Annotated in this window: 219 protein-coding genes, 2 tRNA genes, 1 other RNA gene, 7 pseudogenes and 1 riboswitch (1 of these 230 only partly in view); of the genes and pseudogenes, 104 read left to right on the forward strand and 125 right to left on the reverse strand. The window is 62.1% G+C overall.

Annotated elements, in window-relative coordinates; all coding sequences use genetic code 11:
• Positions 1–974: hypothetical protein (locus tag R3E49_RS10220; protein ID WP_371294959.1), on the reverse strand; the 974-nt coding region annotated here is incomplete at its 3' end.
• 97 nt (positions 975–1,071) lie between these two features.
• Between R3E49_RS10220 and R3E49_RS10225 the strand changes: the two genes are divergently transcribed.
• Positions 1,072–1,578, forward strand: coding sequence for a hypothetical protein (locus tag R3E49_RS10225; RefSeq protein ID WP_290744550.1), 507 nt, complete (start codon positions 1,072–1,074; stop codon positions 1,576–1,578).
• Here R3E49_RS10225 and R3E49_RS10230 read toward each other — a convergent pair.
• The 3 genes from R3E49_RS10230 to dapA are packed head-to-tail and all read right to left on the reverse strand — an operon-like array spanning position 1,540 to position 4,271.
• Complete coding sequence (locus tag R3E49_RS10230; RefSeq protein WP_371294960.1) at positions 1,540–2,334, reverse strand: MBL fold metallo-hydrolase; 795 nt, start codon at positions 2,332–2,334, stop codon at positions 1,540–1,542. The two genes, R3E49_RS10225 and R3E49_RS10230, sit on opposite strands and share 39 nt — an antisense overlap.
• A 9-nt stretch (positions 2,335–2,343) precedes the next feature.
• Entirely contained in the window at positions 2,344–3,387 is a 1,044-nt protein-coding gene (bamC, locus tag R3E49_RS10235) for an outer membrane protein assembly factor BamC (RefSeq protein ID WP_371294961.1), read from the reverse strand.
• Positions 3,388–3,398: 11 nt separating this feature from the next.
• A complete protein-coding gene (gene dapA, locus R3E49_RS10240) occupies positions 3,399–4,271 on the reverse strand; it encodes a 4-hydroxy-tetrahydrodipicolinate synthase (RefSeq protein ID WP_371294962.1) in 873 nt (290 codons plus the stop codon).
• Positions 4,272–4,434: 163 nt separating this feature from the next.
• Between dapA and R3E49_RS10245 the strand changes: the two genes are divergently transcribed.
• The 5 genes from R3E49_RS10245 (at position 4,435) to R3E49_RS10265 (ending at position 8,521) form a co-directional block, all read left to right on the forward strand.
• The gene (locus R3E49_RS10245; protein ID WP_371294963.1) at positions 4,435–4,956 is read left to right on the forward strand and encodes a DUF3806 domain-containing protein; all 522 of its coding nucleotides are present in this window, start codon (positions 4,435–4,437) and stop codon (positions 4,954–4,956) included.
• Positions 4,957–5,035: 79 nt separating this feature from the next.
• Entirely contained in the window at positions 5,036–6,169 is a 1,134-nt protein-coding gene (locus R3E49_RS10250) for an ABC transporter permease (RefSeq protein WP_371294964.1), read from the forward strand.
• Positions 6,169–6,945 (forward strand): ABC transporter ATP-binding protein, encoded by a 777-nt coding sequence (locus R3E49_RS10255; RefSeq protein WP_290744560.1) that lies wholly within the window; start codon positions 6,169–6,171, stop codon positions 6,943–6,945. Before R3E49_RS10250 ends, R3E49_RS10255 begins: the two co-directional genes overlap by 1 nt.
• Positions 6,945–7,916: an MlaD family protein gene (locus R3E49_RS10260; protein WP_371294965.1), complete on the forward strand. Its 972-nt coding sequence runs from the start codon at positions 6,945–6,947 to the stop codon at positions 7,914–7,916. The genes R3E49_RS10255 and R3E49_RS10260 overlap by 1 nt, the downstream gene beginning before the upstream one ends.
• Positions 7,913–8,521: a membrane integrity-associated transporter subunit PqiC gene (locus tag R3E49_RS10265; RefSeq protein WP_371294966.1), complete on the forward strand. Its 609-nt coding sequence runs from the start codon at positions 7,913–7,915 to the stop codon at positions 8,519–8,521. Before R3E49_RS10260 ends, R3E49_RS10265 begins: the two co-directional genes overlap by 4 nt.
• On the opposite strand, the gene R3E49_RS10270 is transcribed toward R3E49_RS10265, so the two are convergent.
• Both R3E49_RS10270 and R3E49_RS10275 read right to left on the reverse strand, forming a co-directional pair.
• A complete protein-coding gene (locus tag R3E49_RS10270) occupies positions 8,512–8,925 on the reverse strand; it encodes an SDR family oxidoreductase (protein ID WP_371294967.1) in 414 nt (137 codons plus the stop codon). The genes R3E49_RS10265 and R3E49_RS10270 overlap by 10 nt on opposite strands.
• A gap of 17 nt (positions 8,926–8,942) precedes the next feature.
• Positions 8,943–9,266 (reverse strand): hypothetical protein, encoded by a 324-nt coding sequence (locus R3E49_RS10275; RefSeq protein WP_371294968.1) that lies wholly within the window; start codon positions 9,264–9,266, stop codon positions 8,943–8,945.
• 92 nt (positions 9,267–9,358) lie between these two features.
• Between R3E49_RS10275 and R3E49_RS10280 the strand changes: the two genes are divergently transcribed.
• On the forward strand, positions 9,359–9,775 hold the full coding sequence (locus R3E49_RS10280; protein ID WP_371294969.1) for a hypothetical protein: 417 nt from the start codon (positions 9,359–9,361) through the stop codon (positions 9,773–9,775).
• Positions 9,776–10,062: 287 nt separating this feature from the next.
• Here the strand turns inward: R3E49_RS10280 and R3E49_RS10285 are convergent, their stop codons facing one another.
• From R3E49_RS10285 to R3E49_RS10295, 3 genes are all read right to left on the reverse strand, one after another.
• The gene (locus R3E49_RS10285) at positions 10,063–10,827 is read right to left on the reverse strand and encodes an SDR family oxidoreductase (RefSeq protein ID WP_371294970.1); all 765 of its coding nucleotides are present in this window, start codon (positions 10,825–10,827) and stop codon (positions 10,063–10,065) included.
• 391 nt (positions 10,828–11,218) lie between these two features.
• The gene (locus R3E49_RS10290) at positions 11,219–11,656 is read right to left on the reverse strand and encodes a hypothetical protein (RefSeq protein ID WP_371294971.1); all 438 of its coding nucleotides are present in this window, start codon (positions 11,654–11,656) and stop codon (positions 11,219–11,221) included.
• Positions 11,653–12,507 carry an NAD(P)H-binding protein gene (locus R3E49_RS10295; protein WP_371294972.1) on the reverse strand — a complete coding sequence of 285 codons (855 nt, stop codon included), beginning with the start codon at positions 12,505–12,507 and terminating at the stop codon, positions 11,653–11,655. Before R3E49_RS10295 ends, R3E49_RS10290 begins: the two co-directional genes overlap by 4 nt.
• Before the next feature lie 140 nt (positions 12,508–12,647).
• Between R3E49_RS10295 and R3E49_RS10300 the strand changes: the two genes are divergently transcribed.
• From R3E49_RS10300 to R3E49_RS10310, 3 genes are all read left to right on the forward strand, one after another.
• Positions 12,648–13,634 carry an AraC family transcriptional regulator gene (locus R3E49_RS10300; RefSeq protein WP_371294973.1) on the forward strand — a complete coding sequence of 329 codons (987 nt, stop codon included), beginning with the start codon at positions 12,648–12,650 and terminating at the stop codon, positions 13,632–13,634.
• Positions 13,635–13,880: 246 nt separating this feature from the next.
• Entirely contained in the window at positions 13,881–14,330 is a 450-nt protein-coding gene (locus R3E49_RS10305) for a Zn-ribbon domain-containing OB-fold protein (RefSeq protein ID WP_371294974.1), read from the forward strand.
• Positions 14,330–15,517 carry a lipid-transfer protein gene (locus R3E49_RS10310; protein WP_371294975.1) on the forward strand — a complete coding sequence of 396 codons (1,188 nt, stop codon included), beginning with the start codon at positions 14,330–14,332 and terminating at the stop codon, positions 15,515–15,517. The genes R3E49_RS10305 and R3E49_RS10310 overlap by 1 nt, the downstream gene beginning before the upstream one ends.
• Positions 15,518–15,536: 19 nt before the next feature.
• Here R3E49_RS10310 and R3E49_RS10315 read toward each other — a convergent pair whose 3' ends face one another.
• The 5 genes from R3E49_RS10315 to R3E49_RS10335 are packed head-to-tail and all read right to left on the reverse strand — an operon-like array spanning position 15,537 to position 19,492.
• The gene (locus R3E49_RS10315; RefSeq protein ID WP_371294976.1) at positions 15,537–16,388 is read right to left on the reverse strand and encodes a CoA ester lyase; all 852 of its coding nucleotides are present in this window, start codon (positions 16,386–16,388) and stop codon (positions 15,537–15,539) included.
• 2 nt (positions 16,389–16,390) lie between these two features.
• The gene (locus R3E49_RS10320) at positions 16,391–16,810 is read right to left on the reverse strand and encodes a cytochrome c family protein (RefSeq protein WP_371294977.1); all 420 of its coding nucleotides are present in this window, start codon (positions 16,808–16,810) and stop codon (positions 16,391–16,393) included.
• The gene (locus tag R3E49_RS10325; RefSeq protein ID WP_371294978.1) at positions 16,807–18,333 is read right to left on the reverse strand and encodes an FAD-dependent oxidoreductase; all 1,527 of its coding nucleotides are present in this window, start codon (positions 18,331–18,333) and stop codon (positions 16,807–16,809) included. The genes R3E49_RS10320 and R3E49_RS10325 overlap by 4 nt, the downstream gene beginning before the upstream one ends.
• A complete protein-coding gene (locus R3E49_RS10330) occupies positions 18,330–19,028 on the reverse strand; it encodes an NUDIX domain-containing protein (RefSeq protein WP_371294979.1) in 699 nt (232 codons plus the stop codon). Before R3E49_RS10330 ends, R3E49_RS10325 begins: the two co-directional genes overlap by 4 nt.
• An 8-nt stretch (positions 19,029–19,036) precedes the next feature.
• Positions 19,037–19,492, reverse strand: coding sequence for a MaoC family dehydratase (locus tag R3E49_RS10335; RefSeq protein WP_371294980.1), 456 nt, complete (start codon positions 19,490–19,492; stop codon positions 19,037–19,039).
• Between the two features lie 178 nt (positions 19,493–19,670).
• Between R3E49_RS10335 and R3E49_RS10340 the strand changes: the two genes are divergently transcribed.
• From R3E49_RS10340 to R3E49_RS10350, 3 genes are all read left to right on the forward strand, one after another.
• Complete coding sequence (locus R3E49_RS10340; protein WP_371294981.1) at positions 19,671–20,489, forward strand: mechanosensitive ion channel family protein; 819 nt, start codon at positions 19,671–19,673, stop codon at positions 20,487–20,489.
• A gap of 135 nt (positions 20,490–20,624) precedes the next feature.
• Positions 20,625–21,893, forward strand: a complete 1,269-nt coding sequence (locus R3E49_RS10345; protein ID WP_371294982.1) for an efflux RND transporter periplasmic adaptor subunit — start codon at positions 20,625–20,627, stop codon at positions 21,891–21,893.
• Entirely contained in the window at positions 21,890–25,021 is a 3,132-nt protein-coding gene (locus R3E49_RS10350) for an efflux RND transporter permease subunit (protein ID WP_371294983.1), read from the forward strand. Before R3E49_RS10345 ends, R3E49_RS10350 begins: the two co-directional genes overlap by 4 nt.
• Positions 25,022–25,025: 4 nt before the next feature.
• Here R3E49_RS10350 and sppA read toward each other — a convergent pair whose 3' ends face one another.
• The 4 genes from sppA to arsC are packed head-to-tail and all read right to left on the reverse strand — an operon-like array spanning position 25,026 to position 28,205.
• Positions 25,026–26,870 carry a signal peptide peptidase SppA gene (gene sppA, locus R3E49_RS10355; protein WP_371294984.1) on the reverse strand — a complete coding sequence of 615 codons (1,845 nt, stop codon included), beginning with the start codon at positions 26,868–26,870 and terminating at the stop codon, positions 25,026–25,028.
• Positions 26,867–27,253: a DUF2069 domain-containing protein gene (locus tag R3E49_RS10360; protein WP_371294985.1), complete on the reverse strand. Its 387-nt coding sequence runs from the start codon at positions 27,251–27,253 to the stop codon at positions 26,867–26,869. Before R3E49_RS10360 ends, sppA begins: the two co-directional genes overlap by 4 nt.
• Positions 27,250–27,855 carry an NAD(P)H:quinone oxidoreductase gene (wrbA, locus tag R3E49_RS10365; protein ID WP_371294986.1) on the reverse strand — a complete coding sequence of 202 codons (606 nt, stop codon included), beginning with the start codon at positions 27,853–27,855 and terminating at the stop codon, positions 27,250–27,252. Before wrbA ends, R3E49_RS10360 begins: the two co-directional genes overlap by 4 nt.
• A complete protein-coding gene (arsC, locus tag R3E49_RS10370; protein ID WP_371294987.1) occupies positions 27,855–28,205 on the reverse strand; it encodes an arsenate reductase (glutaredoxin) in 351 nt (116 codons plus the stop codon). The genes wrbA and arsC overlap by 1 nt, the downstream gene beginning before the upstream one ends.
• Positions 28,206–28,342: 137 nt before the next feature.
• Between arsC and R3E49_RS10375 the strand changes: the two genes are divergently transcribed.
• Positions 28,343–28,789, forward strand: a complete 447-nt coding sequence (locus R3E49_RS10375; RefSeq protein ID WP_371294988.1) for a TlpA family protein disulfide reductase — start codon at positions 28,343–28,345, stop codon at positions 28,787–28,789.
• Positions 28,790–28,844: 55 nt separating this feature from the next.
• Here the strand turns inward: R3E49_RS10375 and sat are convergent, their stop codons facing one another.
• The 8 genes from sat to R3E49_RS10415 form a co-directional block, all read right to left on the reverse strand.
• Positions 28,845–30,026 (reverse strand): sulfate adenylyltransferase, encoded by a 1,182-nt coding sequence (sat, locus tag R3E49_RS10380; RefSeq protein WP_371294989.1) that lies wholly within the window; start codon positions 30,024–30,026, stop codon positions 28,845–28,847.
• A gap of 26 nt (positions 30,027–30,052) precedes the next feature.
• Complete coding sequence (gene cysC / locus R3E49_RS10385) at positions 30,053–30,670, reverse strand: adenylyl-sulfate kinase (RefSeq protein ID WP_371294990.1); 618 nt, start codon at positions 30,668–30,670, stop codon at positions 30,053–30,055.
• A gap of 56 nt (positions 30,671–30,726) precedes the next feature.
• Positions 30,727–31,905: a sulfotransferase gene (locus R3E49_RS10390; RefSeq protein ID WP_371294991.1), complete on the reverse strand. Its 1,179-nt coding sequence runs from the start codon at positions 31,903–31,905 to the stop codon at positions 30,727–30,729.
• On the reverse strand, positions 31,902–33,017 hold the full coding sequence (locus R3E49_RS10395) for a DUF1214 domain-containing protein (RefSeq protein WP_371294992.1): 1,116 nt from the start codon (positions 33,015–33,017) through the stop codon (positions 31,902–31,904). Before R3E49_RS10395 ends, R3E49_RS10390 begins: the two co-directional genes overlap by 4 nt.
• Positions 33,018–33,112: 95 nt before the next feature.
• Positions 33,113–33,289 carry a hypothetical protein gene (locus tag R3E49_RS10400; protein WP_371294993.1) on the reverse strand — a complete coding sequence of 59 codons (177 nt, stop codon included), beginning with the start codon at positions 33,287–33,289 and terminating at the stop codon, positions 33,113–33,115.
• 28 nt (positions 33,290–33,317) lie between these two features.
• Complete coding sequence (locus R3E49_RS10405; protein WP_371294994.1) at positions 33,318–34,250, reverse strand: NAD-dependent epimerase/dehydratase family protein; 933 nt, start codon at positions 34,248–34,250, stop codon at positions 33,318–33,320.
• 75 nt (positions 34,251–34,325) lie between these two features.
• The gene (gene can / locus R3E49_RS10410; protein WP_290744847.1) at positions 34,326–34,973 is read right to left on the reverse strand and encodes a carbonate dehydratase; all 648 of its coding nucleotides are present in this window, start codon (positions 34,971–34,973) and stop codon (positions 34,326–34,328) included.
• 19 nt (positions 34,974–34,992) lie between these two features.
• The gene (locus tag R3E49_RS10415) at positions 34,993–36,135 is read right to left on the reverse strand and encodes a GGDEF domain-containing protein (protein WP_371294995.1); all 1,143 of its coding nucleotides are present in this window, start codon (positions 36,133–36,135) and stop codon (positions 34,993–34,995) included.
• Between the two features lie 138 nt (positions 36,136–36,273).
• A riboswitch (TPP riboswitch) is annotated at positions 36,274–36,376 on the forward strand.
• Positions 36,377–36,426: 50 nt separating this feature from the next.
• Between R3E49_RS10415 and R3E49_RS10420 the strand changes: the two genes are divergently transcribed.
• Genes R3E49_RS10420 through R3E49_RS10435 form a run of 4 tightly spaced genes read left to right on the forward strand, consistent with a single transcriptional unit; the run spans position 36,427 to position 40,274 of the window.
• On the forward strand, positions 36,427–38,526 hold the full coding sequence (locus R3E49_RS10420) for a TonB-dependent receptor (protein ID WP_371294996.1): 2,100 nt from the start codon (positions 36,427–36,429) through the stop codon (positions 38,524–38,526).
• Positions 38,527–38,542: 16 nt separating this feature from the next.
• Positions 38,543–38,800, forward strand: coding sequence for a YkoF family thiamine/hydroxymethylpyrimidine-binding protein (locus R3E49_RS10425; RefSeq protein ID WP_371294997.1), 258 nt, complete (start codon positions 38,543–38,545; stop codon positions 38,798–38,800).
• Positions 38,797–39,429, forward strand: a complete 633-nt coding sequence (gene pnuC, locus R3E49_RS10430) for a nicotinamide riboside transporter PnuC (protein ID WP_371294998.1) — start codon at positions 38,797–38,799, stop codon at positions 39,427–39,429. Before R3E49_RS10425 ends, pnuC begins: the two co-directional genes overlap by 4 nt.
• Positions 39,414–40,274: a choline/ethanolamine kinase family protein gene (locus R3E49_RS10435; protein ID WP_371294999.1), complete on the forward strand. Its 861-nt coding sequence runs from the start codon at positions 39,414–39,416 to the stop codon at positions 40,272–40,274. The genes pnuC and R3E49_RS10435 overlap by 16 nt, the downstream gene beginning before the upstream one ends.
• A 48-nt stretch (positions 40,275–40,322) precedes the next feature.
• Here R3E49_RS10435 and R3E49_RS10440 read toward each other — a convergent pair whose 3' ends face one another.
• Positions 40,323–40,808 carry a YajQ family cyclic di-GMP-binding protein gene (locus R3E49_RS10440; protein ID WP_371295000.1) on the reverse strand — a complete coding sequence of 162 codons (486 nt, stop codon included), beginning with the start codon at positions 40,806–40,808 and terminating at the stop codon, positions 40,323–40,325.
• An 84-nt stretch (positions 40,809–40,892) separates the two neighbouring features.
• Between R3E49_RS10440 and R3E49_RS10445 the strand changes: the two genes are divergently transcribed.
• Positions 40,893–41,804, forward strand: a complete 912-nt coding sequence (locus R3E49_RS10445) for a 2-dehydropantoate 2-reductase (RefSeq protein ID WP_371295001.1) — start codon at positions 40,893–40,895, stop codon at positions 41,802–41,804.
• Here the strand turns inward: R3E49_RS10445 and R3E49_RS10450 are convergent.
• The 4 genes from R3E49_RS10450 to ampD all read right to left on the reverse strand — a co-directional run bounded on the left by R3E49_RS10450 (position 41,801) and on the right by ampD (position 46,316).
• Entirely contained in the window at positions 41,801–43,222 is a 1,422-nt protein-coding gene (locus R3E49_RS10450) for a protein kinase (protein WP_371295002.1), read from the reverse strand. The genes R3E49_RS10445 and R3E49_RS10450 overlap by 4 nt on opposite strands.
• Positions 43,219–44,796: a sigma 54-interacting transcriptional regulator gene (locus tag R3E49_RS10455; protein ID WP_371295003.1), complete on the reverse strand. Its 1,578-nt coding sequence runs from the start codon at positions 44,794–44,796 to the stop codon at positions 43,219–43,221. The genes R3E49_RS10450 and R3E49_RS10455 overlap by 4 nt, the downstream gene beginning before the upstream one ends.
• A gap of 117 nt (positions 44,797–44,913) precedes the next feature.
• The gene (ampE, locus tag R3E49_RS10460) at positions 44,914–45,753 is read right to left on the reverse strand and encodes a regulatory signaling modulator protein AmpE (RefSeq protein ID WP_371295004.1); all 840 of its coding nucleotides are present in this window, start codon (positions 45,751–45,753) and stop codon (positions 44,914–44,916) included.
• Positions 45,750–46,316, reverse strand: a complete 567-nt coding sequence (ampD, locus tag R3E49_RS10465) for a 1,6-anhydro-N-acetylmuramyl-L-alanine amidase AmpD (RefSeq protein WP_371295005.1) — start codon at positions 46,314–46,316, stop codon at positions 45,750–45,752. The genes ampE and ampD overlap by 4 nt, the downstream gene beginning before the upstream one ends.
• A gap of 122 nt (positions 46,317–46,438) precedes the next feature.
• Here ampD and nadC point away from each other — a divergent pair, with 122 nt between their 5' ends.
• Entirely contained in the window at positions 46,439–47,275 is an 837-nt protein-coding gene (nadC, locus tag R3E49_RS10470; RefSeq protein ID WP_371295006.1) for a carboxylating nicotinate-nucleotide diphosphorylase, read from the forward strand.
• A gap of 14 nt (positions 47,276–47,289) precedes the next feature.
• On the opposite strand, the gene rraA is transcribed toward nadC, so the two are convergent.
• Complete coding sequence (gene rraA, locus R3E49_RS10475; protein ID WP_371295007.1) at positions 47,290–47,769, reverse strand: ribonuclease E activity regulator RraA; 480 nt, start codon at positions 47,767–47,769, stop codon at positions 47,290–47,292.
• Positions 47,770–47,778: 9 nt separating this feature from the next.
• Complete coding sequence (locus R3E49_RS10480; RefSeq protein ID WP_371295234.1) at positions 47,779–49,548, reverse strand: acyl-CoA dehydrogenase family protein; 1,770 nt, start codon at positions 49,546–49,548, stop codon at positions 47,779–47,781.
• A gap of 148 nt (positions 49,549–49,696) precedes the next feature.
• Here R3E49_RS10480 and R3E49_RS10485 point away from each other — a divergent pair, with 148 nt between their 5' ends.
• The gene (locus R3E49_RS10485) at positions 49,697–50,659 is read left to right on the forward strand and encodes a LysR family transcriptional regulator (protein WP_290744635.1); all 963 of its coding nucleotides are present in this window, start codon (positions 49,697–49,699) and stop codon (positions 50,657–50,659) included.
• A 155-nt stretch (positions 50,660–50,814) separates the two neighbouring features.
• A complete protein-coding gene (locus R3E49_RS10490; protein WP_371295008.1) occupies positions 50,815–52,992 on the forward strand; it encodes a malate synthase G in 2,178 nt (725 codons plus the stop codon).
• A gap of 46 nt (positions 52,993–53,038) precedes the next feature.
• Here R3E49_RS10490 and ald read toward each other — a convergent pair whose 3' ends face one another.
• Positions 53,039–54,157 carry an alanine dehydrogenase gene (ald, locus tag R3E49_RS10495; protein ID WP_371295235.1) on the reverse strand — a complete coding sequence of 373 codons (1,119 nt, stop codon included), beginning with the start codon at positions 54,155–54,157 and terminating at the stop codon, positions 53,039–53,041.
• A gap of 192 nt (positions 54,158–54,349) precedes the next feature.
• Here ald and R3E49_RS10500 point away from each other — a divergent pair, with 192 nt between their 5' ends.
• On the forward strand, positions 54,350–54,826 hold the full coding sequence (locus tag R3E49_RS10500) for an Lrp/AsnC ligand binding domain-containing protein (protein WP_371295009.1): 477 nt from the start codon (positions 54,350–54,352) through the stop codon (positions 54,824–54,826).
• A gap of 11 nt (positions 54,827–54,837) precedes the next feature.
• On the opposite strand, the gene R3E49_RS10505 is transcribed toward R3E49_RS10500, so the two are convergent.
• From R3E49_RS10505 to R3E49_RS10530, 6 genes are all read right to left on the reverse strand, one after another.
• Positions 54,838–55,710 (reverse strand): glycosyltransferase family 2 protein, encoded by an 873-nt coding sequence (locus R3E49_RS10505; RefSeq protein WP_371295010.1) that lies wholly within the window; start codon positions 55,708–55,710, stop codon positions 54,838–54,840.
• Complete coding sequence (locus R3E49_RS10510) at positions 55,711–57,594, reverse strand: hypothetical protein (protein WP_371295011.1); 1,884 nt, start codon at positions 57,592–57,594, stop codon at positions 55,711–55,713.
• A complete protein-coding gene (locus tag R3E49_RS10515) occupies positions 57,591–57,890 on the reverse strand; it encodes a hypothetical protein (protein WP_371295012.1) in 300 nt (99 codons plus the stop codon). The genes R3E49_RS10510 and R3E49_RS10515 overlap by 4 nt, the downstream gene beginning before the upstream one ends.
• Complete coding sequence (locus R3E49_RS10520; RefSeq protein WP_371295013.1) at positions 57,835–58,446, reverse strand: hypothetical protein; 612 nt, start codon at positions 58,444–58,446, stop codon at positions 57,835–57,837. The genes R3E49_RS10515 and R3E49_RS10520 overlap by 56 nt, the downstream gene beginning before the upstream one ends.
• 252 nt (positions 58,447–58,698) lie before the next feature.
• Positions 58,699–59,367 (reverse strand): hypothetical protein, encoded by a 669-nt coding sequence (locus tag R3E49_RS10525; RefSeq protein WP_371295014.1) that lies wholly within the window; start codon positions 59,365–59,367, stop codon positions 58,699–58,701.
• 285 nt (positions 59,368–59,652) lie between these two features.
• Positions 59,653–60,102 carry a pilin gene (locus tag R3E49_RS10530; RefSeq protein WP_371295236.1) on the reverse strand — a complete coding sequence of 150 codons (450 nt, stop codon included), beginning with the start codon at positions 60,100–60,102 and terminating at the stop codon, positions 59,653–59,655.
• Between the two features lie 411 nt (positions 60,103–60,513).
• Between R3E49_RS10530 and pilB the strand changes: the two genes are divergently transcribed.
• From pilB to coaE, 4 genes are read left to right on the forward strand one after another with little or no spacing between them, the layout of a single operon-like run.
• Positions 60,514–62,232: a type IV-A pilus assembly ATPase PilB gene (gene pilB / locus R3E49_RS10535; protein WP_371295015.1), complete on the forward strand. Its 1,719-nt coding sequence runs from the start codon at positions 60,514–60,516 to the stop codon at positions 62,230–62,232.
• 34 nt (positions 62,233–62,266) lie between these two features.
• On the forward strand, positions 62,267–63,484 hold the full coding sequence (locus tag R3E49_RS10540) for a type II secretion system F family protein (protein WP_371295016.1): 1,218 nt from the start codon (positions 62,267–62,269) through the stop codon (positions 63,482–63,484).
• 10 nt (positions 63,485–63,494) lie between these two features.
• Positions 63,495–64,361, forward strand: a complete 867-nt coding sequence (locus tag R3E49_RS10545; protein ID WP_371295017.1) for an A24 family peptidase — start codon at positions 63,495–63,497, stop codon at positions 64,359–64,361.
• A 28-nt stretch (positions 64,362–64,389) separates the two neighbouring features.
• On the forward strand, positions 64,390–65,004 hold the full coding sequence (gene coaE / locus R3E49_RS10550; protein WP_371295018.1) for a dephospho-CoA kinase: 615 nt from the start codon (positions 64,390–64,392) through the stop codon (positions 65,002–65,004).
• Positions 65,005–65,019: 15 nt separating this feature from the next.
• On the opposite strand, the gene mutT is transcribed toward coaE, so the two are convergent.
• The 22 genes from mutT to rsmI all read right to left on the reverse strand — a co-directional run bounded on the left by mutT (position 65,020) and on the right by rsmI (position 89,765).
• The gene (gene mutT / locus R3E49_RS10555) at positions 65,020–65,427 is read right to left on the reverse strand and encodes an 8-oxo-dGTP diphosphatase MutT (RefSeq protein ID WP_371295019.1); all 408 of its coding nucleotides are present in this window, start codon (positions 65,425–65,427) and stop codon (positions 65,020–65,022) included.
• Positions 65,428–66,654, reverse strand: coding sequence for a bifunctional glutamate N-acetyltransferase/amino-acid acetyltransferase ArgJ (gene argJ / locus R3E49_RS10560; RefSeq protein ID WP_371295020.1), 1,227 nt, complete (start codon positions 66,652–66,654; stop codon positions 65,428–65,430). It lies immediately after the preceding gene.
• Positions 66,655–66,683: 29 nt separating this feature from the next.
• On the reverse strand, positions 66,684–69,404 hold the full coding sequence (secA, locus tag R3E49_RS10565) for a preprotein translocase subunit SecA (RefSeq protein WP_371295021.1): 2,721 nt from the start codon (positions 69,402–69,404) through the stop codon (positions 66,684–66,686).
• An 83-nt stretch (positions 69,405–69,487) separates the two neighbouring features.
• Positions 69,488–70,420: a peptidoglycan DD-metalloendopeptidase family protein gene (locus R3E49_RS10570; RefSeq protein ID WP_371295022.1), complete on the reverse strand. Its 933-nt coding sequence runs from the start codon at positions 70,418–70,420 to the stop codon at positions 69,488–69,490.
• A gap of 119 nt (positions 70,421–70,539) precedes the next feature.
• Positions 70,540–71,451 (reverse strand): UDP-3-O-acyl-N-acetylglucosamine deacetylase, encoded by a 912-nt coding sequence (gene lpxC, locus R3E49_RS10575; RefSeq protein WP_290744661.1) that lies wholly within the window; start codon positions 71,449–71,451, stop codon positions 70,540–70,542.
• 64 nt (positions 71,452–71,515) lie between these two features.
• Positions 71,516–72,673, reverse strand: coding sequence for a cell division protein FtsZ (gene ftsZ, locus R3E49_RS10580; protein ID WP_371295023.1), 1,158 nt, complete (start codon positions 72,671–72,673; stop codon positions 71,516–71,518).
• A 62-nt stretch (positions 72,674–72,735) separates the two neighbouring features.
• A complete protein-coding gene (ftsA, locus tag R3E49_RS10585; protein WP_371295024.1) occupies positions 72,736–73,974 on the reverse strand; it encodes a cell division protein FtsA in 1,239 nt (412 codons plus the stop codon).
• Between the two features lie 22 nt (positions 73,975–73,996).
• The gene (locus tag R3E49_RS10590; protein ID WP_371295025.1) at positions 73,997–74,836 is read right to left on the reverse strand and encodes a cell division protein FtsQ/DivIB; all 840 of its coding nucleotides are present in this window, start codon (positions 74,834–74,836) and stop codon (positions 73,997–73,999) included.
• Positions 74,829–75,758 carry a D-alanine--D-alanine ligase gene (locus R3E49_RS10595; RefSeq protein ID WP_371295026.1) on the reverse strand — a complete coding sequence of 310 codons (930 nt, stop codon included), beginning with the start codon at positions 75,756–75,758 and terminating at the stop codon, positions 74,829–74,831. Before R3E49_RS10595 ends, R3E49_RS10590 begins: the two co-directional genes overlap by 8 nt.
• Complete coding sequence (gene murC / locus R3E49_RS10600) at positions 75,755–77,191, reverse strand: UDP-N-acetylmuramate--L-alanine ligase (protein WP_371295027.1); 1,437 nt, start codon at positions 77,189–77,191, stop codon at positions 75,755–75,757. Before murC ends, R3E49_RS10595 begins: the two co-directional genes overlap by 4 nt.
• Positions 77,184–78,284 (reverse strand): undecaprenyldiphospho-muramoylpentapeptide beta-N-acetylglucosaminyltransferase, encoded by a 1,101-nt coding sequence (gene murG / locus R3E49_RS10605; protein ID WP_371295028.1) that lies wholly within the window; start codon positions 78,282–78,284, stop codon positions 77,184–77,186. The genes murC and murG overlap by 8 nt, the downstream gene beginning before the upstream one ends.
• A complete protein-coding gene (gene ftsW, locus R3E49_RS10610; RefSeq protein ID WP_371295029.1) occupies positions 78,281–79,435 on the reverse strand; it encodes a putative lipid II flippase FtsW in 1,155 nt (384 codons plus the stop codon). The genes murG and ftsW overlap by 4 nt, the downstream gene beginning before the upstream one ends.
• Positions 79,432–80,793: a UDP-N-acetylmuramoyl-L-alanine--D-glutamate ligase gene (murD, locus tag R3E49_RS10615; RefSeq protein WP_371295030.1), complete on the reverse strand. Its 1,362-nt coding sequence runs from the start codon at positions 80,791–80,793 to the stop codon at positions 79,432–79,434. The genes ftsW and murD overlap by 4 nt, the downstream gene beginning before the upstream one ends.
• Positions 80,794–80,812: 19 nt before the next feature.
• Positions 80,813–81,895: a phospho-N-acetylmuramoyl-pentapeptide-transferase gene (gene mraY / locus R3E49_RS10620; protein ID WP_371295031.1), complete on the reverse strand. Its 1,083-nt coding sequence runs from the start codon at positions 81,893–81,895 to the stop codon at positions 80,813–80,815.
• Between the two features lies 1 nt (position 81,896).
• Positions 81,897–83,246 (reverse strand): UDP-N-acetylmuramoyl-tripeptide--D-alanyl-D-alanine ligase, encoded by a 1,350-nt coding sequence (murF, locus tag R3E49_RS10625; RefSeq protein ID WP_371295032.1) that lies wholly within the window; start codon positions 83,244–83,246, stop codon positions 81,897–81,899.
• A complete protein-coding gene (locus R3E49_RS10630; protein WP_371295033.1) occupies positions 83,243–84,727 on the reverse strand; it encodes a UDP-N-acetylmuramoyl-L-alanyl-D-glutamate--2,6-diaminopimelate ligase in 1,485 nt (494 codons plus the stop codon). The genes murF and R3E49_RS10630 overlap by 4 nt, the downstream gene beginning before the upstream one ends.
• Positions 84,724–86,451: a peptidoglycan D,D-transpeptidase FtsI family protein gene (locus tag R3E49_RS10635; RefSeq protein WP_371295034.1), complete on the reverse strand. Its 1,728-nt coding sequence runs from the start codon at positions 86,449–86,451 to the stop codon at positions 84,724–84,726. The genes R3E49_RS10630 and R3E49_RS10635 overlap by 4 nt, the downstream gene beginning before the upstream one ends.
• Complete coding sequence (ftsL, locus tag R3E49_RS10640) at positions 86,448–86,765, reverse strand: cell division protein FtsL (RefSeq protein ID WP_371295035.1); 318 nt, start codon at positions 86,763–86,765, stop codon at positions 86,448–86,450. Before ftsL ends, R3E49_RS10635 begins: the two co-directional genes overlap by 4 nt.
• A 1-nt stretch (position 86,766) precedes the next feature.
• A complete protein-coding gene (gene rsmH, locus R3E49_RS10645) occupies positions 86,767–87,684 on the reverse strand; it encodes a 16S rRNA (cytosine(1402)-N(4))-methyltransferase RsmH (protein ID WP_371295036.1) in 918 nt (305 codons plus the stop codon).
• A 9-nt stretch (positions 87,685–87,693) separates the two neighbouring features.
• Positions 87,694–88,149: a division/cell wall cluster transcriptional repressor MraZ gene (gene mraZ, locus R3E49_RS10650; RefSeq protein WP_371295037.1), complete on the reverse strand. Its 456-nt coding sequence runs from the start codon at positions 88,147–88,149 to the stop codon at positions 87,694–87,696.
• A gap of 370 nt (positions 88,150–88,519) precedes the next feature.
• Positions 88,520–88,866, reverse strand: an RNA gene (rnpB, locus tag R3E49_RS10655) — RNase P RNA component class A.
• A 59-nt stretch (positions 88,867–88,925) separates the two neighbouring features.
• The gene (gene rsmI / locus R3E49_RS10660; protein WP_371295038.1) at positions 88,926–89,765 is read right to left on the reverse strand and encodes a 16S rRNA (cytidine(1402)-2'-O)-methyltransferase; all 840 of its coding nucleotides are present in this window, start codon (positions 89,763–89,765) and stop codon (positions 88,926–88,928) included.
• Positions 89,766–89,849: 84 nt separating this feature from the next.
• Between rsmI and R3E49_RS10665 the strand changes: the two genes are divergently transcribed.
• From R3E49_RS10665 to R3E49_RS10680, 4 genes are read left to right on the forward strand one after another with little or no spacing between them, the layout of a single operon-like run.
• The gene (locus R3E49_RS10665) at positions 89,850–91,661 is read left to right on the forward strand and encodes a penicillin-binding protein activator (protein ID WP_371295039.1); all 1,812 of its coding nucleotides are present in this window, start codon (positions 89,850–89,852) and stop codon (positions 91,659–91,661) included.
• A 33-nt stretch (positions 91,662–91,694) separates the two neighbouring features.
• Complete coding sequence (locus R3E49_RS10670; RefSeq protein ID WP_371295040.1) at positions 91,695–92,054, forward strand: YraN family protein; 360 nt, start codon at positions 91,695–91,697, stop codon at positions 92,052–92,054.
• 23 nt (positions 92,055–92,077) lie between these two features.
• Positions 92,078–92,680 (forward strand): SIS domain-containing protein, encoded by a 603-nt coding sequence (locus R3E49_RS10675; RefSeq protein WP_371295041.1) that lies wholly within the window; start codon positions 92,078–92,080, stop codon positions 92,678–92,680.
• Positions 92,681–92,682: 2 nt separating this feature from the next.
• Complete coding sequence (locus tag R3E49_RS10680) at positions 92,683–93,255, forward strand: BON domain-containing protein (RefSeq protein WP_371295042.1); 573 nt, start codon at positions 92,683–92,685, stop codon at positions 93,253–93,255.
• 27 nt (positions 93,256–93,282) lie between these two features.
• Here R3E49_RS10680 and R3E49_RS10685 read toward each other — a convergent pair whose 3' ends face one another.
• The 7 genes from R3E49_RS10685 to zapE form a co-directional block, all read right to left on the reverse strand.
• Positions 93,283–93,687: a ClpXP protease specificity-enhancing factor gene (locus R3E49_RS10685; RefSeq protein WP_371295237.1), complete on the reverse strand. Its 405-nt coding sequence runs from the start codon at positions 93,685–93,687 to the stop codon at positions 93,283–93,285.
• A gap of 40 nt (positions 93,688–93,727) precedes the next feature.
• Entirely contained in the window at positions 93,728–94,360 is a 633-nt protein-coding gene (locus R3E49_RS10690) for a glutathione S-transferase N-terminal domain-containing protein (RefSeq protein ID WP_371295238.1), read from the reverse strand.
• A gap of 78 nt (positions 94,361–94,438) precedes the next feature.
• Positions 94,439–96,478 (reverse strand): ubiquinol-cytochrome c reductase, encoded by a 2,040-nt coding sequence (locus tag R3E49_RS10695; protein ID WP_371295043.1) that lies wholly within the window; start codon positions 96,476–96,478, stop codon positions 94,439–94,441.
• A complete protein-coding gene (gene petA, locus R3E49_RS10700; RefSeq protein WP_371295044.1) occupies positions 96,478–97,074 on the reverse strand; it encodes a ubiquinol-cytochrome c reductase iron-sulfur subunit in 597 nt (198 codons plus the stop codon). Before petA ends, R3E49_RS10695 begins: the two co-directional genes overlap by 1 nt.
• Positions 97,075–97,311: 237 nt before the next feature.
• Positions 97,312–97,704: a 30S ribosomal protein S9 gene (gene rpsI / locus R3E49_RS10705; RefSeq protein WP_371295045.1), complete on the reverse strand. Its 393-nt coding sequence runs from the start codon at positions 97,702–97,704 to the stop codon at positions 97,312–97,314.
• Positions 97,705–97,717: 13 nt separating this feature from the next.
• Positions 97,718–98,146: a 50S ribosomal protein L13 gene (gene rplM, locus R3E49_RS10710; RefSeq protein ID WP_339637621.1), complete on the reverse strand. Its 429-nt coding sequence runs from the start codon at positions 98,144–98,146 to the stop codon at positions 97,718–97,720.
• 113 nt (positions 98,147–98,259) lie between these two features.
• Positions 98,260–99,360, reverse strand: a complete 1,101-nt coding sequence (gene zapE / locus R3E49_RS10715) for a cell division protein ZapE (RefSeq protein ID WP_371295046.1) — start codon at positions 99,358–99,360, stop codon at positions 98,260–98,262.
• 153 nt (positions 99,361–99,513) lie between these two features.
• Between zapE and R3E49_RS10720 the strand changes: the two genes are divergently transcribed.
• Positions 99,514–99,972, forward strand: coding sequence for a YhcB family protein (locus tag R3E49_RS10720; RefSeq protein ID WP_371295047.1), 459 nt, complete (start codon positions 99,514–99,516; stop codon positions 99,970–99,972).
• 9 nt (positions 99,973–99,981) lie between these two features.
• Here R3E49_RS10720 and R3E49_RS10725 read toward each other — a convergent pair whose 3' ends face one another.
• Entirely contained in the window at positions 99,982–100,743 is a 762-nt protein-coding gene (locus R3E49_RS10725; RefSeq protein WP_371295048.1) for a Nif3-like dinuclear metal center hexameric protein, read from the reverse strand.
• 93 nt (positions 100,744–100,836) lie between these two features.
• Between R3E49_RS10725 and R3E49_RS10730 the strand changes: the two genes are divergently transcribed.
• Positions 100,837–101,949: a S1C family serine protease gene (locus R3E49_RS10730; RefSeq protein ID WP_371295049.1), complete on the forward strand. Its 1,113-nt coding sequence runs from the start codon at positions 100,837–100,839 to the stop codon at positions 101,947–101,949.
• Between the two features lie 10 nt (positions 101,950–101,959).
• Here R3E49_RS10730 and hisD read toward each other — a convergent pair whose 3' ends face one another.
• The 5 genes from hisD to R3E49_RS10755 form a co-directional block, all read right to left on the reverse strand.
• Positions 101,960–103,255 carry a histidinol dehydrogenase gene (gene hisD / locus R3E49_RS10735; RefSeq protein ID WP_371295050.1) on the reverse strand — a complete coding sequence of 432 codons (1,296 nt, stop codon included), beginning with the start codon at positions 103,253–103,255 and terminating at the stop codon, positions 101,960–101,962.
• Between the two features lies 1 nt (position 103,256).
• Positions 103,257–103,892, reverse strand: a complete 636-nt coding sequence (hisG, locus tag R3E49_RS10740; RefSeq protein WP_371295051.1) for an ATP phosphoribosyltransferase — start codon at positions 103,890–103,892, stop codon at positions 103,257–103,259.
• An 8-nt stretch (positions 103,893–103,900) separates the two neighbouring features.
• Positions 103,901–105,163, reverse strand: a complete 1,263-nt coding sequence (gene murA, locus R3E49_RS10745) for a UDP-N-acetylglucosamine 1-carboxyvinyltransferase (protein WP_371295052.1) — start codon at positions 105,161–105,163, stop codon at positions 103,901–103,903.
• Positions 105,164–105,185: 22 nt separating this feature from the next.
• Positions 105,186–105,428 carry a BolA family protein gene (locus tag R3E49_RS10750; RefSeq protein WP_371295053.1) on the reverse strand — a complete coding sequence of 81 codons (243 nt, stop codon included), beginning with the start codon at positions 105,426–105,428 and terminating at the stop codon, positions 105,186–105,188.
• Positions 105,429–105,525: 97 nt separating this feature from the next.
• Entirely contained in the window at positions 105,526–106,188 is a 663-nt protein-coding gene (locus R3E49_RS10755; protein ID WP_371295054.1) for a phospholipid-binding protein MlaC, read from the reverse strand.
• A gap of 156 nt (positions 106,189–106,344) precedes the next feature.
• On the opposite strand from R3E49_RS10755, the gene R3E49_RS10760 reads away from it, so the two are divergent.
• The 13 genes from R3E49_RS10760 (at position 106,345) to yjgA (ending at position 116,293) form a co-directional block, all read left to right on the forward strand.
• Positions 106,345–107,322 carry a calcium/sodium antiporter gene (locus tag R3E49_RS10760; protein WP_371295055.1) on the forward strand — a complete coding sequence of 326 codons (978 nt, stop codon included), beginning with the start codon at positions 106,345–106,347 and terminating at the stop codon, positions 107,320–107,322.
• A 14-nt stretch (positions 107,323–107,336) separates the two neighbouring features.
• Complete coding sequence (locus R3E49_RS10765) at positions 107,337–108,314, forward strand: KpsF/GutQ family sugar-phosphate isomerase (protein ID WP_371295056.1); 978 nt, start codon at positions 107,337–107,339, stop codon at positions 108,312–108,314.
• A gap of 1 nt (position 108,315) precedes the next feature.
• Positions 108,316–108,837, forward strand: a complete 522-nt coding sequence (locus R3E49_RS10770) for a KdsC family phosphatase (RefSeq protein WP_371295057.1) — start codon at positions 108,316–108,318, stop codon at positions 108,835–108,837.
• The gene (gene lptC / locus R3E49_RS10775) at positions 108,837–109,397 is read left to right on the forward strand and encodes an LPS export ABC transporter periplasmic protein LptC (RefSeq protein ID WP_371295058.1); all 561 of its coding nucleotides are present in this window, start codon (positions 108,837–108,839) and stop codon (positions 109,395–109,397) included. Before R3E49_RS10770 ends, lptC begins: the two co-directional genes overlap by 1 nt.
• Positions 109,378–109,956, forward strand: a complete 579-nt coding sequence (gene lptA / locus R3E49_RS10780; protein WP_290744732.1) for a lipopolysaccharide transport periplasmic protein LptA — start codon at positions 109,378–109,380, stop codon at positions 109,954–109,956. Before lptC ends, lptA begins: the two co-directional genes overlap by 20 nt.
• Positions 109,934–110,659: an LPS export ABC transporter ATP-binding protein gene (gene lptB, locus R3E49_RS10785; protein WP_290744734.1), complete on the forward strand. Its 726-nt coding sequence runs from the start codon at positions 109,934–109,936 to the stop codon at positions 110,657–110,659. The genes lptA and lptB overlap by 23 nt, the downstream gene beginning before the upstream one ends.
• Positions 110,660–110,800: 141 nt before the next feature.
• Positions 110,801–112,288 (forward strand): RNA polymerase factor sigma-54, encoded by a 1,488-nt coding sequence (locus R3E49_RS10790; RefSeq protein ID WP_371295059.1) that lies wholly within the window; start codon positions 110,801–110,803, stop codon positions 112,286–112,288.
• Positions 112,289–112,395: 107 nt separating this feature from the next.
• Positions 112,396–112,683, forward strand: coding sequence for a ribosome hibernation-promoting factor, HPF/YfiA family (gene hpf / locus R3E49_RS10795; protein WP_290744738.1), 288 nt, complete (start codon positions 112,396–112,398; stop codon positions 112,681–112,683).
• Between the two features lie 8 nt (positions 112,684–112,691).
• The gene (ptsN, locus tag R3E49_RS10800) at positions 112,692–113,150 is read left to right on the forward strand and encodes a PTS IIA-like nitrogen regulatory protein PtsN (RefSeq protein ID WP_371295060.1); all 459 of its coding nucleotides are present in this window, start codon (positions 112,692–112,694) and stop codon (positions 113,148–113,150) included.
• An 8-nt stretch (positions 113,151–113,158) separates the two neighbouring features.
• A complete protein-coding gene (gene rapZ / locus R3E49_RS10805; RefSeq protein ID WP_371295061.1) occupies positions 113,159–114,013 on the forward strand; it encodes an RNase adapter RapZ in 855 nt (284 codons plus the stop codon).
• Between the two features lie 2 nt (positions 114,014–114,015).
• Positions 114,016–114,285 (forward strand): HPr family phosphocarrier protein, encoded by a 270-nt coding sequence (locus R3E49_RS10810; RefSeq protein WP_371295062.1) that lies wholly within the window; start codon positions 114,016–114,018, stop codon positions 114,283–114,285.
• A 96-nt stretch (positions 114,286–114,381) separates the two neighbouring features.
• The gene (mgtE, locus tag R3E49_RS10815; protein WP_371295063.1) at positions 114,382–115,731 is read left to right on the forward strand and encodes a magnesium transporter; all 1,350 of its coding nucleotides are present in this window, start codon (positions 114,382–114,384) and stop codon (positions 115,729–115,731) included.
• Positions 115,724–116,293, forward strand: coding sequence for a ribosome biogenesis factor YjgA (gene yjgA, locus R3E49_RS10820; RefSeq protein WP_371295064.1), 570 nt, complete (start codon positions 115,724–115,726; stop codon positions 116,291–116,293). Before mgtE ends, yjgA begins: the two co-directional genes overlap by 8 nt.
• On the opposite strand, the gene R3E49_RS10825 is transcribed toward yjgA, so the two are convergent.
• The 6 genes from R3E49_RS10825 to R3E49_RS10850 are packed head-to-tail and all read right to left on the reverse strand — an operon-like array spanning position 116,215 to position 124,253.
• A complete protein-coding gene (locus R3E49_RS10825; protein WP_371295065.1) occupies positions 116,215–120,117 on the reverse strand; it encodes a YhdP family protein in 3,903 nt (1,300 codons plus the stop codon). The two genes, yjgA and R3E49_RS10825, sit on opposite strands and share 79 nt — an antisense overlap.
• Positions 120,110–121,270, reverse strand: coding sequence for a ribonuclease E/G (locus tag R3E49_RS10830; protein WP_371295066.1), 1,161 nt, complete (start codon positions 121,268–121,270; stop codon positions 120,110–120,112). Before R3E49_RS10830 ends, R3E49_RS10825 begins: the two co-directional genes overlap by 8 nt.
• A complete protein-coding gene (locus R3E49_RS10835; RefSeq protein ID WP_371295067.1) occupies positions 121,263–121,853 on the reverse strand; it encodes a nucleoside triphosphate pyrophosphatase in 591 nt (196 codons plus the stop codon). The genes R3E49_RS10830 and R3E49_RS10835 overlap by 8 nt, the downstream gene beginning before the upstream one ends.
• Positions 121,854–121,855: 2 nt before the next feature.
• The gene (gene mreD, locus R3E49_RS10840; RefSeq protein WP_371295068.1) at positions 121,856–122,344 is read right to left on the reverse strand and encodes a rod shape-determining protein MreD; all 489 of its coding nucleotides are present in this window, start codon (positions 122,342–122,344) and stop codon (positions 121,856–121,858) included.
• Positions 122,341–123,195, reverse strand: a complete 855-nt coding sequence (gene mreC, locus R3E49_RS10845) for a rod shape-determining protein MreC (RefSeq protein WP_371295239.1) — start codon at positions 123,193–123,195, stop codon at positions 122,341–122,343. The genes mreD and mreC overlap by 4 nt, the downstream gene beginning before the upstream one ends.
• A 20-nt stretch (positions 123,196–123,215) precedes the next feature.
• Positions 123,216–124,253 (reverse strand): rod shape-determining protein, encoded by a 1,038-nt coding sequence (locus R3E49_RS10850; protein ID WP_290744755.1) that lies wholly within the window; start codon positions 124,251–124,253, stop codon positions 123,216–123,218.
• 240 nt (positions 124,254–124,493) lie between these two features.
• Here R3E49_RS10850 and gatC point away from each other — a divergent pair, with 240 nt between their 5' ends.
• From gatC to R3E49_RS10870, 4 genes are read left to right on the forward strand one after another with little or no spacing between them, the layout of a single operon-like run.
• Positions 124,494–124,781, forward strand: coding sequence for an Asp-tRNA(Asn)/Glu-tRNA(Gln) amidotransferase subunit GatC (gene gatC, locus R3E49_RS10855; RefSeq protein WP_371295069.1), 288 nt, complete (start codon positions 124,494–124,496; stop codon positions 124,779–124,781).
• 28 nt (positions 124,782–124,809) lie between these two features.
• Positions 124,810–126,267, forward strand: coding sequence for an Asp-tRNA(Asn)/Glu-tRNA(Gln) amidotransferase subunit GatA (gatA, locus tag R3E49_RS10860; protein WP_371295070.1), 1,458 nt, complete (start codon positions 124,810–124,812; stop codon positions 126,265–126,267).
• A complete protein-coding gene (gene gatB / locus R3E49_RS10865) occupies positions 126,264–127,730 on the forward strand; it encodes an Asp-tRNA(Asn)/Glu-tRNA(Gln) amidotransferase subunit GatB (protein ID WP_371295071.1) in 1,467 nt (488 codons plus the stop codon). The genes gatA and gatB overlap by 4 nt, the downstream gene beginning before the upstream one ends.
• Complete coding sequence (locus tag R3E49_RS10870; protein ID WP_371295072.1) at positions 127,727–128,017, forward strand: PA4642 family protein; 291 nt, start codon at positions 127,727–127,729, stop codon at positions 128,015–128,017. The genes gatB and R3E49_RS10870 overlap by 4 nt, the downstream gene beginning before the upstream one ends.
• A gap of 39 nt (positions 128,018–128,056) precedes the next feature.
• On the opposite strand, the gene smrA is transcribed toward R3E49_RS10870, so the two are convergent.
• Positions 128,057–128,662: a DNA endonuclease SmrA gene (smrA, locus tag R3E49_RS10875; RefSeq protein ID WP_371295073.1), complete on the reverse strand. Its 606-nt coding sequence runs from the start codon at positions 128,660–128,662 to the stop codon at positions 128,057–128,059.
• Positions 128,663–128,744: 82 nt separating this feature from the next.
• Here smrA and cysZ point away from each other — a divergent pair, with 82 nt between their 5' ends.
• On the forward strand, positions 128,745–129,479 hold the full coding sequence (gene cysZ, locus R3E49_RS10880) for a sulfate transporter CysZ (RefSeq protein WP_371295074.1): 735 nt from the start codon (positions 128,745–128,747) through the stop codon (positions 129,477–129,479).
• Here cysZ and rhlB read toward each other — a convergent pair.
• The 6 genes from rhlB to hemA form a co-directional block, all read right to left on the reverse strand.
• Positions 129,465–130,847, reverse strand: a complete 1,383-nt coding sequence (rhlB, locus tag R3E49_RS10885; RefSeq protein WP_371295075.1) for an ATP-dependent RNA helicase RhlB — start codon at positions 130,845–130,847, stop codon at positions 129,465–129,467. The two genes, cysZ and rhlB, sit on opposite strands and share 15 nt — an antisense overlap.
• A gap of 48 nt (positions 130,848–130,895) precedes the next feature.
• Positions 130,896–131,510, reverse strand: a complete 615-nt coding sequence (locus tag R3E49_RS10890; protein WP_371295076.1) for a DoxX family protein — start codon at positions 131,508–131,510, stop codon at positions 130,896–130,898.
• Positions 131,511–131,577: 67 nt separating this feature from the next.
• Entirely contained in the window at positions 131,578–132,336 is a 759-nt protein-coding gene (locus tag R3E49_RS10895; protein ID WP_371295077.1) for a ThiF family adenylyltransferase, read from the reverse strand.
• Positions 132,326–133,159, reverse strand: coding sequence for a peptide chain release factor N(5)-glutamine methyltransferase (gene prmC / locus R3E49_RS10900; protein ID WP_371295078.1), 834 nt, complete (start codon positions 133,157–133,159; stop codon positions 132,326–132,328). The genes R3E49_RS10895 and prmC overlap by 11 nt, the downstream gene beginning before the upstream one ends.
• The gene (prfA, locus tag R3E49_RS10905; RefSeq protein WP_371295079.1) at positions 133,159–134,244 is read right to left on the reverse strand and encodes a peptide chain release factor 1; all 1,086 of its coding nucleotides are present in this window, start codon (positions 134,242–134,244) and stop codon (positions 133,159–133,161) included. The genes prmC and prfA overlap by 1 nt, the downstream gene beginning before the upstream one ends.
• Positions 134,241–135,614 carry a glutamyl-tRNA reductase gene (hemA, locus tag R3E49_RS10910; protein WP_371295080.1) on the reverse strand — a complete coding sequence of 458 codons (1,374 nt, stop codon included), beginning with the start codon at positions 135,612–135,614 and terminating at the stop codon, positions 134,241–134,243. The genes prfA and hemA overlap by 4 nt, the downstream gene beginning before the upstream one ends.
• Positions 135,615–135,842: 228 nt before the next feature.
• Between hemA and R3E49_RS10915 the strand changes: the two genes are divergently transcribed.
• The 11 genes from R3E49_RS10915 to R3E49_RS10965 all read left to right on the forward strand — a co-directional run bounded on the left by R3E49_RS10915 (position 135,843) and on the right by R3E49_RS10965 (position 144,701).
• Complete coding sequence (locus R3E49_RS10915) at positions 135,843–137,582, forward strand: tetratricopeptide repeat protein (protein ID WP_371295081.1); 1,740 nt, start codon at positions 135,843–135,845, stop codon at positions 137,580–137,582.
• Complete coding sequence (gene lolB, locus R3E49_RS10920; protein WP_371295082.1) at positions 137,579–138,190, forward strand: lipoprotein insertase outer membrane protein LolB; 612 nt, start codon at positions 137,579–137,581, stop codon at positions 138,188–138,190. The genes R3E49_RS10915 and lolB overlap by 4 nt, the downstream gene beginning before the upstream one ends.
• Positions 138,187–139,017 (forward strand): 4-(cytidine 5'-diphospho)-2-C-methyl-D-erythritol kinase, encoded by an 831-nt coding sequence (ispE, locus tag R3E49_RS10925; protein ID WP_371295083.1) that lies wholly within the window; start codon positions 138,187–138,189, stop codon positions 139,015–139,017. Before lolB ends, ispE begins: the two co-directional genes overlap by 4 nt.
• Positions 139,018–139,034: 17 nt before the next feature.
• Positions 139,035–139,109: transfer RNA gene (locus R3E49_RS10930), tRNA-Gln, on the forward strand.
• Between the two features lie 38 nt (positions 139,110–139,147).
• Complete coding sequence (locus R3E49_RS10935) at positions 139,148–140,080, forward strand: ribose-phosphate pyrophosphokinase (protein ID WP_371295240.1); 933 nt, start codon at positions 139,148–139,150, stop codon at positions 140,078–140,080.
• Positions 140,081–140,152: 72 nt separating this feature from the next.
• Positions 140,153–140,797, forward strand: coding sequence for a 50S ribosomal protein L25/general stress protein Ctc (locus R3E49_RS10940; RefSeq protein WP_290744782.1), 645 nt, complete (start codon positions 140,153–140,155; stop codon positions 140,795–140,797).
• A 44-nt stretch (positions 140,798–140,841) separates the two neighbouring features.
• Entirely contained in the window at positions 140,842–141,414 is a 573-nt protein-coding gene (pth, locus tag R3E49_RS10945) for an aminoacyl-tRNA hydrolase (RefSeq protein WP_371295084.1), read from the forward strand.
• A gap of 61 nt (positions 141,415–141,475) precedes the next feature.
• Complete coding sequence (gene ychF / locus R3E49_RS10950; RefSeq protein WP_371295085.1) at positions 141,476–142,570, forward strand: redox-regulated ATPase YchF; 1,095 nt, start codon at positions 141,476–141,478, stop codon at positions 142,568–142,570.
• An 11-nt stretch (positions 142,571–142,581) separates the two neighbouring features.
• A complete protein-coding gene (gene aguB, locus R3E49_RS10955; protein ID WP_371295086.1) occupies positions 142,582–143,457 on the forward strand; it encodes an N-carbamoylputrescine amidase in 876 nt (291 codons plus the stop codon).
• A complete protein-coding gene (gene aguA, locus R3E49_RS10960; RefSeq protein ID WP_371295087.1) occupies positions 143,454–144,560 on the forward strand; it encodes an agmatine deiminase in 1,107 nt (368 codons plus the stop codon). Before aguB ends, aguA begins: the two co-directional genes overlap by 4 nt.
• 64 nt (positions 144,561–144,624) lie before the next feature.
• A tRNA-Met gene (locus R3E49_RS10965) sits at positions 144,625–144,701 on the forward strand.
• 34 nt (positions 144,702–144,735) lie between these two features.
• Here R3E49_RS10965 and R3E49_RS10970 read toward each other — a convergent pair.
• Positions 144,736–145,869 carry a tyrosine-type recombinase/integrase gene (locus tag R3E49_RS10970; RefSeq protein ID WP_371295088.1) on the reverse strand — a complete coding sequence of 378 codons (1,134 nt, stop codon included), beginning with the start codon at positions 145,867–145,869 and terminating at the stop codon, positions 144,736–144,738.
• Between the two features lie 214 nt (positions 145,870–146,083).
• Positions 146,084–146,950, reverse strand: coding sequence for a phage integrase N-terminal domain-containing protein (locus R3E49_RS10975; protein ID WP_371295089.1), 867 nt, complete (start codon positions 146,948–146,950; stop codon positions 146,084–146,086).
• 893 nt (positions 146,951–147,843) lie between these two features.
• Here R3E49_RS10975 and R3E49_RS10980 point away from each other — a divergent pair.
• The 5 genes from R3E49_RS10980 to R3E49_RS11000 all read left to right on the forward strand — a co-directional run bounded on the left by R3E49_RS10980 (position 147,844) and on the right by R3E49_RS11000 (position 152,738).
• Positions 147,844–148,767 carry a transposase gene (locus R3E49_RS10980; RefSeq protein WP_371295090.1) on the forward strand — a complete coding sequence of 308 codons (924 nt, stop codon included), beginning with the start codon at positions 147,844–147,846 and terminating at the stop codon, positions 148,765–148,767.
• A gap of 244 nt (positions 148,768–149,011) precedes the next feature.
• Entirely contained in the window at positions 149,012–150,616 is a 1,605-nt protein-coding gene (locus tag R3E49_RS10985; protein WP_371295091.1) for an esterase/lipase family protein, read from the forward strand.
• A gap of 55 nt (positions 150,617–150,671) precedes the next feature.
• Complete coding sequence (locus R3E49_RS10990; RefSeq protein WP_199917100.1) at positions 150,672–150,878, forward strand: transposase; 207 nt, start codon at positions 150,672–150,674, stop codon at positions 150,876–150,878.
• Positions 150,879–150,926: 48 nt separating this feature from the next.
• A complete protein-coding gene (locus R3E49_RS10995) occupies positions 150,927–151,082 on the forward strand; it encodes a hypothetical protein (RefSeq protein WP_371295092.1) in 156 nt (51 codons plus the stop codon).
• A gap of 108 nt (positions 151,083–151,190) precedes the next feature.
• Positions 151,191–152,738 (forward strand): IS91 family transposase, encoded by a 1,548-nt coding sequence (locus R3E49_RS11000; RefSeq protein WP_371295093.1) that lies wholly within the window; start codon positions 151,191–151,193, stop codon positions 152,736–152,738.
• Between the two features lie 107 nt (positions 152,739–152,845).
• On the opposite strand, the gene R3E49_RS11005 is transcribed toward R3E49_RS11000, so the two are convergent.
• Positions 152,846–153,166, reverse strand: coding sequence for an NAD(P)/FAD-dependent oxidoreductase (locus R3E49_RS11005; RefSeq protein ID WP_371295094.1), 321 nt, complete (start codon positions 153,164–153,166; stop codon positions 152,846–152,848).
• Between the two features lie 70 nt (positions 153,167–153,236).
• Here R3E49_RS11005 and R3E49_RS11010 point away from each other — a divergent pair, with 70 nt between their 5' ends.
• Positions 153,237–154,466 (forward strand): sterol desaturase family protein, encoded by a 1,230-nt coding sequence (locus tag R3E49_RS11010; RefSeq protein WP_371295095.1) that lies wholly within the window; start codon positions 153,237–153,239, stop codon positions 154,464–154,466.
• A complete protein-coding gene (locus R3E49_RS11015) occupies positions 154,463–155,053 on the forward strand; it encodes a hypothetical protein (RefSeq protein ID WP_371295096.1) in 591 nt (196 codons plus the stop codon). The genes R3E49_RS11010 and R3E49_RS11015 overlap by 4 nt, the downstream gene beginning before the upstream one ends.
• Positions 155,054–155,057: 4 nt before the next feature.
• Here R3E49_RS11015 and cobA read toward each other — a convergent pair whose 3' ends face one another.
• Genes cobA through R3E49_RS11030 form a run of 3 tightly spaced genes read right to left on the reverse strand, consistent with a single transcriptional unit; the run spans position 155,058 to position 156,960 of the window.
• The gene (gene cobA / locus R3E49_RS11020) at positions 155,058–155,864 is read right to left on the reverse strand and encodes a uroporphyrinogen-III C-methyltransferase (RefSeq protein ID WP_015061188.1); all 807 of its coding nucleotides are present in this window, start codon (positions 155,862–155,864) and stop codon (positions 155,058–155,060) included.
• Entirely contained in the window at positions 155,861–156,766 is a 906-nt protein-coding gene (gene ybiB, locus R3E49_RS11025; protein ID WP_371295097.1) for a DNA-binding protein YbiB, read from the reverse strand. The genes cobA and ybiB overlap by 4 nt, the downstream gene beginning before the upstream one ends.
• Before the next feature lie 23 nt (positions 156,767–156,789).
• The gene (locus R3E49_RS11030) at positions 156,790–156,960 is read right to left on the reverse strand and encodes a hypothetical protein (RefSeq protein WP_371295098.1); all 171 of its coding nucleotides are present in this window, start codon (positions 156,958–156,960) and stop codon (positions 156,790–156,792) included.
• Here R3E49_RS11030 and R3E49_RS11035 point away from each other — a divergent pair.
• From R3E49_RS11035 to R3E49_RS11050, 4 genes and pseudogenes are all read left to right on the forward strand, one after another.
• Complete coding sequence (locus R3E49_RS11035) at positions 156,952–158,805, forward strand: esterase/lipase family protein (protein ID WP_371295099.1); 1,854 nt, start codon at positions 156,952–156,954, stop codon at positions 158,803–158,805. The two genes, R3E49_RS11030 and R3E49_RS11035, sit on opposite strands and share 9 nt — an antisense overlap.
• 55 nt (positions 158,806–158,860) lie before the next feature.
• The gene (locus R3E49_RS11040; protein ID WP_199917100.1) at positions 158,861–159,067 is read left to right on the forward strand and encodes a transposase; all 207 of its coding nucleotides are present in this window, start codon (positions 158,861–158,863) and stop codon (positions 159,065–159,067) included.
• Between the two features lie 48 nt (positions 159,068–159,115).
• Positions 159,116–159,271 (forward strand): hypothetical protein, encoded by a 156-nt coding sequence (locus R3E49_RS11045; protein ID WP_371295092.1) that lies wholly within the window; start codon positions 159,116–159,118, stop codon positions 159,269–159,271.
• A gap of 108 nt (positions 159,272–159,379) precedes the next feature.
• A pseudogene (locus R3E49_RS11050) lies at positions 159,380–160,923 on the forward strand (IS91-like element ISPps1 family transposase).
• A gap of 107 nt (positions 160,924–161,030) precedes the next feature.
• Here the strand turns inward: R3E49_RS11050 and R3E49_RS11055 are convergent.
• Positions 161,031–161,351 (reverse strand): NAD(P)/FAD-dependent oxidoreductase, encoded by a 321-nt coding sequence (locus tag R3E49_RS11055; protein ID WP_371295094.1) that lies wholly within the window; start codon positions 161,349–161,351, stop codon positions 161,031–161,033.
• A 72-nt stretch (positions 161,352–161,423) separates the two neighbouring features.
• Between R3E49_RS11055 and R3E49_RS11060 the strand changes: the two genes are divergently transcribed.
• Together R3E49_RS11060 and R3E49_RS11065 are read left to right on the forward strand one after the other, a co-directional pair.
• Complete coding sequence (locus R3E49_RS11060) at positions 161,424–161,876, forward strand: sterol desaturase family protein (protein WP_371295100.1); 453 nt, start codon at positions 161,424–161,426, stop codon at positions 161,874–161,876.
• On the forward strand, positions 161,789–162,385 hold the full coding sequence (locus tag R3E49_RS11065) for a sterol desaturase family protein (RefSeq protein WP_371295241.1): 597 nt from the start codon (positions 161,789–161,791) through the stop codon (positions 162,383–162,385). Before R3E49_RS11060 ends, R3E49_RS11065 begins: the two co-directional genes overlap by 88 nt.
• Before the next feature lie 56 nt (positions 162,386–162,441).
• On the opposite strand, the pseudogene R3E49_RS11070 reads toward R3E49_RS11065, so the two are convergent.
• Positions 162,442–162,678, reverse strand: a pseudogene (locus R3E49_RS11070) (phage integrase N-terminal domain-containing protein); the annotation flags it as partial.
• A 962-nt stretch (positions 162,679–163,640) separates the two neighbouring features.
• Here R3E49_RS11070 and R3E49_RS11075 point away from each other — a divergent pair.
• Both R3E49_RS11075 and ppk2 read left to right on the forward strand, forming a co-directional pair.
• Positions 163,641–165,174, forward strand: a pseudogene (locus tag R3E49_RS11075) (transposase).
• A gap of 363 nt (positions 165,175–165,537) precedes the next feature.
• A complete protein-coding gene (gene ppk2, locus R3E49_RS11080; protein ID WP_371295101.1) occupies positions 165,538–166,611 on the forward strand; it encodes a polyphosphate kinase 2 in 1,074 nt (357 codons plus the stop codon).
• Between the two features lie 51 nt (positions 166,612–166,662).
• Here the strand turns inward: ppk2 and R3E49_RS11085 are convergent, their stop codons facing one another.
• On the reverse strand, positions 166,663–166,839 hold the full coding sequence (locus R3E49_RS11085; RefSeq protein WP_371295102.1) for a hypothetical protein: 177 nt from the start codon (positions 166,837–166,839) through the stop codon (positions 166,663–166,665).
• A 183-nt stretch (positions 166,840–167,022) separates the two neighbouring features.
• Between R3E49_RS11085 and R3E49_RS11090 the strand changes: the two are divergent.
• The 7 genes and pseudogenes from R3E49_RS11090 to R3E49_RS11120 form a co-directional block, all read left to right on the forward strand.
• A pseudogene (locus R3E49_RS11090) lies at positions 167,023–168,482 on the forward strand (transposase); the annotation flags it as partial.
• A gap of 254 nt (positions 168,483–168,736) precedes the next feature.
• Positions 168,737–169,225 (forward strand): sulfotransferase, encoded by a 489-nt coding sequence (locus R3E49_RS11095; RefSeq protein ID WP_371295103.1) that lies wholly within the window; start codon positions 168,737–168,739, stop codon positions 169,223–169,225.
• Between the two features lie 29 nt (positions 169,226–169,254).
• Complete coding sequence (locus R3E49_RS11100; protein ID WP_371295104.1) at positions 169,255–169,647, forward strand: nuclear transport factor 2 family protein; 393 nt, start codon at positions 169,255–169,257, stop codon at positions 169,645–169,647.
• 99 nt (positions 169,648–169,746) lie between these two features.
• A complete protein-coding gene (locus R3E49_RS11105; RefSeq protein WP_371295105.1) occupies positions 169,747–170,883 on the forward strand; it encodes an efflux RND transporter periplasmic adaptor subunit in 1,137 nt (378 codons plus the stop codon).
• 27 nt (positions 170,884–170,910) lie between these two features.
• Positions 170,911–173,967, forward strand: coding sequence for an efflux RND transporter permease subunit (locus R3E49_RS11110; protein ID WP_371295106.1), 3,057 nt, complete (start codon positions 170,911–170,913; stop codon positions 173,965–173,967).
• Between the two features lie 90 nt (positions 173,968–174,057).
• A pseudogene (locus tag R3E49_RS11115) lies at positions 174,058–174,306 on the forward strand (alcohol dehydrogenase catalytic domain-containing protein); the annotation flags it as partial.
• Positions 174,307–174,332: 26 nt separating this feature from the next.
• Positions 174,333–175,868, forward strand: coding sequence for a transposase (locus R3E49_RS11120; protein WP_371295107.1), 1,536 nt, complete (start codon positions 174,333–174,335; stop codon positions 175,866–175,868).
• A gap of 221 nt (positions 175,869–176,089) precedes the next feature.
• On the opposite strand, the gene R3E49_RS11125 is transcribed toward R3E49_RS11120, so the two are convergent.
• From R3E49_RS11125 to R3E49_RS11135, 3 genes are all read right to left on the reverse strand, one after another.
• Positions 176,090–177,940: a mechanosensitive ion channel domain-containing protein gene (locus R3E49_RS11125; RefSeq protein WP_371295108.1), complete on the reverse strand. Its 1,851-nt coding sequence runs from the start codon at positions 177,938–177,940 to the stop codon at positions 176,090–176,092.
• Positions 177,930–179,135 carry an ISL3 family transposase gene (locus R3E49_RS11130; RefSeq protein WP_371295109.1) on the reverse strand — a complete coding sequence of 402 codons (1,206 nt, stop codon included), beginning with the start codon at positions 179,133–179,135 and terminating at the stop codon, positions 177,930–177,932. The genes R3E49_RS11125 and R3E49_RS11130 overlap by 11 nt, the downstream gene beginning before the upstream one ends.
• A gap of 78 nt (positions 179,136–179,213) precedes the next feature.
• Positions 179,214–180,692, reverse strand: a complete 1,479-nt coding sequence (locus R3E49_RS11135; protein ID WP_371295110.1) for a hypothetical protein — start codon at positions 180,690–180,692, stop codon at positions 179,214–179,216.
• A gap of 594 nt (positions 180,693–181,286) precedes the next feature.
• On the opposite strand from R3E49_RS11135, the pseudogene R3E49_RS11140 reads away from it, so the two are divergent.
• Both R3E49_RS11140 and R3E49_RS11145 read left to right on the forward strand, forming a co-directional pair.
• A pseudogene (locus R3E49_RS11140) lies at positions 181,287–183,086 on the forward strand (TonB-dependent receptor); the annotation flags it as partial.
• 17 nt (positions 183,087–183,103) lie between these two features.
• Positions 183,104–183,769, forward strand: a pseudogene (locus R3E49_RS11145) (transposase); the annotation flags it as partial.
• Positions 183,770–184,142: 373 nt separating this feature from the next.
• On the opposite strand, the gene R3E49_RS11150 reads toward R3E49_RS11145, so the two are convergent.
• Positions 184,143–184,793 carry a TetR/AcrR family transcriptional regulator gene (locus R3E49_RS11150; protein WP_371295111.1) on the reverse strand — a complete coding sequence of 217 codons (651 nt, stop codon included), beginning with the start codon at positions 184,791–184,793 and terminating at the stop codon, positions 184,143–184,145.
• A gap of 166 nt (positions 184,794–184,959) precedes the next feature.
• Here R3E49_RS11150 and R3E49_RS11155 point away from each other — a divergent pair, with 166 nt between their 5' ends.
• On the forward strand, positions 184,960–186,408 hold the full coding sequence (locus R3E49_RS11155; protein ID WP_371295112.1) for an NAD(P)/FAD-dependent oxidoreductase: 1,449 nt from the start codon (positions 184,960–184,962) through the stop codon (positions 186,406–186,408).
• A 183-nt stretch (positions 186,409–186,591) separates the two neighbouring features.
• Positions 186,592–186,741 carry a hypothetical protein gene (locus R3E49_RS11160; protein ID WP_371295113.1) on the forward strand — a complete coding sequence of 50 codons (150 nt, stop codon included), beginning with the start codon at positions 186,592–186,594 and terminating at the stop codon, positions 186,739–186,741.
• Between the two features lie 541 nt (positions 186,742–187,282).
• On the opposite strand, the gene R3E49_RS11165 is transcribed toward R3E49_RS11160, so the two are convergent.
• The 4 genes from R3E49_RS11165 to R3E49_RS11180 form a co-directional block, all read right to left on the reverse strand.
• Positions 187,283–188,692: a Fic family protein gene (locus tag R3E49_RS11165; protein ID WP_371295114.1), complete on the reverse strand. Its 1,410-nt coding sequence runs from the start codon at positions 188,690–188,692 to the stop codon at positions 187,283–187,285.
• 656 nt (positions 188,693–189,348) lie between these two features.
• Positions 189,349–189,720 carry a hypothetical protein gene (locus tag R3E49_RS11170; protein ID WP_371295115.1) on the reverse strand — a complete coding sequence of 124 codons (372 nt, stop codon included), beginning with the start codon at positions 189,718–189,720 and terminating at the stop codon, positions 189,349–189,351.
• A complete protein-coding gene (locus R3E49_RS11175; RefSeq protein ID WP_371295116.1) occupies positions 189,717–190,268 on the reverse strand; it encodes a hypothetical protein in 552 nt (183 codons plus the stop codon). The genes R3E49_RS11170 and R3E49_RS11175 overlap by 4 nt, the downstream gene beginning before the upstream one ends.
• 12 nt (positions 190,269–190,280) lie before the next feature.
• Complete coding sequence (locus tag R3E49_RS11180; protein ID WP_371295117.1) at positions 190,281–190,814, reverse strand: hypothetical protein; 534 nt, start codon at positions 190,812–190,814, stop codon at positions 190,281–190,283.
• 546 nt (positions 190,815–191,360) lie between these two features.
• Between R3E49_RS11180 and R3E49_RS11185 the strand changes: the two genes are divergently transcribed.
• The 6 genes from R3E49_RS11185 (at position 191,361) to R3E49_RS11210 (ending at position 195,292) form a co-directional block, all read left to right on the forward strand.
• Complete coding sequence (locus R3E49_RS11185; RefSeq protein ID WP_371295118.1) at positions 191,361–192,320, forward strand: DnaJ C-terminal domain-containing protein; 960 nt, start codon at positions 191,361–191,363, stop codon at positions 192,318–192,320.
• A complete protein-coding gene (locus R3E49_RS11190) occupies positions 192,317–192,649 on the forward strand; it encodes a chaperone modulator CbpM (RefSeq protein WP_371295119.1) in 333 nt (110 codons plus the stop codon). Before R3E49_RS11185 ends, R3E49_RS11190 begins: the two co-directional genes overlap by 4 nt.
• 70 nt (positions 192,650–192,719) lie before the next feature.
• Positions 192,720–192,926: a hypothetical protein gene (locus R3E49_RS11195; RefSeq protein ID WP_371295120.1), complete on the forward strand. Its 207-nt coding sequence runs from the start codon at positions 192,720–192,722 to the stop codon at positions 192,924–192,926.
• Between the two features lie 235 nt (positions 192,927–193,161).
• The gene (locus tag R3E49_RS11200; protein ID WP_371295121.1) at positions 193,162–194,421 is read left to right on the forward strand and encodes an OmpP1/FadL family transporter; all 1,260 of its coding nucleotides are present in this window, start codon (positions 193,162–193,164) and stop codon (positions 194,419–194,421) included.
• Complete coding sequence (locus R3E49_RS11205) at positions 194,421–194,882, forward strand: YeeE/YedE family protein (RefSeq protein WP_371295122.1); 462 nt, start codon at positions 194,421–194,423, stop codon at positions 194,880–194,882. Before R3E49_RS11200 ends, R3E49_RS11205 begins: the two co-directional genes overlap by 1 nt.
• A complete protein-coding gene (locus R3E49_RS11210; RefSeq protein ID WP_371295123.1) occupies positions 194,879–195,292 on the forward strand; it encodes a DUF6691 family protein in 414 nt (137 codons plus the stop codon). The genes R3E49_RS11205 and R3E49_RS11210 overlap by 4 nt, the downstream gene beginning before the upstream one ends.
• A 25-nt stretch (positions 195,293–195,317) precedes the next feature.
• On the opposite strand, the gene R3E49_RS11215 is transcribed toward R3E49_RS11210, so the two are convergent.
• Positions 195,318–196,112, reverse strand: coding sequence for a methyltransferase (locus R3E49_RS11215; RefSeq protein ID WP_371295124.1), 795 nt, complete (start codon positions 196,110–196,112; stop codon positions 195,318–195,320).
• 424 nt (positions 196,113–196,536) lie between these two features.
• Between R3E49_RS11215 and R3E49_RS11220 the strand changes: the two genes are divergently transcribed.
• On the forward strand, positions 196,537–197,829 hold the full coding sequence (locus R3E49_RS11220; RefSeq protein WP_371295125.1) for a DEAD/DEAH box helicase: 1,293 nt from the start codon (positions 196,537–196,539) through the stop codon (positions 197,827–197,829).
• Between the two features lie 22 nt (positions 197,830–197,851).
• Here the strand turns inward: R3E49_RS11220 and R3E49_RS11225 are convergent, their stop codons facing one another.
• The 11 genes from R3E49_RS11225 to R3E49_RS11275 form a co-directional block, all read right to left on the reverse strand.
• The gene (locus R3E49_RS11225; protein ID WP_371295126.1) at positions 197,852–199,132 is read right to left on the reverse strand and encodes an acetyl-CoA hydrolase/transferase family protein; all 1,281 of its coding nucleotides are present in this window, start codon (positions 199,130–199,132) and stop codon (positions 197,852–197,854) included.
• A 122-nt stretch (positions 199,133–199,254) separates the two neighbouring features.
• Positions 199,255–200,127, reverse strand: coding sequence for a FoF1 ATP synthase subunit gamma (locus tag R3E49_RS11230; protein WP_371295127.1), 873 nt, complete (start codon positions 200,125–200,127; stop codon positions 199,255–199,257).
• A complete protein-coding gene (locus tag R3E49_RS11235) occupies positions 200,111–201,682 on the reverse strand; it encodes a F0F1 ATP synthase subunit alpha (protein WP_371295128.1) in 1,572 nt (523 codons plus the stop codon). The genes R3E49_RS11230 and R3E49_RS11235 overlap by 17 nt, the downstream gene beginning before the upstream one ends.
• Positions 201,683–201,686: 4 nt before the next feature.
• Complete coding sequence (locus R3E49_RS11240; RefSeq protein ID WP_371295129.1) at positions 201,687–202,442, reverse strand: hypothetical protein; 756 nt, start codon at positions 202,440–202,442, stop codon at positions 201,687–201,689.
• A 39-nt stretch (positions 202,443–202,481) separates the two neighbouring features.
• Positions 202,482–202,766 (reverse strand): F0F1 ATP synthase subunit C, encoded by a 285-nt coding sequence (locus R3E49_RS11245; RefSeq protein ID WP_371295130.1) that lies wholly within the window; start codon positions 202,764–202,766, stop codon positions 202,482–202,484.
• Positions 202,763–203,500 (reverse strand): F0F1 ATP synthase subunit A, encoded by a 738-nt coding sequence (locus R3E49_RS11250; protein WP_371295131.1) that lies wholly within the window; start codon positions 203,498–203,500, stop codon positions 202,763–202,765. Before R3E49_RS11250 ends, R3E49_RS11245 begins: the two co-directional genes overlap by 4 nt.
• Positions 203,501–203,513: 13 nt before the next feature.
• The gene (locus R3E49_RS11255; protein WP_371295132.1) at positions 203,514–203,810 is read right to left on the reverse strand and encodes an ATP synthase subunit I; all 297 of its coding nucleotides are present in this window, start codon (positions 203,808–203,810) and stop codon (positions 203,514–203,516) included.
• On the reverse strand, positions 203,810–204,133 hold the full coding sequence (locus R3E49_RS11260) for an AtpZ/AtpI family protein (protein ID WP_371295242.1): 324 nt from the start codon (positions 204,131–204,133) through the stop codon (positions 203,810–203,812). The genes R3E49_RS11255 and R3E49_RS11260 overlap by 1 nt, the downstream gene beginning before the upstream one ends.
• Before the next feature lie 2 nt (positions 204,134–204,135).
• A complete protein-coding gene (locus R3E49_RS11265; protein ID WP_371295133.1) occupies positions 204,136–204,546 on the reverse strand; it encodes a F0F1 ATP synthase subunit epsilon in 411 nt (136 codons plus the stop codon).
• Positions 204,543–205,940, reverse strand: coding sequence for a F0F1 ATP synthase subunit beta (gene atpD / locus R3E49_RS11270; protein ID WP_371295134.1), 1,398 nt, complete (start codon positions 205,938–205,940; stop codon positions 204,543–204,545). The genes R3E49_RS11265 and atpD overlap by 4 nt, the downstream gene beginning before the upstream one ends.
• Positions 205,941–205,963: 23 nt before the next feature.
• Positions 205,964–207,523 (reverse strand): GNAT family N-acetyltransferase, encoded by a 1,560-nt coding sequence (locus R3E49_RS11275; RefSeq protein ID WP_371295135.1) that lies wholly within the window; start codon positions 207,521–207,523, stop codon positions 205,964–205,966.
• 235 nt (positions 207,524–207,758) lie between these two features.
• Here R3E49_RS11275 and R3E49_RS11280 point away from each other — a divergent pair, with 235 nt between their 5' ends.
• From R3E49_RS11280 to R3E49_RS11300, 5 genes are all read left to right on the forward strand, one after another.
• Positions 207,759–209,060: an MFS transporter gene (locus tag R3E49_RS11280; protein ID WP_371295136.1), complete on the forward strand. Its 1,302-nt coding sequence runs from the start codon at positions 207,759–207,761 to the stop codon at positions 209,058–209,060.
• Between the two features lie 89 nt (positions 209,061–209,149).
• Positions 209,150–210,055 (forward strand): TauD/TfdA dioxygenase family protein, encoded by a 906-nt coding sequence (locus R3E49_RS11285; protein WP_371295137.1) that lies wholly within the window; start codon positions 209,150–209,152, stop codon positions 210,053–210,055.
• A 163-nt stretch (positions 210,056–210,218) separates the two neighbouring features.
• Positions 210,219–211,235, forward strand: a complete 1,017-nt coding sequence (locus tag R3E49_RS11290; RefSeq protein WP_371295138.1) for an amidohydrolase family protein — start codon at positions 210,219–210,221, stop codon at positions 211,233–211,235.
• A 93-nt stretch (positions 211,236–211,328) separates the two neighbouring features.
• Complete coding sequence (locus tag R3E49_RS11295) at positions 211,329–212,312, forward strand: NAD(P)-binding protein (protein ID WP_371295139.1); 984 nt, start codon at positions 211,329–211,331, stop codon at positions 212,310–212,312.
• A 77-nt stretch (positions 212,313–212,389) separates the two neighbouring features.
• Complete coding sequence (locus R3E49_RS11300) at positions 212,390–212,947, forward strand: hypothetical protein (protein WP_371295140.1); 558 nt, start codon at positions 212,390–212,392, stop codon at positions 212,945–212,947.
• A gap of 26 nt (positions 212,948–212,973) precedes the next feature.
• Here R3E49_RS11300 and R3E49_RS11305 read toward each other — a convergent pair whose 3' ends face one another.
• On the reverse strand, positions 212,974–215,709 hold the full coding sequence (locus R3E49_RS11305) for a tetratricopeptide repeat protein (protein ID WP_371295141.1): 2,736 nt from the start codon (positions 215,707–215,709) through the stop codon (positions 212,974–212,976).
• A gap of 166 nt (positions 215,710–215,875) precedes the next feature.
• Here R3E49_RS11305 and R3E49_RS11310 point away from each other — a divergent pair, with 166 nt between their 5' ends.
• Complete coding sequence (locus R3E49_RS11310; protein ID WP_371295142.1) at positions 215,876–216,250, forward strand: hypothetical protein; 375 nt, start codon at positions 215,876–215,878, stop codon at positions 216,248–216,250.
• Positions 216,251–216,285: 35 nt separating this feature from the next.
• Here R3E49_RS11310 and R3E49_RS11315 read toward each other — a convergent pair whose 3' ends face one another.
• From R3E49_RS11315 to R3E49_RS11330, 4 genes are read right to left on the reverse strand one after another with little or no spacing between them, the layout of a single operon-like run.
• Positions 216,286–216,852 (reverse strand): ECF-type sigma factor, encoded by a 567-nt coding sequence (locus R3E49_RS11315; RefSeq protein ID WP_371295243.1) that lies wholly within the window; start codon positions 216,850–216,852, stop codon positions 216,286–216,288.
• Positions 216,853–216,900: 48 nt separating this feature from the next.
• On the reverse strand, positions 216,901–217,932 hold the full coding sequence (locus tag R3E49_RS11320) for a hypothetical protein (protein ID WP_371295143.1): 1,032 nt from the start codon (positions 217,930–217,932) through the stop codon (positions 216,901–216,903).
• Between the two features lie 14 nt (positions 217,933–217,946).
• Positions 217,947–218,432, reverse strand: coding sequence for a hypothetical protein (locus R3E49_RS11325; protein WP_371295144.1), 486 nt, complete (start codon positions 218,430–218,432; stop codon positions 217,947–217,949).
• On the reverse strand, positions 218,429–218,956 hold the full coding sequence (locus R3E49_RS11330) for a hypothetical protein (protein ID WP_371295145.1): 528 nt from the start codon (positions 218,954–218,956) through the stop codon (positions 218,429–218,431). The genes R3E49_RS11325 and R3E49_RS11330 overlap by 4 nt, the downstream gene beginning before the upstream one ends.
• Before the next feature lie 165 nt (positions 218,957–219,121).
• Between R3E49_RS11330 and R3E49_RS11335 the strand changes: the two genes are divergently transcribed.
• Both R3E49_RS11335 and R3E49_RS11340 read left to right on the forward strand, forming a co-directional pair.
• On the forward strand, positions 219,122–221,200 hold the full coding sequence (locus R3E49_RS11335; protein ID WP_371295146.1) for a hypothetical protein: 2,079 nt from the start codon (positions 219,122–219,124) through the stop codon (positions 221,198–221,200).
• A 141-nt stretch (positions 221,201–221,341) separates the two neighbouring features.
• Positions 221,342–223,594, forward strand: coding sequence for a TonB-dependent receptor (locus tag R3E49_RS11340; RefSeq protein WP_371295147.1), 2,253 nt, complete (start codon positions 221,342–221,344; stop codon positions 223,592–223,594).
• A 12-nt stretch (positions 223,595–223,606) separates the two neighbouring features.
• Here R3E49_RS11340 and R3E49_RS11345 read toward each other — a convergent pair whose 3' ends face one another.
• Both R3E49_RS11345 and R3E49_RS11350 read right to left on the reverse strand, forming a co-directional pair.
• Complete coding sequence (locus R3E49_RS11345) at positions 223,607–225,415, reverse strand: arylsulfatase (RefSeq protein ID WP_371295148.1); 1,809 nt, start codon at positions 225,413–225,415, stop codon at positions 223,607–223,609.
• The gene (locus R3E49_RS11350) at positions 225,416–225,802 is read right to left on the reverse strand and encodes a hypothetical protein (protein WP_371295149.1); all 387 of its coding nucleotides are present in this window, start codon (positions 225,800–225,802) and stop codon (positions 225,416–225,418) included.
• 131 nt (positions 225,803–225,933) lie between these two features.
• Here R3E49_RS11350 and R3E49_RS11355 point away from each other — a divergent pair, with 131 nt between their 5' ends.
• The gene (locus R3E49_RS11355; RefSeq protein WP_371295150.1) at positions 225,934–227,004 is read left to right on the forward strand and encodes an MBL fold metallo-hydrolase; all 1,071 of its coding nucleotides are present in this window, start codon (positions 225,934–225,936) and stop codon (positions 227,002–227,004) included.
• A 5-nt stretch (positions 227,005–227,009) separates the two neighbouring features.
• Here R3E49_RS11355 and R3E49_RS11360 read toward each other — a convergent pair whose 3' ends face one another.
• Positions 227,010–227,490, reverse strand: partial view of a DsbA family protein gene (locus R3E49_RS11360; protein ID WP_371295151.1) — the 3' portion only. Its footprint extends 905 nt past the window's final position; 481 of the gene's 1,386 nt are visible here — the last part of the coding sequence; its start codon lies off the right edge, out of view; the stop codon is at positions 227,010–227,012.

Below are 227,490 nucleotides of genomic sequence, written 5' to 3' on the forward strand. Positions count from 1 at the left end.
AGCGCAACCAGCCCCTCGTTGCACTGGCTGATGAAGGCCGGCGCATAAATGCGCTCCACTGCCGCACCGCCCTCTACCGCGCGCCCAGCGGTTTCGAAGTGCCCGATCAGAATCTGCTGTGGCTGGGCCTTTTCCGCCATGCGCGCCAGCTCGATCGTGACATCGCCCACGATGTAGCTGTGTACGGTGGGATTGACGCCCTCGGCCTGGTACAGCTCGTAATGGCTGCCGATATGGTAGGCGGCGCGGATGACCGGCACGGTGTTGCCGTGCGAGGCCCGTCGCGCCACCGCGTTGTCGGCCACGACCAGCAACAGGAAATAGAACAGGTCATGGTTTGCCTGCGCGCCCAGCGCGCGGTTCCAGACATAGTAGCCATCGCCGGTGGTGGTGCGCGAAAAATGCACCTCGATGCCTTTCGCCAGCAGCTTGTTGTAGGCGGAGTTCAGCGAGTAGGACAGGCTGTTCAACTGGCTGGCCTGCTCGAAGGGCGTAAACAGGGAGAACTCGGCAATGTCGAACAGCAACACCGCGCGATCGCTGACATAGCTCAGCCCATAGCGTTTGATCAGCTGTTCCACACCGCTGGTGACTGCCGGGTCATCGGCGAGTGGCGTATCCAGGCGGATAAAGCCGGGGGCAATGTCCAGCCTGTTGGCAATGGCAAAGAATTCATCCCGGGGTTTGCCGCGGCTGCCGGAAATGAGTTCGCGCACAAAAGCCTCGTTGTCCTGCACGCCCTCTACGCCGGGCCGCGCACAGAAGTTACCGAGGAAGTAGTGAGGGACGAAAATGACAAGTATGCCGCGTTCATCGGCGCTCCAGCACAGCACGATGTTCTGGCCCAGCCGCCACTGCTTGCGCAGGGCGCTCTCGAGCGCCTTCAGGTTGCCGCGCTGGGAGATGCTGATGGTCCTGTGGTCTGTCACGGCGCCGCCTGTCATGCCCGCGGGCTCGTCCGGTCTTTCGGTCATAGCCTACTCGTTTCTGTTCGCCCAAGCCGGTACCATTATAGGGTGCCACGCTGCCTGAATCCATGCGCCAGCCGGGCGCGCATCGGGGGCTTAAAACATGGGAACACAACGCATGCTCGGTCGATGGCTTATCGGCATTTCCCTGTGTTGGCTGGCAGCTTGCCAACAATACGATTTCAGCGTCAACGAGCGCGTCGTGTACAGCCCGCGCCCGCTGTTGACGGATTTCCGGATTGAAGACCCGGCATTGCGCAGCTGTATCGAACAGGCCATCAACGACAACAAGATCAGCAGCGTCGGCGAATTGCAGACCCTCGACTGCAGCGGTGCCGGGGTGCGCAGCCTCAATGGCCTGGGGCGCTTCTCCAGCCTGAGCTGGCTCAACCTGGGCGGCAACGCGCTGCAGGACATTCGCGAGCTGGTGGCGCTGCTGGAACTGCGCAGCGTACTGCTGGACGACAACCGGATAGAGGATGCAAGCCCGCTCTACCGATTGCCCGCGCTCGCCGTGGTCAATCTGGAGGGCAATAGCGGCCTGCGCTGCCCCGCCCCGGACAGCTGGGTTTCACTGGAGCGCCTGACCCTGCCCCGGCACTGCCGCTAGCGTCAGCCAGTCGAACCCGGCGTTCTGCGCGGCGAATACCACGCGCTGATCCCCTGCACCCAGCACGCTCTCGAGTGCTGCAGCCGCCCGCGTGGGACAGTTGTTCTGTTCACTGATATGCGCCACGACCAGGTGTTCGAGGGTTTCTGGTCCGAGCTGTTGCAACAGTTCAGCCGCCTGGTGGTTGTTCAAATGACCCCAGTCGCTGGCCACGCGCTGCTTCAGCGAGGGCGGATAACTCCCCGCCCACAGCATGTCCAGATCGTGATTGAATTCCAGCACCAGGGCATCGCAGCCCCGAAAGCGCTCCACCACGTGCGGGGTAATGCTGCCGAGATCGGTCAGCACCCCCAGCGAGCGACCGCCATGAGAGAGCCGATACTGGCAGGGTTCACGTGCATCGTGGGGAACGGCCACAGGTTCTACCGACAGCGCGCCGATCTGCAGACGTTCCTCGCTGTTGAAGCAGGTGACGCGCGGACACCCCTCGAGGCGACCACTGCGCTGCGTACCGTGCGTCAGGTAGACCGGTATATCCCACTGCCTTGCCAGGCGGCTGACACCGGCGCTGTGATCACTGTGTTCGTGCGTGACCAGAATGGCGGCGAGATCATCGGGGCACAGGCCCAGCAGGGCCAGACGGCGCTGGGTTTCCCGCAGGGAAAACCCACAGTCGATCAGCACCGTGGTCCCGCCGCCCGTCACGACCGTGGCGTTGCCCTTGCTGCCGCTGCCCAGTGATGCAAAACGCAGCATGCCGGCGCCCTAGTTGATGTTGCCCTTGAGCAGGGTGAGCAGCGCCTGCTGGTCACGTTTCTCCAGGGTTGCCTCGCCGGCTACCGGCGCCATGCCCACGGTGACCGCCTTGTCCCCCGCTTCGACGACCGACACCAGGAAACTGCGGCCGATCATGGGATTCTCATCTTCGTCGGAGAACATCCAGGAGAACCAGCCGCCGTCTTCTTCTGCCGCCTCGCCGAGGAAGCGCACATAGTAGACACCCTCACTGCGGTCGCGATCAGTGATCTCGAAGCGGGAGTCCTCCAGCGCTTTGCCGACGGACGCCCAGGCCCGGGTGAAGGGCAACCCAACCCGCAGGACGCTGGTGCCATTGGCGCCGTCCTCCATGGTCAACTTCCCTTCCGCACTCATCGCACGGTCCGCCAGCATGGACACCGGCGCGGAGTCGGCGCTGTTGGCGATAAACTGCGCCACAGCACGCAACATTTCCTGCTCCTGGGCAGTATCGTCAGAGCGCCCGGGCCAGCCGCTCACATCGCCTGCCTGGCGCATTTGCAGCACATGCAATTCACTGCTGCCGCGCTGCACCCCCTGCTCTATGCGGAAGCGGAAACGCGACGCCATGGTCTGTCCTTCCAGGTCCAGCCAGCCGGTTTCGATCAAGCCCGCCTGGGCGTCCACGCGTCCCACCGGAATGCCCGCCGACGTGAGAAAGCTGCGTACCTGGGGCCAGAGCTGGCCCGGGGCAACCGCAATCAGCGCCCAGCTTTCATCACCGAGAGACTGGATGCGCACCACATCTTCCCCGGCCCCGGCCACCAGCGGTGTCGGCCGCGGCACTTCGAACTCCCCGGCGAGCAGGGTATCGTCCTGCACGGGGGGAATGGGGTAGATCTCCTCGAGCCTGGCTTCTTCCTTGCCTTCCGGCAAACGAATGGGGTCCATCTCGCGCGCGTTCTTGTAGTCATCCGAGGTGTCGGGAAACAGGCCCTCGTCACCGAACAGATAACTGCAACCCGCGCTGGCCAGCAAGCTGCCAACCAGTGCTGTGCGCAATACCAGCTTCATAGATTCCGCCATTAAATTCCCGCCGCCTCCAACGCTGCAAGGACCTGCGCATGAAAGCGCTCATCCAGAGGCGTCAAGGGTAAACGAATACCTGCCTCAATCAAGCCGCGCTGCTGCATGGCCCACTTTACCGGTATCGGATTCGCCTCCAGGAACAGCGCACGGTTGAGCCCGGACAGGCGCTCGTTGATCTGCGCGGCCTCGGCCCGCTCGCCCGCGAGCGCCAACCGGCAGAGCTCGGCCAGCTGCCGCGGCGCAATGTTTGCGGTAACGGAGACATTGCCGTGCCCCCCGGCGAGCATCAGTTCCATGGCCGTGGGGTCATCCCCGGAGTAAATCGCAAAGTCGTCAGGGCAGCGCGCCTTGAAGTCCGGCACCCGTGACAGATCACCGGTCGCATCCTTGATACCGACGATGTTGTCGAGCTCGGACAGGCGCACCACGGTATCGTTGTCCATATCCACCGCCGTACGGCCTGGCACGTTGTAGAGAATCTGGGGAATGTCGACCGCCGCCGCAATGGCCTTGAAATGCTCGTACAGGCCACGCTGCGTCGGGCGATTGTAGTACGGCGTTACCAGCAGGCAGGCATCAGCGCCATTGCGGGCCGCAACGCTGGTCAGCTCGATCGCCTCGCGGGTCGAGTTGGCACCCGTGCCGGCAACCACCGGGATGCGACCGTTGACGTAGCGCACGCAGTGGCGGATGACCTCGAGGTGCTCCGGGACGCTCAGGGTGGCACTCTCGCCGGTGGTCCCGACCGCGCCGATGGCGCTGGTGCCTGCCGCAATGTGCATGTCCAGCAAGCGCTCCAGACTGCCCCAGTCGAGGCTGCCATCCGGGTGCATTGGCGTCACAAGCGCGACAATACTGCCGGTTATCATGGGAAATCTCCAGAAATGTGCCGGGCGCCGGCCACAGCCGCTGAACGCCGGAGTAAAGAAGAGCGCAATTATCCATGCAGGCAACACGAAGACAACCGCGATGCGCTAAAATACGCGCGGGCACGCACACAGACCTGCACCAAGATACGCACCGGAGTATACCATGAGACCTTCTGACCCCGCCCAGTGGTTTCTCGCCACCTTCTTCCTGTTTGCATCCCTGGCCACGCCGTCGCTCACCGCGGGCGCCCAGGATGAGGTCACGGTCAGCCCACCGTCCATGATCGCCCTCGCCCACATGGCGCAGCAGCGTGCCAGCGTGGACGATCTCGCCCGCCGGGAACTCGGCCAGGGTATCAGCGGCGACCCAGACCGCGACATCCGCATGCTGCAGCGCCTGCTGGACAGGGGCATTGTGACCCCGGAGGACGTCGGCACGCTGCAGGCCATGGGCCTGGTACTGGGCGACCTGCTGGCGAGCGAACTCGGGCTGGCGTGGGTGATCTACAACGACGCCAGCGGTCGCAGCCGGGCACTGTACGACAAACAGACCGACAATTACCTGTTCCCCATGACCATGATTTCCCGTCGCCAGCAGGTGGGTAATCAGAAACCGGTCGCGGACATCTACCGGGATGCAAAGGCCGTCATTGAGGAGAAGCGGCCCAGGCTACCCTTCCAGTAGAACGGTAGCGGGGACTGGCTGGTCATCCCCCGGGTTAGGGTTTAGCATAGTTGACGACTTTTTCAGGACGTCTCCGGGCATGAACCAGCCGGCCGCCGGCTTCGAGCTGGACACCGACAACGCATCAAAAACCGCTACACTCCGACTTTACGGCAGCTGGGTGGACGCTGCTTCGGTACCCGAGTTCCGGGACGTGAGGGCGCAGCTCACGGCGCTCACGGTGGACAATCTCCGCTTTGACTGCGATGAGCTGGGCGACTGGACTACGCTGCTCATGTCGTTTCTGCTGAGCTGTGCCAGCTACTGCGAGGAGCGCGGTGTCGAGGTCGATACCGAGGGGCTCCCCGAGAACGCCAGGCGCCTGTTATCAATCGCCACCTCGGTACCCGCCCACCAGCGTCAACAACCCGCCCCCCGGCCCTGGTGGCATGTGCGCAGCCCCTCTGAAGCGCTGCGGGAACTGTTGGATGACCTGCGCGTGTCGCTGGCTTTCTTTGGCGATATCTGCATCGCACTCGGCGCCCTGATCGCCGGCAAGGCCAACACCCGCTTCGCCGACTTTCGCACCTTCTGCTACCAGTCCGGTCCCGATGCGTTTGCCATCATCAGCCTGACCAGCGTTCTTGTCGGTATGATTCTCGGGTACCTGGGAGCCGTGCAATTGCAGCAATTCGGCGCCGGCATCTACGTCGCCGATCTCGTCACCATCGGGCTGCTGCGCGAAATGGGTCCGTTGATGACCGCGATTGTGATGGCGGGACGCACCGGTGCGGCCTACGCCGCCCAGCTGGGCACCATGCAGGCCAGCGAGGAAATCGATGCCGTGCGCACGCTGGGCGTGTCGCCGATCGAGTTTCTGGTGATACCGCGCATCCTGGCGCTGGTGGTGACCATGCCGCTGCTTACCATTTACGCCAACCTGCTGGGCATTGTCGGTGGCGGCATTGTCGCCGGGGGCATGGGCATTTCCCTGTTGCAGTATTCCAGCCAGGCGGGAGCCGCTGTGAGCATCGCCCATATCGGTATCGGGTTGCTGAAAAGCCTTGTGTTTGCGGTGCTGATCGCCATTGCAGGCTGTCGCTCGGGCATGCAGTCCGGGCGCAATTCTGCGGGCGTGGGCAGGGCCGCTACCGAGGCTGTGGTCACCGCCCTCGTTTACCTGATTGTGGCAGACGCCTCCATCAACATCCTCTTCCAGCATCTGGGTATCTGATGACTGACGACGAGCGCGAAGTCCATATCGAGGTTCGCGAGCTGACCATGGCGTTTGGCAGTAACGTCATTCAGCGTGACCTGAGCTTCCCGGTATACCGGGGCGACATCTTCGTCATCATGGGCGGCAGCGGCTGCGGTAAAAGCACGCTCCTCAAGCACATGCTGGGGCTGCTGGAGCCAGCGGCGGGTGAGATTCTGTACACAGGCACCAGTTTCACCCACGCCTCGTCGGAAGTACGCGACGCGATGCGCCGCAGTTGGGGCATTACCTACCAGTCCGGTGGGCTGTTCAGTGCCATGACCCTGGAACAGAATATCAGCCTGCCACTGCAACTGTACACTGACTACACAGCGGCGCAGATCAGGGACGTGGTACGCTACAAATTATCGCTGGTCGGCCTGGGTGGCTTTGAAAGTTACTACCCCTCGGAAATCAGCGGTGGCATGAATAAACGCGCAGCGCTCGCCCGGGCCATCGCTCTGGATCCGCAGATCCTCTTTTTCGACGAGCCCTCTGCCGGGCTGGACCCGATAAGCTCGCGGTTACTGGATGACCTGATCTTGCAGTTGACCGAATCGATCGGCGCTACCGTGGTGATGGTCACGCACGAATTACCGAGTATATTCGCCATTGCCAACAACAGCGTTTATCTCGATGCGAGCACCCGCACCATGATTGGCTATGGCGACCCAAAACAGCTGCGAGAACACAGCGAGGAGGCGGTCGTGCGGCAATTTCTGACCCGCAGCGCCGACGCAGGAGAAACCGGGTAATGTCTGAAGAAAGAGCACACAGCGTCGCCATTGGCGGCTTCATTGTCGGCGCCCTGCTGATTGCACTGGCGACGCTCCTGTTCGTACTGGGCTCGGGGCTGGGCAGCGATCGCAGCAAGGTGGTGATGGTGTTCGACAGCTCGGTGAAGGGCTTGAGCGTGGGGGCACCAGTGACCTTGCGCGGCGTTGAGATCGGCCAGGTCACGGGCATCAACCTGCTGCTGGACAGCAACACCGCCAAGTTGATCATGCAGGTGGAAGCCGAGCTGTCGGGCGAGAGCATACAGATGACCGAGCAGCCCTCCGTGGCACTGATCGACGACCTCATCGGGCGCGGCCTGCGCGCGCAACTTGGCCTGCAAAGCCTGCTCACGGGCCTGCTGTATATACAACTGGATTTCCACCCGGAAACGCCTGTCGACCTGCTCGCCATCGACACGGAGTACACACAAATACCCACAATTCCCACCGAGCTGGAACGCATCGTGAGCCAGATCGAGGGCCTTGATATCGCGCAAATGGCAGCCAACCTGCAGAGCATCGCCTCCAACGTCAACGCCTTCGTCGAGCAGGCGCCGTTCCAGCAACTGCCCGCGGACGTTGGGCTCACACTGGCCAGCCTGCGCTCCCTGACCACACAGCTCGAAGCCACCCTGACCACCGCTGGCCCCGGCATCGACCGCGTGCTGAACAACTCCAACACGCTGGTCAGCGAAGCTGCGGAAGCGCTGCCCAGGCTGACCACCCTGCTGGAAGACAACATGATCGTACTGCGCAACGCCACGGCGCGATTCGAAAGCACGATGGGTGAGATCGACGGCCTGGTATCCGCCGACTCCGCAACCGCCTTCCGCCTGAACGAAGCCCTGCGCGAACTGGCACTGGCCGGAAGGGCACTGCAAATGCTGGCAAAAACCCTGGAAGAGCAGCCTGAGTCGCTGCTTCGCGGCAAAAGCGAGAACAGCCAATGACCCCGATCAAACTTCTCACCGTCGCCTGCGCCCTGTTGCTGGTCGCCTGCGGCAGCTCCCCCCAACACCAGTACTACCTGCTGAGCAGTAACCAGCAGGCGCCGGCTATGGGGCAGAACCCGTCACTGGGGGTGGGGCCGATCACCATTCCCGAGTACCTGAATCGCTCCGGGATGGTGTACAGCGAAAACGGCAACCGACTGCATGTCGCCCCCTACGAACGCTGGGCCGAGCCCCTGGAGGATGGTATACAGCGTGTGCTGGGGCTGAACCTGTCGGCGGCCTTGGGCACGCAGAATATTCGCCCCCACCCCTGGCAGCGCAATGATATACCGGAGTTCGCGGTGCAGGTCTGGCTGCTGTCACTGGACGCCGGCAACAACAGCGCGGAACTGGTCGCCGAATGGCGCGTTACCCGCACCGGCGACGGAGCGAGCACGCCGGTGGCGCAGCGCATCAGCCGCCTGTCGGCACCCCTGCCGGGGCCCGGGTGGCAGGCCGCGGATACGGCGGCGGCCTACAGCGACCTGCTACAGCGGCTGAGCGACGAGATCGCCAGCGTCATCCGCAGGGACATGGAGGCCGGCGCGAGCGATCAGAACTGATCGCTGCGCAGCATGGCGTCGGAACCGCCATCGACAAAGAACACCGAACCGCATACGAAGTCCGCTTCGTCGCTGAGCATAAAGCGCATCACATTGGCGATTTGACCGGGTTGTGCGGTCTGGCCCCAGGGCACCATGGCACTGAAGTCGCGCATCACACCGCCCAACTGTTCATCGGCAAACACCTGCTGAGTCAGCGGTGTATCGGTGATGCCGGGCGCCACCGCGTTCAGCCGCACCCCGGCTTTTGCCCAGGCCACGACATTGCGGCGCATCCACACCGTCAGCGCATGCTTCGACGCCGAGTACACCGTCTGCCCCATTTCACCCTCGGCCACGTCCAGCGCCTTCGGTTCATCACCCGCGAGAAATGCCTGGGCCAGCGGGTGCGAGGTTTGGGTCATGGGGGCAGAGTTCGAGCTCACCAGCAACACCGTACCACGCTACGCTTGCCCACCAGATCCTGCAAGCCCGTGGCCATGACAACCGCTGCGAAATAGTTCACCGCAGCAATGATACGTGGCGGGGCGACGGGCGGCAGGCCGGCACAGGGGATAAACCCGTCGAGGCCATCGGCAGCGCGCTCCCGCACGGCGGCCAGGGCGCGATCACGGCCTTCCCGGTGGGAGAGGTCGGCAATGATGTCACCCTCCTTGATATCGATCGAAATCACTTCGTGGCCCGCCGCACAGAGCTGCTCACGCAGTGCGGCGCCGATACCCGTGGCTCCGCCGGTCAGCGGCATAGCGTTTCTTCATGCTGGTACTCCTGATTCTGCTGGATTGAGACGGCGCATATTGTCGCGCGTGCGGCGACGGCTGTGCGCGCCGGCCCGAAATGCGTGGCAGCAAGCACAACTTACTGAACCGGCGCTCCCGCTTAACGACAAGCCCGGCTAGTTTTCAACTCGAACTGTCCGAGCGTTATACCGTATCCCAACTGCGCTCCCGTATTGAGAAAATATTCTTTGTAACGAGTGAAAAGCCCGTCGAGGTGTTGATCTATTTCCTCCTGCGAATAACTAATAACGGCATTCACCGTCTGAATCTCCAGGCGTTTGGCACGACGCAGACTATCAGCATCATCGAACACGTTGAATACAACGTTGATGATGTAGCCCTGGCTCTTCGGAGCAGTGGTGTCAGGGAAGCAGTCGCTCTCTTTGCCGGGTATTGGCGCGCACAGCTCAATGCCAGCGTTCCAACTGATTATGACTTGAATACCGAAGGGTCATCCATCCAGTTGGCTTCGTGAAAAATCGCTCCAAGAAGATCGGCATAGTAGCGCTTCGACTCCTCGATATTCCGTACTGCCACGATAATTCGGTTAACGCCTTCTTACATTCATTCCATCTCTCCGATGCACCAAAAAACTTGTAGAACCTCCTGATGTACTTTAACAATCAGCCGCCTGTCGGCACCCCTGCCCGGGCCCGGGTGGCAGGCCGCCGATACCGCAGCGGCCTACAGCGACCTGCTACAGCGGCTAAGCGACGAGATCGCCAGCGTCATCCGCGGGGATATGCAGGCTGGCGCGAGCAGTCAGAACTGATCGCTGCGCAGCATGGCATCGGAACCGCCATCGACAAAGAACACGGAACCGCACACGAAGTCCGCCTCGTCACTGAGCATAAAGCGCATCACGTTGGCGATTTGAGCCGGCTGCGCGGTCTGGCCCCAGGGCACCATGGCGCTGAAGTCGCGCATCACGCCGCCCAACTGCTCATCGGCAAACACCTGCTGAGTCAGCGGTGTATCGGTGATACCAGGGGCAACCGCGTTCAGCCTTACCCCGGCTTTTGCCCAGGCCACCACATTGCGCCGCATCCACACGGTCAGCGCATGCTTTGAGGCCGAGTACACCGTCTGCCCCATTTCACCCGCCGCCACGTCCAGTGCCGTCGGCTCATCGCCCGCGAGAAAGGCCTGGGCCAGCGGGTGCGAGGTTTGGGTCATGGGGGCAGAGTTCGAGCTCACCAGCAACACCGTACCACGCCGCTTGCCCACCAGATCCTGCAAGCCTGTCGCCATCGCAACCGCCGCGAAATAGTTCACCGCGGCAATAATGCGTGGCGGCGCTACCGGCGGCAGGCCCGCACAGGGGATAAACCCGTCGAGACCGTCGGCAGCGCGCTCACGCACAGCGGCCAGGGCGCGGTCACGGCCTTCCTGCGTGGAAAGGTCGGCGATGATGTCGCCCTCCTTGATATCGATCGAAATCACTTCGTGGCCCGCCGCGCACAGCTGCTCACGCAGCGCAGCGCCGATACCGGTGGCACCGCCGGTCATGGCATAGCGTTTCTTCATGCTGGTACTCCCTGATTCTGGTTGATTGAGACAACGCATATTGTCGCGCGTGCGGCGACGGCTGTGCGCGCCGGCCTGAAATGCGTGGCAGCAAGCACAACTTACTGAACCGGTACTCCCCGTTGGTGAGTATCGCGATATTGCCGACTACCGGGGTTCACGCTGCTTCAGTGATGTTCTGCCACCGATAACAGCGCTCTACAGGATTCCCTGTCCCCAGACCGAACAGATAGCACACTGGAGACCCCGCATGAGTGACCCCACTCCATGAGGGACGCATGCACAAGCCTCCGAAGGACAGGAAGCACCTGGCTGCCCTACTACGCTAGCGCCAGCCCAGAAAACCTGGCCAAGACGACAGTCAAGACAGACTGGAACGACGCGCGCAATTCTACACTGCCTTGTCGGGATGCGACCTGCCCAGCCAAAGAGCAGCTGTCGCCAGCAACACCACAACGCCCGCCGCAAAAACGGCCACCGGCACGCCCAGCACCACGCTTTCCAGGTTACCCGAATGGATTGAGCCGCCGTAGCCATCTGCAAGGACATGCGCCACCAGCACGCCGCCCATCACACAGACATTCAAAAGACTGGCAATAGCTACCGCGCCGCGCCACCAGGTCAGCCACAATGCCAGCAGGCCTAGCGCACAATGGGTTGTGAGCTGCCAGACTTCATGCAGGCGTGCATGGGGCGGCCATGCCTCATTGAGCACATGCGACGGGTTGATCTCCAGATACGGAATCACCAGCGCATACACCAGCACCCCGAATGTGACACAGGCCCTGGCAAGCATTTTCCTTGCCATCATGGTGAATAACGCGCTCATGCTGCTTTCCCGTTTACGGATGTACCGGGTACAGACCAGACACCGGAGGCCGCCATACGTGCCACATACTCTGCAAGACTGCGCGCCGGGCGGCCCAGTACCCGCTCGACGGTATCGGTGGTGCTTTCATTGCGGCCATCGAGCACATGCACGAACAGCTCATTGATCAGCCAGGCAATGTCATCCGGCAGGCCCTCGGCCTTCGCAGCAGTGAGATAGGCGTCCACCGGCACCGGGGTAAAGCCGATGTCGCGACCGCTGGCCTGGGCAACGGCCTGCACGCTCTCGGCAAACGTCAGCAGCTCGGGGCCGGTGACTTCCAGCAGCTGGTGACGCAGTGCCGGCTCAGTCAGCGCCGCGACGGCCACATCGGCAATATCGTCCACATCAATAAACGGCTCCCGGGCTCGCGGCTGCGGCAGCACGAGCTCTCCCGCTTGAAGTCCCTCGAGCATGAAACTTTCGCTAAAGTTCTGCATGAACCAGCTGGCACGCACCACATTCCAGGCCAGACCGCTGTTGATCAGCACCTGCTCGGCGCGCTGGGCGCCCTCTTCACCGCGACCCGACAGCAGCACCATGTGCTCGACACCCTGCTGCCTGGCCAGCGCGATCAAAGCGCGGATGTCGTCTTCAGCCTGCGGCATGGCCAGATCCGGGTAATACGTCACATAGGCCGCGCTTACGCCGGCCAGTGCCGCCGGCCAGGTGGCCCGGTCTTGCCAGTCGAACGGGATCGATGCGTTACGCGAAAGTGTCCGCACTGCCCGCCCCCGCTCGCTCAACCGTGTTGCCACTCGCACACCGGTCTTGCCGGTAGCCCCAATCACTGCAATCACGTCGTTGTTCATGCCTCATCATCTCCGATCGTCAAGGTCTGTTGGATGTGGGTGATCAGCCACCCGATGAGGCCAGTCTAAAGGGCGAAAACTTGAATTTTAATGCCTGTATAGCCATATTTCTTTGCAGATTATCCAGAAAGGTAGCCCATATGGCCTCCGAACTGCCCAGAGACATCCCTGCCCGCGCCGATACCCTGGGCGAGACGCTCTACTCCCTGCGCCTGAACGGGGCGGTGTATGCCAACTCGGCATTGACCGCCCCCTGGGGCATCGAGATGCCGCCCATGGCCGGCATGATGATGTTCCACATTCTCACTGAGGGCAGCTGCTGGCTGCGCTTCAACGACAACCAGAGCCTCTACCTGAAACCCGGCGAGCTGGCGCTGATTCCCAAGGGCGAAGGCCACTGCATCGCCCACCGGGTAGACCAGCCCTGTGAGCCGTTCTTTGATATTCCGGTGACCAGACTCTCCGAGCGCCTTGAATACATCCGCTACGGCGGCGACGGAGAACAAGGCCCAGGTGAAAAAACCCGGCTGATCTGCGGGGTGCTTGGCTTTGATCATATCGCCGGACAAAAGCTGGTCAGCCAGTTGCCGCAGATCATTCATATCCAGTGCGACGGAGCCAACCTGCCCGGCCCGCTGCAGGCGATGATCGAGCTGATGGAACAGGAAGCCGCGTCCCTGGCGCCGGGCGGTGAAACGGTGATGGCGCACCTGGCAGATATCATCGTCATCCACGCCATCCGCCACTGGATTGAACACGCGCCGGATGCCGGCAAGGGCTGGCTCGGCGCCCTGGAAGACCCAAAGCTGGGCAAGGCACTGGCCGCCATCCACGCCCATCCGGAAACTCACTGGACTGTGGACCGTCTGGCCGAGCAGGCGGGCATGTCACGCTCGGGCTTCTCCGCTCGCTTCACTGAGGTGCTCGGCACTTCGGTAAAGCACTATTTGACGGACTGGCGCATGAACCTCGCGCGTATGAAGATCCTGCAATCCCCGGTGACGCTTACCGAGCTGGCCGAAGATCTGGGCTATCAATCGGAAGCGGCGTTTTCGCGGGCCTACAAGCGGGTGTTCGGGGTGCCCCCGCTGCGGCAGGCAGCGCAGCAGAAGCACGACGCTACATAGCACCACACATTTAGACGGGGGAAAAACACCCCGACCCACTACGCCACTCATCACGGCGCAGGTTCCAATACAACCACAAAGATCCTGTCTGCAGTGACGCTTTCGCCAAAGCCGGGCCGTGGCGCCCGGACGGGAAGGTCTGCATTGATATACCCGCCACTGGAGAAGCGCCCCACCCTGGCCGCCCGGTTGCCTGCGCAGGTGCCGGGTAGTACCCTGCAGGCCGCGTTTCGGCGGAGATTCCCCATGAATGAGAAACCCCAGGCACCGGCCATTGAAGGCTGGTTCACGATGGACGACAAGCCCCGGTTGATCGGCACCCAGTGCTGTGCCTGTGGCACGTATTTCTTTCCCAAACAGCAGCGCTACTGCAAAAACCCGGACTGCGACAGCACCGACTTCCGCGAGGTACAGCTGAGCCGGACCGGTCGGGTGTGGAGCTACACCAACGCCTGCTACAAGCCGCCAGCGCCTTTTGTGGCCGCTGAGCCCTTCGAGCCCTATACCATCGCCGCCGTGACGCTGGAGGAAGAGCAGATGACGGTGCTGGGGCAGGTTGTCACCGGCGTCAATGTCAGCGACCTCAAGGTAGGCATGGCAATGGAACTGGTGCTGGAGCCGCTGCATGAAACCGATGACGACATCAAGATGACCTGGAAATGGCGGCCACTGGCAGAACAGGGGGAGCAGCACTGATGAGCAACGATATCGCCATAATTGGTGCGGGCATGCACCCCTGGGGCAAGTGGGGACACAATTTCGTTGAATACGGCGTCGCCGCAGCGCGCGAGGCGTTGGCGGATGCCGGCATCCCCTGGCGGGATGTCGGGTTCGTGTCCGGCGGCGCCACGGTGCGCTGCGGTTACCCGGGCTATGTCGCAGGTGCCACCTTTGCCCAGGCATTGGGCTGGCAGGGCTGTGAGGTGAATACTTCCTATGCCGCCTGTGCCTCCGGCTCGCAGGCGCTGGCCGCTGCGCGCAACAAGATTCTCGCGGGAGCCTGTGATGTCGCTCTCGTCATCGGTGCCGACACCACCCCCAAGGGCTTCCTTGCCCCCGCGGGTGGCTATCGACCGGAAGACCCGGACTGGGTGCGCTTCTACCTGGGCATTACCAACCCGACCTATTTTGCCCTGTACGCGCGGCGCCGCATGGACCTCTACGGCGACACGCTGGAGGATTTCGCCGCCGTGAAGGTGAAGAACTCCCTGATCGGCAGCAAGAACCCGCGGGCGCGCTACCGCAAATGCTTCACCGCGGAAGACGTGGCGGCCTCCGCCATGGTCGCGGACCCGCTGCGGTTGATGGACATCTGCGCCACCAGCGATGGCGGCGCTGCCCTGATCATTTGCAGCGCTGACTATGCGCGCCGCATTGGCAAGGCCGATGCGCCACGCATTGCGGCCATTTCCACCGTCACGCCGAGCTTTGCCAGCGCGGTGGTAGAGATGCCGGATATCGCGACCGACTCCGCTGCGGCTGCCGGTATTGATGCCCACAGCTTCCGTGCAGCGCTGCCAGTAAAAGCCTACGAAGAAGCCGGTATCGGCCCCGAGGACGTCGATGTTGCGGAAGTCTACGACCTGTCGACCGCGCTGGAACTCGACTGGATTGAAGACCTGCAACTGGCGCCACGCGGTGAAGCCGCACAGCTGCTGCGTCGTGGCGACACCGCGGTGGGTGGCAGGATACCGGTGAACCCCTCAGGCGGCCTGGCCTGCTTCGGTGAAGCCGTGCCGGCACAGGCACTCGCCCAGGTCTGCGAACTCACTTGGCAGCTGCGCGGCGAATGTGGTGACCGGCAGGTCGCCGGTGCCAGGGTGGGCATCACCGCCAACCAGGGCCTGTTTGGACACGGTAGCTCGGTCATTATCAAGCGCTGAACGGCCAGCGCCGCTGCGGTTACAGCCGAGCAATATGCTCGGCAGTTGCCAGTACGCGGCGCGCTTCATCCACGTGCATCGATTCAATCAGCTTGCCGTCGAGCACCGCGACGGCAGCGCCCGCCTCCGTGGTTTCCTGCCACAGTGCGAGCAGCCGACGGGCGTGTTCCACCGCCGCCTCCGAGGGCCCGAACACGGCGTTGGCGATCTCGATCTGCCCCGGATGTATCAGCGTCTTGCCGTCGAAGCCCAGCGCCCGCCCCTGCTCACACACGGCCTGTAACCCGGCGCTGTTGCCGATATCGAGATAAACGCCGTCCAGCACCATGATGCCGGCCAGCCGTGCCGCCAGTACGCAGCGCTGCAGGGCATAGGACAGGCCCCGGCGCTGCTCGTCCGGTGGCAGGCGCAGCTCTGCACAGAGGTCCGTGGTGCCCATGAGCAGCGCATCCACGCGCTCGCAGTCCGCAATCTGCTCGACGCGCGCCACACCCGCTGGCGTTTCGATCATCGCCCAGATGACCATGTCGCTGCGGCCACAGGCATCGAGCTCGCGGGTAACGGCGCGCACCTGCTGCACAGACTCCACCTTGGGCAGGCACACCGTCGCCAAACCCGGCGCCGCCGCAACTGCCTGCAGATCGTCCAGGCCCCAGGGCGTGGACAAGGCATTGCAGCGCACCACGAGCTGTCGCGCACCGTAGCCGCCAGCGGCGATCTGCGCAACGACCTGTGCGCGCGCCTGTGCCTTGGCCTCCGGCGCTACCGCGTCCTCCAGGTCGAAAACAATGGCGTCGGCGGGCAGGCCCCGCGCCTTCTCCATCGCCCGCTGGTTGGAGCCGGGCATATACAGCGCGGTACGCGGCGTCATCTTCATTCCTGCAGTTGCTCTTCAATCGGTGGGCGCACGGAGGCGCGTTTCAGGTAGGCGACAAGATCCGCCCGCTGCTGCGGATCGGGAATCCCACGCGCCATCATCGTGGTGCCCGGGAACATGGCCAGCGGGTCTGCCAGCCAGAGGTAGAGCAGCTGCGGCGTCCACACGAACTGGGCATTGCGGAACGTCTCCGAGTAGTACGCAAAGCCCGGTTGCTTGCCCGCCACCTGACCGAAGATGCGGTACAGGCTGGGCCCGTTATTGTGGCCGACCTCGGGCTCCGGATAATGGCAGGTGCGGCACTGGCCAAACACCAGCCGGCCACGCTCGGGATCTCCTTCGGGCATCGTCGTGGTATCGGTCTGTGCGCCCGCGGGCGCCACGGCAAGCAACAACAGGAGCAGTAGTGGCTTCATGCGGAGACCTCATGGTTTGCCGCCGCCACACCGGCGCGGCGCCCAAAGAACGTGCAGTCACCCACAGACAGGCCACTGGCGATATACGGTGCAACCGGCAGGCCCGCCGTGGTGCGGCCCGCCGCATAGAGGCCGGGAACAGGCTCGCCAAAACCGCTGATCACACGGCCGTCGATATCCGTGTGCAGGCCGCCGAAGGTGTGGGCGGTGAAGAAGGCGCGCTTCACCGAGAGGTCCCAGGCTTTGAACGGGGGCTTGTCGAGTGGGCGCAGGTACTGCGCCTGCTTGTGGAACAGGGGGTCGCGCCCCAGGTCCGCGAAGCGATTGTAATAGGCGACCGTGTGCTGCAGGGCGCCCTGGGGAAAATCCGTGCGCGCCGCCAGATCACCGATGGTCGGTGCCTCGGCCACCAGCAGGAAATTGTCCTGCGGAAAATCGAAACTGCTGCTGGCATCGGTAATCAGCCACGCGCGCCCCTGTTCACGGTAGGCAATGGCATCCCCCAGCACACCGTAGTAGCTGTCCTCGGGCACGAAGCGTTGCGCACTGGCGTTCACCACGATACCTGCCAGGGTCGACTCCGGCGGGTAGATAGGGGTGATAGCAAAGCCCTCATGCATGTGCAGGGTCTCTCCGCCCACGCCGGCTCCCATGAGGATGCCCTGCCCCAGATCGCCCGCGTTGCCCCAGGGCGCGGAGCAGTCGAACAGGGCCGGCGCATGGCGCTGCACCATCTCGCGATTGTGGATGAAGCCGCCACAGGCCAGCACGACCCCGCGCTGCGCGCGAATATTGCGTGTCTCACCGTCCGCCAGCACCTGCATGCCAGCCACGCGACCGTCCGACTCCACGATCAGGCGCTGACCGGCAACACCCGCACGCATCGTGACACCCGCCGCGGCGGTCTGCGCCAGCAGCGCCTCCATCAGGGTGCGGCCGCCGGTCATGCCGGGCAGGCCCGGCACGTGACCGCGCGGCACCGGGCGCGCAATCTCCCGCGCCGGCCAGGCGAGTTCGTTGCCCGAGTAATACAACGACTCATCGCCCAGCGTCAGCTCCTTCACCGGCGTAAAACGTTCGTTATAAGGCACACCCATGGCCACCAGCCAGTCGAAATGGGCGACACTTTCCTCGCAGTAGAGCTGGATCTTGGCCAACTGGGGATGGCCGCCGCTGTTACCGGCGATAAAGCGGTACATCTCCTCCACGCTGTCTTCAAAGCCCGCCGCCTTCTGCAGGGCGGTGCCACCGCCGGCATACACCACGCCGCCCGACATGGCCGACGAGCCGCCGAACTGCGGCAGAGCTTCGATGAGCAATACGCGGGCACCTGCGCGCTGCGCCTCGATCGCTGCACTGCAGGCCGCCGAACCGGAGCCTGCGACCAGTACATCCGTCGTCTCGTCCCAGCGACTCACCTCCCGACGGCTCAGTGCGGCAGCGGGCCCGGCGAGCCCGACACCTGCAGCCCCCGCACCGAGGCCGGCAAGCAGTTGTCGACGGCGCCAGCGTGTTGTGCTCATTCCACCCCCTCGCGGATGTACTCCAGCTGATCATTGATCATATAGGTTCGATGCCGGGGACCACTGACCGCTTCCACCAGGTCAGCATAGCCCGCATCCTCTTCGTAGAGGAAACAGACACCACCCTCCTGCATGATCATGCGCGGCGCATACCGCCGCGGTGGACGCGCGCCCAGCGCCGCCCGGGCGGTGGCGCAGTCGCGGAAATCAGCGAGGTCGACGAGGCTGACGTAGGTTGGCGGCATCAGGCGGAACGGACTTTGCGTATCGCGAATCTCTGCAAAGGCGTCCTGCGGGCGCACCCAGCGGTGCGCGGAGATCTCACCCCCGTCAACGCGTATCTCCGCATCGGCGTCGAGCACCGCCAGGAAAAACCAGGTGCTGTAGCGCCGTCGGGCACCCTCCGGAGTCGTCCAGTGGGACAGGAAATGCAGCTGCTCCGGCGTAATCTGCACATCCGCTTCTTCGCGGGTCTCGCGAATCGCCGCCTGCAACGCGGCCTGATCGTGGTCATCTGCCACCGGGTAGTCGGACGGATCAATTCGTCCTCCCGGAAAAACCCACTCCCCGCCCATGTGTTTCAGCGCCCTGTTGCGTTGCAAGAGCAGCACTTCCAGCCCCTGCGGGCCATCGCGCACTGGCACGACGGTCGCCGAAGGCACGATCGGCACATCGCCTTCGCCCATGTCCAGCATGGCGCTGCTCAGGGGAAGAAACGGCTGATGGTGTCGATGACGCAGGCGGGGCGATCACTGCCCTCCACCTCGATCGTCACCCTGACCACCACCTGCACGCCGCCCTTCACGTCTTCAGCAGAGAGGATCTCGCCGCAACCGCGCACGCGACTGCCCACCGGCACCGGCGCCGGGAAGCGCACCTTGTCACAGCCGTAATTCACGCCCATCGACACGTTGTTCACCTGCAACAGCTGCGGCAGGAACAGGTTCGCCAGCGACAGCGTGAGATAACCGTGCGCAATCGTCTTGCCGAAGGGGCCGCTCGAGGCACGTTCGGGATCGACGTGAATCCACTGGTGATCACCCGTCGCCTCGGCAAACAGGTTGATACGCTCCTGCTCGATCAGCAGCCAGTCGGTACAGCCCAGTGCCGTGCCCTCACTGCCGAGCAGTGCTGCGGGGTTTTCAAATACTGTGGTCATGCGGGATTTCCTGTCAGCAACCTGTGTGCCCGGACTATACCACCCGCGCGGCGGCTCGGCAGCGAGCGTGGTTTAACGTTTTCCACCACAGCGCCCGCCACGTCCATCCCGACCCGCCGCCTGCAGGCGCGCGGAGTTTCCGGTATAGTCACTCACCTGATACACAGGAGACCCGATCATGCTGGAAAACCTCGACTTTGCTGAACTGCTGCACACCTACGTCATCCCCTGGGGTACGCGCATCGTGCTGGCGCTCGCCATTTTCTATATCGGGCGCATGGTGGTATCCGCCGTCGCCGGCTGGGTTGAGAAATTCATGCGCGCACGGCGCATGGACGAGGTGCTGGTCAAGTTCCTGACAGCCATCCTGCACTGGGTTCTGCTGCTGTTTGTCATCATTGCAGCGCTCAGCCAGCTCGGCATCGACACCACGTCCATGGTCGCTCTGCTCGGTGCTGCGGGCCTCGCCATCGGCCTTTCGCTGCAGAGCTCTCTGTCCAACCTGGCGGCCGGCGTGTTGCTGATCATCTTCCGCCCCTTCACCAAAGGCAATTTCGTGGAGGCAGGCGGCGCCATGGGCGTCGTCGAGGCCATCAGCATTTTCACAACCACGCTGACCACACCGGACAACAAGGAAGTCATCGTGCCCAACAGTGCGGTGCTGGGAAACAACATCGTCAACTATTCTGCACGGCCCACACGGCGCGTGGACCTGGTTTTCGGCGTGTCCTACGGGGACGATCTGCGCAAGGCAAAGCAACTGCTGGAAGAGATCATTGCTGCGGATACCCGCGTTCTCAGCGACCCGGCTCCGACCATCGTGGTCGGCGAACTCGCCGACTCCAGTGTCAACTTCCTTGTGCGCCCCTGGGTAAAATCGGAAGATTACTGGGCCGTCTACTGGGATACCACCGAATCAGTCAAGCTGAAGTTCGATGAAGCCGGCATCACCATTCCGTTCCCGCAGATGGACGTGCACACGCCGGAGCGGGACTGAGCCAACCACTGTATTAACAGTATTTCACAGCCTGCGGGCCTGCTGATGTGATATAAAGCCTGTTTCGCATCTCCCCTGGTCCGCCCGTGTATCGCGGGCGACCGGGGCAGCAAAACGGTACTGCATGTGGCCACTGTGAAACGCCAATTCGTTGTTGCCAGCGCACTGCTGCTGTCAGCAGCCCTCATCACCCTTCTCCTCTACGCGACACGGCCCGACACCGACATCAGCGAGCCCGTGTATGTGCCGATCACTGTCGATGTGGTCGTGGCGGAAAAGGAGACTATACGCATCCCCATGCAGGCGCAGGGCACCGTGTCGCCTCTGCAGCAGACCACACTGCTGGCCGAGGTTCAGGGCCGTATTGTGGAGGCCTCTGAAACCTTCAACGTCGGTGGCTTTGTCAACGCGGGGGATGTCTTGCTGCGTATTGACCCCCGCGACTACCAGGCGCGCCTCGCCCGGGCTGAGGCGGCACTGCGCTCGGCGGAGAGCGAGCTTTTGCAGGAGCGCGGCCGGGCCGATGTGGCGCGCCGGGAATGGGAAAAGCTGCCCGCAGGCAGTCAACGCTCGGACGAAGCGCGCGATCTGTACCTGCGCAAGCCGCAACTGGCGCAGGCTGAGGGGCAGCTGCTGGCAGCCCGCGCCGACCTGCAAACAGCGCAGGACGACCTCGACAGAACCGTGGTGCGCGCACCCTATACCGCGCTGATTCGTGCCAAGCACGCTGAGCTGGGGCAATTCGTCACACCCGGCACGCAGCTCGCAGAGGTGTTCTCAGTGGATGTGGCCGAGGTGCGGCTGCCCATCCCGCAAACGCGGCTCGCCTATCTCGACCTGCCCGGTGTGCGCAGCACGGAGGCTGGAGCGCGCATCGACCTGTACACCGACGTCAACGGTGACGTCACCCACTGGCCCGCCAGGCTGCACCGCAGCGAGGGTGTGTTTGACGAGCGCTCGCGCGCGCTGTACGCCGTGGCGCGCATCGACGACCCCTACGGACTGACGCATCCGGGGCAGCCGCCCCTGCGCATCGGCACCTTCGTCACCGCCAGCATCGAAGGGCGCCCGATGTCCGGGCTCGTCGCCCTGCCCCGGTATGTGATGCGGGCAGGCGATAACGTCGCGGTCGTCGACGACAACAATCTGGTGCGTAACCGAACCGTCACCACACTGAACACCGGGGGCGACTTCGTCTATGTCGCTGCGGGGCTGGACGATGGCGACCAGGTCATACTCACCACACTGGACAGCGCGCTCACCGGTGCCGAGGTCAGCGTGGTGTCGCGCATCAGCAGCCGCGAACTGCGACTGCAGAGCACGGCCAAGGGCACCACGGCAACGGGCGCTGACGTCGCCGCCGACGCCGCCCCGGCGCAACCCGGCGGAGCCCCTTCCGCATGAGTCCTCACCGGCAGGGCGGGGTGATTGCCTGGTTCGCCCACAACCCCGTGGCCGCGAACCTGCTGATGGCCATCATCCTGGTGGTGGGGCTGGGCTCCGCGTTCAATATCCAGCGCTCGATGTTTCCCTCCTTCGACATCGAGCTGATTTTCATCAACATGTCCTACCCCGGTGCCTCCCCGGAGGAGGTCGAGCAGGGCATCGTGCTGAAAATCGAGGAGGCCATCAACGACCTCGATGGCATCAAACGGGTGGAGTCCGATGCCCTGGACTCCCACGCACGGGTCATGGTGGAGCCCCAGGAAGGGATCGACATGAACGCCCTGCTGGGGGATATCAAAAACCGTATCGACGCCATACAGCATTTTCCCGCCAATGCCGAAAAGGCCATCATCAGCCAGCCGGAGCTACAGTTTCCGGCGCTGCAGCTGCAACTCTCCGGCGAGCTCGATGAACGCAGCATGAAGACACTGGCGGAGGATATTCGTCGGGACCTGCTGACCCTGCCCGAAGTCTCCGCGGCGGAGGTGGTGGGCGCGCGCGATTACGAGATTTCCATCGAGATCTCCGAATCGCTGCTGCGTGAGTACCACCTGACGCTGAGTGATGTCGCAGAGGTGATCGCCCGCTCTTCGCTGGACCTGCCGGCGGGCTCGCTGCGCACCCGCCAGGGAGACATCCTGCTGCGCACGCAGGGACAGGCCTACGTGCAGCAGGATTTTGAATCCATCGTGCTGCGCAGCTTTGCCGATGGTACCCGCCTGCTGCTCGGCGATATCGCCACCGTGCGCGACGGCTTTGTCGAGGATAGCGGTTTCGCGCGCTTCAATGGCCGCTATTCACTGGGGATACAGGTGTTCGCCATGGGGGAGCAGGACATCCTCGATACGGCGATCGCCACACGCAACTGGGTAGAGCAGAAACAAGGCGAGTTGCCCGCTGCCGTCAGGCTGGATATCTGGTCGGATATCACCTTCTATCTGCAAGGTCGCCTGGGCATGATGCTGAAGAACCTCGCGATGGGGGCTCTGCTGGTATTCATCGTGCTTGCCCTGTTCCTGGAGATCAAACTGGCGTTCTGGGTGATGCTCGGCATCCCCGTCTGCTTCCTCGGCGCCATGGCTCTGATCAACACACCCTATATCCACGCCAGCCTGAACATGATCAGCCTGTTCGGCTTTATCCTGGTGCTGGGTATCGTTGTGGATGACGCGATTATCATGGGCGAAAGCGCCTACACCGAGCAGGAGCGCCACGGCCACAGCATCCAGAGCGTGGTCGACGGCGTCAACAAAGTCGCCGTACCGGCCACCTTCGGCGTGCTGACCACGATTGTCGCGTTTGCGCCCACGCTGTTTATGGAAGGGGTGTTTGCCGCCTTCCCGGAAGCCTGCGGCTGGGTGGTGATCCTCTGCCTGCTGTTTTCCCTGGTGGAATCGAAATGGATTCTGCCCGCTCACCTGGCCCACAGCAGCCCTACGCGCAACCGCGTGCTGCTGGCAGTGGACCGACGGCAGCAGCAGGTTAACCAGGGCCTGAAACGCTTCGTTGAACAGCACTACAGCCCGCTGATGCAGCGCTGCATACGCAACCGCTATGTCACGCTCGCCGCGTTCATCGCCCTGCTGGTGCTGTGCAGCGGGCTGGTCCTCGGCGGCGTGGTCCGCACGGTCATCGCCCCCGATGTGCCCGGTGAATTCATTTCCGTACAGCTGGAAATGACCGAAGGTACGCCCGAGGAGCGCACGCTGGCGACCATCGAACACATTGTCGCGGCACTCGACCGTGTCGAACAGGCACATAAACAGGCGACCGGCGGCGAAGAGCACCTGGTGAATCACGTCTTCGCCTACGGCAGCAGCCGCACCACGGGCGGCGTGGATATCGAACTGACGAAGGAAAACGAGCGCAGCATTTCCACGCGCGAAGTGGAACGGCGCTGGCGCGAAGCCGTAGGCACACTGCACGGCACCAAAGTGTTGTCGATCAGCAGCGCCGACGGACCGGGCTTTGGACCGGCCATCGCCTTCGACCTCATGCACCGAGATTTCACCATGCTGCGTGCCGCGGCGGCGGAGCTGGAGACTGCGATTCACCGCTACGACGGCGTGTACGATATCCGCAACGGCGCCAGCGACACCGCCGATGAATTCCACATTGAGCTACTGCCCGAGGGCGAGGCGCTTGGCCTGAGCCGCTACGCGGTTGCCAACCAGGTGCGCAACGCGTTCTACGGTGCGGAGGCCCAGCGCATGCAGCGCGGGCTGGACGAGGTGAAGGTCATGGTGCGCTACCCTCGCGCCGACCGGGAGACCGTGGATACGCTGCAGGACATGTACATTCGCACACCGGACGGGCAGGAGCTGCCCTTCCAGACCGTGGCCACCGTGGCCGTCAAGCAGGGCCTGCGCAAGGTCACCCACATCAACTACCAGCGCGCCGCCGAGGTAACGGCTGAGGCCAACAAGGATCTGGTAGAGCCGTCGCGCATTGTCGCCGACCTCGAGAAATCCGTGCTGCCGGGCCTGCTGCAGAAGTATCCTGGGCTCAGCTATGCCGTGGCCGGCTTGGCCGATGAGGAAAGCAAGATGGTGACCAGCATGCTGATCGGCTTCGGCCTTGCGCTGTTCGGCATCTACGCGCTGCTGGCAATACCCACCCGCTCCTACCTGCAGCCCCTGATCATCATGGGCGTCATTCCCTTTGGCGTGATTGGCGCCGTCGTCGGCCACTGGCTGACGGGCTACCCGCTGAGCATGATGTCGCTGATGGGGGTGATCGCGTTAAGCGGTGTGGTGGTGAATGACAGCCTGATTCTCGTTGATCATATCAATAACGCGATCAAGAGCGGCGTTGAGCCACTGCGGGCTGTCGTAGAGTCCGGTACGCAGCGTTTCCGCGCTATTTTGCTCACCTCGCTGACCACGTTCTTCGGCCTCGCGCCGATGCTGCTGGAGCGGAGTGCGCAGGCCCAGGAAATCGTGCCGATGGCGGTCTCCCTCGCCTTCGGTATTGTATTTGCCACCGTTATCACCCTGCTGCTGGTCCCGGCGCTGTACATGATCCTGCTGGATCTGAAGCAGTGGCGCGAGCCGACTGCTCAGTCATCCGCCCTGCCCGCTCGCTGAACGGTCAGGGCGCGGCACAGCCTACGCAGCGCATGTAGAGGTGCGCCGGGTCGTTCAGTTCGGTGAGCGTGCGAGCTGCGGTGGCCACAGGCTGCAGCAGCTGCTGCATGCCGGCATCCAGCCCGGGAAGCAAACCACTCAACCCCACCCGCGACGCCAGCTGCCGGAGCAGCATGTCACGCGGCGACAGGGGCTGCTGTACATATTCCACGGGGTGACGCTGCGGGTCCAGTCCACCCAGCTCGGCCGCCGCGGCAATCGCTTCCCGCAGTGAACCCAGCTCGTCGATCAGGCCCAGCACCTGGGCGTCGGCGGCACTCCACACCCGACCACCCGCAGCAGCCTGCACCGCTTCCTCGGACAGGCCACGGCCACTGGCCACCAGCTGCAGGAACTCGCGGTAGGTGAAGTCCACACCGCTGGCGAGGGTTTCCGCGACCTGCGGATTGAGCGGTCGATCAAGCCGCAGCGACCCCGCCAGCTCTGTGGTACCCACACCGTCCGTAGTGACCCCGATGCGCTCCAGCAGCCGCTCAAACGTGGGAAAGGCGGCGAACACACCGATACTGCCGGTAATCGTCGTTGGTGTGGCCCAGATTTCATCGGCCTCGGCGGCGATGTAATAACCGCCCGAGGCGGCGATGGCGCCCATGGAAATCACCACCGGCGTGCCGGCCTCACGAATGCGGGCAATGGTCTGCCGAATCCGCTCGGCGGCCAACACGCTGCCGCCGCCCGTATTCACCCTGAGCACCAGCGCCTTGACCCCCGGCTGCTCGGCAGCCTGGCGCAACAGCCTGGACAGGGAGTCGCCCCCGATGGTGCCAGGCGGCTGCTCACCGGACATCATGTTACCTTCGGCGGTGACCACTGCCACGCGGTCTTCCGTGCGCTGGGTGAATGCCACGGGACGCTTGCTGTTGATATAGGACTCGAAGAACACCGCCTCGTAGAACCCCTCGTCGTCCTCCGCCCCGACCCGCTCAATCAGGTAGTCGTTGGCATCGGCGCGGGACAACAGCGTATCCACCAGCCCCTGCTCCTGGGCCACCCGGGCGGAATTGCCACCGGCGGCCGTCAGGTACTCGGCATAGCGGTTGATGTAACTGTCGAGGCTGCCAGGGGGCAGGTTGCGGCGGCTTTCAACCACGGTGACATATTCCCGCCAGAGGTCTTCAAGCCAGGCCAGGGTGATGGCTTTCTCTCCCTCGGACATGTCGTCACGCAGAAACGGCTCGGCCATCGACTTGTGCTCCCCGGCATAGAACACATGCATGGTGACCAGTGCCTTGTCCAGGGCCTGACGGAAATGGTTGCGGTAGCTCGCGAATCCCTCGAGGGGCACAGCGCCCATGGGGTGCAGGATCACCTCGTCCGCCTGGCTGGCAAGCAGATACTGGTCCTGCGTGAAGTAGTCGCCGACGGCAATGACCGGCTTGCCGGTCGCCTTGAAGTTATCGATAGCTGCGGCAATTTCCAGACTTTTGCTGATCCCGGCTGACACCAGGAAGTCGAGCTCCATGACCAGTGCGGTGATGGCCGGGTCCTGGGCGGCCTCCTGTATGGCGTCAAGCACATCGCGCAGGGCGATTTCGCGCTCCGCAGGGGAAGGCTCACCCGCCAGTGCCTGCAGCGGGCTGACCTCGGACTTCTCGTCAACCAGTGTGCCCCCGAGGTTCAGCAACAATGCGGCCTTTTCCGGCTGCGGCGGTGGTCCACCGCTGAAATACAGCACGTAGATAAAGACCAGAAAGGCGAGAAATAACAGGTTCGACAGCGCCAGGCGAAACCAGGTCAATCCGCGCCAGAATGCGGAAAAGAAACGGCGAATGGGCGATGGGCGACTCATGGCGATGACTCCGGGAATGTTTCGCGCGCTGTGTGCAGCTCGCGGGCGCGCCAGCGCACGTACAGCATGGCGCTACAGAACAGTACAACGACGGCGACCATGCCGACCCAGGGCAACGGCGCCCGTGGCGTTGCAAACAAGCGCTCCACCAGCGCGATAAAGTAGAGTAGGGACACAAAGCACAACCAGATGAAGCTGCGCAGACGGTCGTGCCACATTCCGTACAGAAACAGGCTCAGGGGCAGCAGGCTCCCCAACCAGATAATCCAGGGCGGCTGGGTGAGTGCCAGGGAAAGCGCCGTCTGGCCAAACAAAGTGCCCCAGCTCAACCACGTGGCGCGCCACAGCAAGAGACTTGGGCCCTGGCGTTGCACAGGGGTCATCGCGCAGCCTCCAGAGCCAGGGACAGGCGCGCAACACGTGCGCCCAGTGCGCGACACAGTGCGGCTTCCTGCGGGTCGAGGCGTTTCTGGTTGTCGGCACCGGCCCAGTGGGAGGCACCGTAGGGCGTTCCGCCGCTGGTTGCCGTCATCAGTCCCGGCTCACTGTATGGCAGGCCTGCGGCCACCATCCCGTGATGCAGCAGGGGCAGCAGCATGCTGAGCAGGGTAGACTCCTGACCGCCGTGCAGGCTGGAGGTCGAGGTGAAGACCGCGGCCGGCTTGTCGATCAATGCACCGCTCAACCACAGGCCCGAGCTTTGATCCAGGAAGTACTTCAGGGGCGCGGCCATGTTGCCGAAGCGCGTGGGGCTGCCCAGCACCAGCCCGGCGCAGTCGCCGAGTTCCTCAAGCTCACAATACAGCGGGCCGTCGGCGGGGATCACATCCTCGACGGCCTCGCAGCTGGCCGATATCGACGGCACCGTGCGCACCCGTGCGGTGATGCCGGCAACCGACTCCACCCCGCGCGCCACCTGGGTGGCCATGGCCGCAGTGGCGCCGTGGCGACTGTAATACAGCACCAGTACGTAGGGGTCGGCCATCAGTCGAGCAGCGCCAGCACGTTCTCCGGGGGCCGGCCGATCACAGCGCGCTCACCGCGCACCACCACCGGCCGCTCAATCAGTTTGGGATGCGCGGCCATGGCGGCGAGTATCTCGGCTTCGCTACTGTCCGAATGCAAACCGGCCGACTTGAATTCCGGCTCTCCACGCCGCAGCAGCCCGCTGGCCGGCACTGCCAGCTTCTTCAGCAGGCGCTTGAGCGCCGCGGCACTGGGCGGCTGATCCAGATAGGCAATCACATCGGGCTCTACGCCATGCTCCCGCAACAGGGCGAGTGCCGCGCGGGACTTGGAACAGCGTGGGTTGTGATAGATCTGAAACTCGCTCACGGAAAACTCCCCGGGGACAAAAGGCGTACATTATAGCAAAAGGGCTGGGCGCCGCGCCGCCATGCAATCGTGGCATACTGCGCGCGCCAAGCCATTTTTTCCACTGATCCTGCCAATCAACAAGGAGCAACCCGGACGTGAGAAGCGCCTGCCTGACCCTGCTACTGTTAACCCTGACCGCGTGCCAGCCATCCGCACCGGAAAGCAACGCGGACCTGCTGCAAAGCCTGCGGGGCCAGTGGGTGGTCATCAATTACTGGGCCGAATGGTGCAAGCCCTGCATCAAGGAAATACCGGAACTGAATGCACTGGACAGCGATTACGATAGCGTAACCGTGCTCGGCGTAAACTATGACGGTGCCACTGGCGACGCCTTACAAGCTCAGCTCGACGCGCTGCAGGTTCAGTTCGCTACGCTGGGGGAAGACCCGGCCGGCCTCCTCGGACTGGACCGACCCAACGTCCTCCCCACCACGCTGATCATCAACCCCGCGGGAGAATTGCTGGATATGCTGGTCGGGCCACAAACGCTGGAGTCGCTGCTGGCGGTGACGGTGCACCGCGCCAGCCAGGCCGAGAAGTAAACGGTGGGGTAGCGGCAGGCGTGGGCCGGCGCAGAACGCGCCGACCCTGCCGCCACTACAGGCTCTGGTAGTAATCCATGAGTATCCTGGCCACTTCCGGCCGGGAGAACTCAGGCGGCGGGGCGATGCCGTTGCCCAGCATTTCGCGCACCCGCGTACCCGAAAGCAGCACGAAGTCCTCCGGGCTGTGATCCGGCGCGTCGCGCATCATGACAACGCGGTCCAGCTTCTTGCTGTAAGCCGTGTGGTCGGCGCGGTAGATTTCCAGCTCCAGGGCACCTGACGGTACTTCCTCGTCAAAGATAGTCTGCGCGTCAAAGCCGCCATAGTAGTCGCCTACGCCGGCGTGGTCGCGCCCCACAATCAGGTGCGTGCAGCCGCAGTTCTGACGGAAGACTGCGTGCAGTACCGCCTCGCGCGGGCCGGCATACAGCATGTCAAAGCCGTAACCCGTGACCATCACGGTGTTCGGCGGGAAATAGACATCCACCATTTTCCGGATCGCCGCATCGCGCACGTCTGCGGGAATATCACCCGGCTTGAGCTTGCCCAACAGCATGTGGATGAGAATGCCATCCGCATGCAGGTCTTCCATCGCCATACGGCACAGTTCCTCATGCGCGCGGTGCATGGGGTTGCGGGTCTGGAAAGCGACGACCTTGTTCCAGCCGCGGGAGGCGATTTCGGCGCGAATCTCCACGGCGGTGCGGAAGGTGTCGGGGAACTCGCCGGGGAAGTAAGAGAAATTCAGCACCTCAATCGGGCCGGACAACAAGGTGCGGCCCAGCGACTTGAAGGTCGCAACGCCGGGATGCGCAGGGTCCAGTGTGCGGAACACTTTCTCCGCGATAAAGTCGATCTGCGCGTCGGACACCGACTCCACCGCGTCCACCTCCATCACGGCAAGCACCGGGTTGCCCTCGGTATTCGGGTCGCGCAGCGCGATACGTGTGCCGGGCTGGATGTCCGTTGCCTCGGTCAGGTTGACAATGGGCACGGGCCAGAACAGGCCGTCGACGGTCTGCAGCTTCTCCGCCACGCTGAGGCTGTCAGCCAGGTTCATGTAGCCGTTCAGGGGGTTGAAGTAACCAGCGCCCAGCATGACCGCATTGGCTGCGGCCGCTGAGTTGAGCAGCAGTGAGGGCAACTGCTCCGCCTCCTTCAACAGCGCCTCGCGACGGGCATCGTCAGCGATGTAGAGAGGTTGCAGCTCGTCTGAGCCGTGTGGCTTGATCATGTTCGTCTCCGTTCGGGGTAAGGTAATCAGGACGTGATGATGCCGCGCTCGCGCAGCAGGGCAATGATGGTATCCACCTCTTCGGCCAGCGTTTGCTGATCCGAGTGCAAATGCACCTCGGGCTTGAACGGCGCCTCGTAAGGGTCATCGATTCCCGTAAAGTTCTTGATTTCTCCCGCCCGCGCTTTCTTGTACAGGCCCTTGGGATCACGCGCTTCCGCGGCCTCCAGGGAACAATCCACAAAGATCTCGATAAAGTCCATGCCCGCTGCTTCGTGCAACTCTCGCACCTGGTTCCGATCGCTGGCATAGGGGCTGATAAAGCTGCTCAGTGTAACGATGCCGCAGTCCACAAACAGCTTGGAGATTTCCCCGATGCGACGGATATTTTCGGTGCGGTCGTCCGCACTGAAACCCAGGTTGCGGTTAATGCCCAGGCGCACGTTGTCACCATCCAGCCGATAGGCAAGCACGCCCATTTCATTCAGACGCCCCTCCAGTTCTACCGCCACGGTGCTCTTGCCGCTGCCGGACAGGCCGGTGAACCACAGGGTGGCCCCTTTATGACCCAACAACTTCTCGCGGTGTTCGCGGGTGATGTCACCCTCGTGCCAATGGACATTCGTCGCTTTTTGCTCTGCCATGTGTGCTCTCTCGTGCAGTGGTTCAGGTTAGCCGCCGGGCGCCCCGGCGACGATGTTCACTTATCCAGGATAAAGGCTTCCCGATAGCCCTTGAATTGCGCCTTCAGGCCCTCTTCGGTCAGGCCGAACTGGTCCAATGTGTAGGCATGTGCAGGGCGCAGTTCACGCCGGTTGGAGTCTTGCCAGCGCGCCATTTCCACACTGGCTTCGGGGGTAAGGTCCATACCGAGGAAGTCGTAGACGCGGCCGATCTCCACCATTGGCTGGCTGACCGTATCCTTGAACCAGAGGTCCAGGAACCGCTCGGGGCCCATCTCGCGGCGCACATCTATGGTGTGCTGCATGCCCTTGGCGAACTTGCGGGCCCACTGTCGCCCTACTGCCACCGGGTCGGCGGAGTCGGAATACACCTGCCACACATTGGCGATCATGCTGGCCAGCGACGGAATGGTCTCAACCGGGTCACGGTGGGATTGTACCACGCGGGCATCCGGGAAGATGCGAAACACCAGGTCCATGTAGTGCAGGTGGTGCGGCGCCTTCAGTGCCCAGCGCTCACCGCGCTGCCCGCTACGTTTCTTTTGCCACTGCAGGAACTGCAGTAGCAGCTTCAGGTACTCATAGCCAATGGTGTGGTCCTGCGCCTCGATCCAGGCATCGAAACTGGGGACATTCGCCAGCGCCTGGATATTGAAGCTGTAGAAGGACTGCTCCAACAGCATGATGTCCTCGTCCGGCTCCATGGCATCCAGCGGGTGCACGGACAGCAGGTCGGGGTTGCTGTCGACCATCATTTTCACTTCCGCCTTGGCGTCGCGAATACGACGGTCACCTGCCGCGGTGAAGTCCCAATCGAGATCCGGGCAGGGAAAACGTGTTTCATACCACAACGGGGCATACATGCGATTGTCAGCGGCGATGGTCCGGTGCAACATCGTGGTCCCGGTGCGGGGCAGGCCGACAATCACCAGCGGCTCCACGATCTGCTCATCCAGGATTTCCGGGTGGCGACGCAGCCACTCCTGCACGCGCAGCCTGGTCGACAGGATATCCAGCATGCGCTGGGCCATTGCCGGGCGGCCGATCGCGTTCAGGTCCGCCTCATGCACCAGCGACCACAGGAGCCTTTCCAATGGCTCGCGATAGCTGTCGTCACCAAAGTCTTCAAGCCCGTCTACAGCCCTGGCCGCAGCGACCAGTGCATCTGCATCCAGCGCCAGTTCCGTCATGCTCATTCCACCTCTCCTGCGATTAATGTCTCCAGCGCGACAACACGCGTGCGCACCGGAGGATGATCCGATGCCTCGACATAGCGCAACAACATGGCGCCACACTCATGACCCGCGGTCGTCAGCCAGTTGGGGTATGCGCTACCCGGATTCCTGCCCGCCACCACAATGCGCACACTGCCGTCCGCTTCATAGCGGGCACTGCTGCGATTGATATGGATACGATGGAAGCGGTAGTCCAGCGACTCCATCCAGAAATTTGAGAGCTGGAAGTTCCAGGTCCGACAGTCCCGGGGCGGCATAAATTCAATCAGCAGCGCCTCTTCCGGGGCCAACTGCCAGTAGCTGTTGTGGTAGTAGATTGCAGGGTCGCCGCCCGCCCGCAGGCACATCTGCTGGTCATTGGGGGGCAGTGCGTTGATATGGCCGGCAAAGCCCAGCATCCAGTTGCGGAACAGGCCGGCGGTGCCGTTCACGAAAGGCACCACGCGCTGTAACTGGCTGGCAAACGCCGCAGGATCCAGCACGGGGGCTGCCTGCTGGTCCAGGCACTCGATGCGCAGTTCAAGCTTGGGCTCACGCGCGCGGTCCCGAAAGGTCTGGCGCACCAGAATATTGTCCGAGGCTTCGGTCATGGACAACCAGTTACCGGGCTGCGGGGTCGCGCTGACCAGCAGCTCAAATTCCCCATTGGGGCCCAGTTCCAGATCCTCCAGGGTGATGTGGCCGGTGGGGGCCATATCGCCCTGGCCGGCGAAGGAGCCCGCCTTGGTTTCAATGCTCAGGTATTCCACCTGTCCTGCATTACCGGTAATGCGGTAGCTGTGACGTCCGTCTACCGCACAGTTCTGGTAGAAATTGTCCGGGTTGTCATTGCCGATTTTGGCGGTTTCATGCGACAGGGAGTAGAACTGCGGACAGGCGGGGTCGCTGAACTCGAGGTGTTTTTCCAGGCTCAACCGCAACAGACGTGTGAGGTACCGATACCCTTCCGCGATGCTGAGATCGTCAGCAGGCACACCCTCTGCCAGGATCTCTGCACCGGCGCTTTTCAGGCTCTCACAAAAATCTTCCCAAAGCTGGCCATTGCGTAACGCATCAAGCTCGGTCATCGACATGATCAGGGTCCCCGCGGTGAAGATATCAGTGTAATCAGCGACGCGCAGTGTGCAGTGTTTTCGATCCGCGCGCATCACCCTTAAGGGTGACCTGCCTACCAATACTGGCTGGCCAGAGACAGCAGCAGCATCAAGCCGACCAGAGGCAACAGCCAGCGTTGCAGCTGACGCACCCGCTCCTGCGGCAGGGGGCGGGCAAAGCGCTCACCCAGCACCACCATCAGCGCCACGGCGCTGAACACCAACACCAGCAGTAGCAGCAATTGCGTCACCTGCCAACTCCCCTTTCGTCCGCAACCCTCAGGCGCCGGGCTTCAGCAGCTGGGGTGACAGGGTGGCGACCATGTTGCGCACCCCCTCGCGCCAGTCCACCCGGGTGGGGCCAATCAGTTCATGCATGCGCGTGGTGTCAATCGCCAGGCTGCCGAAGGCGGCGGGGTTGTCGCGAAACTCCGGCTGCAGGCCGGTAAGCTCCGCAAGCCAAGCGCACCAGTCCTCGATACTGACCGCCTGCGATCCGCCAAAGTTAACCGTGGTCACGTCGGTGCTCGCGGCGCCCAGCAGCAGGGGCAGTTTCTCGATGTAGTCGTCGGTGTGCAGCAGGTTGTAGAGATTCGGTCGTTCCGGGTGCACATCGATGGGCATCCCCTGCTCCATCATCAACAGGTGATACCAGGGCCAGCCGCCGTTGTTGCCATAGGGCACGCTGAGACGCGCAATGGTGGCGGGAATGCCGAACTGGTGCGCAACAAAGCGACAGACGGTTTCTGCGGCAATCTTGCTGATGCTATAAGTGGGAAACATGGCGCGGTGGTTGTCGCCCAACGGCGCATCCTCGGCCCGCGGGGCGTGGCCGGCGTACTCGTAGACGGCCGTCGAGGACAGGTGCAGGAAAGCCCTGGCGGCACGGCAATGCAGCATGAGCCGCCCCAGCCCCTCCGCATTCGCCGCGAGGTCGTAATCGAAACTGTCTGTTTTCACCACGGCAAAATTCAGCACGTAGTCGAAGTCATCCGGCAGGTCACGCAAACCGTTGCGGTCGGCAAGATCCGCCGCCACGCAGCGTACCCCTTTGTCCTCGAGCGCTGCGCGCTGCGCCGGATCGCTGAAACGTGCCAGGGCGGTCAACTCCGCCTGGCCGGCCCAGGCGTCGATCACCGGCGCCGCCACCTGCCCGGTCGGGCCTGTGATAAGGATTTTACTGCCTGCGATCTTTGCTGCCTCGACGGTCATGGCTTCACTCCTTCAGGGATTGTCTGGCGTCAGTCTAGCCTGCTGCTGCCCGCCATGTCTCACCCGTTCGGGGGATCAGAGCTCATCGCGATCGGGCAGTACGCGGTACACCTCGGATATCTGCTCCGGACCACTGACCGTGCACTGCAGATCCTGGATAAGGCCGTCCTTCAGGCTGTAAACCCAGCCGTGCACTGACAGCCCCTGACCGCGCGCCCAGGCGTTCTGCACGATGGTGGTGTGACACACGTTTGACACCTGGCTGACCACATTGAGTTCGCAGAGCAGATTGACCCGCTCCTCGTCGCTTTCCAGCGCCGCGATACGCCGGCGATGGCGCTGCTGGACATCCTTGATGTTGCGCAGCCAGTTGTCGATCAGGCCGTTGTCACGGTTTTCGTAGGCGGCGCGCACACCGCCGCAGTTGTAATGCCCGACCACCAGCACATGTTTGACCCGCAGCACATCCACCGCGTACTGCAGCACGGTCAGGCAGTTGAAATCCGTGTGTACCACCATGTTGGCAACGTTACGGTGCACAAACACCTCTCCGGGCAGCAGGCCGACGATCTGATTGGCGGGGACGCGGCTGTCGGAACAGCCAATCCAGAGGTACTCCGGACTCTGCTGATTGGCCAGCTTCTCGAAAAAATCCGGATCAGTGGTTTTTACGGAGTGCGCCCAAGCACGGTTGTTTTCGAAAAGGTCGTCGATACTCCTCAAGGGCACACTGTCTCCGGAATCAGATCATCAGGGTAGAGAGGCGGCCGACCTTGAGTTGATTACCATTTCCCGCAACCGCGCTCTGCACTGCTTTCGAACCGGCGCTCTGCATTTGCCGGGCCAGCTGCGCCATGTCAACGGCAGGGTATTGTTCAGGTTCCCAGGTGACAAGGCCGAGGCTAAGCGTAACCTGAAGCACCGCACCACGGCCATCATCTATGAGGAAATTTTCTATGTCCCGGCGTATCCTTTCCGCCACATCAATGGCGGGAGACTCGCTGGTGCCGGAAAGCAGCACCGCCAGTCGAGAATCTGACAGGCGCGCGAGATAGTCGGTGGCGCGCAGCCCGGAGGAGACGCGCTCTGTCACCTTTTTCAGCACAAACCGGCCCGTGATCTCCCCGTAGTGACGATACAGCTCTTCAAACTCGTCCACCTCCAGCATCAGGACCGATAGCGCCTCATTGGCGCGCCGTGCCCGAGCGATTTCACGGGCGATATCCTTCTCGAAGCCGCGCAGGTTGCTGATCTGGGTCAGCGGGTCCAGCATGGTCAGGCGGGAAATCTGCTGTCGGCTGACCGCGTTCTTGAAGCTCTGGGATACCACCGATGCCAGGTGTGTGACGACCGCACCATCATCGGCTGTGGTCTTCATGGGCCGGTCGACAAACCCGCAGTGATAACTGCCCAATAGCCTGCCGGAGTCCAGCAGGGGAACCAGCAGGGCATGCTGTATTCCCTGGTCCGTTTTCAAGACCTCGAACATGCGCGAGTCGGTCGCATCCAGGAGGATGACGTCCGGCTCCATGTCGTAGAGCTCCTGCATTTCAAACACATCGTGATGCAGTTGCAGATACTGGCCGTAGCGGTGACCCGAGGTCATCAGGCTCGCCAGGACGTTTTCCGGGTCATAGAGCCAGAGCTCGGCGACCCGGAATCCGAAGTGCCGCGGCATGCTCACCAGCAAGACCTCAAGCAGCGCCTCAAGGTCGGGGGCATCAAGCATCATCCGCTGCATCTGCCGCGCCTGCTCAACAAGCCAGCGATTCAACTGGATGGTTTCGCTCAGGCGCTGCTCCTGCACCTCGGCGGGGCTGGCTGGTGCGGGCGCCGCTTCGATCTCTTCACCCGGGATCACATCGTACACAGACTCATCCGACATTCAGTATCTCGCCGCTAGCAGGACGCAGGGCCCCGGTTATGGACAGAATTATTGGCAACTCAGTTTAAGCGGCCTATACTCGCGTTGCAAACACGCGCTGACTTGCTATGTAACAAAGTGTTACGTCCAGATTGGCGCTTGCAAACCTGGGGGTGGCTACGGCCTGAGATACCGTTCTGCGGTAAACCCTTCGAACCTGACCCGGTTAGGACCGGCGTAGGGATAGGTGCACGTCTCCTGTTCATTCCGCATATCCAACCGGTTCTCTTGCAGTTATTCAAGGAGAACCCGATGAAAAGATCCTGTTATCTGTTGACCGCAAGCCTGCTTGCCGTGGCCCCGGCGTTGTCGCGTGAGCTGACGGAGGTGGTAGTCACTGCCGAGTGGCGCGATACACCGCTGCTGAACCAGTCGGCATCAACAACGGTACTCACCAGCGCAGCGCTGAGGGAACGCTCTGCGCAGCACCTTGAAGAGGTGCTGAACGTGATCCCGAACCTCAACTACGCCAGCGGTGCCTCCCGCGCGCGGTTCTTCCAGATCCGCGGCATCGGTGAACGCAGCCAGTTCCAGGAGCCGCTCAACGCGTCAGTGGGGCTGATGGTCGACGGCATCGATTTCAGCGGCCTGAGTGCCATTGGCACCCTGTTCGACGTAGCCCAGGTTGAGGTGCTGCGCGGCCCCCAGGGTACGCTGCACGGCGCCAACGCCCTCGCCGGGCTGGTGAACATCCGCAGCGCCGCTCCAGAGAGCAGCCCGGGACTGCGGCTGGAAGCCACCGTGGCGGACTACATCACCCAGGCACTGGGGGTTGTGGGCACCGGCCCGCTGGCCGGCGATGAGCTGTTGTACCGCGTGGCAGTACAGCAGTACCGCAGTGACGGTTACTACGACAACGACTTTCTGCGCCGGGACGACACCAATGAACGCGATGAAACCACTGTACGCGCCCGCCTGCGCTGGCTTGCCTCGGCCACCGATACCGTCGACCTGAGCGTGACGCTGGCCGACATCGACAACGGCTACGATGCCTTCTCGCTGGACAACACGCGCCGCACACTGTCCGACCAGCCGGGCCGTGATCGCCAGGAGACCAGCGCCGCCAGCCTCACCTGGGCCGCCTCACGCGCGGCACTGGACATCGAGACGGTGATCACACTCGCAACCAGCGACACGGAGTACAGTTTCGACGAAGACTGGAGTTTTGTCGGCATCGCTCCGGAACTGGAATACAGTTCCTTCGACCGCTATCTGCGCGACCGCGACAGTTTCAGCGGCGAGCTGCGATTGCTCTCCAACGAACAGTCGCGACTGTTCGAGGGGCGCAGTGACTGGACGGTGGGCTTTTACTACCTGGGTGACCGCGAGGATCTGGACCGCGAATACACCTACCTCGACGGGCCCTTCAACAGCCGCTACGACACGGACACAAGCGCCGTGTTCGGGCAGCTGGATACGCGGCTCACCGACCACCTGACGCTGTCCAGCGGCCTGCGCCTGGAGCGACGGCGCACCGACTATGCCGACAATAACGGCGTGGCCGAGCGGGTTGCCAAAAACCTTTGGGGCGCGCGGCTGGTGCTCGAGTACCAGCCTGCGGACGGCGCGCTGTGGTACGGTGGCATTTCCCGCGGCTACCGCGGCAATGGCGTGAACGCAGGCATTCTGGCCAGCGCGGGCGCCACCGACGACCCCGGCCAGCAGACGCTGCTCGCGAGCCTGAGCCGCTTTGATGAGGAAACACTGCTCAACTATGAAGTCGGTTACAAGGCCGAAGCACTGCAGGGACGGCTGCAGGGACGCCTCGCCCTGTTCTATATGGACCGGGATGACCAGCAGGTAAAAGGCTCCCTGGTGCTGCCGCGTGATGACGGCAGCACCGCATTCCTCGACTACACCAACAACGCCGCCCGAGGGCACAATTACGGGCTGGAGCTCGAAATCGACTGGCTGGCACACGAGGCACTGGAGCTGTACGTCAACCTGGGCCTGCTGGAAGCCAGTTTCGACCGCTATATCAATGCAGATGGCAGCGACCTCGCCGGGCGTGACCAGGCTCACGCGCCGGGCTATCAGGCTGCGCTGGGCGGCCGCCTCGCGATCACCCGGCAGCTCTATGCGCGTGTGGATATCGAGGCCCGCGACAGCTTTTACTTTTCCGACCGCCACGATTTACGCTCGGAGGCCTATGAACTGGTACACCTGCGCCTTGGCTGGGCGGAAGCGGATTGGGACATCGCGCTCTGGGCACGGAACCTCGCTGACAGGGACTACGCGACGCGCGGCTTCGGCAGCTTCGGCAACGACCCACGCAAGGGCTATGCTCTTGAGCCGTATTACCAGTTCGGCGAACCACGCAGCGTGGGCCTGACGGCCAGCTATCAATTCTAGAAACAGGATATCCCGTATGGACATCACCGCAGAACTCAGCCTGTATCCGCTGCAGGAGGACTATATTCCGGTCATCAAGCGCTTCATCGAGCAATTGGCAGCAATTCAGGGTCTGACCGTGGTGACCAACGCCATGAGCACGCAACTGAGCGGTGATGCGGGGGCTGTGTTCGCTGCCGTGCAAGCGACCCTGGAAACCAGTTATCACCACTTCGGCAAGCAGGTGCTGGTCTGCAAGTTCATTCCCGGGCTGCTGCCGATTCACCCGACATGAGCGCTGACAGCTTTCTCACGCAGCTGGTGGCGGGAGCCGCCACCCTCTCCGGCTGGGAGTTGGCCGCCGTGTTGCTGGGGGTGGCGTACCTGCTGCTGGCAGTGCGGGAGAGCCTGTGGTGCTGGTATGCAGCCTTCGCCAGCACCGCCATTTTCCTCTGGCTGTTCTGGCAGGTGGGGCTGCTGATGGAGTCCGCGCTACAGGTGTATTACCTGGGCATGGCGCTCTATGGCTGGCAGCAGTGGCGCGGCGGCGGCAGCGGGAACGCGGCGGCGCAGCAGCGCCTGCCGATCAGCGTCTGGCCGCCGCAGCGACACATCCTGGCCATTGCCAGCGTGCTGCTGGCCAGCGTCGCCAGCGGTGCGCTGCTCGACAGGTACACGGGCGCGGTGCTGCCCTACATCGACTCCTTCACCACCTGGGGCAGCATTCTGACGACCTGGATGGTGGCGAGAAAGCTGCTGGAAAACTGGCTTTACTGGCTGGTCATCGACAGCGTGTCCATTTACCTGTACCTGGAGCGCGGCCTGTTTCTCACCGCCGCGCTGTTTGCCGTGTACCTGGTCATCGTCGTGTTCGGTTACCGTCGCTGGCACCGGCACTATCGGCTGCAATGCGCCAGCGCCTGAAGCGTGCGCTGGACACGTGGCGCAGCTGGCAGGTAAGTGAACTGCAACTCGCGCCTCGCGTTCTGCGTCGCCTCGGCGGTGGCCTGAGTAATCAGAGTTTTCTGGTGAGCAGCGGTGACCGACTGTTCGCAGTGCGGCTGACAGGCGACGACCCGGGCACGGACCTGCCGGGCCCGCACGTGGAATGGCAGGCGCTGCAGTTGGCACATGAGGCCGGCCTCGCACCGGCGCCACGGTATCTCGACACACAGGCGGGCCTTCTGGTCTGTGACTACCTGCAACCCGACCCCGACGGCGCCGTCACGCCCGCCGTCCTGGGCACGCTGCTGCGGCGTATCCACCAGCTGCCGGACCTGCCTGCAAGCCTGGCCGTGGGGGAACGCTGCGAGCGGGCCGCGTGGGCCATCCGACAGGGGCGGGCCACAACCTGGCGCGCCCTGCAACCGCTGGCGGCGCGTGCGGCACCGTTCATTGCGCTACTGGAGACTGCCGGCCCGCACGCCACCTGCCACAATGACTTGTTGCGCGCCAACTGCGTGGTGAGCGGGGGGCGGCTGTGGGCGATTGATTGGGAGTATGCCGCGACCGGCCCGGTGTGGTTTGACCTGGCGGCAGTCTGCGCCGGCGATGAACTTGAGGCGTCCGCGCGCCGGGCGCTGCTGGAGAATTACCTGCAAGCGCCTGCCACCGCCCATGACTGGCAACACTTGACGCTGTTTGAGTGTGGCTACCGCTATCTGGAACTGCTCTGGCACCTTCGCACACACAGCGCACCAGCCGCGGCCAGCCTGCCGCAGAAACGGGAGCGCCTGGAGCACTGCATCACCTTACTGGAAAGCCGCTGACACGGCGTCCCGGGAAGGCAAAGCCCTGTCAAGGAATAGCTGCCGGCGTCAGTCGCGGAAGTTGGTGAACTGGAGGGGCACATCGACAACATCGCTCCCGCGCAGCAGGGCAATCGCCTGCTGCAGGTCATCGCGCTTCTTGCCTGTGACCCGCACCTGCTCACCCTGGATCTGTGCCTGCACCTTGAGCTTGGCCTCCTTGAGCTGCTTGACGATGGCCTTGCACTGCTGGCTGTCCAGACCATTGCGCAGCGTTACCGTCTGGCGCACCAGCTTGCCACTGGTAATCGGATCCCCGACCTCCATGGCCTGTGGGTCGATATCGCACTTGATCAATGCGCTGCGCAGCATGTCCTCCATCTGCGCCAGCTGGAATTCCACCTCCGCATGCAGCGCAACGCTATGCCCATCCCGCTCGAAACCCGCATCAATGCCCTTGAAGTCGAAGCGGTTAGTGACAATCCGGGCCGCCTGATCCACAGCGTTGGTCAGCTGGTGCAGGTCGACTTCCGATACAACGTCGAAAGATGGCATAGTGCGGTTCCCCGGTTCAGGTAATCAAACAGGAGCACCATGTTAATCAGCCGGCACCGCATTGCAATCCCCGCAGTACGCTGAATGCGCTCACGCCACTGGCATATTCTCGGTGCCGGTTCCATTGGCAGCCTGTTCGCCTGCCTCTTTGACAAGGCGGGCATCAGCTGTTCACTGTTGCTGCGCGACGGCGATCCGGCACTGACGCAGACGACGCGGCGCATCCAGTTGCGGGCAGGTGGCCTGACCAGTGAACACAGCTTCCCGGTTACCAGCGGTGCACACGCCGCACCGATTCACTATCTGCTGGTCTGTACCAAGGCCTACGACCTGGTAGACGGCCTCGCCGGCTTGCAGCCCTGGCTCGCCCCTAACGCTGTGGTCGTGCTGCTCGCCAATGGCCTGGGCTATCAGCAGACAGTGGCGGCACGGTGGCCGCAGCTGGCCGTGTTCAGCGGCAGCACCACAGAGGGGGCGTTCCGCGAGGCGGGCCAACGTGTCCTGCGGGCCGGGCGCGGCACCACCTGGATAGGCGGCCGGGGAACACGGGATGCCCCGGACTGGTTCAGCGACTGGCAGGCCATTGATGCTCGCTGCGGCTGGAGGGAAGACATCGATACGGTGCTGTGGCACAAGTTCGCCATCAACTGCGCCATCAACCCGCTCACCGCGCTGCACCGGTGTCGCAATGGCGCACTGGCGGAGCCCGGACTCGCCGATGAGGTGCGCGCACTGTGCCTGGAGATTGCAGCCATCGGGCAGGCTGCAGGCCAGGGAGAGGCCGTTGCTGGACTCTACCGGTCCGTGATGGAGGTTGTGGCGGCCACCGCCGACAACCGCTCATCCATGTTGCAGGATGTGCTCGCGGGGCGCCCCACGGAGATCGGGTTTCTGACGTCCTTCCTCGTTGCCACGGCCGACGCACTGGGGATTGATGCCACAGACAACAAGGCGCTGCTGGCCGCGTTGCGACCCGCAACCCACCCAGTCGGCTAGGGATCAGCCGCAAACAGCTCTGCCGCCGCCCTGCCCGTCAAGGCGCGCCAGCGATGTTCGGGGGCACCCGTTGGCACCAGCACCTGCCGATAGCGATGCGCGCCCCCGCGCTCACGCTCAAGGCCAAGCACACACAGCGCGGGGCTGCACTGCAGGGCGATGTGCAGCGTTTCCGGCGGCGGTGGCAGATTGTGGTCCAGTACGGTGGGGTAGAAAGGCGACGATTCACCGTGAAACTGCAGCCCCGGACGCTCCGCAAGTATTTGCTCGCGCACGAGCGCCAACACCCCCTCCAACCCGCCAGCCTGCGAGAGCACCGCAGACCCCGGCTCCAGCACCACCAGCGGACGTGGCACCATAACCCGTTGATCCCGTGGCCAGAGCGCAATCAGCAACCCTGTCAGCACGCATGCCAGCGTGGCGGCCGCCGCGAGCCAGTGCCGGCGGCGCCAGTGGCGCCCCACACCCAGCACCGACCACTGCCCCGAACGGCGCGGCATCCGGGAGCGCCCCTGACGGCTGAGACTGCGGGGGATCTGCAACGGCAGATCGTCGCTGTCCTCGGTCCGAAAAAAGCGCTCGGCCTCCTCCCGCAGTGGTGAACGCAGCTGTCGCGGCTGCGCTGTCGCCATCCTGTGCAGCTGCCGCCGCACCTCATGGGTATTTGGTGGGCGCTGCGCGGGATCGGCGGCCAGCAGGCTGCCGATCAGGGCCTCCAGACCCTGCGGCGGCGCAGACCCGTCCACCAGCGTGGCAGGCAGTGCGTGCGCAGCGCCACGCAACAGGGCCTCGCTGTCCAGACCGTGGCGTCCCTGGAAGGGATGACGACCTGCCACCAGCCGGTACAACAGGCACCCCAGAGCGAAGAGATCCGAACGCACATCCTGCGGCTTGCCCAGCAGCTGCTCGGGCGAGACACAGCTGAGACTGCCACGGGCAGTGGCGACCGAGCCCTGCTGTGCAGCGAGTCCGAAATCGGTCAGCTTGACGCGCCCCTCCGGGGTGACCAGGACGTTTCCGGGTTTGATATCACCGTGCACGATACCCCGCGAGCGACCGGCGGCAATTGCCGCCGCAACGTCACTGGCGACAACCAGACTGCTGGCCAGGGACAGCTCCCGCTCGGCGAGGAGCTCCTCAAGGTCACAACCGGGCACGTATTCCATGATCATGGCAAGGTGCGTATCGCCGACGATCACATCATGAATCGTGACCACGCGCGTGCTGTCCAGCGAGGCCACCGCCTGCGCCTCGCGCAGCACGCGGCGACTCTGCGCAGGCTCTGCCGGCAGGGCATGGATTTTGGCCACGATGCGTCGCCCGAGGCGTTCATCAATACCGAGAAAGACCGACCCCTGCCCTCCGCGCCGTATGAGTCGCAGGATACGATAGGGGCCGATGCGATCGCCGCTACTCAAGCGTCGCCGCTTCCCGCCGGCGCAGCACGGTGATGTGCCAGACGGCTGCGCAGGGCGATCGCCGAGACACGCAAGGCCGTGGCGGTGGCTGCTACATCGTGGTCGGCACGCGCCAGTGCCTCTTGCAGTTCTGCCTCCGGTACCTGCGCGGCCAGGCGCAGACCCAGCGCCGGCAATCGCCGGTACAGTGCCTGGCGGCTCATGCCCGCGCGGCGGGCCGCAGCGCTGACTTCATACCGCTCCTGCTTCAACAGCGCTCGCAGAGCATCGTCACCCAGTTCCACCGCCGCCGAAGCGGGCGCCTTGGCGGGCGAATCGGCGACGTTCGCGGCAACGGGTTGCGACAGCATTGCCGGCAGCAGACCACCCTCACCCTGCAGCACGATCTGCCGCGCACAGTTGCCCAGCTCACGCACATTGCCGGGCCAGTCGTAACGGTGGCAGAGAGTGAACAGATCCGCCCACTGCGCGACTTCCAGGGGGGCGCTCCCGGGTGTGGGTAACAGGGAGGGTGAGCCAGTTTCGGCACAGGCCTGTTGCAGAAAGTGACAGAGCAACTCGCCGATGTCCTCGGGGTGCTCGCGCAGCGGTGCGACGCAGATCTCGGCGCTGCCCAGACGGTGTCGCAGTGCGCTGCGAAACGTGCTGTCCGGGCCTTCCAACGGCGCATCGGTCGCCGAAATGACGCGCACATCCACCGTGCGAAGGGTCCCGCCCACCGGCTGTATCTCGCGTTCCTGCAGCGCGCGCAACAGCTGCGGCTGCACCTCGGCCGGGGTGTCGCCCACTTCGTCAAGAAACAGGCTGCCCTTTTCGGCCTGCTGAAAATAACCGACGCTGTTGCGCTCTGCGCCGGTAAAGGCGCCCCTCGCGCTGCCGAACAGCACTGCCGCCGCGACCCCCGGGGGAATCGCCGCCATATTGACAGGTACCAGCGGCCCCGCGGCACGCTCGCTGGCGCCATGTACCGCGCGTGCCACCAATTCCTTGCCGCTACCGGTCTCGCCTCGAATCAGTACATCCAGACCGCAGCGCGCAATGCGTGCAATATCGCGGCGCAGAGCCTGCATGTAATCGCTGCTGCCGAGCAGGCCAGAAAACGCAGCCGTCGACGCTGCGGCCGCCTCCCCGACACCAGGCGGGAACGCCGGGACCTCACGAAGCAGCAGCACGACACTGTGGGCCAGTTGCAGCACAATGCCCCTGCGCAAATCCGCCGCGGTGAAATCCCGCGCCGCCTGCACCCATTCACCGTTCAGCCGGCAGCGGCAGGCATCGGCCACCGGTGCCAGGGTTACCCCGGCGTCACGAAATCGCATATGCAGCGCCTGGCGACTGACATGCGGGTCGTCCAGAGGACGCCCCACGTCCCCGCCGGCGCGCACGAAAGCCGGCTGCTGTCTTCCGAGCACCAAAGGCTTGCGCCGCGAGCCTTTCAGCACCCAGCGTTCGCCAATGCGCTCCACATTGGGGTGAAAGACAATGGTGAGTACGCGTACCCGATGCGCAGGAGCGGAAGTCAGCTGCGCAAATACCGAGGGCAGCGTCGCATCCATGCGGTTGTGTTCCGGCATAGGCAAACCCGAGCTTCAATGCGTTCCGCTGACTTTAAGCGAAAGCCTAGCAGATGAACGCCCGCTTTGCCCCTGCACGGTTGCATCTGACGAAATGCGCGCGCCGGAGGGCGGTAGTCAGCCGATGATGGCCACCAGGGCAATCACCACCACCCAGATGACGGCACTTCGCGTCAGCAGGTCACCAAGCGCCTGCATGTCGTCAGCGGCAGTCTGCACATCGGCGTCCGCACCCGCACCGTGCACGGCCGCTGTGCCCACATCGCCGAGCAACTCAGCCGGGGCTCGAACAGTATTCAGCAGAGCGGCAAACAGCACATCGCGGCTGTGTATGAAGTCGCCAGCCAAGGCAAATGTCAGCGCTAACAGCCGTGCCGGAACCCAGTCGACGACAAACAACAGCCTGGCGGCGGCACACTCCGGTGCCTGCTGCGCTTCCAGCTGCAGCAGGCGGTAGGCGAAGGCCCAGGCCGGCCCCAGCGTCACAAACACCAGCACGACCGCAAACCAGCGCTGATAACCGTCATAAAGCAGACGCGCCTGCAGCCTGTGCCAGGCATCATCCGCTTCACCCTCGCTGGCCGCACGTGCCAGATCGTCGGCACCCAGGGCACCGCAGAGGAACAGCCACGCGGTTTCGGGGTTACCACGTTCACAGTGCGCACGATACTGCACCAGGCGCGCGTGGAAGTCGCCGCGACCAAAGCTGAACAACAGGACCAGCGCCGCAAGCAGTATCCAGGGCAACCCGAACAGCACAGGCGCCAACAGCATCAGCAGCGCGCCCAACAACAGTGTGGGCAGCAGCACCAGCAACAGCAGCTGCACCGCATCCAGCAGACCCAGTGCCGCGACGCGTTCGCGGTAGTCGTACCACCAGCGGTCGCGGTGCAGCCAGGGCTCGGCACCCCAGAGTTGCCGCAGTGCCAGTGCGAGAATCAGTGCGAGAAAGGTCATGCGGCGTCTCCTGCGGGTGCCAGGCTGGCACGGTAACGCGGCCAGTCGAACACCCTGCCCGGATCGGTCTTTCTTCCGGGGGCGATATCGGCGTGGCCCGCGATGTGATCGTGACACAAGCCCGGGTAAGACGCGATCAGGGTATCGGTCAGGGCCGCGAGGGTTGTGTACTGCGCATCCGTATAGGGAAGCTCGTCAGTCCCTTCCAGCTCGACCCCGATGCTGAAATCGTTGCAGTTCTCCCGACCCCGCCAGCAGGACTGTCCGGCGTGCCAGGCGCGCAACCCGGTTGCGACAAACTGCACCAGTTCACCGCAGCGGCGAATCAGGAAATGCGCCGACACTTCCAGGCCGCGTATTTCCGCGTAGAAGGGATGCGCTCTCCAGTCCAGGCAATTGGTAAACAGCTGCTCGATGGCGTCGCCACCGAAACATCCCGGCGGCAGCGAGATATTGTGGATCACCAGCAGTTCCACCGCCACACCCAGCGGCCGTGGGCCGCAGTTCGGCGAAGGCACTCTGCGCGCCTGATCAATCCAGCCCTGGTCGAGTGTATAGCGCATGCCAGCCCCACTGCGTGAAGCGACATCATAATCCAGCACCCGAGGGGGCTCAACGCATCGCCGGTGTGCTGCTACAATCGTCCTTTTTACCCACCCGGCCGATCGCCATGGAAACCCGCTCTATGCCCGCTCTCACCGACACGGATATTCAGGACAATGTGCGCGCCGCGCTGGCGGAAGACATCGGTAGCGGCGATATCACTGCGACACTGATTCCAGCCTCGGCCACGGCCACCGCGCGCGTGATCACCCGTGAAAATGGCATCCTCTGTGGCCGCGCCTGGGTAGACGCCGTGTTCGCGGCAGTAGACCCCTCGCTGCGGCCCGAATGGGCGGCGGCGGAGGGCGACCGTATCGCGGCCGACAGCACACTGTTCACCGTGCGCGGACCGGCGCGCGCACTGCTCACCGCCGAACGCAGCGCACTCAACTTCCTGCAGCTGCTCTCGGGTACCGCAACCCGCTGCCACCATTACGCCTCGCTGGTCGCTGGCACCGGCGTACGCCTGCTGGATACGCGCAAAACGATTCCGGGGCTGCGCAATGCACAGAAATATGCGGTGCGCTGCGGTGGCTGCCACAATCACCGCATGGGCCTGTACGACGCGTTTCTGATCAAGGAAAACCACATAAGCGCCTGCGGTGGGATCGCCGCTGCGGTGCGGGAAGCTCGATCGGTGGCTCCCGGCAAGCCGGTGGAAGTGGAGGTGGAAAGCCTCGACGAACTGCAGCAGGCCCTCAGCGCCGGGGCGGACCGGGTCATGCTGGACAATTTCAGCCTGCAGGACATGCGCGATGCGGTCGCGGTCGTGGCCAGGCGGCTGGAGCTGGAGGCGTCCGGCAATATCACCGAAGCCAACCTGCGCAGCGTGGCGGAGACCGGCGTGGACTTTATCTCCATTGGCGCCCTGACCAAGGATACCCGGGCGCTGGATCTGTCCATGCGCCTGCTGGACTGAGGGCTTCCCGCAGACTAAACCAGAGGTTCGGCGCTGACCACCACACCGTTGTTGTCGGCATAGATGTAATTCCCGGGTGCGATACGTGCGCCGCCGAACTGCAGGCAAATGTCGCGCTGACCCTCTCCGCGCTTTTCCGTCTTCAACGGCGTTGCGCCCAGGGCCTTTACACCCAGCGCCGTGGTCGCGATTTCGTCCACGTCACGCACCGCGCCGTTGATCACCAGACCAGACCAGCCATTGCGCGCCGCTTCCTCCGCCAGCATGTCGCCTAGCAGGGCCCGGCGCAGCGATCCGCCACCGTCCACCACCAGCACCCGGCCCGCGCCCGCTTCACCGACCGCCTGCTTGACCAGCGAATTGTCTTCGTGGCATTTGATCGTGACCGCCTGACCCGCAAAGCGCGGGTGTGCACCGAAATTGCGCCACTGCAGTTCTATGACCTGTGCATCGGGAGCGGCGTCGGTCAGGTCGGGCGTTGAAAACGTCTGCATGGCGGCCTCCTACAGCCAGTCGACGGGGTAATCCGCAAGCGCCTCGGGGCCCGCCATGATGGCCCCCGCATGCGCGCGACAGCGCGGGAGCACCTGCTCTGCGTAGAACCGGGTTGTGGCGATTTTGCGCTCATAGAAGGGATTTTCAGCGCCGCCATCCAGGCGCTCCTGTGCAATTAGGGCTGAGCGCGCCAGATGCCAACCACCGAACAGATAGCCGCACTGCATCATGTAATCGAAGGATGCACCCAGGGCCTGTTCCGGTGCCACCTGCAGCCCTTCCAGCAACCGGGCTGTCGTCTCCTCGACACCCGCCAGCGCCGCCGCCAGACGGTCCGCAATGACGGCCAGCGCCGGTTGCCCGGCGTCACGCAGCGCCGCCACCGTGGTCGCAATATCGGCCAGCGCATCGCGCATCGCCCCGCCCTGATCACGACCCAGTTTGCGGGATACCAGATCCGCCGCCTGAATGCCGTTGGTGCCCTCGTAGATGGAGGTGATCCGCACATCGCGCAGATACTGTGCGGCGCCGGTCTCCTCGATGTAGCCCATGCCGCCATGCACCTGCACACCCAGGGACGTCAGCTCCTGGCCCACTTCTGTCATCCAGCCCTTGATCACCGGGATCATCAGGTCGATGCGGAACTGGTGCTGCGCGCGGTCAGCCTCCGGGCCCCGGTGTGCCAGATCGAGGGTGACCGCCTCCGCGTACACCAGCGCGCGCATCGCCTCAATCAGCGCACGCATGGTCAGCAGCATGCGCCGGACATCGGGGTGCTCAATAATGGCCACGCCGCCCTGCACGCGCTCCCGCGCGTAGGCAACCGCCTTCTGGTAGGCACCCTCTGCAGCGCCCAGACCCTGTACACCCACTTTGAGACGGGCTTCGTTCATCATCGTGAACATGCAGGCCAGGCCGCGGTTTTCCTCACCGACCAGGTAGCCCAGGGCGCCTTCGTTATCGCCAAAGGCCATCACGCAGGTCGGACTGCCATGAATGCCCAGCTTATGCTCGGTGGACACCGGGTAGACATCGTTGCGCGCCCCCAGGCTGCCGTCTTCGTTCACCAGGAACTTGGGCACCAGGAACAGGGAGATGCCGCGGCTGCCCTCGGGGGCATCGGGCAACTTGGCCAACACCAGGTGAATGATGTTGTCGGTGGCATCGTGATCGCCCCAGGTGATGTAGATTTTCTGCCCGTGAATACGGTAGTGATCACCCTCCGGTACCGCACGTGTTTTCATGACGCCGAGGTCGGATCCCGCGCCGGACTCCGTAAGGTTCATGGTGCCGGCCCATTCCCCGGAATGCATCTTCGGCAGGTAGCGCTGTTTCAGCTCTTCACTGGCATGGGCATGAATCGCAAGCGCCGCGCCCGAGCTGAGCATGGGCGCCAGCCCGAAAGCCAGATTGGCGCTGTTCCACATCTCACAGGCCGCCGTGGCATAGAGCTCGGGCAGGCCCTGACCGCCGTAGACCGGGTCCGAGGAGATGCCCATCCAGCCCCCGGCGCCCAGCTGTTGCAGCGCCTCACCGTAACCCGGGCTCAATGTGACCGCGCCATCGCGGCAGGTCGCAGGATGTTCATCACCCACGCGCCGCAACGGCGCCAGCACATCGGCGGCGAGCCGGGCACCCTCGTCGAGCAGTGCCGTGCTCAGGTCCGGACCCACGCCGAGTTCCTCGAAGGCCGGCAGTGAACCCAGGGCTTGCCCCACGTCCAGCACCTCGTCAATCAGAAACGTCATGTCCTCAATCGGGGCGCGGTAGCTGCTCATGGTGATGGTGTCCTCGTCAGTCCGGGTGATGATCAATGCCACAACTGTCGCGCCTGAGCGCTTCGTATGACTTGGCAATTCTAGCGAAAGGACTATAATTTTCACAATCTATGAATCGCATCCCCGCCATTCCTTCGGTGAATGCTACATGTCGACCAAACTGAACCGTATCGACCTCAATCTGCTGGTCTACCTGGATGCCCTGCTGCGCGAACGCAACGTGACCCAGGCCGCCCACCAGTTGAACCTTTCACAACCGGCCATGAGCAACGGCTTGCGCCGCCTGCGGGACCTGTTCGACGACCCCCTGCTGGTTCGCACCTCCGATGGCATGACCCCCACCGAACGCGCGCTGGAACTGGAGCCACAGGTGCGCGAAGTGCTGATGAATATTGAACAGGCGGTACAGCCACGCTCCGCCTTTGCGCCCGAGCAGGCGCAGCGGGTGTTCCGCATCATGGCCAGTGACTACGCGGAATCCACCCTGCTGCCGGCGGTGCTGGGCAAATTGCGACTGCAGGCACCGGGCCTGACCCTGGACATCATGACCCCCTCCGATGTCAGCTTCCTGGATGTGGAGCGCGGCAAGGTCGACATGGTGATCAACCGGTTCGATTCGATGCCGCAGTCCTTTCACCAGATCCACCTCTGGAATGACAGCTTTTCCTGCCTGCTGAGCCCGGAAAACCCGGTGCTTGACGACTTCACCCTGGAAAACTACCTGCAGGCCAAGCACATCTGGGTGAGCAAGACCGGCATGGGTGTTGGCGTCGGCGTCGACCCCGACGACGTGCAGCGTCTGGGCTGGGTGGACAGCGCGCTCGCAAGGCTGGGGAAAAAGCGCCAGATTCGGGTGTTTACCCGCCACTACCAGGCGGCCATGACGCTGGCGGAGCAGAACGACCTGATTGTCACCCTGCCCACGCGGGCCGCCCTGCTCAAGCGCAACAATCCCCGGGTCGTGTTGCGGGAGCCGCCGCTGGATATCCCGCCGCTGGAGTTGAAAATGGCCTGGAGTCCGCTCCTGCAACACAATCCCGCCAACCGCTGGCTGCGCAAACTGATCGCCGATACAGCGCGGGAGATGGACAACCAGCCACCGTTACCCTGAGTGAGAGGGTCAGGCGTGCAGCCACACCAGATCATTCAGGAAGGGAATGACCGCGATAAAAACGATAAATTGGATAAATTAAGCCTGCTCACCGTAGACTAGCACTTTTTCCGGTGGGCGCATGGCGCGCCCCGCAGTCAGAGGAATGAAGCCCCATGAGCGAGCGCATCACTGAAGGTGGCCTGCACATCGACGCAGGCCTGCACAGCCTTCTGGAGCAGGACATTGCCCCCGGCACCGGGGTCAGCCCGGAGCAGTTCTGGCAAGGCCTCGACGCCATCGTACGCGACCTTGCACCGCGCAATCGAGACCTGCTGGCGACCCGCGCCAGCCTGCAGGAACAGATTGACAGCTGGCACCGGGCCAACCCCGGGCCCGACTACGACCGTGCAGAGTACAAGGCCTTTCTGGAAGCCATTGGCTATCTGCTGCCGGAGCCCGCGAACTTCGCCATCAGCACCGAGAACGTCGACCCGGAGGTCGCCACCCTGGCGGGGCCCCAACTGGTCGTGCCGGTCATGAATGCGCGCTACGCGCTGAACGCGGCCAACGCCCGCTGGGGGAGCCTCTACGACGCCCTCTACGGCACGGATGTGATTCCCGAAGAGGGCGGCGCTGAGCGCGCCGGTGGCTACAATCCTGTGCGCGGCGAACGCGTGATCGCGTGGGCCAAGCACTTCCTTAACACCCATTGTCCGCTGTCGACAGGCGATCACAGCCAGGCGACGGCGTACACCGTGGTGAACGGTGCACTGCAGGTGGTGCTGAGCGGCGGCCAGATCAGTTCGCTGGCGACGCCGGCACAGTTTCGCGGCTACCAGGGCGAAGGCAATGCGCCCACCAGCATCCTGCTGCGGCACAACGGCCTGCACATCGAAATTCTCATCGACCCACTGAGCCCCATCGGTGCCAGCGACCCCGCTGGCGTCAAGGACGTGGTGCTGGAGGCGGCGCTGACCACCATCCAGGACTGCGAGGACTCCATCGCCGCGGTGGATGCGGCGGACAAGATCCTGGTCTATCGCAACTGGCTGGGCCTGATGCGCGGCGACCTCGAAGACGTGTTCCGCAAGGGCGAGCAGACTTTGACCCGCCGCCTCAACCCGGACCGCGTGTTCACCGCGCCGGATGGCAGTGAACGCGTGCTACCGGGCCGCAGCCTGATGTTTGTGCGCAATGTGGGGCACCTGATGACCAGCGACGCCATTCTCGACGCCACGGGCAGGGAGATCCCGGAGGGCATCATGGACGGCATGTTCACCGCCATGATTGCCCTGCATGACCTGCGTGGCACAGGCACCCTGCGCAACTCGCGCCAGGGCAGCATCTACATCGTCAAACCGAAAATGCACGGCCCGGACGAGGTCGACTTCACCTGCACCCTGTTTGATCGCATTGAAGACGCCCTGGGCCTCGCGCGCCACACCATCAAACTCGGCATCATGGACGAGGAGCGCCGCACCACCGTCAACCTGAAAGCCTGTATCGAACGGGCCCGCCAGCGCCTGGTCTTCATCAACACCGGCTTCCTTGACCGCACCGGCGACGAGATCCACACCAGCATGGAAGCCGGGGCCATGACGCCCAAGGGCGCCATGAAACAGGAGCCCTGGATCAACGCCTACGAAGACTGGAACGTGGACACAGGCCTCGCCTGCGGCTTGCAGGGCAAGGCGCAGATCGGCAAGGGCATGTGGGCGATGCCCGACCTCATGGCGGACATGCTGCAGGCCAAGGTCGCGCACCCCAGTGCCGGTGCGAGCACCGCCTGGGTGCCCTCCCCTACAGCGGCGACCCTGCATGCCACGCACTACCACAGCATTGACGTGGCACAGCGCCAGGAAGCGCTCAAATCACGCCCGCGGGCGTCGCTGGATGACATCCTGCGCATTCCCCTGAAGGGCGCCGCTGGCCTGAGCGCCGGGGACATCCAGCGCGAGCTGGACAACAATGCCCAGGGCATTCTCGGCTATGTCGTGCGCTGGATCGATCAGGGCGTGGGCTGCTCCAAGGTGCCCGACATCCACAACGTCGGGCTGATGGAAGATCGCGCGACCCTGCGTATTTCAAGCCAGCATATTGCCAACTGGCTGCGCCACGGCGTGTGCAGTGAAGCCCAGGTACGGGAGACCATGGAGCGTATGGCAGCGGTGGTCGACCAGCAGAATGCCGGCGACCCGGCCTACCGCCCCATGGCGCCGAACTTCGCCGACAGTGTAGCCTTCCAGGCGGCACTGGAACTGGTGCTGGAGGGCTGTGCGCAGCCCAGCGGCTACACCGAGCCGGTGCTGCACGCGCGCCGCCGCGAGGCGAAGGCCAAATACGGCGGCTGACACACCCTGCGGCTGCGGGTCGGCCGCAAGCGGACAAGCCCGCGACTCAGCGGCCCAATGCCGTCATCGGGGCGATAAAGTCGTAGCCCAGCGCTTCCGCGACCGCCGCATGCGTCACCTGCCCGGCGTGCACGTTCAGGCCGTTGCGCAGATGCTCGTCCTTCTCCAGCGCGGCGCGCACGCCGTGACGCGCCAGCTGCACCGCGTAGGGCAATGTTGCATTGGTCAGCGCCATGGTGGAGGTTCTGGCCACACCGCCGGGCATGTTCGCCACGCAGTAGTGCACGACACCCTCGATCACGTAGGTAGGCTCCTGATGCGTGGTGGGCCGGCTGGTCTCAAAACAGCCACCCTGATCGATGGCCACGTCGACCATGACCGCGCCCTTCTTCATTCCCGCTACCAGCTCGCGGCTGATCAGCTTGGGCGCTGATGCGCCGGGAATCAGCACCGCACCCACGACCAGATCGGCCTGCAGGGCATAGCGCTCCAGTGCTTCCTTGGTCGAGTACACCGTCTTCAGGCGCCCACCAAACAGCATATCCAGTTCCTTGAGCCGGTTGAGATCGCGGTCCAGCAGTGTCACATCCGCCCCCATACCCATCGCCATCCGCGCCGCGTTGATGCCGACCACGCCGCCACCGATGATAAGCACCTGCGCAGGTTCCACGCCTGGCACGCCACCCAGCAGCATGCCGTTGCCACCCTGGGCCTTCTCCAGGTTGTGCGCACCGGCCTGGATGGCCATGCGGCCCGCCACTTCACTCATCGGCGCCAACAGAGGCAGCCCGCGACCCGCGGAAGTCACGGTTTCATAGGCGATACAGGTGGCGCCTGAGGCCAACAGGGCCTTCGCCTGCTCAGGATCCGGCGCCAGGTGCAGGTAGGTGAACAGCAGCTGGCCGGGGCGCAACATCCGGCACTCGACGGGCTGCGGCTCCTTGACCTTGATGATCATCTCCGCCTCGGCAAAGATCGCCTCGGCACCGGCGACGATCTCTGCCCCCGCCTCGCGATACTGGCCGTCGTCGAAACCGATGGGTTCACCACCGTCCTGTTCCACCAGTACGCGGTGACCATCGTGCACCAGTTCACGCACGCCCGCCGGCGTGAGGCCAATGCGGTACTCGTGGTTCTTGATTTCCTTCGGTACGCCAATCAGCATGTGTGCGCTCTCCAGCGACAGGTTCATGTGACCGGCATGCTAAGGTGGAAAAAAACACTTTTCTCATGTATTTTCGCCAAATCAGCAGTTATTTCCACTGTATTTTTATATATCTTTAGGCGTATCGACCAATATAGAACCGCCGATAGTCAGCCGATCAGCTGCATATAACCACAGTAGCGAGTGAGCACAATGAAAGCACGGCTTCAGAACCTCAACCGCACCGACCGGCGCCTGCTGCGGCTGCTGCAACAGGATGCACGCACCAGCTACGCAGAGCTCGCGCGCCAGGTTGGCCTGAGCACCACACCCTGCAAGGAGCGCATCAAACGGCTGGAGCGCGAGGGCATCATCCGTGGCTACCAGGCCATCCTGGACCCGGAACAGCTCGATGCGGGGCTGGTTGTGTTTGTGCAGATCCGCCTGAGCCGCACGTCACAGGATATTTTCGAGGAATTCAAACGCAGCGCCTTCGAACTACCCGAAGTTCAGGAGTGCTACCTCGTCTCCGGCAATTTCGACTACCTGATCAAGGCGCGCGTTGCTGACATGAATGCGTATCGCGCGTTCCTGGGCGAAACACTGCTTACCCTGCCCGGGGTGCAGGAATCGACCAGCTACGTGGTGATGGAGCAGGTGAAAGAAACTCTGGCGCTGCACATCCCCTGACAGCGGCCCGCTCAGTCGAGGTCGTGATCGATATCCTTGTACTGCAGGTTGGTGAGCTGCTCGGACAGGAGGCCAATGAAAAACACCACCAGACCCGCCAACAGCAACAGCGAGCTCATATTGCTGAAGCGCAATAAACCGCTGCCAAACGCGCCCAGCAGATAATTGGCCATGCCCAGGCCGGCCAGCAGCACCGACAGCGGAAAGTAGACTTTCAGCGGGGAATAGAGCGTACCAATCTTGAAGATGATGAGGAAAAAACGCACCCCGTCGCGCAGCGGACTGATATGGCTTTTGCCGACGCGCTGCTCTACCGCAATAGGTACAAAGCCGACGGAGTAACCGGCCCGAAAGAAGGCCATGGTCGAGGTCGTGGGGTAGCTGAAGCCGTTGGGCAGCAGATACAGGAAGCTGAGAAACTTGCGCCGGTTTACCGCACGAAACCCCGAGGTGAGGTCATCAATGCGCCGGTTTACCATCCAGCTCGCCAACCGGTTGTACAGCGTGTTGGCGCTCCAGCGCGCAAAGCTGGCCTGGGACGACAGGCCCGAGCGCGCGCCCACGACCATATCGTAGCCTTCCGCCATGGTGGCAAGCAGGCTGGCGATGTCCGCCGGGTCGTGCTGGCCATCGCCGTCCAGGAAAACCAGCACGTCTCCCCTCGCCGCCCGCGCGCCGGATTTTATCGCGGCGCCGTTGCCCTTGGGGTAGGGGTGGGACACGACCGTGGCGCCGGCACTGCGGGCGACCGCAGCCGTGTCATCCTCCGAGCCGTCGTTGACGACGATCAGTTCGGCATCGGGGTACAGGCTACGGAGGCGCGGTAGCAGCGGTGCCAGCCCCTGTTGCTCATTCCTGGCGGGTATCACAATGGAAATTCGCAACTAGTCTGCCTCCAGGTAGAGCGCGAGGGTTTCTTGATCTGAGACGGTTAACGCCCCCGCCGCCTGCAGCGTCAACAGCTGTCGCTGCAACGCTTCAGCCTCACTCACTTTACCCAATGCCGTACTGAAATGCAGCTGCATTAACAGGCCGCGTGGCGTACCCGGCGCCTGCGCAAGAAACTGCGCAGTGTATTCATAGGCATTGGCGTAACGTCCGAGGGCATTTTCCAGCACTGCGAGCAGGGCGTAGATATTCGCCGACGCCGTGGCACCGGCCTCCGGGCGCAGATACACGCTCGCAAAGGCATCCGCGATTGCAAGGCGGTCCAACTGCACACACTGCTCGTTCTGCAGCATCTGCACCAGCACATGCAGGGTGGCCACGGAACTCAGTGGGCGGGGCGCATCCAGAGCACTGGCGATGGTCCCCGCTGACGCCGGCAACGGCCGACCGGCCATGCAGCTGAGCGCGAGATTGCGCAGGTAATGATCGCCGTCCCGCTCCGGGGAGTGTGCATGGGCCTGGGCGGAATACGCCAGCGCCCGCTCGAGGCTGCCCGCTTGCGCATACATCACCGCCATATCGGCATTGGCGCGAAAAGACGCCGGGTGCGCACTGATCTGATTGAAGCGCAGCAGGTAGCTATTTGCCCAGATTTCCACCTGGGAGCTGGTATTGAAGCTCAACATCAGCAGTGCAAGGGCAAGATAGGCCATCACCGGTCGGGCGACCACACGCCAACGCCGTGCCAGTTCGGCCAGCAGCAGCGCCAGGAGGAGGAAGACAGCAATACCGGGAAAGTAATTGCGGTGCTCGAAATACAGCTCCAACGGCAGCACGGTGGACTCGACGCTGTGCCCGACCAGGAACATGAGCAGGCAGAACGCCACCCGCCGGCCCAGGGCGAAGCGAGAGATTGCGGCGGCAAGCAGCAGCGCCGCACACCAGGCCACTAGCGCATGGAGCGTGGTAATGGGGCTCATTATTGACCGCGATAGCACGACATCGTCATGGTACAGCCCCATGCGGGCGACGTCCGGCCAGACCAGTTGCCCCAGATAATCCCAGAGAATCCGGCTCTGGGTCAGCAGCCGTTCCACCAGCGTAAACTCGCGCAGCGCGTAGTGCGCCAGAAAGCGCTCGGGCGCCAGGGCAAACACAGCGATCACGAACACGCCGCCCAACACCAGGGCACCCAACACCTGGTAGAGCATCCTCTGGTCGACACGGTCACCTCGACGACAGCCGAACCAGAGCAACTCCAACAGCAGCAAAACCGGCAGCACAACGACACCATTTTCCTTGGCGAATACCGCCAGGGTGGCGCAGACAATCACCAGCGCAAAGCGCAGTATGCCCTTCTCGCCTGCGCTGTAGCGCTCGCGCCAGTAGGTATAGGCGATGAGCGCGAGCAACATCAATGTACAGGCCAGCATGGCCATACGCTGCACCGCATACAGCACCGTACTCACCCACAGCGGCGACACCAGCCACAGGCCTGCCGCAAGCAGCGCCACTGCCATAACACGCGCATAATCGGCTGCACCCAACAGGCGATGGATCAGCCAGGCCAACAGGAGCCCATTCAGCAGGTGCAGGCCGATATTGATGGCCTTGCTCCAGCGCACATCATCGCCAACAAAGGCCCGCTCGGCGACGAAGGTCGCCATGGTGACCGGCCTTCCCAGCGGCCCGGAACCATCCCCGAACACCTGCTCCACGCGTTGCCGAGAATCCACGTCGGTCTCCAGCAAGGTCACACTGGTGCGGTCATCCAGCAAGACCGGGCCGTGAATACCCGGCGCATAAAGCCACGCTGTTGCAGCAAGCAGCAGGCCAAACATCCCGAACAGGCAAAGCCTTGCAGCGTACCCGGACATCATTGGCCTGCCCCCGCAACGACCTGGCGCTGTAACGGCAGCTGGCGCCGACGGCTGTCGTAGTGCATCCACTCCCCTATCGAGCGCAAGACACCCTCGGCATCGCCAACTTCACTGTAGCGGGCGATGAGGTAGGGATAGTAGGCCAGCTGGCCGGGCAAGCGAGCCAGCGCCGCTTTCAGGGCAGCAAGCAACTCCTCGGGGGGCGCACCACGCGCCTGCAGGTAGGTGTAACGCAGGCTGTCAAGGTCCGTGGGGGTGAGCGAGTAGCGCCCCAACGCGGCAAACAGCCGCTCCACTTCCTCGTCCTGCGTGGCGCACCTTGCCATCGCCCATGCATTCCGCCAGCACCTGTAGCGCATTCCTGTCGGAGGCTTTCAGCACCCGACCCGGCAGCGCGGCGTGCAGGGCCGACAGCCAGTCGGTTTGCGCACCCAGCTCGGGAAAGAAGAGGCTATCCAGGTAATAGAGCATCACCAGCGCACCGAGATCTGCTGGGTCACGCTGATGCATCAGTTCCATGTAGTGTCGGCCGACCGCCAGACTGGCCCTGGCCTCTGCTTCGGTGAGTCCCAGTTCATTCCGCAGCCGATACTGGCGCAGCAGTGCATTACCGTAGAAGTAATTGGAGCGTACGGACTCGGGATGACGGGCCAGGTTCGTGCGCGACAGTGTGAGATCATCAGACCAGGTGTTGCCCCGCAAACCCAGCAGCAGCGCAAACACGGCGCACAGCGCCAGCAGCGCCGGCACACGGCGCGGCGCTGGCAGGCGATCGAGCAGACTGGCAAAGCCGACGCCCAGCAACAGGCAAATACCGATACTGGGCAAATAGTTGCGATGTTCGTAGACCATCTCCAGTGCGAAAGCTGGACTCCATGCTGTGGCCCACGAGGTACACAGAACCGCCAACAGAAGCAGGAGGCCAGCGTGCACGCCGCCAGACGGCGACGACAAGCACCGACACCCAGCCCGCCACAGCAAGCAGTGTGGACACAGGCTGCAGCCAGCCGGTCGACAGCGCCACGTCATCGTGCTGAAATCCCATGCTCAGAATATTGGGCCAGACAATCCAGCTGACGTACTGCCACAGCACGCGCGCCTGCGTCAGCAACCGCTCCTCGAGGTGAAATTGCGCTGGGCATAGCCCCCAGAAACGTCTCGGGCGCGAACCAGAAAATCAATGCAATCGCTACAAGCGGCAACAGCAACAGCACCCAGCCGGCAGCCGCCAGCGGCGACCGCAGCTGGCCCGGCCCAGCGACCGCGGTACACCGCCACTTCCACCGCCGGCAGCAACCACAGCAACAGCGCCCCGTTTTCCTTGCTGAGCACCGCGAACACCGTGACCAGCAGCAGCCACAGCGCCGCCGCAACCACCTCCTGCGGGCTGGCGCCGCGCTCGGCCCAGCGGGAGCGCCAGCGCACGAACAGCAACAGCCCCAGCACCGTGAACAGCGTGGACAGCTGCGCCATACGCTGCACCGCATACAACACCGTAGACACATGCAGGGGGTGCAGCAGCCAGAACCCCATGGCAAGCGCCGCCACCCAGCCGGGATCACAGCGCAGTTTGCCCTGGGCCACCAGCGCCGCAAGCAGCGCGCGGAACAGCAAGAACAGCAGGCCAGCAATAACGAGGTGAATCACGATGTTGCCCAGCTTGAGCGAGCGGGCGCTGAAGCCGCCCTCGAGGGCGTGCTGCAGGGCAAACGTCACCATGGTCAGGGGCGGCTCAGCGGGCCGGCACTGGAACTGAAGGCGGCGGTACGCCATTCGTCAAAGCGCTCGCCGGAAATCTGCACCAGCTGATTGCCGCTGAGGGCCGGGCGTCATCGAAGAGAAAGTCGTCGCCGGCGTTAGGGGCGTAGAGCAGCGCAGCGATGAACAACAACAGCGCGACCCACCCGCTGAGGCGTGCGGTAACGGAAAACCCTTCCAGGAAGCTGTCGCGCACTCTGTTTTCATTACGTTGTGGGCGGCAGTGTATACCGCTTTACGGCGTCAACAAAAAATGGGCATAAAAAAGCCCGGCAATGCCGGGCTTCAGGGATGCCGAGTTTAGCCGCGGCAGTTGGCCGGGAGGTACTTGGCTTCGATAGGGGTAGTAGTACCAGGCTTACATTTCCAATCAATTGAGCGATCAGAGCGAGTCGTCCCTGACAACACGAAAGAGTTTCCGGTGCCACCGCCGGGGATGATGCCAGCCTGGACCCTAGCACGCAGCAAAGGCCCAGAGGCGGCGCTGGTGTAAATGATTGATGCCACGATTTCTTTATTTGGATCACTGTTAATGCCTGCGATTGCAGCCGTATTCGGCAGTACACCATTAGCAGAGTAATACTCAGCAATCGTCGTCTTCGCTTCAGCCAGCGTCGCCAGCGGCTCGGACATCTTCGCCCGCACGGTGTAATCCTGATAGGCCGGCAGCGCAATAGCCGCCAGGATGCCCACGATCGCGATTACGATCATCAGTTCGATCAGGGTAAAACCCTTTTGTACATTCTGCATTTTCATGTTCCTTACTCCTGTCCCCTGCGGGGTGTTTGGTCCGCACGCTTGCTCAGTGAGCGCGTTGCGAGTCAGAATAAGCATGAAGCGTGCCAATCAAACACGAGGGCCCGAGCAGGAGAATATTTGTTTATAAAACATGGTGTTACGATTCAGGCGTATTCGGAATCACCACCCTGCCCGCCGTACACCTGACCAATTTGGGTCAGAAAGCGGCCGGATGTGACGTTTATTGTCAGCCTGGCGGTGACGCAGCCTGTCGCACGGCGGGCGAACCCGCGCCAAATTTGGGCAAAAATCCATATAAAATCATGCTTTTACGACCGCTTCAGGGTATTAGCATGAACTTTCTCTGGGTATACTTGGGCTGAGTATTGACAAAATAATGCGACCCCCAGGGATGCAGGCAGGATGAACGAAAGAGCAATCGGGCAGTTGAGTGGCCTCGCGGGGCGCCTTGTGGTGGAGGGCCTGCTGAGCGCCGAGGCTGCCAAGGAAGCGCAGCGCGAGGCGACCTACCAGCGGGTTCCCCTGGTCAAATACCTCGTTGACAAGCTTAGCCTCGACAGCCACCGCATCGCGGAGATCGCCTCCAACGAATTTGGGGTGCCGCTGTTCGACATCAGCGCCTTCAACCTGGCCACCCTGCCCAGCGGCCTGGTGGATACCAACCTCGTTACCAAGCACCATGCCCTGCCCCTGTTCCGCCGCGGCAATCGCCTGTTCATCGCCGTCTCGGACCCCACCAACCTGGCTGCATTGGACGAAATCAAGTTCCACACCGGTGTCAACACCGATGCCATCCTCGTCGAGGAGCGCAGCCTGAACGCGGTGATCACGGACTGGATGGAGTCCCAGGACAACCTCACTGAAGGGCTGGGTGACCTCGAATCCGAGGACTTTGAGAATATCGACATCTCCACCGGTGATGACAACAGCAAGGAGGACGCGGGCTCAGACGGTGTCGACGAGACACCCATCGTACGTTTCATCAACAAGGTGCTGGTGGACGCCATCAAGCAGGGCGCATCGGACATTCACTTCGAACCCTACGAGAAGAACTACCGGGTGCGTTTCCGCACCGACGGCATTCTGCGCGAGGTGGTCAAGCCGCCCAAGAACCTCTCGGCACGGATGGCCGCGCGTCTGAAAATCATGTCGCAGATGGATATCTCCGAGCGGCGGGTACCGCAGGACGGGCGCATCCAGATGAAGCTGTCCCGCAACCGGGCCATCGACTTCCGGGTCAACACCCTGCCCACCCTGTTCGGCGAGAAAGTGGTGCTGCGTATCCTGGATCCCAGCAGCGCGCAGATGGGTATCGACGCACTGGGCTACGAGGAAGACCAGAAGAAGATGTATCTGGATGCGCTGAGCAAACCCCAGGGCATGATTCTGGTCACCGGTCCCACCGGTTCGGGTAAAACGGTGTCGCTGTATACCGGTATCAACCTGCTGAACCAGCCGGAGCGGAATATTTCCACCGCGGAGGACCCGGTGGAAATCAATATGGAAGGTGTCAACCAGGTGCACGTGAACCCCAAGGTGGGGCTCAATTTCGCCGAGGCCCTGCGCTCCTTCCTGCGTCAGGACCCGGACGTGATCATGGTCGGTGAGATCCGCGACCTGGAAACCGCGGAAATCGCCATCAAGGCCGCGCAGACCGGTCACCTTGTGCTATCCACCCTGCACACCAACAGCGCCGCGGAGACCGTCACGCGACTGCTGAACATGGGCGTACCCTCGTTCAACCTCGCCACATCGGTCAACCTGATTATCGCCCAGCGACTGGCGCGGCGCCTCTGCAAGGAATGCAGCGAACCCGCCGAACTGCCCACCGAGGTGCTGCTGAAAGCAGGCTTCAGTGAGGAACAGCTGGCCAACGCCGATATCCGGCGCGCTGTGGGTTGCGACCTCTGCAAGGACGGCTACAAGGGCCGGGTCGGTATCTACGAGGTGGTGCGTATCACCCCGACCATCGCCCAGCTGATTCTGTCCCAGGGCAACGCCATGGAAATTCACAAGCAAGCGCGGGCGGAGGGCTTCCCGGATTTGCACCAGTCCGCGCTGCTGAAGGTACTCAAGGGTATGACCAGCCTGGAAGAAGTGAACCGGGTGACCACGGACTAGACACTGCGTAACCACGTGCTAAACGGACGAGACTATGGCTACCAACGCGGCAAAAAACGTATTTGTGTGGAACGGCGTCGACCGCAACGGGCGCGCGACACAGGGTGAGATCACCGCACAGAGCTCGGGCGTTGCCCGCGCGCAGCTGCGCACCCAGGGCATCAAGCCGAAAACAGTCAAGAAGAAGGCGAAGCCCCTGTTCGGTGGCGGCGGCAAGCCGATCAAGCCCGCGGATATCGCCATTTTCACACGCCAGCTGGCCACGATGATGAAAGCCGGGGTGCCGCTGGTACAGAGCTTCGACATCGTTGCAGAAGGTCTGGAAAAGCCGCGCATGCGCGAGCTGGTGGTCAGTATCAAGAACGACGTTGCCTCCGGTTCCGGCCTGGCGCCGTCGCTGGCAAAGTACCCGCGTCAGTTCGACGACCTGTTCTGCAGCCTGGTCGCCTCGGGCGAGGCCTCGGGTACGCTGGAGGTCATGCTGAGCCGGGTCGCCACCTACAAGGAAAAAACCGAGCAGCTGAAAGCCAAGATTAAAAAGGCCATGACCTACCCCACTGCGGTGGTGATTGTAGCCATCGTCGTGACCGCCATTCTGCTGATCAAGGTGGTGCCGCAGTTTGCCGATACCTTCCGCAGCTTCGGCTCCGACCTGCCGGCGTTCACCCTGATGGTGGTGGGGCTCTCGAATTTCATGCAGGAATGGTGGTTTATCATCCTCATTGGCATGATTGCCGCCGGCTATGGCATGAAGGAGGCCAAACACCGCTCGGTGGCGTTTGCCGAGGCACTGGATCGACTCGCCCTGCGCTTGCCTGTGGTGGGAGGCATTGTGCACGATGCGATTGTGGCCCGCTTCTCCCGCACCCTGGCGACGACCTTCGCCGCCGGCGTGCCGCTGGTCGATGCCCTGAACTCCACCGCCGGCGCTGCGGGCAACTCGGTGTACAGCAAGGCAATCATGCAGATTCGCGACGACGTTACCACCGGCACCACGCTGTACCAGGCGATTCGCGCCACCGGCCTGTTCCCGAACATGCTGCTGCAGATGGTCTCTATCGGTGAGGAATCCGGCGCGCTTGACGACATGCTGGACAAGGTCGCCCAGCACTACGAGGAAGCCGTGGACAACGCGGTAGACAGCCTCAGCTCACTGATGGAGCCCATTATCATGTCTGTGCTCGGCGTGCTGGTCGGCGGCCTGATGATCGCCATGTACCTGCCGATCTTCATGCTGGGTTCGGTAATCTAGGCCAGCGCGGGTGCTGGACGTATTCCTGGCGCAGCCCGGGTGGCTGGCAAGCTGCCTGTTGCTGCTGGGTCTGGTCGTCGGCAGTTTCCTCAATGTGGTGGTGTACCGGCTGCCGCTGATGATGCAGGCGCAGTGGCGCAGGGAGTGTTGCGAACTCCTGGCGCAACCCGTGGCGGAAGCAGCGCCGCTGAGCCTGGCCGCACCCAACTCCCACTGCCCCCACTGCAAGGCACCGGTGCGCCCCTGGCAGAACATCCCGGTGATCAGTTACCTGCTGCTCCGGGGCCGCTGTGCCGGATGCCGCGCGCGCATTTCCCCGCGCTACCCCGTGGTGGAAGCCGCCACCGGACTCGTCACACTCTGGCTGGGAGTGCATTACGGCCCCGGCTGGCAGCTGGCCGGCGCCGTGCTGCTGACCTGGGCACTCATCACCCTCACTCTGATAGACTTTGATACCCAGCTGCTGCCCGACGACATTACCCTGCCCCTGCTGTGGCTGGGACTGGCGTTCAACCTGAGTGGCACGTTCGTGCCCATTACCGACGCCGTGCTCGGCGCCATCGCGGGCTATGGCATCCTGTGGAGCGTGTACTGGCTGTTCAAGCTGGCGACCGGCAAGGAGGGTATGGGCTACGGGGATTTCAAGCTGCTGGCAGCGCTGGGGGCCTGGCTGGGCTGGCAGGCACTGCCGCTGGTGGTCCTGCTTTCCTCGCTGGTGGGCGCCATGGTCGGTATTCTCCTGATCGTCATCGCGCGCCGTGGCCGTGATATTCCCATGCCCTTCGGACCCTACCTGGCGGCCGCCGGGTGGCTGGCCCTGATCTGGGGTGAGCCCATCCTCCAGGCCTGGCTGGGCGCGAACGGCTTGCCCGCCTGACAGGGCCAGTTAGACGATAGGGGAGAGAATGAGCCTGATCATCGGCATTACCGGCGGCATCGGCAGCGGCAAGACCGCCGTCACGGACCGCTTCGTCCGTCACGGCATCACCGTGGTTGATGCGGATCTGGCGGCACGCATCGTCGTAGAGCCCGGCACACCGGCGCTGGCCGCGATTGCCCGGCGCTTCGGCCCCGAGGTGCTGCAGGGTGACGGCAGCCTGGACCGCGCTGCCCTGCGGCGTATCGTGTTTGCCGACCCGGCACAGCGCAAGTGGCTGGAGCAGCTGACCCACCCACTTATCGGTGAGGAGATCCAGCGCCAGTTGGCCGCCTCGCGCAGCCCTTACACCCTGCTCAGTTCCCCCCTGCTGCTGGAATCCGCTACCCAGCGCGAGCTCGCCGCGCTGGTGGTTGTTGTGGATGTCCCGGAGGAGATGCAACTGGCGCGCACGGTGCAGCGAGACAACAACGACGAGGATCAGGTAAAGCGCATCATGGCCGCGCAGCTGCCGCGACAGCAGCGCCTGGCACGGGCAGACATTGTGATTGACAACAGCGGTTCACTGAAGGCGTTGGATGCGGTGGTCGCCGAGTTGCACAAAGAGTTTCTGCAGCGCGCGGAAGAGGCGCGCCGACACTGACCCGGTCACGTCACGCTAATCCGCCTGTTCCCCCAGCCGCCGGCGAACGGCGCTGACGATAGGCACATTGGCGGCTGGAAACTCGTAGCGGCCCAGCTCCTCCGCCGTCACCCAGCGCAACGGCTGTCCCTCCAGCCCACGCGCATTGCCCTCCAGCTCCGTGACCAGGTGCACATCCAGCAGCACCGCCTTGTCGCCGTAGTTGAAGGGGACCAGCAGCAGCGGCTGTGAGGTCGCAAATCCGATGCCGAGTTCCTCGCGCAACTCCCGCGCCAGAGCCCGCTCCACAGACTCGCCGGGTTCGACCTTGCCACCGGGAAACTCCCACAGCCCACCCTGGTGCGCAGCACTGGCGCGGCGACTGATCAGTACCCTGCGCTGTTCATCCAGCACCACGCCAACCGCAACATGCACTGCGGCCATTCAGGTACGGTACTCCGCATTGATGCGCACGTAGTCATAGGAAAAGTCCGTGGTCCACACGGTCGCCGCGGCGGGCCCGCGCTGCAGCTCGATACGAATGGTGATGTCGTCCTGTGCCATCGCAGCGGCACCCTGCTGCTCGGTGTAACTGGACGCACGGCAACCCTGCTCGGCGATCAGCACATCGTTCAGGTACACGGCGATGCGCGTGACATCGAGGTCCACCAGCCCCGCGCGGCCGATCGCCGCCAGCAGACGCCCCCAGTTCGGATCGGAGGCGAACAGCGCCGTCTTCACCAGCGGTGAATGGGCGATGGTAAAGGCCACGTCGAGACACTCCTGCTCCCGCGCGCCACCATTGACCTGCACCGTGACAAACTTGCTGGCCCCCTCGCCGTCGCGCACCAGGCCTTGCGCGAGGTTAACGCAGGCTTCCTGCAGGGCGTTGCGCAACGCGTCGTAGAGAGGATCGTCCGCGGACTGCAACAGCGCATTGCCCGCTGCGCCGGTTGCCACCAGCATGCAGGCGTCGTTGGTCGAGGTATCCCCGTCCACCGTAATGCGGTTGAACGAAAGCTCAACCGCCTCAGCGAGCAGGGCCTGCAGGACTGTGGGACTGACCGCGACATCTGTCGCCAGATAGGCCAGCATCGTCGCCATGTTGGGCCGCAGCATGCCGGCGCCCTTGGCAATGCCGGTCAGCACATGGCTGTGCCCATTGCAGCTGAACTGCACAGAGCAGGCCTTGGGCCGGGTATCCGTCGTCATGATGCCGTGGGCGGCATCCAGCCAGCCGTCCACCTGTAACGCCGCCAGCGCCTGCGGCAGCACGTCGATAATTTTCTGCACCGGCAGCGGCTCCCCGATGACGCCGGTGGAGAACGGCAGCACGGACTCGGGGGCTACGCCGGCCAGTTCAGCAACGGCCGCGGCACAGCGACGCGCATCAGCGAGCCCGGCATCACCGGTACCGGCATTGGCATTGCCCGTGTTCACCAGCAGGTAGGCTGGCCGTTGCTGACTGGCCGCCAGATGCTCCTTCGCCACCACCACCGGCGCCGCGCAGAACGCATTGCGCGTAAACACCCCTGCAACGTGGCTACCGGCGGCCAACTCCATGAGCACGACATCGCGCCGTCCCGGCTTTTTTATACCCGCGGAGACTGTGGCCAGGCGCAGGCCCGGTACCGACAGCAACTCCCCCAGGCGCGCTTCACCCACTGCCATGCTGTTGCTCTCCCGCTACGCCGCCAGGCTCAGTCGATACGCCCGTGGCACTGTTTGTACTTTTTCCCGCTGCCACAGGGGCAGGGTTCGTTGCGCCCCACCTTGGGCTGTTCACGGGTGAAGGTCTGCGGCGTTTCCGCCGGTGCGGATTCCGCCGCCCCACTGGCCAGGGCTTCCTCCGCCATGGCCGAGGCCGCGGCGTGCTGGAAGGCCAGTTTTTCGCGCTCCGCTGCCTCGCGCCTGCGCGCCTCAATCAGCGCCGACTCGTCCTGGTGCTGGATCTGCACGTGGCTCAGGAACTTGATGACCTCATACTTGAGGTTCTGCAGCAGCTGTTCGAACAACGCGAAGGACTCACGCTTGTATTCCTGCTTGGGATTCTTCTGCGCGTAGGCGCGCAGATGGATGCCCTGCCGGAGATGATCCATGGTCGCCAGGTGATCTTTCCACAGCGTATCCAGCACCTGCAGCATGATCTGCTTTTCGATCTTGCGCATGGGCGGCCCGACGTCCGCACACTTGGCGTCATAGGCCTCCTGCACTGCGGCGACGATTTTTTCACGCAGTGCTTCCTCGTGCAGGCTGTCGTCCTCGTCCAGCCATTGCTGCAGCGGCAGCGTGACGGCAAATTCCGCCTCAAGCTGACGCTCAAGGCCAGGCACATCCCACTGTTCCTCGACGCTCATCGGCGGGATATAACTGGAGATCGCCTCGTTTACCACGTCCTCGCGAATGGCGGTAATGGTATCGGCAATATCCGCCTCGCCCAGCAACTCGTTCCGCTGCTGGTAGATGATCTGGCGCTGGTCGTTGGCCACGTCATCGTATTCGAGCAACTGCTTGCGAATGTCGAAGTTGCGCCCCTCGACCTTCCGCTGCGCTTTTTCAATGGCATTGGTCACCATGCGATGTTCGATCGCTTCGCCTTTCTCCATGCCCAGCGCCTGCATGAAGCTCTTCACTCGGTCAGAGGCAAAAATGCGCATGAGATTGTCTTCAAGTGACAGATAGAACCGCGACAGGCCGGGGTCACCCTGGCGTCCGGCACGACCGCGCAGCTGATTGTCGATGCGCCGCGACTCGTGTCGCTCAGTACCCAGAATGTGCAGCCCACCCGCAGCCAGCACCGCCTCGTGGCGCTGGCGCCAGGCCTCGGTCAGCTCGGCGCGCCGCGCATCGGACACGTCACCCAGCGACTCCAGCTCTGCCTCGAGGCTGCCGCCCAGCACAATGTCCGTGCCCCGGCCCGCCATGTTGGTCGCAATCGTCACCACCCCCGGGCGCCCGGCCTGGGCAATAATCTCCGCTTCCTGCTCATGGTATTTGGCGTTGAGAACCTTGTGCGGAATCTTCGCGGCGCGAAAGCGTTGCGACAGCTCTTCAGAGGTTTCCACCGACGCGGTACCCACCAGCACCGGAGCACCCTTCTCCACGCAATCCTTCACGTCGGTGACAATGGCGTCGAATTTCTCTTCGCGCGTCAGGTAGACCAGATCGTTCAGGTCTTTACGCTGTCGTGGCTTGTTGGTCGGAATCACCAGCACTTCCAGGCCGTAGATCTGGCGAAACTCGAAAGCTTCCGTGTCCGCGGTGCCGGTCATGCCCGCCAGTTTCTTGTACAGTCGGAAGTAGTTCTGGAAGGTGGTCGAAGCCAGGGTCTGGCTCTCGTTCTGGATACGCACGCCCTCCTTGGCTTCGATGGCCTGATGCAGACCCTCGGAGAGCCTGCGGCCGGTCATGGTGCGGCCGGTGTGCTCGTCAATCAACACCACCTGATCGCCCTGTACGATGTACTCCACGTCCCGATGGAACAGTGCGTGGGCACGCAGGCCGGAATACACATGGTGCAGCAGGTTCAGGTTGGTCGCGGCGTAGAGACTGTCGCCCTCCTGCAGCAGCCCCTCACCAGTGAGCAGCTCTTCGACGTACTCGTGGCCCATCTCGGTCAGCTCGATCTGACGCTGCTTCTCGTCGACCGTGAAGTGGCCCTCCTGTCCTTCCACATCGCGTTTGAGCAAGGGGACCAGTTTGTTGATGCGTTGGTACAGCGCCGAGCTGTCCTCAGAGGCACCGGAAATCACCAGCGGGGTGCGCGCCTCATCGATCAGGATGGAGTCGACTTCGTCGACAATGGCAAAGCTGAGCTCGCCCTGCAGTTTATCCTCGAGCCGGAACGCCATGTTGTCCCGCAGGTAGTCAAAGCCGAATTCATTGTTGGTGCCGTGAATGATATCGGCCTGGTACGCCTCGCGCTTCTGCTCCTGGGTCTGGCCGGAACGTACGACACCGACAGACACACCGAGGAAGCGGTAGAGGGGTGACATCCACTGCGCATCGCGCCCGGCCAGGTAATCGTTGACCGTAATCAGGTGCACGCTTTTGCCGGACAGGGCATTCAGGTAGGCCGGCAGGGTGGCCACCAGGGTTTTGCCCTCCCCGGTGCCCATCTCGGCGATCTTGCCCTCATGCAACGCCATACCGCCAATCAGCTGTACATCAAAATGCCGCATGCCCAGGGTGCGCTGACTCGCCTCGCGGGTGACCGCGAAGGCCTCGGGCAGAATGTCGTCCAACGTCGCGCCATCCGCCAGGCGCTGGCGGAACTCGCCGGTCTTGGCCGCCAGGGCGGCATCGTCCAGCGCCTGCATAGCCTCTTCCAGTGCGTTGATCTTGCGGACGATCTTGCCAAGGCGCTTCAGCTCCCGATCATTTCGGGTGCCGAAGATTTTCTTCATCGTAGTCGTAATCATTAAGGGGTCACTGCGTTAGACATCAGGGCTTCACCCGCCCGATGTGGTACCCGGCGGGAGACGAATTTTGCGCGATGGGTGATTCAGCGTCGGGTGCGACGCACGTAGCTGGAGGGATCGACAGGACGGCCGTGCTTGTACACTTCGAAATGCACGTGGGGACCGGTAGCGCGCCCGCTGGAGCCCATCAGGGCAATGGGCTGGCCCTTGCGCACGAGGTCGCCGGGCTCCACGAGATTGGACTGATTGTGGGCGTACCGCGTGACCAGACCGTCGCCGTGGGAGACTTCAACCATCATCCCGTAGCCGTTGCGGTCATTGCCAGAGAACGTCACCACGCCGCCCGCCACCGCGATGACGTTGGACCCGGCCTTGCCGGCGTAGTCAATACCGTAGTGTGCGGAACGCTTGCCCGAGAACGGATCCGCACGCACACCAAAACCGGACGACACCCAACCCTTTTCCACGGGACGGCCGGACACCCAGGCCTCCTCATCCAGCTTGCGGTGGGTGAGCAGTGACTCAAGGATTTCCAGCTGCTGTTCACGCTCCGTGAGGCGTTCAGCAAAGTGCTCTAACTCACCCGTGAGGTCGGGCGCCAGGTACTCGACGCTAAAATCAGCTGCCAGGGGACCACCGACCGCCGGGGGCTGGCTGAAATCGAACTCGCCGTCCTGCAGATCGGCCATGGCCGTGAGGTGTTCGCCGAGGGCGTCGAGGCGTGTCATTCGCGCCTGCAGCTCCGCCAGACTCAGCGTCATGGCCTGCAGCTTGCGCTCAGCCTCGAGACGCAGGTCCTCCAGCTCCGTTGACTGGGTGGCAAGCTCGTCCTGCAGGCTGTCCAGGGAATTGTCGCGCAGGTCACGCGCCTGAGACTCCTGACCGACGAAGTAGCCCAGTGCCACCATGCCCAGCGGCAGTCCGAGACAGCACAGGGACAGCAGGGCGCGTGACCAGCGGCCCAGCTCGAGAGAGCGGGACCCGCCGTGTTTGCGGCTTATCAGGATGACCTTCATTGGCAACCGGTTGCAATGAACTGACGCGCGAGTGTGCCATAGTCACGGGAATATTACCAATAGCAATTTGCGCCGCCGACGGCAACGGCGCGGGGCATGGCTGCCCGGCGCCCGAAGTATCAGGCGGCGGCGGGGCTCAGCGAGTAGGAAATCGGCGCGGTGGCCTCATCTTCGAAGGTCACCATTTCCCAGGCATCCGGCTGGGCTATCAGGGCCCGCAGGGAGGCATTATTGAGTGCGTGACCGGACTTGTGCGCCCGGTATTCGCCGATAACGCTGTAGCCGAGCAGGTAGATGTCGCCGATAGCATCGAGAATCTTGTGTTTGACGAACTCGTCGTCGTAGCGCAGGCCATCCTGGTTCAGGATGCGGTATTCGTCCACCACAATGGCGTTGTCCACGCTGCCGCCACGGGCCAGCCCCTGGGAGCGCAGGTATTCGATTTCGTGCATGAATCCGAAGGTGCGCGCGCGGCTCACTTCCTTGACGAAAGAAGTGCTGGAAAAGTCGATTTCCGCGTGCGGTGACCGCTCGCGGAATACGGGGTGATCAAACTCGATGGAAAACGAGACCTTGAAGCCATCAAAGGGGAGAAAGCTGGCTGTCTTGTCCCCGTCTTCCACCGTGACCGGACGCTTGATGCGGATGAATTTCTTCGCCGCGTTCTGTTCCTCGATACCCGCGGACTGGATCAGGAACACAAACGGACCCGCACTGCCGTCCATAATCGGCACTTCCGACGCGCTCACATCGACAAAGGCATTGTCGATGCCCAGCCCCGCCATCGCCGACAGCAGGTGCTCCACGGTCGACACCTTCTCGCCATTGGCGATCAACGTGGTCGAGAGCGTGGTCTCCCGCACATTCTCGGCGCGCGCGGGGATTTCGACCACGGGGTCGAGGTCCACGCGCCGGAATACAATACCTGCATCAATGGGGGCAGGCGACAGGGTGAGATACACTTTCTCACCCGTGTGCAAACCGACGCCCGTTGCCTTGATGGCATTGCGTAATGTGCGCTGTCGAATCATACCTTCACCATCTCCTCTGCCCCGGACCGTCCGCGGCAGCCGATGGTGTGTCGGCTATGCCTCGTCAGTCCGCCTGGCGCCGCAAAAATGCGGGGATGTCAAAATAATCGTCACTCGCCATCGCGGCGGCCTCACCACCGGCTGACATGGCGCGACGCATCTTGGTCGGCCGCTCCAGATCACGGTAATCGGGCTCTTCATCCGTTGCTGCAACCGCTGCACGCGGCGCTGTGCCCACTACCTGCAGCGGCGTCGCACGTGCCACCTCGCTGCCCAGACCTGTCGCCACCACCGTGACCTTGAGCTCGTCGGTCATGTTCGGGTCAATCACGGTGCCGACCACTACTGTCGCGTCATCCGACGCAAATTCTTCGATCGTGTCGCCAACTTCGGAAAACTCGCCGAGCGACAGATCCAGACCCGCGGTGATGTTCACCAGAATACCGCGCGCCCCCCGGAGGTCGATATCATCCAGCAGAGGGCTGTTGATCGCACGCTCTGCCGCCTCGCGGGCGCGGTTTTCACCGCGGGCAGAGCCGGTTCCCATCATCGCCATGCCCATCTCGGACATGACCGTACGCACATCGGCAAAATCCACGTTGATCATGCCGGGACGAATGATCAGGTCGGCAATACCCTGAACTGCGCCCAACAATACATCATTCGCTTCTTTGAAGGCATCCAATAAACTGGTACTTTTTCCGAGCACTTCCAGCAACTTTTCGTTCGGAATGGTGATCAAAGAGTCGACGTGTTGCTGCAGTTCCCGCACACCCTCCAGCGCGATCGCCAGCCGCTTCTTGCCTTCGAAAGGGAACGGCCGGGTGACCACGGCCACCGTAAGAATACCCATTTCACGCGCCACTTCCGCAACAATCGGCGCGCCGCCAGTACCCGTGCCACCACCCATACCCGCGGTGATGAACACCATGTCGGCGCCGCGCAGCGCATCGGCGATACGATCACGATCCTCGAGCGCCGCCGCGCGACCGATCTCCGGATTCGCTCCGGCTCCCAGGCCCTTGGTGATGGCACCACCGAGTTGCAGCACGGTTTTCGAACGGATGTCCGAAAGCGCCTGCGCATCGGTATTGGCACAGATGAAGTCCACGCCTTCAACTGAGTTCTCGATCATGTGCTTGACCGCGTTGCCGCCGCCACCGCCAACACCGATAACCTTGATGACCGCGTTCTGTGGTACGTTGTCGATAAGTTCAAACATAGCGTTTCTCCCCTTTCCTTTATGTGGCCACGCCGTGGCGTGACGGTTTACCGCAAAAAATTCTAGAAATTGCTCTGTATCCAGTTGCGCAGGCGCGCCACCAGGCCCTCACCGCTGGCAACGCTGCGCTGGGCGCTGCCGGCGCGCTCGCCGGCCTGCTTCTGGCCGTACTGCAACAGGCCCACGCCGGTTGAATAGATCGGGTTGCGCACGATGTCGTTCAGCCCCTTGACCGTTTGCGGGTAACCCACCCGCACCGGCATGTGGAAGATCTCTTCCGCCAACTCAACCACGCCTTCCATCTTCGACGTGCCGCCGGTGAGCACCACACCGGCGCGGATGGCCTCTTCATAGCCACTGCGGCGCAGTTCGCCCTGAATGAGGGTGAACAGTTCGTCGTAGCGCGGCTCCACCACCTCCGCCAGCGATTGCCGTGACAGATCGCGGGGGGGCCGGTCACCGACACTTGGCACCTTGATCGTTTCATCAGGACCAGCCAGCTGGGTCAGGGCGCAGGCGTATTTGATCTTGATCTCCTCGGCATGCTGGGTGGGCGTGCGCAGCGCCGTGGCAATGTCGTTGGTCACCTGGTCGCCCGCAATGGGAATCACCCCGGTGTGGCGGATAGACCCCTCGGTGAATATGGCGATATCCGTGGTGCCTCCGCCGATATCCACCAGGCAGACGCCCAGTTCCCGCTCGTCTTCCGTAAGCACCGAGTAGCTGGAGGCCAACTGCTCGAGAATCACCTCTTCCACTTCCAGGCCACAGCGACGAATGCACTTCTCGATATTCTGGGCAGCGTTGACTGCGCAGGTGACGAGGTGGACCTTGGCCTCAAGGCGCACGCCGGACATGCCCAGTGGCTCCTTGACCCCTTCCTGGTTATCGATCACGTATTCCTGGGGCAGGATATGCAGCACCTTCTGGTCAGCAGGAATAGCGACGGCCTGCGCCGCATCAAGTACCCGCTCGAGATCCGGCGGCTGAACCTCGCGGTCGCGAATGGCCACAATGCCATGGGAGTTGAGGCTGCGAATGTGGCTGCCTGCGATACCCACGTACACCGAGTGGATCTGGCAGCCGGCCATCAGCTCGGCTTCTTCGACGGCGCGCTGGATAGACTGCACTGTGGACTCGATGTTGACGATCACGCCTTTTTTCATGCCCTTGGACGGATGTGAGCCGATGCCGACCACTTCCAGCCCCCCCTCTGGGCCGATCTCGCCGACGAGGGCGACGACCTTCGAGGTGCCGATGTCCAGTCCCACGATCATCCTTTTGTCCTGAACGCTGCCCATGGCAGTGATACTCCCCACTGAATTATTTTTCGGCCACGCTGGCCAGTTGCGCGGCGTCAACCGCGGGTTCGCGGAAGGCTACCGCCATGCCGCTCTCGTAGCGCAGGTCTACGCGCTCGACCTCATCCCAGCGCGCAGCCAGCTCACGTCGGTACACCGTTGCAAAGCGCTCGAGGCGATCGCCGAAGTCCACATTCCCCAGTGCCAGCTGCGTGCCGCTGTCGAGTTCGGCGCTGAGGTGCCCGCGCTCATCCAGCGACAGGGCATGCAGGACCAGGCCCAGCGGCTGCAGCAGTTCGCCCAGCTGCTGATAGCTCACAATCAGCTCACGTGCAGAGCCGGTGGGCCCCTCAAGTCTCGGCAGCGATGCCTCGCCTGCCACGCTGGACGACTGAAACACCTCACCCTCGTGGTTGAGAAAGCCGCCCTGCCCCCAGCGCGCGATAGGCAGTTGCTCCTGCACATTGATCTCCAACGTGCTGGGCCAGCGCCGGCGCACACTCACCTGGTAGATCCAGGGCAGCGCCTGCAGCCGCGCGCGCACGTCCTCCAGGTTGGCACTCAGGAACCCACCCACCAGCGCGGGCTGTACCATGTCCTGCACGACTTCGGTCTGGGTGCGATGCAAATTGCCCGTCACGGCAATGCGCTGCACCGGAAGCTCCTGCAGGGCAATCCAGCCGCGCAGGCTCACCACGCACACCACACCGACGCCAAGCAGGATCAGCAGGCGGTTTACCCAGCCACCGAGCAGGCGCAGTCCCGGGCGCATGTCCGGTCGCGGCGCGCGCACGGCGCGACGACGGGTCGCTCCTGCGGAGCCGCGGCGCCGGTGTGCGGCGGTCCTGCGCGTGTCAACCATGCGCACGACCCTCCCAGCTCAATTCGACAATGCGTTGCACCAGAGCCTCGATGGACATCCCCACCGCGCGCGCCGCCATCGGCACAAGACTGTGCGATGTCATACCGGGGATGGTGTTCACTTCCAGCACGTAAAAGCGGCCATCGCGGTCGCGCATCAAATCCACGCGCCCCCAGACTGAGCAGCCGAGGCTGCGAAACGCGGCCAGTGCCAGCGCGCTGGCTTCCGCTTCATCTTCGGCGCTCAGGCCACTGGGGCAGTGGTAGCGGGTCTCGTCCGACAGGTACTTCGCTTCGTAGTCGTAGAACTCCCGATCAGTTTCCATACGGATCGACGGCAGCGTGCTGTCCCCCAGAACCGCGACCGTGTACTCGGGACCATCGATGAACTGCTCGGCCAGAACGGTTCCGCCGAAGGCCGATGCCGTGCGCCAGGCCTGTGCCAGCGCCTCTGCGGTCGCCGCCGGCGCCATGCCGACACTGGAACCCTCGCAGGCCGGCTTCACGAACACCTTGCCGAAACGGGCGATGACCGCGTCCCAGTCGCTGCCGGCTTCCAGCACCACAAAGCCGCCGGTGCTGACCCCCACACCCTGCCAGAGCTGCTTGCTGCGCTGCTTGTCCATGGCCAGCGCCGAACCCAGCACCCCGGAACCCGAGTAGGGAATCTGCAATGTTTCCAGGGCGCCCTGAATCACGCCGTCCTCACCGCCGGGGCCGTGCAGCGCGTTGAAGGCAAAGCTCACATCCTCGAGTTGCGCCACCCAGCCAGCCGTGGACGGATCAACAGCGCGCACCTCACACCCCAGGCTCTGCAACGCGGCGACGATGGTTGCGCCGGTCTGCAGCGATACGTCACGCTCTGCAGAACGACCGCCCAGCAGCACGGCCATCGGCCCTGAACTCGCCTGCTGCCAACTCATGCGCGCACCTCCGCCAGGCTGCCCAGCGCCTGGAGGTCCTGCGCCAGTCGCGCGATGTTGCCCGCGCCCTGGGTAATCACGACATCGCCATCGCGCAGAATTCCACACAAGACATTGGCGACTTCGTCAATGCTCTCCACAAACACCGGTTCCACCTGCCCGCGCTGCCGGATACTCCGCGTCAGGCTGCGGCTGTCGGCGCCGGGAATCGGCTCCTCACCTGCCGGATACACATCCAGCAGCAGCAGCGCATCACAGCGCGACAGCACCGCCACGAAATCCTCGTACAGGTCACGCGTGCGCGAGTACCGATGCGGCTGGTACACCATGACCACTCGGCGATCGGGCCAGGCCTGCCGGGCAGATTCCAGCGTCGCCCGTACTTCCGTCGGATGGTGCCCGTAGTCGTCAACCAGCAGTGCATTGCCGCCCGCCACACGCAGTTCACCCATCACGCTGAAACGACGCCCGACACCGGCAAACCCCGCGAGGCCGCGCTGAATCGCGGCGTCATCCACACCCTCATCGCAGGCAACAGCAATCGCCGCGGTGGCGTTCAGCACGTTGTGCTCGCCGGGCATATTCAGCTGTATCGACAGCGGCGGCAGATCCCCGGGACGCGAGACTGTGAACTCGGTGGTCAGCCCCTGCTTGTGCACGTTCATGATGCGGTAGTCCGCCGCCTCATCGAAGCCATAGGTAAGGAACTGGCGAGACAGGTCCGGCAGTAGCCCGGCAACCACCGGATCATCGATACAGAGCACGGCGAGGCCATAGAAAGGCAGGTTGTGCAGGAATTCGAGGAAGGTGCTGCGCAGGGTCGCAAAGTCACCCCCGTAGGTTTCCATGTGATCTGCTTCAATGTTCGTCACGACGGTCACCATCGGCTGCAGGTGCAGGAAGGACGCGTCGCTTTCATCCGCCTCGGCCACCAGGAAGCGACTGGCTCCCAGTTGCGCGTTGCTACCGGCGGAATTCACCAGGCCACCGATGACAAAGGTCGGATCCAGGCCCGCCTCGGCGAACACCGCGGCAATCAGGCTCGTAGTCGTGGTTTTGCCATGGGTGCCCGCCACCGCGATACCGTGACGATAGCGCATCAGCTCCGCGAGCATCTCAGCCCGAGGAACAACCGGCACACGCGCTGCACGAGCCGCCACCACTTCCGGGTTGTCGGCGCGTACGGCGCTGGAACTGACCACCACGTCGGCGTCGCGCACGTGTTCCGCGGCGTGGCCGATAAACACCTCGATGCCGAGCTGCTGCAGGCGTGCCGTCACGGAACTGGGACGCAGGTCGGAGCCCGACACCGCATAGCCCAGGTTCATCAGGACCTCGGCGATCCCGCTCATCCCGGTGCCCCCTATGCCAATCATGTGAATCCTGCGGATCCGGCGCATTTCCGGTACGGTATAGGCGCTGCGTTCAGTCATGGCGCATCAGCTCCTCGCAAAGATCGGCAACCCGCGCTGTCGCCTGCGGCTGCGCCGCGGCGGAGGCGGCCGCCGCCATCGCCGCCAGGCGCTTTGGGTTGCCGATGTATCCAGCCAGCGTCGCAGCGACCGCCCGGGGCGACAGGTCGGCCTGGCGCAACATCAGCGCGGCACCGCGATCCGACAGCGCGCGCGCATTGGCCGTCTGGTGATCGTCGATGGCGTGAGGCAGCGGTATCAACAATGCGGGGCGGCCCATAATGGCGAGTTCGGCCACCGTCAACGCACCTGCCCTGCAGATCACGACATCTGCCCAGGCGTAGGCCGCCGCCATATCCTCAATGAAGTCACTGACCTGCACGCCTTCATCCAGCAATGCGCCATAGTCGGCGCGCAGGCTCTCCACGTGCGCCTGCCCGGACTGATGCCAGATGCGCACCGCGTCATCACCCAGTCGTTTGCGCAGATGGCGCAGCACTTCAGGAAGCAGTGTATTCAGCGGCTGCGCTCCCAGACTCCCGCCCAGTACCAGCACCTGCAGCGGGCGCTGGCCGTGGTAATCCCACAACTGGTCATTGGCCGCCTCAAGCAGCGAGCGGCGCACCGGGTTACCCACCACGGTCACCGCACGCTGGGCCGGGAATGCGCCCGGAAAACCCGCGGCTACCCGGCTGGCCAACGGAGCCAGCAGACGGTTGGTGGTACCCGCCACCGCATTCTGCTCATGAATCAGCAGTGGTTTGCGCAGCAACCAGGCGGCCAGACCCGCGGGGCCCGCCACGTAGCCACCCATGCCCACCACGCAGGACGGCGCGAGACGCCACACCAGGTGTACCGCGCGCAGACAGGACCAGAGCAGCAACACCGCGCCGAGCGCCGTGTCTGCAAGGTTCTTGCCACGCACACCGCGCACCGGGAGCAGGTGCAGCGGGTATCCCGCCGCCGGTACGACCCGCGCTTCCAGCCCGCGGTCTGTACCTGTCCAGGCGATGCGGTAGCCGCGCGCCTGCAAGGTGTCGGCCACGGCCAGCGCCGGATAGACATGTCCGCCCGTGCCGCCCGCCATCATCAGAACCAGAGGCGCCTCACTCATCCGGCACCCCCTTTACGTGGCGCGCGGGGCGCCGCCTTGGGCAATTCGTTGCCGATGCGCAGTACCAGCGCGAGCATGCAGCAGCAGATAATCAGGCTGGTGCCGCCATAGCTGACGAAAGGCAGGGTCAGGCCCTTGGTGGGCAAGAGGCCGGCACTCATGCCCATGTTCACAAAGGCCTGCCCGGAAAACACCAGGGCCACGCCGTAGCAGACGTAGGCGCCGAACAGCTGGCCCGCAGCCTCGGCTTGCCGGGCGACCCACAGAATGCGGGCGATCAGCGCCGTGAAAAGGAGAATGAGGGCGAAGGCGCCGACAAATCCGGTCTCCTCGGCCCAGATGGAAAAGACAAAGTCCGTGTGCGCCTCGGGCAGGTAGAACAGCTTCTGCACACTGTTGCCGAGCCCCACGCCGAGCCACTCACCACGCCCGAACGCAATCAGGGACTGGATCAGCTGGAAGCCGCTGCCATAGGGGTCGGCCCAGGGGTCGGTGAACGAGGTGAGCCGCTGCATGCGATAGGGCGCGGCAAAGACCAGTGCACCCACGACGATGGGACTGGCGAGGACAATGGTCAGGAAGTGCGTGACCTTCATCCCGGCGAGGAACAGCATGCCGAACGACGTGGCCACCACAATCACCGTGGCACCGAAATCGGGCTCGGCGAGGAGCAGCAGGGCGACCAGTGCCAACACGCCCATGGGCTTGAAGAACCCGCTCCACTGCTCACGGACCTCCCGCGCCTGGCGCACCAGGTAGCCCGCGAGGTACACCACCACGGTGAGTTTGGCGAACTCGGAGGGCTGGAAGGTGAACGGCCCCAGAGGCAACCAGCGCTGGGCGCCCTTCACTTCCTTGCCGATCCCCGGCAGCAGCACCAGCACCAGAAAGCCAAGTCCGACCAACAGCCACATCCAACCCGTCCTCAGCCAGAAGCTGGAGGGAAAGCGGTACACCACTGCGGCGGCCGTGACGGCAATGACGATATAGACCAAATGACGCCGGGTCAGCTGCCACGCGTCCTGGTAGTGCCAGTCCGCGTACTCGACTGAGGCGGAGCCGATGGCGACCAGGCCCACCAGCAGCAGTGACAGTGCGAGCAGGAACAGCGCGGGATCGACGGCGAAGTGCAGGGGCTTAGCCAATCTCATGCGTCCACTCCTTCGCGCAATGCGGCGACCGCCTGCACAAAGGCGTCGCCACGCGCCGGATAGCCGCTGAACATGTCAAAGCTGGCACAGGCGGGTGAAAGCAGCACCACGTCGCCTGCCGCTGCGCAGGCCGCAGCACGGCGCACCGCGTCCGCCATGTCTGCGGCACGCTGTATCGGCAGCAGGTCACCCGCGGCATCCGCTATCTGCCCTGCGGCTTCGCCAATCAGGATCAGGGCCTTGCCACTGGCCTGCAGCGGCTGGCGCAGCGGGCGGAAATCCTGGCCCTTGCCAACACCACCGGCAATCAGAATCACATTGCGTCCGGCGCCAAAACCGATGAGAGCCGCGCGCGTGGCGCCCACGTTCGTGCCCTTGGAGTCGTTGACGAAGCGCACGCCGCTGTGCTCTGCAACCAGCTGACAGCGATGGGGCAGACCTGAAAACGAGCGTGCCGCGGACTGCATCGCCGCCATGGGTAACCCCGCCGCATGACCCAGGGCCAGCGCCGCCAGCACATTACCGACATTGTGCCGCCCCTGAATGCCGAGCTCTTCCACGGTCAGCAAGGCATCGAATCCGAGGCAGAGCCACTCCTGACCGTCAATCTGGCGCAGGCCGAAGCCGTGAAGCTCCGGCTCCTTCAGGCGCCAGCTGGTCACGGCGGTTTCGGCACCGACCAGCGGCAACGTCAGCGGATCATCGCGATTGACCACGGCGTGCGCGCAGCCGCGAAAAATCCGGTGCTTGGCCTGGTGGTACTGCTGCAAACTGCCATGCCGGTCCAGATGGTCTGCAGACACATTCAGGACGGTCGCGACAGCGAGACCGAGGCTGGCCGCGCGTTCAAGCTGAAAGCTGGAGAGTTCCAATACATACAGTTCGCGCTCAGGTGCCAGCAGATCGAGGGCCGGCACACCGAGATTGCCGCCCACGCCAACATTGAGGCCCGCTGCCGCGGCCATTTCACCGAGCAGCGCAGTCACCGTCGACTTGGCGTTGGAGCCGGTGATACCCACTACCGGCGCCTCTGCGGCGCGCATGAACAGGTCGATGTCCCCGCACACGGTGGCGCCTGCCGCCAGTGCCCGCACCACGATGGGGTGGTCCAGTGCAATGCCCGGGCTGACCACCCAGCTCCCGCCCTGCTCGATGACTGCGTCAGGTATGGCGCCGGCAAACACAGGCACATCCGGCATCTCGCGCTGCAGCATGGCCAGCTCGGGGGGCTGCTCACGGGTGTCGATCACCACGAAACGCCGGCCGCTGCGATGCAGGAAACGTGCGCAGGACAAGCCAGTCGCGCCGAGGCCGAAAACCACCTCGTCGCCGCTGCTTGCTATAAGACCCTGTGCCATTGACTCAGCTACTCCCCGCCTAACGCAGTTTCAACGTAGCCAGCCCGAACAGGACCAGCATGACGGTGATAATCCAGAAGCGCACGATGACCCGCGGCTCAGGCCAACCCTTCAACTCGAAGTGATGGTGTATCGGGGCCATGCGGAAGATCCGCCGCCCGGTCAGCTTGAAGGACGCCACCTGCAGGATCACCGAGACGGTTTCCAGCACGAAGATGCCTCCCATGATGAAGAACACGATTTCATGCCGGGTGATCACGGCCACCGTGCCCAGTGCCGCGCCGAGGGCCAACGCGCCCACATCGCCCATGAACACCTGCGCCGGATAGGTGTTGAACCAGAGAAAACCCAGGCCGGCTCCAGCGATTGCGCCGCAGAACACGGCGAGTTCGCCGCTGCCCGCCACATAGGGAATATGCAGGTAGTCGGCGAAATTCACGTTACCCGTGAGGTAGGCAATGATGCCGAGCGCAGAGCCAACCATGACGGTGGGCAGTATCGCCAGGCCATCCAGCCCGTCAGTCAGGTTCACCGCGTTGCTGGCACCGACAATCACGAAGTACGTCAGCAGGATAAACAGCGGCCCCATGCTCCAGGCAAAGTCCTTGAAAAACGGGATATAGAGCTCCGTGGTGACCGGGGTATCAAACGCAAGGTAGAGGTAGAGCGCCGCGGCGAGTCCTGCCAGTGACTGCCAGAAGTATTTCCAGCGTGCCGGCAGGCCGCGTGAATCCCGCTCTACCACCTTGCGGTAGTCGTCCACCCACCCGACCGCGCCGAACACTGCTGTCACGCCCAGAGCCACCCAGATGTAGGGATTGCGCAAGTCCGCCCACAGCAGACTGCTAATGGCGATGGCGACGAGGATCAGGGCGCCGCCCATGGTCGGTGTACCAGATTTGCTGAGGTGCGATTGTGGCCCGTCACTGCGGACGGACTGCCCGACCTGGTAGAGGTTCAGGCGGCGGATCATCGCCGGACCGACCAGCAGCGAAATCGCCAGCGCAGTTCCGGCCGCCAGGATGCTGCGCAGCGTGAGGTACTGGAACACCTGGAAACCGCCGGCGAAGTGGGTCAGATATTCTGCCAGGAATAACAGCATGTCAGTTCCCCGTCTCCCGCAAAGTCGCCAGCAGGCGCTCCATGGCAACGCCACGGGACCCCTTGATCAGTACTGTGTCGCCCGGCCCCAGATCTTCACGCAGCGCCAGGGACGCGGCCTCGCAGTCGGCAAACCATTCGCCGCCCAGTTGCTCCACGGCGCCCAGCAGCGCCGGCCCGACCGCGACCATGCGGTCGATACCCCGCTCCCGCGCATAGGCCCAGACCTCGCGGTGCAATTGCTCACTGCCTGCGCCCAACTCGAGCATCGCGCCCAGCACCAGCGTGCGTCTTCCCGGGCAGGCCGCCAACACGTCAATGGCGGCGCGCACCGAGCCGGGGTTCGCGTTGTAGCTGTCGTCGATCAGCACAGAGCCTCCACGACCGGCGACTCGCGCGCCGCGGCCCGGGACCGGAGCCACACCAGCGAGACCCGCGGTGATATCCGCCAGGCTGAGCTCACAGGCGAGACCGACGGCGATGGCTGCGAGTGCGTTGGATACGTTGTGTCGACCCGGCAGTTGCAGGCGCACCGGAGCTTCTCCGGCGGGCGTGCTGACGACGAACGTCACGCCCTGGGCGCCGCGCGACTGAATGCTGTGGGCGCTGATCGCTGCAGCCTGTTCGAGGCCGTAGTCCAGCACCGTGGCCCCCGCGGCACGCGTGCGCCAGCGCGTTGCCCAGGGCTGGTCGGCATTGACGATGGCGATACCCGCCCCTTCCAGACCCGCGTAAATTTCGCCCTTGGCCGACGCGACCCCCTCCAGACTGCCAAAGCCCTCCAGATGCGCCGGCATGGCATTCAGCAGAACAGCGATGTTCGGTCGCGCCAGCTCGCACAGCCAGGCCACATCGCCCTGCCGGCAGGCGCCCATCTCAATCACCGCAAACACATGCTCCGGCGCGAGTTGCAAAAGGGTCAGCGGCACGCCGATTTCGTTGTTCAGATTGCCTTGCGTCGCCAGCACCGGACCGCGGCGGGACAACACGGCGGCAATCAGGTTCTTCGCCGTGGTTTTTCCAGCGCTGCCGGTAATGGCAATCAGCGGGGCGGAGAAGAGTGACCGGTTGAACGCTCCCAGCTGCCCCAGCGCGCGCTGCGTATCAGCGACCTGAAGCAGAGCCAGCGGTGTGTCGACATCGCGGCTGACCACCGCCGCCACCGCACCGGCTTCCGCGACAGCCTGGAGAAAGTCGTGACCATCGAAGCGTTCACCCTGCAACGCCACAAACAGATCCCCCGGCGCCACCCTGCGACTGTCGGTGGTGACACCGGTAATGCTCAGGTCAGCGCCCCGTAAGCGCGCCTGCAATGGGACACTCAATTCGCTGAGGCGGAGGTTGCGCATCATGACACCGCCCTCTGCTGCAGGGCCCAGGCGGCACTGTCGACATCGCTGAAGGCAAGACGCTGATGCCCGATAATCTGGTAGGTTTCGTGCCCCTTGCCGGCGATCAGCACGCAATCGCCAGGCTGCGCCTCGGAAATTGCCAGGGCAATCGCCGCGCCGCGGTCGACCTCCAACTGCACCCGGCCCTGACAGCCCCGCTGGATATCATCCAGAATTGCCCGGGGGTCCTCGCTGCGTGGGTTATCCGACGTCAGCACCACCTGGTCCGCCGCCGTACTCGCCACCCGACCCATCACGGCACGTTTACCGGGATCGCGGTCTCCGCCGCAGCCGAACACCACAATCAGGCGGCCCTCAACCTGTGGCCGCAAGGCCTGCAGAGCCTTCTCCAGGGCATCGGGCGTGTGGGCGTAGTCGACGATCACCTGCAGGCCCAGGGTGTTGGGCACGCTCTGCATGCGTCCGGGCACAGCGTGCAGACCCGCTGCGGCAGCCAGCACCGCGGGAAGCTCACCGCCGAGCAGGACCGCACAGGTAATCGCCGCCAGCGCGTTGGAGAGGTTGAATACCCCCGGCAATGGCAGTTCCAGCTCGCCACTGCCCCAGGGTGTCTGCAGCTGCGCACGCACGCCACCCGGAAAAGGTTCTGTCTGCCGGGCGCAGACATCTGCCGGCCCACCACTGCTGGAAAAGGTCACCGCCTCTACACCCGCAGGCAGCGCGGCCAGCATCTGCGCGCTGAAAGGATCGTCAGCATTAACCACCGCAAAGCGCAGGCCTGCCTGGGAAAACAGACGCTGCTTGCTGCGCGCGTAGGCCTGCATGCTGCCATGGTAGTCAAGATGGTCTCGCGAGAGATTGGTAAATACCGCCACATCAAAGCGCGTGCCCTGCACCCTGCCCTGATCCAGTGCGTGGGACGACACCTCCATGCACACAGCATCGACACCCTCGGTACGCCAGGCTGCCAGCTGTTGCTGCAGCGACACCGCATCCGGCGTGGTGTTGACCGCTTCCGTGGCCGTGTCGTCGAGCACCGCTCCGAGCGTACCAATGACGCCACAGCGATAGCCTGCGGCGCGCAGCAATTGCGCCACCAGTCGGCTGGTGGTGGTCTTGCCATTGGTGCCGGTGACACCCACCATCATCATCCCGCCACTGGGATCACCATAAAAGCGCGCGGCAATCTCGCCCACCGACTGTGCCAATTCCGCCTGCTCCAGCAGGGGCACGTGGAGGACGTCTACATAACCGGCCACCGGCGGCTCCGCCAGCACGGCGACCGCGCCGCGGGCGACCGCCTGCTCAATGAACTGGCGGCCGTCGTGCGCCGCTCCGGGCAGGGCGAGAAACAGGTCGCCCGCCGCCACACGACGGCTGTCGAGCTGCACGCCGGTGACCTGCACATCCGCCCAGGCGCCGGCCCTTGGGCCCAGCAGGTCAGCCAGGGATACAGCGATTTGCGGCGCAGCCAGGCTCATCCCGACACCCCCGGGGCGTGCGCCGCAACGGCCAGCACGGCTTCAGTGTCATCCGGCGGCAGGTTGAGCAGGCGCAGGGTGCCCTGCGCGACCCGCGCAAACACCGGGGCCGCAGCGGCGCCACCGCCATAGGCCTCACCCTGCGGTTCGTTGATCACCACCACGGTGACGAAACGAGGGTCCGCGGTGGGCGCTATACCGGCAAAAAAGGCAATGTACTTGTTATCCTGATAGCCACCGGGACCAACCTTGTGCACCGTGCCGGTCTTGCCGCCCACCGCATACCCCGGCACCCGCGCGCGCCGCGCGGTGCCGTGTTCTTCGGTGACCCGTTGCAGCACCGCGAGCACCTCACGCGCGATATCCGCGTCCACGACGCGGGTTCCCTCGGGCTCGCGCTCGTCGGCAGCAAGCAGCGATACGGGCGGCATCACACCGTCATTGGCGAAGGCGGTGTAGGCGTGCGCCAGTTGCAGAGGCGTGGCCGTCAGCCCGTAGCCGAATGCCAGCGTGACTTTCTCGATGTCACTCCAGCGGCTGCGGTTGGGCAGCTGACCGGCGCTCTCTCCCGGGAACCCGGTGCCCAGCGCCGCGCCGAAACCGAAGCGACGAAACACATCCCGAATCGGCTCGTGACCGATATCCAGCGCGATTTTGGTCACGCCCACCTGGCTGGACTTTTCGATAATCCGAGAAACCGATATTTCACCGTAGTTGCGTGGATCAGGCAGCGTCTTGCGGCCCACGCGAATGCGTCCCGGTGAGGTATCAATCATGGTCTCGCTTGAAAAACGACCGCTTTCCAGTGCCGCGACCAGGGTGAAGGTTTTCATGGTCGAGCCGGGCTCGAACATATCAGTGATGGCCCGATTGCGGGTCTGGTCGGGACTGATGCCGCGGCGGCCATTGGGGTTGTAAACGGGGTGGTTCACCATGGCCAGCACCTCACCGGTGCGGCTATCCAGGGTCACAATGCTGCCGGAGCTGGCCCCGGTCACCGCCATGGCGCGCTGCAGCTCCTGGTGATGCAGGTACTGCAGGCGCAGGTCGATACTCAACCGCAGGTCCTTGCCGGAACGCGCCGGCTCCAGCACACCGATGTCGCGCACCACATCGCCGCGCAGATCCTTGATGTACTGCTTCTTGCCCGGGGTGCCCTTGAGCCAGTCGTCGTACGCCAGCTCCAGCCCGGCGATACCGCGCCCGTCCAGGTTGGTGAACCCCACTAGGTGACCCGCCACCTCACCGGCCGGATAGTAGCGCTGGTATTCACGCCGACCCGACACGCCGGGCAGCTTCAGCGCCAGCACTTCGCGTGCCTCGGCAGGCACCATATGCCGCCGCAGGTACATGAATGAACGGCCGGAAAAGCGCTCAAGGCGCGCCTGCAGGTCGGGCAGCGGCATATCCAGCGCGGTGGCCAGCGGTGAGAGATCCTCGACAGCAGCCAGCAAACGGGGGTCCGCAACCAGGGAGATGACCGGCGTACTGACCGCAAGCGGCTCGCCGCGACGGTCCGAAATGACACCGCGGTAGGCGGGAATTTCAGCATTGCGCATGGAACGGCTTTCGCCCTGGTCCTGTAGGAAGCTGCGCCCATGCTCGATATCCAGCACCTGCAGTGACAGCACCCTGCCCACCAGCAATGCGAGCATCGCCAGCAGTGCAATCGCGACCAGGTAGAAGCGCCAGGGCGCGACGGCGGGCGCGCGGGAGCGGGTCATGGCCGCACCACCTTGAGGCCTTCCAGCACGGGCGCCTGCATATTCAGTTCGCGGGTGGCAACGCGCTCGACGCGGTAATGAGAGGCCCAGGTGCTCTGCTCCAGCAACAGGCGGCCATAGTCTTCCTGCAGGTACCACTGGTCCGCCTCCAGCTGCTGCAGCACGGCATACAGTCGACGGCAGTCGTGGGAGCTGTGGATAACGCCAAAAGCCGAGCCCAGCACCAGCGCCAGCAGGGTGCCAAACAGCGCGAGGGATTGCAGGCTGACACTGTGCTCAGGGGCGGTAACTGCAGATGTCGCGCGGGCCGCCATATCAGCTGATCTTCTCGGCAACACGCATGATGGCACTCCGCGCGCGGGGATTTGCGGTGACCTCCCCGGGGCCTGCCCGCAGGGATTTGCCCACCAGGCGCATCTGCCGGTTAAGTGCGCTGTCGCGTACCGGGACACCTGCTGGCAAGGCATCACCGCGCGCCATATCGCGCATATAGCGCTTTACCAACCTGTCTTCCAATGAGTGGAAGCTGATCACCACCAGGCGGCCGCCCACTTTGAGCAGGCCCAGGGTCGCCGTCAGCAATGCAGCCAGATCATCCAGCTCGCGGTTGATGAAGATGCGAATACCCTGGAACGCGCGCGTCGCCGGATGCTTGTGCTTCTCCCAGCGCGGATTGGCCTCACTGACGATTTTGGCCAGACGACCGGTGGTGACGATGGGGGCCTCCGCACGGGCGGAGACAATAGCCCCCGCAATACGGCGCGCAAAACGCTCTTCACCGTATTCTTTCAGCACCGTGGCGATATCCTGCTCGGTGGCGCGCGCCAGCCACTGGGCCGCCGTCTCACCACTGCTGGTGTCCATACGCATGTCCAGCGGACCATCGTGCTGAAAACTGAAACCGCGCTCGCTGTCGTCCAGCTGCGGGCTGGAAACACCCAGATCAAGCAGAATGCCGTCCAGGCCGGTGATACCGCGGGAAGCCAGTTCGGTGGGCAGCTCAGCAAAAGAACCGTGGAAGAAACTGAAACGGGAATCTGTGGCGCTCAGTTGGGCGGCGACGGCAGCCGCGGCAGGGTCCTTGTCCACCCCCAGCAGATGTCCGTGCGAAGAGAGCCGCTGCAGGACTGCCCGACTGTGGCCACCGCGCCCAAAGGTGCCATCGACGTAGGTACCATCGCTTGTCGTCACCAGAGCTTCCACCGCCTCTCGTAACAAAACTGTCTGATGCATGCCGCTCACCTACAGGGTCAGAGACATTAATTCGTCGGGCAACTCCGCGTCGGCGCCGGACTCGAGCAGCGCCTGTTCGCGCTCCGCCAGCCACAGCTCCTCCGCCCACAGCTCCAGCTTGTTGCCCTGACCCACCAGCACCAGCTTCTTGTCCAGCTGGGCATAATCCCGCAGGGGCTGGGGCAACAGGCAACGACCATTGCTGTCCATCTCTACATCTGTGGCATAGCCCAGCACCAGGCGCTGGAACCGCTTCACCGCAGGCTTGAGGGCAGGCAATGACTGGATGTGCTTTTCGATACGCTCCCAATCGGGAAGCGGGTAGATCACGAGACACTTCACCTGGGTATCGATGGTGATCACGATCTGGCCATCGCAGAGGGCACGCAACGGCTCGCGCTGGCGCGCTGGCATGGCCAGTCGCCCCTTGGCGTCCATATTGATGTGCTGCACCCCACGAAACACGTCAGTTTCCCCCGCTTATCCGGCCCTTAAAAACCACAAAAAGCCAGATATATCCACTTCTTCCCACTTTTCGACACTATAGGGGCGCAGCAATTGGGGTGTCAAGCGAGCCTGACGCGAAAAACGTTTTAATTTCAGCTAATTAGCGCTGATTGGAGGGCAAAATGATAGCTTCTGGCAGCGTGTGTGAAAGCGAAAATTACCTTAAAACAGAGCGCTAACATCGTATATTAAGGATTCACTTTAAGTTAAAGGCTATTTTCTTCTTCAAGATGGATCGCGTTAGCAGAAATTAACATAAGGAGCGGAGCCAATCGCGCGGGAAATGTCCCCGCGGCAGGCCGGTGAGGCGCAGCCGCAGGGAGGGGAAAAAGCGAGTCGGTCGATAAGCCGGGTTCTGTCGAGGACGATCATTCATCTGCGACCGGCGTCGCCGCCGGCCTGTAGCGACCTACCCGAATCCACTGCGGGCCGCAGCATACGGATTCCTATTTGGTCTTGCTCCGAGTGGGGTTTACCATCGCCACGCCTGTTACCAGCCGCGCGGTGCGCTCTTACCGCACCTTTTCACCCTTACCCGACTTGCGCCGGGCGGTATCCTTTCTGTTGCACTTTCCGTAGGCTCACGCCCCCCAGGCGTTACCTGGCACCCTGCCCTGTGGAGCCCGGACTTTCCTCCCCCGGTACATAACCGGAAGCGATCGCCTGACCGACTCGGCGGCAAGACTACTCGCTGCCAGCGGCGCTGGCAAGGAGAGTCGCCGCTCGCCACCGGCTCACGGGGCCTGCCGCTGCTCCAGCAGAAAGTCGTACAGCTGCTTCTTGCGCAGACCGGTGAGTTCGGCCACCAGCGTCGCCGCGCGCTTGGCGGGCAACTCCTGCGCCAGCCGCTGCAATAACCTCTGGGTGTCCGGGGTCAGGGTGTCGTCGCGCCTGCGCTGACCCGCCACGGCCAGCACAATCTCACCCCGTTGCTGATTGCTGTCACCGGCGACGAAGCTGGTGAGCTCGGCCAAGGGTGCACGCTTCAGCGTTTCGAAGGTTTTGCTGAGTTCGCGCGCGAGCAGGGCCTCGCGCTCGGCACCAAAGGTCTCCAACATCGCCTGCAGCGTTTCCGCCACGCGATGCGGTGCTTCATAGAAGACCAGTGTTGCCGACTCTGACGCCAGATCCTGCAATCGACGCAGGCGGGCGCCGGACTTGGCGGGCAGAAAACCTTCAAACAGAAAGCGGTCGGTCGGCAAGCCTGAGGCACTGAGTGCGGCAATGGCGGCGCAGGGGCCGGGCAGCGGTATGACACGGTAACCCGCCGCCTGCACGTCGCGCACCAGGCGGTAACCGGGATCGGAAATCAGCGGCGTGCCGGCATCGGAGACCAGCGCCACGGCGCCACCGTCCGCGAGACAGGCCATGATCCGGGCCTGAGCACGCTCATCGCTGTGCTCGTGGTAAGCCAAGAGGCTTGTAGTGATGGAGAAATGTTGCAACAGGCGCGCGGTATGCCGCGTATCCTCCGCCGCCACCAGGTCCGCCGCCGCCAGCACGTCCAGAGCACGCGCCGTTATATCGCCCAGGTTGCCGATTGGCGTGGCAACAACATACAGTCCCGATTCCACTGATCACCCTTCGCCCTGTATCATTCATCCAAGCATGGACGTCGCCGCTGTTGGCGGCGATCCTGTTGCAGCCGGAAGGATAGCATGACGCGTACAACGACCCCGATCACCGCTGGCAGCCACTGGGCGGGCCTCGCCCTGGTGCTGGCTCTGGGCAGCGGATGCAGCACAGCGCCTCCCGAGCCGCTCACGCCACCGCCACAGGCGGTAGCGCCGGAGAAACCTGTGGAAGCTGCCCCCGAACTGCCACCCCCCATGCCGGTCAGCCGCTGGGACGACGTTTTCGCTCAGGCCCGGACGGCGCTGCGGGCTCGCGACTGGATGGCTGCAGAGCAGGCGCTGGCGGAACTGCCACGGGAGCTTGCCGGCGAGGACCTTGCCCGGCGGGACTTTCTGCTGGCTCGCGCGGCTTTTCTGCGTGGCGACCTCGAAGGCAGCCGGCGATGGGTTGCCGCCACCCGCAACGCCGCGGCGCCCGAGGCGCTGCGCCTTGAACGCGCCGCGTTCAGCGCCGAGGTAGCACAGCTTGCCGGGGATTGGCTGGCCAGCGCCAGGACGGGAGCCGGCATCCTCTCGGAGCAGGCCGGGGACGCAGCGCTGCGGCGCGCTGTATGGGCCGACCTGAACCGCGCCGAGGAAAGCGATCTGGCGGCGGAGCTGTCCACCACCACAGACCGGGACTGGAGGGGCTGGCTGGAGCTGGCGCTTCTTGACCGGCGCGCGGAGAATCGGCAGGCCCTGCAAGAGGCGCTGCAGCAGTGGCGGAACGAATACCCTGCGCACGCCGCCGCTGCGCCGCTGCCGGGCGGGCTTGAATACCTCGCCCGCGGCCCCGCGTCTCCCACCCGGGTCGCATTGCTGCTGCCGTTGAGCGGACGTCTCGCGCCCGCCGCGCGGGCCGTTCAGGACGGTTACCTGGCGCACTATTTTGCTGCCCAGGCCCGCGGCGAGCCGCCCTATGCACTCAGCTTTATCGACACCACTGCGTTCGAGTCCGCCACGGCCGCCTACCGGCACGCCGTCGCGGGAGGCGCGGAAATCGTCATCGGCCCCTTGAGCAAGGAGGCCGTGACAGAGCTCGGGCAACTGCCCGAGCGACCGGTCCCGGTGCTCGCGCTGAATCGCACGGATAGCAATGCCCTGCAGGGCGGCAGCGCGCTGGTACAGCTGTCACTGGCACCTGAAGACGATGCCCGGCGCGTCGCAGAACTGGCTTACGGTAACGGCGCGCGCCGGGCCCTGGTGCTGCGCCCGGCCGGCGAGCGCGGTGCGCGTAGCGAGGATGTGCTGCGCAGCCGCTGGCAGGCACTTGGCGGCAGCGTTGTCGGCACGGCGAGTTATGCCAGCGCAGAGGCTTACTCTGACAACGTCAAGAACGCGCTCAACCTGAGCCCCAGTGAACAGCGCGCCAGCGATATTCGCAGCATGCTGGCGACCAATATCGAATTTACCCCACGCCGGCGGCAGGACATCGACGTCATCTTCCTCCTCGCCGACTCGCCCGCCGAAGCGCGCTCGCTGAAACCGTTGCTGGCATTCCACTACGCGGGCAACGTCCCCGTGTACGCCACATCCAGTATTTACAGCGGCGTACCGGACCTGCGCGACCGCGACCTTAACGGCGTCCGCCTGACAGAGCTCCCCTGGCTGCTGGGCAGCAACCCGGGCCTGCGGGTCGCCATCGCCGCGGGCAACACCGGCAGCGACAACCTGGCGCGCCTGAACGCCCTGGGGGCCGATGCCTGGCTGGTACAATCGCGGTTCGCGCAGTTGCAGGCCGGTGCCGATGCGCTGCTCCGCGGCGATACGGGGCTACTGCGCCTGGACCCGAGCCTGCGTCTGCAACGCGAACCCGTGTTGGCAGTATTTGATGGCAGCGATCTGGTGCGCCCCTGACCTATACTGCGGCCGATACAGGGAGGTATCGGCATGCAGAACCACGGCGACCGGTATGAAGAACTGGCGGCACGCTGGCTACTCGCGCAGGGTTGGCAGGTCCTGCAGCGCAACTTTCGCTGCAAGCTGGGCGAAATCGATATCATTGCCCTGGATCAGGGGCAGCTCGTGTTCGTCGAAGTTCGCGCGCGGAGTAACCCCCGTTTCAGCTCCGCTGCCGCGTCAGTAGACAGACGCAAGCAGCAAAAGCTGCTGCGTACGGCCAGGTTTTTCCTGCAGTGCAGCACCCGCTGGCAAAACATGCCCTGCCGATTTGACGTACTTGCCTTCGACCCGCGACAATCCGACCCTGAACCGGCGCCGCGGTGGATACGCAGCGCCTTCAGTGCCTGACTCCCCAGCGGCGGATACCATGCATGGATGATGATTACGGGCTGATTGCCGACACCGTGCAGGACAGCATCAGCGCACTGGCAATGGCGGTAGACGAACTGGCGGGGCCTGTGCAACAGGCTGCAGCCAGCATCGTGGCGACGCTGCTGCGAGAAGGCAAGGTCATGGCCTGCGGCAACGGCGTCGACGCCGGCCTCAGCCATCTCTTCTGCAGCGCGCTGCTGGCCGGCCTTGAACGGGATCGCCCCTCACTGCCGGCGATTGCCCTGGCAGCCGACGGGGCCAGCCTGTCGGGCATCGCCCACGAGCAGGGTATTGAGGAGATCTGGGCCCGCCAGGTACGAGCACTGGGTCAGCCAGGAGATACCCTGGTCTGCTTCAGTAGCGGACCTGCGGCAGACAGCCTGTTGCGAGCCATTGCGGCGGCACAGGAACGCAACGTTACCGTCGTGCTGCTGTCCAACGCCGTGGAAGCCTCACTGCCGGCAATACTGAGGGACACTGACATCCGCATTGCCTGCGCAGCCGCGCGGCGTCCCCGGGTGATAGAATTGCACACCGTGGTCATTCACTTGCTCTGTGAGTTGATTGATCGCAGCCTGTTTGGTAACTACAACGGAAACTGACCATGAAACAGATTGCACCGCTCTTCGCCCTTCTCGGCAGCCTGCTTCTCGCTGGCTGCGGGAGCATGCTGGCCACCGTAGAGGCGGACTCTATCGAGGATAAACCGGACGAGCGCACCATGGCGCAACGGCTTGAGGACGAGAGCATCGAAATCAAGTCCATCGTCAACATTCATGCTGCCAACACGGCATTTGACGATGCCCACCTGATCGCCGTCAGCTACAACGGCTATGTACTGCTCGCCGGTCAGGTCAGCAGCCCTGACCTGAAGGCGCAGGCGGCGGAGGAAGTGCGCAAAATACGCGGCGTGCGGCGCATCTACAACGAAATCGATGTGAAGGCGCCTACCGGGGCACTGGTGCGCACCAGCGATGCCTGGATAACCACCAAGATCAAATCCTGGCTACTGGCGAACATGGACACACCCGGAGTGCGCACCAAGGTGGTTACGGAGAACAGTGTGGTGTATCTGATGGGGCTGGTGTCGCAGGAGGAGGCGCGCAGGATATCCGATGTGGCCGCCTCGGTCTCTGGCGTCACCCGTGTCGTGCAGTTGTTCGAGATTCTGCCCTGATCAGCTTGATCGTGCAGGCCGCTGGCGCTACTTGACGATTTTCAGCGCCGGACGGCCCTCCGGTTTTGACGAGGACGGCCCCCCGTCATCTCCCGGCGGGCTGTCCGGCGGCTCCGGCGACGGGTCCTCCGCTTCAAACACCATGCCCTGGCCGTTCTCACGGGCATAAATCCCGATCACCGCCGAAACCGGCAACAGAATATCCGTCGGCGTACCGCCGAAGCGTCCATTGAAACTGATCCACTCGTTGCCGATCAGCAACTCGATCACCGCCGTCGGGCTCACGTTGAGCACGATCTGCCCATCCTTTACATACTGGGCAGGCACTTCAACGCCCGGGCGCCGGGCGTCGACCAGCAGGTAGGGCGTACAGTCGTTGTCGACAATCCACTCGTACAGCGCCCGCATGATGTAGGGCCGACTGGGCGTCATCGTTGCGGAGTCGTCAGACATGTGGGCTACCCGGCGCGCCCTAGGGGCGCATCTCGCGTTCCTGCTCGGAGAGGCTCTCCTGGAACGACTCACGACCAAACAGGGCATCCATGTAGGCCAGCAGGGGCTTGGTTTGCTTGCCGGGGCGAATATCAATCCCCAGGGAGGGCAATCGCCAGAGGATCGGAGCCAGACAGCAATCCACCAGGGTGAACTCCTCGCTCATGAAGAACGGCTTTTCAGCAAAAATGGGGGCGATACCCACCAGCCCATCGCGCAGTTCCTTGGTGGCCTTGCTGACCACGTTGTCACTGCGTGAGTGCTGGATGGAGTCCACCAGCGAACACCAGTCCTTTTCAATCCGGTGGATGTAGAGGCGACTTTCGGCACGCGCAACGGGGTACACCGGCAGCAGCGGGGGATGCGGGAACCGCTCGTCCAGATACTCCATCATCACCTTGGATTCGTACAGTACGAGATCGCGGTCGACGAGCGTCGGCAGTGAATTATACGGGTTGAGGTCGGCCAGTTCCGCCGGCGGATGGGCACCATCCGACTCAATCATATCCACCGTGACGCCCTTCTCGGCCAGCACGATGCGCACCCGGTGGCTGTATTGGCTGGCACTGTCAGAGAAGAAGGTCATGGAAGACCGTTTCGCCACCACACCCATTGCGTTGTCATCAGCTCGTTTCATAGTGCAATCCAGAACGTGAGGGAGACCGGCAAGATGCCGGTCCCGGGGGGCATATCAGTGAACGTCTTTCCAGTACTCGCGGTTCAACAGCCAGGCAAAAATGAAGAACAATGCGATGAACAGCAGCACGTACACACCGATGCGCTGCCGGTCCGCTGCGCTGGGCTCGGCCGTGTAGGCAAGGAAATTCACCAGGTCGTACATGGCACTGTCGAATTCTTCGGGTGACATGGCGCCTTCCTGTACCAGGGTGAACTGGCCGCAGGGCTCTTCAAGCAGCGGCTCTCCGGTCAGTGGATCGCGACGCACACCGCCGTTGTTCGCCTTGCCGGGGCCCATCGCACAGGCCTGCAGGCCCTGCAGTTCCAGCATAACGTGCGGCATGCCTACATCCTTGAACACCTTGTTGTTCACGCCGTAGGGACGGCTTTCATCCAGGTAGAACGTGCGCAGGTAGGTATACAACCACTCGGGCTGGCGGGCCCGGGAGACCAGGGTGAGATCCGGGGGCGTGGCGCCGAACCAGGTCTTGGCCAGACGGTCATCCATGGCATTGTCCATGAGCTCGCCGATACGCACATCGGTATCGAAGATCAGGTTCTCGGTGAACAGGTCCTCCGGAATGCCCAGATCCTCCGCGGTGCGCTTGTAGCGTGCGTACTTCAGCGAGTGGCAGGCCATACAGTAGTTCATGTACAGCTTGGCGCCGTTCTGCAGGGACGGCTTGTCGTGCGGGTTCACACTGATCTCGTCGCAGGGCATGGAGCCGCAGTTGTATTCACCGCCGGCGCCCACTGCCTTCAGAGGCAGTATGGTAAGCGTGAGAATCAGGGCGAGGCCGGCGATACTACCCCAGAACCCGATACCGCCATCCATCGTCACACGTTCCGGAACCGGCTTGGTCTTGTCCAGAGAGGACCAGATCGGCATCAGCAGGAAAAACGCGAAGTAGAACACGGAGCAGATCTGGGCCAGCAGCGTGCGCTCCGGCGTCGGCGCCTTGACGCCCAGGACGCCAAGGATCAGGAAGCTCGCCACGAACAGCACCAGCATGACTTTGTTAAGGTTGCCGCGGTAGCGCCAGGACTTGACCGGGCTGCGGTCCAACCAGGGCAGCAGGAACGGTATCGCCACGGAGGCCGCAAAGGCGACGAAGCCCCAGAACTTGTCCGGCACCGCGCGCAGCACGGAGTAGAAAGGCGTGAAGTACCAGACCGGCGCGATATGATCCGGCGTCTTCAGGGCATTCGCTTCCTCAAAATTGGCGTACTCAAGGAAGAACCCGCCCATCTCCGGCATGAAGAACATCACGGCACAGAAGATAAACAGGAATACGCCGATGGCCTGCAGGTCGTGGACCGTGTAGTACGGATGGAAAGCCACGCCGTCCAGCGGCACGCCATCCGGACCCTTGTGCTTCTTGATGTCAACGCCATCCGGGTTATTGGAACCCACTTCGTGCAGCGCCAGCAGGTGCAGCACGACCAGCGCGAGCAGCACGATCGGCAGGGCGACAACGTGCAGGGCGAAGAACCGGTTCAGGGTGACACCTGAAATCAGGTAGTCGCCGCGAATCCAGGTGACCAGGTCTTCACCGACCACCGGAATGGCACCAAACAGGGAAATGATCACCTGTGCACCCCAGTAGGACATCTGGCCCCAGGGCAACACGTAGCCCACGAATGCCTCGGCCATCAGCACAACGAAGATCAGCATGCCAAAGATCCAGATCAGCTCGCGGGGCTTTTTGTAGGAGCCGTAAATCAGCGCCCGGAACATGTGCAGGTACACCACCACGAAGAACGCTGAAGCGCCGGTGGAGTGCATGTAGCGCAGTATCCAGCCGTAGTCCACATCACGCATGATGTATTCGACCGAGGCAAAGGCCTGTTCTGCGCTGGGGGTATAGTTCATGGTGAGCCAGATACCCGTCAACAACTGGTTTACCAGAACCAGCAGCGACAGCACACCAAAGTAGTACCAGAGGTTGAAGTTCTTCGGCGCGTAGTACTGGCCCATATGGGTGTTCCAGGCGCGCATGATCGGCAGGCGTTCGTCTACCCAGTCACGCAATCCTACAAGCATATTGATCATCAGGCTGCCTCCGCGTCCACGCCAATTACCAGAACCGACTCGGTCTCAAAGGAGTACGGCGGCACCACCAGGTTGGTGGACGCCGGGACGCCGGCGTAGACGCGCCCGGACAAATCAAACTTGGAACCGTGGCAGGGGCAGAAAAAGCCGCCCAGCCACTCATCACCGCCCAGATCGGCTGCGCCGACTTCGGGCCGGTATTTGGGTGCGCACCCCAGGTGGGTGCACAAACCTTCAGCAACGAAGATCTCGGGGCGCAGTGCGCGCGCCGGGCCGTCGATGTACGCCGGCTGCGTCGAGATCGCAGAGTCGGGGTCTTTCAGATCACCGGTCAACTTGTCCAGATCAGCCAGCATGGCGGCAGTGCGGTGGACCACGTAGACCGGCTTGCCGCGCCACTCGACCACGATCATCTGGCCAGGCTCCAGCTTGCTGATGTCAGCCTTCACCGGTGCACCTGCGGCTTTCGCCTTGGCAGATGGGTTCCAGGACCCGACAAACGGCACCGCGATACCCACTGCGCCGGCAACGCCAACCACACTCGTCGCGGCGGTCAGGAAACGTCTCCTGCCGGTGTTCACGCCATCGCTACTCATGCTTTTCACTCCTGATTACCGGCCTGGCCACTGACGATGACAGGCTCGGGTGACGACATCGCAAAAAATGCCGCAAATAGTAATGATTTTGTTCGTTGCTGGCAACATAAAGCCCCTGAAAGAGCCAGGGATTCGCCAGTAACTCCCTGTTTTTTCAGCACAAAAAAACGCCCGGCCTGAATACCAAACCGGACGTTTTCGATACGAGGCAGCCGGCCCGATCGGCCAACCGCACACTCAGCGCTTGGAGTACTGCGGACGCTTGCGCGCCTTGCGCAAACCCACTTTCTTCCGTTCGACTTCACGCGCGTCGCGGGTGACAAAGCCGGCACGGCGCAGGGTGCCGCGCAGCGCTTCGTCGTAGTCCATCAGGGCACGAGTGATACCGTGACGAATGGCGCCGGCCTGGCCGAAACTACCGCCGCCTTCGACCGTCACGTTGACGTCGAACTTGTCGGCCAGTTCCACCAACTCGAGAGGCTGGCGCACAATCATGCGCGCCACTTCGCGACCGAAGTACTGGTCGAGCGGGCGTTTGTTGACCGTGATGTTACCGCCGCCGGTCTGGATGAACACACGGGCCGTGGAGGTCTTGCGGCGGCCGGTTCCGTAATACTGGGTTGCTGACATAGAAGGATATCCGTTAGATGTTCAATGCTTGCGGCTGCTGGGCGGTGTGCGGATGCTCTGCGCCCGCGTAGACCTTCAGCTTCTTGAACATGGCGCGACCCAGCGGATTGCGGGGCAGCATGCCCTTCACCGCGGTCTGCAGCACACGCTCAGGCGCCTTGTCGATCAGCTTCTCAAACGAGATGGACTTGATGCCGCCAATGAACCCCGTGTGGTGGTGGTACATCTTGTCTTTGGCCTTGGCACCGGTCACGTGGATCTTTTCGGCATTAATCACCACGATGTAGTCGCCAGTATCAACGTGCGGTGTGTACTCAGCCTTGTGCTTGCCGCGCAAGCGGTGGGCGATTTCGCTGGCCAGGCGCCCGAGGGTCTTGCCTGACGCATCGACGACAAACCAGTCGTGGCGCACGTCTTCGGCTTTGGCACTGAAAGTTTTCATGAATAAACGCCTCTTGGAGGGCTCCAATTTCGAGAGCGCGAATACTACTGCTTCGCACCCGGCTTTTCAAGCACCGCTGAAAATAATCTGTCGCCGGGCAGAGTCACTCGCGCTCAGGGTCGGTGCTCCCTGGCGAGATAGTCGTGAGACTGCATTTCCTGCAAACGGGACACGGTCCGCTGGAACTCGAACCTCAAGCGGTGGCCATCATACAGGTCCAACAGCTGCCTGTCAGCAGCCATCACCAGCTTTACGTTGCGATCGTAGAACTCGTCGACCAGGTTGATGAAGCGGCGCGCGGCGTCATCATTGCCGACGCCCAGAGCCGGCACGCCGGACAGCACCACCGCATGGAACTCGCGGGCGAGCTCGATGTAGTCGTTCTGTGAGCGCGGCCCTTCACACAGCTCGGCGAAGTCAAACCAGACCACATCATCGGCCACACTGCGCGTGCGAATGGCGCGGCCATTGATCTGCAGACTGGCGCCCTCGGTCGCGGCATGCGGCGCCAGGCGCTCGAAACTCTGGCGCAGGCTGACATCCGCTTCGGCATCCAGTGGGTAGTGATAAAGCTCCGCCCTCTCCAGCGTACGCAGTCGATAATCCACACCCGCATCCACATTCACCACCTGTGTATGCTGTTCGATCAGCGCGATGGCGGGAAGGAAACGCTGCCGCTGGAGACCATTCAGATACAGCCGGGAGGGTTCGATGTTGGAGGTGGCCACCAGCGTCACGCCACGCGCGAAGAGCGCCTCCATCAGGCCACCCAGAATCATGGCATCCGCGATGTCGGTGACGAAGAACTCATCGAAACACACCACACGGGCATCGGCGGCGAGATGGTCTGCCACCTGCTGCAGTGGATTCTTCTCCCCCGCCAGCTGCTTCAACTCTGCGTGCACGCGCTGCATGAAGCGGTGGAAATGCACACGCAGCTTGCGCTCGAAAGGCAGGCAATCGAAGAAGGTGTCCATCAGATAGGTCTTGCCGCGACCCACGCCGCCCCACAGGTACAGGCCCCGCTCCGGTGCCGCAGGACGGCGCCGCCACCACTGCCACCACGCTGAGCGACGCTGTTCCTGTTGTACCAGGCGCTCAAAGACATCCTGCAACAGACGCACGGCCGCCTCCTGCGCAGGATCACAGGAAAACCCCGGCTGCTGCAAATCTGCCTGGTAGCGCTCCCAGGGCGTCTGTTGCGCTGCACTCACGCCGCTGTCCGACCTCTGGTTGATGGGAAAACTGGCGGCACACTCTATCCATGCAGCGAGGCCTTGGCAACGCTTTCGCCAGACCCGCGCTAGAGTCCCCGGCAGATTGCGGTATACTCGCCACTGCCCTTCCCGCCGCAAAGAGGAAACCCTGTGTACAGTTTGACGATTCTGATAGTCACCGGCGCCATCACTCTGCTCGTGGGCGGCGCCGTCGGCCTGCTGCTCGGCCGCCGCCTGTCTGCAGACGGCCAGCGGCTGCGCGACACGGAGCGCAAGCTGGACCAGATGACCCAGGATAAACGGGCCTATGAAAACGAGGTGGTTGAGCATTTCACGCAGACCGCGAGGCTGCTGAACACCCTGACCGACAGCTACCGCAATGTCCACAACCACCTTGCCGCAGGCGCGGAGACCCTGTGTCAGGACAAGGGACCGGTATCCCTGGAGCGTTTACAGGGAGGCGCCGAGGACGACGCCGAGATACCGGCACACCTGGCACACATCCAGCCGCCCCTGGACTACGCGCCGAAAACCTCTCCCGGTGAAAAGGGCATGCTCAACGAGGAATTCGGCATCGAGCGTCAGCCCAAACCCGCGCAGGATCGCTGAAGCGCTCATCTACACCGGGTTATCGATATCGATAAACCGGTGCTCCAGACCGAATTCGGCGGCAAGATGCGCCCCGAGCGCCTGTACGCCATAGCGCTCCGTCGCATGGTGTCCCGCCGCCACGAAGTGAATACCCTCCTCCCGCGCGATATGCACCGTCGGCTCGGAAACCTCGCCGGTGAGGTACAGGTCCGCACCCGCCGCCACCGCTTGCCCGATATACGACTGGGCAGCACCGGTACACCAGGCAACCCGCCGGACTGACTGCTCGGGGTCCCCGACGTGGAGAGGTCTGCGCCCGGCGAACCGCGCAATGTCATCAAGCAGTTCCGCCACCTTGCGCGGTGCGGGCAGGTGGCCGATATTGCCCACGGCCGCCGCGTCGTCGGGGTCCAGGGGCTGCACGTCGATCATGCCCAGCAGGGCACCCAGCCGTGCATTATTCCCCAGGTCGGGGTGGGCATCGAGCGGCAGATGGTAGGCCAACAGGCTGATATCGTGTTCCAGCAGCGTGGCCAACCGCCGGCGCTTCATGCCCACCACAGGCTCCGCCTCACCGCGCCAGAAATATCCATGGTGTACCAGGATGGCATCCGCCCGCTGCTCAACTGCCGCCTCCAACAGGGCCTGGCAGGCGGTGACACCGCTGACCAGGCGTTGCACCTGGGCGCGCCCCTCCACCTGCAGGCCGTTGGGGCAGTAGTCGCGAAAGCGCGCAACATCCAGCAGTTGGTCAGTGTGGCGTACCAGTTTTTGCAACGGGACAGGCATGGCGGTATTCCGGGATTTCTGCGGTTTCGTGGCTGTGGATGTTTCGACCATCATATACAATGGCGCTGCAATTCGACACACGGCCGCCACCCTATGCCCAACAGCCTGCGCTATTTTGTCTGGCCCGCGATTGCCGGCCTGCTGGCGGCCCTGTTGATTCTGGACCGCTGGGTTCTGCCGCGCAGCGACGCGGGAAATCGCGGTGATACCGCCATGAGCTATGCCGCCGCGGTGCGCAGCGCCACACCCGCGGTTGTCAACATCTACACGGCAAAGCTGATCCCCTCCCGCGGCGAAACGCGCCCGGGCGACCTGCTCAACCGGCCGTCAAACCGGGTACCCGCGCAGCGCCAGCGAATTGAACGCTCACTGGGTTCAGGCGTCATCATGACCGCCGAGGGCCATGTGCTTACCAACAACCATGTCATCCATGAAGCCGACGCTATCCAGGTGCTATTGCACGACGGGCGCTCGGCAAATGCCGTGGTGATCGGTACGGACCCGGCCACGGATCTCGCGGTGCTGAAAATCAACCTTGAAGACCTGCAACCCATCACCCTCGGCAACTCCGACACCGCGCGCGTGGGTGATGTGGTGCTGGCCATTGGCAACCCCCTGGGCTTCGGCCACTCGGTTACCCAGGGGATTGTTTCAGCGCTGGGCCGCTACGGGCTGCAGCTCTCGGCCTATGAGGATTACATCCAGACCGATGCCATCATTCATCTCGGGAATTCCGGTGGCGCGCTGGTCAATGCCCGCGGGGAACTGCTGGGCATCAACACGCTGATCTACACCGGCGCCGACCAGACCCGGGGCAGCGCGACCGGCATCGGCATCAGCCTGGCCACACCGGTCAACATGGCCCTGTTTGTGATGGAGGACCTGATTCGCTATGGCGAGGTCATCCGCGGCTGGCTGGGCGTGAGCGTGGCACCCGTTCGCGGGCTGGATGAACGCCGGCCGGGCATGCAGTTACTTGAAGTGACGGCGATGGCAGAGGACAGCCCGGCACAGCGGGCGGGCATCCAGGTACGCGACATCATCACCCACATCGATGGCGAGCCGGTACAGGACGGACGCATTACGATGCACCGCATCGCGCAACTGCGCCCGGGAGACAATATCGACATCACGGTGCAGCGCAACCAGCAATCCATCGACCTGCGCGCCATCGTCGGTACGCTGCGCCATTCACCCACCATCTAGCGCGTGATCGTCAGTCGTCGCGCAGGCGCAGCTCCGCACTGCGTGCGTGGGCGGTCAGCTGTTCGCCGCGGGCCAGCGTCGATGCGACGCGCCCCAGCGTCTGCACACCGGCCTCACTGCACATGATCAACGAACTGCGCTTCTGGAAATCGTAGACACCCAACGGAGAGAAAAAGCGTGCTGTACGTGACGTGGGCAGCACATGATTGGGCCCGGCACAGTAATCGCCCAGGCTCTCCGAGGTGTAGGCGCCCATGAAAATGGCACCTGCGTGCCTGATCTGGGGCAGCAGCGCTTCAGGGTCGGCGACGGACAGCTCGAGGTGTTCCGGTGCGAGGCGATTGCAGAGCGCGACAGCCTCCGCAAGGTCACGGGTGAGGATGAGGGCACCGCGCCCGGTGAGTGATGCGCGAATGATCTCTGACCGCTCCATGGCAGGCAGCAGGCGTTCAATGCTCTCCGCCACCCGCGCGATGTAATCCGCATCGGGACACAGCAGCAACGACTGGGCGTTTTCATCATGTTCCGCCTGCGAAAACAAATCCATCGCCACCCAGTCCGGATCGGTGGTGCCATCGCAGACAATGAGTATTTCTGATGGACCGGCGATCATGTCGATGCCCACCCGGCCAAACACCTGGCGCTTCGCGGTCGCCACATACATGTTGCCCGGGCCGACAATCTTGTCCACCGCCGGCACCGTGGCCGTACCGTAGGCCAGCGCGGCAACCGCCTGGGCGCCACCCAGGGTGAAGACGCGATCCACACCGGCGATGGCGGCAGCGGCCAGCACCAGATCGTTCAACTCACCCTCCGGCGCGGGAACGACCATCACGATCTCGTCCACCCCCGCCACCCGTGCGGGCAGGGCGTTCATCAGCACTGACGAGGGATAGCTCGCCTTACCGCCCGGCACGTAGATACCAACCCGCTCCAGCGCCGTAATCTGCTGGCCGAGCAGGTTGCCCTCTTCGTCCCGATACTGCCAACTGGCCTGCCGCTGGTGCTCGTGGTAGCTGCGAATCCGTGCCGCAGCCTGCTCCAGAGCCAGCCGCTGAGGCTGGGGAATCGTGTTCAGCGCCTGCTGCAGGCGCTCCGGTGGGACCTCCAGCTGGGCCGCGGCAGCAACAGACCGCCGATCAAAGCGCGCGGTGTACTCCAGCAGCGCGTCGTCACCGCGCTGGCGCACCGCCGCGATAATCTCCGCAACGGCCGCTTCTACCGCGGTGTCCAGCCCCTCTTCCCAGGCTGTCAGGGCATCCAGGCTCTGGTCGAAGTCTGCACTGCGGGTGTCAAGACGCCGCATTTCAGTCGACCTCCGCCGCCGCCGCGAGGCGCTCGACAAGCTCATGGACCACACCATACCGGGCCCGCATGGCGGCCTTGTTGACGATGAGGCGGGAGCTGATTCGGGCGATTTCGTCCAGCGGCTCCATGCCATTGGCCCGCAGCGTGTTACCGGTGTCGACGATGTCGACAATCAAATCTGCCAGATCCATCATCGGCGCCAACTCCATGGCCCCGTACAGTTTGATGACATCGGCGTGGACGCCCTGCGCGGCGAAGTGTCGCCGGGCGATATTGACGAACTTGGTGGCCACGCGAACACGAGCACCGGACGCCGACCAGCCGACGGGGCCCGCAGTCATCAGCCGGCAGCGGGCAATCCCGAGGTCCAGCGGTTCGTAGAGACCCTCAGCACCGTGTTCCAGCAGAATGTCCTTACCCACCACACCAAGGTCGGCAGCACCATGGCGCACATAGGTGGGGACATCGGTACCGCGAATCACGACCAGCTGAATGTCGGCCCGCGTCGTGGCGAAGATCAGCTTCCGGCTGCTGTGAATATCCTCCAGCGGCTCGATACCGGCTCTGGCCAGCAAAGGCAGGGTTTCCTGCAGTATGCGGCCTTTCGTCAAGGCCATGGTCAAAGGTTGTGCCATAGCGGACCTCAGCTGGACAGGCGACGGATATCCGCCCCCAGTGCCTGCAGTTTCTCTTCGATACACTCGTAGCCGCGGTCGATGTGGTAGATGCGATCGATAATGGTCTCTCCCTCGGCAACCAGCGCCGCGATGACCAGGCTTGCCGACGCGCGCAGGTCGCTGGCCATCACCGGTGCACCCTGCAGACCGGGCTGCCCGGTGATGATGGCGGTATTGCCTTCAATCACAATGTGCGCACCCATGCGATTCATTTCATGGGTCTGGATGAGCCGGTTTTCAAACACGGTCTCGGTGACCGTGGCCGTGCCCTCGGCAATGGCGTTCATGGCGGTAAACTGGGCCTGCATATCCGTGGGAAAACCAGGATAGGGTGCCGTCTTCACGCTCACGGCGCGCGGCCGCCGACCTTCCATATCCAGCGCAATCCAGTCCTCACCCTGCTCCACCTTCGCGCCGGCCGCTGCCAGTTTGGCCAGCACCACTTCAAGGGCATGCGGACAGGTCTGACGCAGCATAATGCTGCCGCCGGTCGCAGCGGCTGCCACGAGGTAGGTACCGGTTTCGATGCGGTCGGGCATCACCCGATACTCGCAACCGTGCAGCCGTTCCACCCCGTCAATCGTTATCGTGTCTGATCCGTGGCCGCTGATGTGCGCACCCATGGCAATCAGGCATTCCGCCAGATCCACCACTTCTGGCTCGCGGGCCGCGTTCTCAATCACCGTGCGCCCATCCGCGAGGGTAGCCGCCATCATGATGTTCTCGGTACCGCCGACGGTCACCGTCTCCATCACAATACGGGCACCGCGCAAACGACCGCTGACTTCCGCGTTGATGTAGCCACCGTCAACGGTGATCTGTGCCCCCATTGCCTCCAGGCCTTTCAGGTGCAGATCGACCGGGCGGCTGCCAATGGCACAGCCTCCAGGGAAGGACACGTGGGCACGCCCGAAGCGGGCGACCATAGGGCCCAGCACGAGAATCGAGGCACGCATCGTCTTGACCAGTTCGTAGGGCGCAGAGAACTCGGTGACATCGCTGGCGTCCACCTCAATACCCAGCTTTTCGTCCAGGGTCAGTTTCACGCCCATGCAGCCCAGCAGTTCGATCATCGTGGTGATGTCGTGCAGGTGCGGCAAGTTGCTGATAATCACGCGCTCGTCGGTCAGCAAGGTCGCTGCCAGAATGGGCAGCGCCGCGTTCTTGGCACCGGAAATGCGCAGCTCACCGTGCAGGCGATGCCCGCCGCGAATAGCCAATTTATCCACTAGATACTCCTGACGAACGGGCTCAGCCGCCCGCGCCCCATTGCTCAGGGGTAAACGTGCGTATGTTCACCGCGTGAATACTGCCATTGGCAATCTGCTCGGCAAGCGCGGCATACACCAGCTGCTGCCGCTGCACAGGGCGCTTGCCCTCAAAGACCTCGCCGATGGCCGTGATGTCGTAACGGTTGCCTTCACCCTCAACCCGGACATCGCAGTCCTGTAAATGAGCCTCAAGCAGGGCTGTTACGGTTGCCGCATCCATCATGTTCTTTCCCCAAAACAAGCCGCATTGGCGCAAGGCGCCGCATTCTAGGCGAATCGACGCTCAGTGGCGAGTGCCGCGACAGGTGCTCCCGGCCACGTCAGCTCTGGATATCCACCGCTGACCACTGTGCAATCACGGTGTCCAGATCGCCACCGTGCTTGCGTGCGGAAGCCTCGAACTGGCTGCGGTAAATCTCGCCGAGGTTGACATTCTCGATAACCAGGTTGCGCAGTTTCCACTGGCCATCGCGATCGCGCCCCATGTGATACACCAACACGTAGGGTTCGGCACCGCTGTTGTAGATCAGCTGCCGGACGGCGGCACGCGGGCCCGCCGACTCTTCTGCGCTGAGGTCAGGGACTTCGATTCTGGAGCCACCAAAGGCCAGCAGACCCTTGCCGTAGGTACGCACCAGACCCTCGCGCATGACCTCCGTGAAGCGCTCCAGCTGGTCGCGCAGCTGGTCGCGACCGGCGCCGTCCAGGGAGCGATAACGCTCTACACTGGCATAGGGGCCCATCACGCCACGGGCGAAGCCGCGGAAATCCACCACATCGTCCAGTATGGCCTGCAAGGTGTTGTAGAACCGCTCGGGCTCCGTGTCCATGTAGCCCTCGGCCTCGCTGACCGCAGACATCACCTGGTCGGTCGCCTGCCTGACCACCTCGTGGGCACCGAGTGGCGCAACCGGCTCAGTGGCCTGTACATTTAGGGCCACAACCATAAGCAGGGTTGCAGCCCATTGCAGCAATTGGGTCATACCTTATCCTTGAATGTCATTACATGCCGGTCGGCGCTCTGTATACTGCGCTCCCACAACCCCTGTGCCGAGAGCTGCCACGGCGTTCGACACCGCCGCGCCGGCAACAGTTCCATCGCTGTGGGGGCCGTCTACTTTAACAGGAAATGCGCTTTTATGCTGTTAGCAACAGCTGCCATTGTCATCGGCTTCCTGATTCTGATCTGGAGCGCCGATGTATTCATCGCGGGGGCGGCATCGCTGGCGGCAAACCTCGGCATGTCGCCGATTGTCATCGGCTTGACCATTGTATCGATAGGCACCTCTGCACCGGAGATCCTCGTTTCGCTGACCGCAGCGGTCACCGGTGCCGGAGCACTTGCCATTGGCAACGCGCTGGGCTCCAACATCGCCAATATCGGCCTTGTGCTCGGCGTGACGCTGCTGATTGCGCCACTGAAGGTACACCCCGGCTGCATGCGGCGCGAGCTGCCCACGTTGCTGCTGGTCACCCTGGCGGCAGCGCTTTTGCTCATCGACGGCGAGCTGTCCCCGCTGGACGGCATGGTCATGCTGGCAACGCTGGCGATCATCATGACCGCAATGCTGCGCGGCGAAGCTACCGACCCCGAGCTGCTGCAGGAGGCCTCCGAACTGACCCGCGAGCCCACCCCCCTGGCAACCGCCTGGCTCAAGTTTGGTGGCGGATTGCTGCTGCTGGTTGCCAGCTCGCGACTGCTTGTGTGGGGCGCCACCGGCATTGCTGAACAACTGGGGGTATCAGAGCTGGTCATCGGCCTGACCATCGTGGCCATCGGCACCAGTCTGCCGGAACTTGCGGCGACGGTGGCCAGTGCCCTGCGCGGCCATGCGGACATTGCTGTGGGCAACGTTATCGGCTCCAACCTGTTCAACCTGCTCGCGGTGATGGCCATTCCGGGCCTGATCGAAACCCAGGCCCTCGACGCCCTGGTGCTGTACCGGGACTACCTCACCATGGCCGGTATGACGCTGCTACTGGCGGCAGCGGTCTACCTGAGCCGCGGCCGGCACAAATCGGGTACGGAGGGCTATGCCTATATCGGCCGCAGCCTCGGCCTACTGTTACTGGCGGTGTACGGGCTGTACTATTACTGGCTGTACCGGACCCGCTGAGCCTGCCGCCCGCCATGCACGCACATGACCCTGCTGCCCACATCGCTTCCGCGCAACGCACGATCCGCATGGAGCGCGATGCCATCGCCGAACTCGAAGCACGTATCGGTGCCGGCTTCGCTGGCGCCTGCGAGCTACTGCTCGCCGTGAAGGGGCGCGTGATCGTAACGGGCATGGGAAAGTCCGGGCATATTGCCAGCAAGATTGCCGCCACCCTGGCAAGCACGGGCACACCCGCCTTTTATGTGCATCCAGCGGAGGCGAGCCACGGCGACATCGGCATGATCACTGCGGACGATGCGGTGATTGCCCTTTCCAACAGCGGCCGCTCGCCCGAGGTTGTCACACTGCTGCCGCTACTCAAACGGCTCGGCATACCGCTGATCAGCATGACCGGCAATCCCGATTCCCCCCTCGCCGAAGCCTCCGATGCCCACCTGGATACGGGCGTACACACGGAAGCCTGCCCGCTGAACCTTGCACCCACCTCCAGCACGACCACTGCGTTGGTCATGGGTGACGCGCTGGCCATCGCGCTACTGGAAGCACGCGGTTTCACAGCAGAGGATTTCGCCTTTTCACACCCGGGCGGCACGCTGGGTAAAAAGCTGCTCCTCAAGGTTGAGGACATCATGCATACCGGGGCGGCGATCCCGCGGGTAACACCCGCTACGCCACTGTCCGAGGCGCTGCTGGAAATCAGTCGCAAGGGGCTGGGAATGACCACCGTCACCGGGCCGGAGGACACACTGGTGGGAATATTCACCGACGGCGACCTGAGGCGCGCGCTGGACGAGGACGTGGATGTGCGCAACACCCCGATCAGCGACCTGATGACCCGCGGTGCGAAGACAATCGGGCCCAACATGCTGGCAGCCGAGGCGCTGCGCATCATGGAAGAAAACAAAATCACCTCCCTCGTTGTGCAACGCGGAGGGCGTATGGTGGGTGTGATTCACTTGATGAACCTTCTGCATGCGGGTATCGCCTGATATGGCCACCGAGCCCCACCCCGCACGGGCTATCCGGCTGCTGGCGCTTGATGTCGACGGCGTCCTGAGTGACGGCCGGGTGACCTACGCCAGCGATGGCAGCGAGTTGAAGTCCTTCAATATCAAGGATGGACTGGGTATCAAACTGCTGCAGCGTTGCGGCATACGGGTGGCGATCATTACCGGCCGCCGTTCGGATATGGTCGCCAGACGGGCCACAGAGCTGGGCATCGTCGACCTGTTCGAGGGCCGGGAAGACAAGCTCAGTGCACTGCAGGAACTCGGGAAACACCTGGGCCTGGCTCTCACCGAATGTGCCTACATGGGCGACGACCTTCCCGATCTCGGTGCAATTTGCGCGGCAGGTATCGGGATGACCGTGTCCGATGCGGTGCCTGAGGTGCGCGCCGCCGCAGACTGGTGCAGCCGCGCCCCGGGCGGTGCGGGGGCCGTGCGGGAGGCCGCCGAGTGGCTGTTGCAGGCGCGCGGGCAGTGGGACGACCTGCTCACAGAGTTCCGCTGATGGAGCGACGCAGGCGTCCATGGCTTCTCGCGGCGGTGCTGGTCGGCGTGGCGGCGTGGTACCTGGGCATCACGGGCGGTGGTCCGCTGGAGCGCAGACCCGTGGCGCAACAGGCAGATATTGTACAGACCTATCTGCTAGACTCGCGCAGCCTGACCTATGCGGAAGACGGTAACCTCGCCCATGTCATGGAGGCCGTGCGTGTGGAACATCGGGGTGACGATGAGGTCTCAGATCTGGAGCAGCCAAGGTTCTACTCGCATGACGGCAACAACCAGACCTGGTCGGCCAGTGCCACGCGCGGCCGGCTCAAGCACCGGACTGGCATACTGATATTGCGCAAAGACGTGGTGCTGACTGATGACAAGGCCGGGGGTGTTCTGGAAACCAGCGCCATGACCCTCAACCTGAAACAGCGCACCGCAAGGTCCAAGGTCCCGGTCAGGGTGACCCAGGGCAACAATGTACTTACCGCCGACGGGATGTTCGCAGACCTGAAGCGCCAAACCATACGCCTGATGCCCGGCGTGGAGGGGATCTATGTTCCGGAAGGCTCCTGAGGGGAGTCGCATTGGCCCACGTGCACTCAGCATCGGGCTTGCGGTGATCAGCCTGCTGCTGGCCAGCGCCACACAGGCGCTGCCCAGCGACCGCGAGCAGCCAATTCGAATCAGTGCTGATCAGGCCCTGCGCGATGAGCGCGAGGGCTTTACCGAATACACGGGAAACGTGCGTCTGCAACAGGGCAGCCTGCAGATCCAGGCCAACAAGCTCACCATCTTCCATGGCCGGGAGGCCGCTGACCGCATCGTGGCGGAAGGCAGCCCGGCGCGTATGCAGCAGCAGCCGGCGGCCGACAAGGCGGTTATTCACGCGGCAGCGCTCAGCATCGAGTATTTCAAATCCCAGGAGCGGGTGAAACTCAGCCGCGAAGCGCGGATTGAGCAGGACGGCTCGATTGTTACCGGCAATACCATCGATTATTTCATGGCGGAGCAGCGGGTCAGGGCCGACGCCGGTCGGCGCGAGGACGGCGGCCGGGTCGAGGTCGTCATCCCCGCCGAGGTGCTGGAAGGCGACGAACAAGAGGCGCAGCGTGGCGCAACTCAGGGCGAGTAACCTGGCCAAGGCCTACCGGGGTCGCAAGGTGGTCATCGACGTCTCGCTGGAGATTTCCAGTGGGCAGGTGGTCGGTCTGCTGGGCCCCAACGGGGCAGGTAAAACCACCTGCTTCTACATGGTGGTTGGCATTATCACGGCAGACGCCGGGCGCATCGAACTGAATGGCGAAGATATCACGTCACTGGCGATGCACGACCGGGCGCGCCGCGGGCTTGGCTACCTGCCCCAGGAGGCCTCCATTTTCCGCAAGCTGAGCGTGCAGGACAACCTGCTCGCGATTCTCGAAACGCGGCCCGACCTGGGCAAGGCCGAGCGACTGGCACACTGCGACCGGCTGCTGGAGGAGTTCCACCTGACTCACCTGCGCACCAGCCTCGGCCAGGCACTGTCCGGAGGCGAGCGGCGCCGCGTGGAAATCGCCCGCGCACTGGCGACCGAGCCCGACTTCATCCTGCTTGACGAACCCTTCGCCGGCGTGGACCCGATCTCGGTTTCCGATATCAAGGACATCATCATTCATCTGCGCAAGCGCGGCATAGGCGTGTTGATCACAGACCACAACGTCCGCGAAACCCTCGACATCTGCGAGCGTGCCTACATCGTCGGCGAGGGGCATATCATCGCCGAGGGAAATGCCCAGGAAGTGCTGGAAAACCCCCGCGTGCGCAAGGTCTATCTGGGCGAGCACTTCAGGCTTTGACGCAGGGCCTCACCCCTGCCCCGGGCCTCCACAATCCCGCAAGCAAATTTCGCGCCATTCTGTTGCGCGGCTACCTGCGCCAGCGCTACACTGGCATCACAGCCAACCCGCGGCGGTACCCGGGATGAATCCAGTACGTTGATGAAACAGTCGCTTCAACTCAAGCTTGGCCAACAGCTGACAATGACGCCGCAGCTGCAACAGGCCATCAAGCTGCTGCAGCTGAGCACCCTGGATTTGCAGCAGGAGATCCAGCAGGCGCTGGACAGTAACCCACTGCTGGAACTTGCCGAGGACGACTACGACGCCGAGGCTGAAGCCCGCGCGCTGGCGACCGAGAACAGCCAGTCCACCGGAGAAGCCACTCCGGAACAGGCCGAGCGCGACGTCGCCGCTAGCGCTGACGAATGGCAAACCGACACCCTCCCCGATGAACTCCCTGTCGACACCCAGTGGGATGACCTGCTGCCCTCCTCGTCGGCTCCCGCGAGTCAGGGGGAGGACGCGTTTGACGGCGATTTTGACGCGCGCAACAATGCCCGCGACAGTCTGCAGGACCAGCTGCTCTGGCAACTGAACCTGACTCGCCTGTCAGACACCGATCGCATCATCGCCATGGCCATTATCGATGCGACCGACGCCAACGGTCGCCTGCAGAGCAGCGTCGAGGATATCCACGAGTCCCTGACGCCGGATCTGGACATCGACCTCGACGAGGTCGTGGCAGTGCTGCACTGCCTGCAGCAGTTTGAACCGGCCGGGGTCTGTACACGCGACCTGCAGGAATGCCTGCTTGTGCAACTGCAACAGCTTCCCCCGGGGACACCCTGCGTGGAACAGGCGCGGCTGATGATCAGCCGGCACATGGCACAACTGGGCAGCGGAGACTACAAGCAGATCATGCGCCGTATGCGCCTCAGCGAAGCACAGCTGAAAGAAGTGCTAGACCTGATCCGCACCCTCGACCCAAACCCGGGGCAAAGCGTCGGCGAAGACACCACGGAGTACGTGGTTCCCGATGTCTTCGTGAGCAAGCGCAACGGCCGCTGGGTGGTCGAGCTCAACCCTGACATCGCCCCCAAGCTGCGCATCAATGACAGCTACGCCAGCCTGATACGTCGCGCCGACAGCAGCGCCGACAACACCTTCCTGAAGGACAACCTCCAGGAAGCGCGCTGGTTCCTGAAGAGCCTGCACAGCCGCAACGAAACGCTGATGAAAGTGGCGAGCAAGATCGTGGAACACCAGCGCAATTTCCTTGAGTATGGCGAAGAAGCCATGAAGCCGTTGGTGCTGCATGACATTGCGGAAGCCATCGAGATGCACGAATCGACCATATCCCGCGCCACGACACGCAAGTACATGCACACGCCGAGGGGTATCTTCGAACTGAAATATTTCTTTTCCAGCCATGTGGGCACGACTGAGGGTGGCGAGGCCTCTTCCACCGCCATCAAGGCGCTGATTCGCAAGCTGGTGGCAGCGGAAAACCCGCGCAAACCGCTCAGCGACAGCAAGATTGCGGCCGTATTGGAGGAGCAGGGTTTGCAGGTGGCCCGCCGTACCGTGGCCAAATATCGCGAGATGCTGATGATCCCGCCCTCCAATGAGCGCAAGAGATTGGTCTAGACTATCAGTGTACTGCCCGGCAGTACTTTGTCAGGTTGCCGCTGGCAGAAAGCGGCACACCGGTTCCGGGCGACCAGCCCGGCTTTCATGAGAAGAAGGAGTCAGGTATGCAATTGAACGTCAGCGGACACCACGTAGAGGTTACTCATGCGCTGCGTGAATATGTGGAGAGTAAGTTCGAGCGCCTGCAGCGACATTTTGACCAGATAACCAATACCGAAGTCACCCTGATTGTGGAAAAAATGGTGCAGAAGGCCGAGGCCAACGTGCACATTTCAGGCGCGGATATCTTTGCCGCAGCGGAGTCAGAGGACATGTATGCAGCGATTGACGCACTGGCGGACAAGCTCGACCGCCAGCTCATCAAACACAAAGAAAAGGCGCGAGCCCGTTAGGAACTTTCATGCACGTTCTTTCTGAACTGCTGACGCCGGGGCGCACGGTCTGCCGTGCCCCCGGCAGCAGTAAAAAAAGGCTCTTTGAAACGCTGGCCAGCGTCGTCAGCGAGAACAGCCCGGAGCTCGCGGAGGCGGATATCTTCGCCCAGCTCATCGCGCGCGAACGCCTGGGCAGTACCGGTCTTGGCGCCGGCATTGCCATTCCGCATTGCCGTATCGCCAATTGCAGCCAGCCCATCGGTTGCCTGGTCACGCTGGAGGAGCCCATTGACTTTGACGCACCGGACGATTTGCCGGTGGATATCCTGTTTGTGCTGCTGGTGCCCGAAGAGGCCCACCAGGCCCACCTGGACATCCTGGCACGCATCGCCCGCCTGTTCAGTCAGTCCAGCTTCTGCGACGCACTGCGTGATGCCCCCGACAGTGCCACGCTGTTCCAGCGCGCGACCGAGTGGCAGGCCTGACCCGCGCCATGCACCTGGTAATCATCTCAGGCCGCTCGGGGTCCGGCAAAAGTACCGCCCTGCACCAGTTGGAAGACGAGGGGTTTTACTGCATTGACAACCTCCCCGCGGCCCTGCTGCCTGCCTTGGTCGATGAGGCCAGCCGCCCGGGCTTTGAGCATTTCCGCGGTGCTGCGGTGTGCATTGATGCACGCAACGCCTGGCGCAATCTCGAAGACTTTAACGCCATCGTCGACGCACTGCCGGACAGTGTGCGCAGCGAAATCCTGTTTCTGGACGCGCAGGACAGCGTGCTGATCAAGCGGTTCAGCGAAACCCGGCGCAAACACCCCTTGAGTGGCGAGCAGATGCCGCTGGCGGAAGCCATCGAGCGCGAACGCGAGCTGCTTGAACCCATCGCCAGTGCCGCTGCGCTGGTGCTGGACACCAGCCAGCTGACCATCTACGAACTGCGGGATGCCGTGCGGCAGCGGCTGATCGGCGAAAGTTCGGGCAGCATGTCGGTACTGATACAGTCCTTTGGCTTCAAACGCGGCGTGCCGACGGATGCTGATCTGGTGTTCGATGTGCGCATGCTGCCCAACCCCCACTGGGTGAAAGAACTGCGCCTGCAGAATGGGCTTGACACGGAAGTGCGGGACTTTCTCGAAGCACAGCCGATGACCGGCGAGTTGTTCGACAGCATTTGCGAATATCTGGATCGCTGGCTGCCGCAGTACCGGGACAGCAACCGCAGCTACATGACCGTGGCGATCGGTTGTACCGGTGGCCAACATCGGTCAGTATATCTTGCGGCCAGGCTCTACCGGCACTACAAAGAGCAGTACCCGCAGGTTCATATTCGCCACCGGGAACTGCAGTAACCGTGATTCAAGCGCAACTGACCATCATCAACAAACTCGGGCTGCATGCACGTGCCGCCGCCAAGTTCGTCAGCTGTACCGCGGGCTACAGCAGCACTGTGCGGGCCGGCCGCAACGGCGAGATGGTCGACGGCAAGAGCATCATGTCCATCATGATGCTGGCGGCGGGGCAAGGCACGGTGCTCGACATCGAGGTCGATGGCCACGATGAGGAAGCCGCACTCGAGGCGTTGCGCACGCTGGTTGAGAACCGCTTTGATGAAGGTGAATAGGTCACACTGACTCCCCGCCACATTGTTACGCCCGGCGCTTTGCCGGATAATCTGCGCTGCATTGCCACCAGCCCCTTTTCCGCGGACCCGTAAGCCATGGCGCAGCCCTCATCATCACAGGCAAGACTCGAACGCCTGTCCCACGCGCTGGGGAGTGGCACGTTTGCCGATGTCAAACGCATGCTCAACGGTCTGCCTGCTGCCGATGTCGCCCACCTGCTGGAATCCTCGCCGCCCAAATTCCGCCATATCCTGTGGCAGATGGTGGAACTGGAGAACGAGGGGGACGTCATCAACGAGCTTGGCGACGAGCTCCGCGTACACTTCCTCAGCGACATGGATGCCGCGGAAGTCGCCCAGATTACCGAACACCTGCAGGACGACGATCTCGCCGACATCCTGCAGCAGCTCCCGGACCGCATAACGCGGGAAGTTCTCGACTCGATGGACCACCGGGACCGTGCCCGTCTGGAACAGGTCATGAACTATCCGGACGACACTGCCGGCGGCCTGATGAGTACCGACACCATCACCATCCGCCCGCCATTGACGCTGGATGTGGTGCTGCGCTATCTGCGCCGACACACCGAGATACCTGCCATGACCGACAATCTGATTGTCGTCAATCGCAATGATCAGTTTATCGGCCTGTTGCCGCTGAACACGCTGTTGGTGTCCGACCCCTCGGCCACCGTGCGGGAAATGATGCTCACTGATGTTCCACCGATTCCTGCCTCCATGCCGGACGATGAAGTGGCGCGTCTGTTCGAGCGCAATGACTGGGTCTCGGCCCCGGTAGTGGATGACGACGGACGCCTGCTTGGCCGTATCACCATTGACGACGTGGTCGACGTGATCCGGGAAGACGCCGATCACTCGCTGACGTCGATGGCCGGCCTGGCTGAAGATACCGACACCTTCGCGCCAGTACTCAACACAGCCAGCAGGCGTGCCATCTGGCTGGGAATCAACCTGGTCACAGCATTCATTGCCGCCTCGGTCATCAACATTTTTCAGGATACCATCGAAAAAGTAGTGGCGCTGGCGGTGCTGATGCCGATTGTGGCCTCAATGGGGGGCATCGCCGGGACCCAGACGCTGACGGTGATGGTACGCGGTATCGCCCTGGGACAGGTCAGCAAGAACAACGAATCCTGGCTGATCCACCGTGAGGTGGGGGCGGGTATCCTCAATGGCCTGTTGTGGGCAGCCGTGGTGGCAGTAGCCGCGTCCGCCTGGTTTCAGGACTGGACCCTGGGCCTGATCATCGCCCTGGCCATCATCATCAACCTGGTCACGGCCGCGTTTACCGGCGCGGCCCTGCCCCTGCTGCTGAAGCGACTTAAAATCGATCCGGCCCTGGCGGGTGGCGTAGTGCTGACTACGGTCACTGACGTGGTCGGATTCTTCTCATTCCTCGGCCTGGCGACCTGGTTTTATGCCTGATTACACCCCTACCGATGAGCATGACGATTTCGAGCCGCCCAGTAAAAGTGAGCTGAAGCGGCGCATGACCGCGCTGCAGAATCTGGGCGAAGCACTCACCGCGCTCAGCGACAAGCAGTTGCAGAAGGTACCGATTGAGGACACTCGCCTGCTGGAAGCCATCGCCGAGGCCCAACGCATTACATCCAACAGCGCCCGGCGCCGTCACCTGCAGTTCATCGGCAAACTCATGCGCGACATCGATGCCGAGCCGATTGCTGCCGCGCTGAGCGCCATGCATCAGGAGCAGCATCGGGCCGCAGCCCATTTCCAGGGGCTGGAGGCTCTGCGGGACCGGCTACTCAGCGAAGGCCCGGATGTTATCGGCGACGTCGTCGAGCGCTGGCCCGATACCGACCGTCAACACCTGCGCAATTTGCTGCTGCAAGCCCAGCGTGAACAGAAACGCGGCCAGGCACCGGCGGCTGCACGCAAGCTGTTTCGCTATTTGCGCGAGCTGGCGTCGGCTGCCGGCGATGGCGATGCGCTGGATGCTGCAGCAGACGGCGACGACGAATCCTGAACCGCCTCACCCGGCGCCGGCACAGCTTCCACAGGCGCTGCGCCATCGCTGGTGTCAAATATCCGATCCAGCCGCACCTCCGGGTCCTGCCAGGTGCCGGAAATGTCATAGACCGCACTGGATAACTGGGACACCTGCTTTTCAAACAGTTTGCTGACCACGAATACCCCCGCAGCAACCGGCAGGCCAGCTGTGAGGGCAGCAACCCAGGGCAGGTTACTCGCCACCGGCAGCGTGGCAACCAGCTCCCCATCCAGCGTACGGGAGGCAATCTCCGAGCTGCCACTGAAGCGGAAGCTGGAGCCCGCTCCGGATACCGCCAGCTCCGGCACGCGAATCATTCCATCCTGCAGTTGCAACTCCCCCTCCATACTGTCAAAGGGAATACCTGACTCAAACCACTGGGTCAGGCTCAGGCGCTGCACAATGTCCGCCAGATTGAGAATGCTCACCACACGCAGCGCGCCAGAGGCGCCCGCCGAGGCATTGAGGAAGCGACCCTCATCCAGCGCCAGCGACAACCTGCCACTGGCATTGGCCAGGGCGAATCGCTGCGGTGCGCCCGGCCATTGCATGTCCACTTCAAAGCGGCCCTGCTCTGTTTCAAGGATGGCTTCATAGCCCAGTGCTGCCAGGGTATCGGCGAGGTCAGCCGCCACCAGATCCATTCTCAAACGGCTTCCCTCGTCGGACCAGGTCAATCTGGCTTGCGGGTCAGAGGCGATTTGCAGACCCGCGAGCTCGCCCTGCAGCTGTTGCACATCGAGCGTGCGATCGTCGGGACGCAGCACAAACGAAAGCTGGCCCAACGGCCTGCCCCCGCGCAGGACTTGCCCAATAGCGACATCGATATCCGGCCAGTCGTTCACAACACCGGGATCGGGGGACTCGCCTCCGCCCGTGGACAGGCCGGCAAGGTCCAGCGCGTCGATATTCAGCACCAGCTTGGACAGACTGACGTCCGCTCGTCCTGCGGCACGCATCCAGGGGGTCTCGACAACACCCCGCCAGCCCTGCGCCATCTGCTGCAGGTTGATCAGCACATCCTGCCAATCCTGTCCACGCAGCAGCAAGCTATCCACGAGAAGCTCCTCGACCACCAGCTGCGGGCCGGCTGCCGGGTCCACAGCTGCCCGCCGCGCACGCAACATCGGCTCAAGGGCAGACTGCCAGGCATCAACATCCACTAACGCCGCGTGCCCGGACACGCGCACCTGTCCCTGCACCAGCGGTAAAGGCTGGTCCTGCAGCGCCAGTGATGCAGCGCCCAGCTGACCGTCGGCGAGGGCAAGACGCGCTGCGACACGGTCGCCAGCGCGCAGATCAAGGGTTAACGGCCCTTTTCCCAGTGCGCTGTCAACAGTGAAGGCGAGTGATTCATGCGCTGCCTTGCCCCAGGTCTGGGGCAGCGCCAGGGTCACGCCCTGCAGGTTCGAGCGCAACTGCAACTGCGGCGCGGTCCCGGGCACGATGGCCAGCGTCGCTGTGACCGGTGCCTCGCCGGTCGCCAGCGCCGGTACTGCGTCACCCAGCCAGTCCCGCAGCGATGCCACCTCGACGTCTCCAGCAACGGCAAGGGTTACCCCGCCTCCATGTGGCGCGGGTTGTGACAGGGACACCGCCAGAGGTCTGCCCCACAGGCGTGCCGTCATACCTTCCGTGGCGAACCCACCCACGCTGGTATAGCGCAGCGCTCCATTCAGTGCATCGATCTGCAATTCGCCGGGGCGTATGGCCAGCGACGCGTCGGCAAGAGCGACATCAAGCGCGACCTGCGCGGGCGATTGCGCCTCCCCCAGGGGAAGATCCAGAGTCAGGTCAAGCATCAAGCCACCCTCCGCGGACCACTGCTGCAGCGCGCCCTGCAGGCTCTCATCCAGTGGCGACTGGTTGATTACCCGCAGTCCGTCCGCCGCGCTGCCTGCAACATGGGCGGTGATTGCCAGCCGCATTTCACCCGCCGGCGAACGCCAGGTTTCCGCAGACAGGTCGGAGACAGCTGCATCGTAGAGCCGTGCCGCACCCGCCCACACGCTGACCCGGGTGTCATCGATGAGTACGGTACCCTCGGGGACGGACAGCGCGGGCCAGCGCGGGTGGTAGGCCAGTTCGGCATCACGCAGCGCGAAAAACAACTGTACGGTACGGCCCGCCGGTACATCAGGACGGAGACTGCCACGCCAGAGAAAACCGCCGGCATCAAGCGCTGCCTGTTGCACACTGCTGTCCAGCCACTGCAGCAGGTTCTCGTCGAGGATATACGGCAGATATCGGCTGCGATAGCGGGCATCGGAGTCACGCATACCCACCAGCAAATCCATTTCTATGCCGTTACGGGTTGGCCCCCACGGAATCCACAGCCCGAGAAGCGCCTGTGCCATGCCCTCCTCTCCCACGGCGGTCAACAGCCCGCTGTGCAGCTGCACGCCGGCTTCTGTCCAGCTGATATCGAGGTCCCCAAAGAGTTCTCGGTAGGCGAGCGGTTGACGGTAGACAGTGGGGAATTCCAGGGTAATATTTTCACTGTCCAGCATCACACGACCGCTGGAAGGTGTGAGCTGAAGATACCCACTGGCCCCGGTTACGCCCGGTGCGCCGTGCCAGGACGCCAGGGCAACGTCGGTGAAGGCTAGCGACAGATCCCATGCGCGCGCTTCCGCGGTCATATCATCCATGGTGAATTGCAGCTCCCTTAACGCACCCCTCGGTTCCAGCTCCTGCAGCACATCGGTCAGGGCGGCCGGTAATACCCCCGCCGTACTCACCAGTTCTGCCGTTTTCGCCAGGGGAAGATCGCGCCCGCGCAGACGCAAAGAGTCACCCCAAACATCCATCTGCAACCGCGGTACAGCCAGCTGGCCACCCGCGTAGGCCAGCTGCACATCGGAGACAAAGACGCTCAGGCGCTGCCCTTGCTGCTGCAGGCTCGCCTCCAGACTGAGATGCTCCACTGGGAGCGCCCAGCCACCGACCTCACCGCGCAGCACGAGATCCTTGCCAGACAACCTCAGCTGCAGACCGTCGAGTCCTGCATTCCAGTCCAGCCAACCCTCCAGCCGCGCCTCACCGCTGGCGCCCAGCGGCAGTCGCCGATCCCACAGGGGACGCCAGCGGTCGAGGCTCGCCAAATCGACAAGCTCGGCGTTTACGTACACCACACCACTGTATTCCGCCATCGCAAGGGGATCGCCAATACCCTCGGCGAGTATCCGGATGCGACTGCCATCCTCCGCCTCCAGCATCGCGCGCAACTGTCGGTGACTGCCCTCGCGTTGCAACGCCAGGTCGAGCCTGAGCAGGTCTTGTCGCGCGTCCGGGGACTGCAGTTGCAGTGTGTTCTGCTCCAGCGTCACGTGCCGGCTGTCCAGCAGCAGTGCCCGCAGGCGCGCCGTTGCATCACCACCGCTGCCACCCAGTCCCATGAGGCGAAATTCCCCGGCAGCGGTGACCTCGCCCGACAAGAACAAATGGCTGAGACGCAGGTGCCCGATACGCAGGGAGCGTTGCAGCAGGCTGCCCCAAACATCTATGGCGACACGCCCTCCTCCCACTGACAGCGGCTCACCGTCGGGAAACCGCAGCTGCACATCACGGAAGACCAGCTCGGGCCCAAAGCCGTGCCACTCGGCGGACAGGGCTCCCTGCTCAATCACAAAAGGTACCCGGGCGTTCAGCACATCCAGCAACCAGCGCTGGTTGGCTTCCACCATTCCGACCAGCAAGCGCCCAGCACTGACATACACTGCCAGCGAGACCACGGTGGCAACGATCAGGCGCCACAACAGCTGGCTCAACCGGTGATACATCGACAGCGCTTCAGTCATGGCCGCGGACCAGCTCGGACAGCGGCGCACCGGCCTGGCGGCGCGTGAACAGGACAACACCCAACGGGTCGACCCGGTGCACCCGGCCGCAGGCCCCATCCTCCTCCAGCGCTGGCTGGAGTGCATCCAGCACCTGGCGCCAGGCCGCGGAATCGGTCAGGGAGACAAAATCAACTGCGATGAGGCCACCGATGCCGCGCAGGCGCAGCTCCCGGGGCACTGCCGCCACGGCCTCGAGGTTGGCCGTGAGCGCAGCGTCGCTGCTCCCGCTGCCGGCACCTGTATTGACATCGACAGTGGTCATGGCCGACGTCTGCTCGATAATCAGGCTGCCACCCGACGGCAATGCAACCCGCGGCTGTAACAAGGATTCGATGGCCGTATCCACGCCGCGACGGATACTCAAGGGGACACTGCCGCCGGCGTATTCCACCAGGGGCGCAAAGGCGGGTCGATACACCGCGCACCAGCTGCGCAGGGCGGCCGCAGTCTCGGCGTCGGCGACACGAATTGTGCACGGCGTGGGCCCTGGCAGGTCACGCAAGACACGCTGGGCGAAGGGCAGTTCCTGCACCAGCACCCGCGGTGGCCCCTGCAGTGCAGGCGCCGCGTGCAACGCCTGCCACCTCACGGCAAGCAATCGGGCCTCCTCGCGCAACAGCGCCTCGGGTGCGTCCGCCGCCGCAGTGCGCGCCAGCAGGCCGGCACCCTCGATCCCCGCTGCCAGCTCGGCCAGCAGGCTGCCCAGCCGGCGACGTGACGCCGGGTCCTGTATTCGGCGCGACAGACCTGTGCCCTGCCTGCTGGCCAGCAGCACCAGGTGCGATCCGGGCAATCCCAGCACGGCACTGAGCTGTGGACGCTTGTCACCCACGCTGTCGCGGGTCACCTGCACCAGCAGGCGCTGCCCCTGCCGCAGAGACGCCGGGCACTGTGGATGCGCCAGCGACAGCAGTCCCTGCAACCCCGGCTCAATCGTTACGAATGCCGCGTCCATCCCGGGCTGTATGCGCGCGACACACCCGCTGTAGATACTGCCGACCCGCGAGGGACTGGCGCAGCGCTCCAACGCCAGCGCCTGCAACACGCCATTGCGCAGGCGGGCCATTCGGTGCAGGAACGCGTCCTCGCTGATCAGTATCTCGTCATGCATCGACGGGTCCGAGAAGGCCAGCCACGCCGTGGGCGGACAGCAACGCCCAGGTCTCCGCCAGGGGCAGGCCCACCACGTTACTGTAGCTGCCTTCAATGCGCTGCACGAGGGCGCCCCCCAACCCCTGGATGCCGTAACCGCCCGCCTTGTCCCAGGGCTCATCAGTTGCCAGATAACGCTCGCACAGTTCACGGGTCAGGTTGATGAACGTGACGTGGGTTTCCACGGCCACCTCGGCGCAATCCTCGGCGTGGACCAGGCACACCGCAGTGATCACCGAGTGCGTGCGCCCGCTCAGCCGCGCGAGCATGCCCAGGCCGGAGAAATGATCGGCGGGCTTGCCGAGGATATCGTCATCGATGACCACCGTGGTATCAGCGGCAAGCACCGGCTCTGCGGAGCCGCGACGGGCCTGCACGGCCATGGCTTTCTCCCGTGCCATGCGCACAACGTAATCCTGCGGAGCTTCGCCCGGCTGCGCGGACTCGTCGATGTCTGCCGGATCCACCGCAAAATGCACGCCGAGCTGCGCAAGGAGCTCCTGACGGCGCGGAGAGGCAGAGGCAAGGATGAGTAGAGACATGGTCAGGTAATCCGGTAGTAGCGTCGAACGCTGCGCAACACCTGCAGGACCACGGGCCAGAGCAATGCGCTGGAGAGCGCCGGCAGCAAAAACCACAGGCTGCGCGCGGCAGCCCCCTCAAGGTTCTGCACCCACTGGCCGATGAGCTGATGCAGGCCAATCAACACAAACACGACACCACACTGCTGCCAAAGGCTGAACACCCGCAGGCGCTGGTAAACCAGCTGGGCACAGAGCGCCACCACGGCCAGGGAAAAGGCATTCTGGCCCAGCACCGCGCCTTCCAGGGCATCGACCAGCACGCCCAGCACGAGGGCAGTAAAGATGCCAATTCGGTGTGGCAGCGCAATACACCAGTAGAGCAACGTCAGGGCGACCCATTCCGGGCGCCCCCACTGCAACCATTCCGGCAACGGTACGATTGCCAGCAGCGCGGCGAGCAGGAAACTCGTTGCTACGACGGTAAACACCACCCCACTGCCAGTGGTCACGGCATGGCCTGCGCAGGCGCCGCGTCCTCTGCCGCTTTGACAAATACCAGCAGGACGTGCCGACTGCGGTTCAGCGCAGCGGTCGGTCGTGCCAGAACCCGCGCAAAGGGTTGCCCGGGATCTCTCTGCACGAGTACCACCTGGGCAATGGGATATCCGACAGGGAAGCGCCCGCCGAGGCCGGAGCTCACCAGCAGGTCGCCCTCGCGAATGTCCGTGGTCGCGGAGATATGCTGCACCTCCAACGCGTCAAGCGAGCCGGTGCCCTCGGCGATCGCCCGCACCCCGTTGCGGTTGACCTGCACCGGTACTGAGTGCGTCAGGTCGGTCACCAGCAGCACCCGGGAGGTGACTTCACCCACCTCAACCACCTGGCCCATGAGGCCGTCCGCATCGATCAGGGGTTGCCCGACATACACACCGTCAGTACTGCCCTTGTTCAACACCAGCTGATGCCGCATCGGGTCCGGAGACACGCCGATCAACTCTGCCACCAGCACATCGCTGCGCAACATCGCCGTTGAGTTCAGCAGGCCGCGCAGGCGGGTGTTCTCCGCCTGCAGCGAGGCCATCTGCAGTGAGCGCCCCTGCAGCAGCAGATTCTCCCGCTGCAGCCGGGCGTTGTCTTCCAGCAGCCGTGCGCGCGAGCGAATGTGCGTATCCTGCCACTGGCCAAGGCGTGCGGGAATGTCCGCCACCCAGATCAGCGGTGCAACCAGCGTATCGAGCACCGCGCGGCTGTGATCGAGCTTGTTGTAGCGCAGGTCAGCGGCGATCAGGCAAACCACCACCAGAATGGCCAGCGATATGCGCAGGCCGAGGTGGGATTCCTTGAGAAATAGCGGCTTGATAACAGCCCCCGCCGCGCGCCCTACTCGGTGGAGAGCAGGTCAATCGTGTGCCGATCCATCTGCTCCATGGCCCGACCGCCGCCGCGTGCTACGCAGGTCAGGGGGTCTTCGGCGACAATAACGGGCAGGCCGGTCTCTTCGGAAATCAGGCGATCCAGGTCGCGCAGGAGCGCACCACCGCCGGTGAGCACAATACCGCTTTCGGCGATATCGGCCGCCAGTTCAGGGGGGGATTGTTCGAGAGCCGACTTCACACCCTGGACAATGGCCTGCAGCGGGTCCTGCAGGGCTTCGAGTATCTCGTCGCTGTTCAGGGTAAAGCTGCGCGGTACGCCCTCTGCAAGGTTGCGACCACGCACGTCGATTTCACGCAGCTCACTGCCGGCGAAGGCACAACCGATTTCCTGCTTGATACGCTCCGCGGTGGCGTCGCCAATGAGGCTGCCGTAGCGCCGGCGTACATGCGAGACAATGGCCTCGTCGAAGCGGTCGCCGCCGATACGCAGCGAATCGCGGTAAACCACGCCATTGAGTGAAATAATGGCGATTTCTGTCGTGCCACCGCCGACATCCACCACCATGCAGCCGGTGGCTTCCTCGACATTCAGGCCGGCACCGATGGCCGCCGCCATGGGTTCCTCGATCAGGCGCACCTCACGCGCACCGGCGCTCAGTGCGGACTCGCGAATCGCGCGCCGCTCGACCTGCGTCGACATACAGGGCACGCAGACCAGCACACGTGGGCTGGGCCGGATGAAGCGGCTTTCGTGCACACGGGCTATGAAATGCTGCAGCATTTTCTCGGTCACCTGGAAATCCGCAATGACGCCGTCCTTCAGTGGGCGGATAGCGGTGATGTTGCCCGGCGTGCGCCCGAGCATGCGTTTGGCTTCGGTGCCCACTGCTTCGATGGTTTTCTGGCCGTTGTGAAAACGGATCGCCACTACCGAGGGCTCATTGAGAACGATGCCCTTGTCGCGCACATAAATGAGCGTGTTCGCTGTACCCAAATCGATAGAGAGATCGTTTGAGAACACGCCGCGCAGCTTCTTCAACATGAATTTTGACTACCTTGTGAATAGATCGGGGAACTCCCTACCGGAGCTCAGCGACACCCCTTCGCGGCGGGCCTCAGGGCCCGAGAGGCCTGCAGTTGAGAGACCGCCTCGTTCATTATTCTGCGGTGTGTAACCTGGCCAATAACTGTATCAATGGCGGGGATTTTGGGCAAGGCGCAAATGTGATAACTTTACGCCCCCGCCGAGAAGGCGGCAGGCTCGCTGATGGTAGTAAATCGAATGACAGTACACCAGGACGACATTGAAAAGCTGGCCGAGCTGGCCCGCTTGCGCATAGCCCCCGAGGCAGTGGCCGAGGTCACCGATCGCATCGCCACCATTCTCGGGCTGGTGGACCAGCTGCAGTCGGTGGATACCGCGGCGGTGGAGCCCATGGCCAATCCGCTGGACGCGGTCCAGCGCCTGCGCAGCGATGCGGTCACCGAGGAAAACAGGCGTGAAGCCTTCCAGGCCATAGCTCCCGCCGTGGAGAATGGCCTCTACCTGGTACCCAAAGTCATTGATTGAAGCGGCAAAGCCGCCCTCGGGACGTCACATGCATGATCTTTCAGTCGCAGAGCTCGCTCACGCCTTGCGCAGCCGGGAATTCACCAGCACCGAATTGACCCGGCACTGCCTGCAGCGCGTACGCTCGCTGGATCCACAGTACAACAGTTTCATCACCGTGGACGAAGCCGGCGCGCTGGCGGCTGCGGCGTGCGCAGATGCCAGGCTGGCGGCCGGCGAGCAAGGGGCTCTGCTCGGTATCCCATTGGCGCACAAGGATATTTTCTGCACCATGGGCCTGCGCACCAGCTGCGGCTCCAAAATGCTCGACAATTTTGTTCCACCCTACGACGCCACCGTCACCCGGCTTTTGCGTGACGCCGGCACCGTGCTCCTGGGCAAAACCAACATGGATGAGTTCGCCATGGGCTCGTCCAGCGAAACCAGTTTTTATGGCAGCACCCGCAACCCCTGGGACACCACCCGGGTTCCCGGCGGCTCCTCCGGCGGCTCTGCTGCCGCAGTGGCGGCGCGACTGGTGCCACTGGCGACTGGCACCGATACCGGCGGGTCCATTCGCCAGCCGGCTGCGTTCTGCGGTATCACCGGTTTGAAGCCCACCTACGGGCGCGTGTCGCGGCTGGGCATGGTGGCCTACGCCTCGAGCCTCGACCAGGGCGGGCCCATGGCGCGCAGTGCCGAGGACTGCGCGCTGCTGCTCAACGCCATCGCCGGCCTCGACCCCCTGGACTCCACCAGCTCGGCCCACCCGGTCGAGGACTACACGGCACAACTGAGCCAGCCGCTGACCGGGCTGCGCATCGGCCTGCCGCGAGAGTATTTCGGCGACGGGCTTGATACCGCTACCGGAGACCGTATCCACGCGGCACTCGCGCTGCTTGAGCAGCAGGGAGCAACACTGGTCGACATCACCCTGCCCCACACCGAGCTGAGCATCCCAACGTATTACATCATCGCCCCGGCGGAGGCCTCGACCAACCTGTCACGCTATGACGGCGTGCGCTACGGCTACCGCTGCGAAGCACCCCGCGACCTGCATGACCTGTATACGCGCAGTCGGCAGGAGGGCTTTGGCGACGAGGTCAAACGGCGCATCCTGGTGGGCACTTTTGCCCTCTCTGCAGGCTACTATGACGCCTACTACCGCAAGGCACAGCAGGTTCGCCGCCTGATTCGCCAGGACTTCCTCGACGCGTTTACCAGCGTGGACATCATTGCCGGGCCCACCACCCCGGGGCCTGCCTTCGGCCTCGGCGCGAAAACCAGCGACCCACTGGCCATGTATCTCGAGGACGCGTACACACTTGCAGTCAACCTTGCCGGGCTGCCCGCGATGTCGGTACCCGCGGGGCAGGCCGACGGGCTCCCCGTTGGCCTGCAGCTGATTGGCCCGCATTTCGACGAGGCCCGCCTGCTGAATGTGGCGCACCAGCTACAGCAGGTCAGCGACTGGCACAGGCAATCACCCGGGGGGACCTCAGCATGAACTGGGAAGTGGTCATCGGGCTGGAGGTGCATTTGCAACTGGCCACCGAATCGAAGATCTTTTCGGGTGCCGCCACGCGCTTTGGCGCTGAGCCGAATACCCAGGCCTGCGCGGTGGACCTCGCCATGCCGGGCATGCTGCCGGTGCTCAACGAACAGGCCGTGCGCTACGCCGTCATGTTCGGTCTGGGCATTGGCGCGGAAATCGGACTGCGCTCGGTGTTCGACCGCAAGAACTATTTCTATCCGGACCTGCCGAAAGGCTACCAGATCAGCCAGTTTCAGGAGCCCATCGTCGGGCGCGGGCATTTTGACATCCAGCTGGAAGACGGCAGTGTGCGCCGCATCGGCATCACCCGCGCCCACCTGGAAGAGGATGCCGGCAAGTCGCTGCACGAGGACTTTCACAACCAGACGGGTATCGATCTCAATCGCGCCGGTACGCCACTGCTGGAGATCGTCAGCGAACCCGACCTGCGCAGCGCAGAAGAAGCTGTTGCCTACCTCAAGACGCTGCACAGCCTGGTCACCAGCCTGGGGATCTCGGATGGCAACATGGCGGAGGGCTCCATGCGCTGTGATATCAACCTGTCACTGCGCCCCGCAGGCAGCGAGACACTGGGGACGCGCGCGGAAATCAAGAACGTCAATTCCTTCCGCTTCGTCGAGAAAGCCATCCACCACGAAATAGAGCGACAGGCAGACATTCTCGAAGCGGGTGGACAGGTGGTGCAGGAGACCCGCCTGTACGATGCGGAGCGTGACGAAACCCGCTCCATGCGCAGTAAAGAGGTCGCCAACGACTACCGCTACTTCCCAGAGCCGGACCTGCTGCCCGTGGTGATTGAGCAAAGCTGGGTCGACAGCATACGCGCCAGCCTGCCCGAGCTGCCCGCGGCCAAACGCGAGCGTTTCATCGCCGACTATGGTCTCAGCGCCTATGACGCGACGGTATTAGCGGCAGAGCGTCCTCTCGCAGATTTCTATGAAGCCGTGGTAAAACACTGTGGCGACGCCAAGATAGCGGCCAACTGGGTGCAGGTGGAGCTGCTCGGGCAGCTCAACCGCAGCGACCTGACCCTGAACGAGAGCCCGGTGGACGCGCAGGCCCTGGCCGCACTGCTGCAGCGTATTCTCGATGGCAGCATTTCCGGGAAGATCGGCAAACAGGTATTCGAGGCCATGTGGGCTGGAGAGGGTGATGCTGACAGCATTATCGAAGCCCGCGGCCTGCGCCAGGTGAGCGACAGCGGCGCCCTTGAGGCCATGGTCTCCGAGGTGATCCGCGCCAATCCGGAACAGGTGGCCCAGTATCTTGCGGCGGATGAGAACCGGCGCAAGAAACTCTCCGGCTTTTTTGTCGGCCAGATCATGAAACTGTCCAAGGGACAGGCGAATCCGCAGATGGTCAACGATCTGCTCAACCAGCAACTGGCAGATGCCGGTGGACACGGGGACACATGAGAAAAGACAAGGAAAAGGTCATCGATGAAGTCTGGACCGAGGATCACATCCGCAGCTTCCTCGAGGTGCGCTCGCACGATGGCAGCGACCACGACTTTCACATGTTGTTGAAAGCCTACCAGAGCATGCGCGCGTCCGACTTCCAGCTGTTCGTGGACTTTTTCACTGCCGAGGGCCGCAATCTCCTGGCAACCGGTAAGGATGGCCGCAGCGTCCTCGACATCATTGGCGAGCATCGCCATGGCACCGAGTACGCGGAAATCCTGCGGCGCGCTGCCGGGCCCTGATACCAGGACGGAAAGTCTCCGCCGGAAACCCGGCGAGCCTCAACGATCAATCGGCACGCGGCCCTTCATAAAGCGCTCCCGATTCTTGCGCTTCTGCTCCTCGCTCTTGCGCAACAGCACATACACCGCGCCGGTGCCACCGTGCTGCGGCTGGGCGCTGTGATACGCCTGTACCATAGCCACTTCCTGCAGCCACACGTGCACATGCCCCTTGAGCACGGCACTGCGCTCGCGCTCGGCCTTGCGTTCGCCCTTGCCATGAATCAGCAGCACACTGCGCAGCCCCAACTCATGGCATTGCTCCAGGAACGCAAACAGCTCACGCCGTGCGACCGCTACCGTCATACGGTGCAGGTCCAGCCGGGCCTCCTGCTCATAGCGGCCCTGCCGTAATTTGCGATACACGCCGTTCTGTACGCCCGGTCGCTTAAACTCAAGCACATACCAGGCGTCCAGTGGCTCTGCCTCGCGGTCACTGAGCAGATTTCTGTCCGTCTCACGCGCGTTGACCGCCGCCTGCCTGCGCGCCTCGACCGAAGAGTCACGGGCGTCAGCGTCCGGGGCAAGCGGCACCCGCTTTTCGCGTTTCAGTGGCACAACATCGGCCACTTCCTGGAAAAACAGCTCAGATTCTTCGTCAACCATGGCTTCCCGCTCCCATGCAGTGCATCATTATAGCGCGGCAGATCACCGGGTTTCACGCCAACCAACAGAGGCCACGTTTTCTATGGAAGGCAATCTTGCTCGCGGCGCGGACTACCTGGTCCGCGGCGCCCGCCTACTCACACACCCCGCATTGCGCCTGTTCGTCATTGTGCCCTTGCTGGTCAATGTGCTTATCTTCGCGTCGCTGCTGGGCGTCGCATTCAGTTTTCTCGACCGCACCATCACCGACTGGATGGCAGCACTGCCCGGCTGGCTGGCGTTTCTTGAGTGGATCATCTGGCCGCTGCTGGTGGTCGTGTTCGGCCTACTTGCCGGCTACACCTTTACCGCACTGGCACTGCTGATCGCGTCACCCTTCAATAACCTGCTCGCCGAAAAAGCCGAGGAACTCCTGACCGGGCAGCCCGTGGACGCACTGGAGGGCCCGCTGGCCGCCCTGCTGTCCGTGCCCCGAGCCGTGCTGCGGGAACTGGCCAAACTGGCCTACTACCTGCCCATGGCACTGCTGGTCCTGGTGCTCAGTTTTGTGCCCGGCATCAATCTGGCCGCGCCGCTGCTGTGGTTCCTGCTGGGCGCCTGGATGATGAGCATCCAGTTTGTCGACTACCCGGTCGATAACCACCAACTGGGGTTTGCCGAAGTGAAAGCGGCGGTAGCCCGCAAGCGCCTGAGCAGCCTGGGCTTCGGTGGCCTCGTCGCGCTGTGCGCCGGGATACCGGTGATCAACTTCTTCGTGGTCCCGGCAGCGGTGGTTGGCGCCACCCTGCTCTGGTGTGAGGAACTACGCGAGCAGTGACTCGGGTGGGTGGGTGCACTCGAGCCGCTCACCCAGCAGGGCTTCAATATCCGGCAGCAGGAACGCGTCGTCTTCGCTGGCGAAGCTGATGGACACGCCGGTGGCGCCCGCGCGCCCGGTGCGCCCGATACGGTGCACGTAGTCGTCGGGGTCTTCCGGCAGGTTGTAGTTGACCACGTGGCTCACACCATCCACGTGAATGCCGCGACCGGCGACATCGGTGGCGACCAGCACCTTGATATCACCCTTCTTGAACTGGGCCAGTGTACTGGTGCGCTTCGCCTGCGGAATCTCCCCGGAGAGGATGCCACAGGAGACACCCGCCTTGCGCAAGCGCTCGTGCAGCCTGCGCACCTGATCCCGGCGGTTGGCAAATACAATAACGCTGGTGGCTTCCGGGCTGCGCACCAGATTGACCAGGAGGCGATAGCGCTGCTCACTGCTCACCAGATAGACCTTCTGGTCTACCGAGTCAGTGGCCACATGGTCGGGTTCAATCTCAATCGTAATCGGCTCCCAGGTCCACTGTTCTGAGAGGTTGATGATGTCCTGTGTGAACGTCGCAGAAAACAGCAGGGTCTGGCGGTTCTGCTTGGGAGGCGTGGCCCGCACAATACGTTTCACCTGGGGAATGAAGCCCATATCCAGCATACGGTCTGCTTCGTCCAGCACCAGTGTCTCCACTCGATCAAGGAACAGGTCGCGGCGCTGCATGAAGTCGATCAGGCGACCGGGCGTCGCCACAACGAGGTCGACCACGTCGCTGTTCAGCCGGTTCAACTGCTTCTGGTAATCCATTCCACCGATCAGCGTGACCACCTTCAGACCCGTGAAACGGGCAAGGTCCTCCGCGTCAGCGGCAATCTGCATAACCAGTTCCCGTGTCGGCGCGATCACCAGGGCTCGCGGCTCGCCAAGGAAGCGCTCACCTTCCTGCGGATGGCACAGCAGGTCGTTGAAGACGGTAATCAGAAAGGCCGCTGTCTTGCCGGTTCCGGTCTGCGCCTTGCCGATCGCGTCGTGACCCTGCAGGGTATGCGGAAGGATCGCCGCCTGAATCGGCGAGCAGTAACTGAAACCGAGCCCCGCGATGCCGCGCATCAGCTCCTCGCGCAAGCCGAGGTCATGGAAACGTGTCTTGCCCTCTTCCGGCGCCACCTGAAAGTCGTCCAGGCTCCAGGGCTTCTCGGGGGCAGGGGAACGGCGGGCGCGCTGCTTTCCGGACTTGCCCTGTCCGCGGTCACTGTGCCCGGGGCCGCGGGGCGGCCTGCCGTGCGTCGAATCACTGGCGGAGGCTTCGGGAGGGGGGGGTGTAGCGGCGGCGCCATCAGCATTTTTGCTGCCGCGGCCGAGTAGACTCTTGATCAAGGTTGCTTCCTGTCAGGGTTCACGGACTTGCACTGTTTCACAGGGGCACTAGTCTAGCAGTTTTGTCCGGGACGTGCCGCTGCCGGGATACAAACGCGAGAGATAGTAGTCGGCACTGACAAAGCGCCCTCCCCCCATGAACAGCAGTGCCAGCAGCATGGCGAAATAGGTAGCGGCAAACTCGATGCCGTTATTCAGCACCACGAGATTACCGTGCTCGGTCAGCCAGCTGTAATTGCCATGCTCACGCAGGAGATCGCGTGCGGTGCCAAGGCGCACCGCGATATCCTCTGCGCCGGAATCTGCAATCGCCGCCCAGCCGTTCTGCCAGTGCACCGTCCAAGCCGCGACCAGCATGGTCACCATCAGCGGCAGGGCAACCCAGCGTGTGGCGAGCCCGACAAGCAGCAGCAGTGCGCCGATGGCTTCGGTGTAGGCGGCCAGGTGGGCCAGCAGCGCGGGGAACGGCAAGCCCAGCCCCCAATCCTCGTTGGCGAACCATTCAATGGTGTTGTCCATGCCGGCGATTTTCTGCATGCCGGCCATCCAGAATACGGGCACCAGGTACAGGCGCAGCGCCAGTGGCGCCAGCCAGTCGACGTGGCGCAAGGTACCAAAGACGCCGTTGTGCAAGCGGTAATACAGTCCGATCAGCCAATCCATAGAGCATTCTCTCCGGTGCGTGACAGTGTGACCCCACACAGGGCAAAAAGTTTGCGGCCGGTGCGCTTCAGCGCCTTGCCCGTGATCCGCAGTCCGGGCAATCGGGCTTCCGCTGCAGCCGCAGGCGGCACTGGGACAGGGTGCGCAAATCCAGCATGAGTACTTCATCGCGCAAGGTTGGCAGGCCCGCGAGGTATTTCAGTGCCTCCAGCGACAACAGCGACCCCAGCACGCCCACCACCGGCCCGAGCACGCCGGACTCAGCACAGGCCTGCTGGGCGTCATCGGCGGCCGCCAGAGGATACAGGCAACGGTAGCAGGCGCCGCCCGAGCGTGTATCAAACAGCGCCAGCTGCCCCTCCAGACGCACCGCGGAGGCCGACAGCAGGGGCACCCCCAGCTCCACGCACGCCCGATTCACCGCGTAGCGGGTGCTGAAACGATCACTGGCATCAATGACCAGGTCCTGCCCGGCGACCGCCTCCGCCAGTGCGCGACCCTGCAGATGCGTGGCGAGGGGCTGCAGCCGGGTCGTGCTGTTCAGTGCCGCCAGGCGCCGTGCCGCGGAGGCGGCCTTGTTCATGCCAAGGGTGGTTTCATCATGCAGTATCTGGCGCTGCAGGTTGCTCGACGCCACCGCGTCGCCGTCAGCCAGCCGCAGGTGACCGACCCCCGCCGCCGCGAGGTACAGGGCCGCGGGGCTGCCCAATCCGCCAAGGCCAACAACCAGCACCCGGGCTGCCGCCAGCGCCTGCTGTCCGTCGATACCGAAATCCGGCAGCAACAGCTGCCGGCTGTAACGCACAAGGTCCGCGTCAGTCAGCATGCCAGCAGCCACCGGTCACCCGCTCCCTGCCCGCCAGATCACAGCGCGTGGCAACGGACTCGAAGCCACTTTCCCGCAGCAACTGCCGCACCGCTGCGCCCTGTTGGTGGCCGTGCTCAAGCAACAACCAGCCGCCGGCGAGCAGGTAGGCCGGCGCGGCCACACAGAGCTGTGTAAGGTCATCAAGCCCCTGCTCACCGGCGACCAGTGCGCCGACAGGCTCGAAGCGCACATCACCCTGTGCCAGCCAGGGACTGTTGCTCTCCACGTAGGGCGGATTGCTGACAATCAGCGCATGACGTGTACCCTGCAGCGCCGCGAACCAGTCGGACTGCAGACAGCGCACCCGCCCCGGACACAGCCGCGCGACATTGTCCTCAGCCACCGCAAGGGCCGCGCTGGAGCGATCCAGTGCAGTCAGCTGCCAGCCAGCACGCTCCACCGCAAGGGCAATGGCGATGGCACCGGTACCAGTCCCCAGATCAAGCACACTGGCGTCGGGGGGCAACGGCAATGACAGGGCCCATTCAACCAGCGTCTCGGTCTCCGGGCGGGGGATCAGCGTGGCATCGGTCACCCGCAGCAGCAGCGACCAGAACTCGCGCTCACCGGTCAGATACGCAATCGGCTCACCTGCGCGGCGCCGGGCCAGCAGGGCTGTATAGCGAGCGGCCTGGGCGGGAGCCAGTTGCGCATCGGGCCAGGCGTAGAGCCAGCTCCGGGACTTGCCCAGCACATGGGTGAGGAGGATTTCGGCATCGCGACGCGCACTGTCACCCGGCAGGTCGTTGCCGGCGCGCAGGCAGGCGTCGACCGTCAGCATCAGTGTGCCGCCATGGCCGCCAGTTGATCCGCCTGGTACTCCTGACGCAGCGGGCCGATGATGGCGTCCAGCTCCCCCTGCATGACCTCGTCAAGCTTGTACAGCGTCAGGTTGATGCGATGGTCTGTGACGCGGCCCTGCGGAAAATTGTAGGTACGGATGCGATCGGAGCGATCCCCGGTGCCGACCAGGTTACGACGCTGCTCGGCCTGCTCGGCGGCCTGCTTGTCCTGCGCTGACGTCTGCAGCTTTGCCTGCAACAGGGACATGGCCCGGGCGCGGTTCTTGTGCTGTGAGCGCTCATCCTGGCATTCGACAACAATGCCGCTGGGCAGGTGCGTGATGCGCACGGCGGAGTCGGTCTTGTTAACGTGCTGGCCACCCGCGCCTGACGCCCGGAAGGTGTCGACGCGGATATCCGCCTTGCTGATGGCGCCGACGGCGACCTCGTCCGGCTCCGGCATCACCGCTACCGTACAGGCAGACGTATGAATGCGGCCCTGGGATTCGGTTTCCGGCACGCGCTGCACGCGATGCGCACCGGATTCGAACTTGAGGTGGGCATACACATCGCGCCCCTCAACGAGCGTGATGATTTCCTTGAAGCCGCCGTGTTCACCCGGACGCTCGGACAGGACCTCGATTTTCCAGCCCATGGTCTCCGCGTAACGACTGTACATGCGAAACAGGTCGCCGGAGAAAATCGCGGCCTCGTCGCCACCGGTTCCGGCGCGAATCTCGAGGAATACGTTGCAGGAGTCCTGCGGGTCCCGCGGCAGCAGCAGTGCCTGCAGCTCCTGCTCCAGGGCCTCCAGACGCCCCGTGCCGCTGGCGATCTCTTCCTCTGCCATGGCCACGATGTCTGCGTCCGCCTCCTGCAGCATGCTACGCGCCTCATCGAGATCAGCGCGCACACGGCTGTACTGGTGATAGCAGTTCACCACCTCTTCCAGTTCGGCATACTCGCGGGACAGTTCCCGAAAGCGGTTCTGGTCGGCGATCGTCTCGGCGTCGCCGAGCAGTGCGGAGACCTCCTCGTGGCGATCGGTGAGGGCATCCAGTTTGGTCAGCAGGGAAGCTTTCATTGCAGGGTTCGGTCGACTCGGGATTGGGCTTGCGGTGCAGAGGTGGCAGCCGGGGCGTCCTCCACGGGTTCCAGGCGGTTGGCGCCGGTGGCGCTGTGCGCGGCTTCATCCAGACCGAGCAGCCGACGGGCGCCTGCCAGCAGATCCTGGCGACCCTCGGCGCTGGCCCGTTTGAGGCCGGCGGTGGGCGCGTGGATCAGCTTGTTGGTGATGCCGCGCGCCAGCTGGGCCACTATCTGCTGCGGGTCATCTCCGCGGGCCAGAGCGCGCAGCGCCCGCTGCAATTCCAGCTCACGGATCGATTCCGCCATGTCACGGTACTGCCGCACGCTGTCCACAGCGGCGAGGCTGCGCAGTTCCTCAAGGTACTCGCTGACACCGGCCTCGATAAGCTGGTCGGCCTTGCGCGCCTCCGTCTGGCGGCTGCGCAGGTTCTGTTCCACGATATCGCGCAGATCATCCACAGTGTACAGATAGACATCCGGCAGATCCGCCACCTGCGGTTCTATGTCCCTGGGCACCGCGATGTCCACCATCAGGACCGGACGGTGCTTGCGCACCTTGATGGCCTGTTCAACGGCACCTTTACCGAGAATCGGCAACTGACTCGCCGTCGACGTGATAACGATGTCTGCATGCGGCAGGTGCTCGGGGATCTCGGCCAGCAGCACCGCCTCCGCACCGAACTTCTGCGCCAGCTCGCGCGCACGCCCCAGAGTCCGGTTGGCAATCACGATACGTCGCACACCCGCTTCCAGCAGGTGCCGCGCCACCAGCTCAATGGTCTCTCCTGCGCCAACCAGCAGCGCATCGCAGCGGCTCAGGTCGGAGAAAATGTGTCCGGCCAGGTCCACGGCGGCGTAGGCCACAGACACAGGGTTTTCGCCGATCGCGGTGTCCGTACGCACCCGCTTGGCGAGGGCGAATACCTTCTGGAACAGGCGACCCATATCCGCGCCGATGGTGCCCGCTTCCGCTGCCACCGCATAGGCGGACTTCAACTGGCCGAATATCTGGGGCTCACCCAGCACCATGGAATCGAGGCCGCTGGCCACCTTGACCATATGGCGCAGCGCATCAGCCGCCTCATAGTGATAGGCCGCCCGGCGCAGCTCCTCGCGGGACAGGTGATGGTAGTTCGCCATCCAGTCTACGAGCTGCGCGGACTTCTCTGCGCAGCGGGATGCCTCAGGCACGATGGCGTAGAGCTCGGTGCGATTACAGGTGGACAGAATCACGACTTCGTCGAGCCCCGCGTGCTCACAGGCATGCTCCAGCGCTTCGGTCACCTGTTCCGGCGCAAACGCCACGCGCTCGCGCACCTCGACGCCAGCCGAGTTGTGGTTGATTCCAAGGGCAATGAGATTCATAGCGCGCGAGGGGCTCCGGAGGGGTGGCGGGCCGGGTAGACGCCGCAAACCGAACCACATCCTGTCTGATAGACCCGTGATTCTACCAAGATATGCGCTGAATGACAGGCATCTTGTGTGGCCGCCGCTGGAGGTATCACCGGCGATCCGCTTTACACCACTTGGGATTCAACCCCTGAGTGTGTCACTATTACTGCCTCACGCCGGATATCGATACCTGTCCTGACCATGCTCCGACTCTTGCTGACAAGTGCGCTCCTGCTGGCGCTGGGGGGCTGCGCGTCCAACCCCCCTGCGGCGCCGGCCAAAGCACCGGCGCAGGACGCTGTCGCGCCCGCTGACTTCGCAGAGCCACCGGAGCGCGCTTTTCCGGCTGCAAGCCTCTACCCCCTGCTGCTGGCGGAGTTTGCCCTGCGCCGCAGCGACTACAACACCGCGCTGACCACCTATCTGGAACAGGCCCGGCTGCTGCGGGATCCCGCCATCAGTGCGCACGCCACCCACCTCGCCCAGTTCATGAAGCGCGAAGCCGAGGCCTACGAGGCGGTGAGTCTGTGGGTCGAACTGGACCCCGACAGCCCGGAGGCCAACAATACACTGGCCACCCTGCTGATCCGCAAGGGTCATCCGGCGCAGGCGGTACCGCATCTCGCAGTGGTCGCACGCAACGAGTTGCGCACCAGCTTCCCCATGCTGCTGAGCGGCTTCCGCGAGCTGCCGGCTACGGAGAAAGCCGCACTCGACGACGCTGTCGCCACCCTGCTGACCGAACGTCCGGAGGATACGGGCCTGCTGCTCACGCACGCCCTGATTCGCGACGAGCTGGGTGATGCGGCAGGCACTCGTGCTGCCCTCGAGCGCCTCCTGGCGCTGGAGCCCGGGCAAACCCAGGGACTCATGCTGGACGCCAAGTTACGCCTGGAAGCGGAGGAGGAACGGCCGTTCCAGCGCATCGAAGCGGCGCTGGAAGAACAACCGGACAACAGCGCCCTGCGCCTCCAGTACGCCCGTCTGCTGACCCGCTCCGACATTGGCGCAGCGCGCCGCCAGTTCGAGATTCTCTCGGCCCGCTCCCCACGCGACGGCGACCTGCTGCTGTCCCTGGCCCTGCTCAACCAGGATGCAGGCGACACACTGGCGGCCAAGGCCTACCTGCGACAGGTGCTGGCGCTGGAACAGCGGGTCGACGAGGCGAATTACTATCTCGGGCGTATCCTGGAGCAGGAAGGACGCCCCGAGGAGGCGATCGCCGCCTACTCACAGGTCGAAGACCCCAGCAGCCGGGAGTTCTTCAATGCCCGCGGACGCGTCGGGCGCCTGCTGATGGAGCAGGGCGACGTCAGCGAGAGCGCCGCCTTCTTCGACCAGCAGCGGGCCAGCTACCCCGCGCTGACGGAGCAGCTTTTCGCGCTCGAGTCCGAGCTGCTGACCCGGGCCAGCCTGCTGGAAGCCAGCCTGGCACTGCTGGACCAGGCCTTGGCCACGCTGCCGGATGCCGACTCCCTGCGCTACAGTCGCGCCATGCTGCGCGAGCAACTCGATGATCTGAAAGGCATGGAGGCGGACCTGAGGCATATCCTGCAGGACAACCCGGACAATGCCACGGCGCTGAACGCGCTGGGATACACCCTGAGCAACCACACCAACCGCTATGCGGAAGCCGAGCAGCTCATTTCCCGTGCCCTGACCCTGGCCCCGGAGGAGCCGGCCATCCTGGACAGCATGGGCTGGGTGCTGTTCCGACAGAACCGGGCGGAAGAGGCGCTGCACTATCTGCAACGGGCCTGGACGGGGCTGAAGGACCCCGAAGTCGCGGCGCATCTCGGTGAGGTGCTCTGGACCCTGGGTCGTGAGGATGACGCCACCGCAGTCTGGCGCAACGGGCTGCAGCTGGATCCTGAACACCGCACCCTGCTGGAGACGCTACAGCGCCTGCAGGTGCCCCCTGCACGGCTCGAAGGCGAGTGACACCGCAGCACACTCCCGCCCTGCGCCTTGCCTTCCTGTGTATCGGGCTGTGGCTGACCGGCTGCGCCACCGCGCCACCGCCCCTCCCGGACAGCCCCTGGCTGCAACGGTCGCAACAGCTGGGCGCGCTGGATGACTGGTCCGCCACTGGCAAGATCGCCGTGCGCAACGGCGAGCAGTCGGAATCCGCCAGTCTCAGCTGGGAACAGCAGCAAAGCGACACCACGGTGCAGCTCAGCGGACCTCTGGGGCTGCAGGCCACGGAGCTGCGCAGTGACGGTCACACGCTGGCGGTATCGCAGGGAGAGTCCGTGCGACGCTTCGACCTGTCGACACCGGATGTCATGGCGCAGGAGACGGGCTGGGACCTGCCGCTTGCGGCCCTGCCCCACTGGCTCAAGGGCATTCCCGCCCCGACGCCCCCGCCCGATGTGCTGGACATCGCCGATGACCTGCTGCAGACCCTGCAGCAGGCAGGTTGGCGGATACACTACGAGCGCTACCAGCAGGTGGGCGTGTACTTCCTCCCCACGCGATTGACCCTCGAGCGCGGCGCCACACGCGCCAAAGTGATCATTCAACACTGGCGCGCAGGTCGTGAACCATGAGCAGCAGCGTGGCGCTGACATCGCCGGCCAAACTGAACCTGTTCCTGCACGTTACCGGCCGACGCGAGGACGGCTATCACACCTTGCAGACCGTGTTCCAGCTCCTGGACTGGGGAGACAGGATGACGTTCACCGCCAACGACAGCGGCACAGTCACCCTGGACATGCCGGGCAGCGATGTGCCCCTCCGGGACAACCTGATCCTGCGCGCCGCACAGCTGCTGCAGCGTGGTACACTGGGTGCCGCGATTACCTGTGACAAACAGATCCCCATGGGCGGCGGGCTTGGTGGAGGTTCCTCCAACGCGGCGAGCACACTGCTGGCGCTGAACCGGCTGTGGCAGCTCGACATGAGCCTCGGCACCCTGCAGGCCCTGGGCGCCTCCCTGGGTGCGGACGTGCCGGTGTTTGTCGGCGGTCACAGTGCCTGGGCCGAGGGCATCGGCGAGGTGCTGACGGCGATCCACCTGCCAGAGGCCTGGTACCTCATCCTCAAGCCCGGCTGTGCGGTGCCCACAGGGGAAATTTTTTCCGACCGGGAATTGACACGAGACAGCCTGCCGATCACAATGGCCGCCTTTTTTCAGGGGGTACACCGCAACGACTGTGAGCCGGTTGTTGTCGCGCGCTACCCTGAGACAGGTGAAGCGCTCGACTGGCTGCGGCAGTTTGCCGAGCCGAGGCTGACCGGCACCGGGTCCTGTGTTTTTGCCGCGTTCGGCACACGGGAACAGGCGCAGGCGGCGCAGCGGGAAGTCCCCGGGAAGTGGGTCTCCTTCGTTGCAAAGGGCGTCAACGAGTCACCTGCACTGAGGGCACTGGCCTGAAGTTTACAACGAATTATTGGGGTGTCGCCAAGTGGCAAGGCACCGGGTTTTGATCCCGGCATTCGTAGGTTCGAATCCTACCACCCCAGCCATATCCCCCCAGGAGAGAAGTGCCGTGTCCTCCAAGCTGATGGTCTTTACGGGTAATGCAAACCCGGAACTGGCCCAGAAGATCGCCAACCGACTGTATCTTTCCCTGGGCAAAGCCAGCGTGGGCAAGTTCAGCGACGGCGAGATCGCGGTCGAGCTGAATGAAAACGTCCGCGGCAAGGACGTGTTTGTCGTGCAACCCACCTGCGCGCCGACCAACGACAACCTGATGGAACTGCTGGTCATGATTGATGCGCTGCGCCGTGCGTCGGCTGCGCGCATCACCGCGGTAGTGCCCTACTTCGGCTACGCACGCCAGGATCGTCGCGTGCGCTCGGCCCGCGTGCCGATCACCGCCAAGGTCGTTGCCGACATGATGGTGTCCGTGGGCGTTGACCGGGTGCTCACTGTCGACCTGCACGCCGAACAGATTCAGGGTTTCTTCGGTTGCCCGGTAGACAACGTCTACGGCTCTCCCATCCTGAACGCCGATATCCTGGACTGCAACTACGAGAACCTGATCGTCGTATCGCCGGATATCGGCGGCGTGGTCCGGGCTCGCGCTATTGCCAAACAGCTCGATGATGCCGACCTCGCCATCATCGACAAACGCCGCCCCCAGGCCAATGAAGCGCAGGTGATGAACCTGATCGGAGAAGTCGACGGGCGCATCTGTCTGCTGGTGGACGACATGGTCGACACCGCCGGCACCCTGTGCAAGGCCGCCGATGCGCTCAAGGAGCGCGGGGCCAGCAAAGTCGTGGCGTACTGCACCCACGCGGTGCTGTCTGGCCGCGCTCTGGAAAACCTTCGCAATTCCCAGCTCGACGAGCTGGTCGTCACCGACACGATTCCCCTGAGCGCGGACGCCCGGGCCGTTTCGAAAATCCGCCAGCTGACCATATCGGACCTGCTGGCAGAGTCGATTCGCCGGGTTTCCAACGAGGAATCCATCAGCGCGCTGTTCCAGTAGGGGCAGCGCATAACCCACCCACTGCCGGGCCGGTCGCAGGCGAAGCAGTGTGTTATCAAAGGAGTGCAGACAATGTCTGACCAATTTGAGTTGTACGCAGAAGTGCGTGAGGACATGGGGAAAGGTGCGAGCCGCCGCCTGCGTCGTCTCGCAGACCAGGTTCCCGCCATCATTTATGGCGGTGACAAGGACCCCCAGCCACTGTCCATCATCCGCAAGGATCTGGAAAAATCGCTGGAAAACGAGGCATTTTTCTCTCACGTGCTGGTGATCAACATCAACGGCAAAAAAGAGAAAGCGATCCTCAAGGACCTGCAGCGCCACCCGGCCCGCAACAGCGTGACCCACGCTGACTTCCTGCGCGTCAACGAGAACGTGGCCATCAAGGTTCACGTGCCGATCCACTTCCTGAATGAAAAGACCTGCCACGGCGTCAAGGTTCAGGGCGGCATGATCCAGCACCAGGCTACCGACATCGAAGTACTGTGTCTGCCGACGGACATCCCCGAGTTCATTGAAGTGGACATGGCTGACGTCAAGACCGGTGAAATCATTCACCTGTCAGACATCACGCTGCCGCAGGGCGTCACCTCGGTTGCCCTGGCTCTTGGCGAAGACCACGACCTCGCGGTCGCCTCCGTTGTTGCACCCAAGGGTGGCAGCGACGCCGAGGAAGACTCGTCCGAAGACAGCAGCTCGGACAGCAGCGAGGACTGATCTCTCGCAACGGCGAGGCACTGGCGTTGGCAGGCTCCATATCCATGATTGCCGGACTGGGCAACCCGGGCAGCGACTACCGGGGAACCCGTCACAACGCCGGTGCCGACTTCGTCGAGGCACTGGCACGTCAATACGGTGCCACACTGCAGCCAGAATCCCGTTTCGCTGGCCTCACTGCACGCATTCAGGTGGCCGGTCACGACATTCGATTGCTGATCCCCACCACGTTCATGAACCGCAGCGGGCAGTCCGTTGCGGCCATGGCGAACTTTTTCAAGATCGCACCCGAGGCCATTCTGGTCGCGCACGACGAATTGGACATTCCTGCCGGGACCGCTCGCTTCAAACGCGGGGGTGGGCACGGTGGCCACAACGGGCTGCGCGATATTGTCTCCCGCCTCGGCAACAACAACAGTTTTGCCCGACTGCGTATCGGCATTGGCCACCCAGGCCACGCGTCCCAGGTCACGGGCTATGTGCTCGGCCGGGCCAGCGCGGTTGACCAGACGCGTATCGAAGCCAGTATTGACGCGGCCATTGATGCCCTGCCCCTGTTTCTGGCGGGGGAAGACACACGGGCGATGACACAGCTACACAGCTTCAGTGCGCCCTGAACCGCGCGCGTCGCGTTACACTCGCCCCCTCACACTCGCACCGTAGAAACAGGATTCAAACATGGGTTTCAAATGTGGAATTGTCGGGCTGCCCAATGTCGGCAAATCGACCCTCTTCAACGCCCTCACCCGGGCCGGCATCGATGCCGAGAACTTCCCGTTCTGCACCATCGAGCCCAATGCCGGTGTGGTGCCGGTACCGGACCCGCGCCAGAAGCGTATTGCCGAGATCGTCAAACCCCAGCGCGAGGTGTCGACCACCATGGAGTTCGTGGACATTGCCGGGCTGGTCGCCGGCGCCTCCAAGGGTGAGGGCCTGGGCAACCAGTTCCTGGCCAATATCCGCGAAACCGATGCCATCGCCCACGTCGTGCGCTGCTTCAATGACGACAACGTTATCCACGTGGCGAACCGGGTCGACCCCCGGGCGGACATCGACGTGATCAACACCGAGCTGGCCCTGGCCGACCTGGAGAGCTGCGAAAAACAGCTGCAGCGGGTGACCCGCAACGCCAAGGGCGGTGACAAGGAGGCGATCGCCCTGAAAGCGCTGCTGGAAAGCAAGCTGCTGCCGCACCTGAACGAAGCCCTGCCGGTGCGCTCACTGGCGTTTGATGACAACGAGCGGGCACTGGTGAAGACCCTGCACCTGCTCACGGTCAAGCCCACCATGTACATCGCCAATGTCGACGAGGAGGGTTTTGAGGCAAACCCCTACCTCGACACCGTGCGCGAGATCGCCGCCAGCGAGGGCGCTGTTGTCGTCGCCATCTGCAACAAACTGGAGTCAGAGATCGTCGAGCTGGAGGATGCCGAGCGGCAGGAATTCCTGCAGGATCTGGGTATGGAAGAGCCGGGACTGGACCGGGTTATCCGTGCCGGCTACCAGTTGCTCAACCTACAGACCTACTTCACGGCAGGTGTGAAGGAAGTCCGCGCCTGGACCGTACGCGTAGGCGCAACCGCCCCGGAGGCCGCCGGGGTTATCCATACGGACTTCCAGAAGGGCTTTATTCGCGCGGAGGTCATCAGCTACGAGGACTTTATCACCTACAAGGGCGAGCAGGGCGCCAAGGACGCGGGGCGCTGGCGCCTTGAGGGCAAGGACTATATCGTTCAGGATGGTGACGTTATCCACTTCCGATTCAACGTGTAGGAGTGAAGCCCATGGCACGCACCGTGACCGTCGCCGCCACCCAGATGGCCTGCAGCTGGGACCGGGCGGCAAATATCGCCAATGCTGAACGCCTGGTGCGGGAGGCGCACCGTGCTGGCGCGCAGGTCATCCTCCTGCAGGAGCTGTTTGAAACCCCCTACTTCTGCCAGAAACCGGATGAGGACCACATGCTGCTGGCCACAGCAATGGCAGAAAATCCCGCCATCCGGCATTTTCAGGCCGTAGCACGAGAACTGCAGGTGGTGCTGCCAATCAGTTACTTCGAGCTCGCCGGTCGTGCCCGCTTCAATTCAGTGGCCATTGTCGATGCCGACGGCAGCCTGCTCGGCAACTACCGCAAGAGCCATATCCCGGACGGCCCCGGCTACCACGAGAAGTTCTACTTCAATCCCGGCGATACCGGTTTCAAGGTCTGGAACACCCGTTATGCCCGCATCGGCGTGGGCATCTGCTGGGATCAGTGGTTCCCGGAAAGCGCACGCAGCATGGCACTGCTGGGCGCCGAACTGCTGTTCTACCCGACCGCCATCGGCAGTGAACCCCACGACCCCAACATCCACTCTCGCGACCACTGGCAGCGGGTGCAACAGGGCCACGCCGGCGCCAACCTGATGCCCTTGATTGCCAGCAACCGCATCGGTCGTGAAGTTCAGGAAGACAGCGACATCACCTTCTACGGGGGCTCCTTCATCGCCGACCATACCGGTGCACTGGTACAGCATGCGGATGGCGCCCACGAGAGCGTGCTGGTAGAAACCTTCGACCTGGACGCCATCGAGAAGATGCGCACGGCCTGGGGCGTTTTCCGCGACCGCCGGCCACCGCTCTACGCGCCCATCAACACACTGGATGGCGAACACGCGTGACTCCGCAACCCGGCACACCACGCGCCGACGGCTACTACATGCCGGCGGAATGGGCCCCGCATACGCGGACGTGGATGCTCTGGCCAGAGCGCCCCGACAGCTGGCGCACAGGCGCCGTGCCCGCGCAGGCCGCTTTCAGGGCGGTTATCGCCGCCATCGCGCGCTTCGAACCGGTAACCGTAGGCACCTCGCAGGCGCAATTCCTGAACGCCTCGACACAGCTGGCTGACATCCCGAATGCTCGCGTTATTGAACTCTCCAGTGATGACGTCTGGATGCGCGACTGCGGCCCGACCTTTGTGATCGACCATGCGGGCGGCCTGGCAGCCGTAGACTGGGATTTCAACGCCTGGGGCGGTCACGATGGCGGCCTTTACCCCACCTGGGACATCGACAGCCAGGTCGCGCGGAAAGTGGCCCAACTGGAGGGCGTCGCGCGCTACGCGACCCCCGGCTTCGTGCTGGAAGGCGGCTCCATTCATGTGGACGGGGAAGGCACGCTGATCACCACCGCGGAATGCCTGCTGCACCGCAACCGCAACCCGGGACTGTCACAGGATGTGATTGAGACCTACCTGCGGGACTACCTGGCGGTCGACACCATCATCTGGCTGCCACAGGGCATGTACAACGATGAAACTGACGGCCACATCGATAACTTCTGCTGCTTCGTGGCACCCGGCGAGGTCCTGCTCTGCTGGACCGATGACGCCGCCGATCCCAACTACAGCCGCTGCCGGGCTGCGCTTGCGGTGCTGGAGAACAGCCGCGACGCCAAGGGTCGCTCACTGCGCGTGCACACCATTCCCATTCCTTCGGCCCGCTACGCCGTTCTGGAGAGTGAGGGTGGCGCCATCGGCCAGGTGCCGGATGAACAGGGGCGACCGGAGCGGCTGGCCGCCTCTTACGTCAATTTCCTCATCGTCAATGGCGGCGTGGTGATGCCCGGGTTTGACGACCCGATGGATGCGGTGGCCCGCAAAACGCTGGAGAAGCTTTTTCCGGAGCGCGAGGTAGTGATGGTGCCGGGCGGGGAAATCCTGCTCGGAGGGGGCAATATTCACTGCATCACGCAACAGCAGCCACAGCCGACAGGCGCTTGACTTGCCCCGGCAAAATTAGGAAAATGCGCGCCTTCTCGGGACAGCAGTCCCAGGCGCTCATTGTGGCTACGTAGCTCAGCTGGTTAGAGCACAGCATTCATAATGCTGGGGTCGCTGGTTCAAGTCCAGCCGTAGCTACCATTTTCAATCTAAAAATCAATAGCTTAAAGAGCACTCAAACCATTTTACGGTTCTCCCTCCTCCCGATTGCGGGAGATTTGCGGGAGTTTTCACTCTTGATCAAGGTCAGGGTCGGTGCCGAGCTACCCGACCAGCTCACTTTTTCCACCGCCTCTATCAATTCTCCGATTTCAGCTGCGGAATAGTGCGTCGTGATCTGGCCGTTTTTATGGCCCAGGAGCACCTGCCGGGTTTCATGACTGACGCCTTTGGCCCGCAACCGGCGACCGAAGGTATGTTTCAAATCATGTACCCGCACTTGCGGCAATCCAGCCTCCTTCCTTGCCCTGCGCCAGGCCTTGGTGTTGATACGATCGACCGACTGACCCCTCGAGTAGGTAAATACATACTCCGGGTTCCTGCCGCGCTGCCGATTGATCACCGCCCGCGCTTCGGCATTCATCACCACCAGTCGATCCTCACCATTCTTAACACCGCCACCCGGGATAACAAAGACACTGGTTTTCAGCTCTGGAATCGATACCTCCCAATTCCACCGCAGGCAAACCACTTCCTGCTCCCGCGTTCCGGTGTTGACCTTGAACAATGCCATTTCCCTCAAATGTTCCGGCAGGCGCGCAAACAACCCCGTTTGCTCGTCCCAGGATAAGGGATACGGCTTGCGGGCATCGTCACAATCGAGTAATTGCAGCAAAGGGGCCGTTTCGAGCCAGGTCAAACCGGACTCATCCCGCCACAATCGGACGGCCAGAGTCAGAATTCGCCGCACCACCGCCAGATCACGGTTGATGGTATTGGCTCGCATACCTTGCTCACGACGATGCTGGATGAACGACTCCAGCGTACCCTGATGGACCTGGCGCAAAGGCAGATCACCTATGTGCGGGTCCAGAATTTTCAGGGATTGTGCGTAGCGGCCAATACTGCGCTTATGCCGGTAATCCAGCAAAAACCTGGTGGCCGCCTGCCGAAAACTGCGCTCCGGTCGAATACCATAAACAGTCGCCTTGCGCAGCTCTTCCAATCGTCTAATCAGGTACCGTTCCGCTTCCTCGAGCTCGCTTGTGCCAGTGCTCTCGTGAAGTCGGCCATATCCTTTGATGCATTTATCGATGTGCCAGATGCCCTGGGTGCCTCTCTTGTAGAGGCCCGGGATTCGCTTTGACATAGGAAATCTCCTCTATGCTTAGGCGAACACCCACAGCGGTTTATATACTGCTTCGCCCAGGCGTCCATTTCAAGCCGATCAAAGGCTATGCCTTGCTTGCCGATGGGAATCGCAGTCAGCTCTGCCCGAACCTCGCGATTGAATCGATTCTTGTCCATGCCCAGGTAGGCCGGGGCATCGCGGAGTCGGATCAGGCGGGGCTGGATCTGCATGGCTATCGACCCAGATAAACCGCGGTAATCTGCTCGCGCTGGTGGCCGATTTCTGCACTGATAATCAGCCGCGCCTGCTGATCGGACTGCCGTTGAGCCTCAGTCAGTTGCTCTCTGGTCGGCCCGCCCGCGTGGGGCGAGGGCCAGCCGGTGAGCTCCCGGTAGCGCTGCTGGGCATAGGCATGGCGCAAGCCGTGCATCTTCGACAAGCCGGCATTGGCAGTGTGGCGCTCGTAGATCCTGAGCTGCTCGATGTATTGCCGGCCCCGGGGGATCAGGGAGCCGAAACCGGCCAGGCGCTTGGCCTGTTCCAGCAGTGCGCGCTGTTCCTGACTGCGGATGGGAACGGACCGTTCTTTTCCGCCCTTGGTCCAGCTGGCCTTGAGCTGCAGGTGGTCGCCCCGATCCGCCCAGCGGGGCTGGATCTTGAGGGCCTCCTCTCGTCGGAGCCCGAAGGCCTGCTGCAGGCGCAGGCTCATTCTGACGTGTTCGTCCTTGACCCGGGTGAGCTGTTCCCGGGTCAGGTCTTTGGCCTTGCTCTGGTCGGACACAAACTGCCGGTCCGGTATCCCATAATGATCGTTGGAGCTGGCCACCACGGCCCGCTTGTTGACCTTCTCGGCCCACCAGCGCAAGGAACTCATCCGGTTCTTTATGGTCCCGGGTGAGAGATTTTGGCCCAGCCAGTGGTCCACCAGGGCCTGGATATGCTTCTGTTTGAGTGACGTGGCCTTCATCTGCCGGAAGCCCAGGTCGTGTAACTGGTTGGCGATGGAGCTTAACTGTCGCTCCCGGCCCACCCGAGTTTCAAAGCTGCCTTCGTGGCTGTGCTTGCATAACATTTTCAGTTGGTAGTTCAGGTCTCGCATAGTGCTATTTCCTTGGGTGAGTGTTTCTGATCACCTGGCAACAGAAGCTGCGCAGGCCCGCTGTGCGGTACGATCACGGGACACCAATCCCGGTTGACCTGAATGTGTCTGGCCATAGACAACACGGTGTGTTTCCTAATGGAAACTGGCCCGTGCCAACCAACGGTTATCCAGCCTGAGGCCGGAATAGATTTACCTCCTTTCTTAGAAAAACAGAACGCACTGACCGCCAGCGCGTTTGCAGGGTTGAAGAAACTGTTGAATATCCAGGGCACGAGTGCCCTGTCACCAACAGCGGTTGTGTAACAGATCCCCGTAACCAGCGGGAGAGATTGGAAGGCGCGGTACCCGGACTTGCGGCACCCGATGGTTCGAAGATGGACCCGGTCATCACTGACCGCTGCGTCACATGTGGTCCTGACTGACGCTTTCGGCGGATTCCAAAACTACCGGACTCTGCCTGCCCCGTTTGCGAATGCAAGGTGGGGTCCTCCTTGCCACTTTTCCGCAGTGGCCGCGTTTTAGTGGGTCCACTATACGAACACGGAATACGGGCGTCACAAAGAATTCGACCCGAACCGGGGGTGGTTTTTCTCGGATACCTGATGTGCTGATTATCCGGAGCCGATCCGAAATTATGCATTGGCTACTCTGAAAGCAGTTTCGAGCCCGAAAATCCTCAGATACTGTTACTTTGCGGGATGCTTCCAGTGGAACCACCCCGAAATTACGTGGAGCAGGCGCGCCACTGCGTTTTTGCTCTTGAGTGCGGGCGCCCACGTCACTACCCGCATTCGCTCTGTAGTGACGTGGGCAGCGAGTGTCTTACACCTTCTTCCCCTCGGCAACCTACCGCATCGGATGAATCGCGACAGGCTCGCGGGCCACTTCGGATGTGGCATTATCCGGCCTCCCGATACAGGCTGGTTTGTTCGGTTCAACTGATCAGCCAGCGCGTCGGCCGCTGCCTCGAACGCCAGGGCTTGCTGGAACAGGACACCGAGAGTGCCTGGCTGGACCTCGACCCCGCCGAGGATACCGATGCCATGCCCCAGATTCTGGGTAGTTCCGTCTCGTATCGAATCGCCGTTGGTCCCCAGCAAGGGCGAAAGGCCTTCATGATTCGCACCATCCGGCCACTGGAGCGCCCCGATCCAGGACTGGAGCGGGTGGCCAAGGCCAATGGCTTCTCTCTGCACGCCGGTGTCAGCTGTGAGGGGCATCAAAAAGACAAGCGTGAACATCTCTGCCGGTATATTGCCCGCCCTGCCGTGGCAGTTCCCCGCCTTTCACTGAGTGCCACTGGCAAGGTGGTTTACACCCTGAAGACACCGTACCGGGATGGAACGACACAGGTGGCCTTCGACCCGGTGGATTTCATTGCGCGGTTAGCTGCTCTGGCACCAAAACCGAGGGTCAATCTCACCCGCTACCACGGCGTCCTGGCACCGAACCATCGCTGGCGAGGGCTGGTCACACCAGCCAGGCGCGGTAAAGGCATCAAGTCCATCTCCAACGCAGAAGTCCGCACATCCGCCGAGCGTCATGCCGCAATGACCTGGGCTCAACGGCTAAAGCGTGTTTTCAATATAGACATCAGGGTCTGCGCCCGCTGCGGTGGACCTGCCAGGGTCATCGCGTGTATCGAGGACCAGGACGTCATCGACCGGATCCTGGACCACCTGCGCCAGAAGGAACAGGAAACGCCGGCTCGGCCATTGCTAGTGCCACCGACCAGAGCGCCACCTGGGGCGTTGCCGCTTTTCGCTGGGAAGGATTCCAGCACAACAGCACTACACCAGCAAGGAAGCCAGTGAAAACCGCATGGCATGAGCTGTTGCGTACTCTCGTTCAGGAATGAACGGATTTGAATGGCATGCTCAACGCCGCGAACAGGGTTTTCGGGTCAATAGCAGGAAACTTCGACAGGTCAGCAGGTCCAGTCGACACAATCAGCGAGGATGTCTACTCTCGATAGGCCGTTAATATTTCCTATCCTTGGTTGCCACGGATAGACGCCTGGCTGCACTGTCCGAACTATGGCTGGCGCAGGCTCAGGCCATGAAGCCCGGTTCAGCGCAGCAAGCCGCCTGGCTTGAGACGATTCGCTATGCCTATGCTTATCTGTTCCTTGGTGACCATACTCCGGGAGAGCGGGCCTTCGAGGATCGCCAGACCCAAGTGCGGGATTGGTATAACTATGCCGTCGAGCATGCGGCCACCGGCATGTTCGAAGTTCGGCAACAAATGCCGACGCAGTTGTCCGACCAGACCAGTTGGAACATTGCAGGCTGGGAACTGAAGCTGGATATGCGCGGCGCGCGCTTACCGGGCAGTACGGCGGTGCCAGCCGAACTCCTGCCAGCCTCGTCCCTGTCTTTCCGTGGATTGCGTAGCCTCTACCGGCGCGACGGCTTTGGCGCCGAGCTTGTGGCGGTCATTCCGGACGAGTCCCTGAGCGCCGCCCCAACTCGGGGTGGTCGCCCAGCGGCAAAACATGATCAGCAACCGCTGCCCTGGAGCGAGATGCCCGCGCCGTCCATGACGGTTCTGCTGCATCCCGACGGAGACAACTTGGACAGCGTGCTGCATGCTCGTACAGCCCGTCTGACGGTGCATGACCCCTATGTGGAATCGGCCATTATGCTGCGCGGCCAACGTGTGCCGCTGGCGGCCAATTTCACGGCCGGCTATGGCGTATGGCTGGCCCGTGCCAATTTCAACCGCCAGTCGCTGCGCAGCCTGCTCGGGCGCGAGGGTGGCATCGACCGCCCGCACGTCTACTTGATGCAGCCCTACGATCCGAACAGGCGGATCATCGTCATGCTGCACGGACTGGCCAGCAGCCCTGAAGCCTGGGTGGAACTCGCCAACGAAATCCTGGGCGATGAGGCCCTGCGCCAGCATTACCAGATCTGGCAGGTCTACTACCCGACCAACATGCCAGTCGCGTTGAACCACGCCATGATTCGCAGGGCGCTCGGGGATACGCTGACGCATTTCGACCCATCCGGCCAAGCGCCGGCGTCGTCCGACCTCGTGCTGGTGGGGCATAGCATGGGCGGGGTCATCGCGCGGTTGATGGTGTCGTCAACCGATCAATCGCTGGTGCAATTGGCTGCGGATCACAGTCGGTTGACGCCGCAGCAGATCAGGCGCATTGATCCCATGTTGCGCTTCGAGCCCTTCCCGAATGTCAGCAGTGCCATCTTCATCGCGGCGCCTCATCGGGGCACATCGGTCGCGGGTGGACGCCTGGGGCGCTGGATGGCGGGATTTATCCGCTTTCCCATTACGGTGCTCGAAGAACTCGCCCATACACTGACACCCAATGCGGCCGCCAGCAGCCGTGAAAGCCTGGGGCATATCCCCAATAGCGTCGACAATCTCGACGAAAACGATCCATTCGTGCGCACGGCTGCGGACTTTCCCATCTCTACCCAGGTGCGCTATCACTCGATCGTGGCCCAGGCCAATGCCGAAGTGGCCCTCGCTGATTCCGATGATGGTCTCGTGCCTTATCGCAGCGCACATCTTCCCGGCGCACAGTCCGAGAAAGTCATTATTTCGGGGCACAGCGTGCAACAGAGCGCGGCCGCGATACTGGAGATCCAGCGTATTCTGAGAGAGGACATGGCTCTGCGGGAAGCGCATTTACAGCCATAGACAACTGCCATCTGCTGTGCGCGGCCGAGCTGATTTCGGATTTCGTATGGGCGTAATGCATTCATCTGAATGCGCAAAGAGCATCAGACTTACTGTTGCCCGCTCGACGCTGGCACAGTGGGTCGGTGCGTGCGGCGCGCAACTGCAGCCGATGGTAAAGGCGCTGGATGACGAACTGCGTCGCCACGTGGTGCTGCACGCCCACGAGACGCCGATGCTCAAGCCCAAGCATCTTGGCGACGGCAAGGCGTACCCAACGTGATCCGCCGTCTGGCGGCGACCCAGCGATCGCCTTGGCCATCGAGATGACATGATTGGCGAGATCGCCTTGGCCATCGAGATGGGCGCCGACGCAGTGGACATCGGCAAGACCATCCACCCGCATCCGACGCTGGGCGAGAGCATCGGCATGGCGGCGGAAGTGGCGCATGGCAGCTGCACGGATGTGCCGCCTGCGCGCAAGTAAGTCCGCAGCCAAGCTACCCTGACAAGGCCCGAACTGGCGACGGTTCGGGCCTTGTGCTTTGCGTACCCAAACAATCGCCGCAGAATACTGTGCATTTGTACAGTATTCATGCCAATCACTGCAAAACCCAAACTCTACAACCCACGCCACCCCGAACGCACGCTGCTCTACCAAACGGTAGCCGAGCACTACGAGACCTGGCTAGAGTTGGCCAGCGCGGGTCAGTTCGACGGCCAGGGCGACCACCACACCCCCAAGCCCTTCGTGCGCAAAGCGTTTGCCAAGTATCTGGAGTGCGGCATCTTTGCCCATGGCTTTGCCCGCGCTCGCTGCGGCGACTGTGGGCACGACTACTTTGTAGCCTTCTCCTGCAAAGGCCGGGGAGTCTGCCCCTCGTGCACCACCCGGCGCATGGTGGAGACAGCAGCGCACCTGAACGATCACGTATTCCCCCGCCTGCCGGTGCGCCAGTGGGTGCTGTCGGTTCCCAAGCGGCTTCGTTACTTCATGCAGCGCGACGGGCCAGTGCTCAATATGGTGCTGCGCATCTTCCTGCGGGTGATTGCGCAAAGCCTGCAGGCGCACTGCATTGGCGCGGCCAATGCAGACAAGGCAAGCCTGCACATCGGCGCAGTTGCCTTCATCCACAGGTTCGGCTCCAGCCTGAACGAACACGTCCACTTCCACGTCTGTGTGGTGGACGGGGTGTTTGAGGAGGTGGCAGGCGAGGGCAGCGCTGATGCCGCAATGCAAGTCTCTGCGTCAGGTGTCGTATTCCACCCTGCCACCGGCATCGATGCGACACCCGTGGCACAAGTGCAGACCACACTGCAAAAACGTATCCTGCGCGCCTTTGTGGGCCGTGGGCTGCTGGAGAACTTCGAGGCAAAAGAGATGCTGGGGTACAAACACAGCGGTTTCTCGGTGGATGCCGGGGTGTGCATTGAATCCCACGACCGTCCAGGCCTTGAGCGGCTCTTGCGCTATTGCGCCCGCCCACCCTTTGCGATGGACAGGCTGCGCAAAGAGGGTGCTGAGCTGGTGTACCGCTGCGGCAAGCAGCGCAGCGAACCCACCAGCGACAAGCGCGGTGCCAAGGTTGATGAGCTGCACCTCACACCGCTGGAGCTGATCGACCGCATCGCCGCGCTGGTGCCACCGCCACGCACCCACCGGCACCGCTACTTTGGTGTGCTGGCACCAAACTCGCCGCTGAGAGCGGCGGTAACGGCGCTGGCCCAGCCTGCTGCGTCGCAACCAGCCACGGTGGAGACTGCACAACCTGGCGCGGGCGTACCTGGGGTGGCGGCGCCGGGCAACGCGGCCACACCCACACCCGAACCTGAAGCACGCCCGAAGCGAGCGGCGCATTACTTGTGGGCGGTGCTGATTGCCCGCATCTACGAGGCATTTCCGCTGCTGTGCCCCATGTGCGGTGGGCAGATGCGCATCATTGCCTTCATCACCCACAGCGCCGAAATCCGCCACATCCTGAACCACATCGGGGTGGAGTCTGCCCCCCCGCACATCACCCCGGCACGCGGGCCACCGCTGTGGGAGGGCTGCGACGCGCCGGTGGATGATGGTGCGCAAGGCGAGCCGGATTGGGATCTGGCAGCTCAACCCGACGAGGTAGACCAGCGCGTCAATTGGTGACCCAGTGAAGCGGCGGTATCCATCGCTGCGGGGAAGCAGCTGCGCGCGCGCCAGGCCCAAATGCATACTGCCTCCCAAGCTCTTGCCATTGAGCGGCAAGCGAGCGCTCAACCTTCCTTGGCCGAACGTGTTTCGAGGCCCAAAACTCGTGCCATACTTGGCCTCATGCGGTTGAATTTCCTATCCGTGGCCGGGGTGAAACGCGACAGGGCTGACTTGGCAAAACGCGGGTTGTCGCTGAGGAAATTGGCCGCCGTGACGTCCATGTTGGTGAAGTTGGCGCGGCCACCGCCCGAGATGCGGATTTTTTCGGCCACCTTTTCGCTGTGGTCCAGCACCAAAACCTTCAAACCCAATTGGCCCGCTACCCCGGCACAAAACAGGCCGGCCGCACCGGCACCCACGATCACAACATCAAAACTTTGCATGGGCTGCAGTGTATACTTTCAACGATGACGGTACCCGATACAGAGGCGCTGCATAACGAGAGACAAAACCATGAATCCCATTGTTTACGCCATACCCGTATTCATGCTCACCATCCTGCTCGAGGCCTGGGTGGCCCGGCGGCGCGGTGTGGCGGTCTACGACATTCCCGACGCCATCACCAGCCTGCACCATGGCCTGTTGAGCCAGGTGACCAACGCCTTCACCAAGATCGCCACGCTGGGCATCTACATCGCGGTGTATGAGGCCTACCGCTTTACCGAATGGTCCATGAGCAGTATTCCGCTGTGGATTCTGGCCCTGGTGCTGTACGACCTGTGTTACTACTGGGCGCACCGCATGGGCCACGAGGTCAATGTCATGTGGGCCTCGCATGTGGTACACCACTCGTCGGAGTACTACAACCTGTCTACCGCACTGCGGCAGACCTCTACCGGTGCGTTATTCGGCTGGGTGTTCTACCTGCCCCTGGCGGTGCTCGGTATCCCGTGGCAGATGCTGGTGATCGTGGGCCTGATCGACCTGCTGTACCAGTACTGGGTGCACACCGAGCTGATTGGCCGACTGGGCATACTGGATCGCATTCTGGTGACGCCCAGCAACCACCGTGTGCACCACGGCCAGAACGACTACTGCATCGACAAGAACTATGGCGGCATCCTGGTCCTGTGGGACCGTCTGTTCGGCACCTTTGCCGACGAGCGCGATGACGAGAAAATTTGCTACGGCATCCGCAAGCCGCTGCACAGCTTCAGCCCGATCAAGGGCAACCTGCACTACTACGCCGACCTGTGGCAGATGTCCCGTGCGGCAAAAGGCTGGCGCGCCAAGCTGGGTGTCTGGGTGGCGCCACCGGGCGGCTGGACCGACGAACCCATCGAACATTTCGAGCCCCGCACCTTTACCCGCTTTGATGTGCAAACCCCCGCGCCGCTGCGCTGGTACGTGGCGCTGCAGTGCGCGGTGCTGGTGCCTTTTGTTTCGCATTTCATCGGTGTGGCTAAGGGTCTGGACAGAGGCACGGCCGCGGTGTACGCGCTGGGCATTCTGGTCACGGCGGTGGCGCTGGGGGCGCTGCTTGAGCGTTTTGTCTGGGGCAAGTGGCTGGAGCAGGTGCGTCTGCTGGCGCTGGGTGTGTCGTTCGCCGCCGTGCCGCAGTGGTTTGGCTTTGAGGCGCCGCTGCTGCTCAAGGGTGCATTGCTGGTGTTGTGTGTGGGCAGTGTGGTCTGGCTGAATCGCCAGTCCGTCGCCCCTGCCAACGCGGTGGGAGTGGCAGCATGAACCCGGACGCCTTGTCGGATCTGGTGCTGCTGCTGGTGTGTGCTGCCATCCTGTGGTTTCACCTGCGCCAGCGGCCTGCTGTGGCAGTGGCTGCCGGCCTGATCGGTTTGGCGGCCTGCCTGGGTGTGCTGCGGTATTCGGGCTGGGCCGAGATGCTGGGGCCACACCGTTTCACCAGCCTGCTGGCCGCCTGTGCTGCGTTTCCGTTGCTTGCATCAGGCCTGCGCTGGCCGGATGCGCCGCTGGCCACACGTGGCGCGGCGGTCGGGCGTTTTGTGCTGGTCGTGGGGGGTGTCGGCATCGTGCTGACGCTGGCCGGTCTGGTGCTCTGGTCGCAGGTGGTGCCGGGCGTGTGCGCGCTGGTGATTGCCTGGACGGCGGTGCAGCAGCGCAATACCTGGGGCATGGCGGGCACGCTGGCTTTGTTGGGCAGCTTTGTGGTGGCGGCTACTGGCAAGGCCGACAGCAACTACCTGGGACTCTTTAACAACGTGCAGTTGATGCACTACAGTCTGGCGCTGGCCTTGGCGCTGCTGGCGGTGGGGGCCACGCGCACACCACAAAACCAGCAGCTCGCGGCTGCCTGAACGCTCAGGCGGTGCGCGTCTGGCCCAGGGGTTCCCGTTCGGGGACCTGGGCTGCGGCCAGCAGGCCCTGCATCACATCACCGACCACGATGACGCTGGGGCTGGCCAGGCCTTCGCGGGCGATGGTGGTCTGCAGCTCACCCAGCGTGCAGACCGCATGGCGCTGCGTGGGCAGGCTGGCGTTGTGCACGATGGCCACGGGGGTGGTGTCGGGCAGGCCGTACAGCAGTTCGTCCTGGATGTGGGCGGCACCGCTCACACCCATGTAAATCACCAAAGTCAGCTTGGCCTGGTAGGCCGTGTGCGCCAGCGCGCGCCAGTCGGTACCGGTGTCGCCGGGCTTGGCGTGGCCGGTCACAAACACCACGCCATGCGCGTGCTCGCGGTGCGTCAGCGGCACGTTCAGTGAGGTGACCGCGGCCAGGCCAGACGTGATGCCGTTGATGACGCTGACGCGTATGCCAGCGGCTTGCAGGTTTTCTACCTCTTCACCACCACGGCCAAAGATGAACGGGTCACCACCCTTGAGGCGTACCACGTTCTCGCCTTCGAGTGCGGCGGTGACCATGAGCTTTTCGATAAACGACTGCGGTGTCGACTTGCAGCCCCCGCGCTTGCCCACGTGCACGATACGTGCTTCGGGGGATGCGTAGGCCACGATGGCTTCGTTGACCAGGTCGTCCACCATCAGCACCGTGGCGGCCTGGATGGCTTTGAGCGCTTTGAGGGTCAGCAGCTCCGGGTCGCCCGGGCCGGCGCCGACCAGGGTGACCTGGCCTGCCGCGTTGGAGTCGGAGAGATCGTGTTTCATAGTGATTCGACTAACTGCAAGATGTGGGCCACCTGTTGCGCAATGGGGGCGGGTACGGGCTGTGCGCCGGTCATCACACTTTGAATATAGGCTGCGGTGGTGGCTGCGTCCAGTTGCGTGGGCAGGTTGGGCAGGCTGGTCAGCGGGCCGGCCTGGTGCTCCTGCAAGGTAAAGGTCTGGCCGTTCACAAAGGCCTGCATCGTGGGCGTGCGGCGCGGGTCGGCCACGGCCTCGCCCTCGGTGCCGCGCAGCAGCAGGGCGTTGGCATGGGTGAGTGCAAAGGTGGCGGCCATGGAGATCGCGTATTCGGGGTGGGTGTAGCTGCTGACGATCAGGCTTTTGCCCACGCACGGGTTCATGAGCTTGACCAGGCTGTGTGCCGGGTTGCGCAGGTTCACCACGCGGCGTACCTCCAGCAGGCGTTGCAGCCCGGGGCACAGCAGGGCGGTGGGGACAAACGCCACCTCACCATTTGCTATCTTTTGAATAGCTGCTTGCGCAGGTATACCAAGGGCTGCGAGCACTTCTGACGTAAAAACCCGGGTGGACTCGGTGGCCGTGCCGTGGATCAGCACCGGCAAGCCCTCACGGGCCAGCAGCAACGCCAGCAGCGGTGTCAGCAGCGGCAGCTTGCGCGCGCCGTTGTAGCTGGGGATGACCACCGTGGGCCGGTCGCTGGCGGGCAGGTGCTGCAGGCGCGCAGCGGTGGCGTCCAGAAAACCGGCCATTTCTTCAGCGGTTTCGCCCTTGATGCGCATGGCCAGGCAAAAGGCGCCAATCTCCAGATCGGTCACTGTGCCGTCCAGCACCTGACCGAACAGGTCCGTCGCCTGCGCGCGGTTCAGCGCGCGGGCACCGTCCTTGCCGCGTCCGATTTCCTTGATGTATTTGCCAATGGCCATAGGGGGCTTGTCTCTGTTCTGGGTCAGGCCTGAAACTGCGCCAGGTCCTGGGCGGAATAATCCCCCCGCAGCGTGCCAACGCAGTACTGCAGCCAGGTCTTGGAGAGCTGGCACAACACGCCCGGTGTTTCTCCGGCAGCGGCATCAAAGCGCACCACCGCGTCCACCATGGAGGGAGCTGCATTGTGCGGCATGTTGATGGCCTGCAATTGTCGGCGGTCCAGATCCAGCATGGCACCCAGCCGGTCCACCCGCAGCGCAAACTCGACGCGGCTGCGACTGTCCAGACCATCAGGGTGGCGGCATTGGATGAGCAGGCATGCGCAAAGCCGATCTCCTCGGAGTGCGCGGAGGCCTTGGCTACCGTGACGGGGGTTGCCACGGATAGACGCCTGGCTGCACTGTCCGAACTATGGCTGGCGCAGGCTCAGGCCATGAAGCCCGGTTCAGCGCAGCAAGCCGCCTGGCTTGAGACGATTCGCTATGCCTATGCTTATCTGTTCCTTGGTGACCATACTCCGGGAGAGCGGGCCTTCGAGGATCGCCAGACCCAAGTGCGGGATTGGTATAACTATGCCGTCGAGCATGCGGCCACCGGCATGTTCGAAGTTCGGCAACAAATGCCGACGCAGTTGTCCGACCAGACCAGTTGGAACATTGCAGGCTGGGAACTGAAGCTGGATATGCGCGGCGCGCGCTTACCGGGCAGTACGGCGGTGCCAGCCGAACTCCTGCCAGCCTCGTCCCTGTCTTTCCGTGGATTGCGTAGCCTCTACCGGCGCGACGGCTTTGGCGCCGAGCTTGTGGCGGTCATTCCGGACGAGTCCCTGAGCGCCGCCCCAACTCGGGGTGGTCGCCCAGCGGCAAAACATGATCAGCAACCGCTGCCCTGGAGCGAGATGCCCGCGCCGTCCATGACGGTTCTGCTGCATCCCGACGGAGACAACTTGGACAGCGTGCTGCATGCTCGTACAGCCCGTCTGACGGTGCATGACCCCTATGTGGAATCGGCCATTATGCTGCGCGGCCAACGTGTGCCGCTGGCGGCCAATTTCACGGCCGGCTATGGCGTATGGCTGGCCCGTGCCAATTTCAACCGCCAGTCGCTGCGCAGCCTGCTCGGGCGCGAGGGTGGCATCGACCGCCCGCACGTCTACTTGATGCAGCCCTACGATCCGAACAGGCGGATCATCGTCATGCTGCACGGACTGGCCAGCAGCCCTGAAGCCTGGGTGGAACTCGCCAACGAAATCCTGGGCGATGAGGCCCTGCGCCAGCATTACCAGATCTGGCAGGTCTACTACCCGACCAACATGCCAGTCGCGTTGAACCACGCCATGATTCGCAGGGCGCTCGGGGATACGCTGACGCATTTCGACCCATCCGGCCAAGCGCCGGCGTCGTCCGACCTCGTGCTGGTGGGGCATAGCATGGGCGGGGTCATCGCGCGGTTGATGGTGTCGTCAACCGATCAATCGCTGGTGCAATTGGCTGCGGATCACAGTCGGTTGACGCCGCAGCAGATCAGGCGCATTGATCCCATGTTGCGCTTCGAGCCCTTCCCGAATGTCAGCAGTGCCATCTTCATCGCGGCGCCTCATCGGGGCACATCGGTCGCGGGTGGACGCCTGGGGCGCTGGATGGCGGGATTTATCCGCTTTCCCATTACGGTGCTCGAAGAACTCGCCCATACACTGACACCCAATGCGGCCGCCAGCAGCCGTGAAAGCCTGGGGCATATCCCCAATAGCGTCGACAATCTCGACGAAAACGATCCATTCGTGCGCACGGCTGCGGACTTTCCCATCTCTACCCAGGTGCGCTATCACTCGATCGTGGCCCAGGCCAATGCCGAAGTGGCCCTCGCTGATTCCGATGATGGTCTCGTGCCTTATCGCAGCGCACATCTTCCCGGCGCACAGTCCGAGAAAGTCATTATTTCGGGGCACAGCGTGCAACAGAGCGCGGCCGCGATACTGGAGATCCAGCGTATTCTGAGAGAGGACATGGCTCTGCGGGAAGCGCATTTACAGCCATAGACAACTGCCATCTGCTGTGCGCGGCCGAGCTGATTTCGGATTTCGTATGGGCGTAATGCATTCATCTGAATGCGCAAAGAGCATCAGACTTACTGTTGCCCGCTCGACGCTGGCACAGTGGGTCGGTGCGTGCGGCGCGCAACTGCAGCCGATGGTAAAGGCGCTGGATGACGAACTGCGTCGCCACGTGGTGCTGCACGCCCACGAGACGCCGATGCTCAAGCCCAAGCATCTTGGCGACGGCAAGGCGTACCCAACGTGATCCGCCGTCTGGCGGCGACCCAGCGATCGCCTTGGCCATCGAGATGACATGATTGGCGAGATCGCCTTGGCCATCGAGATGGGCGCCGACGCAGTGGACATCGGCAAGACCATCCATCCGCATCCAACCCTTGGCGAATCCATTGGCATGGCGGCGGAAGTGGCGCATGGCAGCTGCACGGATGTGCCGCCTGCGCGCAAGTAAGTCCGCAGCCAAGCTACCCTGCCAAGGCCCGAACTGGCGACGGTTCGGGCCTTGTGCTTTGCGTACCCAAACAATCGCCGCAGAATACTGTGCATTTGTACAGTATTCATGTCAGCCACTTCCAAGCCCAAGCTCTACAACCCACGCCACCCCGAACGCACGCTGCTCTACCAAACGGTAGCCGAGCACTACGAGACCTGGCTAGAGTTGGCCAGCGCGGGTCAGTTCGACGGCCAGTGCGACCACCACACCCCCAAGCCCTTCGTGCGCAAAGCGTTTGCCAAGTATCTTGAGTGCGGCATCTTTGCCCATGGCTTTGCCCGCGCTCGCTGCGGCGACTGTGGGCACGACTACTTTGTAGCCTTCTCCTGCAAAGGCCGGGGAGTCTGCCCCTCGTGCACCACCCGGCGCATGGTGGAGACAGCAGCGCACCTGAACGATCACGTATTCCCCCGCCTGCCGGTGCGCCAGTGGGTGCTCTCCGTGCCCAAGAGGTTGCGGTACTTCATGCAACGCGACGGAGCGGTGCTGAGCATGGTGCTGCGCATCTTTCTGCGGGTGATCGCACAAACTCTGCAGACCCACAGCCCCGGTGCGGCCCATATGGACAAGGCAGGCCTGCACATCGGTGCCATCGCCTTCATTCACCGATTCGGCTCCAGCCTCAATGAACACGTCCACTTCCACGTTTGTGTGGTGGACGGGGTGTTTGAGGAAGTGGAGGGCGAGGGCGATGCTGATGCGACCCCTCGAATCTCATCGCCGGGTGTCATCTTTCACGCGGCCACCGGCATCGATGCGGCTACCGTGGCCCCAGTGCAGACCACACTGCAAAAACGCATCCTGCGCGCCTTCGTTGCTCGGGGCCTGCTGGAGAACTGTGACGCCAAAGACATGCTGGGCTACAAACACAGCGGCTTCTCGGTGGACGCCGGTGTCTGCATCGAAGCCCACGACCGCGCTGCGCTGGAGCGGCTGCTGCGCTATTGCGCGCGTCCACCGTTTTCCATGGAGCGCCTACGCAAAGAGGGAAGCAAACTGGTGTACCGCTGTGCCAAACAGCGCAGCGAGCCCACCAGTGACAAGCGTGGTGCCAAGGCAGATGAGCTGCACCTCACACCGCTGGAGCTGATCGACCGCATCGCCGCGCTGGTGCCACCGCCACGCACCCACCGGCACCGCTACTTTGGTGTGCTGGCACCAAACTCGCCGCTGAGAGCGGCGGTAACGGCGCTGGCTCAGCCTGCTGCGTCGCAACCAGCCACGGTGGAGACTGCACAACCTGGCGCGGGCGTACCTGGGGTGGCGGCGCCGGGCAACGCGGCCACACCCACACCCGAACCTGAAGCACGCCCGAAGCGAGCGGCGCATTACTTGTGGGCGGTGCTGATTGCCCGCATCTACGAGGCATTTCCGCTGCTGTGCCCCATGTGCGGTGGGCAGATGCGCATCATTGCCTTCATCACCCACAGCGCCGAAATCCGCCACATCCTGAACCACATCGGGGTGGAGTCTGCCCCGCACATCACCCCGGCACGCGGGCCACCGCTGTGGGAGGCTGCGACGCGCCGGTGGATGATGGTGCGCAAGGCGAGCCGGATTGGGATCTGGCAGCTCAACCCGACGAGGTAGACCAGCGCGTCAATTGGTGACCCAGTGAAGCGGCGGTATCCATCGCTGCGGGGAAGCAGCTGCGCGCGCGCCAGGCCCAAATGCATACTGCCTCCCAAGCTCTTGCCATTGAGCGGCAAGCGAGCGCTCAACCTTCCTTGGCCGAACGTGTTTCGAGGCCCAAAACTCGTGCCATACTTGGCCTCATGCGGTTGAATTTCCTATCCGTGGCCGGGGTGAAACGCGACAGGGCTGACTTGGCAAAACGCGGGTTGTCGCTGAGGAAATTGGCCGCCGTGACGTCCATGTTGGTGAAGTTGGCGCGGCCACCGCCCGAGATGCGGATTTTTTCGGCCACCTTTTCGCTGTGGTCCAGCACCAAAACCTTCAAACCCAATTGGCCCGCTACCCCGGCACAAAACAGGCCGGCCGCACCGGCACCCACGATCACAACATCAAAACTTTGCATGGGCTGCAGTGTATACTTTCAACGATGACGGTACCCGATACAGAGGCGCTGCATAACGAGAGAGACAAAACCATGAATCCCATTGTTTACGCCATACCCGTATTCATGCTCACCATCCTGCTCGAGGCCTGGGTGGCCCGGCGGCGCGGTGTGGCGGTCTACGACATTCCCGACGCCATCACCAGCCTGCACCATGGCCTGTTGAGCCAGGTGACCAACGCCTTCACCAAGATCGCCACGCTGGGCATCTACATCGCGGTGTATGAGGCCTACCGCTTTACCGAATGGTCCATGAGCAGTATTCCGCTGTGGATTCTGGCCCTGGTGCTGTACGACCTGTGTTACTACTGGGCGCACCGCATGGGCCACGAGGTCAATGTCATGTGGGCCTCGCATGTACACACCACTCGTCGGAGTACTACAACCTGTCTACCGCACTGCGGCAGACCTCTACCGGTGCGTTATTCGGCTGGGTGTTCTACCTGCCCCTGGCGGTGCTCGGTATCCCGTGGCAGATGCTGGTGATCGTGGGCCTGATCGACCTGCTGTACCAGTACTGGGTGCACACCGAGCTGATTGGCCGACTGGGCATACTGGATCGCATTCTGGTGACGCCCAGCAACCACCGTGTGCACCACGGCCAGAACGACTACTGCATCGACAAGAACTATGGCGGCATCCTGGTCCTGTGGGACCGTCTGTTCGGCACCTTTGCCGACGAGCGCGATGACGAGAAAATTTGCTACGGCATCCGCAAGCCGCTGCACAGCTTCAGCCCGATCAAGGGCAACCTGCACTACTACGCCGACCTGTGGCAGATGTCCCGTGCGGCAAAAGGCTGGCGCGCCAAGCTGGGTGTCTGGGTGGCGCCACCGGGCGGCTGGACCGACGAACCCATCGAACATTTCGAGCCCCGCACCTTTACCCGCTTTGATGTGCAAACCCCCGCGCCGCTGCGCCGGGTGAGCTGTTCCCGGGTCAGGTCTTTGGCCTTGCTCTGGTCGGACACAAACTGCCGGTCCGGTATCCCATAATGATCGTTGGAGCTGGCCACCACGGCCCGCTTGTTGACCTTCTCGGCCCACCAGCGCAAGGAACTCATCCGGTTCTTTATGGTCCCGGGTGAGAGATTTTGGCCCAGCCAGTGGTCCACCAGGGCCTGGATATGCTTCTGTTTGAGTGACGTGGCCTTCATCTGCCGGAAGCCCAGGTCGTGTAACTGGTTGGCGATGGAGCTTAACTGTCGCTCCCGGCCCACCCGAGTTTCAAAGCTGCCTTCGTGGCTGTGCTTGCATAACATTTTCAGTTGGTAGTTCAGGTCTCGCATAGTGCTATTTCCTTGGGTGAGTGTTTCTGATCACCTGGCAACAGAAGCTGCGCAGGCCCGCTGTGCGGTACGATCACGGGACACCAATCCCGGTTGACCTGAATGTGTCTGGCCATAGACAACACGGTGTGTTTCCTAATGGAAACTGGCCCGTGCCAACCAACGGTTATCCAGCCTGAGGCCGGAATAGATTTACCTCCTTTCTTAGAAAAACAGAACGCACTGACCGCCAGCGCGTTTGCAGGGTTGAAGAAACTGTTGAATATCCAGGGCACGAGTGCCCTGTCACCAACAGCGGTTGTGTAACAGATCCCCGTAACCAGCGGGAGAGATTGGAAGGCGCGGTACCCGGACTTGCGGCACCCGATGGTTCGAAGATGGACCCGGTCATCACTGACCGCTGCGTCACATGTGGTCCTGACTGACGCTTTCGGCGGATTCCAAAACTACCGGACTCTGCCTGCCCCGTTTGCGAATGCAAGGTGGGGTCCTCCTTGCCACTTTTCCGCAGTGGCCGCGTTTTAGTGGGTCCACTATACGAACACGGAATACGGGCGTCACAAAGAATTCGACCCGAACCGGGGTGGTTTTTCTCGGATACCTGATGTGCTGATTATCCGGAGCCGATCCGAAATTATGCATTGGCTACTCTGAAAGCAGTTTCGAGCCCGAAAATCCTCAGATACTGTTACTTTGCGGGATGCTTCCAGTGGAACCACCCCGAAATTACGTGGAGCAGGCGCGCCACTGCGTTTTTGCTCTTGAGTGCGGGCGCCCACGTCACTACCCGCATTCGCTCTGTAGTGACGTGGGCAGCGAGTGTCTTACACCTTCTTCCCCTCGGCAACCTACCGCATCGGATGAATCGCGACAGGCTCGCGGGCCACTTCGGATGTGGCATTATCCGGCCTCCCGATACAGGCTGGTTTGTTCGGTCTTCAGGTCTCCAAGGCGAAACCACCATGTTGGCACAAGGCAGGGATGGCCTTGGCAAAACCACCTACGAGCGCCATCAACCCGAGCAGACACTACTCTACCAGCTCGTCGAAGCGCACTACCCTGCCCTTGTGGACCAATTGGCTCAGCAGGGCAAATCCCTGCCAGACCATGTCCACCAGGAATTTGAGGCCTACCTGAAGTGCGGCCGCCTCGAACACGGCTTTCTCCGGGTACGCTGTGACAAATGTCATTTCGAACGACTTGTAGCGTTTTCCTGCAAGAAGCGCGGGTTCTGCCCCAGTTGTGGCGCCCGCCGCATGGCCGAGACCGCCGCCCTACTGGCCGATGAGGTGTTTCCCGATGTCCCGCTTCGCCAGTGGGTCATCAGCTTCCCCTTCCCACTGCGCTTCCTGTTTGCGGCCTACCCCCAGGCCATGGGCAAGGTGCTGCGCATCGTTTACCGGGCGATCTCCACCCACCTGATCCACAAGACCGGATTCTCGCTCAAGGATGGCGCTACCGGGGCAGTGACGTTGATCCAGCGCTTCGGCAGCGCCCTTAACCTCAACATTCACTTTCATATTTTGTTCCTGGATGGCGTCTATGTGCATCGCGACAACAGACCGCCCCGCTTTCAGCGCGTCAAAGCACCGGACAAAGGCGAGTTGGAGGAGTTGGTTCAACTGATCAGCCAGCGCGTCGGCCGCTGCCTCGAACGCCAGGGCTTGCTGGAACAGGACACCGAGAGTGCCTGGCTGGACCTCGACCCCGCCGAGGATACCGATGCCATGCCCCAGATTCTGGGTAGTTCCGTCTCGTATCGAATCGCCGTTGGTCCCCAGCAAGGGCGAAAGGCCTTCATGATTCGCACCATCCGGCCACTGGAGCGCCCCGATCCAGGACTGGAGCGGGTGGCCAAGGCCAATGGCTTCTCTGCACGCCGGTGTCAGCTGTGAGGGGCATCAAAAAGACAAGCGTGAACATCTCTGCCGGTATATTGCCCGCCCTGCCGTGGCAGTTCCCCGCCTTTCACTGAGTGCCACTGGCAAGGTGGTTTACACCCTGAAGACACCGTACCGGGATGGAACGACACAGGTGGCCTTCGACCCGGTGGATTTCATTGCGCGGTTAGCTGCTCTGGCACCAAAACCGAGGGTCAATCTCACCCGCTACCACGGCGTCCTGGCACCGAACCATCGCTGGCGAGGGCTGGTCACACCAGCCAGGCGCGGTAAAGGCATCAAGTCCATCTCCAACGCAGAAGTCCGCACATCCGCCGAGCGTCATGCCGCAATGACCTGGGCTCAACGGCTAAAGCGTGTTTTCAATATAGACATCAGGGTCTGCGCCCGCTGCGGTGGACCTGCCAGGGTCATCGCGTGTATCGAGGACCAGGACGTCATCGACCGGATCCTGGACCACCTGCGCCAGAAGGAACAGGAAACGCCGGCTCGGCCATTGCTAGTGCCACCGACCAGAGCGCCACCTGGGGCGTTGCCGCTTTTCGCTGGGAAGGATTCCAGCACAACAGCACTACACCAGCAAGGAAGCCAGTGAAAACCGCATGGCATGAGCTGTTGCGTACTCTCGTTCAGGAATGAACGGATTTGAATGGCATGCTCAACGCCGCGAACAGGGTTTTCGGGTCAATAGCAGGAAACTTCGACAGGTCAGCAGGTCCAGTCGACACAATCAGCGAGGATGTCTACTCTCGATAGGCCGTTAATATTTCCTATCCTTCGAGGCGCGCGACCGGGTGACGCCGTGAATGGTCAGCATAGGGGACTCCGCTTGGTTTTCGGGCAGGTTAGAGCGGTATCTTGTCGCGGAAAAGCGGGAATGATTTGATCCAGCGCAAGGCGTGACGGTTATATGTCGGTTATGCTCATTCGGTTTATTAAAAATTGAAAGGGAAATGCGATGCCTGATGACAGCCCGAACCATGCCGTTCTCTCCGAACCTGCTGCGGCCAGCCCGTCCGAAGGAACCGGTCCGAAGCGCTTTCCGACCGTGACCCCCGACCAGGTGCGTGCGGCCTTTGAAAGCGGCAAATATCCTTATGCCCGCCGCATCGCCCGCAAGGGTTACGAGATCGAGAAGGCGAAGCTTCAGGCCGAGCTTCTGAAGGTGCAGAAATGGGCGCTGGAGACCGGGCAGAGATTCGTCATCCTCTTCGAGGGCCGCGATGCCGCCGGCAAGGGTGGCACGATCAAGCGCTTCAACGAACATCTCAACCCGCGCTTTGCCCGGGTCGTGGCGCTGAACAAGCCCACCGACGAAGAGCGCGGGCAATGGTATTTCCAGCGCTATATCAACCATCTGCCGACCTCGGGCGAGATGACCTTCTATGACCGCAGCTGGTACAACCGCGCCGGGGTCGAGCGGGTGATGGGCTTCTGCACCCCTTCGGAATATCTGGAATTCATGCGTCAGGCGCCGGAATTCGAACGGATGCTGGCCCGTTCGGGCATCCGGCTTTACAAATACTGGTTCTCGGTCACCCGAGAGGAGCAGCGCCGCCGCTTCAAGGCGCGCGAGACCGATCCGCTGAAGCAGTGGAAGCTCAGCCCGATCGACAAGGCCTCGCTGGGGAAATGGGACGAATATACCGAGGCCAAGGAGGCGATGTTCTTCTATACCGACACCGCCGACGCGCCCTGGGTCATCGTGAAGTCGAACGACAAGAAACGGGCGCGGCTGAACTGCATGCGGCATTTCCTGTCGACGCTGGATTATCCGGGCAAGGATCCGTCCATTGCCACGCCGCCCGATCCGCTGATCGTCGGCCATGCCAGCCATGTCGTGCATGGCATGTCGCATATCCTCGATGCCAGCAGGCCGCCGCAGGCTGGGGCTGAGGCGGAAAAGCCGGCCAAGAACACGGCGCCCGCGGCGGCGAAGACAGCCGCGCCGGAAGCTGCCAAGGATGCGAAGCCCGAGGCGAAAGCCGCCGCGCCGCAAGGCGCCAATGGCGCGGCGCGCGGCAAGGGATAAGATGCCGGCCCGGGCGGACGCGCACCGTCCGCCCGGCCTGACCGGTCATTGTTACAGCCAGTCCTCGACCCCGGTCCCGGTCAGTTCCGACAGGCTGGTCAGCCCTTCCTCGGCGGCGCGCTGATCGAGGCCGCGGGCGATATCCTCGGCCAGCGAAAAGCCCTGATAGATCAGCGCCGAATAAAGCTGGATCGCGCTCGCACCGGCGCGGAGCGTGCGGGCGCCCACGTCACTACCCGCATTCGCTCTGTAGTGACGTGGGCAGCGAGTGTCTTACACCTTCTTCCCCTCGGCAACCTACCGCATCGGATGAATCGCGACAGGCTCGCGGGCCACTTCGGATGTGGCATTATCCGGCCTCCCGATACAGGCTGGTTTGTTCGGTCTTCAGGTCTCCAAGGCGAAACCACCATGTTGGCACAAGGCAGGGATGGCCTTGGCAAAACCACCTACGAGCGCCATCAACCCGAGCAGACACTACTCTACCAGCTCGTCGAAGCGCACTACCCTGCCCTTGTGGACCAATTGGCTCAGCAGGGCAAATCCCTGCCAGACCATGTCCACCAGGAATTTGAGGCCTACCTGAAGTGCGGCCGCCTCGAACACGGCTTTCTCCGGGTACGCTGTGACAAATGTCATTTCGAACGACTTGTAGCGTTTTCCTGCAAGAAGCGCGGGTTCTGCCCCAGTTGTGGCGCCCGCCGCATGGCCGAGACCGCCGCCCTACTGGCCGATGAGGTGTTTCCCGATGTCCCGCTTCGCCAGTGGGTCATCAGCTTCCCCTTCCCACTGCGCTTCCTGTTTGCGGCCTACCCCCAGGCCATGGGCAAGGTGCTGCGCATCGTTTACCGGGCGATCTCCACCCACCTGATCCACAAGACCGGATTCTCGCTCAAGGATGGCGCTACCGGGGCAGTGACGTTGATCCAGCGCTTCGGCAGCGCCCTTAACCTCAACATTCACTTTCATATTTTGTTCCTGGATGGCGTCTATGTGCATCGCGACAACAGACCGCCCGCTTTCAGCGCGTCAAAGCACCGGACAAAGGCGAGTTGGAGGAGTTGGTTCAACTGATCAGCCAGCGCGTCGGCCGCTGCCTCGAACGCCAGGGCTTGCTGGAACAGGACACCGAGAGTGCCTGGCTGGACCTCGACCCCGCCGAGGATACCGATGCCATGCCCCAGATTCTGGGTAGTTCCGTCTCGTATCGAATCGCCGTTGGTCCCCAGCAAGGGCGAAAGGCCTTCATGATTCGCACCATCCGGCCACTGGAGCGCCCCGATCCAGGACTGGAGCGGGTGGCCAAGGCCAATGGCTTCTCTCTGCACGCCGGTGTCAGCTGTGAGGGGCATCAAAAAGACAAGCGTGAACATCTCTGCCGGTATATTGCCCGCCCTGCCGTGGCAGTTCCCCGCCTTTCACTGAGTGCCACTGGCAAGGTGGTTTACACCCTGAAGACACCGTACCGGGATGGAACGACACAGGTGGCCTTCGACCCGGTGGATTTCATTGCGCGGTTAGCTGCTCTGGCACCAAAACCGAGGGTCAATCTCACCCGCTACCACGGCGTCCTGGCACCGAACCATCGCTGGCGAGGGCTGGTCACACCAGCCAGGCGCGGTAAAGGCATCAAGTCCATCTCCAACGCAGAAGTCCGCACATCCGCCGAGCGTCATGCCGCAATGACCTGGGCTCAACGGCTAAAGCGTGTTTTCAATATAGACATCAGGGTCTGCGCCCGCTGCGGTGGACCTGCCAGGGTCATCGCGTGTATCGAGGACCAGGACGTCATCGACCGGATCCTGGACCACCTGCGCCAGAAGGAACAGGAAACGCCGGCTCGGCCATTGCTAGTGCCACCGACCAGAGCCACCTGGGGCGTTGCCGCTTTTCGCTGGGAAGGATTCCAGCACAACAGCACTACACCAGCAAGGAAGCCAGTGAAAACCGCATGGCATGAGCTGTTGCGTACTCTCGTTCAGGAATGAACGGATTTGAATGGCATGCTCAACGCCGCGAACAGGGTTTTCGGGTCAATAGCAGGAAACTTCGACAGGTCAGCAGGTCCAGTCGACACAATCAGCGAGGATGTCTACTCTCGATAGGCCGTTAATATTTCCTATCCTTGCGCACCGGCACCACCATTTTGTTCGAACTGATGGCGCAAGACCCGTCCAATCGGACACCTGCGAGCTGGGAAGTCGCCAGGCCAGTGCCACCGCCCGTTGAATCGCAGTACACCGCTGACCGGCGAATCCGGTTAACCGAACTACATCTCTCAATCGCCGAGAGACTCTCCCCCGGGTTCAGGGCCATCCACGCCATTGGTGCGCGCCTGCCCCAGGAATGCGTCTACCTGTTTTCTTCGAACTTCATGAGCGAGCAGTTCGGGTACATGTATCACATCCCCGCCTACCGGCGCTGGCTGCTGGAGCAGCCGATGGCCGAAACCTACCGCTGGCATCACGATTTCCTGCAACACCTGCAAAGCGGTTTCGAGCGCGAGCGTTGGGTGCTCAAAACCCCGTCGCACCTGGCTTTTCTCGACGACCTGTTCGCTTGCTATCCCGATGCCGGTGTTGTCTGGACGCATCGCGAACCAGCTCCTTCCTGAATGCCTGTGATCGCCAGGACCCGGAGGCCGTGCGCGCCTGTTTTGCCGAGGGCGAGGTGCTGATCGACATGGACTACTTTGGCCAGTGCGGCAATCGCGACGAGTTTGTGGACGGCATCTTCGTGCCCCGGGGCTGCCATGAGTACGTGCTGGACATGCACCACTGCGCCAATCCGGAAATCGAGATCCGTGACGCGAACCGGGCCCGCGGCCTGTGGTCATTGAACTACCGCAACATCAATACCCGGGAGCAGACCCTGACCCTGCTGTCGGCGCTCTACCATGACGAGTATCGTCGTATCGATGGCGAGTGGAAGATCAGCCGTTCTCGCACCGAGTACCGCACCGTGCTCAGCTGCCGCTACGCGCCCGGTACGCTGGAGGTCGAGACCGCGGCGCGCTCGCTGGCGCCGGCAGGTTAGCGCCGCGCGGGTTGCCGTGGCGACACGGGTCACGTTTACATCCGTCTTGTGTTCTTTCGATGCTAGAATTGGCGACTGACATATAGCGGGATACTCATCATGACAATGATCAAGCCGGGCGGCCTCTGCCTGATAGTTGCCACGCTGCTGTTGGGCGCTTGCGCCCAGGAGCAGGCTGAGCTGCCAGAGCCTGCCTCGCGCCCGGTCAAGCTGTTCACCGTCGGCGGGGGCAGTAATGATGCGGTCCGCACCTTCCCCGGCCGGGTGGATGCCACGCAGCGCGCCGAGCTGGCGTTTCGCGTGGGCGGCCAGTTGCGGGAACTGCTGATCAAGGAGGGCGACCTGGTCAAGAAGGGCCAGGTGCTGGCCCGGCTGGACCCGACCGACTACGCCATCGTGGTGGAGGACCGGCGCGCGGCTTACGACAATGCTCGGCGCAATTTCGAGCGCGGCAAAGACCTCATTGAGGATGGCAACATCTCGCGCCTTGATTTTGATCGCATGGAAGCGGAGTTTCGCTCCGCCAGCGCCGCCCTGAACGCTGCGGAGCAGGACCTGGAATATACGGTACTGACAGCGCCGTTCAGTGGCCGTATCGCCCGCCGCAATGTGGAGAACTTCGAAGAAGTGGTGCCACGACAGACGGTGATCTGGCTGCAAAATATCGACGAACTGGACGTGATCATCAACTTGCCTGAATCAGTGGTGCGCAGCGTGCGTGACGAGCCCGGCCCCGACGTGGACCTGCGCCGGGGTGAAACCGCTGACTCAATACGTGCCACGGTCCGCTTCGATGGCCGCGACGACCGTGAATTTCCGCTTCGTCCCAAGGAGATTGCAACCAAGGCGGACGAGCAGACCCAGACCTTCCGCGCCACCTTCACCATGGATGCCCCGACTGACTTCAATGTGCTGCCCGGCATGACGGCCACGGTCGAGCTCGACCTGACCGGGGTGGTAACCCGCGAAAGCGTCAGGTGGGTGCCGGCGCGAGCGGTGCAGGCCGACAGCAGCATGTCGCCGCGGGTGTGGGTACTGGATCCGGACACCATGACCGTCTCCGCGCAGCCCGTGGAGATCGGGCGCATGTCCGGTCGCTCGGTCGAAATACGCGCCGGCCTGGAGGGTGGCGAGGACATTGTCGCTGTCGGTGCCCCCTACCTGGCAGAGGGAATGAAGGTCAGCCGCATGCCCAAAACGGAACAGGCCCAGCCGCGCGCCGATGAAGCGCTGTGACCTTGGCAGGCAGCGGGAGGCGCATCAATGAATATCGGTGAATACGCGGTGCGCAAACCGGTGATCACCTGGCTGCTGGTGGTGATCCTGGTCGGTGGCGGTATCTGGGCCTACCAGAGCATGGGCAAACTGGAGGATCCGCCATTCACCATCAAGATGGCGAAGATCCTGACCCAGTACCCGGGTGCCAGCGCCAGGGAAGTTCAGGAAGAGCTGACCTACCACCTGGAAGACGCCATCCAGCGTATGCCGCAACTCAAGCGCATCAAGATGTCGGTATCGCGCCCGGGACTGTCCGACATACTTATCGAGTTCAAGGACGAGTACCAGGCCGAGGACCTGCCCAACATTTTCGACGAGTTACGTCGCAAGATCGCCGACGTCAAACCCTCGCTGCCGCCGGGCGCCAACGCGCCGATCATCGTCGACGACTTCGGCGATGTCTACGGTGTGTATATGGTGCTCAACGGCGAGGGTTACAGCTGGCGCGACCTCTATGACACGGCCGAGCAGATCAAGCGACAACTGGTGCTCGTGGACGGCGTGCGCAAGGTGGTGATCGACGGCGTGCAGCAGGAGGTGGTGTACCTGGATATTTCCCGCAGCCGGCTGGCGGAGCTGGGTATCTCTCTGGAGCAGATCGCCGATGTGCTGGGTTCGCAGAACGTGGTGGTGGATGCTGGCCATGTCAGTGTGGGCAAGGACTACCTGCGTTTCAATCCCACCGGTGCCTTCCGTTCGGTGCAGGAAATGGGCGACCTGCTGATCAGTTCCAGCGAGCGCCGGCTCATCCGCCTGTCCGACATCGCCACCATTACCCGCGCCTACGAGACCGTGCCCAACAAGTTTTATTACGTGAACGGCAGGCCGGGCCTGAGCATCGGTATCTCCATGTCTAACGGAGAAAACGTGGTCGCGGTAGGCCGGCGCCTGGATCGCAAGATGCATATGTTGCTGTCGGAGATTCCCGTCGGGATGGCGCTGACCTCGGTGTACGACCAGCCGGAAGAAGTGAAGAACTCGGTAAGCGGCTTCCTGGTCAGTGTAGGGCAGGCGGTCGCCATTGTGATCGTGGTGCTGCTGCTGTTTATGGGGTTGCGCACCGGCCTGGTCATCGGTGCGGTGCTGTTGATCACGGTGGCCGGCACACTGCTGGTCATGCACATCTACGAAATAGAACTGCAGCGTATTTCCCTCGGGGCGCTGGTTATCGCCCTGGGCATGCTGGTGGACAACGCCATCGTGGTTGCCGAGGGTATGCTGGTGCGCATGAACGGCGGTATGCGCCCCGAACAGGCCGCCAGGGAAGCCGTGGGCAAGACCATCTGGGCGCTGCTTGGCGGTACCGCCATCGGTATTCTCGCGTTCTCTGCCATCGGCCTGTCCCCTGACAACACCGGGGAATTCGCCAGCTCGCTGTTTTACGTGATCCTGATCTCACTGGCGCTGAGTTGGGTGACCGCCATCACCGTTACCCCCTTGTTGTGTGCGCTGTTGCTCAAGCCAGGGGCGGATGCGGCGGACAAGGACCCTTACGAGGGCAAGTTGTTCGTGATCTACCGCGGCCTGGTCAGCAGGGCGGTGGACCACCGCTGGCTGACCCTGGGCATCGTCGTGGCGCTGTTCGTTGCCGCCGCGCTGGGCTTCAGTCGGGTGAACAGCGGTTTCTTCCCTGACTCCAACACGCCCCTGTTCTTCGTCGACATCTGGGAGCCCGAGGGCACCGACATCCGCGCCACGCGCGATGACACGGTGCGCGTCAGCGAGTTTATCCGCCAGCAGCCCGGGGTGGTGCAGACCACCTCCGTGGTCGGTGGGCCGCACCAGCGCTTTACCCTGGTGTATGACTCCAAGGAACCCTCGCCGGTCTACGGGCAGGTGATCGTGCGCACCGAGACGCTGGCGCAGATAGAGGAGGTGTGGGCGGCGACGGAGGACTACCTGCACAGCGAGATGCCCTGGACCGACCCGATCATCAAGCCGATGCGTATCGGGCCGGGGCGCGATGCCAAGATCGAGGCGCGCTTTTCCGGGCCCGACGAGACTGTGCTGCGCAAACTCTCTGAAGAGGCCCAGCGCATTATGCGTGAGGACGGGTTCGCCACCGACATCCGCGACGACTGGCGCTCGCCAGTGAAGGTTGCGGTGCCGGTGTTTAACGAGCAGGTGGGCAGGCAGCTGGGCGTGGATCGCGAATCCCTCGGCGATGCCCTGCGCTACGCGTTTGAGGGCTCGCGGGTGGGGGTCTACCGCGACGGCATCCGCCTGCTGCCGATAGAGCTGCGCGCGCCCGCCGAGGAACGCGGGGATATCGATAACGTGCGCGATATCCAGGTGTGGAGCCCGGTACTGGGGCGTTCCGTGCCGGCGTCGCAGGTGGTATCGCGCTACGAGACGCGCCTGGAAAATGCGGTGATCCGCGGCCGGGATCGCATCCAGACCATTATCGCTTCCTGTAACCCGGTGCAAGAGTCCGCCACCGAACTGCTGGCGCGGCTGCGGCCGGAGATCGAGGCGATCGAGCTGCCCATCGGCTACCACCTGGAGTGGGGCGGTGAGTTCGAGGATTCGCAGAATGCCCAGGCCGGCCTGGTGCGCTCGCTGCCCGTGGGATTCCTGCTGATGATCCTCACCAGTATTTTCCTGTTCGGTAAGCTGCGGCAGCCGGCGATCATCTGGGCCACCGTGCCCCTGGCTATCGTGGGTATTACCGCGGGCCTGCTGGCCACCGGCGGGGCGTTTGACTTCATGTCGCTGCTGGGCGCGTTATCCTTGGTGGGGCTGTTGATCAAGAATGCCATCGTGCTGATCGATGAGACCGACCAGCAGATCGCCGACGGCAAGGAGCCCTACACGGCGATACTGGATTCAGCGGTGAGTCGCCTGCGGCCGGTGATGCTGGCCGCCGGCACCACGATTCTCGGGTTGATACCGCTGTTGTCCGACGTGTTTTTCGTCAACATGTCGATCACTATCATGGCGGGCCTGGGTTTTGCATCGCTCCTGACACTGACCATCGTACCCACGCTGTACGCGATTTTTTTCCGCATCAAGAAACCGGAGCAGGCACCGCAGGAGGCCTGATCGAATGCGGCGGGGCCGTCTGGTTGGGCGGCGCTCCAGCAGGCATACTCTGGCGATAAATGGGTTACAGGGAGTAAACCGATGCGAGCGATGGTATTTGAGGGCGTGGGGCAGCCGCTGGTGGAGCAGGAGGTGCCGACCCCCGAGCCCGGCAGTGGCCAGCTGCAACTGCGGGTGACCGCCTGCGGTATCTGCCGCACCGACCTGCACGTGGTCGATGGCGATCTCACCGAGCCGGTGCTGCCGCTGATCCCCGGGCACCAGATTGTCGGTGAGATTACCTCGCTGGGCACGGGTGTCGCGGGGTTCCGGCTTGGCCAGCGCGTGGGCGTGCCCTGGCTTCAGGTCTCCAAGGCGAAACCACCATGTTGGCACAAGGCAGGGATGGCCTTGGCAAAACCACCTACGAGCGCCATCAACCCGAGCAGACACTACTCTACCAGCTCGTCGAAGCGCACTACCCTGCCCTTGTGGACCAATTGGCCCAGCAGGGCAAATCCCTGCCAGACCATGTCCACCAGGAATTTGAGGCCTACCTGAAGTGCGGCCGCCTCGAACACGGCTTTCTCCGGGTACGCTGTGACAAATGTCATTTCGAACGACTTGTAGCGTTTTCCTGCAAGAAGCGCGGGTTCTGCCCCAGTTGTGGCGCCCGCCGCATGGCCGAGACCGCCGCCCTACTGGCCGATGAGGTGTTTCCCGATGTCCCGCTTCGCCAGTGGGTCATCAGCTTCCCCTTCCCACTGCGCTTCCTGTTTGCGGCCTACCCCCAGGCCATGGGCAAGGTGCTGCGCATCGTTTACCGGGCGATCTCCACCCACCTGATCCACAAGACCGGATTCTCGCTCAAGGATGGCGCTACCGGGGCAGTGACGTTGATCCAGCGCTTCGGCAGCGCCCTTAACCTCAACATTCACTTTCATATTTTGTTCCTGGATGGCGTCTATGTGCATCGCGACAACAGACCGCCCCGCTTTCAGCGCGTCAAAGCACCGGACAAAGGCGAGTTGGAGGAGTTGGTTCAACTGATCAGCCAGCGCGTCGGCCGCTGCCTCGAACGCCAGGGCTTGCTGGAACAGGACACCGAGAGTGCCTGGCTGGACCTCGACCCCGCCGAGGATACCGATGCCATGCCCCAGATTCTGGGTAGTTCCGTCTCGTATCGAATCGCCGTTGGTCCCCAGCAAGGGCGAAAGGCCTTCATGATTCGCACCATCCGGCCACTGGAGCGCCCCGATCCAGGACTGGAGCGGGTGGCCAAGGCCAATGGCTTCTCTCTGCACGCCGGTGTCAGCTGTGAGGGGCATCAAAAAGACAAGCGTGAACATCTCTGCCGGTATATTGCCCGCCCTGCCGTGGCAGTTCCCCGCCTTTCACTGAGTGCCACTGGCAAGGTGGTTTACACCCTGAAGACACCGTACCGGGATGGAACGACACAGGTGGCCTTCGACCCGGTGGATTTCATTGCGCGGTTAGCTGCTCTGGCACCAAAACCGAGGGTCAATCTCACCCGCTACCACGGCGTCCTGGCACCGAACCATCGCTGGCGAGGGCTGGTCACACCAGCCAGGCGCGGTAAAGGCATCAAGTCCATCTCCAACGCAGAAGTCCGCACATCCGCCGAGCGTCATGCCGCAATGACCTGGGCTCAACGGCTAAAGCGTGTTTTCAATATAGACATCAGGGTCTGCGCCCGCTGCGGTGGACCTGCCAGGGTCATCGCGTGTATCGAGGACCAGGACGTCATCGACCGGATCCTGGACCACCTGCGCCAGAAGGAACAGGAAACGCCGGCTCGGCCATTGCTAGTGCCACCGACCAGAGCGCCACCTGGGGCGTTGCCGCTTTTCGCTGGGAAGGATTCCAGCACAACAGCACTACACCAGCAAGGAAGCCAGTGAAAACCGCATGGCATGAGCTGTTGCGTACTCTCGTTCAGGAATGAACGGATTTGAATGGCATGCTCAACGCCGCGAACAGGGTTTTCGGGTCAATAGCAGGAAACTTCGACAGGTCAGCAGGTCCAGTCGACACAATCAGCGAGGATGTCTACTCTCGATAGGCCGTTAATATTTCCTATCCTTTCATTCTTCGCCGCTGATTATTGCCCTTTCCCGGCCGATTACGCCGGTTCAGGCGGTGGCGACTGTGGCGGGTTGCCGGTGAGAGCCTGCTCCCTGCCGCCGTCGATGGTGCGGACGTGCACGTCCAGCTGATTGAAGGCAATCTCGATGTCATGTTCCCTGAACAGCTCGTCGATACGACGATTGATCTCATCGATAACGGGGTTCCGGTCGGCCAGTTCCCGGACGTGGATACGCAATTCGTGGTCCAGGGTGCTGGCGCCGAAACTGAGGAAAAACACCATGGGCTCAGGATCGCTGAGCACTCGGGGGTTTTCTTCGGCGACCCGGTATAACAGTTGGCGGGTGGTGGCGAGGTCTGAACCGTAGGCGACGCCGATCTTGACGGTGACCCGGGTCACCGTATCGGACAGCGACCAGTTGATCAGTTGATCGGTCACGAATACCTTGTTGGGAACAATGATTTCCTTGCGGTCGAAATCGGTAATGGTGGTCGCCCGTATGCGAATGCGGCTGACGGTTCCCGATAGGTTGCCAATGGTCACCACATCGCCGATACGCACGGGTTTCTCAAACAGAATAATCAGGCCGGAAATGAAATTCGCGAAAATTTCCTGCAGGCCAAAACCGAGCCCCACCGAGAGTGCCGCCACCAGCCACTGCAGCTTGTTCCAGCTGACACCCAGCGCGCCCAGGGTGGCGATGAAGCCGATGCTGAAGATGACATAGGAGAGCAGGGTGGTAATGGCATAGGCGCTACCCTGGGCCAGTCTGAGCCGGGACAGGAACAAGACTTCGAGCAGGCCCGGAATATTGCGGGCAAGCATCAGGGAAATCACCACGATAACCAGCGCCCCCAGGACATCCTGCAGACTGATCGGAATAAGCTCCTGGGCTTCGCCGCTGCCGCTGGCGTATTGGTAAAGGATAACGTTGTCGAGATAGGAGAATACACCGAGCAGGTCGACCCATATCAGGTAGAGGCTGACCAGGAAAATACCCCATAGGGCGAGGCGCATCAGACGCAGGGACTGCTGGTTGATCTGGTCGATATTCAACACCGGTTCCTCGACGATCTCCGTCGAATCGGCGCCGTCGCGCAGGGTGTTTTCATGTTTTTTGAGCATCCGCTGATAGGCCAGGCGCTGGCCAGCGAGGGCCAGGCCCCGCACCAGGGTCGCTTCCAGAATCCGCCAGACAATCAGCAGGCACAGGCTGCCCAGCAAGCTGGTGGTCAGCACCAGGGCCGTGTAGTAGTAGCCAAACATGACGGCGATGAACAAACCCAGGGGGACAAGCGCCAGCAGGGCACCGGTTATCCAGCGCAGAGCCGAGAGGCGATCGCTGGTTTCACGGTACCAGGCCAGTTTGGGCAGCAGGACGGTCAACAGGGCGTAACCCGCGGACAGCGCCAGAATGCCCAGGACGTCATCACTCAAGGCACTGGCATGCTGGCGGGCCAGTGTCGCAGTGGCTACAAGCAATAGTGATGTCAGGCCAATGGCCACGGTTTTCCGGCGCAGAAACCGCGTAGTGGATTCAGACCATCTGAAATGGTGCTCTGCGACTCCCCGGTGATGGAGGAGGCGATAGGCGGTGTAAAAGACCATCCATATCAAGGCCATTTCAATCAGGGCAAGGCCAATGGCCGGATTCTCGCCGCGATTGTCGTTGTTGAGAATGATGCCTGCGGTGGCGCCCAAAAGACCGATGGGCGCGGCATAGAGGAAGTGAATGCCGATCGCGAGGGGCGTATTCCACTGACTGTCCCGGCGAACGAAACCAACATTCCGGTTGAGGTTCCTAAGTGTGTGCGTCAGCCAGCGGCGGCGGGCGGCGAGTATCGCCCAGAACAGCAATAGAGGTAAAAAGTAAGGTTCATCGCGCATTTCCGGGGAAGGCGGCTTTGATCTTCAGGAAGAAGTAATCAACGTCGCGATAGCCGTAGGCCATGCGCTTGATCACCTTGATCCGATTGTTCACGCCTTCCAGTACGCTCGTGCTGAGCGGATAGCTTGCACTGGCAATGATACCTTCGGCATAGGGCCGCAGATTCCTTGCGAACCTCTCCAGTGAAGCAACGCCGCTCGACAAAGCCTGATTGAGCCAGTGCGTGAGCCGCCACCTGGCGGCCCGTTCAGTCCTCGCATACCACAATCCTTTGAGCTGCGACTTCATCAGGTACGCCAGCATCAGCGGTTGATTCACGGCCAGAAGCTCGTCGAGGCTGGCAGCCTGACGCTGATCGAGATTCTCGGGGTTCCGCAGGAGAAGCCAGCGCGACTGCTTCACCAGGCGCCGCGCGGGCTTATCGTGTCGCAGCTGGTTCGCTTGATCGACACGAACACGGTCAATCACCTCGCGGCCATACTTGGCCACGACGTGGAACAGGTCGTACACGACTCTGGCGTTCGGGCAGTGAGCGCGAACCTCGAGATCCATGGCCGTATTCTGGTCCATCGCCACGGCTTCGATGTGTTGACAGTGTTCGCCAAGCCAGAGGAAGAACGGCCTGACCGACTCGCGCGAACGTCCCGTGCCCACCCAGAGTACGCTCCTGCGCTCAGCATCCATGACCACCGTCGCATAGCGATGACCCTTGTGCAGGGCGAATTCGTCCATCAACAGATAGCGCACACGGCGCAGGTCAGGTGCCGGCAGATCGCGGGTTAATCGTGCTTTATCGATGCCCTTCAGGGTATGCCAATGCAGCCCCGTGAGCTGGGCCACATGCTTGATAGGCAGCAGTCGCAACAACTGCTCGGCGTACTGCTGCATTCGTGTCGTCAGGCGCGCATGGGATGGAAGCCAAGGCAGGTGCTCTCTCGACACACCACAGTGTCTGCAAAGGACTCGCCGAACAGGCACGTCCAGCCAGACGCGGTACTCGAACAAATTCGCGTCCCTGACACGGCGCAAATGGGTATCGTGCACTCGACGGCACGGGTGATGGCAACGAGAACACCGAGCCAACCGGGACGGATCCGCCCGAAGCGTGATCAGTAAGCCCTCATTGCCTAGTGGCTGTGACGAGAGCGGGAGAAACCCTTCCCAGAAGCACGCTGGAAACGTAGCATCGAACATGGCGGCGGTCCTTCGGTCGGCTGTTTGGTCGCACTTACAACCTAAACCGATTGACCGTTCGCCTCTACCAAATTCCCGCTAACCCGCGATGAACCAAAAGTAAGCCCAGTGTGCGGCCAGGGCGTAAAAGACGGGTGTCGCTATCTTGCCCCAGGGAATGTTGCTGACCTGTGTTGCCAGCTGGCCCGGCACCGCCAGCAGCCAGCTCCCGGTAACCGGGCGGTTGCTGGGAATCCAGAACAGTTGTTCGTCAAGCTTTCCCCTCAACTCCCGCGCTGTTCGTTCCAGCTCAAGCTGGCTGAGCTGGAGATTGATCGATTCGTTCAGCAGAGCATTCAATTCCTGGTTGAGCTGCTCGATGAGTTCGATTCGACTGCGGGCGATGTTGATTAATTGCTGGCGGATCCGGGGCTGCATGGTCTGCTGTGGATGCTCTTCCAGCAATGTGTCCGCATAGATTTCCGGGTCGGCGACCGCGTCCAGCTGCTGGCCGACTTCAAACTGATACATGCGCAGCTCGGCAATATCCTCCGAAAGATTCGAAGCGATGGTGATTTCAGGCAGGCTGCCGCGCTGTTCATGGAGTATTTTGGCCAATACCAGACTGCCTTCGAGAACGGAAACGAGCTCCTTCAGGGCCTGTTCGGACTGCTTCAGGGTTTCTACCTGCTGGCTTACCGCCAGGCTGCGCTGCGTCAGGGCGTTAAGACGGTCAGTGGTTTCCAGCAGCTTTTCGGAAAGCGCCCGGTTGACCGCATTCTCTTTCCTGAGCAGCGCGCTGTCGCCGGCATCGCCCGTGTCGATCCAGAGGCTGGCGATAGTCTTTTCCGACGCTTCCCTGCGCCCCTCGTTAACCCGTTTCTGAAGTAGGGCTATCTCCGCTTCCTGACGGTTTATTTTTTCACTCAGCAGGTCCCGCTCCAGTCTGGTCAGTTCACGCAACACGTTGTTGGCGGACAACTCTTTGCGCAACAGACGGTTGCGACTCTCCAGAGCCTGCTTTTCAGCCAGCAGCGCAAGACGCTGTTCCTCAACCGGTTTTGATGCATCGGCCCCCTGGGCGTTCAGCGTCTCGCTGATGGCCGATAGCCGGTTCTGGTTCTGACGGATCTCGGCCTGGACACGTTCGGGGCGGGTCTGGGTGCCGACAAGTTCCGTTGTCGCCTCGTTCAGGCTTTGATGTAAAGCGGCTAATGCCACCTCTGCGGTCGCCAGCCGCTGCTCGAGCTTGTTCAGCGAGGTATCGGCGATGTGCTTCTCGGAAGGCTGTTTTTTTAACGTAGTCAGGGCTTGCTGGCGTGAGGCAAGGGTCGCCGGTGCGTCGCTAACCCGCTTCTCCAGCGTCAGCAGTGCCGCCTGATCGGCGGTCGCAGCCTGGAGATGGTTTATCGCCCGGGTAAGCGCCTCCCTGGCTGCCTGTTGCGAGGCCTCGTCTCCGGAGAGCTGTTGCAGGCGTCGTTGGAGATTCTCGAGGGACAGGGCCGGATGATCCTGTGCCTGACCGGTTTGGCAAAGCAGCATCAGGGTCAGCAGGACGATGGTGAAGATTTGGGGCATTGGGGATGTGGCTCCAAGGCACGGCGGTGGATTCGCTATTAACCGACGAGTATAGAGAAGTGTGTGGGTTCCGGTAAGTCGATCTGGAACAAAAAATATACCGGGTTTTGAAACGCGCGCGGAACAGAACCTTTGCCATGATCGTTCGCCATTAAGGTTCAAATCACATCGCATAACAGATCGATCACACCCGGTTGAGCGATAGGCGCCAGTCTAAGGCGAGGTAGATTTTTACCCTTTGAAAAAAGTTGGATGCATATCCCCGGTAGTAGTTGGAGTTTCCAATGCATTTTATGCGTACTCACCACGATGCGCGCCGAGATTCAACATACAACTAAACGGCAAGGATAGGCCCTGACTCGGTCCCGGTTGGATTTGTCGGGGTTTCCCAGCGTAACGAGGTTCCAAATCGTGCTGTCGCTTCATTCGTGCAGCCTGAATCTGCAATGGCCGGGCAGCGACATCGATGTCTGGCGGGGAGTACTCATTGCGCAGTGGAGTGTTTATGTTTGTCTTAAAGTTGACTTGTTTTATCTGATATCGAGATAAAAAACTGCAAGCAACGGTTAATTATAAAAGTTATGGGATTTGGTTATGTCAAAAAAACATGGATTGAAAGTAAACCTGTCGAGGCATGCACTGTCGCTATCGATTGCCACAGCGAGTATTTTCCCTGCTGTGCACAGTCAAGCGGAGGCGCTGCAGGAAATTGTGGTGACGGCTCGAAAGCAAGTGGAGTCTCTCCAGTCCACACCTGTAGCCGTTTCAGCGATGGATCAGGAGCAAATGCGTATTGCACAGATTATTGATATAACGGACGTACAGCGCACCGCGCCGAACCTGGCGATCAGCTCCGGTGGCCCTGGTGCCGCTTCCAATGTCTTTGTTGGTATTCGGGGTCAGAACAGTCTTGGTGGCACGCTGACCTCCGATCCGGCCATCGGTATTTACGTCGATGGCATTTACGTTTCTCGTCCTACGGCGTCCTTGACCGACATGATCGATGTCCAGAGGGTCGAAGTCTTGCGCGGCCCCCAGGGAACGCTGTTTGGACGCAACACGACGGGTGGCGCTCTGAGTGTGACTTCCAATACGCCTACCGACATTCTCGAAGGCTCTCTGCAGGTGGAACTCGGTAACTACGATCACCGGGAAGTCACCGGCGTCCTCAATATACCGCTCAATGAAAGCCTTGCCGCGCGTATCGCTGTACAGCATTCCGAGCATGATGGTTATGGCGAAAACCGCAACCTTGGTTTCGATTTGGGCGACAAGGATCAGGACTTTGCCCGAGCGTCACTGAAATACACGGACCCTGGTGACCGTTGGGATTTAACCCTCACATTCGATATTACCCAGCGCGATGACAATGGGCAGCTAAGTACATTCATCGGGGCACCACCCACCTCGCTGATTAATAATCCAAATATCCGTGCCGCCCTTGGTAATCTTTACGGCTTCACGGATTTTACGCCTTATATAGCCGACAATAATGACTTCTGGGAAAACTTCGGCAATGAGTCATCCAACGAGTTTGACGGTCATGGGGTTGTCGGCACATTGAATATTGATCTTGGCTGGGCTGATTTCAAATCGATCACCGGTTGGCGTACCTACGAGAGTGAGGGGCTTACCGAAAATGATGGTACTCCCGCGATGCTCTTGTCCACCTTCGTGCACAACGAGTCTGATCAGTTCTCACAGGAGTTTCAGCTGAGCGGCGAACTCAATGCGCTCCGGTGGATTACAGGTGTAACCTACTTCAACGAAAAAGCATCGGAGCTCACGAATTCCATTGCCTACCTGGCAACAATATTCAGTAATGGCGGGCAGGAAATTCCAGGTGAAAACAATGGCGACGCGGAAAACACTTCGGAGGGCGTCTTCGGTCAAATCTATTACGATCTCACCAATACCGTGACACTCACCGCGGGACTGCGTTACACCGAGGATACCCGTGAGGCTGTGCTGAAAAACTATAGATCGATTCTGCGCACGACCTGTAACAACTTCGTTGTCAATCCGAGCTGTCGTCAAAAGCTGGATACCGATTTCGACTACTGGTCCTATTTGTTCGGTATTGACTGGCAGATTAGTGAGGACGTGTTTCTATATGCGAAAACCAGTCAGTCATACTTGAGTGGTGGCTGGAATAGCCGTGGTGGTTCTCCGTCAGAAAGCTTCGAACCGGAACAGGTGCGCGATATCGAAGTTGGAGCCAAGACCGAATGGCTCGATGGCCGCCTGAGAGCTAATATTGCGTTATTTCATGCGGAGCAGGAGGATATCCAGAGAGTTGTGAGTACATTCCCTGCAGGCGCGACCTTGCCGGCGACCTTTATCAGTAATGCCGGTTCCTCCACGGTCGAGGGGCTTGAACTTGAACTACCATCCGGCCACTGGAGCGCCCCGATCCAGGACTGGAGCGGGTGGCCAAGGCCAATGGCTTCTCTCTGCACGCCGGTGTCAGCTGTGAGGGGCATCAAAAAGACAAGCGTGAACATCTCTGCCGGTATATTGCCCGCCCTGCCGTGGCAGTTCCCCGCCTTTCACTGAGTGCCACTGGCAAGGTGGTTTACACCCTGAAGACACCGTACCGGGATGGAACGACACAGGTGGCCTTCGACCCGGTGGATTTCATTGCGCGGTTAGCTGCTCTGGCACCAAAACCGAGGGTCAATCTCACCCGCTACCACGGCGTCCTGGCACCGAACCATCGCTGGCGAGGGCTGGTCACACCAGCCAGGCGCGGTAAAGGCATCAAGTCCATCTCCAACGCAGAAGTCCGCACATCCGCCGAGCGTCATGCCGCAATGACCTGGGCTCAACGGCTAAAGCGTGTTTTCAATATAGACATCAGGGTCTGCGCCCGCTGCGGTGGACCTGCCAGGGTCATCGCGTGTATCGAGGACCAGGACGTCATCGACCGGATCCTGGACCACCTGCGCCAGAAGGAACAGGAAACGCCGGCTCGGCCATTGCTAGTGCCACCGACCAGAGCGCCACCTGGGGCGTTGCCGCTTTTCGCTGGGAAGGATTCCAGCACAACAGCACTACACCAGCAAGGAAGCCAGTGAAAACCGCATGGCATGAGCTGTTGCGTACTCTCGTTCAGGAATGAACGGATTTGAATGGCATGCTCAACGCCGCGAACAGGGTTTTCGGGTCAATAGCAGGAAACTTCGACAGGTCAGCAGGTCCAGTCGACACAATCAGCGAGGATGTCTACTCTCGATAGGCCGTTAATATTTCCTATCCTTAGTGACGTACAGGGTTAAGTCGACCAGACGATAATTGCCAATCGCCTCAGCGGCTGCACACAATACGCGTACTCGGCACGGGCAGTTGGATCTCAGAGGCCTATGGGTTGGTTAAACGCTTCTGCAACGACCTTACTGCAAACGCTATAACTTCTTGGACAGGGCCGCCAGGTCAGTAGCCCTAATATAACTAATATTCAACCGAAGGGTCACCGACGCGCAGTGCAGATAAATCTCCACTTTTCAACATACCCAAAATCATATTCACCCGGCGTTCCAAGGGTCGCCGCTCGCGAAGCCTTTCTGATAGTAAGCATGCCATGGCGATACCTATAACGAACAAAAGAATCAGCTCTGAGGCTTCCTGCACTGGCACGGACGGGTCTATTTCACCATGCGCTGATGCATATTTAAGTGCATCCCAGATTTCGACGTAAACCTGATTAAAAGAGTCATTACTGTCTTTTGCGATCTGCTGGTCGGCGCTACCCCGGTTAAAAAATATTGAACGTACCCGCCATTCATCCAGTATTTCGTCGGTAAATGGAAGCAAGTTATGTAACTGCCCTTCCAGTAACGCCAGCCCACTGAGTTTGCGTAGGCTACTTACGCGCTCAAGGTATGCCGTATTAACCCACCGATTGGCCTCAACTACCAACTCAGCTTTATCACGAAAATAATGCTCAACCAACCCCCGGGAACAGCCAGCCATGTCCGCTACTTTCCTAACCGATACGCCCTCAAGACCATTGCGGGCTATCAACCTGGTAGCCGTGTCGATTATATGGTTACGCCGCATCTCTTTTGTATCGGCTGCTTTGGGGAACCGCATGGATGTCATCTTCTCTCCTTCATTACGCCTACCTCACCGATCCTGGCGTCGATTCCGCCTGATCCAACAATGCCTCGCACATTCTACCCCGCCAGGCCGCACGTGACAATCGTCTTGCAAATATGACAGTCGTCTTGTACTGTGCACGACATATCCGGTAAGAAGGGCAGAGACCATGACAGGTAATAAACACTTAACTCGAAGAGAGTATTTGCAAAAAACGGCGGTACTGGCCCTTGGAACCGGGGTTTCCGGTTGTGACATGAGCTCTCCAAAAACCACGCCAGCCAATGGCAGGCGCCAGGCCAGCAGCGAAAGCTCCGCGTACGACAACGGTTCTGTCCCCATTAGCCAGAGTGGTTGGGCAACCCCTCCAAACGAATTTGCCGACTACCCTATGCTTGAAGGAGACATAGACGCCGACATAGCCATCGTTGGAGCCGGCCTGGCTGGCGCTTCGCTTGCCCTGCATCTCACCGAAGCAGGCGTAAAGGTAGCGGTACTGGAAGCGCATCAACCCGGATGGGGCGCTTCCGGTCGCAACGCCGGGCATGTTCTGCCCACCCTGAAAGATATTAATCTTATCAACGGGTTTGCCGATGGAGGACGTCGCTTTCTTGAAGCTTTTAGAGAGCACCATACCATCCCATTCGACCTGTCGGAAAAGTACGGAATTTCATGTGACAGCGCACAGCTTGGCTATCTCAATATGTGCAGCGGGGTCGATAGCTACGAAGAACAAAAAAAGGCAGCCGCGTTCTGGAAGGAGCAGCAGGGTCAGCAAATAGCTTTTCTGGACACCGCAGACATGCAACGGTTTACTGGGTCCAGCTACTACCCTTACGGTGTGCTGTATGAATCAGGCGGCCGTATCAATCCCTACCAATTTACCAACGGCATGATAGCCGCAGCCGTAGATCAAGGGGCACTGGTATTTGGTAACAGTGAAGCCCTGTCTATTAACAAAAACAACAAGCGCTGGCAGGTAAGCAGTGAAAATGGCAGTGTTACAGCGGCACAAGTAGTATTTTGTACAAACGCCTACCCTGGCAGCATTGCTCCATCGCTTGGCAATAATTTTTATCCGCTTACAGCGTACGCGCTATCGACTCAGCCCCTGTCGAAAGAAGCCCTGGAGGTCATTAACCCGGGGCGGGCTACGCTTTCACAGGCACCTGTTAGCCTGAATCCATTCATAATTGACGAGCACAATCGCATAATTATGTCTTCGATTCCGCGGGCTTCCAGCCCGGAAGATAGCGAACGGCACTTTCAGGACAATCTGGCATGGATCCACAGGACCTGGCCCGAATCCAAAGCGCTGAATATCAAACTGGAACATTATTGGACAGGCAGGGTAGCGCTGCGCGACCGCGAATTTCCCGGCGTATTTGAGCTGGATAAAGGTGTCTACGGCTTAATGCACTTTAATGCCTGGGGTAACGTCATGGCGCCTTTAATGGGTAAGCTGCTGGCACAAGGCCTGCAAGCAGACAGGATGGACCAACTCCCCTTCCCGCTTGAGAAACCCACCCCGGTAGCCGTGCCCGCCAAGCAAGATATTCTCATTCGAAAACTACTGATACCTGCCGCCAGGATCGGACAGAAGTTTAACATCTTGTAGGCACCGTGAAGCCGATACGCATCCCGAACCATAAACAAAGACAAGTTCCAGACAGGAGAAACAATACAATGCGACCCGTTATTCTAGGATGTGGAAACATAGGCAAGCGCCCCGGCGAGCCGATTTTCTACTTCACAGACGGCTATCGGCGAGCTGCTGGACAATGCCGAAGCCAGGGAAGTATTGGGCAGACACCTGCCGGAGCTGGTCCCGCAGCTCTCAGGCAACGCCCAGGTTCGCAACATGACCCTGACGGCCATCAGTCATTTCGATCCCAGACTGACCAAGGAACTGTTAAGCGCGATCGACGAAGACCTGGCCGGCCTCAAGTGACAGGGTGACAGACGAATCGACGGGGATCAGCCAAGCCGCTTGTCTGCGGTGACATACGATTCGAGAATACTTTCTTCGAAGGCACGGGATAACTCCTGTACATCGAGGACCAGGACGTCATCGACCGGATCCTGGACCACCTGCGCCAGAAGGAACAGGAAACGCCGGCTCGGCCATTGCTAGTGCCACCGACCAGAGCACCACCTGAGACTTTGCCTCTTTTCGCTGGGAAGGATTCCAGCACAACAGCACTACACCAGCAAGGAAGCCAGTGAAAACCGCATGGCATGAGCTGTTGCGTACTCTCGTTCAGGAATGAACGGATTTGAATGGCATGCTCAACGCCGCGAACAGGATTTTCGGGTCAATAATCGGGTATTTCGACAGGTCAGCAGGTCCAGTCGACACAATCAGCGAGGATGTCTACTCTCAATAGACCGTTAGTATTTCCTATCCTTTTATTTCACTTTTAGCGGTAAAAGTGAAATAAAATGGCTCCTATTTCATTTACATCACTGTGGAATAAGACGGTATCTTTACTTCAACTCCATCTCTTTAACCAGTTTTCAAACTCTGAAGGTTTCAACTTATATCTGGCGATATTTCCCTCATGCAAACCAGTCAGTTCCGTCTCCACCATTTCCATGAAGCGCGCTCTGTCTTGCTCCACAATTTCTTGTTCTATGAACTGCTTTATAGCTGAAACCGCCTCGCGCTTGTTTAGAGCGGAACGGACGATATTGGAGACCAGCTGAGCGATGAATTCCCTGTAACGCAACCGAAACGGATCGGGATCACCGAGTGATTGACGGGCCGCAGAATAGCGGGCGCAAGATCTCTCATAGGCCCAAACAAAAACATCAGCCAACAATTCAGTGCGATTGAGTTCATAGATGCCTAGCAAGCCATCAATGTAGACTTTCTCAGGTACATCGACAAAAGAGAGGGGGCTCAGGTTTTCTCGAATGAAAGGGATGTTTGCTGCCAGGCGAGATACGCGTTTGTTCACGTCGTCAAAGGCTTGCAGATAAGGCAACTGCACCATGGCGAAGAATGCCTGCTCGAAAGGATCTTTGATTGCGTCTGCCTTGAATAACACCTCATCAAAACATTCATTTATCAACGCGCCGCCTTGCAGCGGTTGGAACACGCTTGCACCAATGCCGACCGAGTGCTGCCTCAAGCGGCCGCAGGCTGCAGGATCTGGCAGCAGGTTTTCTGAAAGCAGCGCGTGGAGGTTACATATGGTGTATCGGTTGAACCCCGTATCCGCCGCTGACTGCACGAGTAATTCAATGGCTGCTTTATGGTTCAGGATCATCTGGGTTTCCAGAGCATCCCTGCCCTCGGCGCTATCACCCAATTCGATGAGCCGTTCAGTTTCAAGTAGGGAATAGGTGTTTCCCTCAAGACGACTGGAATTCCACGTCAGATCGATCAACAGCCTGTTGTAGATTTGCAAGGCATAGGTTCCCGCTGCGAGTACACCCGCTTGGGATTGACCGATCTCCAGTAAATGTTTACGCACTTCCTCGGGCAGGTAGAAAGTGCGGTTGGGCTGATAAGTTCCGATAAAGTCCCGGTTGTAGCCCACAGGGCGCCTATGCTGAATGGGTTGCCTCACAAGTCGTTTAATCTCTGCGCCGACCTCTGAGATTGGGGTATAGATCTCGACCTCGGGGATTCCGCTGGTCAAACTAAGCTGTGCTCCACCTACCTCGATGTTTACATCAGTACGGATAGCTGGAACTTTGTATCGACTACCACGCCCTCCCCCTTCGAGAAGGAGTTGCTTCCTTTCCACCAGTACGGCCAGCCGCCGTTGCAGTGTTCTGCGATGGATACTTGGCTCTATGGCATCGCTTATCTCGTCAATAGAGGCGCCCTCTGGAAAGCCGCCAACGGCTCTCCGAATGGCTTCAAGTTCCTCTTCTGAGACTTGTTTGGGCATAGGGGTTATGTCGCGCTTTCTTCAATTGCGACATATAAACGCATTTATCTGTCGCGATCAAGCTATTGCGACAAATAAAGTGTCGCGATTGGCGGACCGAGCTATAGGGGGTCGGTGCACCCCTTGCGGGAGATTTGCGGGACTTGCTGTGATTTGTTGTGCTCTGTGCTGCAAAATGCGCTGCGGGTGTTCGGATTTAAGTTAATAAAATCAATCGCTTAAAAATCTCCAGCACGATTCATAATGCTGGGGTCGGTGGTTCAAGTCCACCCGTAGCTACCATTTTTCGGCGGTGCATTGGCTCGGCTCTCCCCAATTAACGGGCTCTCGGCTCTCCCCAATTAACGGGGGATAGACCGGCCGAACTTTCGAGCAGGTCATTCCATAGTCCGGATTCCTGCTCCCGCGTTCCGGTGTTGACCTTGAACAACGCCATCTCTCTGAATTGAGCAGCAGCCGGGGAACCAGAAAGGGCCTGTTTCGCCTGGACATGGCCTGAGGCTGGGTGCTGCGCGTTGCGTGGTGCCGGTGAGTGGTCTGGAGGACCAGAATGACATCGTGTAGCTTTTGGTGACGGATCCCGACGGACCGCAGCATTCAGCCTCAAAAATCAAGAACTTCAACGCGGTGGGAAAGCGCTACCGGGATACTGTTGATCATTCCGGACAACGCACGAATTCCGTGGTCACTGAGCCAAGTGGCGAATCGGGATTGTGCAGAATAAGCCGCCCGCTGCTGACAGCCTCAATAGTCAGGCGTTGCTCGGTGTCGAGGTGCTCTACAAACAACGTGCTGCCCTCCACTCTGTAACCGGCGCTGCTTAGCGTTTGCCACTCGCCGTCCTCCATAACGATCGCGCTATGCCTGCCTGCCGCGTCGAATGTCAGCCGGGAATCCAAACAACTTGCTTCATCTACCGCCCACGCCCCAACGATCGATGCGTCCGCCACCGCGTAGCTGGCACCCAGGCCGAGCAGAAATGGGCAAAGTCGCAGCGCAAGAAGGGTATGGGAGACCTTTTTCTTCATGCCTGTCCCCCGGTATCCTGCCTCTGGTTGCCTACGGAGTCTTTGCCCTCGCGATAACGGCGTAGCCAGTCGTTGATCGCATCAGCCAGCATGCCGGCGCCATCGCCGGAGATCGACCAGTTCGATACCGGTACCCGGGTCACGGGCCGCGTGTTGGAGAACAGCAGGTTCAGTCCGCTGGTTGGGCGCGAGTTACCTTTGTCTCCGCCATGATTCCGGTTTAGCTCCACGTCTGCGCCATCCAGTTGGTCAAGGTCAAACTCAAAGACCTTGCGTTCAAGCATCGAGGTTTTGATCATTTGAACCTTGTGGTCGGCTGCGCTGAGCCGCAAATGGGTGCGCTGGGTGAGAAAGTAACGGCCCACCAGCACCACCACTGCGATAATACTGCCGGACACCAGTCCGTTGATAATCTCGCCGCCCAGAAAAAGCGCAAGCGTGAACAGTGCACCGAAGCCGCCGATGGGGCCGAGCATGAACCAGAGGATGAAGCGCGGCAGTTCCACCAGGATTTCCAGCTCCTGTTCAGAGTTGTTTACGACCTTCATGCTGGCAAGCTCCTATGAACGGGGGGCTGTATGTGACACGTCCGGAGTTATCGCCCCATCCGCTCTGCGGCGACCTTCCTCCAGCCACTGGTTTAATTGCTCGCTTACGCTAAGAATGGCTGCCACGTCCGGGCGGAAGGCATTGAACTTGACGTGGCTTGCCGGATTGGTAGCGCCGAACACCAGCACCAGCATCGTCTCTGGAATGCTCTGGCTACCGTGGCGAGTTTGTGTCTCGCTACGCTGCAAGGCTGACAAAGGGTACTCCGCTACCTTCTCGCCCAGAGGGGTGGTGGCCTTGATCTGCAGGAGGTCAGTGTGCCTGTCTGCGATAAGCTGCAGGCGGCGCACCACCTGCGTTAGCATCAGCCAGCCCAGTGCGGTCAGCATTAGAAGTGAGATGGTGATACCCGACAGAGAGAGCTCCACCAGCGCTCGTGCCAGGCCAATGAGAAGCACCACACAGACGGCTCCGAGGCCGATGATCCAGTTGGTCGGCTGATGTTGCACAACGAGTAAATCAGCCGTCTTGGTTGTTATTTCCATCCACTCATCATCCAGCGCAATTGCAGTTTGCCTCGATGCCCAAGGACCGTGGTTCACTACTGAATTTGTAGCTCAAATCGCAAAAAAAGTCTGCCTTTTTTATCTAGGGGGGGGGCCTGTCATGCTTGAGACATAACCTCCGGCATATACCGGAGACATGATTTACACCTTCAGGTATTTGGGCGTCTGCCAACTACCTCAGTTGTGCAACCTGGCCGCCCGGTTTAGCGTGGTGCCTATGCGCCGATATGTTCATCGATACATCAGTACGTTACGCAACCCCAAGGCATCTCCGCCCGCCTGCGCATTTCAGGTTCTTCGTTCGTCTCAGCACACTCGTGTGCGCTCGGGCATCCCCCAGAGCACCGACCCGGCCTATTGCCACTCAAGATTGGACCGTTCCTGTGGCCCCAAAGCACCATCAAAGATACCATTGATGAGGATCAGGGGTCCCTCGGTGGTTGGTCGCGACTTCAATTACCGCGAGGCCCGAGTCCAACACGTGGACTATGACGTTTCATCTTCAAGGAGTCGCCTGGATAACCTATGGAATTCAAGGACTATTACAACATCCTGGGTATCGCGCCCGATGCCGACCCCAAGGAGGTCAAAGCCGCTTATCGCAAACTCGCGCGTAAATATCACCCGGATATGAATCCGGATGAAGGTGCCGAAGCCAAGTTCAAGGACGTTGCCGAAGCCTATCAGGTGCTCAAGAATGCCGAGACAAGAGCAGAGTTTGACGAGTTGCTCAAGTACGGCTCGCAATCGCAGCATGGCTTTCAACCACCCCCCGGATGGAAATCGTCCGCGAACGCGGGATACCAGGAAGGCGCACAATTCGATGGAAGCTTTTCCGACTTCTTCAACTCGATTTTTGGTGGAGCAAGTCAGGGGCAGAGAGCGGATGACTTTTACCAGGGGGCGCATCGTGGCAGAGGCAGCGATATAGAGATTGAACTCCCCGTATTTCTTGAGGAAACGCTGAAGGAAAATGAAAAGAGCGTGGAGTTTGTGATACCCGCCGATGAGTTTGCACAAACACCGACGTCAAGGAAGCATTTGAAGGTCAAAATACCCCAGGGCATCATGGACGGGGAAAGGATTCGCCTTCGGGGCCAGGGCAAGCCCGGTTATAACGGGGGCACCCCGGGTGATCTCTACCTGCATATCCGTGTGGTACCGCACCCGCTATTCGATGTTGTCGGGCACAATCTCACCATTACGGTTCCTTTGACTCCCTGGGAAGCTGCCTTGGGCACCAGGGTAACCCTGCCAACCCTCGAGGGGAAAATACATCTCACGATCCCGCCCGGCACACAGTCAGGAGACAAGTTGCGGCTGAAAGGTAAGGGCTTGAAGAGCAAAACTGTAACAGGTGACATGTTCGCGGTTGCCAAAGTGGTCATGCCGGAAAACATCAGCGAGAAAAGCAAAGCACTCTGGCAAGCGCTGGCAGAGAGCGAATCCTTTGATCCTAGAAAAGACTGGGACACCAAATCATGAGTGATTCATTATTCAGTATTTCATTTAACGAGCTCTGCCAGCTTGAAGGTATTGACAGTGACGTGGTCATTGAGATTGTTGAGTATGGCATCGTCAGGCCCGCCAATCTCAGCAGGGAAACCAGCGAGAGCGATCAATGGCTGTTTGACACCACGAGCATTCGTTGGCTGAAAAAAGCGCTGCGCTTGCACCGCGATCTGGAGATTGACTGGCTTGCGGTCGCCATGGTGGTTGACCTGATGCGTGAGAACGAAATACTGCAGAAGGAAAATGATACCTATCAGCGCCAGCTTGCACGGTTCATAAAAGACGCTGCCCACCCCGAGTAACCGCGCGTCCTTTGCGCGCGCACTGGAGGATCTCGGCACCTTGCGAAACAGCTTCGGGTGATGGGGGATTTTGCGTTGGTATACGGCGCTCAATGCCCTGCTCATGCTGCTGCTCTTCAACTCAGGGGTGCTCATACACCTGCAGCGGTATCTGCAGGGCGATTTGGCGCGCTACCTGTCCCTCAGCGCCTGGTGGTGGGCGGTAGCAATCAACGCCCTGGGGGTTTCTCTCGGGCTTTGTCTCAGCTGGCTCGCCCATCGGGCAAGCGCCAGGTAGAACGGGCTGTTCCAGCGCGTCCGCGCCCGGGCTGAGGGTGAACGCCCGGCGCGCTGGGGAGCATGCCCTGTGTCAGGCGGTCCTCGGTTAGCCGGCGATCGTTCAACGCCGCAACTTATAAGCATATTTCGAAAAAATCGTTGGCTGCAGTGTGCCGCTGGCCTAGGATGCGCAAGCTCGGTTTCCGGCCCAGCCGGATGATGACACAACGCCTAAACACAAGTGGTGACTTCGCGTGACTTTCAGTAACTCTCTCCTGACCGGCTCCCTGCTGCTGGGCGGTATTGCAATGACGGCTGCCGAGGCACAGGCAACCAACGGCTACTTTACCCACGGCACAGGCGTGCGCGCGCAGGCGGTCGCCGGTGTCAGCCTGGCACTGCCCCAGGACGCCCTGATTGCCGCCAGCAATCCCGCGGGCACCGGCAGGGTCGGTGATCGAATCGATGCCGGACTGACCTGGTTCCAGCCTGATCGCAGCTCGGTCATCGAAGGCAACCTCGCGGGCGCAGATGGCCGCTATGATGGCAATGACGACGCCTGGTTCCTGCTGCCCGACATTGGCTTTACACAGGCGGTCAATGAACAACTGAGCTGGGGGATTGCGCTATATGGTAATGGCGGCATGAACACCAGCTACACCGACAACCCCTACGCCGCGTTCGGTGCAAGCGGAGAGGCCGGCGTCGATCTGGCACAGGCTTTTGTCACACCCTCGGTCGCCTGGCGCGCGGGCAACCACAGTTTTGGCGCAGCGGCGACCTTTGCCTACCAGCGTTTCGAGGCAAAAGGCCTGGCACCCTTCGACGGTTTCAGCAGCCGACCCGGCTCCGTCACCGACCGCGGCCACGACAGCAGCACCGGTTGGGGCGTCAAACTGGGCTGGATGGGTAACGTCAGTGACAGCGTCACTCTGGGCATTGCCTGGTCATCCGAGATCGACATGTCCAATTTTGACGACTATGCCGGGCTATTCGCTGACGATGGCGACTTCGACATCCCCGAATCCTTTGGCGCCGGTATCGCCTGGAGGCTCAACAAGGCGTTAACCCTGGCTGTGGACTGGCAGCAGATTCAGTACAGCGATATCGACTCGGTGGGTAATCCGCTGGCGCCCCTGCTGTCCGGTGTGCCACTGGGTGTCGCAGGTGGCCCAGGCTTTGGCTGGGAGGACAGCGACGTCTACAAACTCGGCACCGTGTATACGGTGACGGAAGCCCTCACGCTTCGAGCGGGTGTCAGCCACATGGATCAGCCCATTCCCGGCGGCGAGACCTTCTTCAACATTCTCGCACCGGGCGTGATTGAAACCCATGTGAGCTTCGGCGCCAGCTGGGCGGTGTCCGACAGGAGCGAGTGGAATTTTGCCTATACACGCGGACTTGAAAAAACCGTGCGCGGCGCCAATTCTATTCCCGTGCCGTTCGGTGGCGGCGAGGCCAACCTCACCATGCACCAGAACATACTTGCAATCGGCTTTACGAGACTGCTCTGATGGACATTGCCTGGACCCTGTTCACGCCCTGGCATTCGCTTGCCGGCGGCGCCTTGATTGGCCTTGCCGCCAGCCTCCTGTTGCTCGGCAACGGTCAGATTGCCGGCATTAGCGGCATACTCGGCAACCTGCTCAAGCCAGAGGGGCGCGCGCCCTGGCGCCTGGCGTTCCTCGCGGGCCTGGTGCTGGCCCCCCTGCTGCTGTGGCCGGTGATGCTGCAGATCACCCCGTCCCCTGTCGAGACGCCCGAGCTCGACGGCCCAACCCTGATCCGGCTGTTGGCAGGTGGGTTTCTCGTTGGCCTGGGGACCCGTTTTGCCAACGGCTGCACCAGCGGCCATGGCGTTTGTGGCCTGGCCCGGTTTTCTCCGCGTTCGCTGGTCGCGGTACTCAGCTTCATGGGCGCCGGCTTTATGACGGTCGCCCTGTGGCGGCTGGTGCACGGAGGTGTCTCGCTATGAAGCGTACTCTGAATGCCCTGCTCGCAGGCCTGCTGTTTGGTGCCGGACTGATTGTCTCAGGCATGGTCAACCCGGCCAAGGTTATCGGCTTTCTCGACGTGACCGGGCAATGGGATCCGTCCCTGGCACTGGTCATGGCCAGCGCGATCAGCCTCTCATGGCTGGGTGTCAGACTGGCGGCCCGTCGCAGCGATCCAGCCTGTCCCACTGACGCCCCCGCCAGACCCATCGACAAACCACTGGTACTGGGCAGCATCGTGTTCGGCATCGGCTGGGGTGTGAGTGGTTTTTGCCCCGGCCCGGCGGTGGTAGCCACCGGGGATCTCTACTGGCCGGCATTGGCCGTACTTCTGGGCATGCTGCCCGGACTCGCTGTGGCGGGGATGTTCCAGACAGCACAGCGCGATTGATTGCGAGGCACGCTTCAGCAAGCTTTCACAGAATCCACGGGATCAGGACTTTACGCTCTGGTGGATAATCATCGAACTTTTTCAGATACCACTGGTGCACCTGAAACGCACGGGGCACCAGATTGGCTGCGCTCACAAACAGCACGAACAGCGCGCCGGGCGACCAGGTTGCAATCGCAAACCCGGTGAACGACAACAGTTCCGTGAAATAGCTGGGGTTGGTGACGTAGCGGAACAGCCCGCCTTGTGGAATGCGATAAACCCGCTCGCCACTCTCAACCTCCGCCTTGCTGCGGAGGTTACGGATGATCGCGTCGGAATGCACATTCATGACGAAGCCGAACACGTAGAGTGCCATGCCGATCAGGAAACGTGGGTCGGTCAACCAGTCAGCCGTCAGATGTGAGGACAGATGGGATATGAAGACTGCATTCAGGTAACCGTGCAAGGTAGTGACCAGCCAGCCCGCCACCACCACCATTAATCCGAAGGTGCCTTTGCTGCCCTTTGCAACACGCATGAACAGGGGAAACAGGAAACCCCGGTTGGCGTAGTGAATCAACCACACGCCGAGGAAAATCATCGGTACCAACTCGCCTGCGTTCTTCCCGTGCAGATAAAACCAGAGAAAACTCAGTGTGGCGGGAAGTTCCATCAGGAACCATCCCAGCCGAGGCGATAGCGATAACCCCCTCCCCTCCGCACCGAAGCGTCCGTAGGGCGCCTTCGAGAGGAAAGCGCCTACCAGAATAAACGCGGCGTAGACAAAACTGCCAATCAGAATGGTGTTGTACACCTCAGCAGACATCAGCCAGTTCATGCTCTCCCCTCCCGTGACTGCCCTCGCGGGCAATTGAATCGCTCCCGGGTCATGCGGCCACGGTTTTGCAGCGAGCGCATGGTACACGAGCACTGCCCGACAGACGGGGCGCATTTCCATACCAAACGGGGAAAAATGCGTGGCGTGCCGCAGGAGCCGGGTTTGCCGCTGCGAAAAAACAGCGGCATTTAATCCTTTCATTTGACGCAGGCTTTGCTATTATGCATGACCTACTGGCGCACATCGGTCTGCGCCACACTGTAACGCCACATCCGCTTCACGCTCTGTGTCACCCGGTACCCAAAAGTACCCCTAGCTAAACCGCAACACACCCCGCTCTGGACCGAGCCATCAAACACGTAGCATTTGCTACTTTGCATGTTGGCCAGGCGATCTGTCAGCCAAAAATCAGGATTAACATCACGTGTATTTTAAAGATCTCGGCCTTTCGGCCGAACTGCTACGCGCAGTAGAAAAACAGGGCTATAGTCAGGCCACTCCGATACAACAACAGGCCATACCGCTGGTTCTGCAGGGCAAAGACCTGCTGGCGGGAGCCCAGACAGGCACTGGAAAAACAGCAGGTTTTACCCTGCCTGTGCTGCAACAGTTACAGGACAAGTACCCCGCCGGTCAAAAGAGCTACCCCAAGGTACTGGTGCTGACGCCGACCCGCGAACTCGCCGCACAGGTGCATGAGAGCGTACGCGACTATGGCTGCTATCTGCCCTTCCGGTCTGCGGTAATTTTCGGCGGGGTCAGCATCAATCCGCAGAAACAGAAGCTCATCAAGGGCGTTGATATTGTCGTAGCAACGCCGGGCCGCCTGCTTGACCACGTCCAGCAGCGCAGTATCGACCTGTCACGAATCGAGATACTGGTTCTGGACGAGGCAGATCGCATGCTGGACATGGGTTTCATTCACGACATCCGCAAGGTGTTGAAGATCATCCCCAAGCAACGCCAGACACTGCTTTTCTCCGCCACCTTTTCCAACGACATCAAGACGCTCGCCGCGGAATTCCTGCAACAACCGGCGCAAATCCAGGTCACACCGGAGAATACCGCGACTGAACTGGTCAGCCAGACCGTGTATCCGGTAGATAAAAAGCGCAAGCGTGAGTTGCTTGCCGAGAAAATCGGCGAAGAGAACTGGCAGCAGGTGCTGATATTCACCCGCACCAAGCACAGCGCCAACAAACTGGCCGAGCAACTGGGCAAGGACGGCATCACGGCAGCGGCAATACACGGTAATAAGTCACAGGGGGCGCGCACCCGGGCCCTGTCTGATTTCAAGGCCGGCACGATCAGAGCCCTGGTGGCAACGGACATCGCCGCGCGGGGTATCGATATCGACAAACTGCCCCATGTGGTGAACTTTGAGTTGCCCAACGTGCCCGAGGACTACATTCACCGCATCGGGCGCACCGCGCGAGCGGGCCAGCAAGGCAGCGCTATTTCACTGGTGTGCGTTGATGAGCTGAAATTGCTCAAGGATATCGAGAAACTCCTGGGCAAGCCCATCGAGAAAGTGCACGCACCGGGGTATGACGTTGACCCCAGTATCAAGGCCGAGGTGATTCAAAACGGCAGCAACCGCGGCAGCGGACGCAACCAGCCGAGCGGCCGGGGCAGATCGCAGGGCCGCAGTCGCCCCGGCGCGCCAGGGAATTCTACCCGAGCTCGCTCCGCCAGTGGCAACCGGCACCCCGGCTGATTGCGCACGACAGGCGAGGCGACTACAGGTTCAGTTTCAGAACATCACGAGCTTCGCGAGCCAGCGCTTCGCGAAAGCTCGGGTGGGATATCGCCACAAGATCCCTGGCACGCTCACGCAGTGAACGGCCTCGCAGCTTGGCAATACCGTATTCTGTTACTACGTAGTCAACCTGCGCTCGTGTGGTCACAACCCCTGCTCCACTGGCGAGCGCTGCGACGATACGCGTGGCCTGACCGTCGCGCGCCGTGCTGGGCAACGCAATGATACTCTTCCCGTGATCTGAGTAAGTGGCACCGACGACGAAATCGACCTGTCCGCCCACACCGGAATAGATGCGGTGACCAATCGAATCGGCGCAAATCTGCCCGGAAAGGTCTATCTGCAAAGCGCTATTGATTGAAGTCACACGGGGATTCTGGGCGATGACTGTAGGGTTGTTGACGAACTCCACATCAAGAAACACAGCCTCCGGATTATCGTGCACAAAGTCGTACAAAGCCTCACTACCCAGCACAAAACTGGTCACGGTTCTGCCGCGAGCAATGCGCTTGAGTGAGTTGTCAATTACGCCGCTCTCTATAAGTGGCAAAACGCCGCTGGAAAACATCTCCGTATGAATTCCCAGATGCTGCCGATCTTTGAGGCAACGCAGGGCGGCATCCGGAATGGCACCGATACCCATCTGTAAACAGGCGCCGTTTTCGACCAGGGACGCGACGTGCGCTCCGATACGGTCTTCTGTATCACCCGTTTCTCGCTCACTCACCTCCAGCAGCGGCTCATCCAGCTCGAATGCGGTATGAATGTTGCGGATATTGATAAAACCATCGCCGTGCGTTCGCGGCATACGCGGGTTGATGTGCGCGATTATTCGCCCCGCAACCTCGCAGGCTGCTAACGTCGCCTCCACTGAAATTCCCAGAGAGCAATTGCCATGACGGTCAGGCGAGGATACCTGTACCAGCACGGTATCGATCTTCTGTTCCCGTCGGCGAAACAGCTTGGGTAACTCAGACAGAAAAAGCGGTACGTAATCTGCTCTGCCCTGATTGATCAACTCACGGGTTTGCTTGCCGGCGAAAAAACAGCGGTGTCGCAGATGCCCATCAAGCTCAGGCACCGTGACGGTGTCCGCATGCTCCAGATGCAGCTGCATCAGTGTGATGTTGCTGTGGGATAGTGCGTGGCGAGCGAGCGCGTCTAGAAGGCGTGTAGGCGTCGCCGCCATGGAGTGGCACCAGACAAACTCATTGGAACCGATAGACTCAACCGCCTGTTCAGCACTTTCTACACGTCGCAATTTTGTCTCCCATTAAAAACGCTGGAACGATCGCATTGCATCACTCGTTCAGCATCGACGTTTGGCGTTGCCTAGCCTATGCACCGTCGTCAGCCGTAAAGAGATGAGCCGCAAGGGATCAGCTACCTCTTCAAGGCTTCAAAGCCAATGATGACATCCATCAGCTCATTGGTAATCTCCGTCTGCCGACCTGAACTGAGTTCAGCTTTCACCTGTTCCAGACGGTCGTCAACAGATTGTTCAGCCTGCTGCATCAGTGCGAGGCGCGCGGCATTCTCCGTGGCCATGGCCTCCGCCGAGGCCCGGAACACGCTGGCATAAATATGGCTGCGAATCAACGAAGCGAAAAGCGCATCGGGTGCCATACTGTAATCTGGCAGAGTGCGTGATTGCCAGCGCGTTGTGGGCCGCAGCAACTTCTCTTCAAGCGGCAACAATCGACGCGTTACCGGTTCCCTCAAACCGTGTTCACCGCGCTGTGTGAAAGCCAGCGTAACAGCAACGCGAGAAAGTGGCCGCCGCCGGGTAACGAGATCAAGTCGCGTCACAATTTCTCCAGCCATGCGTCCAATACCATCCACAGAAGCTGGCGGGAGAAGGACTCCTTCGCCGCGCAATCCATGATCCAACAGGGCATCGTTCATCTTCTGGCCAATAACCAGAAGACGCTTTTCAACGTGGGGCAAAGACTCGCAATATTCTTTTACCAACTGCGCGACGATTTCATTGTAACTGCCACACAAGCCGTGATCGGATCCGAACACAACCAGCCATCGCTCCCCTACATGCTGCGGTCGCTCCGACATTCTTGCCGTAGAGTGTGAAAAAGCAGCCAGGCTGCGCAGGACGGTCGCATGGTACGCCTCTATAGCACGAACAACCTGCTCGTAAGGCCGCGCGTTGATGGCAGACAGCGTTTTCATGGTATGTACGATGCCGCGAATACTTTTCAACGTCGCGTTGTGGCGGCTCAGTGCTTCAAGCGTCTGCGGCATCGCCTGCACCCTGCAAAGCGTTCATGGCGACGCTCACTACCTGAGCCCGCTCATCTGCACTGAGCGCGCGGTCCTCGACAAAGGCCCGCTCGATGGATCCCAACTCTTCCTTCGCGGCCAATCGGACTGCCAGCATCGCGCTGCCGAGTTGATGCTCTGGTATCTCATCAAACAAACCCTCCATCGCGACGATCAATACGCTGAGTTGCTCCAGCGCAGACATCGGATCACGTTCAGCCTGCCGCAGCGCTGCACGGACTGCTGCACCACGAGCCAGACGCGCCCTGGTCGAATCATCAAGACGGGTACCGAAGCGGGCAAAATCCTCAAGCTCTTCAAACTGTGACAGCGTAATACGCAGGTTGCCTGCAACCTCTCGGAGAGCGCGGCTCTGGGCCTTACCCCCAACCCGGGAAACCGACAATCCGAGGTCTACTGCCGGGAACTGGTTCTTACGCACCAACCTGGGAGACAGGTAAATCTGTCCGTCGGTAATGGATATGAGGTTGGTAGGGATATAGGCGGACAGGTTTTCGGCCTGTGTTTCCACCACCGGCAGTGCAGTGATCGAGCCACCTCCTGCCTCCTGCGTAAACTGCCCTGCTCGCTCAAGCAATCGCGCATGCACATAGAATATGTCACCTGGAAAGGCCTCCCTGCCCGGTGGCCTGCGAAGCAGGAGTGACAATTCCCTGTAAGAGCGGGCGTGATGCGTTAGATCGTCGAACACCACGAGAACATCCTGCCCCCGATCAGAAAAATATTCGGCCATGGTCATGGCCGCATAAGGCGCGATATAAGCCAGCCCCGGGGTTTCCTCGTCTCCAGCTGCCACGACCACACAACGACTCAACATCTCACGCTCTCTCAGTGCCCCGACAACCCGGGCCACGGCATCGCCGCGCTGGCCGATTGCGCAATAAATACACAATAGCTGCGAGTCTTTCTGGTTGAGTATGGTGTCAATCGCTATTGAGGTTTTACCCGTCTGGCGGTCGCCAATGATCAACTCACGCTGCCCCAGACCGACGGGTACGGCAGCATCAATGACCTTGATACCAGTCGCTAGTGGCCGAAAAATTGCGGAACGGCTCAGAATGCCCGGCGCCTCGGCCTCAATCGGATGATGCGCGATCGCTGTCACGGCACCCTGGTCATCGAGGGGGCGCCCCATGGCGCTCAGTACCCGACCCAACAACCCGTCTCCCACCGGCACGCTGACCACCTTGCGTGTCCGGCGCACCTCTTCACCAACGGTGATGAGTTCTGATGGGCCAAGCAACACGATCCCCAGACGACCCGGCGCCAGGTCAAGTACGATACCCTGCACTCCACAGTCAAACACCAGCAGTTCGTCAGCGAGCGCACGAGCCAGGCCTGTAACAACCGCGACGCCATCAGCCACCTCAATCACTTTGCCAACTTCGGTCAGCAGCGGCGCTGGCGCCGGCGTCGCCAGCAGAGCTTGATGCCAGTCAGTGAATTGCTCGTCGGGAAACTGCCCGGACGTCAAGCCCGCCCGCCTGCGCTCGGTTTCCGCTCTGTCGTCGGCCATTGCTTCAGGCTCGTCCGGAGGATCTGGCTGCCAGGTGTTCATCAAGGCGCGCGTCAAACTCATCAATGTAGCTGTCCACAGTCCACGCCACCTGAGCACCACCTACACGTAATACCAGCCCCGGAGACTGAGCGGAATCCGTTGTGAAGCGTAGCGAGCAGTCCGGCAAAAGAAGCCTCAGCTCGGACTCCATTTTCTGCCGTGCCGCCTCAGGCAGGGGATCACGCGTTGTCACTACCGCTTCCTTGGCACTGCCTGCCGCATGCGCCAGGTCCTTTGCCAGAGGCCGCAAACGCGTAGCCAAATGCCGAACAATAGCTTCCTCCAGCGTTTCATCGGCCAGATCAAGCAGCGCTTTGCGAGTCAGCTCCAGCAGTGTTTCCGAACCGCTGCGTTGCAGCTGGGAAATGAACCTGGTGCGCTCACGCTCGAGATGGCGGTGCCAGTCTTTCTGCTCCTGTTCAAGCTTCGCACGCGCATCAGCCAAGAGCGCATCACGTTCCTGTTCAGACTCTGCCAGCGCTCGTTTAATGACCGCGTCCTGCTCTGTCAGCAACTGCGTTTTCAGATTTCTGTAACCGTTTTCAGAAGCTTCTGCCTTCTTCTGCGCTTCACCTGCTTCAGCCATACGACGCGATATTTCCGCCTCGCGAGCATCTATCCCATCCAGAATCGGCCGATAAAGGAAACGCTTCAATAACCAGACCAGCAACAGGAAGTTTGCGATCTGGGCGATGACCGTAATCCAATCAATGGACATAGTCTGTACGCCTCCCTGTCAACAAAACCGACACGCCCTTCAGCCACCCCCGCCAGCGGCAACCTGTAACGAATCCCAAAATGGATTGGCAAAGATCAGAATCATTGCAACGACAAAGCAATAAATAGCGGTGGATTCAATCATCGCCATACTGACAAACAGTGTCCTCGACAAAGTTGGTGCGGCATCTGGCTGTTGCGCCATGGCCGCGATCGCGGCTGCGGCGGCGCGGCCTTCCCCGAGCGCAGGACCCAACGACCCTATGGCGACCGTGAGACCTGCAGTAAATATGGAAATGGCAGCTATAATCGTGAGTTCTGTCATCGTTGTTCCTCGCCTGACCTGGGTGGATGGGACTGATGGGGTATCGAGTATTCTCGAATGCCCGAGGACTCTGACTCTGCGGTTGCCGATGATATGTAGACGGTTGCCAAAATGGAAAAGATGTAGGCCTGAATCAGGCCAGTCAGAAGCCCGAGCATATTCATCACTACGGGAAAGAAAAATGGAGCAACACTCAATAGAATTGCGGCAATAACCGCACCACTCATAACATTACCGTAAAGACGGATCGCAAGAGATATACCGCGTGAAAACTCACCAATAATGTTGAACGGCAACATGATCGGCGAAGGTTCGATATAACGCCTCAGGTAACGCACGAGGCCCCCACTGGCAATTCCGAAGAGCGGTACAGCAACCAGCACGGAAAACGCCAAAGCCGCTGTCGTTGATAGCGAAGCAGTAGGCGGCAAGAACCCAGGGACAACCAACAGCAAATTCGACAATGCAATGAAAAGAAATAGCGTGCCGGCAAAGTACATGACATGCCGCGCAGATTTACGTGTTATTTCTTCTATCTGTGTCTGAATCGACTGCACGATCACTTCCAGCGCAGTTCGCCAGCGATTGGGCGGCACGTCCGCGCGCAGGTTGCGGGTCACGATCATGGAGATACCCACCAGCAATGCCATTATAATCCAGGTGTTGACAATGGTCGCGTTGAGCGGGAACCCCCATATGCGCAATAGAATAATGTCGTCCGGCGTAAGCTGCATTGTTCATTCCCTGTTATCGTGAATCCTGCGCAACGGCAACACGAACCGACTGTATCGCCCACGTTCGTATAAGTAAAAAGCCCACTGCATAGCCAACAGCAGGCCACACGTTACCGACATGTGCCGTAATGCTGTAGCCAATCCATATCAGCAGCGAAATCCTACAAATCGCGCTGAAAAGAATTACCGCCATCGGCTTGCTCGAGCGAAGCGCAACATGCATACCCCATTTCAACCCGAGAAAAAAAACCGGGCTCACCAATAAACCCGCGGCAAGCCCCAGTAACAGGGATTCCCAGTGCAGTGCCATCAGCTCTCTCCACCGGCATCACCTGACGCCCCGGATTCCTGTCGCGGCTGCACACTCTCACGGGAAATCCAGTTCCACGCAATAATGCCGCCCACAACGACTCCGCCGAGAATCAAGGCAATTGGCCATGAAAAACTCTGTGGGGCCACCTTGTTCAACCATAAACCCAGAAATGCACCGCTGACGACAGGCACAGCAACAGACCAGCCGATAATGCCAAAGACCCCGAAGCCAAGCAGCGGACTGGCGCCCGGAACGCTCCGCGCAAGCTTCATACGTTCTGCATGACGCCGGATGTCGTTTGCTGTTCGATCATCTTTCATCGTCACAAGCGCGGCTTTCGCAACTCACCAAAGCGCCGAACGATGCCCGCTTCAAGGCGCGAAAGCGCAGAACGTGCCACCCGTTCCTCTTCATCCACCTCAACAAAACTCACCTGGACGGTATCGTTTAAGCTGTCCAGATCATCACCCTGAACACCTCGGCGAACCGCGATATCGACCTCATACCCTTTCTTCACCAGCACGCCTTCATCAATGCCGAAGAAGAGTTCCCTGCCATCGTCAAGAGATAGAATCAGCACCGATGGTACCAGTGACGTGACATAGTCGATGTGATTTGGAAGCATGCCAAAAGCACCATTTTCGGCGACAGCAAACAGCTTTACGACGCGGCCGCTGAAAACCTCATGTGTAGGCACCCGCAGAGAAACCTGCATCGCACTTGCAAAGCTCATGCTGTTTTTTTCATGTCTCGCAACGATCCAATCATATAATAGTCAGACTCGTCATCGTCAAAGCGACTACTGCGCAGAATTTCCTCACAGCCGTCCAGGGTGTCTGCAAGGGTTACCCGTTTGCCCTCGCTTCTGGTCAATGACCCCGTAGTAAAAAACGGCTGTGTCAGAAAACGCTCAAGTCGACGTGCTCGGGCAACGGTAGCTTTGTCAGCGGAAGACAGCTCTTCCATGCCCAACATGGCAATAATGTCGCGCAGGTCTTCATACTCAGCGAGTGTACGCCTCACTGCCCGCGCAATATCATAATGGCGCTGGCCGACGACCGCGGGCGTTAACATGACAGACGCCGATGCCAGCGGGTCAACCGCCGGGTACAGGCCCTCGCTGGCGCGCTTGCGGGACAAAACTACAGACGCCGAGAGATGAGAAAATATATGCGCCGCAGCCGGATCGGTAAAATCGTCGGCAGGCACATAGACTGCCTGAATGGAAGTGATTGCCGCCTTCCGGGTGGAGGTTATCCGCTCCTGCAGAACGGCAAGTTCAGTGGCCAGGGTAGGTTGATAGCCGACACGCGAAGGCATCCTGCCCATCAGCCCTGACACCTCGGAGCCCGCCTGCACAAAGCGAAATATGTTGTCCATCAACAACAGTACATCCTGCTGCTGCTCGTCCCGGAAATATTCGGCCATCGTCAGGGCAGACTTTGCGACGGAGAAACGCACACCCGGCACCTCATTCATCTGCCCGAACAAGAGCACAGTCTTGTCCCGCACGCCTGCCTCACCGATCTCGCGGTACAACTCCTCCGCCTCACGGGAACGCTCGCCAATGCCACAGAACAGACTGACTCCCTGATAATGTTGTACCGTGTTGTTGATCAACTCGGTAATCAAAACCGTCTTTCCGACTCCGGCACCGCCAAACAAGCCCGTTTTACCGCCACGCTCTATTGGCGACAGCAGGTCGATCGCCTTGATGCCTGTTTCCAGAATATCACTGTGATACACACGATCTGCCAGCGCGGGAGGGCTCTGGTGGATACTGCGTCGTCCACTCGCTGCCGGCTCAGGTTTGCCATCGATGGGCTGACCGAACATATTCATCATACGCCCCAACACAGCATCGCCGACAGGGACGAGAACGGGACCTCCGGTGTCCTCAACCTCCGCACCGAGCGCCAATCCCCGCAAGGGGGCCAGTGCAATGCAGCGCACCGCACCGCTGTCGAGCAACGCCGCTACCTCCATGGCGACACTGCCTGCGTAAAGCAGGTTATGGATACGCGGAGGGGTTTGCTTGAACAGGACGTCCAGCGTTCCCCCGCGAATACCAACGATATGTCCGAAATTACCGCCAGGGGTTGCCGCAATCTGCTCCTTGTCACCCATAGCATCTCCCTTCGACAAGCGGCTCAGCCCTTCTGCCACTCATCGAGCCAGCTGACCCGGTACAGATCCCGTCTTCTGTCGAGAAAGTTGCGTACCGAGCCCTCGTTGCGCAATTTATTCAGTTTCTCGAGGTCCAGGTCAACAATCAGCGTCATCTCTGTATTGGGGGTCGTTTCAGCCATGATCGCATCATGGGGGAAGGCGAAGTCCGATGGCGAGAACACCGCCGACTGTGCATACTGGATATCCGCCCCATCCACCTTCGGCAGGTTACCCACGCTACCGGAAATCGCCACATAGCACTCGTTTTCAATCGCCCGGGCCTGGGCGCAACAGCGCACCCGCAGATAGGCATTCTTGGTATCCGTCCAGAACGGCACAAACAGCATCTGCATATCATGCTCTGACTGCAATCGCGCAAGCTCCGGAAACTCCACGTCGTAACAGATCAGAATACCGATCTTGCCGAAATCGGTATCAAACACCCTCAGTTTGTCCCCACCCCGCATGGTCCATGCCCGGGCTTCATAGGGTGTTGGGTGTATTTTATACTGCGCATCCAGTGTCCCGTCGCGGCGACACAGATAGGCGACGTTCAGGAGCTCATCGTTCTCCATGACCGGCACCGAGCCGGCAATGATATTGATGTTATAGGTCACCGCCAGCTTCGATATCGCATCAATGATCTCATCGCTGAAACTGGCAAGGGCCTTTATTGCGTCGACAGAGGTTCGATGCTGCTCCAACCCCATCAGGGGCGCATTGAAAAACTCGGGGAACAGCGCCAGGTCACACTGGTAATCGGACAGCGCATCAACGAAGAACTCGACCTGCTGGATCAGTTCCTCAACGGAGCGGAGTGGCCGCATCTGCCACTGCACGCAGCCCACCCTGGCGGTGCTGCGGGTTGCCCCGATCAGCGGTGCTTTACCGGGGTCGTAGTACAGGTTGTTCCACTCCAGCAACGTGGCGTAACCGTGGGATTCCCTGTCCTCCGGCAGGTAGTTTTTCAGCACGCGCTTGACGTCGAAATCATTCGACAGCTGAAAGCTCAATATCGGGTCGTAGATCTCTTTGCGCTTGACCCGCTCGATGTAGGCCTGGGGGCTCATATCCGCAGCGTACTTCTCATAGTTCGGGATACGCCCGCCGGCCACAATGCTCTTCAGGTTCAGGTTCTGACACAGTTCCTTGCGCGCCTCGTACAGGCGCCGGCCCAGACGCATGCCGTGATAATCCGGGGACACGCAGACATCCACCCCGTACAGCACGTCACCCTTGGGGTCATGCGTCGTGAGGTAGGCATCTCCCGTAATTTCGTCATAGGTGTGCTGGTCACCAAACTTGTCGTAATCAACGATGACCGAAAGCGCGACCGCAACGACAACGCCGTGATCCTCGATGCAGATCTGCCCATCGGCGAAAGCCTCCAACTGCGCGCGGAACTTTTCCTCCGGCCACGCACCCCCAAGGTGCGGGTAGACCTTGTCCATGATGGACTTCAGATCCGGATAATCATCAAGGGTCAGGTGACGGAGGCTGAGCTTGTGCTCAGAATCTTCCCCTGTGGTGTTGTCGACCATGTGTTGATCCTGGTGGCTGTGAGTAGATGGGGGTTCGTAGAACCACAGAGTATACGTGAGCGGACCCTCGAACGCTGTTTCTTCGACACCGCATACGGATGCATTCACCCGGCCAGGCGCAGGGACCGCCCACCGGGCTGGCATCCGCCACCTGCCATCGCTCGCAATCATTGCCTTGACGCTGCCCCCGGCGAAACCTAGTCTCGACCCTTTGCCGAGCAGGGATGCCGATTGCATGCGCCGATCCAATGAAACACCCTCGGCCGGGACGCCGCCGGTCAGCGACCCGGCGCGCCATCCAGCAACCTTGATGGCCATCATCGCCTTTCTGGCCCATAACGCGGCCGTCGGACTGTGTTATGGCTCCTTCGGGGTGCTGGTCATGGAGTTCGAACGTCATTTCAGTGCCGGTCGTGCACAGACCTCCCTCGCATTCTCCCTGGTCGTACTGGCCAGTGGCCTCATGGCGCCCTTCGTCGGCGCGCTACTGGGCCGGACGCACATCCGCTCCGTCATGATCAGCGGTGCACTGCTCGCCAGCGCCGGATTCTTCTGCCTGCCGTTTACCCAGCACCCGTCTGTAATGCTCGCCTGCTTTGCGCTGCTGATCGGCCCGGGTATCAGCCTGCTTGGGCTGCTGCCTGCCGTCACCCTGGTAAACAACTGGTTCAGTCATCGCCAGGGGCTGGTACTCGGCCTTGTGATGATGCCCGTGGCCGTCACCGTGGTGCCACTGATTGTGGTCAAACTGCTGCCGATCCTGGGCTTTGAGACCGTGCTGCGCGGCATCGGCCTCGTCTATCTCGCGGTCATACCGATACTGCTGATGGTCAAGGACAGCCCGGAACACTGGCAAGCGAGCAGAGGGAACACCGGCGGCACAAAGGCTGACGCGCCCGCCACTGCGAAACCGCAACGACCGACCGTATCTGCTGTGCTCTGGCATCCCGCGTTCCTGCCACTGGTCATCGCGACCGGCCTGATGATGGGGGCCGGTGTTGCCAAGAACACCCATATGGTTCCGCTGCTGGTGGAGGGCCAGTGGTCCATGGAGCAGGCAACCCTGTTACTCGCCGTATCTGGCGGCTGCGCGGTGTTGGGATCACTGCTGCTGGGCTGGCTGGCCGACCGCCATAACGCGGCAGCCGTGATTGCCTGCAACGCCCTGCTACAGTCCGTAGTCTGGCTCATCCTCATCACACCCGCCTCGTTCACACTGCTGTTGCTGGATGCGGTGCTGATCGGCATGTGTATTGGCGGGCTGTCCACGGCCAAGGCCGTGGTTGTGTCCCGCGTGTTCGGCCGTAGTCAGTTTGCTTTTGTCAGCGGGCTGATGGGGTTCTGCACGTTGCCGCTGCTGTTCACACTGTCGCCACTTATGGGGCTGCTGCGACAAACCAGTGGCGGCTACACACTACCTATCTCACTGATTATCGGCGGATTTTTCGTTGCAGCGGGCTGCATGTGGCTGGTCAGCCGTCTGGAGCGCCAGGCGCCCCAGCTCTTGAGCGCAGAGCCGGCATCAGCAACACTGTAGGCAACCTGCAGGCAATAGCTGGATTTGACGCCTGCAACCCCCTACTCTATTCGACCACCGGGTATCGCCCATAACACAGAGAACGAACGATGCAGCACTGTGACATAGTTCCACTGGCAGGCGGTATCGGCGCCGAGGTTCGCGGGTTGGACCTCAGCCACGAGATCAGCCCCTCGCTACGGGATGCCATGGTGGAGGCCTGGCTGGACCGCGGTATTCTGCTGTTTCGCGGCATCGGCGACAGCCCGGAGAAGCAGCTGATGCTGAGCCGCGCTTTTGGCGAGTTGGAAGTGCACCCCATCGAGAATATTCGCGTCGATGGCTACCCCGAACTTATCTGGCTATCGAACCGCAAGAGTGATGAAACGGCGCCGGTTTACCACTACGACGGCGTCGCTACGGTCGGTCGCATTCCCTGGCACAGTGACCTCGTTTACACCACCACACCCAACCGGGGCGCGCTGCTGCGCATGCTGGAAATGCCCTACTCCGGTGGCCAGACGGGGTGGATCGACACCGCGGCGGCCTACGATGCCCTGCCGGAGGACACCAAGCAGCGTATCGAGCAGCTTGAGGCACGCTTCCGCTTTATTGCCGACCCTCGCGAAATGCGCTTTGGACGGCCCAACGTGGAACGCCACGACGAAACCAACCTGGAGAGGGAAAAAGCGTTCTATCCCTCGTTTCCGGACACCATCCACCCGCTGGTCTGGAGACATCCGGTGAGCGGACGCAAGGCCTTGTGTGTCAGCCCACTGCACCTGCGCGAGGCCATCGGACTACCAGCAGACGAGGGCGATGCGCTGCTGCACGACCTGGTGGCACACGCGACCGATGCGCGCTTCAGTTACGTGCATCACTGGGAGCCGAACGACATGGTGCTCTGGGACAACCTGCGCACCATGCACCGCGCATTCGGCAACCCGCCCGATGCCTCCCGTCTGGTGCACCGCACTACCCTGAAGAGCACGGTGGTTATGGGACGGCTGGCCTAGGCCATTCAAAGCAGGACGTGGCGGGCATCTGCCACTGTTCCTGCACCGAATGTAACTGCTAAACTCTGCGGCACCAGCCCTCGACGCGTCCCTGACTCCCATGCCCTATCCGCCTCTCCCCGCGGTCGCCATGCGCGTTGTGCGCATCACCTGTGGGGCAGCTTTGCTCGCTGTAACTGCGATTGCGGTAACGGCCAGCGAGGGAGCCAGGTATACCGACAGTCACCTGCACACCGTTGATTTTTTCCAGCAAGGCGCACCGCTGGAGACCCTGCTCAGCGCCATGGATGCGGCGGGTGTCGGCAACGCCATGGTATCCGGCATGCCGCTGATGAAGAAATGGCACGAAAACGAACCCAAGCGCCCTGACACATACGCAGGAGATGATGCCGGCGTGTACTGGTTCAGCGCTACCGATGCCTATCTGGCCGAGTCGCTGGAGGCCCTGGCACCCGAGCAGCGCGACCGCCTGCATCCCTTCCTGAGCGGCTTCAACCCCACCGACAAGAACGCTGACCTGCACTTGCAGAAGATGACCGAGCTCTACCCTGGGCTCTGGCAAGGCATCGGTGAGGTGATCACACGGCACGACGACCTGACTGCGTTGACCGAGGGCGAAACACCTCGCGCCAACAGTGACGCGATGTTCCGGGTCTATCGCTATGCCGGGCACAACGGGCTGCCGGTCCTGCTGCACAGCAATATCACCTCCAAGCGGGAGCGCAACCCACTCTATGCAGGAGAAGTGGAAGCCGCCCTGACCCGGTTCCCGGACGTGAACATCATCTGGGCGCATGCAGGAACCAGCAAGACCCTACACCGGCATCAGGGCACGATGCCTTTTCTGCTGCCAGAGATCACGCGCATGCTGGAAACCTATCCCAATCTTTACATCGACCTGTCCTGGAGCGTACTGCGGCCCTATTTACTGGACAGCAACGACCAGCCCGTAAGCGGCTGGGTCGCTCTGGTCTCGCGTTTTCCCAACCGGTTCATGATCGGCTCCGATCTGCTGGGTAAATACGGCAGGCTGGGGGAGAAGCTCTCTGAGTTTGAACCTTTCCTGCAGGCGCTGCCCACAGAGGTGGCGCATCAGGTAGCGCGCAGCAACTTCCTCGCTCTGCTGCCGACCCGGGGCGTTTGTCCTCAGCACGTAGCACGCTGTAGCCAGGCGCGCTGAGTACAAGGCACGCCAAAGCGGAGACTGGCGGACATCACGACGTACTTCCGTTAAGAAGCACGGGTACATCGTTTTTCAGGGAGCACGCAACGGATGCCGAAGGCACTCGTCATCGGAGCGGGACCCGCCGGGATGCTTGCGGCAGTGCAGCTCAAGCGAAGCGGCTTCGAGACCGACCTCGCCGATCCATCGCCGGGATCAGGCCTGCGGACACGCCCGCAGAGTGGCCATGTGCACCTCTTGCAGCCCGCTACGCTGGCGCTCATAACACGGTGGCTGCCACAGCTGTCGGCCCATACCAACCCGCAACTCTGTCGGACAACATTTGACCAGTTGCTGTGGACACTGAGCCTCCAGTATATCGACAGCGTACACACCGCCCGCATTAAATCTGTCATCTTCAGGGGTAACAAGGTGCTGGTGCATGCTGCGGGGCAGATCAAGGAATATAATCTGCTGATAGACGCCAGCGGCGCCGCACGCGCAACCGCCGGGAGCGTGGCGCGCCAATGCAACACTGCGCTGCCCCTGGACTCCGGGCCTGCCTCCGGCGACTACGCTACCCTGAAGCTGACGAACTTGAGCGAGGAAACCAGGCAGATCATCGCTGTGCGCGACAACGATTCAGGTTACGGCGCGTTATTGCAGCACGCCGGCAACGGGAGGGGGTTACTCACGTTGCAGGCGCCCGTCGAGGAGCGACCACCCGAGGATCTGACGACTGCCCTGCGTGTTTTGAGGGGCTTTGCCGACGCACGGCCGTGGGCGGCTTGCCACAAGTCGCGCGCGCTGGGGCGCACCGTGATTTTTCGCGGCCGTCCGGCCACGCGACTGGCGCTGGAGCAGGTGACCGACCTGCCGGCGAACTGGCTGCCGATGGGAGACTGCCTGCTGACTACGCAGCCCTACCTGGGCCAGGGCTTTGAGCAACTCACCGAACATGTCGTGCTGTTGGAGCAGGGGCTCGCCGAAGGGCGGAGCTGTAGGCAAATTCGGAACCAACTAGTCCACCGGGCACGCCAGCGATGGTGGAACGCCACCTGGCGCGACGCCATGCAGGCCTGTGCACTTTCCTGAAGATGGCGCGGACAGTGGCGGAAAACGCCTTCGATCTGCGTTATGGGGTCAGTACTGGCAACCAGCGGAGCTCCACAATGAAGATCTATCAACGGCGTCAGGTGGTCATGGGTCTCGCGACTCTGGTCGGAGGCGCACTCACGAGCACCTCCGGGCACAGCGCATCAAAGAGCAAGAGTGGCACACAGCTGCGTCTGGTGGTCGAGCGCGCGGAATCACTGCAAGGGCTCAGTGGCAAGGCACTCCAGCGGGCGCTGCTGAAACAGGTGCGCATTCGGATAGCGGGCACCGAAGATACTCAGGCCGTCGCGCTGTGCGCCGTGCGCGTAGAAAAAAACCGGGCCGTCGACACCTTCCTCTCACAGCCCTTCAAAGCGGCACCGGGTGACGTCTATCTGCCCGGCGACATGTATCTGCCAGGCAGCGACTTTCTACCTCAATGCCTCCCGGGTGATATGTATCTGCCCGGTGACATGTACTACCCCGGAGAGAGTATCAGCGCCTTTGCGGCGAGCGCTGCGGAAAGTTCAGTCCGTGAAGCCGGCGCGACCAGCGGTCTTTTCCTAGTAGCCGTAGCAATGACGGATAGCAAAACCGCGTCACGGGGGTCGGCATTGACCTCAGATAGCTGCTGACGGTTTGCCGGGGAACGGTCGTCCTCTCAGAGCAGCATTGTAACCGGTGGCGGCAGAGCCCTCTCTCCTGCAGCCAGCGCGGTTGTCCACCGGTGCATGGCTACAACGTCTGCGTGCCCGTCGCCGTGAACCTCCGCCAGTATGGCAACGCCCTCCGCGCCGAACTCAATGGCACGGGGTATGTCTCCCCGATGCCAGTACACCGCCGCGAGCCGCCGCAGAGTATCACCTGCCAATTCATGTCGCTCACCCAGCAGCGTGCGGAAAATGCCCAGTGAACGTAGCAAAAGCGCTTCGGCCTCGTCGTACCGTGTCTGGCCATTGCGAGCGGCCGCGAGGTTGACCAGATCAATCGCCAACTCCCGACTCTGGGGGCCCAGTACACGCTCATCAATGGCCACAGCTTGTGCGAGGTAGGTAGCCGCCTCGTCAAACTCGCCAAGCTTAAGGTATGCGGTGCCAAGGCCACTGACGGCCGCCGCAATAGCCGGGCTATGTTCCTCATGGTTTTCCCGCAGGATTTCCACCGCGCGAAGCAGATACGCGATGGCACCCTGCGGATCGCCCAGCTCCCTTCGGGCTGAGGCCAGTTGATTCAACAATACGGCGAGGCTTGGATGACGCGGGCCCAGCACCTGCTCATCCACTGCCAGGGCCTGCTGCAGGTGATCCGCTGCTGCCGCGGGATCACCGGACTCCAGCAGGGCGATACCCAAGTTTCCTCTGGCGACAGAGGTCTGTGGATGGGTGTCGCCAAACAGGCTGCGGCGCATGGCGTAGGCATGCTGCAGCATGTCTATCGCCTCACTGTGGCGCGCTTCACGCGACAGCAGGGTGCCCAGAGCATTCAGGGTGGTGGCATGAGGCGCGCTGTCGATCGCAGCCCGGCGATGAAAGGTCAGCGCCTCAACCAGCAGATCTCGAGCTTCCGCATAGCGGCTGGTGACGATATGAACAATGCCAAGATTGGTGAGTGTTCGCGCGCGCCGCGCCAGCTCATCTTCTGGCAGCGTCGCCAGGGCGCGACGATGGTAGCCCTCGGCAACATCCAGCCGACCCAGCTGGAAGTTGGCTTCGCCAAGTTCCGCGAGCACATCCGCCTGCATCAGGCGGCTGTTGTCCACCTCCCTTTCGAGCAGCGTCAGTGCCTGCAACAGAAGCTCATCCGACTGCTGGTACCGACCGAGGCTGCGGCTCACCTGACCCAGCACATGGAGCATGGTGGCCTGCAGTGCAGTATCGCCGTGGATTGCCCCTGCCCGCTCGATGCCGCGATCAACCAACTGAATGGCAGTCACGTCACCACCCCGCGACTCAGCCGGATCCGCGGCGCGGAACAGATCCACCAGATAGCCGCTGATCTGCTGCGCCTTCGCGGCTTCCCGCTCTGCCAGCAAGGCAGCGGCAGCCGCGCGATCGCGCTCGGTGGAAAGTCGCTCAACATGTGCGGCCAATGCCGCCAGCACGACAAGCGGCACGACGAGAGACGCGGCTACCGCCAACGCGTTTCTGCGCAGGAAACGACCGGCTCTGTAGCGCCGGTTGCCGGCCCGGGCGAGCACCGGCAGGCGCTCGCGGTAGCGTTGAATATCGACGCTCAACTGTTCTACCGAGGCATAGCGGTGCTCCGGCTCCTTGCGCAAAGCCACCTGGCAGATGGCATCAAGGTCGCCCCGCAGCGTGCGGGCCAGCCGCTCGGGAGTGCTCGCCCTGGCTGCCGCGAGTTGCCGGGGGTCTTCGTCATCTGCGTCCCGGGCCAGAACTCGCTCAGGCAAACTGGGCGGCACCTGGTGCAGAATCGCATCCTGGAACAGAGCGGGCTGGCCGTCGCGCACGCGGTAGGGTGAGCGCCCTGCGAGCAGCCTGTACAGCAAGACACCCAGCGCATAGACGTCAGTGGCGGTTGAAACACGCTCACCCAGCAACTGCTCGGGGCTCGCGTAAGCCGGGGTCAGCAGCCGTCCACCGGGCTCCGTCAGCTCGTTCCCCGGGGTGGAAGCGGCGTCGGACTGCAGGACTTTTGCAATGCCGAAGTCGAGCAGCTTCACCTGTCCGGCGTCGGTCACCAGGATGTTGCTGGGCTTCAGATCCCGGTGCACCACCAGCCTCTGGTGGGCATACTGCACCACCTGGAAGACCTGTTCCAGAAGAGTCAGTCTCTGTGAGACATCCAGCCGTCTGCGGTCACAGTATTCCGTGATGGGTGTGCCATCGACATATTCCATGATGAAATAGGGCCAGCCGTCATCCGTGACGCCGCCGTCCAGCAACCGAGCCAGATTGGGATGCTCGAGGGATGCCAGAATCCTGCGTTCTTCGCGAAATCGTTCCACAGATTCATCGCTGTCCAGCCAGCGACGGAGCACCTTGACAGCGACCGTTTGCTGGAACTCGCCGTCGTCTCGCTCACCCTTCCAGACAACGGCGGTGCCGCCCTTGCCCAGGCATTGCACAAGTTTATAAGGGCCTACGTGGCTTACGGTCGCGGGGCTTGAATCGTCGCCGGATGGCTCCCGCAAAGCTGCAGCTGCCAGCATGGCAACCGAGGCGGGGGCTCTGTCAAACAGGGCATGGGAGCGCGCCTCCGCATCCAGCAGACGGCCTACCGTTTCTGCCAATGCGGGGTCATCTTCACGGCAGCGAGCCAGCTGGGAGGCACGCTCCGCTGCGGGCAGATCGAGCAATGCACTAAACAGAGCATCTGCACGGACCCACTCCCCGGTGAGGGCAGCGCGCGATGGTATCGCATGTCGCGGTGACATCCGTGATCTCCTAACGTGGTGACGCCTTATCCTAGCTCAACAAGATCGTTGCGGGCGATAGCAAACATCGCACCGCTCACAATCCCCGGGCGAGCCGAGACGCCTGGGGCTGGCGGAGACCCGGCACGGATTGCGGTACTCCAGGTACCACCCGGAGGGAATTGCCATGCTTTACCGAAAGTTACTCGTGGCGTTGGTCACCATGGTCAACGCCAGTACTCATGCCGCGGATACACAGGCGGTCTTTGGCGAGTGGGCCATGGACGCCGCGACCTGCAGTGAATCGCGCCTCACATTCACCACCGAATACCGGCATGAGGCACTGATGGCTGAGGGCAATGAATGGTTGATACTGGCCTCTGCCGATTTCACTTTTGAGGGCGATGTGATTCTGGTGAAAACCAGCGAGTATCAAAGTCACCAACGCCTGCGCGTAATCGTCGCCACAGAGAGCGCCCTGCAACTGCGCACGGAAGACGCCGCACGCGCGGAGGCGATTGGCACTGATACCCTGTCACTGGTTCGCTGCCCTCCTCGCTGACGCCCACTTTGCTCTACAGCGAGGGCCGCTGCGGCTCAGGCCGGATTCAATGCATCCATCAGGTAGGCGCGGGCCCGTGACCAGTCGCGTTCCAGTGAGCGCATGGGGCGCTGCAACACCGTGGCGGCCTCCTGCATGGTCATCCCCGCGAACAGGCGGCACTCGGCGAGTGTCTCCAGGGCTGGATCCAGCTTGCCGAGTTCGCGCATTGCAGAATCGATTGCGATAACGTCAACGACGGACGTGGCCAGGCCATCGCCGTGGGAATCCGGGTCGAGTTCCAGCGGCACAGCACCGCCGCCTCGTTTCACCGCGCCGCGACGACGGGCGTAGTCGACGATAAGCTGACGCATCGCGGTAGAGGCCAGCTTCAGAAATTCATCTCTGGGCAAGGCGGCGTGTGCCTCATCGGCGCTCAGACGAATCCAGGCCTCATGCACCAGTGCGGTGGTATTCAGCGTCGCACCGGGACGGTAGCGCCGGAGCTGACGGTGCGCAGCCAGCCGCAGACCGCTGTACAGCGCGTCCAGCCGGCCTTCTACCAACGCTTGTGTTGTCACTGCATTGCCATCCCCGATCGCCTTCGCGGTGTCGAGGATTATACCCGCTCGTCACGCCGTCACAAGTGACCGCGTCACGGGGCGACAGCGTTACTCGGGTGCAGTTAAGCGTCGCTTTTCTTCTCTGCGCAGAATGTCCCGTTCACGGCGCAACTGATCGTAGCGAATTTTGATCTGGCGCTGCTGCTCGGCCGCCTCCGTCATCTGCCGCACGGCCTCCTGGCGCACCGGGTCAGCGGCGCCGCCGGCCTGCAGCAATCCGGGGTTCAGCATGCGCTGCTGTGACTCCAAGGCCTGCAGTTCGCTACGCTCCTGCCACTCCAGCGCAAAGTCCTCATCCAGATTCCTGCGCTCCCATGCTCGCAGCTTGGCGCCATGAAGATAGTCGCCCAGCAGCCCGAGATGCCGCTCATGCAATCGCTCTACCTCGCGCTGTTCGCGTTCATTCCACTGCAGTTCAGTCCGCGTCAGCTCACCGCCGATGGGGCTCGCGATTATCGGTTGTGGCGTCTGCATCAGCCCAAGCGCCTTCGCGCGATTGAGCACCCGCTGATCGCGCTCGGACAGCAGAGCATCCTTGCGCTCTTCCGCCGCCAGCTGCGCCTCATGCACGCGCATGGCACCGCTCTTGCGCGCAGCAAACACCGCATCCTGATGCGCTGCAGTCTCCTCCTCCATGGCACTCAGCCGATTGAGTAGCTCCGCCTCCGAGGCCGCTGTGAGCGTGCCCGCCAGCCGCTTCTGTAACGCCGCTTCCAGGGCGGCCACTTCGCTCTCTGTCGCAGCTTCCAGCCGAACGCGCTCCAGGTCGAACTCCGTGTCCACCGCCCTGACGCGCTCCTGGTAATGCGACGCCATATCGCCCACCTCCAGACGCAAGGTCGTCACCGCGTCGTTGAGCTGCTGATTGCGCGCTTTGCGCAGCGCCCGGCGTTCTCGCTGCGCATCGCGACGCAGTTCCTTCAACTGGCGTTCGTCAAGGCCGGTATCGGCTCGAACGCTGACCGCCGGCAGCGCGGTGGTCAGCGTGACGGCCAGCGTCGTCACCGTCAGCATGAGCGCACTGCTCAGCAGCGCGGCAAAGATCGGGGTTTTCATGCGTGAACGTTGCAGATATCTCATCGTGTTCTCTCCGGTCATGCCGTCTTGTTGTTCATCTCGCCATCGCGCCAGATTTTCAGCCACGCGTTGATGGTGTCCGCCAGATAACCTGCATCGCCCCCGGATACTGCCCACCCCACCAGCGGCACACGCGTGGCCGGGCTCGTGATGGAGAACACCAACCGCAGGTAGCGATCAGTCACTTCTGCACTGTCAAGGCTCTGCAGCGGGAACTCGAAGGTTTTGACTTCGAGACTGGAGACGCGGCGGATCAATACCCGCCCCGGCCCTGCCTCAAGTCGCAGCCGGGTGCTGCGGGTGAGAAAGAAGTGGCCCATATAGGCGAGCAGCGCGAGGGTCAGCCCCCAGGCAATTCCCTGCAGGAACTCGCCACCCAACAACTCGGCGAATGCGATGAGGCCGCCGATACCGACAACCGGGCCCAGCATAAACCAGAGAAACAGGCGTGGGAGTTCCAGCACCAGCTCCAGCGTTTCAGGGGTGTTCTTCAGGACTTTCATGTCAACGCGCCCTCCACACCCGAGCCGGGTTGCTCCGGCACAGATTCAGACTGATCGAGCCAGCTGTTCAGGGTGCTCACGGCGTACAGCAGATCCAGCGGGTCCGGGCGGAACAGATCCAGCGGCACTCGGGACAGCGTGTCACCCTGCGCAAGCACCAGGAGCAGCCGATACTCCGGCAGACTGTGCCGTCGATTGTGCTGCGTTTCCACCTCCAGCTGCTTCAACGCCGGCAACGGATATTCGGCCACCTGATCCCCGAACACCGCTCGGGAGCGAATGCGGAGCGTGCCCGCATGCCGATCGGCATGGAATACGACCTGGCGCAGAATCTGCGTCATCAGGATCCATCCCAGAGCAGCCAGCAACAGGCTGCTCATGATGATTCCGTTCAAGGCGCCTTCAGACAGGGCGCGCAGAAACGTAATGCCCAGAATCGCCGCGACGCCTCCAAGGCCTACCAGCCAGTCGATCGGCATATGGGTCATCTCGAGTTCGGCAGTGGACTGTTTAATCACTCTCACGATGGGTATCCCTCGGCTGACGCAGCATGATCGTCGGAGCTTTCTTTGCAGCTTACTTCGCCTAACGCAATACACGGCCCACTTCCGCCAGCAAAAACCCCGCTGGCGGAATATTTGCACGCAATCCGTTATACCTGCAGAAACCTTACGTGAAGGCGGAACACCATGTCGAAACTCTGTGCCCCGGGCACGTATCCGGACCCTATCCGCAGGCCGCGCCGCGTTGCGGGCGAGTGGCAGAGTGGACTCTGTGCGCTGCTTTTCCTCGTCGGCATGTGGTGCCTGTTACTGGCACCTGACCTTGTGGCCCAACCCGAGGCGCCCCAGGCGCCCCCTGCCCCCGCGCCCGGTGAGGCAGCGGCCAGTACGCCCTTGCAGTTCAACACACCCTACGCGCTCGATGGAACCAAGCGACTGCAATTCACCCTGACACGGGCGCAATACGCCCTGGGCTGGACGGATCATGTCGCGACCAAGAGCGGTGGCGCCAACGCAGATGAAAAAATGCTGGTGATTTTCTTCACGGTTGAGAATACCGGCGCCGAGGAGATACGATTCCGCGACAGCACGCTGGAATTCCTGGTGATCGACGAGCAGGGATTGGTGCATGAACGCACTGCACCCATGGAGATTCGCACCGCACGTTTCACCGCCGCTGCAGCGGCGGCTGATCACCAGCTCAAGGAAACCCTGTTGCGGACGAACTCGCCTCTACTGCTGTATACCGCGGTGCTTGTGCCGAAACGTCTGCGCATGAGCCAGTTGCTGGTGAGGCAAGGCAACAGTGAGCTCAGCTTTCCACTCTCCGGCCAGATTGAGCCACTACCGCCGGCCTTTCAGGAAGGACACCCCGAGGTGGTCCGTGAAGACATCGAAGTGGGCCCAGGGCAGTTTCTTCCCGGACCCTCGTTCGATATCCGTATCGACCGCTCCGAGGTCACCGATGACCCGGCGCGTGTCGGGCGCAAAGCGGCCCAGGGTAGTGAGCGCTGGGTACTGGTGAGCATGACCGTACGCAACCGGGCAGAGCGCGCACAGAAATTTTCCCGCGGCAGCTTCCGGGAAACCCGCATTGTCGACACCAGGGGCGAATGGCACGAGCCACGTCTCGTGCTGCACGCAGAGCGCGCGGAAAAATACGGCACGCCTATCGAGCCGGCAAAAAGTGATCGCTTCATCGTCGCATTTCGACTGACCGAAGACGCCGCGCCCAAGACACTGAGGCTCCAGGTTACGGGTGCCGACGGCAATCTATCCCATCGTTTCCTGGTAGGCCTTGATGGCGGTCCGCGGCTGAGCGACGCCGGGGAGGCACCGGTCGCGCCGGGGGTTCTGTATGTGGGTGCCTACGCCCTGCTACAGGCAGACGCCCCGCTGACCACGGTACTACCGGCGATACAGGCCGATGAAGCGGAGGCGGAGCCGGCGCCGCCCCCTGTCCCCTGGAACTGGGGTAGCGTGCCGGGCTACACCGAAGCCAGCGAGGCAACCGAGGAAGGCAGTGCATCCAGCGATACGCCGGCTCCGACGCCACTGCAAAACGTTGCGATGTCCCTGGATAGCATCGAGGGCTGGTCGGTGACGGAGACCGACGGCGATGAGCCGTATCTTGTGGTCTGGAGTTTTCGCGGCAGCCTCGCACCCCAGGGCTACGGTACCGGCGTGGTCGTCCTTTCTGCGCCGATGGTGACACTGGGCAACACCGGCTTTCTGTCGACAGGAGGTGTTCCCTACGCGCCGGACAGCGACCAGTTCCGACAACGCTTTCCCTACACGTTCAACACTGTGCAGCCCTATGAGTTTTACGGCCTCGTGGTCACGCTGGCAGAGGCCGACAGCAGTTCTCACAACAGTCGACGCGCCTTCGGTGAGCGTCTCGGGCAGGCAATGGACACGGTCATTCGCAGCCACGTCAATGGCGCCGCAGCCATTGATACCCGCGACGGCAGCAAGACAACCCAGGAAGCCTACCTGCAGCGGGTGCAGCAGATGCTCAACGCCATGCGCAGCGTGCGGGTGAACAACATCTTCAGCGCCACGGCGGGTGCCAGCGGCGTCAACAGTGACGACTACCTCGCAACACGGGTCTATGCCGGTGTGCACCTGCCGGCACTGGGTACAGGAGGGTCCAGTGCTACCGTCATGCGCGGCTCGAAGACCTGGTCGGAACTGATCGAGGCTGGGTCGAATATGGGGCTGCCTGTCCCCTACGAGCTGCTTTGGCGGCACACAGTAACGCCGTAGGCGCTATAACCCGTCGGTGCAGCGCTGCGCCGCCGGTCCCGCCACCCCCGCTTGTCCACCCGCCGATTACGGCATATCCTCTGCCATTATAATGTGGCACAGTGTATGCCGTAATTACATAATAATGCGAGGACTGCCACCATGCAGACAATACGGCCACTGGTCGCCGCGCTCTCCCTGTGCAGCTGCGGTGCGCTTGCCCAGGCTGGCGTATTGGAGGAGGTCATTGTGACGGCGACCAAGCAGGTCGAAAGCCTGCAGGACATCGCCGTCACCGTCAATGTCTTCACTGAGGACGCCATTCAGCAGGCCAATATTCGCGATGCTTCGGATATCGCCATCCTGACGCCTGCGCTGAATATCAATGCCAATATCAGCCCCTTCAGCAGCCGCATTTCCATACGCGGCATCGGCACCCCCGGGTCCTCGTTTCTTGAGCCCTCCGTTGGCACCTTCGTCGACGGGGTTTACCTGAACCGCTCGGGCCTTGCCGTGTCGGACCTGGTCGATGTAGCGCGCATTGAAGTGCTGCAAGGCCCACAGGGTACGTTGTACGGCAAAAACACCAACGCCGGGGCCATCAGCATCACCACGAAACGCCCCAGCTTTGAGGCGACCGAGGGGCACCTGGAGGCCACCGCCGGCAACTATGCGATGGGGCGCCTCACCGGCGCACTCTCGGGGCCGCTGAGTAACACCCTCGCCTATCGCGTCGCGGGCAACGTGCATCAACGGGATGGCTACCTGCAGAACCTGGCCGGAAAGGACCTCAACGATGCCGATGAATGGAACCTCGTTGGCAAGTTGCTGTGGGAACCCGATGATCAGTTTTCCATGCTGGCCAAAGTCAGCCATGTGCGACGCGATATGAACTGCTGCGCACCGGATTCAGTGCACGACCCGCGGGCCGAGCAGGCGATTATCGACCGCGGACTGCCCCCGCTGGGCACTGACCCCTTCGACCAGAGAACCGCGCAGGACACACTGACCCCGTTCAAGCAGGAATCCAGCGCCGTCTCCCTACACATTGACTACGACACTGGCTGGGGAACGCTGCAATCGATTACCGCCTGGGACGACTACGACGTCGATTCGTCACAGGAGACCAGCCGTTCGGTGCTGGACACCACCTTCCTCAATCAGCCGCAATCCGGCGACAGCGTTTCCCAGGAATTGCGTTTCAGCAACAGCAGCGACCGCATTGACTACATGGCAGGCCTCTACTATTTCCAGCAAACCACCCGCGAGTTCGAGGGCGAACTCAGCGCGCTGGTGGGTGACGATGTCGGTGTTGGCACACAGATTTTCGGCCCGCAACTCGGGTTTATCGCGGCACCGGGCGACAGCGCAATCCAGGACAACGTGTTCGACACCGATACGGTTGCCCTGTTCAGTCGCGCCACCTGGCACGTGGGTAGTGACTGGCATCTCACCGGCGGACTGCGCTGGAGCCGGGAAAGGAAAGAGGCCGACCTGTTTGTGGCGGTGGAATCGACTGCACTGACTGCCCGGGACCCTGCCACGCTACCGGCGCCGCTGCTTGCGTTGCTAGCACAGCAGGGCATTTTCCCGCCCTTCTCGCTGCTGGCTGCCGCACGCCCGGAAATCGATGAACGTTTCAGCCGCGAGTCCGAGAATGTCGACTGGCTGGCCAGCGTCAGCTACGACCTCAACCTGGACACGCTGTTGTTCGCCAGCGTCTCCACCGGCACCAAGTCCGGAGGCTTCAACGGCGTGGCAGGCGCAACGGATGAACGGGAGTTCGATGACGAAGACACCACCAGCTATGAACTGGGCGTTAAAAGCACTCTGCTGGATGCGCGCCTGCGCATCAATTCAACGCTCTTTTTCACAGCGATCACCAACCTGCAGAGCTCTCAACAGGCGGCTTCAGGTCTCGGGCAGGTGACCCGCAATCAGGGCGAGGCAGAGGTGTCGGGCATTGACCTGCAGGTGGACGCACTGCCGCTGCCCAATCTTACCCTCAGCCTCGGGCTGCAGTACCTCGATACCTACGAATTCACGGCCGGACCTGACGAGGGACTGAACCTGCCCTTTGTCGCGGAGCTCAGCGGCAGTCTGGCGGCAACGCTGGTGTTCCCGCTTGCCCATGGCAACCTGTACCTGCGCAGCGACTACAACGTCATGGGAGACCACTGGACCAACTCCGCCAGCGCGGCACAGCTGGAAGCCAAGGACGAGCAGAACCGCGAGAACCTCAACATGGCGCTGGGCTGGCGCAACGACCAGTGGAATATCAGCCTGTGGGGCAAGAACCTGGGCGATGAAGCCTATGCCGTGCAAACCCTCACGCCCTACCCGGTAACGGATATGGATGCCTACTTCCTGACACCGCCCCGAACCTGGGGCCTGACCCTGCGCTACGATCTCTAACGGTGCCCGCGGCTAACGCGGCGCCGAGCGCCTCATGCGGTAGGCAACGTAGAACGGCAGCAGTACCAGCAGGGACACCAGCAGCACCCCCAGCGCATCCGCGTAGCGCGCCTTGACTGTGTTGGTCAGCAACTGGCCCATCTGGGAGTAGCCGGGCGGCAGCGGCAGCACGCCGTTTTCGGCTTGAAAACGCTGATAGCGTAACTGCATCGCCCGGAAGCGATCGGGCTGCTGCGCGGCAAGGTCGACGACTTCCCCGGGATCGCTGACGATGTTGTAGAGCCGCCACTGCCCATCACCCAGGGGCGGCCGGTTCAGCACCAGTTTGTAGTCGCCCTGGAACAGGGCCGCATGGCCCGTGAGTTCGTACCCCACCGCGTCATGCTCTGCATAAACGCGTTCCCTCTCGCCGGTCAGCAGCGGCGTCAGATCCCGCCCCGTGATCGGCTGCACGGGCTTGCCGGCGTAGCGTGCGCCCGGCAACGGCGTGCCGGTCAGGGAGAGAATGGTCGGCGTGATGTCCGTCGCCCAGGCGAAGGCCGGCGTCAGTGTGTTGTGTCGCGGCAGCAGATCGCCGGCGATGATTAGCGGTACTCGCATGCCGCCTTCCCCGGTATAGAACTTGTAGAACGCCAGGGGGCTGGCGGCGGCACTGGCGAAGCCGGGGCTGATGGTGTTGTAGCTGCCCTGCAGGCCTAGGCGTTCGTAATCCACATGGTACCCCATCATGGCAGCACCGAAACGTGATGACAGGGCCTCCTGATCCGCCGGGCCACTGCCCTCACTGCCGTTGTCGGAGGTAAAAATGAACACCGTGTTGGCGTATTCACCATGGGCCCTGAGGTAATCCACAAGGCGACCAATATGAAAGTCCATGGCTTCAATCATGCCGGCATACACCGCCATGCGCTTCGCTTCGTAACGTCTGCGGTCTGCCGTGAGCGCGTCCCAGTCACCGCGGGATTCCATCCACTGCAGCGCGGTCTGCGGCGGCACAATCCCCAGAGCGATGGCCCGCTGCAGGCGCGCCCGGCGCAGCTCATCCCAACCTCCGTCATAAACGCCGCTGTAGCGGTCAGTGAACGCCCGCGGCGCCTGCACCGGCATGTGTACCGCCATGAAGGGGATATAGGCAAAGAACGGCTTGCCGTCCTGCAGGTTGCTGTCGATAAACTCAATGGTTTTATCGATCAGGAAGCGCGATGAATAAAAGTCCTCCGGCAGCGTGGTGGGTTCACCATCAGCGAACCAGTTGGCCCGGTCATACAGCGGCAGGTAGGGGCGCTGCTCCCAATTGTCGGCACCGGAATCCATCAGTGCGACGGTGCGGGAGAACCCCCTGCGGCTGGGGCGCTTGTCTGCGCTGGCCCCCAGGTGCCACTTGCCCGCCATGTACGTGTGATAACCCGCGCCTTCCAACAGGGTGGCCACGGTTACCACGTTGTCGCCCAGCACGCCCTGGTAGTGCGCGTGCCGGCGCTGCTCCGGTGCCAGCATCTCCGGGATATTGGGCACGCCAGCCAGATGGTTGTTGACGCCGGTCAGCAGCATGGCCCGCGCAGGGGCACAGTTGGCGGCAGTGTGGTAGTTGGTGAAGCGCACCCCCGTTTCAGCAAACGCGCTCAGCGTTGGCGTCTGCACCTCGCTGCCAAAAGGCGCGATATCGGTGAAGCCGAGGTCGTCGGCAAGAATGAACACAATATTCGGCCGCGGGTCGCCTGCATCGGGCGACACCGCCTCTGCCGCAAGCACGTTGGGCAGGCCTGCGGCGAGCGCCAGTCCCGCCAGCGTTGCGCACCAGCGCCTGCGGCGGTCTGCCACTCAGTCAGCCTCGGGCAGATAGCGTGCGGCGACCAGTAGCAGCAGCGCGATGATGACCTCGGGGGCGATCAGCTGCAGGGCCAGCGCGGCGTCGTGCAGCAGCCATGCCAGTACGCGGCCCACTGCGGCAAAGGCGAGCAGCATGATTGCCGGGTAGTACCAGAGGCGACGTCCACTGATCAGCGCGATCAGCATGCAGGCGCCCAGGGTCAGGAAAAACCCCGCCAGGTCCCCGATCTGGGAACTGAGGCCGATACCCTCCTCGAGGGTCAAACCAAGCATGGGCGCGACGCCGGCGGGCGCAATCAGCCAGCGCACGCCGGTAACGATGAACAGCAGCGCTGGTACCAGTACCAGCACGCGCAGGGCGTTTTGTGTGATGGGCATGGACAAGCCTCCTTGGCTGCGGCCCGCAGCAACATGGCCCGCTGGCCGCGTATTTTTTGACATGACTTATGTCATTATGTAGCCTGATCTGTGACCAGTCCACACCGCCTGCGCGGAAACCGGAGAATGCCATGAAAAGGTCTGCCGTCGTTATCGGTGTCGCACTTGTCCTGGCCGCCATCGCCTACAGCCAGCGCGCCAACATTGTCGCCCGGGTGCTGGAACAGGGCCTTGCATCACGCCTGGGTGCCAATGCGCTGGCAGAACTCGAGGATGGCCTGCACCTTGCCCTCTGCGGCGCCGGTGGCCCACTGCCTGCCCCCGATGCCTCGGGGCCCTGCGTCGCCGTGGTGGCCGGCTCAGCGCTGTACGTGGTTGACGCAGGCACGGACGGTGTGCGCAACCTGAACCGCATGGGCTACCCGGTCGGCGCCCTGCAGGGCGTATTCCTGACCCACTTCCACTCCGATCACATCGATGGGCTGGGCGAGATGGGCACCCTCCGCTGGGCCAGCGGGGATAACCACAGCCCGCTGCCGGTGTACGGCCCTCCCGGTGTGACAGGGGTTGTGGATGGATTCAACCTCGCCTACGCACAGGACTTCAACTACCGCCACGAACACCACGGCGACAGCGTCGCTCCGCTGCGCGCGGCGGGCCTGAGCGCCATACCGTTCGCCATGCCTGCCCTGGGTGAACTCACCACGGTGCTTGAGGCCGGTGGGTTGACCGTTGAGGCGCTGGCGGTTGACCACTCGCCCGTGGAGCCCGCGGTGGGCTATCGTTTCAGCTACAAGGGGCGTTCACTGTTGATCACGGGTGACACGGTGAAACTGGCCAATATCGCGCAGTTTGCCCAGGGGGTAGACCTGCTGGTGCACGAGGCGCTGGCGCCCAACCTGGTTAACCTGATGCACGAAGCCGCCCTGCAGAACGGCAACAGCATACTGGCGAAGATCACCCACGACATCCTCGACTACCACGCCAGCCCGGTAGAGGCGGCTGAAACGGCGCGCAGCGCGGGTGTCGGGCACCTGCTCTACTACCACATCGTGCCGCCGCTGGTCGTCCCCGGGCAGGAGGCGCTGTTCCTCAACGGCGCCGAGGACATTTTCCCCCGTTACACGGTCGGCAAAGATGGTGTGTCGTTCTCGCTGCCGGCGGGCACAGACGTCATCGTGCAGACCCGCAGCGGACTCTGACGGCATCAAGCCGCGTCCGGCGCGCCGCGTTGCAACTGCCGCTGTATCTCGCGTGCAAACAACCACAACCTGTCCTGCCCCCATAGCGCGAGCAATGAAGCGCCCTGCGCGTCAAGCAACCTGAAGCTCGGCACACCCCACAGCCCAGCCGCGTACATGGCCAGGCGGTTTTCCTCCAGCAGGGCCTCCCATCCCGGCTGCCCCAGGTGCGCACTTGCGGCCCGCCAGTCGAGATCCGCCCCTTCCACCACCTTGCGCAGACCGCGGTCATGGCAGGTGTTGGTGCCAAGCGCAAAGGCGTGACGCAGGAAGCTCGACAGCAACGCATTGCCCTTGCCCTGCTCTGCAGCCCAGGGATACAGCGAATAGCAGCGCCTGGCAGGTTCTCCTATCGGATCATAGAAGTTGCCGTAGGCCACCCCGGCCGCCCGGGCTTCGCGGGCGGCATCCATGAAAATATAAAAGCCTTTCTCTCGTGTGGCGGGC

The sequence above is a fragment of the Haliea sp. genome (assembly GCF_041395985.1).
In the GTDB taxonomy this organism is placed as follows: domain Bacteria; phylum Pseudomonadota; class Gammaproteobacteria; order Pseudomonadales; family Halieaceae; genus Haliea.

Excerpts from the sequence above, each read along its gene's own strand:
- dapA (WP_371294962.1), bottom strand. The coding sequence starts at position 4,271 with ATGATAACCGGCAGTATTGTCGCGCTTGTGACGCCAATGCACCCGGAT.
- R3E49_RS10835 (WP_371295067.1), bottom strand. The coding sequence starts at position 121,853 with ATGTCTCTACTCATCCTTGCCTCTGCCTCTCCGCGCCGTCAGGAGCTC.
- aguB (WP_371295086.1), top strand. The coding sequence starts at position 142,582 with ATGGCACGCACCGTGACCGTCGCCGCCACCCAGATGGCCTGCAGCTGG.
- R3E49_RS10265 (WP_371294966.1), top strand. The coding sequence starts at position 7,913 with ATGACCCCGATCAAACTTCTCACCGTCGCCTGCGCCCTGTTGCTGGTC.
- R3E49_RS10230 (WP_371294960.1), bottom strand. The coding sequence starts at position 2,334 with ATGCTGCGTTTTGCATCACTGGGCAGCGGCAGCAAGGGCAACGCCACG.
- nadC (WP_371295006.1), top strand. The coding sequence starts at position 46,439 with ATGCCCGCTCTCACCGACACGGATATTCAGGACAATGTGCGCGCCGCG.
- R3E49_RS10255 (WP_290744560.1), top strand. The coding sequence starts at position 6,169 with ATGACTGACGACGAGCGCGAAGTCCATATCGAGGTTCGCGAGCTGACC.
- ald (WP_371295235.1), bottom strand. The coding sequence starts at position 54,157 with ATGCTGATTGGCGTACCGAAGGAAATCAAGAACCACGAGTACCGCATT.
- R3E49_RS10935 (WP_371295240.1), top strand. The coding sequence starts at position 139,148 with ATGGTCTTTACGGGTAATGCAAACCCGGAACTGGCCCAGAAGATCGCC.
- rplM (WP_339637621.1), bottom strand. The coding sequence starts at position 98,146 with ATGAAAACTTTCAGTGCCAAAGCCGAAGACGTGCGCCACGACTGGTTT.
- R3E49_RS11295 (WP_371295139.1), top strand. The coding sequence starts at position 211,329 with ATGCCGAAGGCACTCGTCATCGGAGCGGGACCCGCCGGGATGCTTGCG.
- R3E49_RS10525 (WP_371295014.1), bottom strand. The coding sequence starts at position 59,367 with ATGGCGTACCGCCGCCTTCAGTTCCAGTGCCGGCCCGCTGAGCCGCCC.
- rapZ (WP_371295061.1), top strand. The coding sequence starts at position 113,159 with ATGCACCTGGTAATCATCTCAGGCCGCTCGGGGTCCGGCAAAAGTACC.
- R3E49_RS10940 (WP_290744782.1), top strand. The coding sequence starts at position 140,153 with ATGTCTGACCAATTTGAGTTGTACGCAGAAGTGCGTGAGGACATGGGG.
- R3E49_RS11280 (WP_371295136.1), top strand. The coding sequence starts at position 207,759 with ATGCGCCGATCCAATGAAACACCCTCGGCCGGGACGCCGCCGGTCAGC.
- R3E49_RS10915 (WP_371295081.1), top strand. The coding sequence starts at position 135,843 with ATGCTCCGACTCTTGCTGACAAGTGCGCTCCTGCTGGCGCTGGGGGGC.
- R3E49_RS11210 (WP_371295123.1), top strand. The coding sequence starts at position 194,879 with ATGAAGCGTACTCTGAATGCCCTGCTCGCAGGCCTGCTGTTTGGTGCC.
- gatB (WP_371295071.1), top strand. The coding sequence starts at position 126,264 with ATGAACTGGGAAGTGGTCATCGGGCTGGAGGTGCATTTGCAACTGGCC.
- R3E49_RS10520 (WP_371295013.1), bottom strand. The coding sequence starts at position 58,446 with ATGGTCTACGAACATCGCAACTATTTGCCCAGTATCGGTATTTGCCTG.
- R3E49_RS10970 (WP_371295088.1), bottom strand. The coding sequence starts at position 145,869 with ATGTCAAAGCGAATCCCGGGCCTCTACAAGAGAGGCACCCAGGGCATC.
- R3E49_RS10405 (WP_371294994.1), bottom strand. The coding sequence starts at position 34,250 with ATGACCGTCGAGGCAGCAAAGATCGCAGGCAGTAAAATCCTTATCACA.
- R3E49_RS10415 (WP_371294995.1), bottom strand. The coding sequence starts at position 36,135 with ATGTCGGATGAGTCTGTGTACGATGTGATCCCGGGTGAAGAGATCGAA.
- gatC (WP_371295069.1), top strand. The coding sequence starts at position 124,494 with ATGACAGTACACCAGGACGACATTGAAAAGCTGGCCGAGCTGGCCCGC.
- R3E49_RS11130 (WP_371295109.1), bottom strand. The coding sequence starts at position 179,135 with ATGTTCGATGCTACGTTTCCAGCGTGCTTCTGGGAAGGGTTTCTCCCG.
- R3E49_RS11060 (WP_371295100.1), top strand. The coding sequence starts at position 161,424 with ATGAATCCCATTGTTTACGCCATACCCGTATTCATGCTCACCATCCTG.
- R3E49_RS10680 (WP_371295042.1), top strand. The coding sequence starts at position 92,683 with ATGAAACAGATTGCACCGCTCTTCGCCCTTCTCGGCAGCCTGCTTCTC.
- ftsL (WP_371295035.1), bottom strand. The coding sequence starts at position 86,765 with ATGGCGGCCCGCGCGACATCTGCAGTTACCGCCCCTGAGCACAGTGTC.
- atpD (WP_371295134.1), bottom strand. The coding sequence starts at position 205,940 with ATGGGTGACAAGGAGCAGATTGCGGCAACCCCTGGCGGTAATTTCGGA.
- R3E49_RS10330 (WP_371294979.1), bottom strand. The coding sequence starts at position 19,028 with ATGCTGGACATGGGCGAAGGCGATGTGCCGATCGTGCCTTCGGCGACC.
- ampD (WP_371295005.1), bottom strand. The coding sequence starts at position 46,316 with ATGCGCTATACACTCGACCAGGGCTGGATTGATCAGGCGCGCAGAGTG.
- R3E49_RS10755 (WP_371295054.1), bottom strand. The coding sequence starts at position 106,188 with ATGACCCAATTGCTGCAATGGGCTGCAACCCTGCTTATGGTTGTGGCC.
- R3E49_RS11190 (WP_371295119.1), top strand. The coding sequence starts at position 192,317 with ATGAGTGATTCATTATTCAGTATTTCATTTAACGAGCTCTGCCAGCTT.
- R3E49_RS10285 (WP_371294970.1), bottom strand. The coding sequence starts at position 10,827 with ATGAAGAAACGCTATGCCATGACCGGCGGTGCCACCGGTATCGGCGCT.
- R3E49_RS10305 (WP_371294974.1), top strand. The coding sequence starts at position 13,881 with ATGAATGAGAAACCCCAGGCACCGGCCATTGAAGGCTGGTTCACGATG.
- R3E49_RS11235 (WP_371295128.1), bottom strand. The coding sequence starts at position 201,682 with ATGGCCGACGACAGAGCGGAAACCGAGCGCAGGCGGGCGGGCTTGACG.
- cysC (WP_371294990.1), bottom strand. The coding sequence starts at position 30,670 with ATGGCAGAGCAAAAAGCGACGAATGTCCATTGGCACGAGGGTGACATC.
- R3E49_RS10570 (WP_371295022.1), bottom strand. The coding sequence starts at position 70,420 with ATGAAGGTCATCCTGATAAGCCGCAAACACGGCGGGTCCCGCTCTCTC.
- R3E49_RS11055 (WP_371295094.1), bottom strand. The coding sequence starts at position 161,351 with ATGCAAAGTTTTGATGTTGTGATCGTGGGTGCCGGTGCGGCCGGCCTG.
- R3E49_RS10665 (WP_371295039.1), top strand. The coding sequence starts at position 89,850 with ATGACGCGTACAACGACCCCGATCACCGCTGGCAGCCACTGGGCGGGC.
- R3E49_RS11165 (WP_371295114.1), bottom strand. The coding sequence starts at position 188,692 with ATGCCCAAACAAGTCTCAGAAGAGGAACTTGAAGCCATTCGGAGAGCC.
- R3E49_RS10280 (WP_371294969.1), top strand. The coding sequence starts at position 9,359 with ATGCGTGGCAGCAAGCACAACTTACTGAACCGGCGCTCCCGCTTAACG.
- R3E49_RS10295 (WP_371294972.1), bottom strand. The coding sequence starts at position 12,507 with ATGAACAACGACGTGATTGCAGTGATTGGGGCTACCGGCAAGACCGGT.
- smrA (WP_371295073.1), bottom strand. The coding sequence starts at position 128,662 with ATGGTTGACGAAGAATCTGAGCTGTTTTTCCAGGAAGTGGCCGATGTT.
- R3E49_RS10510 (WP_371295011.1), bottom strand. The coding sequence starts at position 57,594 with ATGATGTCCGGGTACGCTGCAAGGCTTTGCCTGTTCGGGATGTTTGGC.
- R3E49_RS11125 (WP_371295108.1), bottom strand. The coding sequence starts at position 177,940 with ATGCGCGATGAACCTTACTTTTTACCTCTATTGCTGTTCTGGGCGATA.
- murD (WP_371295030.1), bottom strand. The coding sequence starts at position 80,793 with ATGGCACAGGGTCTTATAGCAAGCAGCGGCGACGAGGTGGTTTTCGGC.
- R3E49_RS11275 (WP_371295135.1), bottom strand. The coding sequence starts at position 207,523 with ATGGTCGACAACACCACAGGGGAAGATTCTGAGCACAAGCTCAGCCTC.
- R3E49_RS10445 (WP_371295001.1), top strand. The coding sequence starts at position 40,893 with ATGCGCTCACGCCACTGGCATATTCTCGGTGCCGGTTCCATTGGCAGC.
- R3E49_RS10425 (WP_371294997.1), top strand. The coding sequence starts at position 38,543 with ATGGACATCACCGCAGAACTCAGCCTGTATCCGCTGCAGGAGGACTAT.
- R3E49_RS10540 (WP_371295016.1), top strand. The coding sequence starts at position 62,267 with ATGGCTACCAACGCGGCAAAAAACGTATTTGTGTGGAACGGCGTCGAC.
- mraY (WP_371295031.1), bottom strand. The coding sequence starts at position 81,895 with ATGCTGTTATTCCTGGCAGAATATCTGACCCACTTCGCCGGCGGTTTC.
- R3E49_RS11005 (WP_371295094.1), bottom strand. The coding sequence starts at position 153,166 with ATGCAAAGTTTTGATGTTGTGATCGTGGGTGCCGGTGCGGCCGGCCTG.
- R3E49_RS10990 (WP_199917100.1), top strand. The coding sequence starts at position 150,672 with ATGCATTCATCTGAATGCGCAAAGAGCATCAGACTTACTGTTGCCCGC.
- prmC (WP_371295078.1), bottom strand. The coding sequence starts at position 133,159 with ATGCTGACGGTCGACGCCTGCCTGCGCGCCGGCAACGACCTGCCGGGT.
- R3E49_RS10490 (WP_371295008.1), top strand. The coding sequence starts at position 50,815 with ATGAGCGAGCGCATCACTGAAGGTGGCCTGCACATCGACGCAGGCCTG.
- R3E49_RS11240 (WP_371295129.1), bottom strand. The coding sequence starts at position 202,442 with ATGTCCATTGATTGGATTACGGTCATCGCCCAGATCGCAAACTTCCTG.
- R3E49_RS10995 (WP_371295092.1), top strand. The coding sequence starts at position 150,927 with ATGATTGGCGAGATCGCCTTGGCCATCGAGATGGGCGCCGACGCAGTG.
- R3E49_RS10340 (WP_371294981.1), top strand. The coding sequence starts at position 19,671 with ATGCTGGAAAACCTCGACTTTGCTGAACTGCTGCACACCTACGTCATC.
- R3E49_RS11300 (WP_371295140.1), top strand. The coding sequence starts at position 212,390 with ATGAAGATCTATCAACGGCGTCAGGTGGTCATGGGTCTCGCGACTCTG.
- R3E49_RS11175 (WP_371295116.1), bottom strand. The coding sequence starts at position 190,268 with ATGAAGGTCGTAAACAACTCTGAACAGGAGCTGGAAATCCTGGTGGAA.
- R3E49_RS10435 (WP_371294999.1), top strand. The coding sequence starts at position 39,414 with ATGCGCCAGCGCCTGAAGCGTGCGCTGGACACGTGGCGCAGCTGGCAG.
- pth (WP_371295084.1), top strand. The coding sequence starts at position 140,842 with ATGATTGCCGGACTGGGCAACCCGGGCAGCGACTACCGGGGAACCCGT.
- R3E49_RS10770 (WP_371295057.1), top strand. The coding sequence starts at position 108,316 with ATGGCCACCGAGCCCCACCCCGCACGGGCTATCCGGCTGCTGGCGCTT.
- R3E49_RS10985 (WP_371295091.1), top strand. The coding sequence starts at position 149,012 with ATGAAGCCCGGTTCAGCGCAGCAAGCCGCCTGGCTTGAGACGATTCGC.
- R3E49_RS10730 (WP_371295049.1), top strand. The coding sequence starts at position 100,837 with ATGCCCAACAGCCTGCGCTATTTTGTCTGGCCCGCGATTGCCGGCCTG.
- R3E49_RS10825 (WP_371295065.1), bottom strand. The coding sequence starts at position 120,117 with ATGACTGAAGCGCTGTCGATGTATCACCGGTTGAGCCAGCTGTTGTGG.
- R3E49_RS11310 (WP_371295142.1), top strand. The coding sequence starts at position 215,876 with ATGCTTTACCGAAAGTTACTCGTGGCGTTGGTCACCATGGTCAACGCC.
- R3E49_RS11045 (WP_371295092.1), top strand. The coding sequence starts at position 159,116 with ATGATTGGCGAGATCGCCTTGGCCATCGAGATGGGCGCCGACGCAGTG.
- R3E49_RS10270 (WP_371294967.1), bottom strand. The coding sequence starts at position 8,925 with ATGACCCAAACCTCGCACCCGCTGGCCCAGGCATTTCTCGCGGGTGAT.
- murC (WP_371295027.1), bottom strand. The coding sequence starts at position 77,191 with ATGACTGAACGCAGCGCCTATACCGTACCGGAAATGCGCCGGATCCGC.
- secA (WP_371295021.1), bottom strand. The coding sequence starts at position 69,404 with ATGATTACGACTACGATGAAGAAAATCTTCGGCACCCGAAATGATCGG.
- R3E49_RS10390 (WP_371294991.1), bottom strand. The coding sequence starts at position 31,905 with ATGAGCATGACGGAACTGGCGCTGGATGCAGATGCACTGGTCGCTGCG.
- R3E49_RS10335 (WP_371294980.1), bottom strand. The coding sequence starts at position 19,492 with ATGACCACAGTATTTGAAAACCCCGCAGCACTGCTCGGCAGTGAGGGC.
- R3E49_RS10325 (WP_371294978.1), bottom strand. The coding sequence starts at position 18,333 with ATGAGCACAACACGCTGGCGCCGTCGACAACTGCTTGCCGGCCTCGGT.
- R3E49_RS10750 (WP_371295053.1), bottom strand. The coding sequence starts at position 105,428 with ATGATGGATGCGGCAACCGTAACAGCCCTGCTTGAGGCTCATTTACAG.
- murG (WP_371295028.1), bottom strand. The coding sequence starts at position 78,284 with ATGAGTGAGGCGCCTCTGGTTCTGATGATGGCGGGCGGCACGGGCGGA.
- R3E49_RS10480 (WP_371295234.1), bottom strand. The coding sequence starts at position 49,548 with ATGAGCAGCTACCGCGCCCCGATTGAGGACATGACGTTTCTGATTGAC.
- rpsI (WP_371295045.1), bottom strand. The coding sequence starts at position 97,704 with ATGTCAGCAACCCAGTATTACGGAACCGGCCGCCGCAAGACCTCCACG.
- R3E49_RS10260 (WP_371294965.1), top strand. The coding sequence starts at position 6,945 with ATGTCTGAAGAAAGAGCACACAGCGTCGCCATTGGCGGCTTCATTGTC.
- lptA (WP_290744732.1), top strand. The coding sequence starts at position 109,378 with ATGTTCCGGAAGGCTCCTGAGGGGAGTCGCATTGGCCCACGTGCACTC.
- R3E49_RS10890 (WP_371295076.1), bottom strand. The coding sequence starts at position 131,510 with ATGGATTGGCTGATCGGACTGTATTACCGCTTGCACAACGGCGTCTTT.
- R3E49_RS10590 (WP_371295025.1), bottom strand. The coding sequence starts at position 74,836 with ATGGTTGACACGCGCAGGACCGCCGCACACCGGCGCCGCGGCTCCGCA.
- rraA (WP_371295007.1), bottom strand. The coding sequence starts at position 47,769 with ATGCAGACGTTTTCAACGCCCGACCTGACCGACGCCGCTCCCGATGCA.
- R3E49_RS11010 (WP_371295095.1), top strand. The coding sequence starts at position 153,237 with ATGAATCCCATTGTTTACGCCATACCCGTATTCATGCTCACCATCCTG.
- R3E49_RS10315 (WP_371294976.1), bottom strand. The coding sequence starts at position 16,388 with ATGACGCCGCGTACCGCGCTGTATATGCCCGGCTCCAACCAGCGGGCG.
- R3E49_RS10595 (WP_371295026.1), bottom strand. The coding sequence starts at position 75,758 with ATGAGTTGGCAGCAGGCGAGTTCAGGGCCGATGGCCGTGCTGCTGGGC.
- R3E49_RS10685 (WP_371295237.1), bottom strand. The coding sequence starts at position 93,687 with ATGACGCCCAGTCGGCCCTACATCATGCGGGCGCTGTACGAGTGGATT.
- R3E49_RS10500 (WP_371295009.1), top strand. The coding sequence starts at position 54,350 with ATGAAAGCACGGCTTCAGAACCTCAACCGCACCGACCGGCGCCTGCTG.
- R3E49_RS11325 (WP_371295144.1), bottom strand. The coding sequence starts at position 218,432 with ATGAAAGTCCTGAAGAACACCCCTGAAACGCTGGAGCTGGTGCTGGAA.
- R3E49_RS10395 (WP_371294992.1), bottom strand. The coding sequence starts at position 33,017 with ATGTCGATGACCGAGCTTGATGCGTTACGCAATGGCCAGCTTTGGGAA.
- pnuC (WP_371294998.1), top strand. The coding sequence starts at position 38,797 with ATGAGCGCTGACAGCTTTCTCACGCAGCTGGTGGCGGGAGCCGCCACC.
- sat (WP_371294989.1), bottom strand. The coding sequence starts at position 30,026 with ATGATCAAGCCACACGGCTCAGACGAGCTGCAACCTCTCTACATCGCT.
- R3E49_RS11150 (WP_371295111.1), bottom strand. The coding sequence starts at position 184,793 with ATGACATCCATGCGGTTCCCCAAAGCAGCCGATACAAAAGAGATGCGG.
- R3E49_RS11155 (WP_371295112.1), top strand. The coding sequence starts at position 184,960 with ATGACAGGTAATAAACACTTAACTCGAAGAGAGTATTTGCAAAAAACG.
- R3E49_RS11015 (WP_371295096.1), top strand. The coding sequence starts at position 154,463 with ATGAACCCGGACGCCTTGTCGGATCTGGTGCTGCTGCTGGTGTGTGCT.
- R3E49_RS11230 (WP_371295127.1), bottom strand. The coding sequence starts at position 200,127 with ATGCCGCAGACGCTTGAAGCACTGAGCCGCCACAACGCGACGTTGAAA.
- R3E49_RS10250 (WP_371294964.1), top strand. The coding sequence starts at position 5,036 with ATGAACCAGCCGGCCGCCGGCTTCGAGCTGGACACCGACAACGCATCA.
- bamC (WP_371294961.1), bottom strand. The coding sequence starts at position 3,387 with ATGAAGCTGGTATTGCGCACAGCACTGGTTGGCAGCTTGCTGGCCAGC.
- R3E49_RS10420 (WP_371294996.1), top strand. The coding sequence starts at position 36,427 with ATGAAAAGATCCTGTTATCTGTTGACCGCAAGCCTGCTTGCCGTGGCC.
- R3E49_RS10670 (WP_371295040.1), top strand. The coding sequence starts at position 91,695 with ATGCAGAACCACGGCGACCGGTATGAAGAACTGGCGGCACGCTGGCTA.
- R3E49_RS10440 (WP_371295000.1), bottom strand. The coding sequence starts at position 40,808 with ATGCCATCTTTCGACGTTGTATCGGAAGTCGACCTGCACCAGCTGACC.
- hisG (WP_371295051.1), bottom strand. The coding sequence starts at position 103,892 with ATGGCACAACCTTTGACCATGGCCTTGACGAAAGGCCGCATACTGCAG.
- R3E49_RS10725 (WP_371295048.1), bottom strand. The coding sequence starts at position 100,743 with ATGCCTGTCCCGTTGCAAAAACTGGTACGCCACACTGACCAACTGCTG.
- R3E49_RS11320 (WP_371295143.1), bottom strand. The coding sequence starts at position 217,932 with ATGAGATATCTGCAACGTTCACGCATGAAAACCCCGATCTTTGCCGCG.
- R3E49_RS10675 (WP_371295041.1), top strand. The coding sequence starts at position 92,078 with ATGGATGATGATTACGGGCTGATTGCCGACACCGTGCAGGACAGCATC.
- ychF (WP_371295085.1), top strand. The coding sequence starts at position 141,476 with ATGGGTTTCAAATGTGGAATTGTCGGGCTGCCCAATGTCGGCAAATCG.
- R3E49_RS11110 (WP_371295106.1), top strand. The coding sequence starts at position 170,911 with ATGAATATCGGTGAATACGCGGTGCGCAAACCGGTGATCACCTGGCTG.
- R3E49_RS11185 (WP_371295118.1), top strand. The coding sequence starts at position 191,361 with ATGGAATTCAAGGACTATTACAACATCCTGGGTATCGCGCCCGATGCC.
- R3E49_RS10790 (WP_371295059.1), top strand. The coding sequence starts at position 110,801 with ATGAAACAGTCGCTTCAACTCAAGCTTGGCCAACAGCTGACAATGACG.
- R3E49_RS10350 (WP_371294983.1), top strand. The coding sequence starts at position 21,890 with ATGAGTCCTCACCGGCAGGGCGGGGTGATTGCCTGGTTCGCCCACAAC.
- argJ (WP_371295020.1), bottom strand. The coding sequence starts at position 66,654 with ATGGCAGTGGGTGAAGCGCGCCTGGGGGAGTTGCTGTCGGTACCGGGC.
- hemA (WP_371295080.1), bottom strand. The coding sequence starts at position 135,614 with ATGAATCTCATTGCCCTTGGAATCAACCACAACTCGGCTGGCGTCGAG.
- R3E49_RS10635 (WP_371295034.1), bottom strand. The coding sequence starts at position 86,451 with ATGACCCGCTCCCGCGCGCCCGCCGTCGCGCCCTGGCGCTTCTACCTG.
- R3E49_RS11255 (WP_371295132.1), bottom strand. The coding sequence starts at position 203,810 with ATGGCACTGCACTGGGAATCCCTGTTACTGGGGCTTGCCGCGGGTTTA.
- R3E49_RS10225 (WP_290744550.1), top strand. The coding sequence starts at position 1,072 with ATGGGAACACAACGCATGCTCGGTCGATGGCTTATCGGCATTTCCCTG.
- ampE (WP_371295004.1), bottom strand. The coding sequence starts at position 45,753 with ATGACCTTTCTCGCACTGATTCTCGCACTGGCACTGCGGCAACTCTGG.
- R3E49_RS11170 (WP_371295115.1), bottom strand. The coding sequence starts at position 189,720 with ATGAAGAAAAAGGTCTCCCATACCCTTCTTGCGCTGCGACTTTGCCCA.
- R3E49_RS10830 (WP_371295066.1), bottom strand. The coding sequence starts at position 121,270 with ATGCATGACGAGATACTGATCAGCGAGGACGCGTTCCTGCACCGAATG.
- R3E49_RS11215 (WP_371295124.1), bottom strand. The coding sequence starts at position 196,112 with ATGAACTGGCTGATGTCTGCTGAGGTGTACAACACCATTCTGATTGGC.
- hpf (WP_290744738.1), top strand. The coding sequence starts at position 112,396 with ATGCAATTGAACGTCAGCGGACACCACGTAGAGGTTACTCATGCGCTG.
- R3E49_RS11120 (WP_371295107.1), top strand. The coding sequence starts at position 174,333 with ATGTTGGCACAAGGCAGGGATGGCCTTGGCAAAACCACCTACGAGCGC.
- ftsA (WP_371295024.1), bottom strand. The coding sequence starts at position 73,974 with ATGGGCAGCGTTCAGGACAAAAGGATGATCGTGGGACTGGACATCGGC.
- R3E49_RS10895 (WP_371295077.1), bottom strand. The coding sequence starts at position 132,336 with ATGCTGACTGACGCGGACCTTGTGCGTTACAGCCGGCAGCTGTTGCTG.
- sppA (WP_371294984.1), bottom strand. The coding sequence starts at position 26,870 with ATGAGTCGCCCATCGCCCATTCGCCGTTTCTTTTCCGCATTCTGGCGC.
- R3E49_RS10245 (WP_371294963.1), top strand. The coding sequence starts at position 4,435 with ATGAGACCTTCTGACCCCGCCCAGTGGTTTCTCGCCACCTTCTTCCTG.
- R3E49_RS11000 (WP_371295093.1), top strand. The coding sequence starts at position 151,191 with ATGCCAATCACTGCAAAACCCAAACTCTACAACCCACGCCACCCCGAA.
- cysZ (WP_371295074.1), top strand. The coding sequence starts at position 128,745 with ATGGAAGGCAATCTTGCTCGCGGCGCGGACTACCTGGTCCGCGGCGCC.
- R3E49_RS11205 (WP_371295122.1), top strand. The coding sequence starts at position 194,421 with ATGGACATTGCCTGGACCCTGTTCACGCCCTGGCATTCGCTTGCCGGC.
- mgtE (WP_371295063.1), top strand. The coding sequence starts at position 114,382 with ATGGCGCAGCCCTCATCATCACAGGCAAGACTCGAACGCCTGTCCCAC.
- R3E49_RS11030 (WP_371295098.1), bottom strand. The coding sequence starts at position 156,960 with ATGCCGCACAATGCAGCTCCCTCCATGGTGGACGCGGTGGTGCGCTTT.
- R3E49_RS11350 (WP_371295149.1), bottom strand. The coding sequence starts at position 225,802 with ATGCCCATCACACAAAACGCCCTGCGCGTGCTGGTACTGGTACCAGCG.
- hisD (WP_371295050.1), bottom strand. The coding sequence starts at position 103,255 with ATGCGGCGTCTTGACACCCGCAGTGCAGACTTCGACCAGAGCCTGGAT.
- wrbA (WP_371294986.1), bottom strand. The coding sequence starts at position 27,855 with ATGGCCGACCCCTACGTACTGGTGCTGTATTACAGTCGCCACGGCGCC.
- ppk2 (WP_371295101.1), top strand. The coding sequence starts at position 165,538 with ATGCCTGATGACAGCCCGAACCATGCCGTTCTCTCCGAACCTGCTGCG.
- R3E49_RS11040 (WP_199917100.1), top strand. The coding sequence starts at position 158,861 with ATGCATTCATCTGAATGCGCAAAGAGCATCAGACTTACTGTTGCCCGC.
- R3E49_RS10765 (WP_371295056.1), top strand. The coding sequence starts at position 107,337 with ATGCACGCACATGACCCTGCTGCCCACATCGCTTCCGCGCAACGCACG.
- rsmH (WP_371295036.1), bottom strand. The coding sequence starts at position 87,684 with ATGCATCAGACAGTTTTGTTACGAGAGGCGGTGGAAGCTCTGGTGACG.
- R3E49_RS10870 (WP_371295072.1), top strand. The coding sequence starts at position 127,727 with ATGAGAAAAGACAAGGAAAAGGTCATCGATGAAGTCTGGACCGAGGAT.
- R3E49_RS11340 (WP_371295147.1), top strand. The coding sequence starts at position 221,342 with ATGCAGACAATACGGCCACTGGTCGCCGCGCTCTCCCTGTGCAGCTGC.
- pilB (WP_371295015.1), top strand. The coding sequence starts at position 60,514 with ATGAACGAAAGAGCAATCGGGCAGTTGAGTGGCCTCGCGGGGCGCCTT.
- R3E49_RS10630 (WP_371295033.1), bottom strand. The coding sequence starts at position 84,727 with ATGAGCCTGGCTGCGCCGCAAATCGCTGTATCCCTGGCTGACCTGCTG.
- R3E49_RS10300 (WP_371294973.1), top strand. The coding sequence starts at position 12,648 with ATGGCCTCCGAACTGCCCAGAGACATCCCTGCCCGCGCCGATACCCTG.
- petA (WP_371295044.1), bottom strand. The coding sequence starts at position 97,074 with ATGAGTAGCGATGGCGTGAACACCGGCAGGAGACGTTTCCTGACCGCC.
- ybiB (WP_371295097.1), bottom strand. The coding sequence starts at position 156,766 with ATGGCCATTGGCAAATACATCAAGGAAATCGGACGCGGCAAGGACGGT.
- R3E49_RS10850 (WP_290744755.1), bottom strand. The coding sequence starts at position 124,253 with ATGTTGAAGAAGCTGCGCGGCGTGTTCTCAAACGATCTCTCTATCGAT.
- lpxC (WP_290744661.1), bottom strand. The coding sequence starts at position 71,451 with ATGATTCGACAGCGCACATTACGCAATGCCATCAAGGCAACGGGCGTC.
- R3E49_RS10485 (WP_290744635.1), top strand. The coding sequence starts at position 49,697 with ATGTCGACCAAACTGAACCGTATCGACCTCAATCTGCTGGTCTACCTG.
- R3E49_RS10530 (WP_371295236.1), bottom strand. The coding sequence starts at position 60,102 with ATGCAGAATGTACAAAAGGGTTTTACCCTGATCGAACTGATGATCGTA.
- R3E49_RS11105 (WP_371295105.1), top strand. The coding sequence starts at position 169,747 with ATGACAATGATCAAGCCGGGCGGCCTCTGCCTGATAGTTGCCACGCTG.
- murF (WP_371295032.1), bottom strand. The coding sequence starts at position 83,246 with ATGATGCGCAACCTCCGCCTCAGCGAATTGAGTGTCCCATTGCAGGCG.
- R3E49_RS10975 (WP_371295089.1), bottom strand. The coding sequence starts at position 146,950 with ATGCGAGACCTGAACTACCAACTGAAAATGTTATGCAAGCACAGCCAC.
- R3E49_RS11250 (WP_371295131.1), bottom strand. The coding sequence starts at position 203,500 with ATGCAGCTTACGCCGGACGACATTATTCTATTGCGCATATGGGGGTTC.
- R3E49_RS11245 (WP_371295130.1), bottom strand. The coding sequence starts at position 202,766 with ATGACAGAACTCACGATTATAGCTGCCATTTCCATATTTACTGCAGGT.
- ispE (WP_371295083.1), top strand. The coding sequence starts at position 138,187 with ATGAGCAGCAGCGTGGCGCTGACATCGCCGGCCAAACTGAACCTGTTC.
- R3E49_RS10980 (WP_371295090.1), top strand. The coding sequence starts at position 147,844 with ATGTGGCATTATCCGGCCTCCCGATACAGGCTGGTTTGTTCGGTTCAA.
- R3E49_RS10310 (WP_371294975.1), top strand. The coding sequence starts at position 14,330 with ATGAGCAACGATATCGCCATAATTGGTGCGGGCATGCACCCCTGGGGC.
- ftsW (WP_371295029.1), bottom strand. The coding sequence starts at position 79,435 with ATGAGATTGGCTAAGCCCCTGCACTTCGCCGTCGATCCCGCGCTGTTC.
- ftsZ (WP_371295023.1), bottom strand. The coding sequence starts at position 72,673 with ATGTTTGAACTTATCGACAACGTACCACAGAACGCGGTCATCAAGGTT.
- R3E49_RS11260 (WP_371295242.1), bottom strand. The coding sequence starts at position 204,133 with ATGAAAGATGATCGAACAGCAAACGACATCCGGCGTCATGCAGAACGT.
- R3E49_RS11180 (WP_371295117.1), bottom strand. The coding sequence starts at position 190,814 with ATGGAAATAACAACCAAGACGGCTGATTTACTCGTTGTGCAACATCAG.
- R3E49_RS10760 (WP_371295055.1), top strand. The coding sequence starts at position 106,345 with ATGCTGTTAGCAACAGCTGCCATTGTCATCGGCTTCCTGATTCTGATC.
- prfA (WP_371295079.1), bottom strand. The coding sequence starts at position 134,244 with ATGAAAGCTTCCCTGCTGACCAAACTGGATGCCCTCACCGATCGCCAC.
- R3E49_RS10275 (WP_371294968.1), bottom strand. The coding sequence starts at position 9,266 with ATGCCGCTGACCGGCGGAGCCACGGGTATCGGCGCCGCACTGCGTGAG.
- cobA (WP_015061188.1), bottom strand. The coding sequence starts at position 155,864 with ATGAAACACGATCTCTCCGACTCCAACGCGGCAGGCCAGGTCACCCTG.
- coaE (WP_371295018.1), top strand. The coding sequence starts at position 64,390 with ATGAGCCTGATCATCGGCATTACCGGCGGCATCGGCAGCGGCAAGACC.
- R3E49_RS11355 (WP_371295150.1), top strand. The coding sequence starts at position 225,934 with ATGAAAAGGTCTGCCGTCGTTATCGGTGTCGCACTTGTCCTGGCCGCC.
- R3E49_RS10320 (WP_371294977.1), bottom strand. The coding sequence starts at position 16,810 with ATGAAGCCACTACTGCTCCTGTTGTTGCTTGCCGTGGCGCCCGCGGGC.
- R3E49_RS11135 (WP_371295110.1), bottom strand. The coding sequence starts at position 180,692 with ATGCCCCAAATCTTCACCATCGTCCTGCTGACCCTGATGCTGCTTTGC.
- ptsN (WP_371295060.1), top strand. The coding sequence starts at position 112,692 with ATGCACGTTCTTTCTGAACTGCTGACGCCGGGGCGCACGGTCTGCCGT.
- R3E49_RS11305 (WP_371295141.1), bottom strand. The coding sequence starts at position 215,709 with ATGTCACCGCGACATGCGATACCATCGCGCGCTGCCCTCACCGGGGAG.
- gatA (WP_371295070.1), top strand. The coding sequence starts at position 124,810 with ATGCATGATCTTTCAGTCGCAGAGCTCGCTCACGCCTTGCGCAGCCGG.
- R3E49_RS10695 (WP_371295043.1), bottom strand. The coding sequence starts at position 96,478 with ATGATCAATATGCTTGTAGGATTGCGTGACTGGGTAGACGAACGCCTG.
- R3E49_RS11285 (WP_371295137.1), top strand. The coding sequence starts at position 209,150 with ATGCAGCACTGTGACATAGTTCCACTGGCAGGCGGTATCGGCGCCGAG.
- R3E49_RS10455 (WP_371295003.1), bottom strand. The coding sequence starts at position 44,796 with ATGCCGGAACACAACCGCATGGATGCGACGCTGCCCTCGGTATTTGCG.
- lptC (WP_371295058.1), top strand. The coding sequence starts at position 108,837 with ATGGAGCGACGCAGGCGTCCATGGCTTCTCGCGGCGGTGCTGGTCGGC.
- yjgA (WP_371295064.1), top strand. The coding sequence starts at position 115,724 with ATGCCTGATTACACCCCTACCGATGAGCATGACGATTTCGAGCCGCCC.
- R3E49_RS11335 (WP_371295146.1), top strand. The coding sequence starts at position 219,122 with ATGTCGAAACTCTGTGCCCCGGGCACGTATCCGGACCCTATCCGCAGG.
- mutT (WP_371295019.1), bottom strand. The coding sequence starts at position 65,427 with ATGGCCGCAGTGCATGTTGCGGTTGGCGTGGTGCTGGATGAACAGCGC.
- R3E49_RS10290 (WP_371294971.1), bottom strand. The coding sequence starts at position 11,656 with ATGAGCGCGTTATTCACCATGATGGCAAGGAAAATGCTTGCCAGGGCC.
- R3E49_RS10690 (WP_371295238.1), bottom strand. The coding sequence starts at position 94,360 with ATGGGTGTGGTGGCGAAACGGTCTTCCATGACCTTCTTCTCTGACAGT.
- R3E49_RS10360 (WP_371294985.1), bottom strand. The coding sequence starts at position 27,253 with ATGACCCCTGTGCAACGCCAGGGCCCAAGTCTCTTGCTGTGGCGCGCC.
- R3E49_RS11265 (WP_371295133.1), bottom strand. The coding sequence starts at position 204,546 with ATGAGCTTTGCAAGTGCGATGCAGGTTTCTCTGCGGGTGCCTACACAT.